The sequence below is a fragment of the Nocardiopsis sp. TSRI0078 genome (assembly GCF_001905145.1).
Classification (GTDB): domain Bacteria; phylum Actinomycetota; class Actinomycetes; order Streptosporangiales; family Streptosporangiaceae; genus Nocardiopsis.
Genome location: NZ_LWLB01000004.1, coordinates 1 through 210,855, shown reverse-complemented (window position 1 = coordinate 210,855; position 210,855 = coordinate 1). Strand labels below are relative to the sequence as shown.

The following is a 210,855-nucleotide window of genomic DNA, read 5'->3' as shown; positions in this document are numbered from 1 at the left end:
ATCGAGGAGGTCGCCGCCACCGACCCCGACGCGGTCGTGCGCGTCCCGGTGGGTCCCGAGGGCGTGGGCCGCGAGGCGGCGCTGGGGATCTGCCGCGCCGCCCGCCTGCCGGAGGGGATCCAGGACCGCGCGGCGAAGGTCATCACGGCCCTGTGGCGGGTCGCCGTCGGCGAGGACGCCACCCTGGTCGAGGTCAACCCGCTGGTCCGCACCCGGGACGACCGCGTGGTCGCCCTGGACGGCAAGGTCACCCTGGACGACAACGCGGCCTTCCGGCACCACGAGCGCGCCCCCTTCGCGGACGGTGCGAACACCGACGAGCGCGAGCTGCGTGCGAGGGCCAAGGGCCTGAACTACGTCAAGCTCGACGGCGAGGTCGGCGTCATCGGCAACGGCGCGGGCCTGGTCATGTCCACCCTGGACGTGGTCGCCTACGCCGGTGAGAGCCACGGCGGCGCCAAGCCCGCCAACTTCCTGGACATCGGCGGCGGTGCCTCGGCCGAGGTGATGGCAGGCGGTCTGGAGATCATCCTGGGCGACCCCGCGGTCAGGAGCGTGTTCGTCAACGTCTTCGGCGGCATCACCGCCTGCGACGCCGTGGCCAACGGCATCGTCCAGGCCCTGGAACTGCTGGGGGACGTGGACAAGCCGATCGTGGTCCGCCTGGACGGCAACAACGCCGAACTGGGCCGGAGGATCCTCGCCGAGCGCGCCCACCCGGCCGTGCGACAGGTCGACACGATGGACGGCGCCGCCGCGCAGGCGGCCGAACTCGCGTCCGTGAACTGACCTGAGTGGGACATCCCGACGGGAGCGGAGAAGACAGACATGGCTATCTTCCTGAACAAGGACAGCAAGGTACTCGTCCAGGGCATGACCGGCTCTGAGGGCACCAAGCACACCCGGCGCATGCTCGCCTCGGGCACGCAGATCGTGGGCGGGGTCAACCCGCGCAAGGCGGGCCAGAGCGTGGACTTCGACGGCACCCAGGTGCCCGTCTACGGCTCGGTGGCCGAGGGCATGCGGGCCACCGGCGCCGACGTGACCGTGATCTTCGTGCCGCCCAGGTTCTGCAAGGACGCGGTCTTGGAGGCCGTCGACGCCGGCATCGGCCTGGCCGTGGTCATCACCGAGGGCATCCCGGTGCACGACACGGCCGCGTTCTGGGCCCACGCCCAGGCCACGGGCAACAGGACCCGCATCATCGGCCCGAACTGCCCGGGGCTGATCACGCCGGGCCAGTCGAACGCGGGCATCATCCCGGCCGACATCACCAAGCCGGGCCGGATCGGTCTGGTGTCCAAGTCGGGCACGCTGACGTACCAGATGATGTACGAGCTGCGTGACATCGGTTTCTCCTCGGCGGTGGGCATCGGTGGGGATCCGATCATCGGGACCACGCACATCGACGCGCTGGCCGCGTTCGAGGCCGATCCGGACACCGATGTGATCGTGATGATCGGTGAGATCGGTGGTGACGCCGAGGAGCGTGCGGCGGACTTCATCAAGGAGCACGTGTCCAAGCCGGTGGTGGGGTACGTGGCGGGCTTCACCGCTCCGGAGGGCAAGACGATGGGGCACGCGGGTGCCATCGTGTCGGGTTCCTCGGGTACGGCCGCGGCGAAGAAGGAGGCGTTGGAGGCCGTCGGCGTCAAGGTCGGCAAGACCCCCAGCGAAACCGCCCAGCTCATCCGCACCATCCTGACCGGACCCACCCAGGGAGAGGAGGCGGGCGCCCCCTCCCAGACGATGGCGCCCACGGCCCCATGACGGAGATGACGCTCAAGCCCGGCACCGGATGGGCGGCCCTGTACGCCCGCTGCCGCGAGACCGCCCCGGAGGCCTTCGCCGCCGACCGGGTCCACAACCACTGGGGCGGCGAGTGGCGCGCCGACGGCGAGCCGCGCACGTCCTACTCGCCCGTGGACGGCTCCGAGATCGCCGGCCCGCCCATGCTCGACGGGGCCACCGCGGCCCTCGCCGTGGCCGGGGCCGCCGCCGACCACCGCGAGTGGGGCGGAGTCCCCCTCGACGAGCGCCGGGACCGGGTCCGCGCGGCCGTCCGGGCCTGGGGCGAGCACCGCGACACCCTGGCCCTGGCCCTGGTCTGGGAGATCGGCAAGCCCTGGCGGCTGGCCCGCCAGGACGTCGACCGGGCGATCTCGGGGGTGGAGTGGTACCTGGACGAGGCCGACCGGATGCTGGACGGACGCATCGCCCTCGACGGTCCCGTCAGCAACATCGCCAGCTGGAACTACCCCATGAGCGTGCTGGCCCACGCGATGTGCGTGCAGGCCCTGGCGGGCAACGGCGTGATCGCCAAGACGCCCACCGACGGCGGGCTCGTGTGCCTCACCCTGGCGGTGGCCCTGGCCGTTCGGGAGGGGCTGCCGTTCACCCTGGTCAGCGGAGGCGGGCGGGACCTGTCCCCGGCGCTGGTCCGCGGCCCGGAGGTCGGCTGCGTCTCCTTCGTCGGCGGGCGCGACACCGGGGGCCGGGTCGCGGCCGACCTCGCCGACCTGGGCAGACCGCACATCCTGGAGCAGGAGGGACTGAACTGCTGGGGCGTGTGGGAGTTCGACGACTGGGACACCCTCACGGGACAGATCCGCAAGACCTTCGACTACGCCAAGCAGCGCTGCACGGCCTACCCCCGGTTCGTGGTGCAGCGCTCCCGCTTCGACGCCTTCCTCCAGGCCTACCTGGCGGCCGTGTCCACGGTCCGCTTCGGCCACCCGCTCGCCGTCGCCGATCCCGGCGACGACCTGCCCGAACTCGACTTCGGGCCGGTGATCAACGCGGCCAAGGCCAAGGAGCTCACCGACCGGGTCGCCGAGGCCGTCGCGGGCGGCGCGGTCCCGCTCCACCGGGGCTCCCTCGCCGACGCCCTGCTGCTCCCGGGGCAGAACACCGACGCCTACGTGGCGCCCGTGGCCCTGCTGGAGCCGCCCCGCTCCTCCCCGCTGTTCCACGCCGAGCCCTTCGGGCCGGTCGACTCGATCGTGCTGGTGGACACCGAGGCCGAGCTGCTGGCGGCCATGAACGCCAGCAACGGCGCGCTGGTCGCCACCATCTCCTGCGACGACACCGACACGGCCGCCCGCCTGGCGGCCGGGGTGCGGGCCTTCAAGGTCGGCGTCAACCGGCCGCGCTCACGCGGCGACCGGGACGAGCTGTTCGGCGGCTGGGGCGACTCCTGGCGGGGCGCCTTCGTCGGCGGTGAGCTCCTGGTCCACGCGGTCACCCGGGGACCCGCCTCCGAGCGGCTGCCCGGCAACTTCCCGCACTACACACTGCACCCGGAGGGACGCGTCTGACAGACCGGCCGGAGCCGTCGCCGGTGCGGGGCACCGGCTCCGGTTCCGGCCACGGCCCCGTACCCGTGGCGTGGTGCGGACGGACGCGGGAGGCCCCCGCCGGGATCCACCACGGGTACGGGGCCACCGCGTGCGCCGACGGGGGAGCGCGGTGTGCGCCGACGGGGGCCACCGCGTGCGGCGGCGGCCGGAGCGAAGGCCGGCGGAGAGGGCCGAGCACACGGAAGGGCGAAGGGGAGGGCCCGGTATCGGGCCTGGCCGGCGCGGGGGGCTGGTACGCGCCGACCGGGCCCGCGCCTACCGGCCCGGAGGGCTTGGTACTCCCGGGGCCGCCGAAGGCGTGCTCAACGCCTTCTCCAGGAGCACACGGTGCCTTCCGGCGTAGACGTTCATGGAGGTGCCGCGCAGGAAGCCGACGAGCGTGATGCCCGCCTCCTCGGCCAGGTCCACGGCGAGGGAGGAGGGCGCGGAGACGGCGGCCATCATGGGGATGCCCGCCATCCACGCCTTCTGCACCAGCTCGAAGGAGGCGCGTCCCGACACCATCAGCACCGTCTCGCGCAGCGGTAGGCGGTCGGAGCGCAGCGCCCAGCCGACCAGTTTGTCCACCGCGTTGTGCCTGCCCACGTCCTCGCGCAGGGCGAGCAGGTCGCCCTGGGGGGTGAACAGTCCGGCGGCGTGCAGGCCGCCGGTGCGGTCGAACACCCTCTGTGCCTCGCGCAACCGGTCCGGCAGCGCCGTCAGCGTGTCCACACCGATCCGCAGCCCGTCCTCGGCCACCGGCCAGCGGGCCTGGGTGCGCACGGCGTCCAGGCTCGCCTTGCCGCACAGGCCGCAGGACGAGGAGGTGTAGAAGTTGCGCTCCAGGGAGATGTCCGGGCGGGGGACGCCCGGGGCCAGCGACACGTCGAGCACGTTGTAGGTGTTCGATCCGTCCTCGGTGGCCCCGGCGCAGTAGCGGATCGCGGTGACGTCCCGTCCCCGGGCCGCCACCCCCTCACTGACCAGGAACCCCGCGGCGAGGTCGAAGTCGCTTCCGGGCGTGCGCATGGTGATGCTCAGTGGAGTGCCGTCCAGCCGGATCTCCAGCGGCTCCTCCACCACGAGGGTGTCCACGCGCTCACTCGCGACGCCCTCCCTGATCCGGAGGACCTTCTCCCGGGTCGTGACCCTGCCCATCCGTCCACCGCCTTCCGCTGCGTCTGGTCTACTCCTTCACCCGCCCCGCGTCGAGGGGGGTGGACCCACGGATTCAGTCCCCGCCGCGCCGCTGCACGTGCTGGAAGCCGAACCGGCCCTTGATGCACAGGTTTCCATGGGTCACCGGGTTGTCGTGCGGGGACGTGACCTTGACGATCTGGTTCTCCTGCACGTGCAGGGTGAGGTTGCAGCCGACCCCGCAGTAGGTGCACACCGTGGTCGTCTCGGTCTGCTTCTCCTCGTCCCAGGTACCCGCGTTGCGCATGTCGAACTCCGTGGTGAACGACAGGGCGCCCGTCGGACAGACCTCGATGCAGTTCCCGCAGTACACGCAGGCCGAGTCGGGCAGGGGCGCGTCGTGCTCGGTGGAGACGCGCGCGTCGAACCCGCGGCCCGCCACCCCGATGGCGAAGGTGTTCTGCCACTGGTCGCCGCAGGCGTCCACGCACTTGTAGCACATGATGCACTTGGAGTAGTCGCGCACGTAGAGGTCGTTGTCCACCTTGGCGGGCTGTTCGACCGTCTCCGCGACGGAGCCGTCGCCGGGCTCGTGCTCGCCCGCCCGGCGGGCGTCGCGCACGCCCAGGGCGGTGGGCTCGGCGCGCCGGCCGAACCTCTCGGGCCTGGCCTCGTAGCGCTCCATCCACTCCGCGATCTTCGGCGTGGTGGACAGGTCCACCGAGGAGCCCAGCAGCTCCAGGACCAGCTTGCGGCTGTGCCGGACCCGCTCGGAGTCGGTGGCCACGCTCATCCCGGGCTCCAGTCTGCGCGAGCAGGCGGGGGCGAGCGTGCGCGCGCCCTCCACCTCCACCACGCACACGCGGCAGGCGTTGCGGGGGGTGAGCGTGTCGCCGTAGCACAGGGTGGGGATCTCGGTCCCGGCCTCGGAGCAGGCCTCCAGGACGGTGGTGCCCTCCGGGACGCGTACCTGTTCTCCGTCGATGGTCGCGTCGATCAGCCGCTTGGGCGGGGACAGGAGTACGGGGACGGTCATCGGGCCTCCTCGGTCGCCGGCCGGCTGCCCGGCGCGGCGGTCTGGTGGGTGTCTTCGGAGAACAGTCCGAGCCGGTCGACGGCCGACTCCACGGCGTTCCATGCGGTCTGGCCGAGTCCGCAGATCGAGGCGTCCCGCATGGCCTGGCCGACCTCGCGCAGCAGCGGCAGCTCCTGGGCGGGGGAGGCGCCGGCGCGCAGACGCAGCAGGGACTCCTCCTGGCGGACCGTGCCCACACGGCACGGGACGCACTGGCCGCACGACTCGTCCCGGAAGAAGGCGGCGACGCGTACCAGCGTCGAGGCCAGGTCCGCGGTGTCGTCCAGTACGAGGACCACGCCCGAGCCCAGGGAGGTCCCCGCCGCGCGGGCCCCCTCGAAGGTGAGGGGGATGTCCAGTTCGTCGCCGCGCACGAACGTCCCGGCGGCCCCGCCGAGGAGGACCGCACGGATCGAGCGGCCCTCCGGCATCCCGCCCGCCGCCTCGACCAGGTCGCGCAGGGTGGCCCCGAAGGGCAGCTCGTACAGGCCGGGGCGGCGCACCCCGCCGGAGAGGCAGAACAGCTTGGGGCCGGTCGACCCCTCGGTGCCCACGGACGCGTACGCCGGGCCGCCCATCAGCAGGATCGGGAGTACGTTGACCAGCGTCTCCACGTTGTTCACGGCGGTCGGCTTGCCGAACAGGCCCTTCTCCACGGGGAAGGGCGGCTTGGAGCGGGGTTCGCCCCGCTGGCCCTCGATGGAGCCGAAGATCGCGGTCTCCTCGCCGCAGATGTAGGCGCCCGCGCCGCGCCGGATCTCGATGTCGAAGGCGAAGCCCGAGCCCATGATGTCGGTGCCGAGCAGCCCGCGCTCGCGGGCCAGGGCGAGGGCGTTCTCCAGGTGCCGCAGGGCCCTCGGGTACTCGCCCCGGATGTACAGGTAGCCGGTGCGGGCGCCGATCGCGTACCCGGCGATCGTCATGGCCTCGACGAGGGAGAAGGGGTCGCCCTCCATCAGCACCCGGTCCTTGAAGGTGCCGGGCTCGCTCTCGTCTGCGTTGCACACCAGGTAGTGCGGGGTGTCGGGCTGCTGTGCGGTGGCGCTCCACTTGCGGCCGGTGGGGAAGGCCGCGCCGCCGCGGCCGACCAGGCCGGAGTCGTTCACCTCCCGCAGGACCCCGGCGGATCCGATGCGCAGGGCCTCGCGCAGTGCGGCGTAACCGCCCTCCGCGCGGTAGTCGTCCAGGCTGAGCGGGTCGACGCGGCCGATCCGGCGCAGCAGGACGTGGCCGGGGGAGCCCGCGTCGGGAACGGCGGAGGCGGCGTCCGGCTCGGGGGCGGCGCCCGGAAGCGGGTCGGCGCCGTAGGTGGTGCGGACCGCCGGGCGGTGCCCGTTCCCCTCGCCGGGGGCCACCGGTTCGGCCGCGGGCGCGCTCTCGGCGAGGGCGTCCAGTTCCCCGGGCCCGGCGGGCGCGGCGACGGCGTACCGGGCCGGGGCCCCGGCCTGGAGCGCGAGCGCGGCGGGCGCGCGCTCGCACATGCCCAGGCAGGGGCTCTCGTGCCAGGTGGTCCCGCCCTCGGTGGAGCCGGGCGGCCCCAGCCGCTCGGCCAGGCGGTCGCGCAGCCCGGAGGAGCCCGCGGCCGCGCAGGCGATGTCCGTGCACAGGTGCACGACCCGGCGGGGCCGCTCGTGCGTGGCGAACATCGCGTAGAAGGAGGCGACGGCGTAGGCCTCCGCCGGCGGGATGGTCAGCCTGCGGCAGATGTGGTCGAGCGCGCCGCGGCTGATCCAGCCCACGCGGTCGTTGACGGCGTGCAGGGCCGGTAGGAGCAGGTCGCGCCGGTCACGGGCGGAGTGGCCGCCCCTGGCGTAGCGCAGGTCGGTGTCCTGACGGGTGCCGCCGTCCCATCCGGACTCGGGCGGTCCCAGAACCGAGTCGACAGCTTCGCGCTCGGCGGTGGTGGGAGCCTCGTCCAGGAATCGCAGGTCCACGCCCGTGTCACCTCATATCACGTGTAAGCCAGATCACAGGATTCTGTATACAGAGAACAGTATGATGGGGGAGTCGGATTGACAACCCCGTGGTCCGGCGCGGTTCCGGCGGGGGCGCCGCCTCCTCCGGGACGTGCTCGGAGCGCACGCGTAAGGTGCGCCCGGGCACCCGCGGCGGGCCGTCTCCGCAGGGGGCTGGGGAGACGGCCCACGCGCTTCTTCGCGTGCTCGGCGCGCCTTCGGGCGCCGCGCCCCCTTGCCGGGGGCGCGGCGGGGTCAGCTCGCGGCGGCGCTCACCCGCGCACCCTCCTCCACCCGTTCGATCCGGACCGCGGCCGCCTTGTACTCGGCCGTCCCGGCGATCGGGTCGGTGGCGTCGATGGTCAGCAGCTGGGTGTCCACCTGGTCGGGGAAGTGGAAGGTCATGAACACCAGCCCCGGCCGCATGGCCTCGGTGACCGAGACGGGGACCAGGACCGAGCCCCGCCGCGAGGTCACGCGCACGGTCTCCCCGTCCTCCACGCCGAGCTTGGCGGCGTCCTCGGGGGACAGGTCCAGCAGCTCGCCCCGGCGCAGGGGAGAGGAGAAGCCGCCGGTCTGCACACCGGTGTTGTAGTCGTCCAGCCGGCGCCCGGTAGTCAGGCGGAACGGGAAGTCCTCGTCCAGCAGGTCCACCGGCGGCGAGTGGCCGACGATGCCGAAGGGGGCGGGTTCGCCGCGCTCCTCCGGGTCCTCGGACCACAGCCGTGCGTGCAGGTAGCTCGGCTCCAGTCCGTCCTCCGAGTAGCACGGCCACTGGATGCCGCTCAGCTCGGCCAGGCGCGCGTAGCTCATCCCCCGGTGCATCGGGGACAGCGATCGCACCTCGTCCCAGATCTCCTCGGCCGAGGGGCGCTCCCACTCCTGCCCCAGGCGGGTCGCCAGCTCGCACATGATCTCGATGTCGTCCCGGGCGCCCTCCGGCGGGTCCAGGGCCTTGCGGACCAGTTGGACCCGCCGCTCGCTGTTGGTGAAGGTGCCGTCCGACTCGCACCAGGAGGCGCTGGCCGGGAGCACGACGTCGGCGAGTTCGGCGGTGCGGGTCAGGAAGATGTCCTGCACCACGAGGTGGTCCAGGGAGCGCAGCCGACTGGTGGTCTTGTGCGTCTCGGGCTCGGACTGGACCGGGTTCTCCCCGATCACGTAGAGCGTTCTGAGCTCCTTGGACTCCATCGCCTCGAACATCTGGGTGAGGGTCTTGCCCTTGGTGCCCTGGATCGGCCGCCCCCACGCCTGCTCGAACGGGGCGCGCACCTTCGGGTCCAGGATGTCCTGGAACCCGACCAGCCGGTCCGGGATGGCGCCCATGTCGCCGCCGCCCTGCACGTTGTTCTGCCCGCGCAGCGGGTTGAGCCCGGAGCCGTGCCGTCCCACGTGGCCGGTCAGCAGGGACAGGTTGATCAGCGAGCGCACGTTGTCGGTCGCGTTGTGGTGCTCGGTGATGCCGAGGGTCCAGCAGAGCTGGGCGCGCTCGGCGCGGGCGTAGGCGTGCGCCAGTTCGCGGATGGCCTCCGCGGGTACGCCCGTCACGGCCTCGGCCGCCGCGAGCGTCCACGGCTCGACCAGTTCGCGGTACTCATCCAGGCCGGTGGTGGCGCGCTCGATGAAGGTCTCGTTGGCCAGGCCGGCGTGCAGGATCTCCCGGCCGATGGCGTGCGCCAGCGGGATGTCGGTGCCCACGTCGAGCCCGAGCCAGCGGTCGGCCCATTCGGCGGTCGGCGTGCGGCGGGGGTCCACGACGAAGAGCCGGGCTCCCCGGCGGACGCCCTTGAGCACGTGCTGGAAGAAGATCGGGTGCGCGAAGCGCGGGTTGCCGCCCCAGATGATGATGAGGTCGGTGTCCTCGATCTCCGCGTAGGAGGAGGTGCCTCCCCCGGATCCGAAGGCGGCGGCCAGCCCGGCGACGCTGGGGGCGTGGCAGGTGCGGTTGCACGAGTCGACGTTGTTGGTGCCGACCACGACGCGGGCGAACTTCTGCGCCATGAAGTTCATCTCGTTGGTGGCCCGGGCACAAGAGAGCATGCCGAAGGAGTTCGGCCCGTGGCGCTCCACGCCGTGCCGGAACCCGGCGGCGGCGCGGTCGAGGGCCTCCTCCCAGGTGGCCGGGCGCAGTGCGCCGCGCTCGCGCACGAGCGGCTGGGTGAGGCGGTCGAGAGGGGCGGAGCGGTCGTCGGATCGCATGTGGCCTCGCTTGGTGGTCGTGGCCTTCTTCGTGGAGGAGCCGAGGGCGTCCCCACGAATAGCATGGTTAGGGATACTGTATACAGTATTTGCGTTAAGGGGGCGGCGGTCAAGAGCGCGCGGCCAGGGAGGGGGCGGGGGCGGAGGGCTCGGACACCCTCTGGTTCAGCAGTCCGGCCGTGGCGTCGACCGCGCGGAGCGTCGGTGCCGGGACCCCGGTCAGGTCGGCCAGCTCCACCACGGCGGACAGGATGACGTCCAGTTCCATGGGGCGCCCGCGCTCCAGGTCGTGCAGGGTGGAGGTGCGGTGGTCGCCCGCCTTCTCGGCGCCCGCCAGCCTCCGCTCGACGGAGACGGCCGGCCGCACGCCCAGCTCGGCCGCTACCTGCAGGGTCTCGTTCATCATGGTGCGGGCCATCTCCCTGGTCGCGGGGTGGCGGCAGATCTGCACCATGGTCGAGCGGGTCAGCGCGCTCAGCGGGTTGAAGACGATGTTGCCCATCAGCTTCACCCAGATGTCCTCGCGCAGGTCCTGCTCGACCGGGCACTTGAGCCCGCCCGCCTCCATCGCCGCGGACAGGGCGCGGCAGCGCTCGGAGTCGGACCCGTCCGGTTCGCCGATGGAGAAGCGGGTCCCCTCGATGTGCCGGATCACCCCCGGCGCGGCGATCTCGGTGGCCGCGTAGACGACGCACCCTATGGCGCGCTCGACCGGGATCGTCCGGCTCACCGCGCCCGCCGGGTCCACGCTCTCGATCCGCCTGCCCGCGAACGGGCCGTCGACCCCGTGGAAGTACCACCACGGGATCCCGTTCTGGGCGGCCACGACGGAGGTGGCGGGCCCGAGGAGGGGGCGCAGCAGCGGGCCGCATCCGGCGTACTGCTGGGCCTTGAGGCCGAGGATGACGGTGTCTACGGGTCCTATCTCGGCGGGGTCGTCCGTGACATGGGGGTGCGCGGTGAAGTCGCCGCGCGGGCTCAGCACCCGGACCCCGTGCTCGCGCATGGCCCGCAGGTTCTCGTTACGGGCGATGAGGTGGACGTCGGCGCCACCGCGGTGCAGAGCGGCGCCCGCGTAGGCGCCGATCGCTCCCGCGCCCAGGACGGCGATTCGCATGGGAACTCCCTTCATTTTCCATACTGTATACAGTATGCTGGCAAAGCCGCTCCTTCACACCACGGCAGGGAGAGAAGGAATGTCCGACCTGGGTGCTTCGGAAACTTCTCCGCTTCTTCACGTGAGATCCCGTCCGCGCGCTTCCGTTCCCTGGAACCAGGCACGAAGGCTGGCGCGGGCGACCGGCGCCGAGGGGGGATCGCCCATGGCCGAGGAGTCGCTCGCCGACGCACTCGGTTCCACCCTCGGCGCCGACCTCGTCTCGGCGGTCGACGTCCCCGCGCTGGACAGTGCGGCGATGGACGGGTACGCGGTGTCGGGGGAGGGCCCCTGGACCGTCCTCGGCCGGTCGTTCGCCGGGCATCGGGGCCCCGTCGCCCGCCTGGGCCGCGGGGAGGCGGTGGAGATCGCCACGGGCGCCGTCGTGCCGGACGGCGCCACCGCCGTCCTCCCCCATGAGCGGGCGACGGTGTCCTCCGGAACCGTGTACGGCGGCGCCGAACCCGGCAGGCACATCCGGCGCCGGGGCGAGACCACCGCCGCCGGATCACTGGTCGCCCGCCGGGGGGTCCCCGTCACGCCCGCCCTCCTGGGGCTGGCCGCGAGTCTGGGCCTGGACACCCTGCCCGTGCTCCGGCCCCTGGTGCGCGTCCTGGTCACGGGGGACGAGGTCGTGCGGGAGGGGGCACCGCGCCCGGGCGCGGTGCGCGACGCGATCGGCCCCGTCCTGCCCGGACTGGTGGCATGGGCGGGCGGACGCTGTGCTCCTCCGGTCCCGGTCGCCGACCGGGGGCGGGACCTCGCGCGGGAGCTGGACGCGGCCGGGGGGACCGACGTCGTCGCCGTCTGCGGCTCCTCCTCCGCCGGGCCCGCCGACCACCTGCGCACGGTGCTGGCCGGGCTCGGCGCGACGACCGTCGTCGACGGCGTGTCCTGCCGGCCCGGGCACCCGCAGACGCTGGCGGTGCTGCCCTCGGGCGCCGTGGTCGTGGGGCTGCCGGGCAACCCCGGCGCCGCCCTGGCCGCGGCCCTGACCCTGCTCGTCCCGGTGCTCAGCGGACGCGCGGCCCGACGTGATCCCGCACACACCGGAGGGCGCGCCCGGTTCGTCGGCACCGTCCCGCCGCACGCGCTCGACACCCGCCTGGTGCCGGTGCGCGTCAGCCGGGGCCTGGCCGTGGAGCTGCGCGGATCCGGCCCCGCCGACCTGCGGGCCGCCGCCACGGCGGACGCCCTCGCGGTGCTCCCGCCGGGCCGTGCCTCCGGCCGCGTCGAACTGGTGGTGCTGCCGTGACGCCCCACGCGCCCGCTGTGCTTTGTACACTGTCTACAAAGACCGACCACCTGGATTCTGGAGACTTCCTATGTCCTCGCAGGGGTTGAGTACCGTCGCAGGGCGTATCCAGCGTCCGGTACCGCTACGCGAAGCCGTGTACGAAGCCATTCTCGACCTGATCACCACACGGGCCCTCTCGCCCGGCCAGCACCTGGTCGAGACCGAGCTGGCCCGGAACCTGGGCGTCTCGCGCCAACCCGTCCGGGAGGCGATGCAGCGGCTCAGCAACGAGGGGTGGGTGGACCTGCGGCCCGGCTACGGCGCGTTCGTGCACACGCCCACCGAGAGCGAGGCCGACCAGCTCCTGGCCGTCCGCGCCCTGCTGGAGACCGAGTCGGCCCGGCTGGCGGCCGAGAACGCCTCGGCCGAGCAGATCGGGTTCCTGCGCGAGCTGATCTCCGCCGGGCGCTCGGCGACCGAGCGGGCCGACACCGACGCGGTCGTCCAGGCCAACGCCGACTTCCACCGCACCGTCACCGAGGCCTCGGGCAACCGGGTGCTCGCCGAGCTGGCCGCGCAGGTCGACCGACGGGTCCGCTGGTACTACGCCCCGGTCGCCCGCATCCGCGGCTCCGCCTCGTGGGACGAGCACGACCAGCTCGTCGACGTCATCGAGGAGGGGAACGCGGACGAGGCGCTGAGGCTGATGAGCGAGCACACCGAGCGCACCCGGCGCACCTACCACGAGCAGGTGGACGACCTCCAGGGCTCCTGACCCCCGCGGGGGCGTCCGGGTCAGGAACCCGCGGCCCGCTGGTACACGCTGCCCTCGTCGTTGCGGACCAGGTATCCCCCGTCCACGAGGTGGCGGCGCATCGACGACGGGTCGTCGCAGCAGCTCAGGAGGGCGGCGTTGACCTGCTTCTCGGTGTACTTCGCGCCGGGGGCGAAGAACCGCTCGGTGACGCGCCCGAAGACCCTGTGCCGCAGCTCGCGCCTGACGGGCAGGGAGGTCAGCCGGCCGTCGTGGAACAGGGAGTCCACCGGGTCGCGGTCGACGGGGCGCTGCTCCTCCAGGGCGGCGGCGAACACCTCCGGCTCGGCCACCACGCGGTCGCCGTCCTCGCGTACCAGGCCGGCGTCCGCCAGCCGGGCCAGGCGTTTGCGCTCCCTGGCCCCGCCCCCGCGCACCTCCTCGGCGGGCACGCCGCCGGGGCCCGCGCCGACCACGCGGGCGTAGAGCGCCAGACGGGCGGGGTCGGCCAGGGCCGAGACGATCTGGGTGGGGTGCGGCACGGCGCTCTCCTCCTGTGGTCCGGTGCGTGTACGACACGGACACTAGGACCCGCACCGGCGCGGGGCCAGCCGTTTTCAGCCGTCGGCGAGCAGTCGCTCGACCACCCTGGCCACACCGTCCTCGTGGCTGGCGGGGGCCCTGCGCAGCCCCAGCGCCGGGTCGAGCAGGTCCGGGTGCCCGTCGGCCATGGCGTACCCGGCACCGGCCCAGGACAGGGCGGACAGGTCGTTGGGCATGTCGCCGAAGGCCACCACCTCCTCGGCGGAGACCCCCCACTGCTCGCAGACCATCGCGAGCGTGCTGCCCTTGCTCACCCCCAGGGCGCTCAGCTCCAGCAGGCTGTGGCGGCCCGAGTAGGTGATCTCCGCCAGTGGCCCGACCGTCTCCACCGCGGCCTCGTGCAGTACGTGCACCGGGATGTCGCGGGAGCGCACGAGCAGCTTGGCGACCGGCACGGCTCGCGAGAGCAGGGCGTCGGGGGTCTCCAGCACCTCGCGCACCCAGTCGCGGGGCACCCACGGCTCCAGGTGGTAACCGGCGTCGTGGAAGAAGTCGGTGCCGGTCTCGACGCCGAAGCCGATCCCCTCCAGCGCGCCGCGCAGCTTCTCGACCACCGCACTGGCGGTCTCCAGGTCGATCGCGCGCACCAGGGGGTCGGAGTCGGGCACGTGGGCGAGGGCGCCGTTTCCGCAGAGCACGGCGGCACAGGTGAACTGCTCGACGATGTGCCGGGTGGTGCGGGGCGGGCGCGCGGTGGAGACGACCACCCTGACGCCCGCCTCCGCGGCGGCGGCCAGGGCCCGCCGGTTGCGTTCGGAGACCAGACCCTCCCTTCCAAGGAGGGTGCCGTCGAGATCGGTGGCGATAACCCGGGGAAAGACCATGGTGCGTATTATGTCGGTTGCCTGCGACGTTCTGAAGTGCTTTTCGCCCGCCCCCACACGAGCGGGAGGGCGGTCCCCGGGCCCGCGGGGACCCGTTCCACCACCCCGCCCCGGAACACCTCGTACAGGTCCAGCGATTCCAGGTGGACGTAGCCGATGTGGCAGTCGCAGCTGGTCAGCGGACACGCGCGCGGCCCGAGCCGGGCGGCGAACGAACCGTCGTAGAGGTTGCCCAGCGGCGTGTCCACGAAGTGGCAGCGGCGCACGTTCCCGTCCCCGTCCACGGACAGCACACTGTCACCGGTACGGCAGGGCAGTCCCCGGCTGGGGTGGGGGCGGCGGCTGTAGTGGAAGTGCGGGTCCAGGGCCTGCCACTCGGCGGCCTCCGCGTCGGTGTAGGTCCGCCCCTCGGCGGCGTTCACCCACAGGTACACCTCCCCGGGCAGGTCGGCGCGCATCCGGCGGGCCGCCTCCAGGTGCTCGGGTTCGCCGACCACGCCGACGCTGAACCGCACTCCCATCCCGGCCAGCTCGCGCGCCTTGGCGAGGAAGCGCTCGTGGGAGACCTGCCCGGGGTGGTAGGTGGTCCACAGCGCGGCGGTGGACAGGTCGCAGCCGGCCAGCCAGCCCACGCGTCCGCTCAGGTTGGTCTGGATGGCCACGCGGTCCACGTGCGGCAGGTGGCTGAGCCGGGTGATCGCCGTCCGGTACCAGGACCGCACCAGCCCCTCGCCCCACGGGGTGAACAGCACCGAGAACCGCGTGCCCGGGTCCGCGTCCTCCCGCCCGGCCACCCAGTCGGTGAACCGCTCCAGCGCGGCCCGGTCGGTGCGCAGTGTCCCGGGGCCGTCGCGCCGCTTGGCGAAGGGGCAGTACGGGCAGTCGTAGTCGCAGCTGGCCAGCGGACCCCGGTAGAGCAGGGTCAGGTGCGGCGGGAGCGTCGCGCCGAGGGCGGGGGGAGCCGGTGTCACCGTGCCCACCGGGCCTCGTAGTCGGCCATCAGCGCCCTCACCCCGGCGGAGAAGAACATCGGCCCGATCGCGTCGGAGTGCGCGAGCCCCTCCGGGGTCAGCCGGACCAGGTGCGGCTCGGCCCTCGGCTCCAGCCATCCGCGCTCGTCGAGGGCCGCGAGGACCCCGGGGAAGTCCTGGCGGGGGTGGCGGCCGAACCGGTCGGTGTAGGCGGTGGCGTCGACCCCCTCCGCCCGCAGCAGCGACTGCAGCAGGTGGCGGCGCCGCCGCTCGTCCTGGTCCATGCGAAAACCCACCTCCGCGCGGGTGAAGTCGTCACGGTCGCGGTCCACGTAGTCGGCGATGATCGACCGCACCCCGCCCACGCCCACGGCGTAGTCGAACGAGTAGTGCGCGCCGGCCGTGTACGACCGTGCGCCGCAGCCCAGTCCGACCATGCCGTCGGTCTGGCAGCAGTGGTCGGGCTCCTCCGCGACCGGGGCGTCCGCACGCCGGAACATGCGCATGGACACCTGCGTGTAGCCGCGTTCGAGCAGGTGGTCGCGGCCCCGCCGGTACAGGCTGAGCCGGTGGTCGTCCCACGCGCGGGCGCGGCGGCCCAACCCGGTGAGCGGACGCACGTACAGCGGGTACAGGTACACCTCCTCCGGCGCCCACTCCAGCGCGGTGTCCAGCGAGTACGCCCAGGTGCGGGCGTCCTGCCGCTCGATGCCGTAGATGAGGTCGACGTTGAGGCCGGCGGAGGCGTGCTCGCGGATCGCGGCCAGCGCCCGGTCCACCTCGGCGCGCCGCTGCGGGCGCCCGGCCGCGTGGGCCTCGGAGTCGACGAAGCTCTGCACGCCCATGCTGATCCTGGTGGCGCCGCGCGCGTCGAGCACCGCCAGCCGGTCGGGGGTGGCCGTGGCCGGGGAGGTCTCCACCGACACCGGGATCCGCGACAGGTCCACCCCGAACGCGCGCTCGGTGAGGTCGTAGATCCGGGTGAGCTCCTCGGCGGTCAGGTACGTGGGGGTGCCCCCGCCCAGGGCGGCCCGCGCGAACCGCGCGCCCTCCGGCAGGACCCCGGACACCGCCTCCGCCTGCCGCTCCAGGGCGTCCAGGTAGGCGGTGACCTGCTCGGCCGGGGGAGTGGAGCGGGTGAACAGGTTGCAGAACCCGCAGCGCATCTCGCAGAAGGGGATGTGCGCGTACAGCGACAGCGCGTCGACGGCCTCGCCGCGCCACAGGTCGGCGAGCGGGGGGCGCTCCTCGAAGGGCCGGTAGGCGCTCTTGTGCGGGTAGGCGTAGACGTAGGACTGGTACGGGGAGTCGGCACGCACCGGTTCGGCGCGCGGGGTGAGGGCTGCGGTCACGCGGTCGCCTCCTGGGCGTCGGCGGGTGCTGTGCGTCCCCGGGGCAGGAACGCGTGGGCGTAGGGGACCGTCCAGACGGTCTCGTGGCCGATGCGGTGGCCGGTGTGGCCGTCCTCCCCGTAGGCGGTCCCGTGGTCGGAGCACACGATCGCGAAGCAGGGGCGGCGGGCCGACATCGCCGCCAGCAGCGGGGGCAGGTGCCGGTCCACGTACTCCAGGGCGGCGGCGTGGCTCTCGCGGGTGTCGCCGTCCTCGCCGGTGGCCCCGGGCAGGTGGAACCAGTTGGGCTGGTGCAGCGCCGACACGTTGAGCAGCAGGAACAAGGGCTGGTCGGCGGGGCGCGCTTTCGCGATCCGGGCCGCGCACGCCACCTGGTTCTCGAAGGAGCGCGGGTCGGTCACGCCGAACGACTCCTCCCAGTGGCTCTCGGCGAACATGTCGGGGATGACCGAGCCCACCGCCGAACGCCGGTTGAAGAAGCCCGTGCCCCCGACGCACGCCGTGTGGTAGCCGGCCCGGGCCAGCCCCGAGGCCAGGTCGGGGGTGTCGAAGGTCCAGGTGCCCGGCGCGGTGGACGCGCTGCCGGGGAACGCGGCGGCGAACAGGCGCGGGTGCGGTCCGGGTGAGGCGGGCGTGGGCAGGAACCCGGCCAGCATCGCCAGGTGGGAGGCGTAGGTGAAGCTCGCGGGGGCGTGCCTGCGCTCCCACCGCCCTCCCGGCAGCAGCCGGGCGAGGTTGGGGGTGCGGCCCGCTCCGGCCAGTTCGGCGGCCACGTCGTACCGCAGGGTGTCCAGGGTGAGCAGCAGGATGTCGTGCGTGCCCACCACGGCGTTCATGTCGGGTTCGGTGCTGTTCATGCTCTCGCGGGTTCGGGGACGGGGAAGCGGCCGGTGGCCAGGGCGTGCAGTTGCTCGGCGTAGGTGTCGCGGCCCTCGTGCAGCACTCCGGGGATCAGGTCGCCGAAGGCGTTGACCTCGCACACGGCGAACTCACGCCACCCCGGCAGGGCCAGCAGGTCCACCCCGGCGTGCAGGGTGCGGGGAAAGCACGCGGCGGCGGCCTCGGCGGTGGCCAGCGCCTCCGCCCAGGGGTGCGGGCCGACCGACTCCCGCAGGGCCGCCAGGTCGCCCCGGGCGTTGCCCAGGTGCAGGTTGGTCATGGGCGAGGACGAGGAGCGCACCACGACGTGCGTGGCCCGGCCCGCGACCACCACCACGCGCAGGTCCACGGTCTTGCCGCCGAACCCCGCCTTGGGCACCCACCGCTCCACGTGCAGGCCGTCGGGGGCGAGCGCGTCCACCACCTCCGCGACCTCCGCCTCCCGGGTGTAGGTGCGCAGCCGCAGGCTGTTGTACAGCTCCACGGACCCGTCGGCGCCCCGGACCAGGTCGGCGGAGGTCACCGCCCGGACACGTCCGCCGGACGCGGTGGCCAGCGCCACCACCCCCGAGGCCGAGGATCCGTGCGCGGGCTTGACGAACACCCTGGGCCAGCGGTGCGCGTCCATCGCGGCGCGCAGCGACGCGTAGTCCGTGACCGGCCCGGGCAGGGCGGGCGCCACCGGGACCCCGGCCGCCGCCAGGCGGACGTGGCAGCGCCTCTTGTCGCACATGTCCACCAGGTCGGCGGGTTCCTGGAGCAGGTGCGCGCCGGGGGTGGCGGCCACCGCCTCCGCGAGCCGGCCCAGCGACGAGCGGAACCCGGCGTGCTGGTCGGCGGTGCCCTCGGCCCGGTAGAGGTCGGGGCCGCGGTTCCAGCCGCGCAGCAGGCGCTCGGTCTCCACGTCGCCGCCGGGGGAGTCGACCCGGACCAGGGCGCCCTCGGGCAGCGCGACCGGCCCGGCGGCCAGGTCGCGCCACGGCACGACCGCGGGTCCGGGCAGGCCGGCGGCCCTGACCGCCTCGCCGAACAGCTCCAGGCGCCGGTTGCCGGGGACCCCCACCACGACCAGCGGACGCTGCCGGGTCACTCGGAGACCGCCGTGTAGTAGTAGACCCTGTCGCCGTAGACGTCCGGCTCCTGCGGGTCGGAGAGGTCGACCTCCACGCCGGGCAGCGCTTCGCGGACGCGTTCGCGCATGTCCTCGGACAGGAAGTGGTGGTGCAGGTCCAGGCGTCGCAGCCCCCGGAAGGCCGGTGCCTCCAGGAGGGGCTTGGCGTCCTTGTCGCACAGGATGCCCAGGGACAGGTCCAGGGTGTCCAGGCCGGGGAGGACGGGGGACTCGGCGAGTGCCCGCACCCACGTGCCGGCGTACTCCGCGTTGCGCAGCCCCAGGGACCGCAGCTCGGGGAAGGCCCTCCCGGACAGGAGGGGCGCGAGGTCCTGCGGCGTGGTGTCCCCGCCGTAGTCCTCCGCCCCCAGCCACAGCTCCAGGTGCTCCAGCGCGGGCAGGCCGGAGGCGCACACGTCGCGGACGACGTCGGGGCGCAGCGCTCCGCTCTGGACGGTGAGGCTGCGCAGCGACCGGTGCTCGGGGACGCGCAGGCCCAGGTCGCCGGTGCCGCCGCGCACGACGAGTTCCTCCAACCGGGGAAGCGCGCTCACCAGGGGTGCCAGGTCGCACAGGTTGATCCAGGAGATCTCGTTCTCCTCCCGGAGGATCTCGCCGAAGAACAGCGACCGCAGCCCGGTCAGCTTCGGGGCGAACCCGACCAACGCGCTCGCGGCCTCTTCGGCCCGCATCTGGTAGTCGTCGTCCGGGATGTTGCCGACGATGAGGGCGTGGACCCTCTTCCGGTCCACCAGGTCGGTGAACCGCTCCAGGTACTCCGTGAGGGTCTCGAACGGCTTCTTCTGGCCGTGGCGCGGGCCGAGGTGGAAGGGCGGCGGTTCCATCTTCAGCCGCCAGGCCACTGAACCGGGGGCGGCGATGGCGTCGAAGAGCCGCCGGTACGACGACGGGTACTCCTCTCGGCGCCTCCTCTGGTTGCGCGCACTGTGCATGGCGCGCTCGAAGTCGCCGCGGATGGCCTCCCACGAGGAGAACTCGACCACGGGCAGGCCCGCGAACTCGGTGACGTGGTGGGTGTTCGGCATCAGGGGTTCCTACCTGGGGGGACGGGCGGACACATGTCCAGCAGCCCGAAGCGACATGTCCGGCGCTGGAGGGGCTACTCGGAGACCGCCGTGTAGTAGTGGACCTCGTCGTCGTAGGTGTCCGGCTCCTGCGGGTCGGACAGGTCGACCTCCACCCCGGCTTCGGTGAGCACACGGCGGACCTCGTCCGCGGCCTCCTCGGACAGGTAGTGGTGGTGCAGGTCCAGGCGCCGGAGGCCGCGGAACGCCGGCGCTTCGAGCAGGGGCGCGACGTCCTCGTCCCGCAGGGTGCCCAGGGACAGGTCCAGCGTGTGCAGCCGTGCGGTGACCGGGGCCTCGGCGAGCGTCCGCACCCACGCGCCGGTGTGCTCGGCGTTGCGCAGGCCCAGCGAGCGCAGCCGGGGGAACGCCTCGCCGCGCAGTACCGGCGCGAGGTCCTGCGGCGCGGCGTCCCCGCCGTAGTCCTCCACCCCCAGCCACAGCTCCAGACGCTCCAGCTCCGGCAGCCGGGCCGAGGCGACCTGGCGCGCGAGCCTCCCGGGCAGCCCTCCGCCCTGGAGGGTGAGGCGGCGCAGCCCGGGGTGCTCCAGCGCATCCAGGCTCAGGTAGCCGGTGCCGCGTACCGCGAACCCGGTCAGTCCGGGGTAGGCGGCCACCAGCGAGGAGAGGTCCGAGTGCCTGATCCACGACGCCTCGCACTCCTCGAAGGACAGGTCCGTGTAGAAGAGGGCGCGCAGGCCGGGCAGGCGGGGGACGATCTCCACGAAGGCGTCGCGGACCTCGTCGGAGGACTCCACCGCGAAGGCGTTCACCAGGCTGCCGACCACGACGGCGGTGACCGCGGCCGGGTCGGACACGAACCCGGTGAAACCGGTGAGGTAGTCCAGGGCCGACCACTGGTCGCCCTCGTCGTAGCCGCAGCCGTACCGGGTCAGCCTCCAGGCCACCGAACCGGGGTCGGCGAGGCCGTCCAGTTCGGGGGACCGGCGACCGGGGCCCGCGTCCTGCCCCGACCGTTCCAGGAGGCGGGCCTCCATGTAGTCGGCGACGGGCAGTCCGGCGAACTCGGACAGGGGCTCGTGGAAGGTCAAGGCGACTCCCGGAGGCTCGGAGGGCGTGCGCGTCCATGCATAGCAGCGCACTCCGACAGCGCCGTCTCCTCCAGCATCGCCTTCATGGTCGGGCACTTCAGGAAGTCCCCGGCCTCGCAGTCCACGACGTGCGCCACCAGCTCGCGGGCGGTGCGCAGCCGCTCCAGGCGCTCGTCCAGCCTGGCCAGGTGCTCGGCCAGGAGGGCGCGTCGCGACGCGCCGTCCGGTGCGCCGACCACCTCGCGGATCTGCGCCAGGCTGAACCCGGCCTCCTGCGCGCGCAGCACCAGAGCCACCTGGAGCCGGTGGTCCGGCGTGTAGCGGCGCCGGCCTCCGGAGCGACGGGCGGGCTCCAGCACGCCCACCGCCTCCCAGTGCCGCAGGACGTGGGGGGCCAGCCCGAACGGTTCGGCCAGCTCGCCGATGGACAGCTCCGACTCTCTTGACTTCATGTGGACATTAACTTCCAGACTGGGCCCAGGGTCAAGGAGCGGCAGCGAGGGAGGGCGTCATGGACGAGCGGACCGAGCGGGTGCGCGGGCAGTGGAACCGGATGGCGAGGGGCTACGACCGCGGGGAACGGGTGCAGCGGCTCGTGCTCGGCGGCACCCGTGCCCGGCTGTGCGGAAGGGCTCGCGGCAGGGTCCTGGAGGTCGCCGTGGGCACCGGCCACAACCTGCGGTACTACCCGGAGGACGTGGAGGTCACCGGGGTGGACCTGAGCCCCGGCATGCTGGAGGGGGCCAGGGCACGGGCCGCCGAACTGGGGGTGGGGGCCCGACTCCGGGAGGGCGACGCCCAGGACCTGCCCTTCGGAGACGGGGAGTTCGACACCGTGGTGTGCGCGCTCGCCCTGTGCGCCATCCCCGACCAGTACCGCGCCCTGTCCGAGATGCACCGGGTCCTGCGGCCGGGCGGACTCCTGCTGCTGGTCGACCACGTCGAGTACACCCGCTGGCCCCTCCGGGCACGGGAGGCGCGCAAGGACCGTCCCCGGCGGCTGCCGAGGCACGTCGCCGTCGACGCGGGCTTCGTGGTCGACCACCACGACCGGACCGGGCTGGGGTTCATCGAGCGCGTGATCGCCCACCGGGGCGTCTGAGGGCGCACGCCGGGGCCGGATACGCGGGAACGACGACCTCCCGAGATCCGGCCCTACCTTCCTCGTCCCCCATACTGTCCGAAAATCGCTCAGCGGGGCTGTGCACGCCCTTCTCCGGCGCTGTTACGGGACTTCGCGCGGGCGCGGTGTGACAGTGTTCCCATGGCTACGCACAGCGAACTGCGAGACTTCTGGGAGCGCCGCCTCGAAGGCGACTGGACCGAGAGCGGCGTCGGCTACCGGGCCCTGGGCCGCCCCTTCAACACGTGGATGTACCGGGTGCGCGAGGAGGTGTTCCTGCGCGAGGTCTCCCGGATGGACCCGGGCGGGGCCAGCGTCCTCGACGTGGGCAGCGGCACCGGCTTCTACGTGCGCCTGTGGCGGCGGATGGGCGTCGGCGACATCACCGGGTGCGACATGACCGACGCGGCGGTGGAGCGCCTGCGGGACAGGTTCCCCGACCACCGGTTCGTCCGCCAGGACGCCGCGGACCTCGACGCCTTCGACGCCGACTCCTTCGACGCGCTCTCCTGCATGGACGTGCTCTTCCACATCACCGACGACGGGCGCTACACCAGCGCGTTCGGGGAGTTCGCCCGGGTGCTGCGCCCCGGCGGGCTCCTGGTGGTCTCCGAGAACTGCCTCCAGCGCCCCGAGCAGCGCGGAGAGCACCAGGTCAACCGCACCCTGGAGTGGATCGCGGACACCGCCGACAAGGCCGGGTTCGACATGGTCCGCCGCGTGCCCATGCTCATGCTGATGAACGCCCAGGTGGACGCTCCCCCGGTGTGGCGCAAGGCGTGGGGCGCGGCCCTGCGCGCGGCCACCCTGACCGCGCCGACCGGCTGGCTGGCGGGCGCCGCCCTGTACCCGCTGGAGCGGCGCCTGGTCCAGGGCCGCAGGGAGGGCCCGACCACGGAACTGGTGGCGTTCCGGCTCCGGGGCCAGGGGTAGGACACGGCGTGAGAGGTGACACGGGAGGACTGTGCCGACCCCTGGTGTGCGTCCCTGGCTACGGTTGACGGTCAGTGGCGGAAACGACGGCCTCAGGGTCGGGGCCCTCGGTACCGCGGACGTTCTGACGGGAGGCGACTGTGCGACGCTCCACCATCACGTCGGTGGTCAAGTGGGGGCTCGTGGGACTGGTGACCACCCAGGTCGCCGTGGCCGCGACCCTCATGGGGATCAACCACTGGCGCAGGAAGGTGCGGCCGCGCCGGGCGCGCTTCCCCCACACCGACCCGGTCGAACTGCCGGTCGGCGACAACGGGAACACCGCCACCGTGTACACCTACGGCGAGGACCTGTTCCGGGACATGCTCGCGGCGATCCAGGGTGCCCGACGCCGGGTCCTCTTCGAGTCCTACATCTTCAAGGACGACCGGGTGGGCCGCGAGTTCAAGAGGGCGCTCGTCGACGCCGCCGAGCGGGGCGTCGAGGTGTACGTGATCTACGACGGCTTCGCGAACCTGGTGGTGCCCCGGTCCTTCCTCCGCTTCCCGCCCAGCGTCCACGTGATCAGGTACCCGGCGTTCCGGCCGGGCGTGCTGCTGTTGAACATCCGCAAGTCCGGCCGGGACCACCGCAAGATCCTCACCGTCGACGGCGAGGTGGGCTTCGTCGGCGGGTACAACGTCGGGTCGCTGTACGCCACCGAGTGGCGCGACACCCACCTGCGGGTGTCCGGATCGGCGGTGTGGGCGCTGGAGAACGCCTTCAGCGACTTCTGGAACATGAACCGCCACGCCCGCCAGCCCGAGCTGGAGGGGCTGGGAGAGGCCGACTGGGACGCGCACTTCCGTGTGCACCGCAACGTGCCCGAGGTGCTCATCTACCCGATCCGGGCGATGTTCCTGGAGGCGATCGACCGGGCCAAGGAGAGGGTGCTGTTCACCCAGGCCTACTTCATGCCCGACCGGGAGTTCCAGCGCGTCCTGGTCGAGGCCGCCGAACGGGGGGTGGAGGTCAACATCCTCCTCCCGGAGGAGTCCAACCACGTCGTCGCCGACTGGATATCCCGCAGCCAGTACGCGGTGCTGCTGCGCGGCGGAGTGCGGCTGTGGCTCTACCAGAACGCCATGGTGCACGCCAAGACGGCGACGGTGGACGGCCAGTGGTCCACGATCGGCACCGCGAACGTGGACCGGCTGAGCCTGACGGGCAACTACGAGATCAACGTGGAGATCTTCGACGAGGGCGTGGCCCGGCACATGGAGAAGGTCTTCGCCAACGACCTCACCAACTGCCGGGAACTGACCAAGGAGGAGTGGAGCCACCGCCCGCTCCTCGCGAGGTTCGGCGAGAGCGTGCTGGCCCCCTGGCGCCCGTTCCTGTGAGCTCAGGACCCGCGGTGCTCGGGCGGAGGGCCCAGGCGTCTGGGGAAGAACGGGTCCGGCTCCATCTTGCGGGGCCGGGGCCCGCCCCAGTGCTGGGGGCCGGGGTGCGGCGTCCGGTGGAGCGCCCCGGCGATCGCGGACGGTGATCCGCCCCGCTGCCTGCCCGGCGACCTGTCCTGTTCTTCGGCCTGCTCGTCCCGGGAATGTTGCGCGTGCGTCATCCGAGTGGCCTCCCCGACTGCGGTCCGTGCTCCGGTTCCATGATCGGACGACTTCCCTCCGCTGTCATGGCGACACGGTGGGGATCCGGGAACGGTGGCGGGGGAAGCTTCGTGCGGCTGACGGCGGGGCGTCGGGAGGCCGAGCGGGGAGGAGATCGGTCACCGGGGCCCCGCACCGTGGCCGACGGGCGTGTCGCTCATCGACCCGGTGGCGGTGCGGTGAGTCCGGTGGGCCCGTCGGCCGCGGCGTCGGCGTAACGGCGGGCCAGGCGCGCGAACGCGGCTTTGAGTTCGGCGGGGCCGACGACCTCGATGTCGGCGTCGAACCTGCCGATGGCGGCGGCCAGGCCGGGCCATGACCAGGAACCGAGGGTGAGTCGGCAGCGGTTCGGACCGAGTTCCGCGACGACTCCGTCACGGAGGTGGGGGGACACGGCGGCCGCGGGGAGGTCGAGGACGACCTCACCGCGACAGGGCCAGTCGCCGGTGCCGTCGGAGCCGCGGAACCTGCCGGTCACGAAGGCGGCCACGTCCTCCCCGGGGATGTCGCGCGGGACGAAGCGGGGCCCGGTGGGGGCGCGCGGGGTGATCCGGTCGGCGCGGAAGGTACGCCAGTCGTCGCGGTCGAGGTCCCAGGCGACGAGGTACCAGCGCCCGCGCCAGGTGACGAGGTGGTGGGGCTGCACCCTGCGTGGTGGAGTACCGGCGCGGTCGTCGTCCGCCGTGGCAGGGGATGCGGGGGCGTAGTCGAAGCGCAGCACCTCGCGGGCGTGGACGGCGGCGCTGAGCGCTGTGAGGACGCCGTTGCCGACCTGTGGGGCCGACCGGGTCGTCGGCGGTTCGACGGCGGTGACCTGGAGGGTGTCGATACGGCGGCGCAACCGTGCGGGCATGACCTGTCGGACGGTGGCCAGCGCGCGTGCCGCGGCTTCCTCGATACCGGCGCCGCTGGTGGTGGCCGTCTGGAGCGCCACGGCGAGTGCGGTGGCCTGTTCGTCGTCGAACAGCAACGGGGGCAGCCGCGTGCCGGCGTCGAGTCGGTATCCGCCGTCGGGGCCTTTGGTGGTCGCGATGGGGTAGCCGAGCTCGCGCAGGCGGTCGACGTCGCGGCGCACGGTGCGCGGGCTGACGTCCAGCCGCTCGGCCAGCAGCGCGCCCGGCCAGGCCCGGCGCGCCTGGAGCAGCGAGAGCAGCGACAGCAGTCGTGCTGAGGTTTTCGGCATGTTCCTGATTCTGCTCCCGGAAGAGGACACACCCTGTCCGCTTCTGCTGTGACTGTGGTCGCGTGCCAGAAGACAACGGGCCCCGCGCGGGAGCGCGTGACGATGCCACCGGTGTCGGCTGTGCGGTCCGGCCGAGAGGCCGGAGGAACGATCAGTGTGAAGGCAGGGAGCCGAGCATGTCCGTCAAGACCACGACCCACCTGAACTTTCGCGGCGACGCCCGGGCGGCGCTGGAGTTCTACCAGTCCGCTTTCGGCGGCGACCTCACCGCCGTCACCTACAAGGACGCCGGTGCCGTCCAGGAGGAGGCCGAGGCCGACCAGGTGATGTGGGGCCAGGTCCTCGCGGGGAACGGCTTCCACGTCATGGCCTACGACGTGCCCTCCCGGACGGCCTACGACCAGGGTGAGAACTCCGTCTTCGTCTCCGTGCGCGGTGAGACCGTGGAGGAGATCAGCGGCTACTGGGAGAAGCTGTCGGACGGGGCGACCACCGTGGTCCCGATGGGCCCGGCGGGCTGGGCGCCCGCCTACGGGATGCTGAGGGACCGTTTCGGCGTCGTCTGGGTTCTGGACGTCGTGGGCGAGTATCGCGGGTGATCCCGTGGGGACGTGCGGGGAGGGGCGCGTGGCCTCCGCCCTCCCCGCCCGTTCCCTCCACCCCGCGGGGCGAGCCGCACACCACCAGGTCATCGAAGGGAACGACCACCATGAAGACGCATCCCCCCGACCGCACCGGGACCCGGGGCGGGCCCTCCCGCCCCGGCACCGCGGTGTCCGGCGCCGTGGGCGGCGAGGAGCACGACGGCCGTGCCCGGAACGGCCGGGTTGCTGCGCCGGGAACCGGTCCCGGCCCGCTCGACGTGTCCTCCACCCCGCCGGCCGTCGAAAGCGCCACGGCGTGACCGTGCTGAACGCCCGGGCACTGGGCCGCGCGACACTGGCCCGGCAGCTGTTGCTCGATCACGCCGACATGCCGGTGCGCGACGCCGTCGCGCACCTGTGCGGCCTGCAGGCGCAGGAACCGCAGGAACCGTTCGTCGGACTCTGGTCGCGGCTGCGCGGCTTCGACCCCGCGGTGCTCTCGGACCTGCTGATCGGGCGACGCCTCGTGCGCACCCACCTCATGCGCCGCACGGTTCATCTGCTCACGGCCGAGGACGCCCTGGCCTGGCGCGCCCGCCACGACACCATGCTGCGCCAACGGGTACTCGGGGTCTACCGCCGCGAACTCGGCGGGACCGATCCCGACGAACTCGCCTCGGCGGGCCGGGCGGTGATGGCCGACGGCGAGCCGCGCTCGATGACCGAGCTCGGGCGGGCGCTGGCCGGACGCTGGCCGGAGCCGGGACCGCGGGCACTGGGCGAGGTACTGATCGCCGCACTCCTCCCGGCGGTGCAGCTTCCTCCACGCGGGCTGTGGCGGACGAGGGCGGGAGCACGCTACCTGCCGCTCTCCTCGTGGCTCGGCCGAGAGGTCGCCCCGCCGGCCCCGGGCGGCTCCGACCCGGTCGGTGAAGCACTGGTGCGGCGCTACCTGGCCGCGTTCGGCCCCGCGGCCTCGGCCGACCTGCGAGCCTGGTGCGGCCTCGCCGGACTACCGGCCGCGATAGCCGCGATACGCGGGGAACTGATCACCTTCCGCGACGAACGCGGCCGGGAACTGCTGGACCTCCCCGACGCACCGCGGCCCGACCCCGACACACCCGCCCCCGTGCGGTTCCTGCCCGCGTTCGACAACGCGATCCTCGGCTACCACGACCGCGGCCGGATCATCGACGACGCCCACCGCGGCCTGTCGGTCGCCGGCGAGCGTGCCGTCCTGGTCGACGGCCGGGTCGCCGCGACCTGGACCGTCGAGGCCGACACAGTGGTCGTCACCCCGCTGCGCCGCTTCTCCCGGGCAGAACGCACCGCCGTAGCCGAGCAGGGACGGGAACTGGCGTCCTTCCTCTCCGACGACGGTCGGCGCGTACGGGTCACCGCCTCCCCCCGCTGACCGGACCGCATTCGGCCCGCCAAGCGGTCATGCCGGGTGAGGACACCAGGGGCGGTGCGGGCGGTTCGCTCGTGTTCGCCCGGCGGACCGGGGCCGCGGGACCGCTCGCCGAGCACGGCGGATTCCGTGTCCGCCCGGTCGGGGCCCTCGGGAGCACGGAGCCGTTGCGGTCCGTGCCGAGCGGGAGCCCGCCCGGGAGCGGTGGGCCGGAGGGGGAGGCGCTGTGGGGATGACCCGGGAACTGCGACCACAACTGCGGTCAGATCAGTGACCTGGGGTCTCTCGCTCGAGAGAAACCCCAGGTCACAGGGGCGGCCCCAGCAGGATTCGAACCTGCGACACCCGCTTTAGGAGAGCGGTGCTCTATCCCCTGAGCTATGGAGCCATGGGTCTGACGGAGGTATTTCCTCCCCCGTCACCGGACCAAGCCTAACCCAGGATGGCGGTGGATGGGGTGTCGGTCCCCGCCTCCCGGGTGTGACTGGGGGACTCTGCGTGCATGGCGGAGTACGCTGACCTACGATTGGTTGTCCTGGAGCGGTGTGATGTTGTTCATGACACATGTCGTGTTATGGCCGCATATCTGTCTCCGGTTGCCGTGGGAACCGGGATGCCACTTCGGCCCGCGCGGTGACGACCAGGGATTTCGCCGAGGATCGGGGCGGGGAGCGGTGGGACGGGCGGGAGTCCGCGCACGGTCCGCTCCGTCCGGTGGAACGATCTCGTGTGGCCGCATGTGGACATGTAGTACGTTGCGTTGCGGTCACGGGTAGGTGTTCGAGGAAAGCAGCCGGAGGATCATTCGTGCCGTTCACTTCTGATGCGGCGCGGCGCAGGTCCCGCGTGCCGGGTGGCAGCGGGGTGCTGACCGCCTTCGCGAAGTCCTACCGCGTCCGTTTCGCCCAGGCGGTGACCCTCGTGGTCGTCACCGCGCTGCTCGTCGCGCCGATACCCGTCTCGGCGCTGGACCCGGCCGAGGCCAGCCTGGAGGAGTTCCGGCAACGGGCGGAGGCCGCCTCGGAGGAGCTGGAGGAGGCCACCAACGAGCAGGTCGAGCGCCAGGAGGCGCTGGAGGAGGCCCAGGAGGAGCTGGTCGACACCCTCTACGAACTCCAGCAGACCGAGATCGAGCTCAGGGAGATGCGCGAGCCGCTGGCCCAGCTGGCCAGCACCCTGTACAAGCAGCCCGACGGCGGAGTGCTCGCCGTGCTGGCGTCGGGGTCGCTCAACGAGGACCTGCAGATGCAGTCCTACGCGTCGAAGATCTCCGAGGACAACCAGGCGCTCATCCAGGAGGCCACCGACCTGCGCGAGGAGCAGGTGGACCTGACGAGTGAGGCGCAGGAGCTGCAGACCACCACCCAGCTGGAGCAGGTCGAGCTCGCGGCCGACATCGAGCAGCTGCGCCAGCGGTCCGAGGAGACCACGAACGAGCTCGTCGCGGAGCTGGAGGAGCGCGGCATCGACCCGGAGGCCTACATGGCCGCGGCCGACTGCGACCCCTCCGCGGCCTCGAACGCCCAGGGGGCCGCCAACGGCCTGCTCCCGGGCGACTCCCTCTGCGACCTCTACGACGGCAAGCAGCTGCGGGCCGACGCGGCCGTGGACTTCCTCCAGCTCAACGCGAGGTACGTGGACGAGTACGGCGAGAACATGTGCATCACCAGCGCCTACCGCGACCTGCCCAACCAGCACCGCGTCTACGCGCAGGTGGCGCCCGGCTTCGCGGCGGTGCCCGGTACGAGCAACCACGGTCTGGGCAAGGCGCTCGACCTGGGATGCGGCATCCAGAACTACAGGTCCGACCGCTGGCTCTGGATGGAGGCGAACGGCGCCGAGTTCGGCTGGCACCACCCGGCCTGGGCCAAGTCCAGTCCCTTCGAGCCCTGGCACTGGGAGTACAGCGGCTGACGCCCCGGGGGCGGCCCCTGTGGGCCGCCCCCGGTCTTCTCCGGACCCCTCCTCAGACGGGCTCGGGGACGATCTCGCTGGTGCAGCCGGCGCAGCGGGTGGCCTTCTTGCTGACCTGGCTGAAGCAGTGGGGGCACTCGCGGGTGGCGACGTCCTCGGCCTTGGCGAACCGCTCCAGGGCCCTGGCGACGGGCATCACCACGAAGAAGTACAGGACCGCGGCGGTGGTGAGGAACGTGATCAGCGCGTCGATGAACGCGCCGTACAGGAAGCGGCTCCCGTTGATCTCGAAGTAGAGGTCACCGAAGGTCGGGACACCGCCGAAGATCCCGAGCAGCGGGGTGATGAACGCCTCGGTGAACGCGGTGACGAGGTCGGCGAAGACCGCGCCGATCACGACCGCGACCGCCAACTGCACCAGGTTGCCCCGGAGCAGGAAATCCTTGAAGCCTTGCATGGAGATACAGCCCTATCGAACTTGTCGGTCCCGTCCCGGGGGGGAGAGGGCCGATGACCGTGAGTCGTTCCGTGTCGTCGCCGTGCCCGTGCGGAGAGCCGACGTGCACGGACGGGCGCCGGGGAGGGCGCCGCGTGTCCATGGTGCCCGTACCGGCACCGGGACGCGCCCCTTTCGGTGGAAGATCCGCGATGCCGGTCCGGCCCCGCCACGCCGCCGGGTCGACCCCGCCCTCCCGGGCGGCGGTCAGCCGCGGATGGTGACGGACAGCCGTGAGGCGGTGGCGTGGCCCGCCAGGCTCCTGGCCTCGGCGGGTGTGGCGGCGATGAGGATCAGCGCGCCTTTCTCACCATCCGGGGCGGCCCCCTCCGGCAGGGCGAGGACGGGGCGGTCGCCGACCACCTCCACGGCGGGGCCCGCCCGGACGGGTGTGAGGTCGTCGTGCCCGCCGGCGGCGAGGACGTCCACCCGGCTGCCGGGGGAGAGCAGGTCCACGACACCGGGGTCGGCGACCCGCACCGGGACGGCGACCAGACCGGACCCGTACGGCCGCGCGGGAGGGTCGGACAGGCGGGCGTCGGTGATCACCTCGCCGTGGCGCACCGGGGCGTTGAGGCGGAGCCCGGCCGTCCGGGCGTCCACCGCCAGTGCGCCGCCCGGTACGGCGTCGGAGGGCAGGGAGAGTTCGGTGAGGTCGTGCTCGGTGAGGGGGCCCGAGGCGTCGAGGTCGCGGGCGGCGACGAGGACCTGGGTGGTGGGTGCGGGGAGGGGCCGCACGGCCAGGACGGCGCTGACGAGCGCCGCGGCGGTCAGGAGGGCGGCGAGGACGCGCCGGTACCGGTCCAGGAGGCGGACGACCGCCCGGCGGTGCCGGTAGGGGGGTGGGACTTCGGCCATGGTTCAACGCTAGGCCGCGAAGGGGCCGTCCGGGGGTTGTCCACAGGCCCCGCCGGACTCCTTCCCGGTGCCCGAGGAGCGTGTGTCCCGGCCCGCGGGTCCGGACATGCCTCGCGCCGCCGAGATCCTCGGCGGCGCGGTGGCGGTCAACGGCCCGGTGGCTCAGCCGGCTGCGGCGGCGGTGCTACTGCTGCTGGCGCTGCTGCTGGTACCCGTGCCGGTGCTGGTGGTGCTGCCGGAGGCGTTCGCGGTGCCGGTCTCGGAACCGGAGGAGGTGCTCTTGGTGTCCGAGGACGAGTCGGAGGAGCCGGAGGCCGCGGAGTCGCCGCCGTCCTTGCTCTCGCCGGAGCCGGTGAGCACGGAGCTGTTGGAGCTCTTTCCGCTGTCGGTGCGGTAGAAGCCGGAGCCCTTGAACACGATGCCCACGGCGGAGTACACCTTGCGCAGGCGTCCCTCGCACTCGGGGCAGACGGTCAGCGCGTCGTCGCTGAAGCTCTGCACGACCTCCATCTGGGCGCTGCACTCGGTGCACGCGTACTGGTACGTAGGCACTGTTCGGGTCCTCCTTGCTGGCACTCTCGCCCGTTGACTGCTAAATAGTACGCGCTCGCCGACCGGAGGCGTGACAGGGCCTGGCACAGAGCACGGATGTCGGGGGTGCGGTGCCGGATCGTCGCTGCGCGACCGCAAGCGACAACGCTTCCGCGGGTGGGTTTCATCCCGCTCCGGTCCTGTTCATGTCCGTTCGCCCGGCCACACGCCGGCGTCGAACACCCGCAGGCCGCCTCCGGGGGTGACCACGGCGTCCACCGGATGGTCGTGCGGCTCCGCTGGCAGCGACTCCACGAACTCCTCGTCGTGGACCAGGGCGATCGCCGGGGTGTGCGGGCCCTTGCGGGCGAGGGCCCGGTCGTAGCACCCGGCGCCGCGCCCCAGCCGGGTTCCCCGCCGGTCCACGGCCAGAGCCGGGCAGACCACCGCGTCCGCCCGGGCCGGCGCGTCCGGCCCGTACCTGTGGCCGACGGGTTCCAGCAGCCCGTGCCCGGCCGGGGCCAGGGTGTCCGGTCCGTCGAAGGCCGCCCAGTCCAGGTCGCCGCCGGGCAGGAACACGGGCAGCAGCACGTACGTACCGCGCTTCCACAGCGCCGTCACCAGTTTGCGGGTGTCGGGCTCACCGCCCACGGAGTAGTAGCAGGCGACCGTCCCGCCCATGGCCAGCCACGGCAGGTCCATGAGGGTGTCCCGGAGCGCCGAGCCGACCCGGGAGCGCTCCTCGGGACCGCGGGTCCGCCTCCGCTCCAGGAACCCCTCGCGCAGGCGGCCCTTGGCCGCGCGCCGCTCGCTCTCGTCCATGGCCCAAGTGTGGCAGCGCCGCGGTCCGGTCGGCCCGCCCGGCCGTTTGCCCCGCACGGTGAACACCGGGTGGCGGTCCCCCTCCCTTCTCCCGAAACCGTCGGAACTTCTTGGGTCCCGGCAGTGTGTGGAGGCGCTGGGACGGCGGGGGTCTGTCCTAAAGTGCCGACATGAGCGACTCCACCGACCAGAAGCGACCCTCCGACCCGGGACCCGTCACGAAGGCGGTCGTGCCCGCGGCCGGTCTCGGCACGCGGTTCCTGCCCGCGACCAAGGCCACGCCCAAGGAGATGCTGCCGATCGTGGACAAGCCCGCGATCCAGTACGTCGTGGAGGAGGCGGTCGCCGCCGACCTCCAGGACGTGCTGATGATCACGGGCCGCAGCAAGCGCTCCATCGAGGACCACTTCGACCGGGCCTACGAGCTGGAGGAGGCCCTGGAGGCCAAGGGCGACGAAGAGCGCCTGCGGTCGGTGCGCGAGTCCAGCGACCTCGCCCAGGTGCACTACGTCCGCCAGGGTGAGCCGCGCGGCCTGGGGCACGCGGTGCTGTGCGCGGAGGCGCACGTGGGCGACAACCCGTTCGCCGTGCTCCTGGGGGACGACCTCATCGAGTCCGCCGACCTGCTGCGCCGCATGATCGAGGTCCGTGAGAAGCACGGCGGCAACGTCGTCGCGCTCATGGAGGTGGAACCCGAGCAGGTTTCCCTGTACGGGTGCGCGGGCATCGAGCCCACCGACGAGGACGACGTCGTCGCCGTCACCGACCTGGTCGAGAAGCCCTCGCCCGAGCAGGCGCCGAGCCGCTGGGCCATCATCGGCCGCTACGTCTGCGACCCGGCGGTCTTTCCCATCCTGCGCGAGACCCCGCCCGGCCGCGGCGGCGAGATCCAGCTCACCGACGCCCTGCGCGAGCTGGTCCGGCGCAAGCCCGAGGACGGGGGCCCGGTGTACGGCGTCCTGTTCCGCGGCCGCCGCTACGACACCGGCAACAAGGCCGACTACATCCGCACGGTGGTGGACTTCGCCTGCCGCCGCCCCGACCTCGCCGAGGAGCTGCTGCCCTGGCTGCGCGACTTCGTCGACCGCAGGGAGGCCGGACGCCCCTGACCGGTCCCCGCCGTTCCCCGGCCGCCTCCCCGGCCGGGGAGGCGGGGGACCGAGGGGCCGGGCCCGCCGCGCGGCGGGCCGGACGTGGCGAGAATGGGCGGTGAGACGTCTCCCGAGGCGCGGAAGACGCATCACCACAGGAACCGCGAACCGGAAGGAACCCCGTGAAGAGCGTCGAGCAGCACGTCGCCGATGTCCTGGCCCTGATCGCCGAACCCGAGCCGACCGAACTGGACCTGCTCCAGGCGCACGGCACCGTGCTGGCCGAGGCCGTGACCTCGCCCGTCTCCCTGCCGGGCTTCGACAACTCGTCCATGGACGGGTACGCCGTGCACGCCGCCGACCTGGCGTCGGCCTCCGCGGAGGCCCCGGTGCGGCTGCCGGTGGTCGCCGACATCCCGGCGGGGGACGCCTCCCCGACCGCGGTCCTGCCGGGCATGTGCGCCCGCATCATGACCGGCGCGCCCATGCCCACCGGGGCGGACGCGGTGGTCCCGGTCGAGTGGACCGACGGCGGCACGGCCAGGGTGTCCGTCGACCGGCCGGTCAAGGTGGGCAACGCCGTGCGCCGTGCCGGTGACGACGTCACCGAGGGGACCACCGTGCTGCGGCCCGGGGTGCGGATCGGCCCGGGGGAGATGGGCGTCCTGGCGGCCGTCGGGCGCCGCTCCGTGCCCGTGTACCCGCGCCCCCGCGTGATGGTGCTCTCCACCGGCGAGGAGCTGGTCGAACCCGGGCGCCCGCTCGGCCCCGGCCAGATCTGGGAGTCCAACAGCTTCATGATCGCGGCCGCCGCCCAGGACGTGGGGTGCGAGGTCCACCGCCACGGGTTCGTCGGCGACGACCCCGAGACGGTGCTCGACACCCTGGAGGGCCTGCTGGTGCGCGCCGACATCGTCGTGACCACCGGCGGGGTGAGCATGGGCGCCTACGACGTGGTCAAGGAGGTGCTCACCCGCCAGGGCACCGTGGAGTTCACCCAGGTGGCGATGCAGCCCGGCAAGCCCCAGGGCTTCGGGACGGTCGGACCGGACCGGACCCCGATCATCACGCTGCCCGGCAACCCGGTGAGCGCCTTCGTGTCCTTCCAGATCTTCGTGCGCCCCGCCCTGCGCAGGCTGCGCGGGCTCGACCCCGACCCGCTGCCGAGCACGCGGGCCGTCCTCACCGCTCCGGTCACCTCGCCCGAGGGGCGCCGCTCCTTCCTGCGCGGGGTGCTGGAGGAGTCCCCGCACGGCCCGTGCGCCGACTCCACGGTGGCCCCGGCGCTCCACCAGGGTTCGCACCAGCTGTCCGCGCTGGCCGGGGCCAACGCGTTCGTGGTGGTGCCCGAGGAGGTCACCGAACTGGCCGCGGGCACCTCCGTGCAGGTGCTGCGCCTGCCCGAACCCGCCTAGGGACACCGCCGGGCGCGGTGCCCCCGTCGTGTCGTACGGTCGTGATGGCGCGGCCGCCCCGGCCGCGTCCTGTGTTCGAACGGAAGAGTTGGCGGACCGATGACCGACACCCCACGGCCGGAGGGGGCCGACCACCCCTCCGGATTCACCCACCTGGACCGATCCGGTGCCGCGCGCATGGTCGACGTCTCCGAGAAGCGGGTGAGCGCGCGCACCGCCACCGCCACCGGCCGGGTACTGCTCGCCCCGGAGGCCGTCGCCGCGCTGCGCGGGGGAGAGGTGCCCAAGGGCGACGCCCTGGCCGTCGCCCGGATCGCGGGGATCCAGGGGGCCAAGCGCACCCCCGACCTCGTGCCGCTGTGCCACCCCATCGCCGTGCACGGCGTCGACGTGGACCTCACCGTCGTGGACGAGGGCGTGGACATCAGCGCCACGGTGCGCACCGCCGACCGCACCGGGGTGGAGATGGAGGCGCTCACCTGCGTGATGACCGCCGCACTCGGACTGGTCGACATGGTCAAGGCAATCGACCCCGAGGCCGAGGTCACGCGGGTGCGGGTCGAGGAGAAGACCGGCGGCAAGAAGGGCGACTGGAGGCGCGGTGAGTGAGTCCGGGGGCCGTGTGCCCCGCGTCGCGGTCGTGACGGCGTCCAACCGGGCGGCGGCGGGCGTCTACCCGGACCGCTCCGGGCCGGTGGTCGCCGAGCGCCTGCGCGAGCTCGGCTGCGCGGTCGTGGGCCCCTGGGTGGTGCCCGACGGCGCGCCGGTGGCCGAGGCGCTGGTCCGTGCCCTGGACGAGCGCCTCGACGCCGTCATCACCACCGGTGGAACCGGCCTGACCCCGCACGACCACACGCCCGAGGCCACGCGTCCGCTGCTGTCCTACGAGATCCCCGGCATCGCCGAGGCGCTGCGGGCCGCGGGGCGGGACAAGGGCGTGCCCACGGCGATCCTGTCGCGGGGCCTGGCCGGGGTCGCCGAGCGCGGCGGCCACCGGATGCTCGTGGTGAACCTGCCCGGTTCCAGGGGCGGCGCCGGCGACGGTATGGACGTGCTGGCCCCGGTGCTCGGACACGCGCTGGACCAGCTGCGCGGCGGGGACCACGTTCCGTCCGAATGACACCGAACAATGACCGGAATCACATCTCGGGCATTCCGTCCGTTGATAATTCCTTGGGTTGCCACGGGTTTTCGGTACGCAAGTATTGGAGTTAGGAAACATCCGATTCCTGCTCCGCTGGAGTGATGGACGACACTCCGCACCCGGGGAGTGGAATACTGGAGCCCGTCACCGGCGACGGGGAACCGACACCTCCGTGTCCGGTGTCGTACCGGTGGGCTACGGTGCCGGAGGCATCGAAGGGACGGTCGTGAATCGCAGACAAGGGTGGCCCGTCACCCTGCAGGAGGGGCCGGTCGCGCTCCGACCCCTGCGGCTGCGCGACGCCGCCGCGCTGCGGGACACCCGCGCGCGCAACGAGGAGTGGCTGCGCCCGTGGGAGCCGACCTATCCCGAGATGCCGTTGCGCACCACGGGGATCACCCCCTACGTCTCCATGCTCCAGGCCGTCCGCAGGGAGGCCAGGCAGGGCCTGTCCATGCCCTGGGCGGTCACCTACGAGGACCGGTTCGTCGGACAGCTCACGGTGGGCGCCATCGTGTGGGGATCGGCGAGATCGGCCCAGGTCGGGTACTGGATCGACAGCGCCTACGCCGGGCACGGCATCACCCCGACGGCGGTCGCGCTGGCCGTCGACCACTCCTTCTTCCGCGTCGGGCTCCACCGGATCGAGGCCAACGTCCGGCCCGAGAACCGGGCGAGCAGGCGCGTGGTCACCAAGCTGGGCTTTCGCGACGAGGGGGTGCGCAGACGCCAGCTGCACATCGACGGGGCCTGGCGGGACCACATCTGCTACGCGATCACCGCTGAGGAGGTCCCCCAGGGGCTGATGTACCGGTGGCGCCACGGAGCGCCTTCCGGGCCGTCCAGCGAGCCCGGTTCCGGCCCCGGTTCCGCTTTGGGGCCACAAGGCCCGAACGGCGGCCAGGATCCACGTGATCCGGCGAGCCCGCACCCGGGGTCGAACTGAACGTGACACCATCACAGATGCATCCGGAACCTAAACCCCACTTTAGTGACATTGATTCATTACTTTGCGTTGAATTGGTGCTGCTCTCCGCAGTCGAAGTTTGACCTGCGATTTCGCATCCAAGGGCGGAACGACCGAAACTGAGGGTCCACAATCTTGCGACACTCCGGTCAGAATGTGGCGCATTTATGGACACGGGGTCGTACCGTGCGGAACACAGACGCATTGACGATGCGGGCAACGCGTGGATATGGCACTCGGGAATCACCCCGGAAGCGGGGAGGATCAGGAACGATGTCCCGGAGGGGGACGTCGTCTCCCCCGGGGGTCCCACGCGGCGCGGTGTCGACGAAGTGTCGATCAACGTCCAGTGGCCGTCATCGTGAGGAGGGGTGATGAGCAGCTCTCCTCTGTACCTGGCCATCGTGGTGGTGTGGCTCATAGTCCTCGTACCGATGCTGCTGCGCAAGGACTCCGTGGACGTCGTCCACGAGGACCAGCGCCGTGAGGACGAGGAACCCGAGGCGTCCGGCCGCGAGGAGCCGGAGGAGGACCCCGAGGAGCGCGCCGACGAGGAGGACCCGGACGCCACCGAGACCCGGGTCCTCCGCCGCGGCGAGCACGGCACCGACCCCGTGGACGCGCCCGAGGCCCGCGAGGACGCGCCGGGCCCGAGGCGGTACCGGGCCGCGGCCGGGCCGCGCGCCCGCGTCATCGCCCGCCGCCGTCGCCGCACCAGCGCGCTGGTCCTGGTGAACGTCGCCACGGCCGTGGCCGTCGCCTTCGGCCTGGGGCCCTGGTGGGTGACCGTTCCGCCGGTGCTGCTGCTCACCGGCCACCTGGCCCTGCTCCGGGAGGCGGCCAAGGCCGACGCCGAGCGCAGGCAGGCGGTCCTGCGTGCCCGCCGCCGCGAGGTCCTGCGCGCCCGCAGGGCCGAGGAGGAGCGCAGGCGCGACGCCGAGCGCGAGGCCGAGGTGATCGCCCTCAGGGAGCGGCGCAGCCAGGTGTACGACCAGTACGCGGACGCGCGGCTCAGGGCGGCCGGGGACTGACCCGCGGCCCGGGGCGGAGAACCGTGTTCGGACCACTCCGGGTTTCCTGCTAGTCTGGTTCTCGTCTTCAGGGGCTATGGCGCAGTCCGGTAGCGCACCTCGTTCGCATCGAGGGGGTCTGGGGTTCAAATCCCCATAGCTCCACCGAAGGCCGGGCGGTCCTCCGGGACCGTCGGCACAGGGGGAGGCGATCGGGAGATTTCCCGGTCGCCTCCCTTCGTCTTTTCCGGGCCCCGGCGGTCCCTCCCGGGCACGGCGCCTTCCGGGCGCACCGCGCCGCGGACAGCCGGAAGGGCTCCGGTCGGAGGGGGTGCTGCTGTTCCCTGCGGCGGGCGGTCGTTTCCGGACCGGAGCCCCGAGTGTCACCGGCGAAGCGGCTATCCCCTGTCGCGGGGCGGCCGGTGCTCCCTCCAGCCTACTCCCCGCGCCTCCTCCGGTCCCGGGGGGCGGTGCCGCTCCCACGGTCCCCGCGACGGTGACCTGCCGCCGTAGAGTTCGGTGCATGGCAGACGGATACCACCATGGAAACCTCAGGGCCGCCGTTCTGGAGAAGGCGGCGGAGGTCATCGGCAGGGAGGGGCCCCACGCCCTCAGCCTGCGCTCTCTGGCGGTCGGACTCGGGGTCAGCCACACCGCTCCCCGGCACCACTTCGGCAGCCGGGAGGGCGTGCTCAACGCCCTGGCCACCGAGGGGTTCCGCGAGCTGGCCGACCGGCTGCGGGCCGGCCGGGAGTCGGGCGGGGACTTCCTGGACACGGGCGTGGAGTACGTGCGCTTCGCCACCGACCGCCCGGCGCACTTCGACGTGATGTTCACCCCCGGCCTGCTGAGCGCGGACGACGAGGAGCTGAACGCCGCGAGGACGGCCGCCTTCGACGAGCTCCGCACCGGGGTGGGCTCCCTGGCCGAGGAGGGCCGGGAGGTCGAGGACGCGGCCGCCGCCCTGGTCGCCGGGTGGTCGATCGTGCACGGCGTCGCCACGCTCGCCCTCACCGGGAACCTGGACAGGTCCGGTCTTCGGAGCCTGTTCGAGGACGGCGACCTGCTCGCCATCACCCGTCGCAGCGCCGGACTGCTCTTCGGCCCGAGGACGCCCGGCTCCTCCGGCGGGGACCGGATCCCGGAGTCCGGCTCACCGCGTCCGGAGTGATCCCGCCGGCGGTGGTGGAGGCGGCGCGGCCGCGGGGGCGTGCGGAGCCCCGGGCCCCTCGCACCACGTCCTCCCCACTCCCTAGTTGCCCGAGACGTACTCGGCCCGGACGGCGTAGATGGCGGCCTCGGTGCGCGAGTGCACCTGGAGCTTCTCCAGGATCTTGCGGACGTGGTTCTTGACGGTGTTCTCGGTGATGAAGAGCCGCTCGCCGATCTCGCGGTTGTTCAGGGACCGGGCCAGCAGCTTGAGCACCTCGGTCTCGCGCCGGGTCAGCTCGGGGATGCTCGGACGGCGGGGCGGGGCGCTCTCCTGCTTGGCCAGCTCGGCGAACTCCCCGATGAGCTTGGTCGCCATCGCCGGGTTGATGAAGGACTGGCCGCCGGCGATGGCGCGCACCGCTCGGGGAAGCTCGGTCACCGATATCTCCTTGAGCAGGTAGCCCGTGGCGCCCGCCTTGAGGGCGTCGAAGAGGTCGGACTCCTCGTCGCTCATGGTCAGCATGACGAACTTGGTGTGCGGGACCGCCTCGCGGATGCGCGGGCAGGCGTCGATGCCGTTGGAGTGCGGCATCCACACGTCCATGAGCACCACGTCGGGCCGCATCTCGGTGGCGAGCCGGACCGCCTCCTCGCCGTCGCCCGCCTCACTCACCACGCTGATGTCCTCCTCCTCGTCCAGGACGGACACCAGGCCGCGCCGGAAGAAGGCGTGGTCGTCCACGACCATGACGCGGATGGGGCGGGCGTGTGAGGCGTCCTCGTACGGATGGTCCTCCACGCTCGGGGTGAGGGCCAGGGGGCTCGGGGGGTGCGGACTCACGACGGTGCCTTCCATGCGTATGACAGCCAGGGGGAGACCGGAAGACTCCACGTCCCCGCCTTTCGGGACAGGTGGCGGTCCCGCCCGCGCGCCGCCTTGGGGTGGCTCTTTCCACTTTAGGCGCGCTTCCTGCCGACTGCGGAGGTAACGAACGAACTTACCCCCTGGTACCCCGGGCATCTCGGTGGAAAACGGCGTGAACACTGTTCCGGAGCCCACACCGGAGGGGTGTTCCTGAGGGAGACAGCGGGGTAGAGGAAAGGTATATATCCGTTTTTGTGCGTGACCGAAACAGGGCGCTCGCCTCCTCCCGGCATTGCCTCCCGGGGGGCGCGGCACCGCGCCATAGCCACGGAGGGTAACGGAGTGGCGGGCGGGGTGCGGTATCCCAAAGTTGGGCATACAGTAGGTTTCCGACATCTCTCCCTTCAGGTCCTGCCTGGTGCCCGACCGCGGTGCTCCGGAGGGCCCGTCCCGGAGGCGCCCGAGGCATATCCTGTTTTCCACTTCCGGGACAATGGGCAATCCATCGCTCTCGGTTATGGCGGTCATGGGGATTTTGCCTTCAGGGGGCCTTGTTTTGGCAGGCCAAGGGGAGGGCGTGTTCTATGAACGGTAATGACAGCCCTTCTGAGCTGCGGAAACGTCCTGGATCTCGGTTATTCGAGTGTCGCTGTCCCGGGTTTGGCGGTGCCCGCCCCATAAAACGATGAACATTCGGCTTCAGGTCTTGCGGACGGAGAGCGTCCTACGCCATCGTTGTCGTCGGGATGGGCTGGAAGCCATACGAAAGGTAGATGCCATGACCACGCACACGATCACCGCCCGTGACAGCGGGTGGTCCTGGTACTAACCAGCCTGCCGAAGGGTTCCGACGAGCCCTCGGTACGGGGCCTGGCCAGTTCACGCCGTCCTGGTCGGGCCCTTTCTCCTCTCCGCATCCCCGGAACCCTCCCCCGCCCCGCGGCCGCGGAACCCGGTGGCCGGGGGATTTGACCGCGGACGGCAGCGGGTAGGGACCCGGACACCAACCCCCGGTCCTGCCAGGGCCGGCCCGCGCGACCGTGAAGGGGCGGAACAGCCGTGTCCGACTCCCCCCGGAACCCCGGTGGGTACCAGCCCCCCGAGGAGCCCGTCCACCCGTCCCCTGCGGAGCCCTCCCCGGTCGGAGGATACGAGCCACCGCCGTCCGAGCCCCCTCCCCGGCCGCTGTCGGAGACCACGGTCGAACCGGTGGAGGAGGCGCCCCCGGTCGCGGCCGAGCGCTTCCGGCGCACCACGCCGGCCCGGCGCAAGGTCATCCCCGCCCACAGGGGAGGCGGGCACTGGAGGCTGCTCACGGGGACGCTGACCTACGTGATGGTGGTCGGCGGGATGGCCGACTACGTCGAGCCGGAGACCCGCGCACTCGCCCACCTGGCGTTCTGGCTGATGACCGGGGCCGCGTTCCTGGTCACCCTCGGACGGGAGCAGCGCCACGGCTGGGAGCCGGGGCCGCGCTGGCCCTGGCTGGTCGGGGCCTTCGGCGGTGCGCTGGCCGTGGAGGCGCTGGTCCTGACGGTCGGCTCTCCGACGATCATCGTGGGATCGGTGATCCTGCTGGGCTTCGGCCTCTTCGTGCTCATGCTCCTGGGCTGAGCGGCGCGGCCGGGAGGCGTCCCCGGGAGGGGCGCGCGGCCCTCCCCGCGGTGGTGCGAGGGGGCGCGTGCCCGAGGACGCGGACGGCGGGGCTCAGGTGGCCTCGTCGTCGAAGGGCGGGCGCTTGCCGTTGAGCCTGGCCGCGGGCTTCTTCTCCGGCTCCTCGTCCTCCCAGAAGTGCTTCTGCACGAAACGCCTGGGGTGGAGGTCCTGCACGTCGAAGTCCTTGAACTCCGGGCCCAGTCCCTCCTTGATGTCGTTGGAGGCGGAGTTGGCCATGGTCCGCAGCTGGCGCAGCACCCGGCCGATCTGCTGTGCGGCCTTGGGCAGCTGGTCGGGCCCGAAGATCAGCAGCGCGAACAGCAGGAGGAGGATGAACTCCCAACCGCCGATGTTGAACATGCGCGACCTCGTCCCTCGGTGTACCGACCGGCTTCAAGCAGGTTAACCGGTATCGGTGAGGTTGGGTAACCCTGCCCCGTCGGTCCCGGTACCGGACGCGGACCGGCCCCCCGCTCCCTGGGAGCGGGGGGCCGGTGGAGACGGCGTCCTCGTCCGGACGCCTGGCCGGTCACGGGTCACGGGGCCGCCGGGCGGTGCCCCGGATCCGGGATCCGGCCGTGGTTCATCGAACCCGGTCCCGGCTGTTCGGGCGTACTGACAAGAAAAGGATCGCGGGCGGTGGTGCCGGGCGACGTCCGGCACCCGCGAGCCGTGGAAGAAACGTGTTCAGACCGTTCAGACCGCTCTGACGTCCGCCGCCTGCGGGCCCTTGGGGCCCTGGATGATGTCGAACTCGACCTTCTGGTCCTCTTCCAGGTTCCGGAAGCCGGTGCCCGCGATCGCCGAGTAGTGGACGAACACGTCGGGCTGACCGCCCTCGACGGCGATGAACCCGAAACCCTTCTCAGAGTTGAACCACTTCACGGTGCCCTGAGCCATGTGCTCTCCCTTGGGGACTACTGCGGGGCCGCACCCTGCTGGCCCCGGGCCGCCGGGCGCCGGACCGACGAGTAATCCCCGTATCGACGAGCGCCCACGTGAAGTTCCGCGAGGCGCCTGGGGCATCCATGGAAACTACAACAGCAACCAGTTGCTGACAGTACCAGGGAGGGTGGTGCCTTGCCGAGAGTTTCCACGCGGGAATCGCCTTCTTCCCGTGTCCTGTTTCGGCTACTCAGAACTGTTGATTTCCGTCCGCCTGGCCACTAATGGGGATTCGGTGGAATGCGGGGTTACCGACGAAGTGTTCACGAACCGCCGCTGCCGTAGATCCATACGTCGAACCACAGGCGTTCGCGCCACATCCCCTCGTCGACCGGATACGCCGACAGCACCGGGTAGAAGTACGCGAAGCAGGCCACGATCAGGAGCAGGACCACGCCGTAGACGATGCCGCCCGCCGCCCTCAGGTACGGGGCGAAGCGCGGACTCCCCTCGCCGGCCCCCAGCACCAGGCCCAGCGCCAGCACGATCGCCAGGACCAGGAACGGCAGCAGCGGGAGCGCGTAGAACAGGAACATGGGGCGGTCCGGGTAGGCGAACCACGGAAGCCACCCCGCCGCCACGGCCAGCAGTACGGCGCCCGCCCGCCAGTCGCGGAAGGTCACCCACCAGCCGAACACGACGGTCAGGGCGAGCAGGCTGCCCCACCAGATGACCGGCGTGCCGATGGAGACCACCGAGGTGACGCAGTCGCCGCTGCCGCACCCGACGGCCTCGCCGTTGTAGTGGAACATCACCGGGGTGCGCATGACCAGCCACTCCCACGGGGCGGAGATGTAGGCGTGGTCGCTGGTCAGGTCGGTGTGGAAGGTCATCATCCGGCTGTGGTAGTCCGCCAGGCTCCACAGCGCCTCCGCGGGCGCGCTCAGGAAGCCGGGCAGCCAGTCGGGCGCCATGCCGTCCGCGTGGTCGCGGTTGTAGCCGCCGCGTGTGAACAGCCACCCCGACCACGAGACCAGGTAGACGACCCCCGCGACCACCACGGTCTGCACGAACGCCGGAACGGCGTCGATCCCCAGCCACCGCCAGAACGGGCGCTGCTGGCCCACGCTGCTGCGGGCCCCGTAGTCCCACGCCACCGTGAGCAGGCCGAAGGCCGCCACGAAGAACAGGGCCGACCACTTGGTGCCGACCGCGAGGCCGAAGCACAGTCCGGCCGCCAGGCGCCACCAGCGCATCCCCAGCCAGCCCACCGAGGCCAGGTCCACCCCCGCCTCGGCCAGGCGGGCGAGTCTCTCCCTGGTTCTGTCCCGGTCGATCACCAGGCACGCGAAGCCCGCGAGGATCCAGAGGGTGAGGAAGATGTCCACCATGGCGATGCGGCTCAACGTGAAGTGCAGGCCGTCCAGCGCCAGGATCAGCCCCGCCGTGCAGCCGAGCAGTACCGAGCGGGTCATCCGGTGGGCCAGCCGCACCAGGATGAGGACCGAGACCACCCCGGCCAGGGCCGAGGCGAACCGCCAGGCCTCCGGGGTCATGGACGTGCCGAAGGGCAGGAGCGACCACAGCCAGTCGCCCAGGGCGATCATCCACTTGCCGACCGGAGGGTGCACGACGAAGTCGCCCGCGCCGGTGAAGATGTCCTGGTGGCCCTGGGCGAGCAGGTCGTCGGCCTCGACCGGCTCCTCCACGGTCTCGTGCTCGTAGCCGAACTCCTGGAGGCCGTAGGCGTCCTTGGCGTAGTAGGTCTCGTCGAAGTAGATCCGGTCGGGCTCACCGATGTTGACGAACCTGAGGGCCCCGGCGAACAACGCGACGAGGACGGCGCCCAGCCAGCCCAGCCAGCGCGGGGCCGGGTCGACGGGCAGGAGGCGGGCGCGGATCGGCGCCGACCGCGGCGGGGGCGAGGGCTCGGCCTCTGCGGAGTGTGCGGTGGTGGTCATCTGGTGTATGGGGTGGATACTCCCGCCTTCAGACGGGGGAGGAAACCCGTGCCTCCTTCTGTGTGGTGTAGGCGTAACCGTCCGCCCGTCGGAGCAGGCGCAGATCTTTCCACGAGGTTTCGACGGGGCCGTGCGGGGCCCGCGGGACGTGGCTGCCGCCGCGCACCGCCACCCGGCCGGTGTGGCCTCCGGCGCGCCTGCCGGAGGGGATGACCGCTCGGGCCGGGCCCGCGGTCCGGAATCCGGGGAACGCCTCGTGCCGGGGTGGGCGGCCCCCACGGGCCTGGCCCCGGACCGGCTGGTCCGGAGTGACGTGCTCGGCGCCGGGTGGGGCGTCGGGCGCCTCCCCTCGCACACCCTCCGCACCGGGTGCCGTGCGGCCTCCGCGTCCCGTTGCGTCCCTGTCCCTGAGGCGGTCCGCTGACCCGGGTGCCGGAGCAGGCCGCTGGGGCAGCACGGCCCGGTGGGTCTTCTCACCTGTGTGGAACGTGGCCAACGGGTCACCTCCCTGGTGTTGGCTGGTGCTGGTGACGGCGGGCTTTCGGCCGCGAGGTCCGTAAGCCCCTCCCTCGGAGGGGAATCCGTCACCTCGGCTCGTAGGTTGGGATCGGAGACGGCCGTCCTTTGCGGACGGACCGCGAGACCAGGTTTCGGGTGGCGTGACAGAGCCAACCGTAGCGCGCGACAGGACGGGGATCACAGTGGTCGAGGGTGGAGTCGGTGCGAGGGGGACGGGGACCCTGACACTCGCCGGTGTGCCCATCGGGAACCTGGAGGACGCGCCGCCCAGGCTGCTGCGCGCTCTGGAGGCCTTCCGCGTCATCGCCGCCGAGGACACCCGCAGACTACGTCAGTTCGCCTCCCGCGCGAACGTGCGTCTGGGCGGGGCCGAGGGCGCCCGTGTGGTGTCCTACTACGACGCCAACGAGAGCCGCCGTACCGACGAGCTGCTCGCCGACCTGCGCGGCGGACGCGACGTCCTGGTCGTCACCGACGCCGGGATGCCGGGGGTGTCCGATCCGGGCTACCGGCTGGCCGCCGCGTGCGGTGAGGAGGGCATCCCGGTGACCGCGATCCCGGGTCCGTCCGCCGTGACCACCGCGCTCGTGGTCTCGGGCCTGCCGACCGACCGCTTCTGCTTCGAGGGCTTCCCGCCCCGCAAGGGCCTGTCCGGCTACCTGGCCGACCTGTCGGCCGAGCGCCGCACGATGGTGTTCTTCGAGAGCCCGCACCGCGTCGCGGCCACCCTGGAGGCGATGGCCGGGGCCTTCGGCGCCGACCGGCGCGCCGCCGTGTGCCGCGAGCTGACCAAGACCTACGAGGAGGTGCGCCGGGGCGGTCTCGCGGAGCTGGCGGAATGGGCCTCCGGGGGTGTGCGGGGCGAGGTCTCCGTCGTCGTGGAGGGCGCCCGCAGGCGTCCGGAGGAGACCGGCGACGCCGACCTGCTGGCCGCGGTCTCCGAGCTGGAGGAGGAGGGCGTGCGCCGCAAGGAGGCCATCACCCGTGTGGCCAAGGAGACCGGCGTCCCCAAGCGCCGGGTCTACGACCTGGTGCACGGCGTCGTGGCCGCCGAGCAGGCCGACTGAGGGCCGCGGCCGGCGCACCGGAGGGGTGCGGACCGCCTCGCGGCGGGACCGGAAGGGGCCGGGACCGAAAGGGGCCGGAACCTTTCCCGGCGCGACGCGTCTGACCTGGTGGACACCGACCGCAGAGGAGAACCGTTCCATGAGAAGCCAGCTCTTCCAGCAGGCCCAGGAGACCAGCCGGCCGGGGATGCACCTGCAGAACCACAAGATGCTCCGGGTGGGCCTCGACGGCGAGTTCTTCGCCCGGCAGGGCGCCATGGTCGCCTACCAGGGGCAGGTCGACTTCTCCTACGAGGGGGCCGGCAGCGTCGGAAAGTTCTTCAAGAAGGCCTTCACCGGGGAGGGGCTGCCGCTGATGCGGGTCTCCGGGCGCGGCGACGTGTTCCTGGCCCGCGACGCCTGGGACGTCCACCTGGTCGACCTGGAGGACGAGCAGCTCACGGTCAACGGCACCAACGTGCTCGCCTTCGAGTCCGGGCTGAGCTGGGACATCCGCCGGGTCGAGGGCGCGGGCATGGTGACCGGCGGCCTCTTCAACACGGTCTTCAGCGGACGCGGCAGGGTGGCCATCGCCTGCCACGGCGCCCCCGTGCTGCTCGACATCGACCAGCCGACCTTCGTGGACACCGACTCCGCGGTCGCCTGGTCCACCTCGCTGCGCGCGGGCGTGCGCCGCACGATGAAGGCCGGAGCGCTCATCGGCCGGGGCAGCGGCGAGGCCTTCCAGCTCTCCTTCGAGGGGCGGGGCTTCGTCCTGGTGCAGGCCTCCGAGGGCGCCCCGGCGCCCGCCCAGGCGGGCTGACCGCCCCCCGGACGCGGGCGGGGCCCCGGGCGCGTGGTCCCGGGGCCCCGTACCGGAGCGGGTGCGGTCGCTACACGACCGCGCCGTCGTCGGCCTCGCGAGCGGCCTTGGCGGCGACCCTCTGCTTGGCCTTGCGCTCCTTGACCACGTGCGGCGGATCGGTCCTGTCCCACCTCTGGAGCCAGATGGCCAGCGGCACGGCGACGAACACCGTGGAGAGCACACCCGTGCTCAGACCGACCAGCATGGCGATGGAGAAGTCCTGGAGCGAGGACCCGCCGAGGAAGGTGAGGAAGCCCAGGATGATCAGCGCGCCGACCGAGGTGTTGATGGTACGCGGCAGGGTGTTGAGCACCGCGCGGTTGGCGATCTCCGGGAACGTCGACCTCTCGTCCCTGGCCCACTCGTCGCGCACCCGGTCGAACACCACCACCGTGTCGTTGACCGTGAAGCCGATGACGCTCAGCAGCGCGGCGAGGAACACGCCGTCGATCGGCTTGCCCAACCAGATGAACAGGCCGATCACCAGGGCCAGGTTGAACGCCAGCGACAGCATGGTGGAGACACCGAACGACCAGCGGAAGCGCCAGGCCAGGTAGACCAGCTGCAACGCGAGGGCCGCGCCCAGGGCGATCAGTGCGCGGTTGCGCAGTTCGTCGCCCATGCTCGGGCCGATCAACTCGTCGCTGACCCGTTCCACGCCGCCGGTCTCGTCGGCCAGGGCGTCGGTGATCTGCGCGGCGTCGGTGTCGGAGATGTCGCCGGTGCGCACCGCGAGGTCGCTGTCACCGGACTCCTGCACCACGGCGGTGTCCGAACCCGGGAAGTCGAGCCCGGAGATGAGCTCGCGGGCCTCGTTCACCGAGATGTCCTCCTCGCCGGTGACCTCGTACTCCATCACGCGGCCGCCGGTGAACTCCACACCCAGGTTGGTGTCGCGGATCAGCGGCGCGGCGACCGCGGCCGCCACGATCAGGCCGGCCACGACCAGGGCCTTGCTCCGGTGCTTCATCAGGTCGGGGTTCTTCTCGACCAGCCAGGTGCGGACGCGTCCGATCCTGTTCAGGCCGCTGATCCCCGCGTGCTTGCGGACGACCGCCCGGCGTACCGCCCACTCGACGAACACGCGCGCGACGACCAGCGCGGAGAACATCGAGACGAGGGTGCCGATGCTCAGGGTCACACCGAAGCCCTGGACCGTACCCGAGGCGAAGATGAACAGCAGGGCCGCGGCGATGAGCGTGGTGATGTTGGTGTCGATGACCGCGCTCCACGCCTTGCGGGAGCCCTCGACGAACGCCTTCTCCAGGCTCGGCGGGATGGCCCGGCGGCGGCGCCGGGCGAGCGCCCCGGATCCGGCCTTGGCGGCCTCGTCCTCGGTGGCGTCCCGCATGCCCGCGGACTTGTTCGCCTCGTAGGTCCTCGTCTGACGCTGGAACTCCTCCCGCGCGCGTTCGAAGATCAGCACGTTGGCGTCGATGGCCATACCGATCGCCAGCACGAAGCCCGCCAGGCCCGGCAGTGTCAGCGTGGCGCCGATGGCGACCAGGGCCCCGTAGGCGATCAGCGTGTAGAACGCCAGCGCGAGCGAGGCCAGGAAGCCGACCAGGCGGTAGACCAGCGTGATGTACAGCGCGGTGAACGCCAGGCCCAGGACGGCGGCGATGGCGCTGGCCTGGATCGCGGCGGCACCGAGGGTCGGGCCGACCGTCTGGCGCTGGACCTCGGTGACCGGCAGCGGCAGCGAACCGCCCTCGATCAGCACGGCCAGCTCGCTCGCGGACTCGCTGGTGAAGCTGGGGCTGGTGATGGTGGTGGATCCGCCCGGCATGCCCACGTCACAGGCGAACTCCGGGTTCACCTCCGGGGCGGAGATGATCTGCTCGTCCAGCACGATCGCCACCCGGCGGCGCGGGTCGCCCTGCGGGTAGCAGGCGGCGTCGGCGGTCAGCTCGGTCCACTGGTCGCGGCCCTCGCCCTTGAAGTTGACGTTGACCGTCCACTGGGCGCGGTTGACGTTGTCCAGCGTCGCGTCGGCGCTGGCCACCTGGTCGCCCTGGATGACGGACTCACCGAGCTGGAGGTTGGTCCCCTCCGAGTCCGGAAGGGTCATCACGACGTCTTCGGGGTTCTCGGCGGTGGGGCCCCCGGGCGCCTGCTGCTGGCCGTCCATGCCGCTCATGAGCTCTTCCAGCTGCTCGGGCGACATCTCCTGCTCGCCGCCCTCACCGCCCTCGGGCGCGGCCTCGCCGCCGCCCTCGGTGTCGGCCGGGGCCCGGGCCTCGTCGGCGGGGGCCTCAGGCGCGTTGGCGGAGTCGCCGGTCGGCGGGGCCTGTACGCCCTGGCCGCCCTGCTGGCCGACGCCCAGCACCGGGTGGAAGGACAGCTGGGCGGTCTGGCCGACGATCTTCGCGGCCTCCGCCGGGTCCTGCACACCGGGCAGTTCGACGATGATCCGGTTCTCGCCCGAGCGCGACATGGTCGCCTCGGCCACACCGAGGCTGTCGATGCGCTGGCGCAGCACCTCGACGACCTTGTCGGTGTTCTCGGAGTCGGCCGGTGTGCCGTCGGGGCCGTCCTGGGTCTCCAGGACGATCTGTGTGCCGCCGCTGAGGTCGAGCCCCAGGCGCGGCGGGAGGAACCACGCCGCGCCGAACGCGACGAGGATGACGAGAAGGGAGATGAGAGCGCGTGTCCAGCGCCCTCCGGCTCCCGTTTGACTGGACAAGGGGTTGGTACCTCTCACTGCGAATACGGGAAATCCGGACGCGTGCCAGATCCGGGGGTGCGTCCGGGATGGTCAGACGGTGGTGTTCGCGGCGAGAGGGGGAGCCCGGGTCGGCGGCAGCTCCCCGCGGGCGGCCTGTTCGGGAACGGGGTCGGACGCGGGGGGCGGCAGCGGCCACCAGGGCTGGTCCCACACCGCCAGGCGCAGCGCGCAGCTGGGCACGGCGTCCGGGAGCTCGCGCAGCACCGAGCGCTGGTCGCAGGTGGAGGCGGGCGGTCCGACGGTCACCATCGGGTTCCCGGCCAGGTCCGCGCGCTCGCGCGGGGTCGCCCGGTCCTGCTCGGCCGCCCGGTCCCGCGCGTGCTCGGGAGCACTGAGCAGACCGTGCGGCGGCAGGGGCGGTGAGGACGGCCGCCCCAGGCCGGAGGCGACGGGGAAGGACAGGATGACGAGCAGCACCACGCTGGTGAGCAGCGCGGTGGTGTGCCGGGCAGGGCGGGGTAGGGCACCGGTAACCATGGTGACCACCGCCTCAGGTAGGAACCGGGGAGAGGACGCTGTCCGCCGCCGCGCGCCCCGGTGGCGCACGGCCCGTCCAGCAGAGCATAAGGGCAGGGGCAACCCCGGGGGAATGTCCCTTAGCTCCGGGTACGGAACCGCACCGGCCCCCGCGCGGCACCGCACGGGGGCCGGCGTGCGGCACCACGCGGGAAAGGCGTGCGCGGCAGGCCGCCGACCCCTTTAGGCTTGGATCATGTCGTCGAATCGCCACATCCTGACCGCGGTCGCCTGGCCCTACGCCAACGGACCGCGCCACATCGGCCACGTGTCCGGCTTCGGAGTGCCCTCCGACGTCTTCTCCCGCTTCCAGCGAATGTCGGGCAACCACGTGCTGATGGTCAGCGGCACCGACGAGCACGGCACCCCGGTCCAGGTGCTGGCCGACCAGGAGGGCGTGAGCCCCAGGGAGCTGGCCGACCGCTACAACCGGATCATCGCCGAGGACCTCGTCGGCCTCGGCCTGTCCTACGACCTGTTCACCCGCACCACCACCGGCAACCACTACGCCGTCGCCCAGCAGCTGTTCACAGCGCTGTACGAGAACGGGTACGTCTTCGCCCACACCACCAAGGGCGCGGTCTCCCCGTCCACCGGCCGCACGCTCCCGGACCGCTACATCGAGGGCGTCTGCCCGATCTGCGGCTACGACGGCGCGCGCGGCGACCAGTGCGACAACTGCGGCAACCAGCTCGACCCCATCGACCTCATCTCGCCCCGTTCGCGGATCAACGGCGAGACGCCCGAGTTCGTGGACACCGAGCACTTCATGCTCGACCTGCCCGCCTTCGCCGACGCCCTCACGACCTGGCTCAAGGGCAAGGAGGGCGAGTGGCGGCCCAACGTCCTCAAGTTCTCCCTGAACCTGGTGGAGGACCTCCAGCCGCGCGCGGTCACCCGGGACCTCAACTGGGGTGTGCCCGTACCGCTGGAGGGCTGGAGCGACAACGCCAACAAGCGCCTGTACGTGTGGTTCGACGCGGTCATCGGCTACCTGTCCGCGTCGGTGGAGTGGGCCAGGCGCATCGGGGAGCCCGACGCCTGGCGCCGCTGGTGGCAGGGCGACGAGGCCCGGTCCTACTACTTCATGGGCAAGGACAACATCGTCTTCCACTCGGTGGTCTGGCCCGCGATCCTGCTGGGCCACAACGGCGAGGGCGACCGGAACGGCGATCCCGGGCCGCTGGGCGGGCTCGACGTGCCCACCGAGGTGGTCTCCAGCGAGTTCCTCACCATGGAGGGGCGCAAGTTCTCCTCCTCGCGCCGCGTGGTGATCTACGTGCGCGACTTCCTGGAGCGCTACTCGGCCGACGCGCTGCGCTACTACATCATGGCCGCCGGGCCCGAGACCCAGGACACCGACTTCACCTGGGCCGAGTTCGTGCGCCGCAACAACGACGAGCTGGTGGCGGCCTGGGGCAACCTGGTCAACCGCTCCATCTCGATGGCGGCCAAGAACCTGGGCGAGATCCCGGCCGCCGGCGAGCTGACCGACGAGGACCGCCGGGTGCTGGAGGACTCCAGGGCCGCCTTCGCCAGGGTCGGCGAGCGTCTGGAGCGGTCCCAGTTCAAGGCGGGGCTGCAGGAGGCCATGCGCACCGTGGCCGAGGCCAACAAGTACATCTCCGACCAGGCCCCGTGGGTGCTGAGGAAGACCGACCCCGATCGGATGGCCACCGTGCTCCACGTGGCCCTCCAGCTGGTCCAGGACGCCAACACGCTGCTCACCCCGTACCTGCCCGAGTCGGCGAACAAGGTGTACGCGATGCTCGGCGGTACCGGCACCTGGACGGGCATGCCCCGCATCGACACCGGCCATGACACCATCGGCGGCTCGGAGGAGGAGGTGGACTACCCGGTCATCACCGGGGACTACGCCGACGACGAGGCGCGCTGGGAGTCCAGGCCGATCGCGGCGGGCACCCCGCTCAGCCGTCCGGAGCCGCTGTTCGCCAAGCTCGACCCGTCGGTGGTGGACGAGGAGCTGGCCCGCCTGGAGGGCGCCGCCGGGTAGGTCCCCCCGAGGAGGGCCCCGGCCGTCGCGGAAGACCTGGAACGACAGCGCCGACGGGCGTCCCGCCCGTCGGCGCGCCTTCGTGGAGGAACGTGAACATGGGCAAGCGCAGCGGGAAAGCGGTCAGGGAGCGCAACGAGCAGACGCCCCCGCCGGTACCCGAGCCCCTGCGTGTCCCGGTGGCCGACAGCCACACCCACATGGACATGCAGACCCCGGAGGTCGAGGAGATCATCGCCACGGCCGAGGGCGTCGGGGTGACCCCGCTCGTCCAGGTGGGCGTGGACCTGCCCTCGTCGCGCTGGGCGGCCGAGGTCGCCGCCGCGCACCCGGGCAGGGTGTGGGCGGCCGTGGCACTGCACCCCAACGAGGCGCCGCGCGTCGTGCACGGCGACGGCGCCCAGGGCGTGGAGGTGGACGACACCGACTGGGCGGGCAAGCTCCGCGAGCCCGGGGGCCTGGCGGAGCTGGAGGCGCAGCTGGCCGGGATCGACGAACTGGCCGCCCTGCCCCAGGTCGTCGCGGTCGGCGAGACCGGCATGGACACCTTCCGCACCGGCCCCGAGGGCAGGCGGGCCCAGGAGGAGTCCTTCCGGCGCCACATCGGTATCGCCAAGCGCCACGGCAAGGCCGTGATGATCCACGACCGGGACGCCCACGAGGACGTGCTGCGGGTCCTGGCCGAGGAGGGCGCCCCGGACAGGGTGGTCTTCCACTGCTTCTCCGGCGACGCCGACATGGCCAAGGTGTGCGCCGAGCACGGCTACTTCATGAGCTTCGCGGGCAACGTCACCTTCGCCAGCGCCGAGTCGCTGCGCGAGGCGGCCGCGGTGGCGCCGCCGGAGCTGATGCTGGTGGAGACCGACGCGCCCTTCCTCACCCCCAAGCCCTACCGCGGCCGCCCCAACGCCCCCTACCTCGTTCCGCACACGCTGCGGGCGCTGGCCGGGACCAAGGGCATGGACGAGGACGAGCTGGCGGGGATCATCGCGGACAACGCGCGGCGGGCCTTCGGGTTCGGGGCCTGAGGGGACCCGCCGCCCCGGCGGGACGACGGCGGGGGCGAAGGGCGGGCCGCGTCCCGTACCCGCCCGCCGTGCCGGGTGGTTCGCCTTCGGTGTATAACGCTTTCATATACGACCTGGTTCGGCTCCGGAGTGGAATGCGGAGGAGTGCCCCGTTTTCGCTACCAGGGGGGACATGTGGCCGCGTGCGAGCGCTTTTGTCTGATGTATAAATAATCGCGGCATTGAATACCTTTTGTCGTTATAGTCCCGTTTTATTCGTTCCTTAGCGCTCCGGCCTGTCCGTGCCCTGCCCCGCTAGGAACCCGTAGATGACATCCCCCACCACCGCGGTACGCGTGTGCGCCGTACCGGCCGCCGCGGCCGTGCTCCTGGCCTCCCTCGGCGCCTCCCCGGCCGCGGCCGACACCTGTGCGGGCGGTACCGCGTCCGACTTCGACGGCGACGGGATCCCCGACCTGGTGATCGGCGACCCCGACGCCCCCGTCGACGGCAACGAGCGCGCCGGACGGATCACCGTGGCCTACGGCGGCGAGCGGGAGCCGGCCCTCCTGGAGAGGGGAACCGGCGCCGTCCCCGGTGAGCCGGGACAAGGTGACCGCTTCGGCGAGGTCATGGACACCTTCGACCACGACGGTGACGGCTGCGCCGACCTGATCGTGGGCCTGCCCTACGAGGAGGTCGACGACAGGGACGAGGCCGGTGCGGTCATGGTGGTCCACGGATCCCCCGACGGCCTGGGCCAGGGCGCTGCGGCCAAGCTCTGGGACCAGGACACCGCCGGGTTCGGAGGAGGCCCGGAGGCCGGGGACTGGTTCGGCCACGCCGTCGCGGCGGGCAACGCCGCCGACGGGACCTTCTACGCCGTCATCGGGATCCCCGGGGAGTCCGTCGGGGACTCCGAGGACGCCGGCTACGTCCAGTACGTCCGGGGCGACCACACCGCCTCCTTCCACCAGGACACCGACGGTGTGCGCGGCACGGTCGAGGTCAACGACCGCTACGGCTTCGACGTCGCGGCCGGCGACACCCTCATCGCGGTCGGTGCCCCGGGGGAGGCCATCGGCTCCGAGGAGTTCGCCGGGACCGTCCACCTGTTCAACCACGAGCAGGCCGGTGACCGTCCGGACTACGTGGGCGACCTCTACCAGGACTCGGAGCTGCCCGGCGGGGTGAGCGGGGCATCCGAGGCCGGGGACCGTACCAGCACCGCCGTCGACGCCATCGACTACCGCACCGCGGGTGGTGTCCAGGAGACCATGATCGCCGTCGGATCCCCCGGGGAGGACCTGGGCGACGGAGAGACCGACACCGGCGGTGTCCACGTCTTCAGATCCGAGGCGGACGGTACCCGGAGCCAGGTCCTCGCGGTGGTCCGCAACACCGGTGGCATGGATTTGGCCCAGAGCTCCGGCTTCCTCGGCCAGCACGTGCGCCTGGTCGACACCGCTCCCGGACGGAACGCCACCGACACCTCGGTCAAGCTCGTCGCGGGCACGCCCGGCCACACGGTCGGCGAAGAGCGGGCCGCGGGTCTGGCGCAGGTCTTCCACCCGCTCACCGGGACCGTGGACGAGCGGATCGACCTGGACCGCTCCGGACACGACGCCCTCGGCGATCCGGTCGCCGGCGGCCACTTCGGCATGTACGACCCCCGGGGGCGCCAGGTGGCCGTGCACGACCCCGACACCGGGACCACCACCAGCGTCTACGACGACCTCGACCAGCTGGTCTCCACCACCGACGCCAACGGCACCACGGTCTCCTACGTCTACGACGGCCTCGGTCGACGGGTGCAGACGTGGGAGGGCGCGCCCGGGGAGGGCACCAAGCTCACCAGCTACCAGTACGACACCCGCCTCAAGGGCCAGCTGTTCATCCAGACCCGGCATACCCCCGAGGGTGACTTCCGGATCGGGATCGTGGGCCAGGACCGGCTCGACCGGCCCACCAACATCCTCTACGGGGTCCCCGACTCCCAGGGGGCGCTGGCGGGCAACTACGAGTTCTCGATCAGCTACAACGTCGACGGCACCGTCCAGGGCATGGGCCTGCCCGCCGCCGGCGGACTGTCCGCCGAGTCGACCGTGATCGAGTACGACGAGATCGGCCGTCCCGTATCGCTCTCCGGTGACGACTCCTACGTCACCCGCACCGAGTACAACCAGCTCGGCCAGGTGCTCCAGATGGAGCTCGCCGCGGGGTCCGGCCCCAAGGCGTGGATCACCAACGAGTTCGAGAAGGGCACCCAGCGCCTGCTCGGTACCCGGGTGGACCGCCAGGGCGGCGCCGCGCCGCTCCTGGACACCGGCTACACCTACGACGACGCGGGCAACGTCCTGTCCGTCACCGACTCCCCCGAGGGCGGAGCCACCGAGACGCAGTGCTTCACCTACGACCCGCTGCTGCAGCTCACCGAGGCCTGGACCCTGCCGCACGAGGACCCCGGGGGCTGTGACGCCGCACCCACCGCGTCCTCGGTGGGCGGCCCCGCCGCCTACTGGCACTCCTACGAGTACGACGACGCGGGCAACCGGGTCAGCGAGACCCTGCACGGCGTCACCGGGGCCGGCAACGACGCCGTGCGCGACTACACCTACCCCGACCAGGGGCAGGACCAGCCCAACACCGTCCGCGAGGTGGTCGAGCAGACGCCGCAGGGCGACACCCTGTCCGTCTTCGACTACGACGCGGCGGGCAACACGGTGGTGCGCGAACTGGCGGGTGAGCGCCAGGAGCTGAGCTGGACGCCCGAGGGCAGGCTCGACACCGTCTCCACCGACGCGGGTGATACCTCCTTCACCTACACCGCCGACGGCGACCGCCTGATGTACTCGACGCCGGAGGCCGACACCCTCTACCTGCCGGGCATGGAGCTGCGCGCGGACAGGTTCACCGGCGAGGTGGAGGCCACCCGCTACTACGAGCACGGCGGGCAGACGGTGGCCGTGCGCACCCCCGACCGGCTCGACCTGCTGGCATCCGACCACCAGGGCACCGGTCAGGTGGCCATGGACGCCGACTCCGAGCAGTCGGTGCGCCGCTACCTGACGCCCTTCGGCGAGGGGCGCGGCTCCTCCGGCGGAGCCTGGCCGGACGACAAGGGCTTCCTCGGCAAGACCGTGGACGCCTCCACCGGCCTGACCCTGGTCGGCGCGCGCGAGTACGACGCGGCCCTGGGGCGGTTCATCTCGGCGGACCCGGTCGTGGACCCGTCGGACCCGCTGCAGATGAACGGCTACGCCTACGCCAACAACAGCCCGCTGACCTTCTCCGACCCGACCGGCCTGTGGCTCAGCAACGCCTGGGACAAGGTCAAGTCGGGGGCCAGCAAGGTCGGCAAGGCCGTCAAGTCCGGCTACAAATCCACCAAGAAGTGGGTCAAGAAGAACAAGAGCACCATCGTCTCGGTCGGCGTGGGCATCGCGGTCGGCGTGGGCTGCACCGCGCTGACCGGTGGCGCGGGCGCGATCGGCTGCGCCGCCCTGGGCGGCGCGGTCAGCGGTCTGGTCCAGTACGGGATGGACACCCCGCGCAACAACTGGTCGTGGGGCGGTGCGGCCACCGCGACCGTGATCGGCGGTGCGCTGGGCGCCGCGGGCGGTGCGATCGGCGGACGTATCGCGGGTGCGATCGGCAGCCGGTTCTCCTCCTGGGCGAGCAGCGCCGGTTCGCGTTCGGGTGCGTCCTCGTGGGCGCGCTGGGGAGCCAAGCCGCGGACGCCGCAGCCGCCGCCTCCTCCGAAGCCGCCGCGGCCGACGCCGACCTCGACCACGCCCAGGCCCGCACCCGTGTCCTCGGCGCCCACGTCCGCTGCGCGGGGCGGGTGCAAGAACAGCTTCGTGCCCGGTACGGGTGTGCTGATGGCCGACGGTTCGACCAAGGCGATCGAGGACGTCGAGGTCGGCGACGAGGTCGTGGCGACCGATCCGGAGACCGGTGAGCAGGGCGCGCGGACGGTGGCGGCGACCATCGTCGGCGAGGGCGCCAAGACGCTGGTTCAGATCACGGTGGATCCGACCACCGAGCGGGAGGCCCCCGAGGAGGGTGAGTCGGCGGGTTCGGAGAGCGCGTCGGAGATCCCGGGCCCGGTGGCAGTCGGGGACGTGATCGTGGCGACTGATGGTCACCCGTTCTGGGTTCCGGAGCTGGACGCCTGGGTCGACGCGGTCGACCTCGCACCGGGAATGTGGTTGCAGACCTCGTCCGGTACGTGGGTGCAGGTCTCGGCCGTCGAGGTCGACACCCAGATCGCGACGGTTCGCAACCTCACCGTCACCGACCTGCACACGTACCATGTGGCGGCGGGGGAGAACCAGCTCCTCAACCACAACTGCGGTGGCGAGCTCCTCGATAGGGCACGCGACCTGTATGGAACATTGGGGGAGGATAGCGCCACGGTCGCGGTTGCCCGTGTGAGCTCAGGGGGAAAGACACAGACCTGGGTAGCGACAAACCTCAGGGGGATTCCTGATGCCTGGAGGGGAGGGAATTCTCCGTTGAGCGGTACAGGTGAAATTTTTAAGCCAGGTGTTGGTCACGCAGAACAGACCATCATGAACAGCCTGCGACCCGGGCAGGTGCTTGAGGCCATGGCCTCGTCGACGCGGATGTGTTCCGCCTGCTTCAACGGGGCTGTCGGTAGAGGGATGTCGCCAAGCAACATCGGTATGGGCAGGGGTGTTTCTCCGAGTGGGAACACGCCGTGGCGGGTGGTCTTCAGAAGATAGAATATATTTTCGGTGCTTTGCTGGAGTCCCGTTTCCTGGAGGTGTGGTGGACGCTACGACTTTTCTCGGAGTGTTGGCCATGATGCGATTGAAGCCCTTTTTGGAAGTGGCGGACGCGCCGTTTATTGGCGCAGTGAATGAAATGGTCAATTCCTCTCGTGTGGGAATTTTTGATACATTCGATGAGAAGTATTCTGAGATAAGGGAGTGGAAGCGGCTTCAAGGGGTTGTAGAGGATGCCTGCACTCGGGAGGGGGTGCTTGCGTACGGTGCTAGTTTTGTCATGCATGTTGCGGGGGCAGAGGTGGAGGAGCCCCGATTTCGAGCAAAGTGGATGTCCCATGCGCATTCAGATTTCTGGCGTACGTGTGATGACATCATCGACCTTGGTGGGGGGTTTTCTCGCACCGAGTTCAGGGGCATAAAGACCACTTTGGAGGGGGTGGAGCGCATCTGGCAGGAAAAAGACAATGCGCTTCTCGGGCCGGGAGTGGATCTCGAAAATTCCTTCAGGGAGCGGCTTGGGGAGATAGAGCGGAATATTCCAAGGAGAGAGGTTTTTGCTCGGGTGCTTGCCGAGTGTGGTGGGTGGCGCTGATCTTTCTCGGGGAGCGGAACTGTGCTGGTCTACCAAGATGGCATACAACCTTGCCGCGGCCCTGCTCGAAGCCGAAGTCCGCCTGAGGGGGACTCCACGCGCTACCGAGGGTGCCTGACATGTGGGTCGCGAGGCCGGGTACCACTACATCGACGACCAGGCCACCGAGTACCTGAACACCGACCAGCCTGTGCTCAGCGTCGAAGCCAAGAAGAAGGAAGTCCTCGGCGACTACGTCATCCCGGGCCGTGAACGGCACCGTTTGTGCCGCCTGGCCCAGGTGCGGGCCCACGACTTTCCGGAGAAGGGTGCGGCCAGGGCCGTCCCCTACGGGACCTACCGCATCGGAGCCGACACCGGCTGGGTGGGGAGCGGCTACCGGGCCCGGGCTGGAAGAAGCACCTGGCCGCCTTCGCCCACGAAACGGGCAACGGTGTGCCACTTCCCCTCCGATGTCTCCAAGGGGGACAAGGTCGGGCACCGGCTGTTCTCGGCTGTCAGCACCAATTGGCGCGGCAGGACCCTGACCAGTCACGAGGTCGTTGTCAACACGATCGCCGAGACGACCACCCGCACCGGGTTGAGAGTGCACGCTGGACTTGATCCCGGCAGCCTCCCGCACCACCAGTGCCCCGTTTCGAGGACCGTCCCCAGGTCGAGGACCGGGTGTCGGCCTGGCCGCACCGTGCGGTGCTCACCGGCGTGGCCGCGCACGAGTTCGCCGCGCTACCGGCCGAGGCCAAGGGCATGGATGAGGACGAGCCGGCGGGGTCATCACGGACATGCCGCGGACCCCGCACCCGCTCCGGAGCACGGGGCCGCGCTTGCGCTGACGAGCTGTCCGTAAACGTGGCGGGTGTGAGGCAAGAGGCTCCACGCTCGTTGATCTTGTACCTATAGCGAGTCTGGGCGCCCAAACTCGCTATAGGTACAGGATCAACGCCGGTCAGGGCCGGCCCGGTGAACCTTTGCGGTCACTCCGCTAACGGCCGCGCTTGCGCCAGGCGTTCTCCCGGGCCTGCCGCTCGGCGGCCTTCCACTGCCTCCTGCGCTCGGCGCGCAGGCGCGCGTCTCCTCGGGACCGGTTCCACTCGGCCTCGCGCCGGAGCCGGTTCCAGCGCTCCAGGCGCCGCACGTCCAGCTCGCCCTCGTCCACGGCGGCGTTGACCGCGCAGCCGGGCTCCGCGCCGTGCGCGCAGTCGCGGAAGCGGCACCGCTCCGCGAGTTCGGTGACGTCGGCGAAGGCCTGGTCCACACCGGTCTCGGCGCCGGGCACGTCGATGCGCCGCACACCGGGGATGTCCAGGACCAGCGCTCCGCCGGGCAGCTGGAGAAGCTGGCGGTGGGTGGTGGTGTGCCGTCCCCGCCGGTCCTGGCGGATCTCGCCGGTGTCCATCAGCGTGCGCCCGGCCACCGCGTTGACCAGGCTGGACTTGCCCGCGCCGGAGGTGCCCAGCAGCACCCAGGTGGTGCCGGGCAGGAACCGGGCGGAGAGCTCCTCCAGCCCGAGGCCGGTGTGCGCGCTGACGGTGTACACGTCGGCGCCGGTGGTCACCGACTCGACGAGTTCGAGCACCTCGGGGAGGCGCTCCCCGGCCAGCTCGGCCTTCGTGACCGCCACGACCGGGGTCGCGCCGCTCGCCCAGGCCAGGCTCAGGAAGCGCTCCAGCCGGCCCACGTTGGGTCCCTGGTCGGCGGCCTCGCAGATGAGGACCGCGTCGATGTTGGCGGCCAGCACCTGGTCGTGCGAGTCCTTGGCCACGCCCTGGCGGACGAGGCTCCCGGCGCGTTCGAGGACGGCCTCGACGAGCCAGGCGTCGCCGGACCGGCGCACCGCGACCCAGTCGCCGGCGCACGGGGCGGCGGACGGGTCGGCCTGCGCCGCCCTGGTGACGGCGGGGGAGTAGTCGGCGGTCGTCTCCCGGGGGAGGCGGACCACCGCCGCGCCGCGGCGGACGGAGGCCACGCGCGCGGGGGTCAGGGGATGGGCGCTGCCGGAGGCGGCGGCGTCGAAGGCCTGCTCGACACGACGGTTCCACCCCAGCGGGGTCAGCGGATGGACGGTGGGGGTGTCTGTGCTGCTGTACGTGCTCACGGCGGACTCTCTACGGGGCGAGCCGCCCGGAGGGTCTTCCGGCTCAGGGCTCGCGAACGATCGGGAAGGTCGGTGTGGAACCACTCGTGGTGACGGCCATGGCTCTGCTTCCTCTCCGTCGTCGCGGGCCGCCGCGGTGCGGCGCTCCGGCCCGGCGAGTCTAGGACCGGGGCCTCGCGCCGCGCCACCGGTTTTCCCGGCCGCGGGGCCGGTTCAGCGCCGCCTGGTCCACACGTCGTCGGCGCCGCCCGGCACGGACCGGCCGTCCGGCACGGACTGGGGACCGGTGGAGTGCCGGGGTGTGTACCCCTCGGGAGGCGTGTCGGATCCGCCCCCGGGCCGGGACGGGTCGGCGTGGACCGGGCGCGGGGCGTAGGAGGGGCGTTCGTCCTCCACACCCAGGAGGAGGAAGAGGCTGCAGATCAGCAGGAAGACGAACAGGCCCACGATCAGGGGCAGCAGCAGGCCGGCCGCGGTGGCTCCGTCCGGGGCCCCGAAGCGGGAGAACTGCGGCTGGGTGATGTGGACGCCCGCCATGCCGGTGTAGTGCATGGCGGTCACCGCGACGGCCATCGCGACCGCGGCGGCGCCCGTGGCCGCGTGCCCGCGCACCCGGGAGGCGAACCACAGGGAGAAGGTGGCGGCCACCAGCGCGATGGCGCCGGCCAGGGCGACGTACAGGGGGTCGTGGTGGACCTCCCCGTGGACGTTCATCGAGTACATGCCGGTGTAGTGCATGGCGACGATCCCCACCCCGGCGACGAGCCCGCCGAGCAGGAGCCAGGGGGCCGTCCTCCTGAGGGCCGTCATGGTGAGTGCGACGGCGACGACCACGATGGCGATGACACCGCTGACCACGGTGAGCACGGCGTCGTAGCGGACGGAGACCCCGGGCGGGGAGAAGCCCATCATGGCGATGAAGTGCATCGACCACACGGCCATGCCGCCGATCGAGAGGGAGGCCAGGGCCAGCCACTGCCATCGCACGGGGCCCGCCGCACTGCGCGCGCGGGCGGCGAAGGAGAGCCCGAGGAAGGAGCCGATCGCCGAGACCGTGAGGGCGATGGCGGGGGTCATCCAGTCCTGGGCGAGGTGGTCGAGCACGGCTCACTACTTTCCATGACCTAGGTCACAATTCGGTCGGTGCATGGATAGTAAGGAGGGGGACCGCCATGGCGCCAGGGGTGGGAGGCAACGTGTTTGACCCGATGTGGCCAGCGACAACGCAGTGAATCAGGCGCGTGACCCTCGGGTACGGTCACGCGGAATCGGAGCCGGGACCGAAGTCGGAGCGGGCGCCGGGGCCGGGTCCGGAACCTGGGCCGGATGCGGGGACCGGAGCCGCGGGCGGACCCGGGAACCCCGTCCCGCTCCGGGGCCGCGCGCCGCCGTCCGCTCAGTCCCGCAGGCCCGCGAAGGCGATCCTGGCCAGGGTGTCGGCGATCTCCGCGGAGTCCAGCCCGCGGTCGGGCTTGTACCACTCCGCGATCGAGTTGACCATGCCGAACAGCAGGCGGGCCGCGACCGCCGGGTCCACGTCCGGGCGGATGTCGCCCTCGGCGGCGCCCTCGCGCACCAGGTCGGCGATCAGGTGGTCGAACTCGCGGCGCCGCTCCAGGGCGCGCTTTTCCACCTCGGTGTTGCCGCGCACCCGCAGCAGCAGGGTCACGTGGGGCAGTTCCTCCACCAGCACCCGCACGCTGCCGCGCAGCACGTGCTCCAGGCGGTCGACGGCGGGGCCGGTGGTCGAGGCCTCCTCACGGGTGACCGCGAACAGGGCGTCCATGGCCAGGTCCAGCGAGCGGCGCAGCAGCTCGGTCTTGCCGGTGACGTGGTGGTAGATGGCCGACTTGGTCACGCCCAGGGCGCGCGCCAGGTCCTCCATGCTCGTGCCGTCGTATCCGCGCTCGTTGAACACGCGGGCGGCCACGCGCAGGACGGAGTCGGCGTCGTGGCCGGGGCGGCCCGAGCGCCGCCGCCCCGCGGTCCCGCGGCGGGAGGGCACTGGTTCGGCAGAGGAAGATCTGGACACGGTTGTCGAATCTACCTGGTGGAGGCGGTCCGGTGTGCGGGGTGGCCGAAGGCGCCGCCTCCGTGCACCGGGACCTCCACGAGGATTTCTTAACGAACGGTCGGTTGGTAACGCATCCTAGCGGGATCCGCCGCCCTCCGCGGCCTCCGGTGGCCGCCGTAGCCCGGCCGCGCGCCGGGACCGGGCCCCGAGCCGGGTGCAGGGGACGCGAAAAAGGTTTGCCAAAACACGTAAAAGTGATTGCTCGCAATGTGCCCCGTGGTCACCGCCATGCCCCCGGCGCCGCGTTCCCGGCCTTCTGGAGAAGTGCGCTAGGAGAGCGTTAAAAGCACTTGATGGTTTTCGCGGCACAAGAGTAGCTTGGCCCTCGTTTGGCGGCATAAGTCCTGATTTGCCCCTATCAAGAATGAGGGCCTCCATGGCTATCACCCGTCGCGGCGCCCTGCGCGCCTCACTCGCAGGAGGGGTCGGCGCCGCGGTCTCCGCGGTGGCTCCCGCCCCCGCCTGGTCCGCACCCGCGCCCCCGCCCCGCCCGGGGGACGCGGCGGCGTCCCTGCGCCTCCTCGAACAGGGGAACAGGCGCTGGCGCCGGCACGCCTCCCGCCACCCCAACGAGGGCCGCGCCCGCAGGGAGGAGCTGGTGCACGGGCAGGCTCCCTTCGCCGTGGTCCTGGGCTGCGCGGACTCCCGGGTGCCGCCCGAGCTGGTCTTCGACCGCGGCCTCGGCGACCTGTTCACCATCCGCTCCGCCGGACAGGTCCTGGACGGGTCCGTGCTCGGCAGCATCAGCTACGCGGTCGAGCACCTGGCGGTCCCCCTCGTCGTCGTCCTGGGACACGCCTCGTGCGGCGCGGTCACCGCCGCGGTGAAGGCGCACCGGACCGGGGACGTCCCCCACGGCCACGTCGGCTACCTGGTCGAGGAGATCCTTCCGGTGGTCGACGCCACCCCCGACGAGGGCGGCGACTTCGTGGACGCCTGCGTCAGGGCCAACGCCGTGCACATCGCCGACCGGCTCCGCGGGGACGACGACCTGCGAGAGCGGGTCGGGTCCGGGAACCTGGACGTCGTCCCGGCCCGCTACGACCTGGCGACCTCCGAGGCCGCCTGGCTCTGACCCCCGCCCGCGCTGGTCCCGGGCCTGCACACGGGCCTCCCCGAACCCTCAACCGGGCCTTTCGTCCCGGACCGGCCCGGGCCACAGGGCCCGAAAACCCCACACAATGAGAGAAGTGATCGTCCGGAACGCTCCGGACGATCACTTTTGTCTCCGGGGCGAACCGTGCATTCCACTCATGCTGCCTTTCTGGTGAAAGGAACTTCGCGTCCCTGCAAGCAGGTGCAATGCGAAAAATTGTCGAAAAGCCTGCGGTGCGGACGCGCGATCCTTATTCTCGTGATGTCCGCAAAGGGCAGTTCGCCTGATTCGTCACGGGCCGTGGGAAGACCCGGCCCCGCTTCGCAAAGGACCGACGTGCGCTTCGACCAGCAGTTGCGGGAGATGCTCGAGACGCCCGGTGTGCGCAGTGTCTGCCTCGTGGACTGGCGAGGCGGGCGCGTCCTCACCCGCGTCGGCGCCGACGACCGCGCCACGGACACGGCGGAGATCCTCCGGGCCATCCGCGGCGGTCCGCTATGCGCCGCCCAGGCACTGGAGGACGTGGTCGTCACCGACGCCGACCACCACCTGCTGTTCGCCGTCCTGGAGGACTCCGACCTGTGCGTGCAGGTGCGTATGGGCCGTACGGAGGGAAACCTCGGTTTCGCCCTGCGGCGGCTGCGTCGGCTGGCGCGCACGGCACGGGTGCCCCCGCGGCTCCCACCGCCCCGGAGCGACTCCGACCACCCGCCCCGCCGTGACCGGGACCGGCCCCGCCCCGCCGCCCGGACCGCCACGCCCGTGGACCGGAGGGTCCTGGAGCGCGTCCTCACCGCGCTCCGCTCGCTGCCCGTCGACCGTTCCCGGTCGGTGACCGCGTGACCCCTGGCCCGTCCCGACGCGGTGTCACGGGCCTGCGCCACTGGATGGCCGACAAGGCGCTGCGCCGACGTACCCAAAGGAGAGAGAAGGACATGCCCGACATCGAGACCGGACTCAAGGAAATGATGGAGATCGACGGGGCGGTCGGCGCCGCCGTCGTCGACTACAGCAGCGGGATGGCGCTGGGAACCCTCGCCGCGACCAACTCGCTCGACCTCACCGTCGCCGCGGCGGGCAACACCGAGGTGGTCCGCGCCAAGATGCGCACCATGGACCAGCTCGGACTCAACGACGCGATCGAGGACATCCTCATCACCCTGTCCGGCCAGTACCACATCATCCGGCCCCTCACCAGCCGCAAGGGACAGGGGCTCTTCCTCTACCTGGCCCTGGACCGCACCCGGGGCAACCTCGCCCTGGCCCGGCACCGCCTCAAGAACATCGAGGAGACCCTGGAGGTCTGACCAGGCGCCGCTCGGGGGCCGGGCGAAGGCCCCGGCCCCCGCGCACGCACCCTCCCGCCACCGGGTCCGCCTCGTTCCCGGACCCGTTCCCCGAACCGGCGGCGATGGGGAAGAATGCCGGTGTCAGCCCCCCGACGCCTCAGGGAGACCCGGTATGTTCCGGATCGTGATCAGCCGCCTCACCGATGACGGACTCCGCATCACCCCTGAGCGCAGAAGCACCGCCATGTCCGTCGACGAGGCGGTGAGGGCCGTCGAGGAGCACCTGCCCACCGCGGACACCGCGGCCCTCGGCAGCGACGCCGTGCAGAGCTCCGTCAACCGGGTCAACGACTTCCGCCACGACGTCTCCACCGCGGACGGCGGCCGCTACCGGGTGGTCATCGCCCCCATGATGTGAGACCCGTGCCCGGCCCGGTGGCCGGACCGCCGCGGCGGGGCGGCCCGGCCCGCGGGGTCACTCCGAGCCGAAGGCCGAGTCGAAGGAGGCCTCCGGCGGGTCGTAGGCCCTCGACCGGACGAAGTCCACCGCCTCGGCGGCCCCGACCAGCCGGTCCATGCCCGCGTCCTCCCACTCCACCGAGATCGGCCCCTGGTAGCCGATCGCGTTCAGCGTGCGGAAGCAGTCCTCCCAGGGCACGTCGCCGTGCCCCGTCGACACGAAGTCCCAGCCGCGGCGGGGGTCGCCCCAGGGCAGGTGGGAGCCCAGCCGCCCGTTGCGGCCGTTGCCCAGCCGCCTGCGGGTGTCCTTGCAGTCCACGTGGTAGATCCGGTCGCGGAAGTCCCACAGGAATCCGGCCGGGTCGATGTCCTGCCACACCATGTGGCTGGGGTCCCAGTTCAGGCCGAACGCGGGGCGGCGGCCCACCGCCTCCAGCGCCTTCTCGGTCGACCAGTAGTCGTAGGCGATCTCGGAGGGGTGCACCTCGTGGGCGAAGCGCACCCCCACCTCGTCGAACACGTCCAGGATCGGGTTCCACCGGTCGGCGAAGTCCCGGTACCCGGCCTCGATGACGTCCTCGCCCACCGGCGGGAACATCGCCACGTACTTCCAGATCGCCGAACCCGTGAAACCCACCACCGTGGACACGCCGAGCCTCGCGGCGGCGCGCGCGGTGGTGGCCATCTCCTCGGCGGCCCGCCGGCGCACGCCCTCGGGCTCCCCGTCCCCCCACACCCGCGCGGGCAGGATGTCCCGGTGGCGCTGGTCGATGGGGTCGTCGCAGACGGCCTGGCCGAGCAGGTGGTTGGAGATCGCCCACACGCCCAGCCCGTGGCGTTCGAGCACGTCCAGCCGGTCGCGCACGTATCCGTCGTCCTCGGCGGCCCGGGTGACGTCGAGGTGGTCGCCCCAGCAGGCGACCTCCAGACCGTCGTAGCCCCAGGAGGAGGCCAGTGAGCACACCTCCTCGAAGGGCAGGTCGGCCCACTGTCCGGTGAAGAGGGTGACTGGTCGCGGCATGTCGGTGCCTTCCGTGCTCGGATTCGGGTGCTCGGTGGTCAGTGGTCGTGGCCGCCCCCGGAGGCCGGGGCCCTCCCGCTCCCGGGCTCGGCTCCGTCGGGCCGCAGGGCCCCGCCGTCGGGCGGGGCGGGCAGGTACAGGTGGACGTGGCCGTGGCCGCTGTCCACGCTGGCCAGGTCGAGGTGGGTGGCGGCCACCGACCACGAGTGGACCGCCTGGTCCCGCAGGTCCATGGCGATGTGGAGGGTGTCCATGCGCAGGTCCTCGTCCTCGACCAGCGCCGCCCCGGCGTAGGCCTCGACCGACATGGACAGCAGCTGGACGGAGGAGGCCATACCCGCCTGGGTGGCCTCGTGGACGGTGTCTCCCCCGGACGGCTCGCCGAAGCGGTCCGCGGCCTCCCGGACGCCGGTGCGCCAGGAGTGGACCACCGAGGGATCGGTCGGCTCCAGCGGAGGGTGCGAGCCGTCGGTGGGCAGGAACTCCTCCATGGCCTCCACCACGGGGACCAGCTCCTCGTGGGCCGTACGGGTGTGCTCGACGAGTGCGCCGACGCGGTCGGCGTCGGGCCGCTGGACGGTGACCGCGGCGGTGGCGGGCTCGGGGCCGCCCCACACCGCGGCCTCACCGCTGAGCAGGACGACCGCGGCGCCGGCCATCGTGAGCGAGGCCCCGGTCAGCCACCAGGTGGACGGAGCGGCCGGGACGGCCGCCGCCGGGGCCGGTTCCTCGGGGGGCCTCGGTGCGGGGTCGGAGGGGGACTGTCGCTGTGCGGACATCGTGACGTCTCCTGTCGGGGAGGGAGCCGCCCGACTTCAGTAGGCGCTTTCCGGTGAGCGCGGCACCGAGCGGGGGGTGTGGACGTTGCCATCCTGGCCTGCCGCCGGCGGTGGTGCGCACACCGCGGCGGCGGGTACGTCCCCGCTAGCACGGGACCCCCTTCCGGCGGGTCAGGGAACGGAGGAAGGCCAGGCCGTCGACGGCGAGCGCGTCCTGGCTCGCCGCCAGCGGTCGCCAGACGGAGGCCGCCGTGGCGATGCTGGCATTGTCCGCCGTGAACGACTCGATCACCAGGGGTCCCCGGTACCCCGCCTCGTCCAGCGCGTCGAGGATCCCGGGCCAGTCCAGGTGGTCGGCGCCGGGCGCGCCCCGGTCGTTGGCGCACACCTGCACGTGCTTGATCCTTCCGGCGGCCCGCCTGACCGCCGCCGCCACGTCCCGCTCCTCGATGTTCATGTGGTACACGTCCAGGGCCAGCCCGCAGTGCTCGGCGGGCAGGTCGGCGAGCAGCTCCAGCCCCTGGTCCACCGTGTTCACCACGCTGGTCTCGTACCGGTTGAGCGGTTCCACGGCGAGGGAGACCCCCGCGGCCGAGGCGTGCCCGACCACGGGGGCCAGCGCCTCGGTCAGCTCGGCGGCGGTCCCCGCCCGCTCTCGCGGGGACATCCGCCAGGTGCGGCCGACCGAGGCGTAGGCCGGACCGGCGACGACGGAGGAGCCGACCGCCGCCGCCGCGTCCACGACCCTTCTGAGATAGTCCTGCGTGGCCGACCGGGTGGCCGGGTCGGTGGCGACCAGCTCCCGGCCCGGCCCCATGACCAGTACGACACTGGCCGCCAGGCCCAGGCCGTCCAGCAGGGCCCGGGCGCGCCGGGGGTCCCAGTCGCCGGCGTCCTCCACGGGGAGCTCGATCGTGTCGAACCCCCACCCCGCCACCCGGGGCGCGATCCGCTCCAGGGCGGCGTCGGTCAGCGGCGACGTCCACACCCACGTGTTGACCCCCAGCGCCCTCATCTACCGCTCCGTCCACGCCTCGGGGAAGCCCGGCAGGTCCTCGCCGCCGAACTTCGCGTAGTGCAGGGACGGCATGTCCTCGTTGCGCTCCAGGTACTCGTCCAGCTCGTCCTCGCGGATCGGCTCCTGCGGCAGGACCCACTCGGAGGGGACCTCCTCGCCGTTGAGGATCATGCCGGCGGCCAGGATCGGGGTCCGCCACTGGAAGTTGGAGTAGACGGGCGCGATCGCGGTGAGGTCCTCCTCCTGCCACTTGCGCATGAAGCTCAGCTCGTCCTCGCCGGCGATGACCGGGTAGGGCTGTCCGGCGTCCTCGAAGGCCTCCAGGCCCGCGACGGCGCCGTCCCCGGCGTCCATCCAGATGCCGTCGACCCCGCCGCGCTGGAGGTGCTGGGAGACCAGGTCCTTGATCTTGGCGCCGTCGCCCTCGGTGAACTCGTAGCCGAGCACCTCCAGCTCGCTGTCGGCGAAGATCTCCTGGGCCGCCGCCCAGCGGTGTTCGAGCACGTCCACGCCGGGCAGGATGCGCAGCGCCAGCACGGTGGAGCCTGGCTCCAGCTCCTCGACCAGGAACTCGGCCGCGTCCGCGCCGTAGGCGTAGCCGCCGATCGGGTGGATGAAGGTGACCATGCAGTCGGTGTTCACGCCGCGGTCGAAGACCACGACCGGGACGCCGCTCTCACAGGCGGTCTCCACGGCCGGGGTCAGGGTCGCGGTGGTGGAGGGCGAGACGATGATGACGTCGCAGTCACCGGAGTCCACGAACGCCTGGATGTCGGAGATCTGCTGGTTGTCGTCGTCGGCGGCGTCGGACACCCGGAACTCGCCGACGCGCCCCTCCTCCTGGAGGGCCTCCACCTGCTGCTCCATGGTGATGAAGCCGGTGACGCGCCAGGGGTTGGACACCGAGGCGTTGGAGAAGCACAGCGTCGCGTCCTCGGGCGCGTCGTGGACGAACTCGGAGGTGTCGACCCACTCGGGCTCGATCGCCTGCAGCCAGGGCTGGTCCTCGGGCCCCTCCGGGGTGATCTCGCGCTGGGCCAGCTGGGCCTCGAACTCGGCCTCGTCGAACCACTCCCCGTCGGGGGTGAGCTCGGCGCCGCTCCCGCCCTCGGGGGAGTCGGCGGGGGCGTCCGTCGTACACGCCGTGAGCATCAGGGTCAGGCCGGCGGCGCCGGCGAGCAGCACGCGGGGGACGCGCATGGTTACCTCCTGGAAGTGCCGAGCGGCCGCTCGGTCGGATGGTCCGGTCGCCGTCGCAGGCGCTCCGGCAGTCGAAGGTCGCCCCGGCGGGCGGCGTAGGCCACCGCGGCGATGATGATGAGCCCCTGCACCGACGGCTGGATCGTCGAGGGCAGGTAGAGCTGGTTGAACAGGGTGAACAGGGCCTCCACCGTCAGGGCGCCCAGGACGGCGGCGACCACGGTGCCGCGTCCGCCGCCCAGCACCACCCCGCCGAGGACGACGGCGGTGATGGCGGCGAACTCCAGCCCGTCACCGACCTGTGCGGTGACGCCGGCGTATCCGCCGATGAGGATGGCGGCGACGGTGGCCATCAGCGAGGAGCCGACGAAGGCCATGGTGCGCACCCGCCACACCCGCACCCCCGAGAACGCGGCGGCGACGTCGTTGTCGCCCGTCGCCATGAGGGAGCGGCCGAAGGGCGAGCGCATGAGGAGCACGGCGCCCGCCGCCAGCACCAGGGCGATGACCAGCGCCCACGGGATCTCGCCGAGGAACGGGACGCCCTCGATCCCGTGCCGTCCGGGGACGCGGAAGGACTCCGACAGCGCGCCGGTGGGCGCGCCGCCCGTCCAGTAGCGGACCGCGCCGAACAGGATCAGCATCGTGCCGAGCGTGGTGATGATCGACGGCACCCTGAGCAGCGTGGTCACCAGGCCGTTGACCAGGCCCACGACCAGGCCGAGGGCCGCCATGAGGCCGATCACCGGCAGGGTCATGGGCTCCTGGCCGTCGATGAACCGGGCCGCGACCACCACCTGGGCGCCCACCAGCGATCCGACCGACAGGTCGAACTCCCCGGAGACGATCACCAGGTACTGGCCGATCGCCAGGATCACCAGCGGCGCGGCCTTCTTGGCGAAGGCCATCAGCGGCGGCCCCTCGAAGAACGACGGGTTCTGGGTGGCGATGACCACGAAGATCAGCGCCAGCAGCAGGGCGGCGGTCGCCGTGCCGCCCCGGCCCAGCGCGGCGAGGGCGGTCCGTACGCCCGAGTCGCGCGGTCCGTCCGCGCCGCCCGGGCCTCTCCGGTCGCGCGAGCCGTCCGGGCCGCGTGTGTCCTGGGCGGGGGTCGGGGTCATCGGCGGCCTCCCAGGGGCTGCGGTGCGGGACCGGGACCGTGGTCGGTTTCGGGATCGGGGCCGGAGCCGGGGTCGGGCTCGGGGCCGGAGGAGGGTTCGGGGCCCGGCCCCGCCTCCGGGCCGGGACCGGGCGGCGCCGCGCCGCCGGAGGGGAAGCGCACCCGCCTGGCGGAGTGCCCGCGGCGGGCGTAGACGGCCACGGCGGCGATGACGATGACGCCGCGCAGCACGTCCTTGACGAACGGGTCGACCGCCAGCACGTTGAACACCGTGTCGAGCGTGGCGAGGATGAGCACTCCCGCGACCGTCCCGGCCACGCCGCCGCGCCCGCCGAGCAGGTAGGTGCCGCCCAGCACCACGGCCGCGATGGCCTCCAGTTCGTAGCCGCCGGTGTAGACCGTGGCGCTGCCGGTGCCGAACCGGGCGGCCAGCAGCAGGCCGGCGACACCGGCCGCGACCGAGCACAGCACGTGCGCGGTGACCGTGGGCACCCCGGAGCGGATCCCCGAGAGCCGGGCGACCTCGGCGTCGCCGCCGACCGCGTACATGTGGTACCCCGTCCGGGTGCGCCGCAGGAAGAGCACCGCCGCCACCGCCAGCCCCAGCATCACCAGGGTGGACACGGGCAGCACGCTGATCCGGGTGTAGCCGAAGGCCTGGAAGGCGGCGGGGACCGATCCGGCCGGACCCTGGAAGTTCGTGTCCAGGTAGCCCTTGATCACCAGCCCCATGCCCAGGGTGGCGATGAAGGGGTTGACCTGGAGCCTGGTCACCACCAGCCCGTTGGCCAGTCCGATCAGCCCGGCCACGCCGAGCGTCGCGCCCACGCCGAGGAGGACGCGGGAGGGGTCGCCCGCCATGGTGGTGGCCGCCACCACGGTGGACAGCGCGGCGACGTAGCCCACCGACAGGTCCAGGGAGCGGCACAGGATGACGAGGGTCTGCCCGATGGCCAGGAACCCGAGCAGGCTGCTGCGGGTGAACAGGTCGACGGTGTTGGCGGTGGTGAACAGGTTGCCGCCCCGCGCGGCCACGAGCGCGGCGCTGAGCGCGAGCAGCAGCACCAGGGCGAGGTAGACCAGCCCGGTGGTGCCCAGGCGCGGTCGGAGGCTCCGGGGGACGGGGGTGGGGGGACGTGTCACGGGGCGGCCTCCTCGTGCCGTGCCGGGGAACCGCCGCCGCTCTTCTCGGGAGGCGGCGGGCCTTCGGGGGGAGCATCGCCGGCGGGGGACGGCGCCCGGGGGCCGCGGGCGCCGGGGCCGTCCCCGTTCCCGCCCTCGTGCCGTGATCCGGTGGCCGCCGCCATGACGGCCTCCTCGCTGGATCCGCCGGGCAGCTCCTCCGCCACCCGGCCGTCCCGCAGGACGACCAGCCGGTCGGACATGCCGATCAGCTCGGGCAGCTCGGAGGAGATGAGCACGATCGCCACGCCCGCCGCCGCCAGTTCGCGCATCAGCCGGTAGACGGCCTGCTTGGCGCCCACGTCGATGCCGCGCGTGGGCTCGTCGAGCACCATCACGCCGGGCTCGGCGGCCAGCCACTTGGCCAGCACGACCTTCTGCTGGTTGCCGCCGGACAGGTAGCGGACCTCCTGGGCGTGGCCGCCGCGCGCCACCAGCTCCACCGAGGAGAGGATGCCCGGGAGCCGTCTGGCCCGCCGGGCCGATCCGAGGGGCCAGACCGCGTCCAGGACCAGGCGCCCGTTGGCCGCGACCGACTGGTTCAGCGCGAGCCCCTGCGTCTTGCGGTCCTCGGTGACCAGCACCAGCCCGGCGCGCACGGCCCGGCGCGGCGAGCGCGGGTCGACCCGCCGCCCGTCCACGGAGACCTCGCCGCGGGTGAAGCGCTCGACGCCGAAGAGGGCGTGGGCGACCTCCGTGCGCCCGCTGCCCTGGAGCCCTCCCAGGCCCAGGATCTCGCCGCCGCGCACCTCGAAGCCGATCCCGTCCAGCTGGGTGTTGCCGCCGCCGGACACCGACAGCCGCACCTTCCCCACGTGTTCGCCGTGCGGCTCCAGCCGCTCGGGGAAGACCGCCGAGACCGGGCGCCCCACCATCTTGCGGACCAGCTCGGCGGGGCCGATCCCGTCGGCGGGGACGGTGTCCACCCGGTACCCGTCCTTGAGGACGGTGATCGTGTCGGCCAGGTCGAAGATCTCCTTCATGCGGTGCGACACGTACAGCACCGCCACGCCGCGTTCGCGCAGGCGGCCGATGATCCGGTAGAGCACCTCCACCTCGTGGTCGGCCAGCGCGGCGGTCGGCTCGTCCATGGAGATGATGCGCGCGTCGTGGGAGAGCGCCTTGACGATCTCCACGATCTGCTGCTCGGCCACCGACAGCGACCGCACCCTGGTCCGGGGGGCGATGCCCTCCAGGCCCAGGTCGGCGAGCAGCTCGGCCGTGGCCCGCTCCATGGCCCGGCCGTCCACCAGGCCGCGGCGGCGGATCTCCCGGCCGAGGAAGACGTTCTCGGCGACGGTGCGCTCGGGCAGGAGGTTGAACTCCTGGAAGACCGTGGCCACGCCCGCGCGCTGGGCCTGGACGGGGTGCTCGAAGGAGACGCGTTCGCCCTCCAGCTCGATGGTCCCCTCGTCCGCTCGGTGCACGCCGGCCAGCACCTTCATCAGGGTGGACTTGCCCGCGCCGTTCTCGCCGACCAGCGCGTGCAGCTCGCCGGGGTGCAGTTCCAGGTCCACACCGTGCAGCACGCGCACGCCCGTGAAGGACTTGCCGACACCGCTCATGCGGAGCAGGGGCTCGGTGGTCATCCCCCGTCCACCTCCGGAACGTCGACCCAGCGGCGCTCGCGGGCCGAGGCCAGCACGGCCTCGGCCAGGACGGCGGCGCGCAGGCCGTCGGCGAACACGGGCAGGCCCTCGGGGGCCCCTCCCGCGATGGCCGCGCCGGTGTCGGACACCAGCGCGTTGAAGCAGTCCTGGTAGCCCTGCGGGTGCCCCACGGGGGTGGTGGCCAGGCGCGCCGCGTCGGGGCTCAGGTCGGGGTCGTCGCGGGTGATGATGCCGGTGCGCCCCCGGCTGCCCGCCCAGAGGGTCTCGGGCCGCTCCTGGTCGAAGAGCAGGGAGCCCTCGGTACCGGAGACCTCCAGGACCAGGCGGTTCTTGCGGCCGGGGGAGACCTGGCTGATGACGGCGCCGCCGATCACGCCGCCCGCCGTGGCGAACTGGAAGGACACCAGGTCCTCGGTGGCCACGGGCCGGCCGTCGCGGGTGTCGTTGACGCGGGAGGTCCGGGCGCTGACCGAGGTGATGCGGTCGCCGGTGACGAACTCCAGCATGTCGCACCAGTGGGAGCCGATGTCCCCGAAGGCGCGGGTGGGTCCGCCGAGATCGGGGTCGACCCGCCAGTTGTCCTCCTCCGGGTACAGGAGCCAGTCCTGGAGGTAGCCGCCGTGGGCGAGGCTCACACGGCCGATGGATCCGGCGGCGACCTGGGCGCGCGCCTCGCGGGCCATGGGGTGGAACCGGTAGGCGAAGGGGACGACGGCGACCCGTCCGGCCTCCTCCGCGGCGCGGACGAGCTCGCGTGCGGTGCCGGCGTCGGTGGCCAGGGGCTTCTCGCACACCACGTGCTTGCCCGCCTCCAGGGCGGCCAGGCTCAGCGGGGCGTGGAGGTGGTTGGGGGTGCACACGTGGACCACGTCCACGTCGTCGCTGCGGACGAGTTCGAGGGCGTCGGCGTGGGCCCGGGCGACGCCGTTGGCGGCCCGGAACCGCTCGGCCTTGTCGGGGGAGGAGCCCGTGACCCCGACGACCTCGCCTCCGGCGGCGCGGACGGCGTGGGAGTGGACCCGGCCCATGAAGCCGGTGCCGATCACCGCGGCGCGGTAGGCGTTCGGGGCGGTCGGCCCGGAGTCCGCCACTTCACCCGGGCTTGTGACCTTCTTCACTGACATGCCCAGAACGGTACGCCGGACTTATGACGGTGGTCAAGCAGAAGTTGGAGGATTGACGCACAGTAGGCTGACGCCGACCGGTCAATAGATCCTGTGCTTCACTGTTCGTATGACGGAAGACGCGCTGACTCGCCCGGGGGGACAAGGCTTGACCGTCGCTCCGACCACCGCACCGGGTGCGGGAACCCTGCTCCAACTCCTGCGCGACGGCAGGCCGCGCACCCGCTCGGAACTGGCCTCGGTCACCGGCCTGGCCCGCTCGACCGTCACCCAGCGCGTGGACGCCCTGCTCTCCAGCGGACTCATCGGACCGGCGGGCGAGGCCGTCTCCACCGGAGGCAGGCCGCCCACGACCTTCTCCTTCCGGCCCGACGCCCGCGTGGTCCTGGCCGCCGACCTGGGCGCCACCCACGCCCGGCTCGCCCTCACCGACATGTCCGGGGCGGTGCTCGCCGAGGAGCGCGCCGACCTGGACATCGCGCTGGGCCCCGAGGCCGTCCTGGACTGGGTCGTGGAGAGGGGCCGCGGCCTGCTGGAGGGCGCGGAGCGGCGGGTGGAGGAACTGCTCGGCCTGGGCATCGGCCTTCCGGGCCCGGTCCAGCACTCCACCGGGCGCGCGGTCAACCCGCCGATCATGCCCGGGTGGGACAACTTCGACGTCCCCGGCCACGTCCACGACCAGCTCGACGTTCCGGTCCTGGTGGACAACGACGTCAACATCATGGCGATCGGGGAGCACCACACCGCCTGGCCCGCGGCCAGCCACCTGTTGTTCGTCAAGGTCGCCACCGGCATCGGCTGCGGCATCGTCAGCGAGGGCCGCGTCTACCGGGGGGCGCAGGGAGCGGCCGGGGACATGGGGCACATCCACGTCCCGAGCGGTGCCGAACGGCCCTGCCGCTGCGGCAACACCGGGTGCCTGGAGGCCGTGGCCAGCGGCGCCGCCCTGGCCGCCGCGCTCACCGACGAGGGTGTGCCCGCGAGCGGGGCCCGCGACGTGGTGGAGCTGTCCCGCAACGGGTCGGTGCCCGCCCTGCGGGCGCTGCGCCAGGCGGGCCGCGACGTCGGAGAGGTCCTGGCCGCGTCGGTGAACATGTTCAACCCGTCGGTCATCGTCATCGGCGGAGCGCTCGCCCTGGCCGGGGACCACCTGCTCGCCGGGGTCCGGGAGGTCATCTACCAGCGGTCGCTGCCGCTGGCCACCGAGCACCTGAACATCGTCTCGTCCGTGGCGGGGGAGAGCGCGGGCGTGGTCGGCGCCGCAGTCATGGTGATCGAGCACTGCCTGAGCCCCGAGCACGCGGACGCCCTCATCAACGGGGCACCCGTCAACGGGGCCTGAGGCGCTCCATCAGCTCACGGAACCGGTCCCGGGCCTTCCGGCTCCACCCCGTCCCCGATCCGGTACCAGACCAGGGGGCCGAGGGCGGGGCCCCGCACCGTTACGGCCAGCGTCCTCTCCAGGCCCGCCTCCAGCACCCTCTCGGGGCCCACGGCCAGTCCCACGGGGACGGACACGCCCGCCCAGCGGGGCGCGTAGGCCAGGTCGGCGCGCCCGAGCGCGCGGTGCACGGTCATGCTGCGCAGGCCGCCGTCCCATGAGGCCAGCTCGCGTACCAGGGGTGTGAGCGCCTCCAGGTCCGGTTCCTCCCCGGGCGGTACCCGGCGGAGAACAGGATCCGCTCGCGCACCCCCGGAGGTCGGGGTTGAAGTCGGGGGCGACCTGGCTGAGGTCGTGGGCCAGGCAGGCGACTCCTAGATGGCGGCGGGTATTTCCAAGGAGCTCTAGTTTCCATTGGCAGAGTTTGCTTCATTAATCTGCTCGCGCAGCCATCCGGGCATGAATTCATCACTACGAGGGAAGAGCTTCACCTCTCGGACGTACTCGCGCAGATCCGGGACGAAGAGAAAATCGGGATGATCGTCATAGTTGAATTCTGGCCTGTACCTCCCCTCGCTCCAGAACTTCAGCTTGAGGGAGAACCATGTCCCCTCACCCTCTCTGTACATTCCAGCCCGTAGCTTCATGCACTTCATGCTGGAGCCAGGTGGCAGTTCGGTTCCAGCGATTTCACCATCTCCTTTCTCGACCTCTGACAATTGATTGGCATAGGATCCCATGATTCTTACGTGGTAGAGGGCGGATTGCCATCCTTCGGGGAAGTACCGCGGAAGGCTGGAGGCGATTTCAGCAATTGCCTCCTGTTTCTCAAGCGGCCCCATGTGACCCTTTTTTCTTCCGTGCATGGATTACTCCTCAAGCAAATCTGGGGTATTCGGATGGGTAAGCTTTTGTTGTGGATATCCGTTGATTGAGTAGTCAACAATGATGGCGCTGGGTTTCGATACTTGGATCGCGTCCGCTCATCCGCCCGGCATCGAATCCGTGGCCATTGCTGTTGCTCGTCTCCGTGCGGTTGGTGGCACCGGGCCTGTCGTCGCGTAGGTCGGCACCGCGGTCGCCGCCGATGCCGGTGAGGTCTGCCCGGGAGTTCGACGCGGAGCCCGGCAGGTCCTGGGCAGCGGTCAGGGTGTCGGGACTGCTCCCACCGGCATGGGCGGGCACCCCGGCCGGGTCCGGGCCGTCCCTGCCCGGACCCGCAGGCCGGGACCGGCGGCGGCCATCGCGTCCAGCAGGGAGCGGTGGTCGGGGCTCTCGGCCAGTAGGGCGACGACGTCGTGGCTCAAGGGGATTCTTCGGAGGGGAGGGAGTGGCACGGTGAATCGTACGGCGGGTCCGTCAGACGGGGAACCTCCCGTACCAGGAGCGCCGGAGGATGTGCTTGGGCAGGTAGTCCGGACTCGACTGTGTCTCACAGCCAGGGGGCAGGGCGTTCCTCGCCGGTCTCGGGGTCCGTCAGGAGCTTGGTAGGGGCGAATTTCTCCTGTTTGACGATGTCGCAGTGCTCGTCCAGTTCCCGGACGATAATTCGGTTTCCCAGAGCGTCGTAGACCGTTTCGCGCAGAAGTCGACCCTCTTCATCCCACTCATGCCAAGGGCCTACAGGCCCATGGGGATTTTGGCGCAGGCCTTGAAGGATGAGTTTGCCGCTGGGGGCCCAGATCAAGAAAGGGCCATCCTCTTTCCCCTCTATGAAAGTTTGCAGCTGGGCTGTTCCGGAGTCCTTGAGAAGGATGGCCTCTCCCGTGTAAGGGGAGCCTTCGTGGTTGACTTGATCGTCGAAATCCAAGTCATTCAACCTGGCCGCCTGCACGTGCCCTTTCCTTCCTGGTGCGTCAGGGTGCGGTGGCACGTACTGCCAAGTCCTGGACTTCGCTTCGCCTGAGATGGTGTCCACAAGCGGCTTGCGAGGCGGTTTTCTCTCCTCGTGGGTCAGGCGGCCCTGCTCGTCCCACTTTCGGAGAAGTCTTACACTTCCATCTGAAAAATCGTCGACCCGCTCTTCTGCAAGGTTTCCGCTCCTGCTCCAGAAGAAATACGGGCCGATGGGGAGGTTTCCTATGCAGTTGGAGTATTCGAGAAGTTTTCCTTCCTGGTCCACAAGAAATGAGGGTCCGAGTGCGTAGCCTCTTACGAATGTTTGAAACTGGGTGTACTCTCCGTCCCTTCCGACGGATTGACCGGTGAAGGATCGGCCATGAAGTCTGGCTGTTGTGTCATCCAGGAAGTCGAGTTCTTCCGAATCAATTCTCTGAATTGGGCTGGCCTTCCTGCCGGGTTCGCTTGTGCTCAGGACGGGATGGTGGACGGGTGTTTTCGGACCGGTGCCCGTTCTCCCGCGTGAGCCCTGTCAGTAGTTTTGCTGTGGGTTGGTTCGGCGCGGCTCCACACCAGCGACGGCCCCCGCCGACACACGGGTCGGGCAGGGCCCGGCTCGTCGGGGCCGGACACGCGAAGGGGGCGGAGCCGGCGGCTCCGCCCCCTCGGGCGCCACGGGTCAGGGGGCGCCACGGGTCGCCGGGGTCTCGGGCTACCCGGCGTGCTCGTCGCCCGGAGCCCTGCGGCTCTGCCGGGCCCGTTCCGCCTCCGCGTCCATCTCCTGGGCGCGGACCTGGTTCCTGCGGTACTCGTCCTGCTTGACGTCGGGCAGGATGCCCTCGTGCCGCAGGACGGGATCCTCGCCCTGCACGGGCTCCTTCGGGTCCACGGGCTGCGTCTCGTCCCTGGGCATCGGTTCCGTCTCCCCGACCGGCCTGACGGTCGTCCCCGGGGCCTGCGCCGTGCCGGGGCCGGAGGCCACCGACCGGTTGCTCAGGGTGGCCGAACGCGCCACGCTCCGCAGCAGGGTGATGATCGCGATACCCGTGACCAGGTTGATCACGGCCGTGGCGACCTGGCTCGGCGCCCCCGCGGCCTCGCTGAACGGCGCGACGGCGGCGATCGCGGTCGCCAGGCCCAGGATCCAGCCGAAGAACTTCAGCGCCCTCGGTGCGCTGAGCAGCAGCAGGTGCATCAGGGCCGTGGCCAGCAGGGCGGCGACGGCGGCCATGAGGGCGTACGCGGCGGTGCTCGCGTCGCCCAGGTTCCCGGCTTCCTCGGGAGCGAGCACCGGGATTCCGAACACTCCGCGGAAGACCAGGGCGCCCGCGAAGATCACCAGTGCCGCGACGACGGCCGTGGCCAGTCCCCCCGACCACAGGCGTGTGGTGTTGACGGGTCGTTCATTTCCGATCTCGGTCATGCCAGTACCCCCAGATACTGTGCTATCCAGGCCGGTACTACCCCGCATGTGCCCATGTACTACGGGTCACCGGGAAAACCCGTATCGTGCCTGGTCATCCCGCATGCCCTGGAACACCGCGGAAAACGGTCACGGCTCCGTCCGCCGCCGCGCCGCTCCGCCCCGCCGCCCCCTCCGACCGTCCGCTCCCGGTATCCGGCACGTGGAACACTGGAACCATGTCTCACTTCGCGCACGCTCGCGTCGACCTGGACGCGATCTCCCACAACGCGCGGCTGCTCCGCGAGTTCGCCGGCGGCACCCCGCTCATGGGAGTGGTCAAGGCCGACGGCTACGGACACGGCATGCTCCCCGCGGCGCGTGCCATGATCGCGGGCGGCGCGACCTGGCTGGGCACGGCCTTCATCGACGAGGCCCTCGAACTGCGCCGGGCCGGGTTCACCCTGCCCGTCCTGGCCTGGATCATCCCGCCCGGCGAGCCGGTCGCGGAGGCCGTCGAGGCCGACGTCGACCTCGGAGTGAGCGACCGCGCGGTCCTGGACACGGTGATCTTTGAGGCCGCGCGCCTGGGCCGCACCGCCCGCGTGCAGCTCAAGGCCGACACCGGCCTCAACCGCGGCGGGGTCAACCCGGCCGACTGGCGGAACCTGGTGGAGGCCGCCGCCCGCGCCGAGGACGAGGGGCACCTGCGCGTCTCCGGCGTGTGGTCGCACTTCGCCTGCGCCGACGAGCCCGGCCACCCCTCCATCGCGCTCCAGCTCTCCCGGTTCCACGAGGCCCTGGAGATCGCCGACAAGGCCGGCCTGGACCCCGAGGTCCGGCACATCGCGAACTCGGCGGCGCTGCTCACCCTCCCCGAGGCGCGGTTCGACCTCGTCCGCGGCGGGATCGCCGGCTACGGCCTGTGCCCGATCCCGGACTTCGAGGCGACCGGACTGCGCCCCGCGATGACGCTCCGCTCCCGGATCGCCCTCACCAAGCGCGTCCCGGCGGGCAGCGGCGTGTCCTACGGCCACCGCTACGTCACCGACCGGGAGAGCACCCTGGCCCTGGTGCCGCTCGGCTACGCGGACGGCGTCCCCCGCGCGGCCACCAACAAGGGGCCCCTCCTACTCGGCGGGCGCCGCCGCGTCATCTCGGGAACAGTCTGCATGGACCAGTTCGTTGTGGATGTCGGCGACGACGCGGTGGAGGCCGGGGAGTACGCGGTGCTGTTCGGCGATCCCGGGGAGCACCCGGACACCCCGACCGCCGAGGACTGGGCCCGGATCCTGGACACCATCCCGTACGAGATCGTCACCAGGGTGGGCGTCCGGGTCCCGCGCGAGTACGTCGGCGCCCCGGCCTGAGCGGAGGCGGGCCCGGGACCCGGGAGCGTGCGGGCCCCGCGCACCGGACACGGCCGGGCAGGGCCGGACACGCCCGGACACCGACCCGCGCGGCCGGGCATGAGCCGGACGGCCCCGGCGGACGGCCCGACCGATCACCGCGATCCGGTCACGGTTTCCCGCCGCCCCGCCTAACCTGGACGGGGGAGCGTTTCGGCGCACCCCGAAAGCTCACGAACCATCAACCACATCCGACACGAGCAGCGAGCCCGATGACAGACGCGACAGCAACCACTCCAGGTGCGGCCACCGCCGGTGAGGTCACCGCCGTCACCGACGAGGCCATGCGCGCCCTCGGACGCGACCTCGCCGCACTCACCCGCCCCGGCGACCTGCTGATCCTGTCCGGGCCGCTCGGCGCGGGGAAGACCACCCTCACCCAGGGCCTGGGCGAGGGCCTGGGAGTGCGGGGGCGGGTCACCTCCCCGACCTTCGTCATCTCCCGGATCCACCCCTCCCTGGCCAGCGGCCCCTCACTGGTGCACGTGGACGCCTACCGGCTCGGCGACGCCGACGAGATCGACGACATCGACCTGGACATGACCCTCCCCGACTCCGTCACCGTGGTCGAGTGGGGCGAGGGCGTGGCCGAGGGACTGTCCGACGAGCGGCTGGAGATCCGCATCGAACGGCACCCCGACGACACCCGTACCGTCCACCTGCGCGCCGTCGGCGCCCGCTGGACCGGTACCGAGCTGCCCGGCGCCGCCGCCGGGCGCGGATAGGCGGCTACCCGTGCTGCTCCTGGCCTTCGACACCGCCACTCCCGCGGTCACCGCCGCCATCGGCGAGAGCGGCCCCGACGGGGCCTTCACCCTGCGCGCCGGCGCCGGTTCCGTGGACGCGCGCCGCCACGGCGAACTGCTCAGCCCCACGATCGCGCGGATCGCCGAGGAGGCCGGGGTCGCCCTGGCCGACCTCGACCACGTCGCCGTCGGCATCGGCCCCGGCCCCTACACCGGCCTGCGGGTCGGGCTGGCCACCGCGCACGCCCTGGCCGAGGCCCTGGGCATCCCCTGCCACGGGGTCGCCACCCTGGACGCCCTGGCCTTCGCCACCGGGCGCACCGAGCCCTTCGTCGCCATGACCGACGCCCGCCGCAAGGAGGTGTTCTGGGCGCGCTACGACGACCACCTCACCCGCGTGGGCGAGGTGCGCGTCGACCGGCCCGCCGAGCTGGACACCGGCGGCCTGCCGCTGGTCGGCGACGGCGCCCGCATGTACGCCGACGTGCTCGACGCCGGTCCGGGCCCCGTGGACCCGCTCCACCCGGACGCCGCCGCCATGGCCGAGCTCGCCCTGCTGCGCCTGCGCCGGGGCGAGGAACTGCCCGAGCCCAACCCGCTCTACCTGCGCCGTCCGGACGCGGTGGAGCCCGGTGCCCCGAAGAAGGTACGCCAGTGGGTGAAGTGACCGAAACGACCGGCGTGACCGGTGTGCGCCTGCGCGAGATGACCGACGCCGACGTCCCGGCCGTCATGACCCTCGAACGCGCCCTGTTCCCGCTCGACTCCTGGAGCGAGGGCATGCTCCGCGGCGAGCTGGCCGAACCCACCCGCCACTACGTGGTGGCCGAGTCCGGCGACGCGATCGTGGGCTACGCCGGACTGCGGTCCATCCCGCCCGAGGGCGACGTGCAGACCATGGCCGTCTCCGAGCAGGTCTGGGGCAGGGGCGTGGGCACCGCGCTGCTCACCGCCCTGCTCGACCAGGCCGGGCGGCGCGGCGTCACCCACATGTTCCTGGAGGTGCGCTCGGACAACCCGCGCGCCCAGAGGCTCTACGAACGGTTCGGCTTCGTGCAGATCGGTGTGCGGCGCGGCTACTACAACGGGGCGGACGCGCTCGTCATGCGGCGCGTCGCCGGGGAGGGAAGCCATGAGTGAGCGTGACCTGCCCCTGGTCATGGGGATCGAGACGTCCTGCGACGAGACCGGCGTGGCCCTGGTGCGCGGCTGCGAGCTGCTCGGGGACTCCGTCGCCTCCAGCGTCGACCAGCACGTGCGCTTCGGCGGCGTGGTGCCCGAGGTGGCCAGCCGCGCGCACCTGGAGGCGATGACCCCGACCGTCCGGCGGGCGCTGGACCAGGCCGGGGCGAAGCTGTCGGACGTGGACGCGATCGCGGTGACCGCCGGGCCGGGCCTGGCGGGAGCCCTGCTCGTGGGCGTCTCCGCCGCGAAGGCCTACGCCATGGCCCTGGGCACACCGCTCTACGGCGTGAACCACCTGGTGGGCCACGTGGCCGTGGACCAGCTGGAGCACGGGCCGCTGCCCAAGCCCGCGATCGCCCTGCTGGTCTCGGGCGGCCACACCTCGCTGCTGCTGGTCAACGACCTGGCCACCGACGTGGTCTCCCTCGGCGACACCGTGGACGACGCCGCCGGCGAGGCCTACGACAAGGTGGCGCGCCTGCTGGAGCTGCCCTACCCGGGCGGGCCGCCCATCGACAAGGCGGCCCGGAAGGGCGACCCCCGGGCCCTCCGGTTCCCGCGCGGCAAGTGGGGTGACGGCACCTACGACTTCTCGTTCTCGGGGCTCAAGACCGCCGTGGCCCGCCACGTGGAGGACGCCGACCGCAGGGGAGAGCCCCTGGTCGTCGCCGACATCGCCGCCGCCTTCCAGGAGTCGGTGGTGGACGTGCTCACCCGCAAGGCCGTGGACGCCTGCGTGGAGCACGGGGTGAGCACGCTGGTCATCAGCGGCGGCGTGGCGGCGAACTCGGCGCTGCGCGCGCTCGCCGAGCAGCGCTGCCGGGAGGCGGGCGTGGAGCTGCGCGTCCCGCGCCCGCGGCTGTGCACGGACAACGGCGCGATGATCGCCGCCCTGGGCTCGGAGGTCGTGGCCGCGGGCCTGCCGCCGTCGGCCCTGGACCTGGCCACGGACACGTCCTTGCCGGTGGAGTCCCCGCTGGCGATGTAGCGGACTCGGACGGACACGTGCGCGGGGGTGGGAAGCGGCCGATTCCCACCCCCGCGCGGTCGCCGGTGACCGACGTCAGCCGAGGAGTTCCTCGGGGCCGTCGACCTTGGCCGCCCTGTGGACCCACGTCTGGAGGGTGTCGAGGTCATCGCAGGATTCGACGCGTCGGCGGACCTCGTCGGAGACCTCGAAGCCCCGGGCGTCGAGGAACGGGACCACGCTCTGGGCGAGGCCTTGCCCGCGGCCCTCCTCGCGGCCGGTGCCGACGTACTCGCGTGCGAAGTCGCTCTGCCAGTCGCAGGTTCCCACGGACATCAGGTCCTCCAGGTATGTCCCAGCGGTCTGGAACCCGCAGCTTCCCGCTGGACGCGTACGTAATCCTGTACAATGAGTTTCCTTGCAGGTTACAGCGCCGGGAGGCCAGAGTGAAGACGATGAGCTACTCGGAGTCCCGTGCCAACTACGCGGCCACGCTCGACTCCGTCGTCAACGACCGCGAGGAAGTGGTGATCACCAGAGCCGGGCACGAACCGGTGGTCATGATGGCGCTGTCGGAGTACGAGACTCTCAGGGAGACCGCCTACCTCCTTCGTAGCCCTGAGAACGCACGGCGCCTGGTGACCGCGATCGAGGAGCTGGAGTCCGACCAGGGGATCGAACGGGGCCTGGCCGAATGAAACTGGTCTGGGCGCAGGGAGCCCGGGAGGACTACGTCTGGTGGCAGGGCCAGGACCGCAGGATCCTCAAGCGCGTCAACGCTCTGATCAAGGACATCGACCGCAACGGAAACGACGGCATGGGCAAGCCCGAACCCCTGCGGCATGGTCTCCATGACTACTGGTCCCGTCGCATCACCGACGAGCACCGGTTGGTGTACAAGATCAGCGAGGACGAGATCCGCATCGCCGCCTGCCGCTATCACTACGGGAAGTGATGACCCGTGGTCGAGTCCCTGCTCTGTCTCCGTCGAGCAGGGACTCGACCATGTAGGAAGCGCGGACCGGTGGGTCAGCGGGTGAAGACGTAGGGGCACAGGCCCCGCGGGACGGCGGCCGGGTCCACGGCGAACTCGGCCCACACGTTGGTGCCCAGGTCGCCCCACGGGACGAGCGGGTGGTGGCCCCAGGCGCGGGACAGGTTCTGGACCAGGAGCAGGCCGCGCCGGCCCTCCGCCCAGTCCCACGCGTCGGCGTCGCGCTCGACCGGGATGCGCGGGAGGCCGCCACCGCCGCCGGAGTCGCTGACCGAGACACGGAGGGTGGCGGGTCCGGTCAGGGACAGGGTGCGCACGACCTCGCCGTACTCGGTGCCGGAGTCGGTGTACTTGACGGCGTTGGCGAACAGCTCCGACAGGCACAGCTGGAGGGTGGCGACCAGGTCGGGGTCGAATCCGGCGAGGTCGGCGGCCAGGTCGTCCCTGACCTGGGCGAGTTCGCGGAGGCTCCCGGAGTAGACGCGGTGCTCCCAGCGCACGGGGCCGCTCATGCGGGGACCCCCTGGCCCCGGCCCTGCCGCCGGCCGAGCCAGGTGCGGGTCAGGGCGGCCAGCTCGTCCCACTCGCCGTTCGCGGTGGGTCCTGGGGACCTGACCACCCCGAACCGGGGCGCGGGACCGGAGAGCAGGTCACCGTCAGGGTCGGCGGTCCACCGCCGGAGGATGGCGGCGGCGCGCTCCTGGACCCGGGCGAACTCGCGCGCGACCTCGTCCGGTGCGGCCTCCGGGGTGGACCCGCGGGGTCCGGGGATCCGGGTGCCGGCTTCGCGGAGGCGCTCGTGGGCGCTGTAGTAGGGCCGGACCAGGGCGACGTCCTCGGCCGGGACGACCTCTCGCGGGGGCGCCAGGCGCGGTGCGGGCGCGGGGAGCGCGGGAAGCGGCGGGGGAGCGTAGCGGCGCACGCGCGTGGAGCGGCGGCGGCGACCGGCCACGGTGGAGTGGCGTCCGCGGGGGGAGGAGAAGAAGGCGCTCAGCGGGCCGAGGGCACGGCTGAGGAGGGCAGCGCTAAACTGGCGCATGCTGGCAAGTCCTTTGGTTAGAAGGTGTGAGTTGCTGGCCACGACCCCGGACGGCGTTCAACCGTCGCGGGGTCATTCGTGGTTTTGGCAAAAAGCGTAAGGCATTGCGGGTGTGGGTGGCGCTGCTACCGCGAAGTAATGCGGAAAAAATTCTGCATAGGTGCGTTCTCCCAGGTGGTGCGGCTCGGGAGAATCTTTTCCGCTTAAAACACAAAAGCCTCTATCCGGGCATAGAAAACAAAAATACCCCTGCTCCCGTCACGGGGAACAGGGGCACGGCCGGTGAGGTCAGCCGTCGCTCTTGACGGAGGACAGGAAGTCGGACCAGGCGGGGCCTCCGAAGGCGAGGTGGCCGTGGTCGCGGTGCCGGGTGTCGCGGACCAGGGTGTGCTCGGGGCCCTCGGCGACCTCCACGCAGTTCTGGTGCGAGCCCCCGCTGTAGCTGCTCTTGTGCCACTGGGCGTCACTCATGGCGCAAATCCCTCAATCGTCTCTTCGACCAGCCGCAGCGACCGGCCCGGTGGCATCGCCGCTGCCTGCAGGCGGTGGAACCTCAGCTTGAACTCTCCCACGGCGTCGGGGTCGTGGATGAACTGGCCCTTGTGGGCCGACTCCGCGTAGACGAGCTCCCGTTCCGGAGGAGGGTCGAGCACCGTGAACGGTCCGACCAGTCCGGGATGTAGTGGTTCTTCCGTGATCTGCAAGGTTATCCGCTCACGCGCCGCGAGAGCGTGGACGTGCTCCAGCTGTGCGCGCATGATGGGCCCGTGGTCGATCGGCTCGGTCAGGACCGCGCGGCCGAGAACCACCATCATCACCGGGGTGTCCGCGCTCTGGAAGCGCTCGCCGCGCGCGATGCGCTCGCGCACGCTGGCCTCGGTCCTCGCCTGCGGTTCCCACGGGGTGACGGCGCGCATGACCGCGGTGGCGTAGTCCGCCGTCTGGAGCAGCGAGGGCACCAGGAACGGGTGGAACTCCAGGATGGAGGCCGCCTTCTTCTCCAGCTCCTCCATCTGGCCCAGCCACGGGATCTTGCCCTCCTTGACGAGGTCCTCCCACAGCTGGGCCAGCTCGTCGCCGGTCTCCAGGGCCCTGTCCAGGGACGCCAGCACGTCCGGCGCCGGGGTGGTCCGGCCGCGCTCCAGGTTGGACACCGCCGTGCCCTTCACCCCGAGGGCGCGGCCCAGCGTCTCCTGGGTCATCCCGCGGGCCTCGCGCCGCTGCTGGAGGACGCGGCCCCAGCGCTCCTTGATGTCGGTGCTCACCTTCGCCATGCCTGATATTCGCACACCAGAAATGGACAAAAAGGTACTACCGTTCTTTTCTTTCACACGATGGAGTTTCGCAGGAACTCCATCGGTGTGAATGGGCTTTCGCGGAAACTCCATTGGAGGAGGCCAAGGGGGCGGCCTGCGGCCAAGCTGGTCGGCGACGGAGAAGCGCGGGTCAAGGGGTGTGGAAGCGATGTGGGACGGTGGCGGCGTGGGCCGGGGGCGGTGGCGTGCGGAACTCCCCAAAAGGATTCCGTCCGGGGTTCCGGGCGTCCGCATGGTGAGCTGGGGGTCGCTGCCGCAGCAGGTGGCCTCCGCCCGGCTGTGGTGCTGGCACGGCACCAGGCTCGGTTACGACCGGGCCTATCCCCTCATCGCGGTGGCGTCCGAGCTGCACACGAACGCCCTGCGCCACACGGCCTCCGGTGGCCCCTGTGGTCGAGTCCGCATGGAGATGGAGCGCCACAAGGGCATGTTCTGGATCGCCGTGACCGACGACGGCGTCCTCCCGGGCGCGGTGCCCACCGTCCCGGAGGTGGGCGCCGGCTTCGGGTTGCGCCTGGTCGACCGCCTGGCCGCGGGGTGGGGCTGGTTCGGGGTGCCGGGGCACCCGATCACCGTCTGGGCGGTGGTGGACCCGCGCGGGGGCGCGTCCCCGGCGGCCACCGGAGAGGTGGAGGCTTCGGGCCGGCCAGGGGAGGTTCCGGGGCGGTCGCAGGTCCCCGCCCCACGCGCCGCCGGGTGAAGCGGCTCGCGGGAGCGGCCCGCGTAGGCAGCGGCCCGCCCTCTCCCGTGCCGTGGCCGTTTCCGGCCACGCCTGGAACGTCGTCCCAGCTGGCAGGGGACCACCCATCATGCGTGTCCTCACGCCTCGATATCGTAAGTTTCGGTAATCGGGTGAACACCGCAGATACTTTCGGTTCCCCAGAACGTATCGGCAGGTCAGAGGAAGGAAGTGGGTGACGCCATGTCGGACAGCACAGGTGTGAACGTTGACGACGCCTACGCGGGCGGAACGGCGTCGGCTGAAGCAGCAGCACGGCTCCGGGATCTGCCGACCGACTTCGAGGAAGCGGTCCAGGCCGCGAAAAGCGCGGCCAGCGGCGCTCCCGGTGTGACCGGTTGGAACACCTTCGGGACGGATCACGAGCATCACATGTTCGATGTCCGCGATCACGCGAGGACTCTCGCGGAGAACATCCAGGCAGGATCCTACGAGGCCGCTGTGACGGACCTGGAGTCGTCGGAAGAGTACAACATCCCCATCAACGGAGCCCAGTTCTACTGACTCCCCTTCCCCTGCAGCGTTCCCCGGGAGCCCGATTTTGTCTGCGCTCAGCTACACCGAATGTGACATCGACCGTGGTGCTGTCGCCTCCGCCAGAGAAACCTTCGCTGATCTCCACTCTCTGATCAGTGGCCGTTCCGGCGATTACAACACGATCACCACCCACGTGGGTTTCGAGTTCTCCGATCTGATCGGCGAAAGCCTCAGAAGCGCCGCGAACGAGAACCAGTTCGCCTGGAGCAGTTCGATGCTGGCCTGCGTCCATGCCTACGGCGTCCTCGACAAGATCAGTACCGACGTCAAGTGGTACGAGGACAAGATCGAGGAGATCAAGGAGAAGCTCTCCACGGCGCTTGCGAACTCGAGCGACCCGGAGAACCTCGCCGTCGTGAACTTCATCATCGACAGGCACAACCTCCAGGCCGAGGAGGCGTGGCAGGACCTGGAGACCAGGTGCGACGAGTCCCAGGAGATGCTGAAGGAGGGCCCCACCCCGGAGAACATCCGGGCCCTCGCAGATGGGGGCACTTCGGGGTCAACGAGAACATCGGGTTCTACACGACGGGGGACTTCGAGTACTACCACGTCGACGAGGGCCAGGCCGAGGTCATCGCCACCCATATCGGCGAAGCGGTCCTCAACGGCAACGAGGTCAGTATCGACGCGTTGGAGAACAACCCCGAGTACCTCGCGCTGATCTCCGCCGTGGTGTCGCGTGGGCTGCTGGCTCAGCGGAACGGCGAGAAGCTGCTGGGCGGAGAGGTCGAGTTCCTGGAGACCCTCTTCGGCGACCTCGGTGAGATCGATGGCGACAACCCGGGTTTCCTCCAGTTCATGGAGCAGGTGAACAGCAGCGAGCACGTCAGCGACTCGCTCCGGGAGGACATCAACCGACACCTCGCCAACTCGATGCTCATCCTCTCCGACGAGGACATCGGTGGCGGAGTCGGCCAGTTGCCGCAGGACGTGCGAGACGTTCTGGACGTCCCCGACTTCCCCGATGTCAACAGCCTCAACCACGACTCGGAACTTCCCGGCTTCATGAGTGCCCACAGCGACTGGGGCAAACCCTTCACGACGCTGAGTACGTTCCTCGACAGCGCCGGCCCCGGGGTTCGAGGCGGGACGGAGTTCTCGACCGCGCTCATGGGCACCGTCGCCTCCACCTTGGAGGTCCCCTACTTCGCCCCGGGCGAGCCTGGTGACGAGCAATTCCAGAAAGTCATCGAGATCGCTAGCCGCAACAACGAGGCCAACAACATCATCCTTACGGGTGAGGACTTCGAGGGGAACACCTACCAGCACCACGAGAGCCACGGGGACCTCACCCCGGAAAAGATCCTGGAAACCTTCTACGCCCATGACTGGGAGGGCGATGGTGCCGCGATCAGCGGTATCACCGACTGGATCGCAGAGTACAGGGCAAACGGAACTTCTGAGGAGCAAGAGCAAGCCGGGAACGCGGCCCACGCACTTATCGAAATTCTCACTGCGGAGGACGGTGAAGGTAACAATCCTTTCCGGGATACCGGAGAAAAGGGGGGTGGGGACTATCCACTCGCTGTTACCGAGGTTAATCCTAAACTTGCCGAAGGCCTGAGTTCAACCTACTTGTCTTATCTGGATGATTTCTCCATCGATACTGATGAGAGTGGATACAGGGAGGTGGGCGGTCAGCGTGGAGATCTCCATCTGTTCCACGAGAACGGCGATAAAGCCTTGTTGATTCCGCAGGATATGCAACAGGACTTTCTCCAACTCCTTGTTGCCAACGAAGATCTGTCACCGAACATCATAGCTTCCATCGAATCTCAGGAACGTAGGATCATCGAGGCGTTCCTGTCCCACCCGGACGTGGGTGACAACGTTGGTGGCCAGGCTGCCGCAGCTCTGCGGACCACCCTCGACGATGCGCTTATCCAGGAGTACGTCGACCGGGAGCAGACTGTCGAGGAGGCGCGGAAGTCCGCCAACAACCAATGGCAGGCGGGATACAATGTCTTCACGGCAGTCGCTGTCGGCCTGGGCGGAGACAAGGCCACTCCCGTGGGTATCGGCACGGAAGTGATTCTTAAGATCCTCGAGCAGCCCTTGAAGGACTATGTCGGGGACCTGGTCGAAGAGAACGTTGACTTCGAGTACATCGATGACCTCGACCAGCGGTTCATGACGAATGACGCTGAGATTCGTGACCATGCGAACCTCCAGTTGCTCGACGTCATGGTCGGTATGGACATGATTGATATGGAGGCTCTGGAAGAGGAAGGGCTCCTCATCGAGGAGCCCGACGGCACTATGAGGCTTCCCGCAACGACAGCGGATTGGGGTACCGGGGCCAGCGGTTACATGTCCTTTGTGGAAGAAGTCATCGCGGACACCGCTTCCGGCAACGATGGACGTGTGGACGCCTACGTCCGAAACTTTATGGAGCGCTACAGCCCGGATCTCTACGAGAACCGACTGGAGGACTGAGGATGAGTATGGGATCCAAGGAATCTCCGGGTTCTGGTCAGGGCTGGACGGGACACAAAATGCGCATGGTCACTGTTGCGGCTGCTGTGGTGCTCTTGGTGGCAGGGTGCACCACTTCGGACGCTACGGTGACCGACAAAGAAATCGCCGATGATGCGCGCGGGCCGTTCACCATGGACGAGGTGGCCGCTGTGGAGGAGTTCTTGGAGGACGACTCCCGAGGTCCCGTCAGCGGATTGGTGCCCACTGCTTCCGGCGTGCTGGCGCTGTTCGAGGATGGAGTGGCCTCGTTCGATGTGGACCCCGTGGCCGAGGCGTGGCATCTGGAGACGTCTGGTCCCGTACACGACGTATCCGTTGGGGTGAACGGAAAGAACGTCCTGTTGAGGCACGGAGCCGACCTTGGCCCCCTGCCCCGGAACCGAACCATGCTGCTGGACGTGAGCAACGGCAGGGTTATCGAATCCTCCACCGGCTGGGGCGAAACGGTGCCCGGAGAGACGCACCTGATGCGCGAGGTGTGGGTGACAGCCGAGTCAGAAGGCGTGCTGGTCGCCCGAAGCCTCGCCGACAGCGATGTGGTCTGGGAACGCGACCTGGCCGGGACGTGCTCCTCGGGGAGCGTGGACGACGTTGATCTCGCGTCCGCAGGGATCCAGTTGTTGGTGGCTTATGCGTGTGTGGAGGACGGTTCTTCTCACGCCGCGATGCTCGACGGCAATACGGGAGACCCCTTCTGGGAGGAGTCCTGGCAGGACGCATCTGCGCCTAGGGTCCATGCGGTTCACGAGCACACGGTTCCCGGAGGACCGGATGATCCGATCGCGCGGATGCTCAACGAAGGGCTGAGCGGCGGATTCCTGTTCGTCTACGGGAGTGAGGCCAACGGGGTGAAACCGTTTTTGCCCGAGCCCTGGCGTAGTGCCCCCGGGGTGGGTGACTACGCGGATGAACCCCTCCAGGACTTCGAGGAAGCACCACACGAGATCGTCCTGCATTCGTCTCCACGTGCACATATGCATGATCTTGTCCTGGTACAGGCTGCTCGGTGGCTGGCCGAGGATGAGAGTGTTCCCTTCTCCAAGGAGGACATCGACGACTCGCTGTTGATCGACGGTGAGCTCGTGCAGAACCCCGACCAGTGGAGGACCGGAGCGGATGGATACATCGGAGCTCTGGAGGACGAGTTGGCGGAGGCCTTCCCCTGATGCGGTGACCGGGACGACCTGCGGCGAAGCGGTGAAGGCGCGGACGTGGTCCATGCAGTGGGGAAGGGCTTTCCCTGGAGGGTTTGAGGATTCGGGCGCCTTGTCCGTGGAGGGCTTCCACGAGGGTCCTCTCGTGAGGAAGGACGGCTCCGTACGGCTGACCGGTGATCCCGTCCTACTTTCGGGCCGGCGCGCCCGGACTCTGTCGTCGGAGGTATCGGCCCAGGCAGAGGCATAGGAATGCCCCGCTTTCCCGGTGACCAAACGGTGGTGCGGACACTTGTGCCATTCCCTGAACGCGCTTGCGGGAGGTGCCGCCCCTCCAGCCCTTCCCGCCGGTTCCCGCCCCTGATGGTGCAGTGCGTTCCATCTGGGACGCCATTCCCCATAGCGAAGATTCCGAGCCCCCTCATCGCCCCTGACCACGTGTTTCCTCCTGCGCATAACACGCGTGGGAATCAGGCACAACCCCGTTGACTCCCTGTTGGCAAGCGTTTACCTTCCTCTCAAGAAAGCGCTTTCCAGTGCTGGGTGCCACATCCGGCGATCCGACCCGCGCATGCCCTCGGGCCGATCACGTCGTCGCACCCGGCGACCGCGACAGGAAGGGGTCAACCCCCCACGCCGCTCTCCCGGCGCCGACCGACCCCTTCACCCACCCCCCGACCCCACTCGGAGACGCACAATGCAACTGAGACCCGTCATGGCGTCCGTCAGCCTGCTGGCAGGCACGCTCGTCGCCCTGTCCGCCGGCGCGGCGCAGGCCGAGACCACCCGCTACGAGGCCGAGAGCTCCCCGGCGGTCTGTACCGGCACCATCGACTCCGACTGGTCCGGCTACTCCGGCAGCGGATTCTGCAACGGCACCAACCAGGACGGCGCCTACGCGCAGTTCGTCGTGAACGCCCCCGCTTCGGGCACGGCGACGCTGACGGTCCGCTTCGCCAACGGCACCGGCACCGCACGGCCCGCGGACGTCGAGGTGAACGGCTCGACGGTCACGTCGGCCTCGTTCGAGGGCACCGGCGCGTGGGACAGGTGGACGACGAAGGCGCTCACGGTGCCGCTGCGCTCGGGCGGCAACACCGTCCGGCTCGACCCCACCAGCGGCAACGGCCTGCCCAACATCGACCACCTCGACGTCGAGACGGACGGCGGCGACACCACGCCGCCGCCGTCGGACTCCACGCTGTACGTGGCGCCGGGCGGCAGCGCGGGCGCGGACGGGACGGAGTCGGACCCGACGACGCTCACCTCCGCGATCGACCGCATCACCCCCGGCGGGACGATCTACCTGCGCGGCGGGACCTACCGGTTCTCGGACACGGTCACCATCCCGCAGGGCAACGACGGCACCTCGGGCGACCGCACGGAGCTGTCCGCCTACCCGGGCGAGACCCCGGTGCTGAACTTCTCGGCCCAGAGCGAGGACTCCTCCAACCGCGGGCTCGCCGTGAACGGCGACCACTGGCACATCCACGGCGTCATCGTCGAGCACGCCGGAGACAACGGCATCTTCGTCGGCGGCAGCCACAACGTCATCGAGCGCACGGTGACGCGCTTCAACCGCGACACGGGGCTGCAGATCTCGCGGCGCTCCTCCAGCACCCCCGAAAGCGAGTGGCCGTCCCACAACCTCATCCTGAGCACGGAGTCGCACGACAACGCCGACTCCGACGGAGAGGACGCCGACGGCTTCGCCGCCAAGCTCACCTCCGGCCCTGGGAACGTCTTCCGCCACACCGTGGCCCACAACAACATCGACGACGGCTGGGACCTCTACACCAAGACCGAGACCGGTCCCATCGGCGCCGTGACCATCGAGCACTCCCTCGCCTACGAGAACGGCACCCTCAGTGACGGCTCCCAGGCGGGGAGCGGCGACCGCAACGGCTACAAGCTCGGCGGCGAGGACATCGGGGTCGACCACGTCATCAGGCACAACATCGCCTACGACAACGGCAAGCACGGGTTCACCTACAACAGGAACCTCGGCTCGATGACGGTCTCCGACAACGTCAGCATCGGCAACGAGGAGCGCAACTTCAACTTCGACGGCGGCTCCTCGGTGTTCCGGAACAACACCTCGTGCGACAGCGGGTCGACCGACAGGGCCATCGGCGACGCCGACGGCTCGAACCAGTTCTGGTCCGGCTCCAACGGGTCCCGGTGCTCCTCCTACGACGGTTCCCTGGGCTGGTCCTTCGCCTCGGACGGCCGGCTCGTCGTGACCTTCGGCGGCAGCCGGGTGACGCCGTAACCGGGCTCGGCGACCGGTTTCCCCGACCCGGGGTGCCGCCCCGACCGGCACCCCGGCCCGACCCCGCGATGACCCCGGCCGGCCCATTCGGACGAACCGGAGGGGCCGGCCGGTTCCACCACCCCTTCCCCGGGGTCACTCCCCGGGGCAGAACAGGTCCAGGAACTCACAGGCGAAGGCGGCCGCGTGCGCGGCGGCGATGGGCTGCCACAGGCCGTCGGAGCCCTCGGTCTTGTCACTGAGCATGTCCGAGACGCCCCGGACCACGAGGGCGTGGGTGCCGAAGGACAGGTAGGCGCCGCGCAGGAACCCGTAGCCCTCCATCTCCACCGCGAGCGCGTCCCCGCAGTAGCGCCGCAGGCGCTCGGCGGTGCGCGAGCGCTCGTGGCCCACGACCGTGCTGCCCGCCGCGATCGGCTTGACGAAGGCGCGGGGCGCGTCCGGCAGCGGACTGGACAGCGCCCGCCGCCGCCACTCGCCGCGTGCGGCCACCTCCCTGGCCCGCTGCACGGCGTCGTGGGAGGGGGCCGCGGTCTTGGCCCGGGGACGGAAGTCCTCCTCGCCGTCCTTGCCCGTCTCGTAGTCGTAGATCGCGTCGGCGACCACGACGTCGCCGAGGCGCACGTCCTTCTTGAGCCCGCCGGCGACCCCGACGAACAGGAGTACTCCGGGGTCGAAGGTCGTGAGCGCCCTCTCCACGTGGACGCCCGTGTCGACGTTGCCCGGACCGACCTCGGCCAGGGCGACCCGGCGGGTCCCGTGGGAGCCGAGCAGGGTGCCGGTGCGGAACAGCGTCCCGCGTGCGTTCACCTCACCGAACGGCTCGGACAGGTGCCTGTCCACCGCCGCGTACTCGGCGGCGAGCGCCGTGATCACCACCGCGTCCGCCACCGCGCCGCGCCCGCCCTGCGTGCGTTCCCGGAGGTCGGTGCGGGCGGCCGGGGGCGGTGCGGGTACGGAGGGGCTCCAGTTGAAGGTGGTTCCGGTGACGTTGGCGTTCGGGCCGGTGATGTTCTGCTGTCCCCCGAACACCTGGCTGTGGTGGCCGCCGCCCGTACCGCCGTTCACTTTCCCGTCCTCGCCCTCATGCCCGTGCCCTCGGCGCCGGGCATCCCGTGCCCCGGGGAGTCGAAGGTGGTTCCGGTGACGTTGGCGTTCGGGCCGGTGATGTTCTGCTGTCCCCCGAACACCTGGCTGTTGTAGCTGGTGTTGATGTTCTGGATGACGTGGGCGGCCTGTTCGGTGGCGTAGCCGGTCTCCTCGAGCACGTCCAGCACGCAGGACAGCACCCTCTCCTGGACACCCCTGGCGACACGGCGGACGTCGTGCGACTGGAACAGCTGATGGAGCCCGCGTGTGGCCGAGCGCTCCCGGACCCCCATTCGGGGGGAGTGGTCGAAGAACTCCCCGTGCTCCTGGGCCCAGTCGTACCTTCTGCGGTTCCTGTCGACGGCGTGCACGGACCGGAGCCAGGCCACGGCTTCGGCGGGGTTGGTCCGCAGGTCGTCCACGACGCCGAGAAAGGACTCCCAGAGCAGCTGCGGCATGTCCCCCGGCTCCATGTCCGTGGGAAGCGGGCCGGAGGGGATCCGGTAGGCGTGGGAGACCGGGGGCATGACCATGGTCTCGCCCTCGATGTGCAGCAGACCGCCCTGGACGGACAGCCGGACGAAGACCGTCACCACGACCTGGCCCTCCCACATGCCGATCCCGATCTCCAGGAAGTGCCGGGCCCGCTCGTGGAAGGCGCCGATGAGCCCGCTGACCCACTCCTCGCGCAGCGTCCGCCGGTCCGCGTCGACCAGCGCCGGGGCCAGGTCCGTTATCCCGTCCTGCCGCAGGCCGGGGAGGAAGACACAGTCGGCCACCTCGACCTCGTGCCGGGTGGCGCCCGGCGCTCCACCGGTGTCGGTGAGTCCGGGTATCTCCGTGCGCAGTTTGGCGTAGAGGTGCTCGACCAGGGCGGTACCGGTCATGGACGGGACCTTCTTGGCGGGGTCGTCACCGGGCTGTTCGCCCGGATCCGAGGAGGGGGCCGTCACCGTGGCCGCTTCTCCGTCCGGTCCTTCCGGTGTCCGGGGCCGGTCCTTGCCGGGAGGGAGGAGTTCGAGCGTCACCGGCCAGGAGCCGTAGTGCACACCGGCTCCCACGAAGGGCCTGGAGCCGTTGTAGAAGGCCACCGGCACGGTGCCGACACCGCTGCTCCTCCCAGGCCTCTCCGCGTGTTCCCGGATGGAGCCGAGCGTGCTGTTGGTCCTCGCCCGCACCCAGTAGCCGATGCCCACGGTGACGACGAGCAGTATCAGCAGGGCCGGGCCGAAGGAGAGCAGACTCCCCGCTTCGCCCTCACCCGTGCCCGGGGCGAAGCCGCTCGGTTGGCCATGCCCTCCGGTCCGGACCCCGTCCCCGGCTCCCATGAACGGTGTGTCCGGAAGGCCGAAGAGGTAGACCCAGGTGAAGCAGATGACGGCGGTGCCGACCAGCCAGGGGAGGACGTTCCCCCGGGCCCGACCGTCACCGCGTGTGGGACGGGGCCGCGCCCCGAGGCCCAGCAGGGCGGTCAGGAGGAGGGCGATGAGGGAGACGGTGAGGTTGAACGGCGCGAGGACGAGGGTGGCGCCGAGGAAGCAGGCCCCCGCGGCGGCCCGGACGTCGCGGGCCCTCCTGCACTCCTCGACGACCACGTCGGCCTCCAGGCCGGGTTCTCGGGCCGGGGCGCGGTGGGGATTCTCCACCCGTTCCCTGATCACGTCGGCACGGAAGGAGGCGTCCGTCCAGGCCGCGCAGCTCAGGAGCGAGGTGGCGTCGTGTACGTCGGGGGTTCCGGCCACCGTCTCGATACTGTGCGCGGTGACGGGAGGGACGGTGTCCTGTCCGTTCTGCTCGTCTTCTCGTGCGGTCACGGCAAGCTCCTTCGGACACCGGATCACGTGGAGGCGCCGGTGTCGGATGGCTGGGGGCGGGGGCGGGGGCGGGGGCGGGGGCGGGGGCGAGGGCCCTCAGGAATCCCGGGAGGGGGTGCCGTCCGGAACCCGTGCGGAGTCCCAGGCGGTGTCGAAGACGCGCAGGGCGAAGTCGTACAGCTCGCCCGATCGGTGCGCGACGATACACGGCGAGTGACGCCCGTGTTCGGCGCTTTGGTAGAGCGTGATGAAGGCGGTGTTGTCGGTGGCGACGATCCGGTACAGGTTCGGCAGGTCGTAGAAGCGGATCTCGGTGCTCTGCGCTCCCCTCACCGCCTCGCTCAGGTAGTGGAAGTTGGCGAGCACCTGCTCGGAGAGCAGGCCCGGACCGAAGCCGGGGTCGACGGAGGCCAGCTCCCTCTCCCTCCGTTCCAGCCAGGACTCCTCCGCGGCCGTGGGGGAGGGGTCGGGCAGGAGCACCCGGACGGAGTCCGGCGGCCGTCCTTCGCCGGTCCACAGCGGCGCGAAGCCGTCCCGGGTGAGCTCGTTGCCCCGCCCGACCATGACGCGGAGCCAGCGCGCCCGGCCGATCTCGTCGGAGAGCGCCGCCTTCGCGTCGTCCTGGTGCCGGTGGACCCGCCGGACTCCGAGTCCGCTGATCCCGGAGACCACCGCCAGGAGCCACCAGCGGGCCCGGTGGGACAGCAGCCATCCGAGCCCGAGGGCCGCGCCCGTCGCCACCAGTGAGCTGGCGACCCCGAGTATGAACTCCGTCAAGGCGTACTCCCCGCGTGCGTTCCTGTGGGTCCGTGGCATCCCGAAGACTTTTCTAGTCGAACTGACCATAATGGAGGCGCTGGTTATGGTCAAGTCGACTTTTAGTAGGTTGAGGGGATGAACACCGCAGTAGCGCCCGAGATGCCCCGGTTTCCGGTCTCCGTGACGGTCGACCTCGTCATCTTCACCGTCCGCGACGACGCCCTCCAGGTGCTCCTGGTCGAACGCGGCAAGGAGCCCTTCCTCGGCCGCAGCGCGCTGCCGGGCGGGTACGTGCGACCGGACGAGAGCCTGGACGGGGCCGCCCTGCGCGAGCTGCGCGAGGAGACCGGGCTGGACGGGCGCACGCTGCACCTGGCGCAGCTGGGGGCCTACGGCGACCCGGGCCGCGACCCCCGGGGGCGGGTCATCACCGTGGCCTACCTGGCGCTGGGGCCGGACCTGCCCGTCCCCGCCGCGGGGACCGACGCGGCCGACGCCGTGTGGGTGCCGGTCGACAGGGCGCTCGACCCGGGTTTCGGCCTCTCCTTCGACCACGGGCGGATTCTGGCCGACGCGGTCGAGAGCGCGCGGTCTCGGCTGGAGTACACCACCGTGGCCGTGAGCTTTTGCCGGGAGCCCTTCACCATCAGCGACCTGCGCAGGGTCTACGAGGTGATCTGGGGAATCGCCCTGGACCCCAGCAACTTCCGCCGCAAGGTCACCAGGACGGCGGGGTTCGTGGAGCCCACGGGCGAGCGGCGCGTCGCCGAGGCGGGACGCCCCGCCGCCCTGTACCGGTTCGGCGGCGCCCGGGAGCTGTACCCGCCGCTCCTGCGCTCCGGTGACGTCGCCGGCCGGACCCGCGGGGCCGGGCCCGGGCACGCGGCGCCGGACGACCGGGACAGCGTGTAGCGGGGGAGCCGTGGACGTGACGGATGCGCATCAGAAGGTTCCGAGCTCGTTGATCTTGTATTCATAGCGAGTTTGGGCGCCCGAACTCGCTATAAGCACAAGATCAACGCAGGCCAGGCCCCTCGCTTCGCACCAGCAACGTTTCCGGCCCATCCAAAGCCGGCACCTACTGGCGGACGCTCTCAGTACCAGTCACGCTGGACAGCACCTCACGCTGGACAGCACCGCCCCGGGGCGCCGGACGCGGCGGATCCGGCCGGCGCCGGGCACCGGGGGTGTCCTTCGGGCCCGGTCGGGTAGTCGGGCCGTATGGACGCGACCTCTCGGCGCGACGGCGCGCGGACACCCCTGCCGACCGTCACCGGCCTGGCCGAACTGGCGGAGCTCGTCTCCGGACGGGACCGCCTCTACCTGCGCTACTCCGACGGACCCGACCAGGACCGCAACTCGGTGAGCAAGGACTACGAGAGCGGGCTCGAACTCCCCGGGCTCTCGGTCACCGTCCTGACTCCCGAACCCTGGTGGACCCGCCCGACGGAGGACTGGCTCGCCCGCCAGGTCCGCCAGTACGCCTCGCTCGTGGAGGAGGACCCGCAGCGGTGCGGGTGGGTGCTCCAGGGGCGCACCGTCGCCCACGGCCCGGACCACGAACCGCTCCTGGACGACGTCCGGCCGGTCGCCTACCTCTCCGAGGACGTGATGGAGGAGGCGCTGGACAGGTACAGGCGGCGCTTCGAGGCGGGGCGGGGGCCCACGGACCCGTAGGGAACCGGGCCCGGCCGGGGGTGGAACCGGATTCGGTCTCCGTGGTTGGCTTCGGGGTATGTTCGCTATCACCGCAGCACGCATCGCACCCGAGGACCCCGTCTCCGGCCTGGAGGCGGGCGAGCGCCCCGACCCCGGGCCCCGCGAGGGGTGGACCACGGTCGACGTCAGGGCGGCCTCCCTCAACCACCACGACCTGTGGAGCCTGCGCGGCGTCGGGCTCGGTGAGGAGCGCCTGCCCATGGTCCTGGGCTGCGACGCCTCCGGAGTGGACGAGGACGGCAACGAGGTCATCGTGCACGGGGTCGTCGGGGACCCCTCCGCCGGGGGCGGCGACGAGACCCGCGACCCCCGCCGTTCGCTGCTCTCGGAGGTCCACGACGGCACCTTCGCGGAGAAGGTGCTCGTGCCGCGCGGCAACCTGGTGCCCAAGCCCGCGGAGCTGAGCTTCGAGGAGGCCGCCTGCCTGCCCACCGCGTGGCTCACCGCCTACAGCATGCTCTTCGGCAAGGCCGGCCTGCGGCCCGGTTCCACGGTGCTGGTGCAGGGGGCCGGGGGAGGCGTGGCGGCGGCGCTCATCCGCCTGGCGGCGCAGGTCGGGCACCGCGTCTACGCCACCAGCCGCAGCGAGGAGAAGCGGAGCAGGGCACTGTCCCTGGGCGCCCACGCGGCGCTGCCCACGGGTGAACGGCTGCCGGAGAGGGTGGACGCGGTCTTCGACTCGGTCGGCCAGGCCACCTGGGCGCACTCGCTGCGCTCCCTCAAGCCGGGCGGCGCCGTGATCACCTGCGGCGCCACCAGCGGGGACGCGCCCCCGGCCGAGCTCAACCGGGTGTTCTTCCTCCAGCTGCGGGTCATCGGCTCCACCATGGGCACCAAGCAGGAGCTGGACGCCCTGGCCCGGATGTGCGTCCGCACGGGCGTGCGGCCCGAGATCGACCGGGTGCTGCCGCTGGCACGGGCGAAGGAGGGCTTCCAGGCCATGGCCGACGGCGAGCACTTCGGCAAGATCGTCTTCACGGTCTGAGGCCTCGGGCCTTCGGACACGCGAGGGGGCCGGGACACCGCGCGGTGTCCCGGCCCCCTCACGCGCTTCTCCGTGCCCGCCCGGCGGTCACCGGGCGGACGGCGGCCTACTCGTCGTCCTCGTCATCATCGTGGCGGCGCTTCTTCTTGCCGTCCCGGCCCGGGCGCAGCAGCGCCTCCGCCAGGGCCAGCACGGTCTCCTCCAGGGAGGTGAACCGCTTGGTGATGTCGTCGTGGGAGTTCTCGACCGCCTCGGTGACGGTCTCCTCCAGCTCGTGCCGGTCCGGGCGCTGCTTGAGCTCGCGCAGCACCGGCGTCACGGACGAGGTGACGTGCTCGTCGATCTCCTCCAGCTTGCCGGTGTGGTCCAGCTGGGGCCGGTCCACCAGCTCGGCCAGGCGGCGGTGCAGCTCGCTGACCTCCATGGTCTGCGGCAGCTGGTTGAGCCGCTGGTTGAGCGCCTCCAGCCGGTCGTCGAGCGCCTCCATGCGGCCGTCCACGCCCTCGAAGTGCCCGCTGACGCCCTCGAACTGGCCCTCGACGCCGTTGACCCGGCCGTCGAGGCCGTCCAGGCGGCCGTTGACACCGTCGATGCGGCCGTCGATGCGGTCGATCTTGCCCTCGACGCTCTCGAAGCTCCCCTCGAAGTGGCCCTCGAAGGTGTCGAAGCGGTCGGTGAGGCGGCCCAGCTCGTGGTCCACCTTGCCGGTGATCTGCGACAGGTGGTTGTCGACCTTGCCCGTGAGCGCCTCGCGCTGGCGCTCCAGCCGCTCGTCCAGGGCCGTCCGGTGCGCCTCCACCTGCTCGGTGAGCGTCTCGGTGAGCGCCTGCGAGCGCTCCTCGGACTCCGTGGCGAGCTTGTCGCCGCTCTCCCGGACGAACTCCCGCAGCTCGGCGAAGTCGGAGGTGACGCGCTCGGCGTCCTCGGTGATCCGGGTGCCCAGGGCGTCGGTGCGCTCGGTCAGCGCCTCGCGCAGCTGCTCGGAGGTGGCCTCGGCGTGCTCGCGGATCTCGGTGCGGCCCAGCTCCATCTGCTCGTTGAGCTCGGTCAGGCGCTGGCGCAGGTGGGTGCGCAGCTCGGTGAGCGACGACTCGTGCTTCTCCCGCAGCTTGGCGAGAGAACCGGTGACGTCGGCGACGGCCGCGGTGGTCTCGGCGTTGTTCTCCTCGGCCTGGGTGCTGAGGTAGCCGACGCTCTCGGTGAGCTTGGCGGCGAGGGCCTCGTGGCGCTCACCGGAGGCGGTGGCCAGGGCGGTCAGCTCCTCGGCCAGGGCGGTGGTGCGCTCGCCCAGCTCACCGGTGTTCTCCTGCAGGCGGGACAGCAGGGTCTCGTGCTGCTCGGCGGTGCGCTCCTCGAAGGAGGCGCGCAGCCGCTCGGTGCGCTCCTCGACGAGCGTGCGCAGCTCGGAGGAGGACTCCTCCAGCCTTGCGGTGACGGACTCCTCCAGCCGGGTCTGGGCCGAGGTGAGGGCCTCGCGGCTCTCCTCGACGGCGGAGGCGAGGCTCTCGCGGCCGGCGGCGACGGCCTCGGCGAGCTCGGTGCGGCCCTCGGACAGGGCCTGCGAGATCTCCGTCCTCCCGTCGGCCAGGGCCTCGGCCAGCTCGGTGCGGCTCTCGGCCAGACCGCTGGTGAGGGCCTCGTGGCGGCTGTCGGAGGCCTCCGACAGCGCCGACAGCGACGCCTCGACGGCCTCGGTCCTGGCGGTGAGGGAGGCGAGCGCGGTGTCGAGGGCGTCCAGGCGCTCACCGAAGGCGTCGCTCAGCCCGTTGAGGCGCTCCCCGAGCTCGGTGACCTGCTCGGCGGTGCGGGTCCCGGTCTCGGCCATCCGCTGGAGGCGGGTGAGCGCGGTGTCCAGGTGCCCGGCGACGCGGTTGGTGTCGGCACGCAGGGACGGCAGGTCCGAGAGGGGCTTGACCTGCTGTCCGACGACCTCTATGTGCTCGGCCAGGGTCTCGGCCCATTCCGGCGGACGGGCCAGGAAGTCGTCGACGCGGCTGTTGACCGTGGCGACCGACTCGGAGAGGGCGGTGAGTTCGCGCTCGCGCAGTTCGCGGAGCAGCCATTCCATGCCTTCGAGGCGCTGGCGCATCTCCTCGCTGACGGCGCCCTGCGACTTCTGGTCGGAGACGTGCTCCTGAGCGGCCTGGGAGAGCAGGTCGCGCATCCGGTCGGAGATCCCGGCCTGGCCTCCCCCGTTGAGGAAGTTGTGATTGGTCTGTTCCACCGAGGTGCTCCTTATTTTTCTGGCGCTCCCGTGCCTGTCCGGGGGGAAAGGACGGTGGTTCCGGACGGGGCGGGTTCTCGATGGTCCCCGGGCGGGCGGCGCTCCCGCGTCAATACTGCCTCGTCGTAATTAGAGTGTGACTGTGTGTATACACAAGAGGCGAGGTCCATGTTCCGATCGAGCCGCGGGGGCGGATCAAACAACCATGGCCTTCCGGGTGAATCCATGAGAAGGGAAAGAATTCAGCGGTCGCCAGTTTAACGACACCGGCCGCTCCCTCCCCGGGGAGCGGCCAAAGATCTGGGTTCCGGAGGTAACGATCTGACCCTTCTCCGTGACCCGGTGACGTGGAACACGGTCCCCGTCCCGTGAACGGTCCCGCGCCGCCTCGCGCGCGGACCCCCGTCCCGCGCACGCCCCTCAGCCTCGGGAGGGCTCCCCGACCTCGCGGCACAGCAGGCAGAAGGGCCGCTCGCCGATCCGGGTGAGCACGACCGTCACCGACTCCGGACCGGACGCCCGAAGGTCCCGGCGCAGCTTCTCGGTGTCCACCGCCGAGCCCCGCTTCTTGACCGTCACCGTCCCGGCATTCAACTTCCGCACCGCTGAACGCAGTCGTTTCAGGGAGAACGGCAGCACCTCCAGGACCTCCAGCACCCGCCACAGGGGTGAGACGGCCGGCGTGTCCGCCGTGAAGTAGGCGATCCGCTCGTCCAGCAGGGCGCCGTCCACCCGGGCCGCCGCCTCGGCCACCAGGTGCGAGCGCACCACGGCCGGGTCCGGGTCGTACAGGTAGCGCCGGGCCGGGGCCACCGGGGCCGGGCCCAGGCCGGGCTCGGCGTCCAGGTGCGCCGCCGCGCCCTCGCGCGCCAGCAGGCCCTCCCGCTCGTGCAGGACCGTCGCCCGGCGCCGCGGTCCCTCCGCCAGCGCGCCGAACCACAGGGCCGTCTCCTTCAGCTCCCCGTCCACCGAGATCCACTCGGCCGCCGCCTCCTCGGGCAGCGCCTCGTGCGGGATGCCCGGCGCCGCCTTGAGGCACGCCGCGCCCGCGGCGGCGGCCAGCCCGACCGCCGTGTCCCAGGGCGGGGAGTAGGCGGCCGGATCGAACACCCGGCCGCGCCCGCCCCGCCGCGCGGGGTCGCAGAACAGCAGCGGGTACCGGCCGGGGGCGGTCCCGGCGGCGTCGCCCTCGCGGACCCGGGCCGGGCCGGACGGCCCGAGGGCCTCGATGTTGGCGCGCGCCACGGCCGCCGTCAGGGGGTCGGCGTCCACGCCCTCCACCGGAACACCGCGCTCGGCCAGCGCCAGCAGGTCCGCGCCGACCCCGCAGCACAGGTCGCCCGCGGCGGCGCCGTCCAGGACGTCGGGGGCCACCCGCGCCATCCGCTCCGCGCGGTGGTCGGCCACCACCCGGCGGGTGGACTGCTCCAGGCCGTCGGGGGTGAAGAACATCCGCTCCGCGCGGTCGCCGAACTTGGACCGGCCGCGCTCGCGCAGCAACACCTGGGTCAGGAGCGCGTTTACCAGCTCCGACACGGGTAGACCGGGGTCGAGAGCGGCCACGCGGGGATCGGCGCGCAGCCGGGAGGCCGCGGCCAGGCGGTCACGGGCGGCGGCCTTCGGGTCGATCCCCGCCAGCACCTCCCGGCCCGCGCCGGTGAGCAGTGCCTCGAAGGCGGGCACGCGCATGGGTTCCCCCCAGACGTCGAAGAGCGGTCGGCGAACGAGTGTCCCCGGCGGGCCGGTCCGGACCGGCCCGGCCCTCTCCGGCCCCCGCGGGCGGTCCGGCCGAAGCCCCCGGCCGAAGCTCCGCCGGGTCCGGGCGCCCCGCCACCGACCGACCCGGGCGGGGCCGGGGCCCTGGCGGGGGGTCACGGTCACATTTCCATTCTGGCACTCTCGGGGGTAGAGTGCTAATCGCGACGAGGCCGGTCTGGCACCCGCGACGACAGGCCGCCGTGGTCGCCCCTTTTTCGTAGCCGGTCCGTGCACCAGTGCGGACCAAGACAGGACACCGAAACTCTGAAGGGGGAGGTCACACCGTGTCGACCGCCACCAAGACCGTGCTGAAGCCGTTGGAGGACCGCGTCGTGGTCCAGACGCTGGAGGCCGAGCAGACCACCGCTTCCGGTCTGGTCATCCCGGACACCGCCAAGGAGAAGCCCCAGGAGGGCAAGGTCCTGGCCGTGGGCCCCGGCCGCTGGGACGACGAGGGTGACAAGCGCATCCCGCTGGACGTGAACGTCGGCGACGTCGTCCTCTACAGCAAGTACGGCGGCACCGAGGTCAAGTACGACGGCGAGGAGTACCTGGTCCTCTCTGCCCGCGACATCCTCGCGGTCGTCGAGAAGTAGGTCCCGACGGGGTCCGGCGGCGCCGGGCTCGGAGGACATCCGCATCCCGCACCGGTCGGCACATCGCCGGGCGGGCGGGATGCCCGTTTTTTGACCAGCCGAAGAGGAAGCATCCCTATGCCGAAGATCCTGGAGTTCGAGGACGACGCCCGCCGCGCCCTCGAACGGGGCGTCGACCGCCTCGCCAACGCCGTCAAGGTGACGCTGGGCCCGCGCGGCCGCAACGTCGTCATCGACAAGAAGTTCGGTGCCCCCACCATCACGAACGACGGCGTGACCGTCGCCCGTGAGATCGAGCTGGACGACCCCTACGAGAACCTGGGCGCCCAGCTGGTCAAGGAGGTCGCCACCAAGACCAACGACGCCGCCGGTGACGGCACCACCACCGCGACCGTCCTCGCGCAGGCCCTCGTGCGCGAGGGGATCCGCAGCGTGGCCGCCGGCGCCTCCCCGATGGCCATGAAGAAGGGCATCGACGCCGCCGCGAGCCGGGTGTCGGAGATCCTTCTGGAGCGCGCCCGCCCCGTGGAGGAGCGCGAGGACATCGCCTACGTCGCCACCAACTCCGCCCAGGACGCCCAGATCGGCGACATGATCGCCGAGGCGTTCGACAAGGTCGGCAAGGACGGCGTCATCACGGTGGAGGAGGCCCCGACCTTCGGTCTGGACCTGGACTTCACCGAGGGCATGCAGTTCGACAAGGGCTACATCTCGCCCTACTTCGTCACCGACGGCGACCGCCAGGAGGCGGTGCTGGAGGACGCGCTGATCCTGATCCACCAGGGCAAGATCAGCAACCTCAACGACCTGCTGCCCCTGCTGGAGAAGGTCCTCCAGAACAACAAGAAGCCGCTGCTCATCATCGCCGAGGACATCGAGGGCGACGCCCTGGGCGCCCTGGTGCTGAACAAGATCCGCGGCACGCTCGACGTCGCCGCGGTCAAGGCGCCCGGCTTCGGCGAGCGCCGCAAGGCCATGCTCCAGGACATCGCCGTCCTCACCGGCGGCCAGGTCATCGCCGAGGAGGTCGGCCTGACCCTGGAGAACGCCGACGTCAACACGCTCGGCAGCGCCCGCCGCATCACCGTCACCAAGGACACCACCACCATCGTGGACGGTGCCGGTGAGCAGTCCGAGGTCGAGGACCGCGTCCGCCAGATCCGCAAGGAGATCGAGGCGAGCGACTCCGACTGGGACCGCGAGAAGCTCCAGGAGCGCCTGGCCAAGCTCGCGGGCGGCGTGTCCGTCCTGCGCGTGGGCGCGGCCACCGAGGTGGAGCTCAAGGAGAAGAAGCACCGCCTGGAGGACGCCATCTCGGCGACCCGCGCGGCCATCGAGGAGGGTATCGTCGCCGGCGGCGGCGCCTCCCTGGTGCACGCCTCGACCGCTCTGGGCGACCTCGGTCTGACCGGCGACGAGGCCACCGGTGTGGCGATCGTCCGCCGCGCCCTGGTCGAGCCCGCCCGCTGGATCGCCGAGAACGCGGGCGCCGAGGGCTACGTGGTCACCCACCGCGTGTCGGAGATGGAGGTCGGCCACGGCTACAACGCCGCGACCGGCACCTACGGCGACCTGACCGCCGAGGGCATCATCGACCCGGTCAAGGTCTCCCGCTCCGCCGTCCAGAACGCCGCATCCATCGCGGGCATGCTGCTGACCACCGAGGCGCTGGTCGCGGACAAGCCCGAGGAGGACGAGGACGAGGGCCACGGCCACAGCCACTAGTACCGGCTGCGGCACCCGGGTCCGGTGGGATCCGGTTCGGGGGGCGGGGCACGAGCGTGTCCCGCCCCCGCGCACTACCACGGGGGTCCCACGTTTCACCCGGGCACACGTGGCGTTTTCGGGCGAATTTCCCAAAACGTGACCATTCCGTAGTTGTCGATCTGAGTGGTTGGGTCCTGTGGTGGGGGCATCATTCGTAACGTGACGGATGCAGGCGCCCGGGGGGGCGTTACCGCGCAGCGGCCAGGAACGCACGGGGAGGCGGACCCCGCTACGCGCGACACGGGGTTGAACCATCTGGGGTCCCTCGCGGTCCGAGGGGACGACGGGGCCATGGACTCGCTGCTGCGCGAGGTCCGCCCCATGGTGGTCAGGTACTGCCGTGCCCGCCTCGCGCGGGTCTCGGGACTGGCCCACTACTCCGACGACGTGGCCCAGGAGGTGTGTATCGCCCTGCTCTCGGCGATACCGCGCTACCAGGACCGCGGCCGCCCGTTCGCGGCCTTCGTGTTCGGGATCGCGGCCCACAAGGTGGCCGACACCCTGCGCGTGGCCGGCAGGGTGGAGGTGGTGCCCACCGACTCCGTGCCCGAGCGGCCGGACGAGGGGCCGGGACCGGAGGAGTCGGCGGTGCGGGTCATCGAGGCCCAGCGCGCCAGGGAGCTTCTCGACGAACTGCCCGAGCAGCAGCGGAAGCTGCTGGTCATGAGGGTGATCGCAGGACTTACAGCGGATGAGACGGGACATGTCCTTGGAATGTCGGCAGGAGCGGTACGGGTTGCCCAGCACCGAGCTATTGCTCGGCTTCGGCAGGTGGCCGTGGCGAACCGCCTCCTCCCCTGAGCACGGCGGACGCCCCCGGGCCGGCCGCCGCCCGTGTCCCCACCGCCCCCGGGTGCGCGGGTACTGCCGCGCCCTGGGCCCGACGGCGCGCCGCTCCTCCTGGCACTAGCACCGTGACCGCGGGGGTTCGCCGGGCCGGTCCCGTCCGGCGTGGTCCTGTACCTGGGGCGGGTTCGGGCCCCCAGCCTCGCCACAAGTACAAGACCACCGAGCGTGGAACCTCCTGCTCCACACCGGCGACGTCCACGGCCAGTCCGTCGGCACCCGCGGCCGGAGCGCGTGAATCGCGCGCTCCGACGGGAAGAGTTCCGACATCTTGGGAAGAACCGGACACCGTGTGCCCGTTGAGGGGGTAGGACCCCTCGCGGGGCCGCCACCAAGGGCGTCGGCCAAACCGTGATACTGGTCACTTTCGTGCCGGGGTGACGGGTCGAACAGCCCGTTCCACCGGGGGCGCACGGGACCACGTCCTAGGATGAGACGACACGCGGGGGCGAGACCGCGCAGGTGTGCCGGCGAAGCGGAGGTTGTGTCATGGCTCAGGAGTACAGCGAATACGGGGACAAGGTGCTGCCGCCGGGGTTGACCTACGACGACGTGCTCCTCGTACCGGCCTACTCCGACCTCCAGCCCGGCGAGGTGGACACCACCACCCGCCTGTCCCGCAACATCACCCTGAGCATCCCGCTGCTGTCCGCCGCGATGGACACCGTCACCGAGGCGCGCATGGCCGTGGCCATGGCCCGCCAGGGCGGCGCGGGCGTGCTGCACCGCAACCTCTCCGCCGAGGACCAGGCCAGCCAGATCGACCTGGTCAAACGCTCCGAGGCGGGCATGGTCACCGACCCGGTCACCTGCAAGCCCGAGGACACCCTCGCCGAGGTCGAGCGCCTGTGCGCCCACTACCGGATCTCCGGCGTCCCCGTCACCGACGGCTCCGGCGTCCTGGTCGGCATCGTCACCAACCGGGACATGCGCTTCGAGAGCGACCGCGGCCGCCTGGTCCGCGACGTCATGACCACCGAGAACCTGGTCACCGCCCCCGTCGGCGTCAGCCGCGACCAGGCCTTCGAGCTCCTGCGCAGCCACAAGGTCGAGAAGCTGCCCCTGGTCGACGGCCAGAACCGCCTGCGCGGCCTGATCACCGTCAAGGACTTCATCAAGAGCGAGCAGTTCCCCAACGCCACCAAGGACGCCGACGGCCGCCTCGTCGTCGGCGGCGCCGTGGGGGTGGGCACCGAGGCCGAGGAGCGCGCCAAGCTGCTCGTGGACGCCGGTGTCGACTTCATCGTCGTGGACACCGCCCACGGCCACTCCGCCGGGCTCGCCGACATGATCGCCAAGCTCAAGGCCAACTCCCGCGCCGACATCGTCGCGGGCAACGTCGCCACCCGCGCCGGGGCGCAGCTGCTCATCGACGCCGGAGCCGACGCCGTCAAGGTCGGCGTGGGCCCGGGCTCCATCTGCACCACCCGCGTCGTGGCCGGCGTGGGCGCCCCGCAGCTCACGGCCATCCTGGAGGCCGCCAAGGCCTGCGGCCCGGCCGGCGTGCCGCTCATCGCCGACGGCGGGCTCCAGTACTCCGGGGAGATCGCCAAGGCCATCGCCGCCGGTGCCAGCACGGTGATGCTCGGCAGCCTCCTGGCCGGCGTGGAGGAGAGCCCCGGCGAGCTGATCTTCATCAACGGCAAGCAGTTCAAGGCCTACCGCGGGATGGGCTCGCTCGGCGCCATGCGCGGCCGCTCCTTCTCCAAGGACCGCTACGCGCAGGCCGAGGTCTCCTCCGAGGACAAGCTGGTCCCCGAGGGCATCGAGGGCCAGGTCCCCTTCCGCGGCCCGCTCCAGGCGGTCGCCCACCAGCTCGTCGGCGGCCTCCACCAGTCCATGTGGTACGCCGGTACCCGCACCGTGGCCGATCTGCGCGAGCGCGGTCAGCTGATGCGCATCACCAGTGCCGGGCTGCGCGAGAGCCACCCGCACGACATCAAGATGACCGTCGAGGCGCCCAACTACAACGCGCGCTGACCGCGGGCGGCACCGGCCGCCGCCGATCCGCCACCGCGGGCCGCACGGGAGGGTTCCCGTGCGGCCCGCGGCGCCTTGCTCCGCCGCTCCTCCCCGCTTCCGCCGGGGTGGGGGAGCCGGGCATGGAAAGCGCTTGCCTATCGGTGGGGCGGACGGGGCGCGCCGGTCCGGACCTCTCCGCCGACCCGGCCCCGGGGCCGGGTCCGCACAGACGGGGACGGCCCCCCGCGACGTGTCGATAGACTCTCGGCGGCAGGAACGCGCCGGTAGACCATCCGGTGACGCACGTCAGAGGGGATCGAAACGTTGGCTCAGGTGGAGATCGGGCTGGGCAAGAACGGGCGCCGCGCCTATGAGCTCGACGAGATCGGGATCGTGCCTGCCCGGCGGACGCGGGACCCGGAGGAGGTGTCCATCGCCTGGCAGATCGACGCCTACCGGTTCGAGACGCCGCTGGTGGTCAGCCCCATGGACAGTGTGGCCTCCCCCAAGACGGTCGTGGCCGTGGGCGAGCAGGGCGGCCTCGGCGTGCTCGACCTCGAAGGGCTCTGGACCCGCTACGAGGACCCGGAGCCGCTGCTCCAGGAGATCCGCGAACTCGACGACGTCGCCGCCACGAAGCGGCTCCAGGAGATCTACGCGGCGCCCATCCAGGAGGAGCTGATCGGCCGCCGCATCGAGGAGATCCGGGACGCGGGCCTGGTCACCGCCGCGCGGCTGTCGCCGCAGCGCACCGCCCAGTACCACAAGGCGGTCGTCGACGCGGGCGTGGACATCTTCGTGATCCGCGGCACCACGGTCTCGGCCGAGCACGTCTCCGGCCGCGCCGAACCGCTCAACCTCAAGCAGTTCATCTACGACCTGGACGTACCGGTCGTGGTCGGCGGCTGCGCCACCTACACCGCCGCCCTGCACCTGATGCGCACCGGCGCCGCCGGTGTGCTGGTCGGCTTCGGCGGCGGCTCGGGGCACACCACCCGCTCCGTGCTGGGCGTGGCCGTGCCGATGGCCAGCGCCGTCGGCGACGTGGCCGCGGCCCGCCGCGACTACCTGGACGAGTCCGGCGGCCGCTACGTGCACGTCATCGCCGACGGCGGCATGACCGGCAGCGGCGACATCGCCAAGGCGCTGGCCTGCGGCGCCGACGCCGTCATGGTGGGCTCCCCGCTGGCGCGCGCCGTCGAGGCGCCCGGCGGCGGCTACCACTGGGGCAGCGAGGCCCACCACGGCGAGCTGCCGCGCGGCGAGCGGGTCCGGGTGGGCACGATCGGCGACCTGAAGTCGATCCTGCACGGCCCCGCCTCCACCAGCGACGGCTCCATGAACCTCATGGGAGCCCTGCGCCGCACGATGGCCACCTCCGGCTACACCGACCTCAAGGAGTTCCAGCGGGTCGAGGTCGTGGTCAACCCGCACCACTAGGACACGCGTTCGACCAGGGGTCGCGCCGGCGGGTGCCGGTGCGACCCCTCGCGCGTGCCCGGAACCCGCGCACGTACACGGTTCCTGTGCCGGGGGGGAGGTGGAACCCACCGTCGCCGGTCGCGTACTTTGGTTGCGGCGTGATCCGGGATTGACGTTCTCTTGACGATGTGGGGGGCCTATGGGTGAGCGGCGTGCGTCCGGTGCCGAGGGGCGCCGGAGTCGTGGCCCGGTGGTCGCCGTCTGCGTGACGCTGACGGTGTGCCTGCTGCTGACCGGGGGAGTGCTCTTCCTGGTCAACCGGGTCTCCAGCGCGTTCAACGAGTGGTCCCCGCCCGGGGCCTCCGACGTCGAGCCGCCCGGGGGCACGATCCAGACACCGCCCCACGACGAGCTCACCGGTCCGCCGGAGCGCTCGGAGGTCTCCCCCGTGGAGGAGGAGCCGGAAGGGACCGGGCGGACGGGCGCCGACGAGCGCCCCGTCCCCGCGGCCTCGCGCCCCAGCGCCGCGTGGCTCGACCGGGTGTCGGAGTCGACCGGCATCCCGCGCCGGGCCCTGGAGGGGTACGCCAGCGCCCAGCTGGTGCTGGCCCGGGAACTGCCCGACTGCCGGCTGTCCTGGCCCACCCTGGCCGGGATCGGGTACGTGGAGTCGCACCACGGCACCTACGCCGGGGGAGAGATCGGCCCGGACGGCGCCACGACCGTCGACATCGTCGGCATCCCGCTGGACGGCACGAACCGGACGCGGGCCATCCCGGACACCGACGGCGGCCGGTACGACGGCGACGCGGAGTGGGACCGGGCGATCGGCCCGATGCAGTTCATCCCCGACACGTGGGAGCAGTGGGGCGACTCGCTCTCCGGCGGGGACCCCGACCCGCACAACATCGACGACGCCGCCCTCACGGCGGGGCGGTACCTGTGCGGGGACGGCCGCGACCTGGCGACCGCAGCGGACTGGGAGTCCGCGATCCTGACGTACAACCGCTCCGGCGCCTACGTCGCCGACGTCCTGGCCTACGCGCACGCCTACGCCGACGCGTCCTGACGGGAACGGCCCTCGCGCGAGACACCGGCGTGCGGGGCCGGTCCCGCACGCGGTCGGCGTCAGCCCTCCAGCCAGGCCCAGGCGGCCTCCTCGTCCTCCGGCGCGAAGTGCCGCGCCCGGGCTCTGACGACCTTGTCGCTCGCCCTGACCATGAGTTCGAGCAGCTTCTGGTCGCCGACGACGGCGTAGCGCTCGATGTCGCCGAGGTGCTCCCCGGCGAACCGGAGGTCGTCGTCCAGCGCCGAGAGCCCGGCGGTGGGGAAGCCGTGGGCCCGCACCAGCAGGCGCACGCTCCCGTGCTCGGCTCCGCACTGCTGCTGCCCCCGCTGCTCGACCGGTGGGGCGTCCGCCGCGCCCTGCTCGCCGGTACGGCCGGAGTGGGCCCCACCGCGGTGCTGTTCGCCGTCGCCGTCGCGGCCGACTCCTACTGGGCCGTGCTCCCGGCGGTCGTCCTGCTCGGTGTCACCGCCGGGACCACCTACCCGGTCGTGTTCGCCGCCGCCGGGTCCGCCGTCGACGACGCGGAGCAGGGCGTCGGCTCGGCCATGGTGTCCACCTCGCAGCAGATCGGCGGGGCGGTCGGACTGGCCGCGCTGGTCGCGGTCGCCGGTGCCGCCGACGGCGCGGCCTCCGGCGGCCTGGGCGCGGCCGCACTGGTCGGGGGAGCGGTCACCATGGCCGCCGCCCTCCTCGCCCTGGCGCTCCGGCGGTCTCCCGCTGCCCCGTGACACGCCGGTGCGGCGGCGGGCGCACCGGGTGTCCGCCACCGTTTAGTGGTCCTGGCCTGGGGTAGCGGCGACTCCAATCACTGCCGTCGGCTTTCGGGGGAGGCTGAACCGCCATGCGTGTCAAGGGTTCGGTCGTGGTCATCACGGGCGCGTCCAGCGGTATCGGTCGTGCCGCGGCGCACAGGTTCGCCAGGAGCGGGGCCTCTGTCGTCCTCGCTGCCAGGAGGCGGGAGGCTCTGGAAGCCACCGCGCGGGAGTGCAGGGAGCGGGGAGGAGAGGCCACCGTCGTGGTGACCGACATGACCGACGAGGACGCGGTGCGCGACCTGGCACGGCGCGCCGTCGAGCGCTACGGGCGCATCGACGTCTGGGTCAACAGCGCCGCGGTCACCGTCTTCGGCCCCTTCTCCGACACACCGATGGACGAGTTCCGCCGCGTCGTGGACGTCAACCTGATGGGATACGTCCACGGTGCCCGGGCGGCCCTGCCGCACCTGCGCAAGCAGGGCAGGGGCGTGATCGTCAACGTCTCCTCGATCGTCGGGGTGGTGGCCCAGCCCTACACCCACGCCTACGGCATGACCAAGTTCGCCATCCGGGCGCTCAGCGCGAGCCTACGCCAGGAACTGCGCCTGGACGGGTTCAAGAAGGTGCACGTGTGCACGGTGCTGCCGGCCACCATCGACACCCCGCTGTTCCAACACGCCGCCAACCACACCGGTCGCAAGGCGGTGGCGATGCCGCCCGTCTACTCGCCGGAGCGGGTGGGCCGCACCATCGTCGACCTGGTGCGCCTCCCGATGCGCGAGACGGTCGTGGGACCGGCCGGACGTGGCTTCGTCATGCAGTCGAAGTTCACCCCGGGCCTCGTCGAACGCATGATGGCGGCCCAGGTGGAGCGCAGTCACCTGTCCCGGAAGGAACCCGCTCCGGCGACCAGCGGCAACCTCTTCGAACCCGAGCCCGGGCCTGGTGACACGCACGGCGGATGGTACGGAAAGCGCCGTACGGCGGTGCGGCGTGTCGCCCTGGCCGCCCTGGCGACCGGCGTGACGGTCGCGGTGCTCCGGCGCCGCAGGTGAGGCCAGCGGGGCGGGACAGGCCGCCGACCCTTCCAGCGCTACCGGATCGGCTCGGGGACGAGACCTCGGCCGAGGAGCGAGCGCGAGAGAGAGGACTGAGACCATGACACGCCCATCCGCGCCCCGGGCCCTGGTCGACTTCGATTCGTCGGTGAACATGGTCCGCGCCCTGGGGCGGTTCCTGAGGGGGAAGGACCACCGGGGGATGTCGGTCGGCCCGTCGTCGAGGGCGCTCGCGGCCGTCGCGTCGAGCCCGCCCTACCCGGTCCGCCGGTCGGTCTTCGGGGGGATGGGCATGATGCAGGGCCTGCCCCTGGACCAGGTCCGCAGGCTGCGCGCCGAGCGGCTTGCCGAGTGGGTCACCAGGCAGTACGGCCCGGGGCCCCACCCCGCCGTCGTGATCGGCTCGGCGAGCGGCGCGGCGGTCCACCTGGCGGCGGCGCTCCGGGCGCCCTTCCTGCCGCAGACCCTGCTCGTCGGGGCACGGGACATCGCCACGCACCCCGACGACCCCGTCGGAGCGATGGAGGCCCTGACCCCGCTCGCCGGGAAGGTGGCGCAGAACAACCCCGAGCTGTCGGTCTACCAGATGCACGATCCCGCCCAGGACCGCCCGATGCTGGAGAACATGGCCTACCTGCGGCTGAAGTGGCGCCACCTCAGCCACGCCTACGAGCGCTTCATCGAGGAGCGACTGGCGCCGGACGCCCCCGTCATCCAGCTGGAGTGCACGCGGGACTGGCGCACCCGGGAGATGGCCGAGCGCACCTACTTCCAGTTCGGCTGCCTCGGCGGGGTGTCCGAGGAGGAGTACCACCGCCCCGGCGAGGGCATCGCCGAGTACCTCGCCGACGAGGGATCGTCCCGGCGCACCTGGGAGCCGCCGACGGCGGACGCCCGGCGCCCCGAGGCCGAGTGGGGGTTCGACCCCGCGATCACCCCCCACGTTCGGGTCGTCGCCGAACGCGGCGGCCACCCCGTGCGGAGGCTGGTCACCGGGGATCCGCAGGAGCTGAGCCCGTTCGTCGCCGACCTGTACCGGTGGTGGTACCGGCGCCGCGAGGTGTCGGCCGGCCACCTGCTCGTGCAGAGCTACGTCCAGTGGGACCCGCTGTGGACCCTGCGGCTCGGCGCGGTGCCGTTCTGGCTGCGGTTCAACATGGAGCCCTCCCACGAGGAGCTGCGGCGCTACCTGGAGGACACCGAACCCTACGACCACATCCATCTCAACCTGTTCTCCCAGGGACTGTGGTCGCCCGGGGTGGTGCCCCTGTCCGACTGGGAGGAGCTGATCCGCTCCCACGCGCGGGAGGGGGCCGAGATCATCGGCGTCGATCCCGCGACCTACCCGAGTGACACGGGCGGGACGCTGCGCTACCAGCGGGCGTTCCAGCGGCTGCCCCGGCGCCGTCGGACAGGAGAGCCGTTGGCGGTGGCGGACATCGACGAGTTCCTCGGGGACGGGCGCCCCAACTACCGGATGCAGTGGCACTGAGAGCGTCCGCGGCCCCGTGACACGCCGGTGCGCGGGCGGGCGCCCGGTGCGTCCGCCCGCGCACCGTTAGCCTGGGCCCTCTCCGATGGACACGGGTCCCCGGCGGGTATGCGCTTGGGAGGAACCCCATCGAGACGGAGGAGACGGATGGCTACCACCTGGCTGGGACCCAAGGGGCGCACCGAGGCGCTCGCGTCGATGGCCGACAAGGAACTCGACGTCCTCGTGGTCGGGGGAGGCATCGTCGGAGCGGGCATCGCCCTGGACGCGGTCTCGCGCGGCCTGTCCACCGGACTGGTCGAGGCGCGCGACTTCGCCTCCGGTACCTCCAGCCGCTCCAGCAAACTCATCCACGGCGGGCTGCGCTACCTGGAGCAGTTCGACTTCGAGCTGGTCCGCGAGGCACTCCAGGAACGCGGGCTGCTGCTGACCACCATCGCCCCGCACCTGGTCCGCCCCGTGCCCTTCCTCTTCCCGTTCGCCCACCACTGGGAGCGCGCCTACATCGGTGCGGGCGTCACCCTCTACGACACCCTGGCCCTGACCTCGCGCAACAACCGCGGCCTGCCCTCGCACCGCCACCTGACCAGGTCCGGCGCCCTGCGGGTCTTCCCCGCGCTCAAGCGCAGCGCGCTGGCGGGGGCCATCCAGTACTGGGACTGCCAGGTCGACGACGCCCGCTTCGTCACCACCGTGCTGCGCACCGCCGCCGGGCTGGGCGCCGACATCGCCTCCCGGGTCCAGGCGACCGGGTTCCTGCGCGAGGGCGAGCACGTCGTCGGCGCCACCGTCACCGACCTGGAGAACGGCCAGGAGACGGACATCCGCGCCCGCCAGGTGGTCAACGCGGCCGGGGTGTGGACCGACGACATCCAGGAGATGGTCGGCGGCCGCGGGCAGATCCACGTCAGCGCCTCCAAGGGCGTCCACCTCGTCGTGCCGCGCGACCGCATCCAGGCCTCCTCCGGGATGATCCTGCGCACCGAGAAGAGCGTCCTGTTCGTCATCCCGTGGGGCCGCCACTGGATCATCGGCACCACCGACACCGCCTGGGACCTGGACAAGGAGAACCCGGCCGCCAGCCGCGCCGACATCGACTACGTCCTCGACCACGTCAACCAGGTGCTGCGCACGCCCCTGGGCAGGGACGACGTGGAGGGCGTGTACGCGGGCCTGCGCCCGCTGCTGTCGGGGGAGTCGGAGGAGACCTCCAAGCTCTCCCGCGAGCACACGGTCGCCCACCCCGTGCCCGGCCTGGTCCTCATCGCCGGGGGCAAGTACACCACCTACCGCGTGATGGCCAAGGACGCGGTGGACGCGGTCGCGCACGGCCTGGGCGGGAGCATCCCGGCGTCGGTCACCGACCGGCTGCCCCTGGTGGGCGCCGACGGCTACTGGGCGCTGTACAACCAGCGGCACCGGCTGGCCCGCGACTCGGGGCTGCACGTCTCCCGCGTCACCCACCTGCTGCGCCGCTACGGCTCCTCGGCCCGCGACCTGCTCGACCTGGTCCGGGACCGCCCCGACCTCGGCCGCCCGCTCGCGGGCGCCGACGACTACCTGCGCGCCGAGATCGTCTACGCGGCCGAGGCCGAGGGGGCCCGGCACCTGGAGGACGTGCTGTCCCGGCGCACCCGGATCTCCTTCGAGACCTGGGACCGGGGCATCGCCGCGGCGGAGGAGGCCGCCGACCTGCTCGCGGGCTGCCTGGACTGGGACGAGGAGCAGGTACGGCGCGAGGTCGAGTACTACCGCAAGGGCATCGAGGCCGAACGCGCCGCGCAGGAGCAGGACACCGACCAGGAGGCGGACGCCATCCAGCACGGCGCCCCGGAGATCGTCCCGGAGGCGCACATCACGCGTCCCTGAGCGCACCGCGGCCACACCCGGACCGGAGCCCGCGCCCGGCGCCGGACACCGGGTGTGGTCTGGGGCACACCGTGCGGCTAGGGTGCGGTACACCCCCGCACGCACACCTCAAAGGACGCGAACCCATGATCAAGGTGTTGCTCGTCGAGGACGACGTCCGGCTCGCCGACGCCCTCGCCGGTGCGCTGGAGGCCCACGGGTACACGGTCGACCAGGTGCGCACGGCCGAGGGCGCGCTCGCCGCGGCGCCCGCCGACATCGTCCTGCTCGACCTCGGCCTGCCCGACATGGACGGCATCGAGCTGTGCGCACGCCTGCGCGAGCGCCACGGCGCCGGTGACACGGCCGTCATCATGGTGACCGCCCGGGGCCGGCAGCGCGAGCGCGTCCGCGGACTGCGCTCGGGCGCCGACGACTACGTCGTCAAGCCCCTGGCCATCGAGGAGCTGTGCGCGCGGATGGAGGCCGTCCTGCGCCGCACGCACAGACGCACCGGCGAGCCCCTGTCCGCGGGGCCCCTGCGGGTCGACCCCGCCACCCGCGCCGTCACCCGCGGGGGAGAGCCGGTCGAGCTGACCCGCAAGGAGTTCGACCTGCTCCTCGCGCTGGTCCGAGAGGCGGGAACGGTCGTCTCCCGTGAGCACCTGCTGCTGCGGGTGTGGCGGACATCCTGGCCCGGGACCCTGCGCACGCTGGAGGTGCACGTCGGCACCCTGCGCTCCAAGCTCGGCGTGCCCGGCCTCATCGAGACGGTGCGCGGCGTCGGCTACCGGCTGGCGGCGGACGGGGCCGTGCCCTCCGGGGAGGAGCCGCCCGCCCGGCCCGCCTCCGACCCGCCCGGAGCCGCATCCCCCGCCTCCCCGGCTTCGGCCGCGACGGCCGGGACCGCCGCCGCGGCCCGGCGCTGCTGACCGCCTCCCTCCCCCGGAACACCGCGATGCGTCAACGCGTGCTGACCGTGTACGTGACCCTCCTGGTCACGGCCTGCCTCGGACTGGCCCTGCCCCTCTGCGGGAGCATCGCCGCCCGGGGCACCTCGGACATGCTCCTGGACCGGATCAACGACACCGCCCGCTTCGCCGGACTCGCCGAACCCAGCGTGCTCACCGGGGTGGAGGGCACCCTGTCCGGCGAGCTGACCGCCTACGACCAGCTGTACGGCATCACCGCCGTCGTCGTCGACCGTGACGGAGAGGTCGTGGCCGCCTCCCGCGAGGGCGTCACCCTCGCCGACCTGGACCCCCGCCTCCCCGGCGGCGAACTCCCCGCGGCGGTCCGGACGGCGCTCGCGGGCAACCGGATGGGCGCCGACACGGTCGTCTACCCCTGGCAGGACGGACCGCTGATCGTCGCCGAGCCCATCGGCCGCTCCGGCGAGGTCGTGGGCGCCGCCGTCACCGCCTCACCCACGGAGTCGCTGCGCCGCGCCACCCTCGCCCAGTGGTGCGTGGCCTGGGCCGCCGTCGCCGCGCTGATGGTCGCGGGCACCGCCGCGGCCGGACCGCTCACCCGCTGGGTCCTGCGTCCCATCGACGACCTGGACGAGGCCACCCGCGCGGTCAGCGGCGGCAGCCTGGACACCCGGGTGCGCACCGCCGCCGGCCCGGTCGAGCTGCGCCGCCTGGGGGAGTCCTTCAACCAGATGGCCGACACCATCACCTCGATGCTGGAGAGCCAGCGCACCTTCGTCGCCTACGCGGGCCACCAGGTGCGCAACCCGCTCGCCGCGCTGCGGCTGCGCGTGGACGCGCTGTCCCGCCACCTGAGGCCCGCGGGCGCGCAGGAGCACCGGCTCGCCCTGGACGAGGTGGACCGCCTCAGCCGGATCTGCGACAGCCTGCTCACCCTGGCCCGCACGGAGGACGCCGAGCACTCCATGGTCTGGGAGGACGTCGCGGAGGTCGCCGAGGACCGCGTGGTGTCCTGGGCGCCGATCGCCGAACGGGCCGGGGCCGCCTTGGTGTGGGAGGGCGACGCGGGCGCGCGGGTCCGCTGTGTGGAGGGCACCCTGGACCAGGCGCTGGACGCGCTCATCGACAACGCCCTGAAGTTCGGCGGGCCGGGCGTGCGGATCACGGTGCGCACCCACCGGGTGGAGGAGGGGCCGGAGGGGCCCGGGTACGTGGACGTGCACGTGGTGGACGACGGGCCCGGACTGCCCGCGAGCCAGCTGGACCAGGCCACCCGGCCGTTCTGGCGGGACGGGCACGACGGGGTGGGCGGCTCCGGACTCGGCCTGTCCATCGTCGTCACCCTGCTGGAACTCCAGGGGGCGCGGCTGTCGCTGCGGCCGGCGGTGCCGCACGGGATCGACGCACGGATCCGCCTCCCGGTGTGAGGGCCGCCGTGCCCGGCGCCGTCCGGTCCGGCCCCGGCGGCCCGCGTCCTCAGCCGCCCCGGTCGCCGTTCGCGTACTTGACCTCGCGGTAGTAGGCGGCCGCCCCCGGGTGCAGCGGCACGGGCAGGGTCGCGATCGCCGAACGGGGGTGCAGGTGCAGCGCCACCGGGTGGAATCCGGCGAGTTCGGCGCGCGAGTCGAACAGCAGCCGGGTCAGGTCGCGGGCCACGTCGTCGGGCATGGAGGTGTTGACCACCAGCAGGCTCGGCACGCCGATGGTGCGCACGGCGGGCACGCCGGGGTAGGTGCCCGCGGGTACGGGCAGCTCGGAGAAGTACTCGCCGTGCCTGCCGATCAGCTCCGGGACGTGCTCGGCCAGGTCCACCAGCCGGACGGGGGTGCGCCCGGCCAGGTCGGCGACGGCCTGGGTGGGCAGGCCCCCCGACCAGAAGAACGCGTCGATGCGCCCCTCCTCCAGGGCGCGGGCCGAGGCGTCGATGGGCAGCCGCAGCCGCGTCACGTCCCGCTGCCCGGTCCGGACGCCGGGCGCGGCCTCCCCCAGGGCCACCAGGTCCAGGAGCCGCTCGGCCATCATCTCGGTGCCCGACCCGCGCGCCCCCACGGACACGGTGCTCCCGGCCAGGTCGGAGACGGACTCGTAGGGGGAGTCCGCGCGCACCACCAGGTGGGTGTGGTTGTCGTACAGGCGCGCGATCGCCGAGACGGGCAGCGGCTCCCCGAAGGGGGGCTCGCCCGCGACCGCGAGCGCGGCGACGTCGGCGAGGGTGAATGCGGCGTCCACGGCCCCGGCCGCGACCAGGCGGTTGTTCTCCACGCTCGCGGCCGTGGTGAGCGCGACGATCTCGGTGTCCGGGTCGGCGGTGGCGGCCTGGGCCAGGCCCGCGCCGTAGACGTGGTACACCCCGCCGGTACCTCCGGTTCCCACCGACAGGCGGAGGGGCTCGGGGGTACGTGGCTGTGACCAGGTGAGCAGGGAGACGGTGGCCAGGAGCGCGAGGAGGGCTCCGGAGACCGTCCCCGGCCATCGGGTGGGGGGCCGCACCATGGTCGAACCATAGCAAGGGGGCCCAACCTCAGGGGAGGCTCAAATCCGGCGCGGAAGGCTACGGGTTCCGCGGGGGCGGCCACTACGTTTCTGGCAGCGAAGTGGCGTGGGCCACATGCCGCCGGACGGGGCGTCGCGCGCTCCCCGCTTCCGGACCGACCCCCGAAGCCCCCCGAGAGGACACCCGACCATGCGACGCCCGACGCTGTCCCTGGCCGCCATCCCCCTCAGCACGGTCCTGCTCACCAGCTGCGCCCAGCCGGCGGAGTCCGGCGGCGGCGAGGAGGCCGGGCTCGGTGGCGGCCCCGTCCAGAACCAGCTCAGCATCGTCACCGGCGGCACCGCGGGCGTGTACTACCCGATCGGCGGCGCGCTGGGCGGCATCATCGGCGACAACCTGGAGGGCCAGGCCGCCTCGGTCGAGTCCACCGGCGCCTCCGTGGAGAACCTCCGCCTGCTCGACTCCGGCAGCGGCCACCTGGCCATCGTCCAGGGCGACGCCGCCGACCAGGCGGCCACCGGCATGGCCGACTTCGAGGGCGCCCCCGTCCAGACCTACACGCTGGCCGTGCTCTACCCCAACGTCTTCCACGCGGTGACCCTGGACTCCATCGCCGAGGAGGAGGGCTTCGAGTGCTTCTCCGACGTGGTCGGCCACCGCTACTCCATCGGTGACATCGGCAGCGGCAACGAGGCCACGACCCGGCAGGTCTTCCAGTCCCTGGAGATCGCCGAGACCGACATCGAGATGGACCAACTCGGTTACGCCGAGACCGCCAGCGCGCTCCAGAACGGCCAGTTGGACGCGGGCTCCTGGGTGGTCGGCGAGGGCCACGCCGGCATCACCGAGCTCGGCACCACCGACGACGTCCACCTCATCCCGATGTGCGACGACGAGCGCTCCGCCGTCGTCAACGGCTACGGCGGCTACACCGAGCACGTCGTCGAGGCCGGGACCTACCCGGGGGTGGACGAGGACGTGCCCACCATCGCGGTGTGGAACGCCCTGGTCGTGACCGGTGACTTCAACGAGGACCAGGCCTACGACATCACCTCGGCCATGTTCGAGAACATCGACCAGATCCTCGACGTGTACGCCCCGGGCGAGGATTACCTGGTCCCCGAGACCATCGTCAACAGCCCCGTCCCGGTGCATCCCGGCGCCCTCCGCTTCTACGAGGAGCAGGGAGTCGAGATCCCCGAGGACCTGCGTCCCTAGGGCGCCCGGTGGACGCACTCTCCAAGGCGCAGACCCGGCGGTCGGCGGGCGCGGGGGACACCGCCCGGCGCCCGCCGGCCGCGGCGCCGGTCCTGTGCGGCGCGGTCCTGGCCGTGGTCCTGACCGCCCTGCTGCTACCGGTCCGGCCCGCCCTCAGGCTGAGCGACGAGGGGGACACGATCGGCTACCTGCCCCTGGCCGAGGGCGAGCGGTTCACCATCGCCTACGTCCACTCCATCGACGGCCTGCCGATCGAGGAGGAGATCGAGGTCCGCGACGGGCACCTGGTCGTCGAGGCCACCCGGCTCCGCCAGTTCGGCGCCGGTATGGGCCACATTCCCGGCGAGGGGACCGGCCGCGCCGACGGCGAGTGGTGGGTCGTCGAGGGGATCGGCCGCGACATCGGCACGGAACTGGTCATCAGGGTCGGCTCCCCCGCCGTCGACCACCGGATCCGGACCCCCGACGACGAGGTGCGGCTGTCCCCGTGCCTGGTCGCCCGCCCGGTGGCCGTCGAGCCGGCCCGGGTGCCCGCCCTCCACCTGCTGCTGGGCGGTGCCCCCGAACCGGAGTGCTGACCCCGGGGCCGCCCCCCGGACCCCGCCGACGCCGAGACCGACCGAGGAGGAAGCATGGCCGAGAACCAGTCCCGGACGCGGGGTGAGACCCCCGGGCCGGACGAGCACGACGAGACCGCCGGAGCCGGAGGCACCCCCGGGAGCACCGCCACGGACGCCTCCGCGAGCACGGACGCCGCCGCCCTCCCCGACGCGGAGGAGGACGGCGGATCCGCCGACCCCGTGTGGAGGCGGCTCGCCGCCGAACGCTGGGGCGAGGGCCGCACGGCCTCCGCCGTCGGCGCCGCGGTCCTGGTCCTGGCCGCGGCCCTGACCCTCTTCCAGCTCTACATCGCTCTCCGGGCGGGGTTCGACGCCCGCCAGCAGCGGCTCATCCACCTGATGTTCGTCATGGTGCTGGTGTTCCTGGCCAAGCCGGTCCTGCCCGGCCGGGCCGGGCGCTCGGTCCCCGCGCTGGTGTTCGACCTGGTGCTGATCGCCGCCACCGTGGCGGTCAGCCTCTACCCGATGCTCTTCCAGGCCGAACTGGCCTCCCGGGCGGGCGCCTACACCGACACCGACTGGATCATGGGCCTGACCGCGATGGTCCTCCTGCTGGAGGCGACCCGCCGGGCGGTCGGCACGGTCATGGTCGTGATGGTGGCCGGGTTCGTCCTCTACGCGTGGATCGGCCCCCTCATCCCCGGCCGGTTCGGGCACTCCGGCGCCACGATCCAGCGCATCGCCACGCACAGCTACCTGGGCGACGGCATCTACGGCCTCACCCTCGGCGTGGTCGTCACCTTCGTGTTCGTGTTCATCCTGTTCGGCGCGCTGCTGTCCAAGACCGGGGGCGGCAACTTCTTCGTCGGCCTGGCCTACGTGCTCACCGGGCGCATGGTCGGCGGCCCCGCCAAGGGCGCGGTGCTGGGCAGCGCCCTGATGGGCTCGGTGTCCGGCAGCGCCATCGCCAACGTGGTCAGCACCGGGCCGTTCACCATCCCGCTGATGCGCAAGGTCGGCTACAGGAGGCACGACGCGGCGGGCGTGGAGGCGGCGGCCTCCACCGGTGGCCAGATCCTGCCGCCCATCATGGGCGCGGGCGCCTTCATCATGGCCGAGCGCACCGGCATCCCCTACGCCGACATCGTCAAGGTCGCCGTCATCCCGGCGCTCATGTACTTCGGCGTGATGTTCCTGTTCGTGGACATCCTGGCGCGCAAGCACGCCGTCGGACTCGCGAAGGACTCCGAGCTGCCCACCCTGCGCGCGGTCATGGGCGCGGGCTGGCACTTCCTCGCCCCGCTGGTGCTGCTCATCGTGCTGCTGCTCAACTACGTGCCGCCCACCCAGGCGGGCCTGTACGCGTGCGGAGCCCTGCTGCTCGTGGCGATGCTGCGCGCCGGGAGCCGGCTGTCGCCCCGGGACTTCCTGGAGGTGTTCGTGCTGGCCGCGCGCAACACCATGCCGGTGTCGGTGGCCTGCGCCGTGGCGGGCGTCATCGTCGGCATGGTCGGCCTGACCGGACTGGGCCTGGTGCTGTCCGACGTCCTGGTCACCGCGTTCGCGGGCAGCCTGCTGCTGACCCTGCTCATGGTCGCGCTCACGTCGCTCGTCATGGGTATCGGCCTGCCGGTCACCGCCGCCTACGTCGTCCTCGCGGTCCTGGCGGTCCCGGCCCTGGAGGAGCTGGGGCTGGCCGTGATCGTCGCGCACATGATCGTGTACTGGTACAGCCAGGACTCCAACGTGACGCCTCCGGTGGCCTTCGCCGCGTTCGCCGCCGCCGGCATCGCCAACGCCAGGCCGATGCGCGCGGGCCTGTCCGCGTGGAAGTTCGCCAAGGGCCTGTACCTCATCCCCATGCTGATGGCCTACACGGCGCTGATGGCCGTCGGCGGACCGGTGACGGCCCTGGCCGCGGCGGTGGTCGGCGGCTGCGTCGCGCTCGCGTCGGCGGCGATCGCGATCGAGGGCCACTTCCTGCGACGCACCGTGCCGGGGGAGAGGCTCGCCCTCGGCCTGGCCGCCGCGCTGGTCATGGTCGCCCCCGAGTGGAGCAGCCTGTTCCGGTGGGCGCTGTCGGCCTCCGTCGACCCGGGCTGGTTCACCCTGGCCGGATCGGTGCTGGGCGCGGTGCTCATCGCCCTCCAGGTGGTCGGCCACCGGCTCGCCCGGAGGCGGGCGGACACGGCGGACACGGCGGAGCCCGCCCCCGAGGCCGGGAACAGGGACGGGGCGGCCGCGGGAAGGTAGACGGGAGGGGCGGCTACCCTCTGCTGACATGTGGCGATTCGGAACCAGACCAGGCAGGGCGTCGCGCGGCGCCGACATCGGGGCGCTTCTGGTACCGGAGGCCTTCGGCGTCGATCCCGTGCTGCGGACCGCGTGCGAGGCGGTGCGCGAGGGCGACGCCGAGGCCGGCCTGCCGCTGCTGGCGGAGAGCAGGGAGGACCCCGAACTCCGCGTGCTGCGGGCCGTGGAGCTGGGCCGGGCCGCCGCGGACCGCCCCGGGGACGTCGCCGCGCTCGTCGGGGACGGCGCCGGCCGGGACGACGCCGTGCTGTGGCTGGGCTACGCGCTGCTGGCACGGGCCCCGGGCGGGGCCGCGGCGGGTTCCACCGCCGAACGCAAGGCCGCCTCCGCCGCCCTGCACGAGGCCAGGGACGCGCTGGAGGCCGCCGCGGAGCTGCGGCCCGACGACGCGGCGCCCTGGGAGGGGCTCCAGACCGCGGCGACGCGCCTGTCCGCCGACCGGGAGGACAGGGACCGGATCTGGCGCGAGGCCACCGCCCGTGCGCCCCACCTGTTCCCCGCCCACATGACCCGCGTCCGGGCCCTCCAGCCTCCCCCCGGTGAGCCCGCCGCGCCCGGCGCCGCCGAGGAGGTGTTCGCCTTCGCGGGGGCCGTCGCCGACACCGCGCCCCCAGGCAGCCCGCTGCCCGCCGTGCTCGCGCTGGCGCACGCCGAACACCTGTGCCGCGAACGCGAGCGGTTGAGGAGGGAGGGCAACATGGACTTCGTCGTGGACAGGGCCATGGGGCGCCTGTACGGCGAGGCCGCCCAGGAGCTGTTCTCCCTTGCCCGCGACTGGGCCGTCCGGGCGGTCCCGCACCTTCGGGACGCGCAGGCGCACCACCTGTTCGGATGGGCGTTCCACCAGGCCGGGATGACCGAGGCGGCGCGCTGGCACCTGGCCGCCGCGGGCGCCCTGCGCTGCGACCTGCCGTGGTCGCTCTTCGGCCGCGCCTCCACCGGGGCGGGCCGCGCCATGGCCGAACTGGGGGTGGACCCGCGCCGGGCCGCCGGGGCCTGAGTACCGCTACTCAGGCGCCGGGGCGGGGCACGGGGCACTCTGTGTACATGACCCACCGCCCCCACGCCCCCGTCCCCGTACCGCGCGCGATCCTGCTCGCCGCGGCCGCCGCCCTCGCCGCGACGGCCCTGTCCCACCTCGTCGGATGGGCGGTCAGCCAGTACCTGGACTCGGTCCACGACACCCCCGACGCCAACATCGGCGCGGGCCTCGCGCTCATCCTCCTGCCCGTCCCCCTGGCCCCCGTCCTGGCCTGGCCGCTGGTCCGGACGGTCCGGCTGCCCCATCCGGCGCTCACGACACTGCTCGGGGCGCTCCTGTACCTGCCCCTGGCCGTGGGGGCATGGGGGCTGTGGGCATCGGCCCTGGACGGCACCCGGGTCGGCTCGCTCCTGGCTCCGGTCCTCGGATCCGTGTGGAGCCTGGCGGCCGCCGAAGCGGTGGCCCTCGCGGTCGCGCTGGCCGCCTCGGCCGTGCTCACCACCCGTCACCACGCCCGCGCGCTGCGGGAGCGCTGACCCGCGGGGACCTGAAAAACCCTCGCCATACGGGCGGTGCTCGGACACAATGCACGGGTGCTACTGACGATCACGACCACGGCGAGCCCCGCGACGGACCTCGGTTTCCTGCTGCACAAGCATCCCGACAGGGCGCAGAGCTTCGAGCAGTCCTTCGGGACCGCGCACGTCTTCTACCCCGAGGCCACCGAGGAGCGCTGCACGGCGGCGCTGCTGCTGGACGTCGACGCGCAGGCGCTGCTGCGTACGCGCACGTCGGTGAGCACCCCCGACTTCGCGCTCTCCCAGTACGTCAACGACCGTCCCTACGCGACCTCGTCGCTGTTCGCGGTGGCGCTGGGCAGGGTGCTGCGGTCCGCGCTCAGGGGCAGGTGCGGGCAGCGCCCCGAACTGGCGCGCACGCCGATACCGCTGGAGCTGCGCATGCCCGCGGTGCCCTGCCGGGCCGGGGCCGACCGCGTCCGCGCCCTCTTCGAGCCCCTGGGCTGGACGGTGGAGGCCGAACCGGTCCCACTCGACCCCGGACTGCCGGGATGGGGCGACTCGCACTACCTGTCGCTCACCCTCACCGGAACCCTGCGCCTGTCCGAGGCGCTCAGCCACCTGTACGTGCTGCTGCCCGCCATGGACGGCGGCAAGCACTACTGGGTGGACCGCAGCGAGGTCGACAAGCTCCTGCGCGCCGGCGGGCTCGCAGCGGGAGCGGCCGGGGGCGACGGATCAGCCGAGACCTCAGAGGCTGCGGAGGCCGCGGAGGCCGACCGGGACGGCGGGGAGGAGGACGCCGGGCCCGGCGCCGGGGCGGGCTGGCTCGCCGGGCACCCCGAGCGCGCCTGGATCACCCGCCGCTACCTCAACCGGCGCGACGGCTACGTGCGGACCGCGCTGGCGCGACTCGCCGAGGCCGAGGGCGTGGCCGAGGGAGAGGACGGGGACGACCCGGGGGTCGAGGAGGCCTCCGCGGCGCCGCCGCGCGAGGAGCGCGGGCCCAGCCTGGCCGAACAGCGGGCCGGAGCGGTCATGGCGGTGCTGCGCTCCGAGAGCGCCACCAGCGTCATCGACCTGGGCTGCGGCTCGGGGCGGCTGCTGGAGCGGCTGGTCACCGAACCCTCCCTGGAGCGGATCACCGGGGTGGACGTCAGCGCCGTCAGCCTGGAGCGCGCCCACCGCAGGGTGTGCCGGGGCTGCGACCCGGGCGGGCGCGAACGCCACCGGCCCCTGTTCACCCACACCCGCGGGGAGCGCGGGGGAGGCGTCGCCGCGAGGCCGGAACTGCTCGTGGGCTCGGTGGTCTACCGGGACAGGAGGTTCGAGGGCTACGACGCCGCCGTCCTGATGGAGGTGGTCGAGCACCTCGATCCGTCGAGGCTGCCCGCGATGGAGGAGAGCGTGTTCGGTGCGGCCCGGCCCCGCGTCGTCGTGGTGACCACGCCCAACGCCGAGTACAACACCCACTACGAGGGGCTGTCCGACGGCTCCCTCCGGCACAGCGACCACCGCTTCGAGTGGACCCGTGCCGAGTTCGCCCTGTGGGCGGACCGGGCCGCCGAGAGGTACGGCTACCGCGTCCGCCACCTGCCGGTCGGGCCCGAACACCCCGGGACCGGCGCTCCGACCCAGATGGGAGTCTTCACCAGATGAGCACGACCGAGAAGGCCGAGGCCGCAGCGCCGCGCGTGCTCGGCGTGCCCGAGATGGGGCTCGTCGTGCTCGTCGGTGCGTCCGGCTCGGGCAAGACCACCTTCGCCGCCAAGCACTTCAAGCCCACGCAGGTGATCAGCTCCGACCACTGCCGGGGCCTGGTCAGCGACGACGAGAACGACCAGTCCGCCAGCGCCGACGCGTTCTCGCTCCTGCACACCGTCGTGGACATCCGCCTGCGCCGGGGACTGCTCGCGGTGGTCGACGCCACCAACGTGCAGGCCAGGGCGCGCCAGGAACTGCTGCGCGTGGCCAAGGCCAACGACGTGCTGTCCACCGCCATCGTGCTGGACGTGCCCGAGGCCCTGGCCCGGGAGCGCAACCGCACCAGGCCCGACCGCGACTTCGGCGACCACGTCATCCGGCGCCAGCGGCGCGACCTCAGACAGAGTCTCAAGCGGCTCCGCCGCGAGGGCTTCCGCAAGGTGTACGTGCTCAGCGGCCCGGAGGAGATCGACGCCGCGACCGTCGAGCTGGAGCGCGCCTGGCCGGACAGAAGGGAGCTCACCGGCCCGTTCGACATCGTCGGCGACGTGCACGGCTGCCGCGAGGAGCTGGAGGAGCTGCTCGGGAGGCTCGGCTACGAGTTCTCCAGGGACGAGCAGGGGCGTCCGGTCGGGGCCCGGCACCCCGGGGGGCGCACGGCGGTGTTCGTCGGCGACCTCGTGGACCGGGGGCCCGACAGCCCCGGCGTTCTGCGCCTGGTCATGGGCATGGTCGCCGACGGCGACGCCCTCTGCGTGCCGGGCAACCACGAGAACAAGCTCATCCGGGTACTCAGGGGAGGCAGGGCCCGGCTCACCCACGGCCTCGCCGAGACCATGGAGCAGCTGGGACGGGAGACCGAGGAGTTCCGCAGGAGCGTGCTGGACTTCTGCGACGGCCTGGTCAGCCACCTCGTCCTGGACGGGGGCAGGCTGGTCGTCGCGCACGCCGGGCTCAAGGAGGCCTACCACGGGCGGGCCTCCGGCCGCGTGCGCTCCTTCGCCCTGTACGGCGAGACCACCGGGGAGACCGACGAGTACGGGCTCCCGGTGCGGCTGCCGTGGGCGCGCGAGTACCGGGGCAGGGCCGCCGTGGTCTACGGGCACACGCCGATGGTCAAGGCCGAGTGGCTCAACAACACCCTCTGCCTGGACACCGGCTGCGTGTTCGGCGGCAGGCTCACCGCGCTGCGCTACCCGGAGCGCGAACTGGTCGACGTGGCCGCCCACCGCACCTGGTACGAGCCCGCGCGCCCGCTCGACGACGGGTCCGAGAGGCCGACGGACACCCGTCCGGACACCGTCGTGGACATCACCGACGTCGGCGCCGACGACGTCCACTCGGGCATGTTCGTGGAGACCGGGCACGGCCTGGTGCGCACCAGCGGCGGCAGCACCCTGGCCGCGCTGGAGGTCATGAGCCGGTTCGCCGTGGACCCGCGCTGGCTGCTGTACCTGCCGCCGACCATGGCCCCGGCGCCGACCTCGTCCGCCCCCGGCCTGCTGGAGCACCCGAACGAGGCCTTCGCCTCCTTCCGGAGCTCGGGGATCGGCGAGGTCGTGTGCGAGGAGAAGCACATGGGGTCGCGGGCCGTGGCCGTGCTGTGCCGGGACGAGGGCGCGGCCGAGCGCAGGTTCGTCCCCGGCGAGCTGGGCACCGTGTACACCCGGACCGGTCGGCCGTTCTTCAACGACCCCGGGCTCCAGGCCGAGGTGGTGGACCGGCTGCGGAGCGCGGTCACCGACGCCGGGCTGTGGGACCGGCTGGGCACCGACTGGATCGCCCTGGACGGGGAGATGCTGCCGTGGTCGGCCAAGGCCCGGTCGCTGATCCGCGAGCAGTACGCCTCGGTGGGCGCGGCCGCCCGCGCGGCCCTGCCGGCCGCGGCGTCCGCGCTCGCGGCGGCGGCCGGGCGCGGGGTGCCGGTGGGCGACCTGGCGGACCGGGTGGCGCGCCGCACCGAGCAGGTGGAGGAGTTCAGCCGTGTCTACCGGCGCTACTCCTGGGACACCGACGGCACGGCCGGGCTCCGGTACGCGCCGTTCATGGTGCTGGCCTCCGAGGGCCGGGAGTACGGGGACGCCGACCACCTGTGGCACATGGCGATCGCCGAGCGGCTCGCCGAGGTGAGCGGCCTGGTCCGCTCCACCCGCTACCGGGTCGTGGACACCACCGACCCGGCCGCGTGTGCCTCGGCCGCCGACTGGTGGACCGAACTGGTCTCCAACGGCGGCGAGGGGATGGTGGTCAAGCCGGTCCTGGGCGCCCGCGCCGGGGGCCGCAAGGGCCTGGCCCAGCCCGGGCTGAAGGTGCGCGGTCCCGAGTACCTGCGCATCGTCTACGGTCCCGACTACACCGATCCGGAGCGGATGGAGGTCCTCAAGGACCGCAACGTGGGCCGCAAGAGCGGCCTGGCCATGCGCGAGCACAAGCTGGGGCTGGAGGCCCTGTCCCGGCACGCCCGGCGCGAACCGCTCTGGCGCGTGCACGAGCCGGTGTTCGCGGTGCTGGCCCTGGAGTCGGAGCCGGTCGACCCGCGGCTGTAGGAGGGGGCGGCGGCCGTGCACGGGGAGCCCTCCGTGCGCGGCCGCCGCCCGTCCGGGCCCTGCCCGCCTTCTCCGGTCGCAGCGGCCCGCCACGAGTACGGGATGACCCTGGTCGGCGCCGGACCACGGCGTCAGTCCCCGGTGCGCTCCCCGACCACGGTGTGCAGTGCCTCCAGCGCCCTGGCGATGGGCGGCTGCTCACGGCTGCCGCGCCGCACGCACGTGATGAGCCGCCGCGAGGGCTGGGGTGTCCCGGTCAGGCGCACCCGCCGCACCGCGTGCTCGGGCGGGATCGGGGCCAGCCGCGGGACCAGGCACACACCGAACCCGTGTGCGACCAGCGCGGAGATCGCGAACCACTCCCGGGCCTCGTGCGCGACGTGTGGCGTGAAGCCCGCCGAGGCGCAGGCGGCGAGCAGGAGCCGGTACTGGTCGGCGCGTTCGGGCGAGGCGATCCAGTGCTCGTGCGCCGCCTCGACGAGGGACGCGTGGCCCCGCGCGGCCAGGGGATGGGCCTCGGGCACCAGCAGGTCCTGCGGTTCGTCCAGGAGCGGCCGCTGGTCGAAGCGCCGGTCGCCGGGCGGCGGACTGTCCGCGGTGGGGATCAGCACCGCGAGGTCGGCGCGTCCGCTGAGCAGCAGGGGGAAGCAGTCGTCGCTCTCCTCCTCGCTGATGTGCGTCCCCAGCCCCGGATGCGCCGCTTGGAGCCGTACGACCGCGGGGGCGACGAGCGCCGCCACGGCGCTGGAGACCCCGCAGATCCGCACATGGCCCGCCGCGCCCTCCTGGTGAGCGGCGAGGTCGGCGCGGGCCCGCTCCCACTCGGCGAAGAGCGTGTCGGCGTGGCCGAGCAGGGTGTGCGCGGCGCCCGTGAGCCGGACCCGGCGCCCCTCGGCCTCCAGCAGGGGCACGCCCACCTCCCGGGACAGGTGGCGGAGCTGCTGGGAGACGGTCGAGGGGGTCAGGTGCAGCGACCGCGCGGTGGCGGTGACCGTGCCCTGGTCGCGCAGCACCCTGAGCGTCTGGAGCCGTGGATCGATCATGTGGCGATTCAACACGAAATCCTTCGAAAAGATTCGATGGACGCACAAGGATCCCGCCCGGAGGCTGGGAGGTATGACGGCTCCGAAGCACTCCGGCGGCCCGGCGGACTCCCGCCGGGCCGGAACCCTGTTCGCCCTCGGCAGCGTGTGCAGTGTCCAGTCAGGGCAGGCCCTGGGCAAGTACCTGATGGGCGCGGCCGGGCCGGCGGGGGTCGTCGTCCTCCGCCTCGGTTTCGCCGCGCTGCTCCTGCTGCTCAGACGCCCCCGTCCGCCCCGGGGCCGGGCCACGGTGCTCCTGGTCCTGGCGTGGGGCACGGCGATCGCCGGGATGAACACCGTCTACCTCGCGCTCCAGTACCTCCCGCTGGGGGTCGCCGCCACGCTCCAGTTCGCCACGGGCCCCCTCGTCCTGGCCCTGATCGGCTCCCGGAGGTGGAGCCACGCCCTGTGGGCGCTCCTCGCGGCGTGCGGCGTCCTGCTCTTCCACGCGCCGGGAACCGACACCCTGCCCCTGCCCGGCGTGCTCCTGGCCGTCGCCTCGGGTGTGTCCATGGGCACCTACCTGATGCTGAGCAGCCTGGCGGGCGCCCGGGACCGGGACGGCTCCCTGCTGGCGTGGGCGGTGCTGTGGGCAGCCGCGGTCTGGGCGCCCGCGGCCGTGCTGACCGGCCGGCCGCCGTGGGATCCCCGGCTGGTGCTCCTGGGCCTGTTCCTCGCGCTGGTCTCGGCCGTGCTGCCCTACCGTCTGGACCTCGCCGCGCTGCGCAGGCTCCCGCCGCGCACGATGGGGGTCCTGGTCAGCCTCGAACCCGTCGTCGGGGCGCTCGCCGGACTGGTGCTGCTCGGCGAATGGCTCGCGGTCCCGCAGTGGCTCGCGGTGCTGTGCGTGACGGGGGCCTCCGCCGGAGCCGTCGCCACGGCACGGACGTCCGCGAACGAGGACGCCCTTGGAGGAACACACGAGGGCAGCACCGTGGGGGAGTAGTCCGACAGCACCAACTGTGTACCGCTTCGCCTCCTTTTCACATCGTCTCTTCCGGTCGGACACTCCCAGGGGCCATGATGTGCACGCCCCCGACCCCCAGTCACTTCCGGAGAAGATGTGTCCCCCAACCGACCCGGACGCCTGATCGCGTCCACGTCCGCCGCGGCGGCGGTGCTCCTGGGCGTCGGCCTCGGAGCGGTGCCGGCCGCCCTCGCGGACGCCACCACCCCGGTGATCAGCGAGGTGTACGGCGGAGGCGGCAACAGCGGCGCCGACCTGCGCAACGACTTCGTCGAACTGGGCAACCCCACCGACGGGGCGGTCTCCCTCGACGGCTGGAGCGTGCAGTACCTGCCCGCCTCCCCCAAGCCGGCCACCCGGGTCCAGGTCACGGAGCTGGGCGGCGAGATCGGGGCCGGAGAGCACTACCTCGTGCGCCAGGCGGCGGGCTCCGGCGGCAGCGTCGAACTCCCCGACCCCGACGCCGTCGGCGGCGCCAACATGTCCGCGTCCTCCGGCGCCGTCCTGCTCGTGCACGGCACCGAACCCGTCACCTGCCGCACCGCCGCCACGTGCGCCGAGGACGGCGACGTCGTCGACGTCGTCGGCTACGGCGACGCGGTCGTCCACGAGAGCGCGCCCGCGCCCAGGCTGAGCAACACCACCTCCGCCTCGCGCGACGCCGACCTCACCGACACCGGCGACAACGCGGCCGACCTCACAGCCGGAGCCCCCACCCCCGTCAACACGGCGGGCGAGGCCCCCGGCGACGGGGGCGGCGGCGACGGTCCCGAGGACCCCGTCGAGCCCGGCGACCTGCGCGTCCACGACGTCCAGGGCACGACCCGAACCTCCCCCTACGCCGGACGCCAGGTCACGGGCCTGCCCGGCGTGGTCACCGCGGTCAACGCCTTCGGCGGCGCCCAGGGGTTCTGGTTCCAGGACACCGAGGGGGACGGCGACCCGCGCACCAGCGAGGCCCTGTTCGTCTTCACCGGCTCCACCACCCCCGACGTGGCCGTGGGCGACGAGGTCCTGGCCGCCGGACGGGTCAGCGAGTACCGGCCCTCCTCAGGCGCGCAGACCATCACCCAGCTGAGCCAGGCCAACTGGACCGTCCTGTCCTCGGGCAACGCGGTACCCGGCTCCGTCCTGCTGGACGAGGACGCCCTTCCCGAGGCCTACGCGCCCGAGCCCGGCGGGGACCTGTCCTCCCTCGAACTGGAGCCGCAGTCCTACGCCCTGGACTTCTGGGCCGCGCACGAGCACATGCTCGTCCGCGTGGAGGACGCCCCCGTGGTCGGCGCCACCGACGACTACCACGCCCTGTGGGTGACCACCAAGCCCGGGCAGAACCCCACCGTCAACGGCGGCACCCGCTACGGGTCCTACGACCAGCCCAACTCGGGCCGGGTCAAGATCGAGTCGCTGCTGGACCGGGCACGGCACCCGTTCCCCGACGCCAACCTGGGCGACACCCTCGCCGGGGTCACCGAGGGCCCCGTCTACTACAGCCAGTACGGCGGCTACCTGGTCCGCGCCACCACCCTGGGCGAGCACGTGCCCGGCGGCCTGGAGCGCACCGGTGTCCGCGACTCGCGCCGATACGAGATCAGCATCGCCACCTACAACGTCGAGAACCTCGGGGGGCAGGACGACCAGGCCAAGTACGACGAGCTGGCCGCGGGGGTGGTCGAGTACCTGAACTCGCCCGACATCATCGGCCTTGAGGAGATCCAGGACAACACCGGCCCGACCGACGACGGCGTCGTGGACGCCGACGTCACCTTGGACCGGCTGGTGGCCGCGATCGAGGCGAGGGGCGGCCCCTCCTACGAGTGGCGGCAGATCAGCCCGCAGGACAAGCAGGACGGCGGACAGCCGGGCGGCAACATCCGCAACGCCTTCCTGTTCGACCCCGGGCACGTGCGGTTCGTGGACCGCGAGGGCGGCGACGCCACCACCGCCGTGGAGGTCGTGGAGGGCCGGCGCGGCGCCGAGCTGTCGGTGTCCCCGGGCCGGATCAGCCCGAGGGACGAGGCCTGGGAGTCCAGCCGCAAGCCGCTGGTCGGCCACTTCCGCGTCCTGAACCGGGACGTCTACGTGGTCACCAACCACTTCAACTCCAAGGGCGGGGACGAGTCGCTGCACGGCGTCAACCAGCCGCCGAACCGCACCAGTGAGGCCCAGCGCCACGCCCAGGCCGAGCTCGTGGGCGAGTTCGCGGAGGAACTGCTGTCCGTGGACCCGGAGGCCAACCTGGTGGTCATGGGCGACCTGAACGACTTCCAGTTCTCCCGGACCCTGGAGATCCTCACCGTCGACGGGCCCCTGTACAACCCGATGACGGACCTGCCCGAGGAGGAGCGCTACAACTACGTGTACGACGGCAACTCCCAGGCCCTGGACCACATCCTGGTCAACCAGGCGCTCGCGGGCCGGGCCGACTACGGGATCGCGCGGCTCAACTCCGAGTTCCACGACCAGGTCAGCGACCACGACCCGCAGGTGCTGTGGCTGGACACCCGCCGCAGCACCCCGCCGGGGCGCCCCTGACCCCGCCCGGCTCCCGGCGCGACCCCGCGCCGGGAGCCGGCCCCCACGCGTCCCCACGATGGCGACCGGCTTCCCGGCCGGTCGCCATCGTGTTCCGGGAGAGCGTTCAGCGCACGTCCCTACGGCTCAGCACCGTCGCGGCGAGGCCCCACAGGAGGAGGGTGAGCACGGCCGCGGCGAGCACGACGGCGGACGCCGCCGGCAGATCGACGGCCCCCGCATCGGCGACGGCCGTGCTGCCGAGGCTGAGCGACCTGCTGACCAGGGCCTGGGGAACCACGTGGGCGATCACCCCGCCGACTCCGGAGTAGAGGACGCCGACCCCGGCGACGCAGCCCAGGAGGCCGAGGGCGACGGGTGCGGCGAAGGAGCGGACCAGCATCGACAGCAGGGACTGCAACGCGACGACCGGCAGCGCGGCGACGACGCCCAGCAGCGCCGCGGCGGTGCTGGCCCAGGGCAGCCAGCCGTCCAGGCCCAGGACGAGTTTCCCGCTCAGGACCACCATCAGGAGTAGGACGAGCTGCATGACCGCGACCATCAGGGCGAGCGAGACGAGCTTGGCGCCGAGGATCGCGAGGGCCCGCGCGGGCGTGGTCATCAACAGGTTCCAGTTGTGACCGCGGTGCTCCATGCGCCACGCGGCCGACGCCATCACCGCGATCCCCATCGACATGAACAGCATGCCGTAGAAGATCACGACCTGCGACCAGTAGGACGCCCAGCCGGAGGAGAGCGCCTCCTCGTTGGCGCCGTAGTTCACGGTTCCCGTGATGACCGCGAGCAGCGGCAGCACCACGGCCATGATCCACAGAGCCGAGCGGCGCAGCTTGGTGAGTTCGGCGAGGACCATCCTCATCACGCCTCCGTCCGGTCGAAGCGGTGGCTGACCGTGCCGAACAGGACCGCCACGAGTACCAGGAACGCGGCCAGCCAGCCGTACCCGGGGGTGATCGGGACGAAGCCGTCGTCGCTCATCCCCAGCGGGGAGATGATCGCGTAGTAGCCCCAGGGGAGCACCCGTGCCAGGGCCGGCGGCATCAGCAGGGAGAACACCCCGCAGAACGCGCCGAGCAGCCCGACGCCCATCCCGACGAGCTGGTTCTCCACGCGGGCGGCCAGCCACACGTGCAGGCACAGAAGCGCCAGGTCCACCAGGAGCAGACCGACCGCGTACTGGATCCACGTTCCCGGGGACAGCGGCACGGTGATCCCGGCGACCAGGCCCGCCGCGACGACCAGGGCGGTCTGGACGGCCACCGCGACCGCCAGCAGCACTCCCAGCACCGCGACCTTGGCGCGGCACAGCCGCCCCGGGCCGAACCCGGCCACCTGGGACAGCATCCAGCCCCGCCCCTGGTGTTCGATGTCGACCTGCCTGCTGGCCAATACCGCGACCAGGAGGGGGGAGGTCATGGCCGCGATCATGACGTAGCTCATGAACAGGCTCTCCCACGGCTGGGCGGCCGGATCGTCGAAGCCCTCCCTCGCGGAGTCCGACATCAGGTTCGCGCAGGACAGGGCGACGACGGCGGCCACCATGACCGCGCAGACCAGCACGACCCGGAGCCTGCGCGTCTTGCTCAGTTCGAGGTTCATCGCCGCCGGCATCACAGCAATCCCCCGCGGCCGGTGAGGTCCATGAAGACCTCCTCCAGGGACTGCTGGACACGCCGCACCCCGTGGATCGGCACGTCGCCCCCGACGAGCCGCCGCACGAGCGCGGCCGTGTCCTCGTCGCCGAACCCGGACAGGCGCACGCCCCGCTCCACGCGCACGGCGGGGATGCCCAGGGCCAGGGCCCGCTCCGGTTCGGGGGTGTCCACGATCAGGTCCGGAGTGCTGCGGTCGAACAGCTCGGCCCGTGTTCCCTGGAAGATCAGCCTTCCCCGGCCGAGGATGCCCAGCACCGACGCCATCCTGTCGATCTCGTCGAGCAGATGGCTGGAGACCATGACCGTGATGCCGTTCTCCGCCAGCGACACGAGCAGCTCGCGGATCTCCTCGATGCCCGCGGGATCCAGGCCGTTGGTGGGCTCGTCGAGGATGAGCAGGCGCGGCTCCCGGGCCAGGGCCATCGCGATGCCCAGGCGCTGCCTCATCCCCAGCGAGTACGCGCGGACGAGCTTGCCCATGTGCTCCTGGAGGCGCACGGTGGCGACCGCACGGGAGACCTGCCGGTCGCTGAGCCCGAGCATCCGCTGGACGATCGCCATGTTCTCCCGGCCGGTCAGGTGGAGGTACCCGGGAGGCGCCTCGATGAGGGAGCCGATCTCCCGTAGGAGGCGGGGGCGCGTGTCCCGGTTCATCGGCTGCCCGAAGACGGTGATCTCGCCCCGGCTGGGCCGGGCCAGCGACAGCAGCATCCTCATGGTGGTGGTCTTGCCCGAACCGTTGGGGCCCAGGAAGCCGTACACGCAGCCCCGCGGCACCCGCAGGCCGAGGTCGTCGACGACCGTGCGCGTTCCGTAGGTCTTCGTCAGGTGGTGCGTGGTGATGATGTCGTCCATGGAACTCCTTCCACCGAGGAGCCTCCGGGACCGCACCCGGGGAGGACATCGTGCCGGGGGAGGGGAAACGCACTCGTGCCGCGGTAGGAGGACGGTGCCCGGCGCGTCCGTCAGGCCGTTCGGGCCGCTCAGGCCTCCCGGAGCAGGTCCTCGCGGTCGACCAGCCCGGCGCGGAACGCGAACAGCACCGCCTGGACCCGGTCACGGGAGCCGGTCTTGGCCAGGACGTGGCCGACGTGGGTCTTCACCGTGGGCATGGACAGCACGAGGCGCTCGCAGATCTCCGTGTTCGTGTATCCGAGCGCCACGGCGACGAGGACCTCCTGCTCGCGCGGGGTCAGCGACGCGACGGCGCGGCGGGTGCCCTTGTCCAACGGGGCCGACGGGGTGGACGGGCCGCCGAGCAGCGGGCGCACGTGCTGGAGCAGCCTCCGCGTGGAGCTGGCGGAGACGACCGAGTCGCCGCGGTGCACCGTGCGCACGGCCTCCAGCAGTTCCTCGGGCGGCGTGTTCTTGAGCAGGAAGCCCGCGGCCCCGGCCTCGACGCCCTCGACCACGTACTCGTCGGTGTCGAAGGTGGTGAGGATGACGATGCGGCAGGCCGCTCCCGAGGAGACGAGGGTGCGCGTGGCGCTCAACCCGTCCGTGCCGGGCATCTGGACGTCCATGAGCAGGACGTCGACGGGGTCGGCGCGCTGACGGGTGAGGGCCTCCGCCCCGTCACCCGCCTGCCAGGCGACGGTCAGGTCCGGCTGGGAGTCGATGACCATCGCCATGCCCGCCGTGAACAGCACCTGGTCGTCGGCCAGTCCCACGCGGATCACGCGTCCTCCCAGGGGACCACCGCGCGCACCCGCCAGGTGCCGGTCGCGCCGTCGGCGCCGACCTCCAGGGTGCCGCCGTGCAGGCCCACGCGCTCGCGCATGCCGACCAGACCGTGGCCGGGCCCCCGACGACCGCTGTCCGGGGGCGCTTCGACGGTGGAGGGGGAGGGGAACACGGGCGGGGACGCGGACGCGCCGGAGACCGCGGGCACGGCCTCGCGGACGGCGTTGGCCACGACGACCTCCACCCGCCCGGGCGACCACGTGAGTTCGACCCGTACGGCGGCGGCTCCCGCGTGCTTCAGCGCGTTGGCGAGGGACTCCTGCACGACGCGGTAGACCGTCAGGGACGCGGTCGCCGGCAGGGTCGACGGGGTGCCCGGACCGGTACGGCCGTCGCGCGGGGCGGGCGGGGACCCGTGCTGGACCAGGCGGATCCGCAGACCGGCGCGGCGGTACTCCTCGACGAGGCCGAGCAGGTCGCCGACGCCGGGGGCCGGGGCGGACCCGCGGTCCTCGCCGTCGCGCAGGACGCCCAGGAGCTGGTGCAGCTCCGCCGCGGACTCGCGTCCCACCTGCGCGATGGTGGCCAGGGCGCCCACCGCGCGCTCCGGGTCGGCGTGCGCGGCGTAGCGGCCCCCGTCGGCCTGGGCGACGATGACGTTCAGCGAGTGCGCGAGGACGTCGTGCATCTCCCGGGCGATGCGGGTCCGCTCGTCGAGCGCGGCCAGACGCACTTCCTGCTCCCGCTGGGTCTCCAGCAGCCGTGCGTGCTCCACGACGCGGGCGAACTCCTCGCGGTTGCGCCGGCGGAACGTACCGAGCAGGGAGAACAGCGCGACGGCCGTCCACGCCGAGAGGACGCTGTTGAGGCGCGGTTCCGGGTCCGCGGAGAGCTCCTCCGGCGGAATGGACAGAACGGCCCAGGCCGCTCCGGCCAGGAGCAGGCCGAAGCCCGCGGCGCGCCACGTGCGGGGAAGCTCGGCCTGTGCCGTGTAGGCGGCGACCAGGGCGCTGATCGCCGTCACCGCCGTGAGGTGGTCCAGCCACAGGATCTGACACGACAGCAGTGCCGCCAGGGCGGCCAGGGCCGGGAGCGGCCTGGTACGGCGCAGCGCCAGCGCGGTGCAGCACGCGGCGGCCAGGGCGAGGTGGGCCCACGACTCGGCGGTACGGAAGCCGGGCACCGGATGGGACACCACGGACAGGGCGAACCAGAGAAGGGCCCAGCCCGCGTCCACGGCGAGCACGTGGCCCCGGGCCCAGAGCGTGGCGCGGTCCAGGAGGGTGCGCGCGGACAGGTAGGCCATCCCCCCACGATAGGAACACGCGGACCGCGGCGCGTCGTACCCGGGTATGAGGCCGGTGCGGCGCAGGGGGTGCGCCGGGGCCGGGCGGCGGCCGCCGGACACGGTGGCGTCCCCACCCGGCGTGCGCCCGGCGGGCGCCTATCCTGGGGAGCGTCCGCGAGGCGGCGGGCGCACCCCACCCAGGAAGCGAACGATGAACGTCCTGATCACCGGCGGTGCCGGGTACATCGGCTCCCACACCGTGGTCGAACTGCTCGAAGCCGGGCACGAGGTCGTGGCCGTGGACTCCCTCGCCAACAGCCACACCGAGGCCCTGCGCCGGGTCGAGCGCATCACCGGGCGCACCGCGGCCTTCCACCGAGAGGACTGCACCGACCCCGCCGCGCTGCGCCGCGTCTTCGCCGCCCACCGGATCGACGCCGTCATCCACATGGCCGGGCTCAAGGCCGTGGGGGAGTCGGTGGAGCAGCCGCTGCGCTACTACCGCAACAACCTGGACGCCCTGCTCACCCTCGCCGAGGTGATGGACGAGCACGGTGTGCGCGACCTGGTGTTCAGCTCCTCGGCCACGGTCTACGGCGACCCCGAGCAGGTGCCCATCACCGAGGGCAGCGCGCTGCGGGTGACCAACCCCTACGGCGCCACCAAGCTGTTCGCCGAACAGATCCTGCGGGACCTGGCCGCCGCCGACCCGCGCTGGCGGATCGTCTCCCTGCGCTACTTCAACCCCATCGGCGCCCACCCCAGCGGGCTGATCGGCGAGGACCCCCAGGGCGTTCCCAACAACCTGTTCCCCTACATCGCGCAGGTGGCCTCCGGGCGCCGCGAGCGCCTGAGCGTGTTCGGCGACGACTACGACACCCCCGACGGCACCGGCGTGCGCGACTACCTGCACGTGGTGGACCTGGCGCAGGGGCACCTGGCCGCCGTGGACCACATCGGCGACGCGGCCGGGTACCGCGTGTACAACCTGGGCACCGGGCAGGGCACCTCGGTCCTGGAGGGCCTGCGCGCCTTCGAGCGCGCCACCGGGTCGGCCATCCCGTACGCGGTGGCCGAGCGCCGCCCCGGCGACATCGCCGTGTGCTTCGCCGACCCCTCCGCCGCCGCCCGGGACCTGGGCTGGAAGGCCGTGCGCACGGTGGACGACGCCTGCCGCGACGCGTGGCGCTGGCAGTCCGCCAACCCGGGCGGCTTCGCGGGCTGAGCGGGACCGCACATCTCCGCGGGACCCGCCGGACACGGCGGACGCCCTAGACTGGACGGACATCCCTTTACTCCTGCGGAAGGTCCTCCGTCGTGTCCGTTGGTGCTGAGAGCACGTTCGACACCGTTCTCGTCGTCGACTTCGGCGCGCAGTACGCGCAGCTGATCGCACGGCGCGTCCGTGAATGCCACGTGCACAGTGAGATCGTGCCCTCGACCATGCCCGTCGAGGAGATGCTCGCCAAGAAACCCAAGGCCGTCATCCTCTCCGGCGGACCGTCGTCGGTCTACGCCGAGGGCGCCCCGAACCTGGGGCCCGAGCTGTTCGAGACCGGCGTCCCCACCTTCGGCATCTGCTACGGCTTCCAGGCGATGACCCGGGCCCTGGGCGGCACCGTGGAGAGGACCGACCTCAGCGAGTTCGGCCGCACCGAGTTGTCGGCGGTCCCCGACTCCCTGCTGTTCGACGGCCTGCCCGCCGAGCAGCAGGTGTGGATGTCCCACGGCGACTCGGTGGTCGGCGCCCCCGAGGGGTTCGCCACGACCGCCAGCACCGCGGGCGCGCCGGTCGCCGCCTTCGAGGACACCGACCGACGCCTCTTCGGCGTCCAGTTCCACCCCGAGGTCATGCACACCGAGCACGGCCAGGAGGTGCTGCGCCGCTTCCTGTACGAGGGCGCGGGGTGCCGTCCCACCTGGACGATGGTCAACATCGTCGAGGAGCAGCTGGAGCGCATCCGCGAGCAGATCGGCGACAAGCGCGTCATCTGCGGGCTGAGCGGCGGCGTGGACTCCGCCGTGGCCGGCGCCCTGGTGCAGCGCGCCGTCGGCGACCAGCTGACCTGCGTGTTCGTGGACCACGGCCTGCTGCGCAAGGGCGAGGCCGAGCAGGTGGAGAAGGACTTCGTCGCGATCACCGGGGCCAGGCTCAAGGTCGTGGACGCCGAGGAGCGGTTCCTGTCCGCGCTGTCGGGCGTCACCGACCCCGAGGAGAAGCGCAAGATCATCGGCCGCGAGTTCATCCGCGTCTTCGAGCAGGCGGCCCGCGAGGTCGTCACCGAGAGCGGCGAGGCCGGAGCCGAGGTCGAGTTCCTGGTGCAGGGCACCCTGTACCCGGACGTGGTGGAGTCCGGCGGCGGCACCGGCACCGCCAACATCAAGTCGCACCACAACGTGGGCGGCCTGCCCGAGGACCTGCAGTTCACGCTGGTGGAGCCGCTGCGCGAGCTGTTCAAGGACGAGGTGCGCAAGGTCGGCGAGGAGCTGGGCCTGCCCCCCGAGATGGTGTGGCGCCAGCCGTTCCCCGGCCCGGGGCTGGGCATCCGCATCATCGGCGAGGTGACCCGCGAGCGCCTGGAGATCCTGCGCGAGGCCGACGCGATCGCCCGCGAGGAGCTGACCCGCGCCGGGCTGGACCGCTCCATCTGGCAGTGCCCGGTGGTGCTGCTCGCCGACGTGCGCTCGGTGGGTGTGCAGGGCGACGGCCGCACCTACGGCCACCCCGTGGTGCTGCGCCCGGTCAGCAGCGAGGACGCGATGACCGCCGACTGGTCGCGCGTGCCCTACGACGTGCTGGCCAGGATCTCCAACCGGATCACCAACGAGGTGCGCGAGATCAACCGGGTGACGCTGGACGTGACCAGCAAGCCCCCGGGCACCATCGAGTGGGAGTAGGACTCCCCGAGGCCTGGGACGGGCCCGGCACACGACGCCTCGGCGGGTGTGCCGGGCCCGTCCGCGTCGGGGCTCAGCCCGACATGTGCTGGATGTTGATCTCCGTGGGGTCCGCGTCGAGCTTGTGGCTCAGGACGAGCGTGTACGGGGTCTCGCCCTCGCGCAGGATGAACACCAGCTCCCCGCTCGCCGTGGCGCCGGGGCCGATGCCGGCCCGGTCCCACAGCGGCTGCTCGGCCTCGCGCCGGGACGGCTCCTCGGCTTCGCGGGTCGCCTCGAAGTCGGTCGTCAGGCGCTGCTGCTGGTGGTCGAACACCAGCAGTTCGTCGCTGGAGTTGGACATCTCCAGCTCCACCACGCAGTACTCCGCGTTCGCCTGGAGCTCGGAGCGGATGTTGTGCTTGCGCAGACCGCAGGTGACCTCGTTGACGTAGTACTGGACCATGCGGTCGGACGAGGCCCCCGACGCCTCGTCGGACATCCCGGTGGGCTCCGGGTCGCCGGGCTCCCCGGCCCCGGCCTCGCCGTCGGGCGCGGGCTCCTGGGCGTCCGGTTGCGTCTGCTCCGAGGCGTCGCCCTGGGAGGCCCCTCCGTCGTCGTCGGAGAAGGGGTTCAGGGGGATCAACACGTTCATTAGGAACACCAGGAGCACCAGCAGGACCGCTCCGCCCAGCACCATGGCGACGATCACCCCCCTGCGCCGGTTGGGCGCGGCGGGCTGGTGCGGGGGCGGCGGCACCGGCGGCACGTACGGCTGCGGACCGGGACGGCTCGCCTGCTGGTCGGGCGGGGGCACCATCGGGATCGGCCCGGTCGAGGCCGGGTGCTGTCCCGGGGGAGGCGCGGAGGGCCGGGGGTACTGGCCCCGGCCCCCCGGCGGCGGGCCGCCCTGCGCCTGGCTGTTCGGCATCTGGCCGTTCGGCGGCGGACCGCCCGGCCTGGCGCCCTGGTGGCCCGGAGGCGGTCCCTGCGGACGCGGGAAGTTGCCCGTCTGGTGGGCGGGCGGAGGCAGGGGCGCGTGCGGCGCGGCCTGGTACTGGCCGGGCCCCGGGCGGCGCATGCCGCTCCTGGCCTGGTGGCCGGGCGGGCCCTGCTGTGGGTGCGGCATCCCGGGCGGCATGGGGGGCAGGTTCGGCCGCCACGACTGGTGCAGCGCGTTCGACACCATGTCGTTGGGGTTGGTGTTGTCCTCACCGCCCGCCAGCTCCAGCAGCAGGTCCTGCGCGGTGGGGCGGCGGCCCGGCTCCTTGGCCAGCGCGCGCAGCACCAGGCGGTCCAGCGGGCTGTCCAGGGCGCCGATCTGCGGCTCGGCGAACAGCACCCGCTTGCCCAGCGTCATGGCGTCGCCGTTGCCGAAGGGGTGCGTGCCGTTCCCGGCGAAGGCCACCAGGCACCCCCAGGCGAAGATGTCCGCCGAGGTGGTGACCTGCTCCTCCAGCAGCTGCTCGGGCGCCATCCAGCCGGGACTGCCCATGACGATGCCGGTCTGGGTGTGGTTCGTGGCGGTGTTCATCGCGCGGGCGATGCCGAAGTCGATCACCCGGGGGCCGGAGAGCGACAGCAGCACGTTGGCGGGCTTGAGGTCGCGGTGGACCAGCCCGGTGCGGTGGATGGCGGCCAGAGCGGCGGCCACGCCCAGCGCGAAGCCGTGCAGGGTCGAGGAGTCCAGCGGCCCGTGCTCGGCGATGTGCTCGGCCAGCGCGGTGCCCGCGATGTACTCGGTGACCATGTAGGGGCGGTTCTCGAACGTCCCGTGGTCGAGCACCTTGGCCGTGCAGAAGGAGGCGACCTTGCGGGCGTTCTCCATCTCGTCGCGAAAACGCGCCCGTGTCGCCTCGTCGAAGGCGAGCTCCGGGCGGATGACCTTGATGGCTACCTGGTTGTTCTTCTCCGGTGTACTGCCGAGGTAGACGGTGCCCATGCCGCCGCTCCCCAGCTTCCCGGACAGCACGTAGGGACCGATGGTGGCCGGATCCCCGGCGGCCAGCGGTTCCAGGTTCTTCGGGAGCCCATCCGACGGCAAGCGACCCTCCCCGACGGTGTCCAAACTCCGCCTTGCCCCAAGGTAGCGGTGTTTGTGCCCGGTTTCCCATTCACAGGCCTGATTGGGCCCTTCTGGGGGCGGGCGGTGACTGACATGACAGTGGTAACGATCCCCGGATCGCGGTCGTGGTTCCCGATTCCCTCCGGCGACGGGGTCCGCGCTGGTAAGGAGTGGTGAACACACCGGCGCCCCCGGCGGGGTAGGTGTTCACGCAAGGTGGGGGTTCCTTTACGATTGGGGACTCGTGACCGTTGATACCACCGTAACCGTGCGGGTCCCCGCGAAGGTGAACCTCCAGTTGGCGGTGGGGCCCGGACGTGAGGACGGGTTCCACGACCTCGTCAACGTGTTCCACGCCGTCTCGTTGTTCGACGAGGTTACCGTCACGGAGGCCCCGCCGCGTCGGCAGAGCCCCTCCGGTGCCGGAGAATCCGCGTCCGAGGGGGCGGGGCGCGCCGCCGGCGCGGCTCCGGGCGCCCCCTCCGGGGAGCCCGTCCTCGCCGGACTGACCGCGGGCGGCGGCCTGGGGTCCCACCTGGCCCGTGTGCCCCTGGACGACTCCAACCTGGCCGCGCGCGCCGTGGCCCTGCTGGCGGAGCGGACCGGCCGGGGCTTCCCGGTCACGGTCCACCTCGACAAGCACATCCCGGTGGCGGGGGGCATGGCCGGGGGGAGCGCGGACGCCGCGGCCGCCCTGCTGGCCTGCGACCGCATGTGGGGCTGCGGGCTGTCCCCCGAGACCCTGTCCGGGTACGCGGCCGACCTGGGCAGCGACGTGCCCTTCGCGCTGATGGGAGCCACCGCGGTGGGTATGGGGCGCGGGGAGATCCTGCGTCCGCTGGCCGCTCCGGGGCGTCTGCGCTGGGTCTTCGCGCTCTCACCGCACGGGCTGTCCACGGCCGGGGTGTTCGCCGAGTACGACCGCATCCGCCCGGACGCCCCCGAGCCCCGGCTGGACCCGGCGCTGGCCGACGCGCTCGCCGGCGGCGATCCGGCCGCGCTGGGGGCCGCGCTGACCAACGACCTGCAGGAGGCGGCGCTGTCGCTGCTGCCGGAGCTGGAGCGCACCCTCAAGGCGGGCAGTGGCGCGGGCGCCCTGGGCGCCCTGGTGTCGGGGTCGGGGCCGACCTGCGCGTTCCTGGTCGGCGGCGGGGACGAGGACGAGGCGGTCGTGGCCGAGCGCGAGGCCGCCGTGGTGGCCGAGCTGGAGGGCAGCGGGCTGTGCGAGCAGGTCGTGTCGGCGTACGGGGACGTCCCCGGGGCCACCGTCCTGTGAGATAGATCACCCCGGGTTCTTCCGCGGTGCGGGTGTCCGCGCCCATTGACCTCAACTTTTATTGAGGTCGAACACTGGGTGCATGACCACAGCAGCCGCCCTCTCGCGCTACGCCGACCTTCCCGCCCTCATCGGACTCATGGAGGGTGACGAGAAGCACAGCGGGGCCGCCCACTCCACGCTCGACGTGCTGTGGGTGCTCTACGACCGCGTGCTGGCCGTCGCCCCCGACACCGCGGAGGACCCCGCCCGCGACCGCTTCCTGCTCTCCAAGGGACACGGACCCGCCGCCTTCTACGCCGTGCTCGCGGCCAGGGGCTTCCTGGACGTGCCCACCCTGCGCGGCTGGGCCGCCTTCGACTCGCCGCTCGGCCACCACCCCGACCGGGTCCTCGTGCCCGGCGCGGAGATCGGCAGCGGGTCCCTCGGGCACGGGCTGCCCCTGGGCCTGGGCACGGCGCTGGGCCTGCGGGCCCGGCGGATCCGCCGGGCCGACGGCGACGAGCCCCGCGTGGTGGTGCTCCTCGGCGACGGCGAGCTCGACGAGGGCAGCAACCACGAGGCCATCGCGGTCGCCGGCCGCCTCGGCACGGACAACCTCACCGCCGTCGTCGTGGACAACGCCTCCTCCGGCCACGGGTGGCCCGGCGGGATCGGCAGGCGCTTCGGAGTCGAGGGCTGGGAGGCCCGCGAGGTGTCCGGACGCGACCACGACGCCCTGTACGGGGCCCTCACCCGTCCCCACACCGGACGGCCGCTGGCCGTCGTCGCCCGCGTCCGCCCCTAGGAGACCCACCGATGAACATGCGTGAGACCTTCGCCGCCACCGTCAACCAGGCCATGGACGAGGACCCGCGGGTCGCCGTCGTGCTGGCCGTCATCTCCGCGGGGATGTTCCGTGCCTCCGCCGCCCGCCACCCGGGCCGCGTGATCGACGTGGGCATCCGGGAACAGGCCATGATCGGCGTGGCCGGAGGGCTGGCCCTGACCGGGATGCGGCCGATCGTGCACAGCTACGCGCCGTTCCTGGTGGAGCGGCCCTTCGAGCAGGTCAAGCTGGACCTGGGCCACCAGGACGCCGGCGCCGTCCTGGTGAGCATCGGCGCCTCCTACGACGCCTCCGGCGCGGGGCGCACGCACCAGGCCCCCGGCGACGTGGCCCTGCTGGACACCCTGCCGGGGTGGACGGTGTACGCGCCCGGCCACCCGGACGAGGTGCGCGACGCCCTGGCCGCCGCGATCCCCGGGCAGGACCGCGTGTACGTACGGCTGTCGGAGACCGCCAACCGGACGCCGCTTCCCGTCAGCGGGCGCCTCAGCGTGCTGCGGACGGGCTCGCCGCGCTCGGCCGGGGTGGTGGTGGCCGTCGGACCGATGCTGGACCGTGTGCTGGAGGCGACCTCGGACCTGGACGTGACCGTCGCCTACACGGCCACCGTGCGCCCGTTCGACCGGGAGGGGTTGAGCGCGCTGGCCGGGGCGGCGGGCAACGCCGACGTGCTCGTGGTGGAGCCGTACCTGCGGGGGACCTCCGCGCACGAGGTGGCCGAGGCGCTGGCCGACCGGCGCCACCGCCAGTCGGGGCTGGGGGTCGCCCGGGACCGCGAGGTGCGCGCCTACGGGACCCCGGCGCAGCACGCGCGGGTCCACGGGCTGGACACGGAGGGGATCGCCAAGGCCGCCAGGGACTTCTTCCTGGTGTAGGGGCGGGCCGGGAGCCGTCCGGGGCCCCGCGTGGTGCGGCCCCGGTCGGCTCCCGTGCACGGGGCGGGGACCGGGGTGGTCCCGCGGTGGAGGACGCACCGGAAGGGCCGGCTGGACGGGCTCCTGGCGGACCGGGACGTCACGGAGCCCTCCCGGCCCGCTCCGTCCGGTCGTCGGGGCCTTTCCCGGCGGGGAGGCCGTTCGCCGCCGTGCCCCGCGCCGAACGGCTACGGTGATCCCCATGACCGACCGGCAGGACCCCGCGGCGCGCCACCCCGACGTCCGGTTCGCCCGCATGGCGCCCGGAGAGCACGGGCGGGGCGCGATCTGGAGGCTCACCCCGAAGGGCGCGGACAGCCCCGCCATGTACGCCCGCACCGACGCGCAGGCCGACCGGTACGCCGAGACGCTCGCCCGGCTGCCGCAGCCCTGACCCGGGCGGCGGGGGAGGCGGTCCGTGCACCGCGGCACTACCGCCACAATGGGTACTGATGAATCTGGTCAATCTTCAGGACGTGTCCCTGGCCTACGGGCCGCTCGTGCTCCTCGACAAGGTGTCGCTCGGCGTGGAGGAGGGTGAACGCATCGGCGTGGTCGGCCGCAACGGCGGCGGCAAGTCCACGCTGATCTCCGTGCTCTCCGGCATCACCGAGCCCGACTCCGGGCGGGTCGTGCACAACCGCGGACTGCGCATCGGCTTCCTGCACCAGCGCGACACCTTCCCCGACACCACGGTCGGGGAGTTCGTCCTGGGCGACCGCGCCGAGCACGAGTGGGCGGGCGACGCCCGCATCCGCGACATCCTGCGCGGCCTCCTCGGCGGCTGGGAGCTGGACACCGCCATGAGCGGCCTCTCCGGCGGGGAGCGCCGCCGCTCCGCCCTGGCCAGGCTCCTGGTCGACGACCACGACCTCATCGTCCTGGACGAGCCCACCAACCACCTCGACATCGAGGGCATCGCCTGGCTCGCCGAGCACCTGCGCGGCCGACCGGAGTCGCTCGTGGTCGTCACCCACGACCGCTGGTTCCTGGACGCCGTCACCACCCGCACCTGGGAGGTCGGACGCGGAGCCGTCGAGCGCTACGAGGGCGGCTACGCCGCCTACGTCCTGGCCAAGGCCGAGCGCGAGCGCCAGGCGGCCGCCGCCGAGGAGCGCCGCCAGAACCTCATGCGCAAGGAGCTGGCCTGGCTGCGCCGCGGCGCCCCGGCCCGCACCTCCAAGCCCAAGTTCCGCATCGAGGCGGCCAACCAGCTCATCGCCGACGAGCCGCCGGTCCGCGACACCGTCGAACTCGTCCGCTTCGCCAGTTCCCGGCTGGGCAAGACCGTCATCGACCTCAAGAACGTGTCGGTGTCCGTCCCCGACCGGGTCCTGCTCGACCACCTCACCTGGCAGCTGGGCCCCGGCGACCGGGTCGGCCTGGTCGGGGTGAACGGCGCGGGCAAGTCCACCCTGCTCAAGATCCTCGCCCAGGAGCGCGAGCCCGACTCCGGCAGCGTCCGCACCGGCCGGACCGTCAAGCTCGCCCACCTGTCCCAGAACGTCGTCGAGCTCGACCCCACGGCCCGTCCCCTCCAGGCGGTCATGGAGATCCGCGAGCACATCACCATCGGCAAGCGCGACTACACCGCCAGCCAGATGCTGGAGCGGTTCGGGTTCCGCGGCGAGCGCCAGTGGACCCCGATCGGCGACCTGTCCGGCGGTGAGCGCCGCCGCCTCCAGCTGCTGAGGCTGCTCATGGACGAGCCCAACGTGCTGCTGCTGGACGAGCCCACCAACGACCTGGACATCGAGACCCTCACCGAGCTGGAGGACCTGCTCGACGGCTGGCCGGGATCCCTGGTGCTGGTCAGCCACGACCGCTACTTCCTGGAGCGCATCACCGACCGGGTGCTGGCCCTCATGGGCGACGGCAGCCTGGCGTTCCTGCCCGGCGGCGTGGACGAGTACCTGGAGCGCCGCGCGCGGACCGCGGGGGAGGACGCCCTGCCGCAGGGCGCCTCCGAGGCGGCCCAGGCGAAGGCCGCGCCGGAGCGGCCCGCCGTGTCGGCGGCCGAGCGGCGCAGCGCGCAGAAGGAGATGCAGCGCGTCGAGCGGCGCATGGACCGCATCACCAGGCGCGAGGCGGAGCTGCACGAGCTGATGGCCGCCGCGGCCGACGACTATGCCAGGCTCGCCGAGCTCGACGCCGAGGCCAAGACCCTGGCCGCCGAGCGCGGCGAGCTGGAGGAGGTCTGGCTGGAGCAGGCCGAGGTCGTCGACGAGTAGGCGGCCCTTCGCGCGTCTGAGCCGGTCCACCGCCCCTCCCGCGTGAGCCCGCGGCCTGGCGGCCTCGCCGACCCGCGCCCGGCCCGCACGCGCCGGGGCCGCGGCGCGGTGACCGAACCCGTTTTCGGGGGACAATCCCACCACGGCCGCACGCGCCTCCCGGCACCCCCGTGGGAGCGCCGCGCCGAGTGCGAGGACCCCGACAAGGCAGGAAGTGCGCGATGACCCCTCTCGACCTGGACGACATCCCGGTGACGCTGATCGACGGACGCCGGACCACCTTCGGCGAGTGGTCCGGCAAGGTGAGGCTGGTGGTCAACGTCGCCTCGCGCTGCGGTCTCACCCCGCAGTACGCGCGGCTGGAGGGGTTGCAGCACCGGTACGGCGACAGGGGCTTCACCGTGCTCGGCTTCCCCAGCAACCAGTTCCTCCAGGAGTTCGGCAACGAGAGGAAGATCGCCGGGTACTGCGCGGCCACGTGGGGCGTCACGTTCCCCATGATGAGCAAGGTGAGGGTCAACGGCAGGAACCGCCACCCCCTCTACGCCGCGCTCGCCTCGGTCCCCGACGGCGAGGGCAGGAGCGGGAGGGTGCGGTGGAACTTCGAGAAGTTCCTCGTCCTTCCCGACGGCACCGTCCACCGCTTCCGCCCCAACACGGTGCCGGACGACCCCGGGATCGTCGGGCTCATCGAGGAGGCGCTCTCCCGGAGGGCGGGGTAGCCGGTCCAGGGGAGGACCGATCGCACCCCGCCGCCGGTCACTCCACCTGCTCGGCGAAGACGCCCGCGATCTTCCGCGCGCCCTCCTCGTCGGGGTGGATGTCCGGGCCGCGCTCGCTGTCGCACATCCAGGTGTGGTCGCAGATGTTCTGGAGGTTCGCGGGCATCCCGGTGTCGCTGCCCTCGGGCACCTTCCCGTTGGTCGACTCGAAGGCGGCGCCCACGTCCGCGACGTCGATCCCCTCGGCCTCGTAGGCGTCGGTGAGGGTCCCGTTGACCTCGGTGAGGATCTCCACGGCCTCCTCGGCGAGCCCGCCGCGGGCCTCCTTCTCGGGGAAGACCTCCTCGGCCTCCTCGGCGGAGGCCGACGCCTGGTGGGCGGGGTCCTCGTCCATCAGGAGGAACGCCAGGAAGGGGTTGTAGTAGGTCATCCCGATGATCTGGGTGTCGGGTCCGGCCGCCGAGCGCAGCCGCTCGGCGATCACGGGGGCCTCCGCCTCCAGCCGGTCCAGGCCCTCGTCCACGCACTCGGAGTCGATGTCGACGTCCTCGGAATCCGGAGCCCTGCCGTCGGGGGAGTTCACCCCCCGCACGCAGCCGGTGAAGTTGTTCGCGCCGATGGTGAGGGTCACCAGGTCCACCCGTCCCCCGTGTTCGGCCAGGAACGCCTCGGCCTCCTCCAGCTGCGAGCCGCTCTCGTAGCGCTCGTCGCACTTGGGGATCCCGCCCTCGATGAAGGTGGTCGTGTCCTCGCCGCCGCACCCCATCCGCTCGTGCCGCAACCCGGGGTCCTCCTCGCGCAGTGTGCGGTACAGGATGTCGGTGTACCCCTGCGAGGTCTCCCGGGGACGGCCGTTCTCGTCGGGCTGCACGCCCACGGCCAGCGAGTCGCCCAGGGACAGGTAGTAGTCCTCCCCGGAGGCGGATCCGCCGTCGCCGGTACCGCCACCGCCGCCGTCACCACCGCCCGCGCACCCCGCGACCAGTACGGCCGCGGCCGCCGCGGCCATCCACCGGATTCGCACGTGTCCCCCCAGGTCGACTGCGTGTACGGGGCTCGCCTACCCAGGGGAGCGCGGTCATCACGGGCGCGGCCGTGCGGTGTGCGGCACACGGAGGCGGCCCCGCCCCACGCACGCGGGAGGCGGGGCCGGCAGAGGGCGGGAGGAGGCCGGTCAGTCCACCAGCTCGGCGAAGACCGCCGCGATCTTCCTCGCGCCGGCCTCGTTGGTGTGGATGTCCGGGCCCCGGGCGGTGTCGCACATCCAGGTGTGGTCGCAGATGTTCTGGAGGTTCGTCGGCATCCCGGTGCCGCTGCCCTCGGGCACCTCCCCGTCGGCTGACTCGAACGCCGTGCCCACGTCCGCCACCTCGATCCCGGCCGCGGAGTAGGAAGCGGTGAGCGACTCGTTCAGCTCCGTGAGGATGTCCACCGAGCGTTCCGCGAGCGCGTCGCCGCCGGACTCCGCGCCGCCGGCCCCGTCCGCCCCGGTCGTCTCCCCGGCGGACGCGGCGGGTTCCTCCGGCGCCCCTCCGGCGGCCTCCCCGTCCAGCAGCATGAGCGCCAGGAAGGGGTTGTAGTAGGTCATCCCGATGATCTGGGTGTCGGGTCCGGCCGCCGAGCGCAGCCGCTCGGCGATCACGGGGACCTCCGTCTCGACGCGCTCCAGGCCGTCGGCCACGCACTCCTCGTCGATCCCGACGTCCTCGGGGAGGCCGACCCCGCCACCCCCGCCGTCGGGACCACGCACGCCCTCCACGCAGCCGGTGAGGTTGTTCGCGCCGATGGTGAGGGTCACCAGGTCCACCCGTCCCCCGTGTTCGGCCAGGAACGCCTCGGCCTCCTCCAGCTGCGAGCCGCTCTCGTAGCGCTCCTCGCAGCCGGGGATCCCGCCCCCGACGAAGGTGGTCGTGTCCTCTCCGCCGCACCCCATCCGCTCGTGCCGCAGCGTGGAGTCGGCGTCGTACAGGGTGCGGTGGAGGACGTCCGTGTACCCCTGCGAGGTCTCCCGGGGACGGCCGTTCTCGTCGGGCTGCACGCCCACGGCCAGCGAGTCGCCCAGGGACAGGTAGTGGCTCGGGGCGGCCGCCGTCCCCCCGCCGCCACCGCCGCATCCCGTGGCCAGTACGGCCGCGGCCACCGCGGCCATCCGCCTTCTCATCAGTGATCTCCAAAGCCCGGAGTGTGTCGCGCCCGGACGCGGGCCCGGTGAGAGACGGGTACCGCTCGGTAACTACCCTTGCGGACTCCCCGGGCCCCTGTCGAGGGGGACCAGAAGGCATCTCAGTAACGATGCCAGCCGTTCCCGGTCCTCGGCGGACATCGGGGCCAGCAGGCTCTCCTCGTAGCTCACCAGCGACGCCAGGGCCGCGTCGATGCGCTCGGTGCCCTGCCCGGTCAGCCGGACGAGTACCCCGCGCTTGTCCGCGGGGTCGGGGCGCCGCCGCACCAGCCCGGCCGCGGCCAGCCGGTCCACCCGGTTGGTCATGGTCCCCGAGGTCACCAGCGTGGCGCGCAGCAGTCGCCCGGGGCTCAGTTCGTACGGGGGACCGGAGCGGCGCAGCTCGGCCAGTACGTCGAACTCCCACGGTTCCAGGGAGTGCTCGGTGAAGACCGTGCGCCGGGCACGGTCCAGGTGGCGCGCGAGCCGGGACACCCGGCTGAACACCTCCAGGGGTGTCACGTCCACGTCCGGGCGTTCGGAGCGCCACGCCTCGATCAGCCCATCCACCTCATCGCGCATGGGGACAGCTTATCTCTTGACATCAAGATAGTGGGGCGGGTATGCGCGCACACCCGCCCCACGTGGCGAAGGACACCGGAAGGTCAGCCCTGCCTGCGCCGCCTGGTCTGCAGCCTCGGTTTGGGCTCCAGGCTCGACAGTCCGTTCCAGGCCAGGTTGACCAGGTGCGCCGCGACCACCTCGCGCTTGGGCTTGCGCACCTCCAGCCACCACTGGCCGGTCAGCGCCCACATGCCCACCAGGGCCTGCGCGTACATGGGCGCGAGGGCCGGGTCGTAGCCGCGCTCGGCGAACTCGTCGACCATGATGTGCTCGACCTGGCTGGCGATGTCGTTGATCAGGCTGGCGAAACTTCCCGTGCCGGAGGCCACGTGGGAGTCGCGGGTCAGTACCCGGAACCCCACCGTGTTCTCCTCCACGTACCGCAGCAGGGCCAGGGCCGCGTTCTCGATCTTGCTCCGTGCGCTGTCGGCGGTGAGGGCATCGCCCATCATCCCCAGGAGGGTGCGCATCTCCCGGTCGACCACGACCGCGTAGATGCCCTCCTTGCCGCCGAAGTGCTCGTACACCACGGGTTTGGACACACCGGCCCGCGCCGCGATCTCCTCGACGGAGGCGGCGTCGAACCCGCGTTCGGCGAACAGCTCCCGGCCGATCTCCACAAGCTGTTGCCGACGCTCCTTGCCCGTCATGCGCTTGCGGCGCACTCGGACCCTTTGATCGCTGTCGGCTGCTCCCATGATGGCTACCGATCCTAGGGGCTGACCCGCTTGGCGGCGAGTCGCTCCTTGTTGGGCCAGCGGACCTTGGTGGCCCAGCCGAGCTTCTCGAAGAACCAGATGACGCGCGCGGAGATGTCGATCTGGCCCTTGAGCACGCCGTGGCGCGCGCAGGTGGGGTCGGCGTGGTGCAGGTTGTGCCAGGACTCGCCGAAGGACGGGATGGCCAGCCACCACACGTTGCGGGAGCGGTCGCGCACCTCGAAGTTCTCCTCGCCGATGGTGTGGCAGATGGAGTTGATCGACCAGGTGACGTGGTGCAGCAGGGCGACGCGGACCAGGCTCGCCCAGAAGAACGCGGTCAGCGCGCCCCACCAGGACATGGTGACCAGGCCGCCGATGAGGGCTGGAGCGCCCAGCGAGAAGAGCACGATCGGCAGGAACAGCTTGTCGACGAGGACGACGTCCTTGTCCTTGAGGAGGTCGGGCGCGAAGCGGCGCGGCGAGGTCTTCTTGTCGTCCAGGTACATCCACGCCATGTGCGCGTAGTACAGGCCCTTGGCCACCGACTTCCAGTCGTCGCCGAAGCGCCACGGCGAGTGCGGGTCGCCCTCGGCGTCGGCGTACTTGTGGTGGCGGCGGTGGTCCGCGACCCACTTGATGACGCTGCCCTCGATGGCGAGGGAGCCGGCGACCGCGAGCGCGATGCGCAGCGGGCGGTTGGCCTTGAACGAGCCGTGGGTGAAGTGCCGGTGGAAGCCGACCGTGATGCCCAGTCCGCTGATCACGTAGAAGACCGCGGCGATGGCGATGTCGGTCAGGCTCAGGCCCCAGCCCCAGAAGAAGGGCACCGAGGCCAGCAGCGCGATCAGCGGCACGAACACGAACGCGAACACCGTGTAGCGCTCGGCCCTGCCTCGCAGTTCGGGCTCGTACTCGGGGATCGGTTCGCGTTTTCTCTCACTGTTCATGGCTGGAGATTCGGGAGCAGCGGTCATGGTCTTCCTCGCCATCAAGCCGTCAGGCAGCGCAATCGCGGTCAGGACGGCGTCCGATGGGGTGCGTGGGCACCCTCACGACGACCCAACCTATTCCTACGTAACCGTAACCTACGACCCCGTAGGTTTGGCAAGCCCCACACGGGAGGCGCTATCTTGGTGGTTGGCGTACGGGTGTGGCATGCCCCTACCCAACGCGTTCCCGGATGATGTAATCGGCAGCATGTGGGGTTTTGGTCCCCATCGTCCAGGTTCGAGCCCTGGTCCGGGAGCCCTTCACGGCTCCGCGTGTGCACGCGGGAGCGTCCGCGCCGTGCCGGGGACCCGTGCGGAGCGGGCCCTGCGCGCACGGGTGGCGCGTCGTATCTCACACACCGTCCGCGCGGCGCCCCGGAAAGCCGGGGCCCCGGGAGAGCGGGCCGGTCGCCTCCCGTCCACCCCGGCGCCATGCGCCCGCTGGGAGCGGGTGGCGCGCATGTATCCTTCCCATGTCGGCCGCTGGTCATCATCATCCGACGGCCGCCCGTGCGGCATGCCGGGTCGCGCCGCCGAAGGGCGAGCCGACAGTTCAGTCACCAGATATCACGAGGGGTCTCCTTCTGTGAGCGTGAACCGTCCGGCTGCCGTCATCGTCCTTGCGGCGGGCGAGGGCACCCGAATGAAATCGAAGCTTCCCAAGGTCCTCCACGAGCTCAGCGGCCGCAGCATGCTCGGCCACGTGCTCGCGGCGGCGCGGGAACTCGACCCCCAGAACTCGGTCGTGGTCGTCGGTCACGCCCGCGACCAGGTCAGGGCCCACCTCGAGGAGGTCGCCCCCGAGGCCACCACCGCGGTCCAGGAGGAGCAGAACGGCACCGGCCACGCCGTGCGCATGGCGATCGAGGACCTGGCCGCCATGGGCACCGAGCTCAGCGGCACCGTGGTCCTGACCTGCGGCGACACGCCGCTCCTGCGCGGCTCCACGCTCTCCGAGCTCGTGGCCGCCCACGACAAGGAGGGCAACGCCGTCACCGTGCTCTCCGCGCGCGTGCCCGACCCCCACGGCTACGGCCGCATCGTCCGCGACGCCGACGGCGCCTTCACCGAGATCGTCGAGCACGCCGACGCCACCCCCGAGCAGCACGCGATCGACGAGATCAACTCGGGCATGTACGCCTTCGACGGCGCCCTGCTCTCCGAGGTCGTCCAGCGCCTGTCCACCGACAACGCCAAGGGCGAGGAGTACGTCACCGACGCCGTCGCCCTGCTGCGCGGCGACGGACACCGGGTCGGAGCCTGGGCCGCCGACGACTGGCACGAGGTCCAGGGCGTCAACAACCGCGTCCAGCTCTCCGAGGCCCGCCGCGTCCTCAACGACCGCCTGCTCACCGAGCACATGCTCGCCGGGGTCACCGTCGTCGACCCCGCCACCACCTGGGTGGACGCCCAGGTCACCATCGGCCGCGACACCGTGCTCGAACCCGGTACCCGGCTGATGGGCGCCACCACCGTCGGCGAGGACGCGGTGGTGGGCCCCCGCGTGGACCTGAGGGACACGGTCGTCGGCGCGGGCGCCACGGTGAGCGAGACCACCGCGGACCGGGCCGACATCGGCCCCGGGGCCACGGTCGGCCCCTACACCTACCTGCGGCCGGGCACCCGCCTGGCCGAGCGGACCAAGGCCGGTGCCTTCGTCGAGGTCAAGAACTCGACCATCGGCACCGGGTCCAAGATCCCGCACCTGACCTACGTCGGGGACGCGGACATCGGAGAGGGCAGCAACATCGGCTGCTCCTCGGTGTTCGTCAACTACGACGGGGTCACCAAGTCCCGGAGCGTCATCGGCGACCACGTCAGGATCGGCAGCGACAACACCATCGTCGCCCCGGTCCGCGTGGGCGACGGGGCCTACTCCGGAGCGGGGACCGTGGTCCGCGACGACGTGCCGCCCGGCGCGCTGGCGATCTCCGAGGGGCATCGCCAGCGCAACGTCGAGGGCTGGACCCGGCGCAAGCGCCCCGGGACGGCCTCCGCCGAGGCGGCGGACAAGGCCGATCGGCACAGAGCCGACGACGAGCAGTGACTGTGGGGGAGAAACACGTGACCGGGATGAAGGCCACCGGCCAGAAGAACCTGATGCTGTTCTCGGGGCGCACACACCCGAGCCTGGCCGAGGAGGTCGCGAAGGAACTGGGGATCGACGTGGTCCCCACCCGGTTCGACACCTTCGCCAACAGCGAGATCTTCGTGCGCTACCTGGAGTCGGTGCGCGGCTGTGACGCCTTCGTCGTCCAGCCCCACTTCGACCCGGTCAACGAGTCCATCATGGAGCAGCTGATCATGGTGGACGCGCTCAAGCGCGCGTCCGCCAAGCGGATCACCGTGGTCACGCCGTTCCTCGGGTACGCCCGCCAGGACAAGAAGCACCGCGGCCGCGAGCCGATCTCGGCCCGCCTGGTGACCGACCTGTTCCGGACCGCGGGCGCGGACCGGATGATGGCCGTCGACCTGCACACCGACCAGATCCAGGGCTTCTTCGACGGCCCGGTGGACCACCTGTTCGCGCTGCCGATCCTGGCCGACCACATCGCGGGCCGGGTCGACCTGTCCGGGATCACCGTGGTCTCCCCGGACGCGGGCCGCGTGCGCACCGCCGACCGCTGGGCCGACCGGCTCGGCTCCCCGCTGGCGATCATCCACAAGCGCCGCGACCCGGACGTCGCCAACCAGGTGAAGGTCCACGAGGTCGTCGGTGAGGTCGAGGGCCGCACCTGCGTGCTGGTCGACGACATGATCGACACCGGCGGCACCATCGTGAAGGCCTCCGAGGCCCTGTTCGAGCAGGGCGCGTCCAAGGTCCTGGTGGCCGCCACGCACGGCGTGCTCTCGGGTCCGGCGGCCGAGCGCCTGCAGAACTCGCGGATCTCCGAGGTCATCATCACCAACTCGCTGCCCGTCCCCGAGGAGCGCTCCTTCGAGAAGCTCACCCAGCTCTCGATCGCCCCGCTGGTGGCCCGCGCCATCAGCGAGGTCTTCACGGACGGCTCGGTGACGAGCCTGTTCGAGTAGGCCGTGACGGCGGGCCGGGGGCCGTGCGCCCCCGGCCCCCGGGTCCGCCGGAGGGCGCGCGGCGCCTCACGCGCCGGGTGGGATGATCCCTCCGTGCTGGAGATCATCGACACGATCGACGCGGTCGGTTGGGAGGAACTGCCGGGCCCCCGCGGCTGGTACTGTCCCGACCACGCGGCCTCCGGGCTGCGAGCCCTGGCCCGCGCGCGGACCCTGTTCCAGGCCTCCGACGCGGGCACGGCCCTGGACAACGGCGGGATCGCGCACGGCCACAGCGGAGCGGTGTTCCCGGCGGCCGCCGCGGCGGCCCCGATCCTCCTGGACATCGCCGAACACGGGCACCCCAGGGCGCGGGACACCGCGCTGCGGCTGCTCGACGACGCCATGCGGCTCCTCCCCCACGCCGGCCACACCCGGACGGCCTCACCCCGCGGTGGCCCCGCACCGATCTGCTGTGCCGTGGCCGCCCACGTGCGCGACCGGCCCCACGTCCTCGACGGAGACCGGTCCGGCGGGTCCCTGCTCGCCGAGGCGGACGCGCACTGGCGCTTCGAGGTCGCCGAGTGCTTCGCCGACGGCGGTGACGGGGTGGCCTTGGGCGCCTTGGAAGGCCGCCTCCCCTCCGGCGGGCCTGCGGCGCGGCTGCGGCGGGCCGGTCCCTCCGCCCCGCTCCACGAGGTCGTCCCGGAGTACCCGCCCGTGGACGGTCAGGCGTGCCTGCGCGCCGTCGACGTGCACGCGGAGGGACTGGCGCCGGGAACCGTGCTGTTCCCGGCCGAGTGCGCCGAGCACGTGCACTGACCACGGGCGGCCGGGCCCGCGCGGCCGGGGCCCCTTCCGGCCGGGGGAGAAGGGGAGTGCGCGGGGAGTGTTCGGAGTCGTCGGTGGAACCAGTAGACTTGGCCGAGTGTCCCCGTGCCCAGGCGGAGTCCTGCGAGGCTGCGTGTGAAAGTACGGGCAGGGGTGCGCGACGAGCGTTCCCGGGCCGGGCGGGTCCGGTGGCGGCTCGCCGGGCACGCCTGGAACCAGGACGGTTGCGTCCCCTGAACTGCGGGGTGACCCCGCCGCATTCCCCGCCGAGGGCGGGAATCGTTCGTACTACTGGAGTCGTGTTCCCCGTACTGCGGGGTTGAACCCGAGGAGTTTTGTCGTGTCCGAGGTACGTATCGCTGCCGAGCCCCGCACGGAATTCGGCAAGGGCGCCTCTCGTCGCGCCCGCCGCGCGGGTAAGGTGCCGGCCGTCCTCTACGGCCACGGCACCGAGCCCCGCCACCTGAACCTGCCGGGCCACGATCTCATGCTCGCCCTGAAGACCCCCAACGTCCTGATCCGTCTCGACGGTGTGGACAAGGACAACCTCGCCCTGCCCAAGAGCGTGCAGCGCGACGCCATCAAGGGCTTCCTGGAGCACGTCGACCTGCTGGTCGTCTCCAAGGGCGAGAAGGTCGAGGTCGAGATCCCGATCCACCTGACCGGCGAGGTCAAGGCCCCGGGTGTGCTCACCCAGGAGCTCGTCACCGTGGCCGTCGAGGCCGAGGCCACCCACATCCCCGAGGGTGTGGACTTCGACGTCGAGGGTCTGGAGGTCGGCACCACGAAGACCGCCGCCGACATCAAGCTGCCCGCAGGGACCTCCCTGGCCAGCGACCCCGAGACCATCCTGCTGACCGTCTCCGCGCCGCGCGTCGAGGACGAGCCGGAGACCAGCGAGGAGGCCGCCGAGAGCGAGTCCACCGAGGAGGCCTCCGCCGAGTAGGGCGGAAGCGCTCTCCTTCGCACTCACCGAACGCGCGGTTCCCGGAAGGGGACCGCGCGTTCGGCGTTTCGGACGCCGTGTCGGTAGGGTCGTGCCCCATGGGGAACTGGTGGGGCAGGCTGTTCGGCGGCGGCGCAGGCGAGGCCGGCGGTGAGAGCGCCGGCGGGAAGAACGAGGACATGGCTGAGACCGAGCGCTGGCTCGTCGTGGGGCTGGGCAATCCCGGGCCCAAGTACGCCGGGAACAGGCACAACGCCGGTTTCCTGGTGGTGGACGCGCTCGCCGGGGGCGAGCGCTGGAAGGCGCACAAGGCGCACGCCGAGGTGGTGGAGACCCGCCTGGACGGTGTGCCGGTGGTGCTGGCCAAGCCGCGGAGCTTCATGAACCTGTCGGGAGGCCCGGTGTCCGGGCTGGCCCGGTTCTACAAGGTGCCGGTCGAGCGGATCGTCGTGGTGCACGACGAGATGGACATCGACTACGGCGCGCTCAAGCTCAAGAAGGGCGGCGGCCCGGGCGGGCACAACGGCCTGAAGTCGATGACCGCGTCCCTGTCCAGTCCCGACTACGTCCGGGTGCGCTTCGGGGTGGGCCGCCCGCCGGGCCGCACCGATCCGGCCGCCTACGTCCTCAAGGACTTCTCCTCCGCCGAGCGCGCCGAGCTGGACCTGAACGTCGAGCGCGCGGCCGACGCGGTCCGTACCGTCCTCACCGAGGGCCTGGAACGGGCGCAGAACATCTACCACACCGCCGCCTGAGCCGCCCGGACCGGCGGGGAGGGCCCCGCCGGCCCGGGCGGCGGTACCCGCCGCCGGCGGGTACGGCGTGGGTGTCCGCGTCGGGGAACCGCCGGGCTACCGGCCGCGGCCGGCCCAGGGCGGGGCCGGCCGACCGCCGCCCCCGGCCTCCAGGAGGGTGGACCTCAGGGCGAAGTAGGCGGGCTTGGGCGTGAACCGCCCGTCCATGATCGTCGCGGAGCCCTCACCCTCGAAGAACACCGGCACCCAGGAGTACTTGTCGGTGAAGCCCCAGATGGTGAAGGAGTCGCAGCCCTCCACGTTCAGGCACGCCGAGAGCGCCTGCTCGTAGTAGTCGGACTGCTGCTCCAGCTGCTCGGGGGTCGCCACCCCGCTCTCGGGCAGCCGCATGCGCACGTCCACCTCGGTCAGGGCGGTGCCCAGGCCGAGGTCGTCGAAGCGCCGCAGGTTCTCCTGGAGGCTCCCGGGGAAGCCGTACTGGGTGCTCAGGTGCACCTGGGCGGAGAACCCGTGCACCGGAACGCCCTCGGCGAGCAGATCCTGGACCAGCGCGTAGTAGGCGTCGCTCTTGGCGTTGACGTCCTCGACGCCGTAGTCGTTGAAGTACAGCTCCGCCGACGGGTCGGCCTCGTGGGCCCAGCGGAAGGCGTCGGCGATGATCTCCGGACCGAGTTCACGGATCCAGATGTTGTCCTCTGTGCGCAGCTCACCCGACTCGTCGAAGATCTCGTTGGCCACGTCCCACTGGTCGATCCGGCCCGCGTAGCGCCCGACGACGGCCGTGATGTGGTCGTGCAGGATCTCGCGCAGCTCCTCGTCGGAGAAGTCGCCCTCCTCCAGCCACGCCGGGTTCTGGCTGTGCCAGAAGAGCGTGTGCCCGCGCACGTCCTGGCCGTTGCGCTCGGCGAACTCCACGATGGAGTCGGCCATCCCGAAGTCGTACTCGCCCCGCTCGGGGTGGATGTACTCCCACTTCATCTGGTTCTCGGGGGAGACCGAGCTGAAGTGGCGGGCCAGGAGCTTGCGGTACTTCCTGTCCGAGGTGAAGGGGTCGGGGTAGTCCTGCTCCTCGTGGTGGCCGCCGCCCGCGACGGCGGTGCCGATGACGAAGCCGTCGGGGGCGGCCCAGCGCAGCGTTCCGGGCTTGGAGTGCCGGGGGTGGTCCGGAGGCCGGTGGTCGGGGGAGGGACCGGCTGCCGCCGGAGCGGCCAGGGGCAGCGACAGCGCCGCCGCGGCGAGCACGGCGGTGATGAGACGGACCGGTTTCATGGGGGGTCTCCAGTTCTCGCACCTACGGAAGTTCCGGAAATTTCCGTAACATGTGGGAAATGGACACTAGGCTGTTGACGTGCGAAGCGTCAAGGTCCGGCCGTATTCGTGTACCGGTCCACCGTCCGTGCTCGTACCCTGGGTGAGTACAAGGGAGGACCAGTGGCCGACAGCCCGTCACGAGACGTCACCATCTCCGCCATCGCCGCCGAGGCAGGCGTGTCCGCGCCGACGGTGTCGCGCGTCCTCAACGGCCGGGGGGACGTGGCCCCCGCCACGCGCGAACGCATCGAGACCCTGATCCGGGTCCACGGCTACCGGCGCCGCGGCAGCCGCCCCCGGGAGCGGATAGGCCTGCTCGACCTGGTCTTCAACGACCTGGACAGCCCGTGGGCGGTCGAGATCATCCGCGGTGTGGAGGACGCCGCGCACGAGTCGGGCACCGGCATCGTGGTCTCGGCCATACACCGCAGGGCCAGCTCGACGCGCCAGTGGCTGGAGAACGTCCGCTCGCGCGCCAGCGACGGCGCCATCCTCGTGACCACGGACCTGGACCCCGCCCTGCAGGCGGAACTGGGGGAGCTGCACGTGCCCGCCGTGGTCGTCGACCCGGTCGGGGTCCCGGACCTGGCCACGCCCACGATCGGCGCCACCAACTGGGCCGGGGGCCTGAGCGCCACCGAGCACCTGATCCACCTCGGGCACCGCCGCATCGCCTTCGTCGCCGGCCGCCCCGAGATGTGGTGCAGCCGCGCCCGGCTCGACGGGTACCGGGCCGGGCTGGAGACCGCGGGACTGGCCGTCGAGGACGAGCTGGTGGTCCCGGGCGAGTTCGGCTACGAGTCCGGTTTCCGGGCGGGGGAGCGACTGTTCGACCTCGCCGAGCCGCCCACGGCCGTGTTCGCGGCCAGCGACCAGATGGCCCTCGGGGTCTACGAAGCGCTGCGGCGACGGGGCCTGCGGGTCCCCGGCGACGTCAGCGTGGTGGGCTTCGACGACCTGCCGGAGGCGCGCTGGTCCTCGCCGTCGCTGACCACGGTGCGCCAGCCGCTGTCCGACATGGGCAGGCTCGCGGTGCGCACGGTGCAGCGGCTCGTACAGCACGAGGCGATCGAGAGCCCGAGGGTCGAGCTGGCGACCGAGCTCGTCGTCCGGGGCAGCACCGGATCGCCGCCGTGAACCGCCGCCCACGGCGGCGGCGGTCGCGGTGCGCACAGGTCCGTTGACACCGCGCCGTGGTGCTCCTTAGGCTGCCTCTGACTTCCGGAAGGTTCCGGAATACCCCCCCGATCTCCGTGGCCAAGGAGACCTGTGTGACCACCCCTCACGGACGTTCCCGCACGCGGGGCCGATTTCTGACGACCCTGTTCACCCTCGGACTCGCCCTGTGCGTCGCGACCCCCGCGCAGGCCCTCCTCCACTCCTCTTCCTCCGGACCCTCCACGCACAAGGGGCCCTTCGCCTCCAACGGCCCCGCCACCCCCGACATCGTCGACTCGACGCGGAGGGGCGGCCGGGCCGTGGCCCTCACCTTCGACGACGGGCCCGACCCCCGCAACACGCCCCGGCTGCTCGACGTGCTGCGCGAGCACCGCGTCAAGGCCGTGTTCTGCCTGTGGGGCGACCACGTGCGCCAGTACCCCGACATCGTCCGGCGGATCGCGGCGGACGGGCACACGCTGTGCAACCACACGATGAGCCACGACGACATGAGCACCTGGCCGGCGGAGGACGTCCGCGCGGACCTGCTGGAGACCAACGCCGCGATCCGCGAGGCGGTGCCCCACGCACGCATCCCCTACTTCCGCGCGCCCTACGGGGCCTGGGGCCAGACCCCCGCGGTGGCCGCGGGGCTGGGTATGCAGCCGCTCGGCTGGAGCCTCGCCGTCGAGGACTGGGCGCCGCCCGGGACCGACGAGCTCCTCCGGCGCCTGGAGGAGGGCGCGACACCGGGATCGGTGGTGCTCCTGCACGACGGCGGGGGCGACCGCGGCCAGACGGTCGCCGCCGTGGCCCGCCTCATCCCGGCCCTCAAGTCCGACGGCTGGCACCTCACCCGCCCCGCCCGGCGCGGATAGCCCCCGCGGACCCAGGAGACGACATGCCCCACACCCCCCGTGCCTGGCGGCGCCACACCGCCGTCCTGGTGAGCGCGCTGGTCCTGCTCTCCGGCTGGACCGCCGTCACCGTCGCCGCCGACCCCGCGGAGCCCTCCGCCCCGGACGGGACCGACGACTGGGTCGGCACCTGGGCGTCCGTGCCGACCGCCGCACCGGCCACGGCGACCCCCGTCCTGCACGACCAGACCGTCCGGCAGGTGGTCCGCACGAGCATCGGCGGCGACCGGCTGCGCCTGCGGCTCACCAACGAGTTCGGCGAGACGCCGCTGCGCCTCGGAGAGGTGCACGTGGCGCTCCGGTCGGGCTCGTCGGGAACCGACACCGATCCGTCCACCGACCGCACCGTCACCTTCGGCGGACGCACGTCGGTGACCGTTCCGGCCGGTGCGCCGATGATCAGTGATCCGGTGCCGCTGGCACTGCCCCCGCACTCCGACCTGGTCGTGAGCATCCACGTCCCGGACGAGACCCCCGTGACCACCCTGCACGCCTCCTCCCACCAGGAGAACGTGGTGGCCGAGGGCAACGTCACCGGTGACAAGGCGGTCGAGGCGACCGAGACGCTCACCCAGTGGCACTTCCTCTCGGGGGTCAGCGTGCGCGCCCGCAGCAGGATCGCCGACGCGGTCGTGGCTCTGGGCGACTCCATCACCGACGGCTCCGAGACCGAGGTGAACGCCAACCACAGGTGGCCCGACCTGCTCGCCGGGCGCCTGGGGCACACCGGTGTGCTGAACTCGGGGATCGCGGGCAACCGGCTCCTGCACGACCCCAACCCGCCCGAGGGCAGCGACACGGAGGACTACGCGGCCTTCTTCGGGCAGAGCGCCCTGCGCCGCTTCGACCGGGACGTGCTGTCGCAGCCGGGCGCGGGGCACGTCATCGTCCTGCTCGGTGTGAACGACCTCGGCCACCCCGGCACGGCGGCACCGGTCTCGGAGACCGTCACGGCCGAGGAGATCATCGGTGGGCACCGGCAGCTCATCGCCCGCGCGCACGCCGCCGGCCTGCGGATCTACGGTGGCACCATCCTGCCGTTCGGGGGCGACACGCTCGGCTTCCACAGCGAGGAGAACGAGGACAAGCGGCAGGCGGTCAACGAGTGGATCCGGACGAGCGGGGAGTACGACGCCGTCATCGACTTCGACGAGGCCCTGCGCGACCCGGAGGACCCGCTGCGCCTGCGGGCCGACTACGACAGCGGTGACGGCCTGCACCCCAACGACGCCGGCATGGCGGCCATGGCCGAGGCGGTCCCCTCCCGGCTGTTCCGGCCCGGAGGCCGCTGACGGGAGCGGTGGCCCGGCACGTCATCGAGCCGCAGGCCGACGAGTACGGCGAGGCCGAACTGCGCGCCTGGTGGCGGCCCGGCGACCTGCTTCCCGCAGACCTGGAGACGGTGACCGGCCACCGCTCCAGCCCCGACGACAGCGTCGCACGCGTCCTGCGCGAGAGCGGGCTGGGCGCGGCCGGCCGACGGTCCGGCCGGGGCCGGGGGTGCGGGACCCCGTCCCCCGGCCCACCGGCTCCCGCGGGCCCTCCGTCGTCGACGGGCGGTGTTCAGCCGCGCAGCAGGCGCCAGGCGGCCCGTGCCGCCTCCGCGGGCCCCTCGGGCACCCCGGCGCCGATCCAGTCGGCGATGACCCCCACCAGCGCGCCCGCCAGGTAGACGGCGTGCGTCCGTACGGGGACGTCGTCGAATCCCGGCGGCCGGGCGCCCTCCTCGAAGCGCGCGACCAGTTCCCCGGCCAGCCGCTCCCGCAGCCGGTTCGCGAAACGGGCGCTGCCGTGGCCGGAGAGCGTCCGTCGGTAGAGCACGGCGTTGGCCGCCACGTGTGCGAACAGGTCCGCCAGCGGATCCGGGACCCGGTCGCTTGGTGCGTCCAGGGGGCACAGAGCCGCGCACCGCGCCACGTACGCGACGGCGTCCTCCATGGCGTCGGAGACCAGGGCGTCCAGGTCGGCGTAGTGCTGGTACACGGTGGCCCGGTTGACCTCGGCCCGCCGGGCGACGGCCGACATGGTGACGTCGTCGAGTTCGGTCTCGGCGGCCAGGGACAGCAGGGCGGTGCGCAGGCGCTCCCGGGTGCGCCGGACACGGGGGTCGTCGGGGTTCACTGGGCCAGGCTACGACACCTGTCGCCTACGCGTCACCTGACTTATAAACAACATCTGTTGCTTAAGCGTCATATGTCGATTAGATTGTCCGCATGAGGATCGAGATCTGGGCGGACGTGGTCTGCCCGTGGGCCTATATCGGCAAGAGGCGCGTGGAGCGGGCGCTCACGGAGGGCGGAGGTCCGGCGGGGGAGGGGGCGGAGGTGGTCTGGCGCCCCTATCGGATCGACCCGTCGGCCCCCGCCGAGGCCGAACCCCTGGACGAACTGCTGCGGGACCCCCTCCTGGAGACCGCCCTGCGGGCCTGCGCCCCCGGCCTCACCCCGGACGAGAACCGGGTCCGGGTCGCCGGGATCGCGGCGGAGGAGGGGATCGGCCCCACCTGGGGCGCCGTCTGGCGGGTGAGCAGCCACGACGCCCACCGGCTCCTCGTCCTCGCCCTGGAGGCCGGCGGGCCCGGCCTGCAGGACGCCGTGGCGGAGGGCGTGCTGCGCGCCCACTTCACGGAGGCCGCCGACATCGGTTCCGCCGAGGTCCTGGAGCGTGTCTCCCGGCAGGCCGGGTTCCCCGAGGGCGGCCGCCTCCTGGGCGAGGGTGCGGGGGACGAGCGCGTCCGCGAACTCCTCCTGCGGGGCAGGGCCGCCGGCGTGCGCACCTCCCCGACCCTGGTGGCCAACGGCCGGGCCCTGGAGGGCGCCCAGCACCCCGACACGATCCGGAGCTTCCTCGCCGACGCCGCCGCGCACACTCCGCACGGGCTCCCCGAGGAGGTCGAGCGCTTCCGCCTGGCGGAGTCCCTGCTGCGGGCGGGCGACCCCCTCGGCGCGCTCCTCCTGCTCCGCCCCATGCTCGGCGAGCACGCCGCCGACCGGAACGTACGTCTGCTCGCCGCACGCGCCTACTACCGTTCCGCGCAGTTGGGCCGTGCCCGCCGGACGCTGGAGTCGCTGGTGGGAGAGGGGCCGGACGACGCCTACGCCCGCCTGCTGCTGGGCCGCACGCTCCAGCGCCAGGGAGAGCGTGAACGGGCCGCGCCCCACCTGCGCCTGGCCGGGGCGATGGTCCCCGAGTACACCTGAGCCCTGGCCGGAGGGCCCGTCGGCGACCGCCCCACGCGGTCCCCGGCGGGCCCGTGACGTTCTGTATCGGATTTCGGATGACCTCTTTACGCATCCACTCGTGTCCTTAATCAGGCACTCCTTGTCACCGGACCCGGTTCCGGCACGGACACATTCCTGGGTCGACCGGACCTTCTTGACCAACAAGCCGCGACGCTGCGCGACTTTTCAGATACTTTTGGTTACTGTTCGGGTCGTCAGTCCATGCCCGCGCTCGACGCGCACGCCCCGTCCACCCCCCAGACCCTGGGTTCCCTGGTGCCGGGGCGGTGACTCGAAGCGAGGCTTCCAGAGCCGTGGTCCTGGGGGGATATGTGGTCACAACCAGTCGGATGAAGACCGCCCGCGAACAGTCGGCGCTGATCACCGCCGACGCCGCCCCCTCCGGCGCGACCGGTGCGACCGGCGGAACCGGGCCCGGTGGTCCGGGCACCCGTTCCGGCGCCTGGGTCCGCCCCTACGTCGTGAGCCTGGTCTGCCTCGACCTGGCCGCCGCGCTCACGGCGACCCTCACCGGCACGGCCGCGCGCTTCCACCCCGCCCTCGACGAGGCCACCACCCTTCCCTACCTCCTGATCTCCCTCCTGCTGCCCCCGCTGTGGGTCCTGGCCGTCTGCCTGGGCGGTGGCTACGCCCGCCGCTTCCTCGGGGTGGGGACGGAGGAGTACCGCCGCGTCGCCACCTGCGGGCTCATGCTGGGCGCGGCGGTCGCCGTCGGCGCCTACGCCGTCGGATTCGACCTGGCGCGCGGCTACGCGCTCGTCGCACTGCCGCTCATCCTCGTGCTCAGCCTCGGCCTGCGGTACGCGCGCCGCAAGGCCCTGCACCGGAGCCGCCGCTCCGGCCGGTGCATGAGCGGCGTCGTGGTCGTCGGCTACCGGGTGGCCGCGCGCGACCTCATCCGCCGGTTCCGCGGGGAGGTCTACCACGGCATGCGCGTCGTGGGCGTGTGCCTGCCCGGGGACGAGGCCGCCCCGGGCGCCGCCGAGGTGGAGGGCTGTCCGGTCCTGGGCACCTTCACCGACGCCGCGGACGCCGCCGCCCTCGTCGGCGCCGACACGGTCGCGGTCCTGGCCTGCCCGGAGATGGACGGCGCGGAGCTGCGCCGCCTGGCGTGGCGGCTGGAGAAGACCGACACCGACCTCATCGTCGCCTCCGCGCTCATGGACGTCGCGGGGCCGCGCACCTCCATCCGCCCGGTCGCCGGACTGCCCCTGCTGCACGTGGAGCACCCGGAGCTGGTGGGGGCCCGCAGGGTCCTCAAGGGAGCCTTCGACCGCTGCGCCGCGGCCCTCGCGCTGGTCCTGCTGTCCCCGCTGTTCGTGGTCCTGTCCGTCCTGATCCGGTCCGAGGGCGGCGGTCCCGCCCTCTTCGCCCAGACTCGCGTGGGGAGGGGCGGCAGGGAGTTCACCGTCTACAAGTTCCGTACGATGGTGGTCGGGGCCGAGGCGCTGAAGACGGTGCTCCGGCCCCGCAACGAGCACGACGGTGTGCTGTTCAAGATGCGTCGCGATCCCAGGGTGACGCCCGTGGGGGCATGGCTGCGCCGGTACTCGCTCGACGAGCTTCCCCAGCTCGTCAACGTGGTACGGGGGGAGATGTCGCTCGTCGGCCCCAGGCCGCCGCTGCCGGAGGAGGTCGCCCAGTACGGGGACGACGTCCGCCGCAGGCTGGTGGTCAAGCCGGGGATGACGGGCCTGTGGCAGGTCAGCGGCCGTTCGGACCTCTCTTGGGAGGAATCGGTCCGTCTCGACCTGAGGTACGTGGAAAACTGGTCGCTGACGTTGGACATCCAGATCCTGTGGAAGACGTGGTCAGCGGTGATCCGTGGGGCGGGAGCATACTAGCCGGTGAAGAGCATCCGAAACGATCATGAGGTGGCCCGCGACCTGGCGAGCGAGGCGGGGCAGCTGCTGCTGCGCCTGCGCGCCCGGCACGGCTTCGACGAGCCCGACGTACTGCGTACCCTGGGCGACCGCACCTCCCACGAGTTCCTGTTCTCCGCGCTCGGGCGGCTGCGGCCCAGCGACGCCGTGCTCTCGGAGGAGGGCGCCGACGACCCCGCGCGGCTGAGGGCGCGCCGGGTGTGGATCATCGATCCGCTCGACGGCACCCGCGAGTTCGCCGAGGCCGGGCGCACGGACTGGGCGGTGCACGTGGCCCTGTGGGAGAACGGCGACCTGGTCGCGGGCGCGGTGGCGCTGCCCGCGCAGGGCAGCACGGTCTCCACGGTGGACCCGCCGTGGCTGCCCGAGGAGCGGCCCTCGAACCAGAGGCTGCGCATCACCGCCAGCCGGACCCGGCCGCCCGCGTTCGTGCAGCGGATGGCCACCCAGCTCGGCGCCGAGGTGATCCCCATGGGCTCGGCGGGCGCCAAGATCTGCGCGGTACTGCTCGGTATCGCCGACATCTACGTGCACGCGGGCGGCCAGTACGAGTGGGACAGCGCCGCCCCCGTGGCCGTCGCCCGGGCCGCCGGCCTGCACACCTCCCGGATCGACGGCTCCGAGCTGCGCTACAACGTGGCCGACCCGCTACTGCCCGATGTCCTTGTATGTCGACCGGAATTGTCGGGTATGTTGTTGGCAAGCATCCGCGACGGCGCGGACCTGGACAGCGCGGGTCCGCACGCGGGGGGCTGAGCGAACCACCCCTCCGCCGTCGGCCCTGTCGATACTTACGAAGGCGGGTTCATGGGTCAGGCGAGTCAGCAGGCACCCGGGCGCTACCAGCTCTCCCAGCTGGACGTCCTGGAGGCCGAAGCGATCTTCATCATGCGCGAGGTGGCCGCGGAGTTCGAGCGGCCGGTACTGCTCTTCTCGGGCGGCAAGGACTCCCTTGTCATGCTCCGCCTCGCCGAGAAGGCCTTCTGGCCCGGTGCCATCCCGTTCCCGGTCATGCACGTGGACACCGGCCACAACTTCCCCGAGGTCATCGAGTTCCGCGACCGCCGGGTCGCCCAGGCCGGGGTCCGCCTGGTCGTCGCCTCGGTGCAGGAGCAGATCGACTCGGGCAAGGCCTCCGAGCCGACCGGCCGCTGGGCCAGCCGCAACCGCCTCCAGACCGGTGCGCTGCTGGAGGCCATCGAGGAGCACGGCTTCGACGCGGCCTTCGGCGGGGCCCGCCGCGACGAGGAGAAGGCGCGCGCCAAGGAGCGGGTCTTCTCCTTCCGCGACGAGTTCGGCCAGTGGGACCCCAAGAACCAGCGCCCCGAACTGTGGAGCGTGTTCAACACCCGCATCGACCGGGGCGAGCACATCCGGGTCTTCCCGATCTCCAACTGGACCGAGCTGGACGTGTGGGACTACATCCGGCGGGAGCGGCTGGAGCTCCCCTCGATCTACTTCGCCCACGAGCGCGAGGTCTTCGAGCGCGACGGCATCCTGCTCGCGAACTCGCCCATCATCAACCGCGACGAGACCGAGGTCCCGTTCACCGAGACCGTCCGCTACCGCACGGTCGGCGACCTGACCTGCACCGGGGCGGTCAAGTCCACGGCGGTGGAGATCGAGGACATCATCGCCGAGATCGCCGCGACCCGGGTGACCGAGCGCGGACAGACGAGGGCCGACGACCGCGCGAGCGAGGCCGCCATGGAGGACCGCAAGCGCGAGGGCTACTTCTAGCGGCCCGCCGCCCACGGGCCGACCGTCCCGGGAGCGACCGCCGCGGAAGGCGGAGCCCCTCCCACCGGCCCGACGGTACGGCACCCGCGCCGACCAGCGGAAGCCCGCCAGGCACCTGCGTCCCACCGGCCGCACCCGTCCCTCGCAGACCACCCACTCCACATTGGACCAGGCAAGCATGAGCAACGACATCCTGCGGTTCGCGACGGCGGGCTCCGTCGACGACGGCAAGAGCACCCTGATCGGCCGACTGCTGTTCGACTCCAAGTCCATCTTCGAGGACCAGCTCGACGCGGTGGAGCGCACCAGCGTCGCGCGCGGCGAGGAGCAGACCAACCTGGCGCTGCTCACCGACGGCCTGCGCGCCGAGCGCGAGCAGGGCATCACCATCGACGTGGCGTACCGCTACTTCGCCACCCCCAAGCGCACCTTCATCATCGCCGACACCCCCGGGCACATCCAGTACACCCGGAACATGGTCACCGGAGCCTCCACCGCCGACCTCGCGATCATCCTGGTGGACGCGCGCAAGGGCCTTCAGGAGCAGAGCCGCCGCCACGCCTTCCTCACCACCCTGCTCCAGGTGCCGCACCTGGTGCTGGCGATCAACAAGATGGACCTGGTGGACTACTCCCAGGAGCGCTTCGACGAGATCAAGGCCGAGTTCACCGACTTCGCCTCCAAGCTGGACACGCGCGACCTGACGTTCGTGCCGATCTCGGCCCTGCACGGCGACAACGTGGTGAGCCGCTCGGAGAACATGCCCTGGTACACCGGGCCCTCCCTGCTCCACCACCTGGAGAACGTGCACATCGCCTCCGACCGCAACCTGATCGACGCGCGCTTCCCCGTGCAGTACGTGATCCGGCCGCACAAGTCGGCCGACCCCGAGCTGCACGACTACCGGGGCTACGCGGGCCAGCTCGCGGGCGGCGTGCTCAAGCCGGGCGACGAGGTCACCCACCTGCCCTCGGGGCTGAACACGCGGATCGCCAGGATCGTCACCGCGGACGGCGACGTGGCCGAGGCCTACTCGCCGATGTCGGTCACCCTCCTGCTGGAGGACGAGATCGACATCTCGCGGGGCGACATGATCTGCCGCCCCAACAACGCCCCGGAGGTCACCCAGGACCTGGAGGCGATGGTGTGCTGGATGACGGACGCGCGCAAGCTCACGCCGCGCTCCAAGCTCCTCCTCAAGCACACGACCCGCAGCGCCAAGGTCATGGTCAAGGACCTGAGGTACCGGCTGGACGTCAACACGCTGCACCGCGACGAGCAGGCCGAGCACCTGTCGCTGAACGAGATCGGCCGGGTGCGGCTGCGCTCCACCCAGCCCCTGTTCGTGGACGAGTACAGCAAGAACCGCCAGACGGGCGGCTTCATCCTCATCGACGAGGCCACCAACGCCACGGTCGGCGCGGGGATGGTCGTCAGGACCGACTGACGTCGGTCCCGGTACGCGACGGGACACGGGATTCTCAGGGGCCGCCTCCGGGCGGCCCCTTCGTGCTGCCGGGGGTGAGGCAGAACACGTTTGCACCGGATCGGCGCTGGTGGGGACGGTGCGGGCGGCCCCGGAAACCATATTCGCATTCCCGAGACGTTTAACGCGCGGAAAACCGCCCCTGTCGACTACGTTCGGTCCGCCGGAGGGCTTGTGCGAATGGTGTTTTCCCACTTTAAGGCTGTATCGGCGTGTGTGCGCGATGGAATGTCGGCGGGTTCGTGGGCGCCAGAATCCCTGTAGGGATCGGAATGCCGGTGGCCGGACGAGCGTGGAAAAAGTTTCCGACAGCACTGGCGCAAAGGTTGAACAATAATTAGGGTGGCGCATTGTGGGAAGGCGGAATCAAGCGAACACCCTTGGTTATGCAGTCCGTTCTCCCACATCACCCCCGACCCCCGACAAGGAGAAAACGAATGCATAGGCACACCACCCGAAGAACGGCCTTCGGCATCATCGCCGCAGGCGCCCTCTCCCTCCCCGCCGCCCTGTCCGGTGCCGCCTCGGCCGGCGCCGAGGAGCTGGCGCCCCTGTACGCGAGCGACGCCGCGGCGGGCGACGCCTGGTTCGTGGTCCTGGAGGACACGATCAGCGCCGCCTCCGTGACCCCCTCCTCGCTCGGCATCTCCTCCAGCCAGGTCAACCACACCTACGACGACGTCCTCAACGGCTACTCGGCCGACCTGGGCGAGGCCGAGGTGCGGCGGCTGCGCGGGCAGGACGGCGTCGCCTACGTCGAGCAGGTCGGCGTCGCGCACACCCAGGCCACGTGGGGCCTGGACCGCATCGACCAGGAGGACCTGCCCCTGGACGGCTCCTACACCACCACGGGCGACGGCTCCGGTACCTCCGCCTACGTCATCGACACCGGTATCGACCCCGAGCACCCGGAGTTCGGCGGCCGGGCCTCGGTCGGCTTCGACGCCACCGGAGGCGACGGTGTCGACCGCCAGGGCCACGGCACGCACGTCGCGGGCACCATCGGTTCCGAGAGCCACGGCGTGGCCCCGGGCGCCGACCTGTTCGGCGTCAAGGTCCTCGGCGACGACGGCAGCGGCTCCTACGACGACGTCGTCGCGGGCATCGAGTGGGTGTCCCAGAACGCCGGTCCGGGCGCGGTCGCCAACCTGTCCCTGGGCGGCCCGGCCTCCGCGACCCTGGACGAGGCCGTCGAGTCCCTGGCCGACTCCGGGGTGTTCGTGGCGGTCGCCGCGGGCAACGAGGGCCAGGACGCGGACAACACCTCTCCGGGCGGCGCCGAGGGCGTGGTCACCGTCGGAGCCTCCGACGCGACCGACGCCTCCGCCTACTTCTCCAACCACGGCCCGGCCGTGGACGTCTACGCACCGGGCGTGGACGTGGTGTCGACCATCCCCGGCGGCGGTACCGCCTCCTACGACGGCACCTCGATGGCGAGCCCCCACGTGGCCGGTGCCGCCGCGCTGTACAAGAGCGTCCACGGCGACGCCGACCAGGACGTCGTCCTGGACTGGCTCACCGGCAACGCGGGTGCGGACAAGCTGAGCGGTGTCCCCTCGGACACCGTCAACCTCCTGCTCAACATCGAGGGCCTGTAGTCCGAGGCCCCGGAGGCGGACAGGTTGTGGGGTTCCCCGCTCGTTCACAACCCCGACGCCTCCGAGCAGATGGAAGGGGGCGGCCCCGGCCGAGGCGTGAGCGCACCGGCCGGGGCCGCCCCGCCGTGGTCGGCCGAAGCGCCCGGGCGTCGCTCAGGGAATCCGATCGATCACCCAAGGTAATAGCCTGGTCGTGTGGATGACGGTTATCGACTGGTGTTCGTCGGCGGGATGGGCCGCTCCGGCTCGACCCTGATCGAGCGGCTCCTCGGCGAGCTGCCCGGGTTCTGCTCGGTCGGCGAGACGGTGCACCTGTGGCGGCGCGGACTGGTGGAGGACGAGCGGTGCGGCTGCGGCCGCCCCTTCTCCGGGTGCGGGTTCTGGACCGACGTGGGCGGGGAGGCCTTCGGCGGGTGGAGCCGCCTGGACGCCGGGCAGGTGCTGCGGCTCAAGGGCGGCGTCGACCGCACCCGCTTCCTGCCGGCGCTGCTCAGCGGCGCGTACGAGGGACCGCTCGCCTCCCGCTGCGAGCGCTACACCGAGCTCTACCACCGGTTGTACTCGGCGGTGGCCCTGGTCAGCGGCGCCCGCGTGGTCGTCGACGCCAGCAAGCACGCCTCCCTGGCCGCCTGCCTGCGCCGGCGCTACGGCGCCCGGATGCGCCTGCTGCACGTGGTGCGCGACCCGAGGGCGGTGGCCCACGCCTGGGCCAAGAGGGTGGCCCGCCCGGACGCGTCCCCGGGCAGCAGCGAGCCGGAGATGGCCCGCTACTCGGCGGCGCGGGCGTCGGTGCAGTGGATGGCCCAGAACGTGTGCCTCGACGCGCTGGCCCGCCGCGGTACCCCGACCCTGCGGGTGCGCTACGAGGACTTCGTCGCCGACCCGGGCGGGGAGTTCGCCCGGATCTCGGAGTTCGCGGGATACACCGGCGATCCGCTGGACGTGGCGGAGGGGCGGGTGAGCCTGTCGGGGGGACACGCGGTGTCGGGCAACCCGATGCGGTTCACGACCGGGCGGATCGGCGTGCGCGCCGACCACGGCTGGCGCGAGGCCATGCCCTCATGGCGGCGGCACCTGGTGGCCGCCGCGACGGCACCGTTCCGCGGGCGCTACGGATACTGACGTCCGCTGGTGTCCGTTATGCCGGTTCGGAGCTGTTGTCCGCCCCGAATATGACTTATGGTGTCCATGTGAACACGATGGGTCATATCCGGGAGAGCTAGGGAGAGTCCGCCGTGGACAGGGGACCGGTACGGGCAGTGGCGACGACGGGGGCGATGGTCCTCGTACTGACGCTGGCGGGGGTGGGGGACGCCCCGACCGGGTGGGCCGCCCTCGTTCCGCGGCAGGACCCTCCGGACGGATCCGAGGCCGGGCAGTCCCTTCCCGAGGGGTACGGCCCTTCGGACGGGCCCGAGGCCGGGCAGCCCCTCCCCGGCGGGTACGGCTCCGAGGGCGAGTGCACGGTCTCGAGGATCCTCGAACCCTCCTGCGGGGTCTGGTGGGGGGCCAGCCCCTACCGGGACCGGATCGAGCCGCTGGAGGAGGCGGTCGACCGGCGCATGGACATCGTCTACACCTGGCGCGGCATCGACCAGGCCCACGTCCCCGGCGACCGGGAGAAGGGGCTGATCGCCGAGGGGCGGTTCGTGCACACCAACATCGAGGCCCGCCGGTTCACGCGCTCCGGGCACCCGCCCGTCTCCTACCGGTCCGTCATCGACGGCGACTTCGACCGGTCCCTGCGGGCGCAGGCCCGCACCATCGCGGGACTGGAGGTGCCCTACTTCGTCACCTTCGACCACGAGGCCGACGCGAACAAGCGCTACAACACGCGCGGCACACCCGAGGAGTTCGTGCGGGCCTGGCGGCACATCGTGGACCTGTACCGCGAGGAGGGTGCCGACAACGCCGTCTGGGTGTGGAACGTGACCGGGTGGAAGGGCAACCTCGAACGCCTACCGGGGCTGTGGCCGGGCAACGACTACGTCGACTGGCTCAGCTGGGAGGCGTACAACATGACCGGCTGCGACATCCATCCGCACTGGACCGAGGTGTACTCCTTCGAGGACGCGCTGCGCCCGGCCTACGAGTGGATCCAGACCGAGGGTCCCGAGCACGGTATCGACCCGGACAAGCCGGTGATGATCGGCGAGATGGGCACCACCCACATCGGGGCGCGGGAGACCCTGGAGTGGTACTCCGAGATCCCCGACGTACTGCGGCGCTACGAGCGGGTGCGCGCGGTCAAGGTGTGGGACAACCGGGTCTCCCCCGGCTGCGACTTCCGGATCCGGGCCGACCGGCACGCCCGGAAGGGCTTCGAGATGGCCGGGCACGACCCGTACGTGAAGCTGCCCGACCGGGTGCGCCGCCTGGTCGAGTACGCCGAGCGGCGGGACTGACGGACACGCCCTAAACGCCCCTGCCGCGCAGGTGGAGCATGCGCATGATCCACCCGGCGGGTACCCCGCACACCACCGCCGCGGCCAGGTAGGCGCGCACCTCGGCGGGCCGGTTCCGGAGCGTGGTGCCGATCCACCGCAGGGCCGCGCGACGGCGTCCGGCCGAGGCCTCGGCGAAGGCGATCTGCCCGGCCACCCGGGCGTAGCCGTGCGGCACCAGCGCGAACTCGGGGTAGCGGTCCAGCAGCCAGCGCAGGGCGGTGGAGATGGTCCGCCATCGGCCCGAGAAGTGGGAGCTTCGGTGCCACAGCACCCGCACACCCGGTTCGGGGACGTTGCGGATGGGGCCGCGCCGGGCCAGGCGCAGCAGCAGCTCGTAGTCCTCGGCGTAGCTGCCGGGGATCTCCTCGCTGACCGTCCCGCAGCCGCCGATCATGGCCCGGCGCCGGATGAGGAAGGTCGACGGGTGCAGTTCGGCCAGCCGCGACCCCAGGAGGTCGCCGAAGGTGACGCTGGTGCGGTCCAGGGTGCGGACCGCCTCCGTCCTGTCGTAGACAACCCGGATCCCGCAGCACACCATCTCGGTCCCCGGGTCGTCGAGCATGACCGCGACCTGCGCGCTGAGCTTGCCGGGCAGCCAGGTGTCGTCGTCGTCGCAGAAGGCGACGAGCTCGGTGTCGGCGGCGAGCACCCCGGTGTTGCGGGCCCCGGCCAGGCCGGGGGTGAGGGTGTTGGTGACCACCCGCACGGGCCGGTCGCCCCCGGCGCGGACCAGCGCGGGGTCGGGCTGGTCGTTGTCGAAGACCACGATCGTGGTGATGCGGCCCGGGTAGTCCTGCCCGGCGACCGCGCGCAGGGTGCGGCGCAGCAGCTCGGGCCGGTCCCGGGTGGGCACCACCACGGTCACCCCGGGCCAGGTGCCGACGGCGCGGTCCCCGACGGCGGAGGCCGAGGCCTCGGCGGAGGGCGTGGCGGCGACCTCGGAGACGGAGGTCCCGGGGGAGGGGGCCACTGTGTCCTCGGGTACTCCGTCGGTACTCGTGAGCAGGTCGATGAGCTCCCCGGCGCGCAGCGCGGCCCGCTCGGCACCGTCGTCGTCGGAGGGGCGCACCCGGAATCCGTCGGGTGAGGCGAGCGCCTTGTCGATGAGCGCGGACAGCTGCTGGGGACTGGCGCAGGAGCGCACCCGGTCCGCCTCCTCCAGGCGCCGGACGAACAGGAGCTGGTGGTCGTCGACGTGCTCGTCCAGCTCGGGGTCGCGGGGAACGACGATGGGCAGGCGGCCGGCCCCGCGGGCCTGGACGATGGTGCCCGGTCCGCCGTGGGTGACGACCACCCGGGCCCGGCGCATGTACTCCCCGAGGTCCTCACCGGCCAGGAACGGGGTGCCCTCGGCCACCGCGGGCGCGGTGCTGTGCCCGTGCTGGACCAGGAAGCGCAGGTCGCGGCGGTGGCGCGCGCAGTCGTCGATCCAGCGGACCAGCCGGTCGAAGGCGTGGTGGTCGGTGCCGAGGCTGACCACCACGTCGGGGTGGTCGCTGTCGTGGGGACGCGGGACGGGACGGGTGGTCTGTTCGGTCACAGAAGCGGTCCTACCGTGATGGCGGTCGGCATGAAGGCTCTCTGCTCCTCCCACTGGGCGAGGAACAGACGGGTGAAGGGACGGCACAGGCGGGCGGTGAGGGTGGGGGTGTCGATGCGGTCGTAGACCTCGATGTAGACGGTCGGGATCCGCAGCATCCAGGCCAGGACGAAGAACGGCAGGGCCACTCCGGCCCCGGTGGTGACGACCGCGGAGGGGCGCCGCTCACGCAGGACGCGGAAGGCCAGACGGGTGTTGCGCAACAGGTTGCCGAGGTGGCGGGTGGTGGGGTGGAAGGCCCACCGGACCCGCTCGCCGTCGAGGGCGGCCTCGGCGTCGGGGGTCCGGAAGGTCACCCACAGGCGTTCCCGGTTCCGCCACCAGGGGCGCAGGGAGCAGAGCTGGGCGAGGTGCCCCCCGCTGGAGGCCACCAGGAGAACCGGTCGTGGAGACATGCGGTCATCATTCCATAACGCACAGTAGCCAAAGGTGACCGTCGGGTTCGCCGGACGCCGTGTTGCGTGCCCGGCCGTCCACAGGAGCGGGAGGAACCCGCCGCCGCACGCCCCTCAGCGGCGCGCGCCCAGGCCCAGCGGACCGCGCAGCGACCACACCGACGCCAGATGTCCCGCGGCGCCCGTCGCCACCGCCGCCGCCAGGGCCGCGAGCCCTGTGCCCAGCACCGCCTCCGCCAGCAGCGGCAGGGCGCCGAACCACACCAGCGCGCTGGCCGCGGCGACCGCCACCGGTCGGCTGAACGGGTGCAGGACCACCCGGGTCCGCAACTGCCACAGCGGCAGTACCTTGCGCACCAGCATCGCGGCCACCAGCGCCGCGGCCGCCCCCGTCGCACCGGCCGCGGGCACCAGCAGCACGCACACCAGTACGTTCGCCGCCAGCGACAGCACGTTGTTCAGCAGGTTCAGCCCGGTCCGTCCGGTCATCGACAGGACCAGGTCGCCCGTCCCCAGCGCCGCGGCCAGCAGCTGTCCGGCGCACACCACGGCCAGCGCCGCCGCCCCCGCCGCGTAGTCCGCTCCGAACAAACGCATCACCTCGGGAGCGAACACCAGAGCCGACAGGTACAGCGGCCACGTCAGGCACACCAGCCAGGCCGCCCCCGCCTGGTACAGGTTCCGGACCCCCGCGTGGTCCTCCGTCGCCAACTGCTCGGCGAACCGCGGCTGGGCCGCGTACAGCACCGCCTGCGTGCCGAACTGGCCGACCACCATGATCCGGGTGGCCGCCGTGAACACCGCCGCGCCGGTCAGGCCGCCCAGCAGCGCCACGAGCACCACGCCGCCGCGCTGCACCCCCATCTGCGCGGCCCCGGCCGCCGCACGGGGCAGCGCGAACGACCAGAACGCCCGCGGTTCCACCCGCTCCCCGGAACCGGCGACCGACGGAGGCCCGTCGGCCCCCTCGGACCCGAACGTCCCCGCGGCCGCGCCGGTTCCCGCGGTGCCGCCGCCTGCGCCGCCCCCGGCGGGGCGCGCGGTCTCCACGGCCACGGCCCCTTCCGGAGCCCCGGCCCCCACCGGTTCCGGAACGGTCCCGCCCGCCGTCCGCGGGCCGCCCTCCCCGGAGGCGGCCCGGCGCAGGACCCGGCCCAGCCAGAACCACGCCAGCACCGCCGCGGGCAGGTACGGCCCCGCCCACGCGAGCGCCAGCAGCCCGGCCGACCCGGTGGCCGTGATCGCCCCCACCAGCGCCAGCTGCGCCAGGGGACGCCCCACCTTGTCCACCAGCACGGTCCCGGCCATGTCGTGGTGGGCCCGTGTCGCCGCCAGGGCCGTCTCGGCCAGCACCGCGAACGGCAGGAACACCGCGAGCAGCCGCAGGTAGACGTCCGCCTCCCCGCCGTCCAGCACCTCCGCCAGCGGATCGGCGAACACCAGCAGCAGCACGGCCAGGCCGCACGCCACCAGCACCGCCGGGCCCGTGGCCAGCCGCAGCAGCCGGGGCACGCCGCCCGGCTCCCCGAACACGCGCATCCGGGCGACGAAGTACACCAGCCCGTCCGACACACCCAGGTTCGACACCGCGGCCGCGATGAGGAACACCGACGTCGCCGAGAACAGCAGTCCCGCCGTCTCCTGGGAGAACGCCCGGGTGATCGCCACGACCAGCGCGAGGTTCAGCCCGGCGCCGACCACGGCCCCCGCCATGTTGACCACCCCGCCGCACAGCACGCGGCGCAGTCCGGGCCCCTCCTCCGCGGCGCCGGTCACGCACACCACGAGGGCGTACGCCCCCACCAGGCCGCCAGCCGCGCGTCGCTGTCGGCGAACCCGGCCGCCAGCTCCGCGCGCAGCCCCTCCGGCATCTCCGACCGGGCGCGCGCGTTGTGCCGCCCCGGAGCGGTCCCGGGCCCGGGCGGCAGTCCCAGGAACCGCTCGATCCCGGCCAGCGCCCGCGCCGTGCCGTCGAACAGGTCGGCGTGGTCCACCACGTGCATGCGCTCCCGCCCCAGGTGCTTCTCCAGCCGTACCAGCTGGTCCACGTAGTGGCCGCGGGCCACGTACCCGTGGTGCTGGTGGGAGTGGGAGAGGTACCCGGGGTCGGCCACCATCCGCTCCTCCTCACCCGCCAGCCGCCGCGGCTCCAGCTCCACGGCCCGCGCGAACGGCTCGGTCTCGAACCCCCGCGCGCTCTCGTGCGCGTGCGCCGAGTAGGCCCGCTCCACCGGGTCCCGCAGGATCACCACCACCCGCACGTCCGGCAGGTCGCGGGCGATGCGCTCGGCCGCCAGCGGGTGGAACAGGTAGTACGGGCTGGACTCGACCACCCGCACCCGGGGGCGCCCCCGCCGCTCCCGCAGCGCCGCGCGCGTCGGGAAGCGCGCCCGGTACCAGTCCAGGCCGTGGTGGTATCCGGTGTCGAAGAAGTGCACCCCCTTGCGCAGGGTGGGGCCGGTGACGGCCGGGTGCCGGCACAGCGCCCTGAACAGCGAGGTGGTGCCCGAGCGCTGGGCCCCGCACACGAGGAGGTCGGGCAGCGCCCGGGCGGCGCTGGTGATCCCGCCCAGGCCGTCCGCGAGGGGCAGCAGGGCCCGGCGCGCCGGGCCGGCCAGGCGGCGGAACGGGACGGGAGGGGTGCTCCGTGACATCGCGTGGTCCTTACTCTTTTCCGAATCGGTCGTCACGGCCGCCGTCCTCGGCGGCCGGCGCCGTCGACCCCCTTCCGGAGCGGGCCCCGGCGGCCGGCGCGGGCACCGGGCCGTACGGCCGGTCGTGCGTTCGGCCCCTCCCCGCAGGGCCGCCGCGGTCAGACCCTGTGGAGGGCCTCGTGGGCCGCTCTCTCCTGGAGGCCCTCGAGCGCGGGGAGCAGCCAGTCGTCCACGGCCGCCAGACGGCCCCCGCTCTCGTCCTGCCGGTCGTGCAGGTACCGGGTGGCCAGGTCGATCAGGTACAGCGCCATCACCGTGGACACCGTGTGCGAGCGCACCCCGGTCTCGGACATCAGCGGGTCGCGCAGCAGCCGCGAGCCGCTCTCCAGCCACCGGTGCACGCCCGGGTGGACCCCGGCCTGCACGCACTCGTTGAGGTCGTAGTGCAGGGCGTCGAAGCCCGCGGGCGCGTCCAGGGAGAGCCGCTCCCAGTCCCACACGAACGCGCGCCGCGCGGTGCTGGCGATGTTCCACCTGGTCAGGTCCCCGTGCCAGGCGCCGAACGGGATGTGCACGTCCGGCAGGCGGCGCAGCACCGCGCGCAGCGGCGAGGCCTCGGGGCGCGCGCCCAGCCGCACGATCCGCTCCTCCAGCGTCCGCCGGTAGGGGCTGTCGGACAGTCTGCGCCGCCGCACCCGGGCCAGCCCGACGATCTGCGTCACGCACCGCAGCAGCTGGCGCCGGGTGGGCCGGTCGGTCTGGTCGCCGACCGGCAGGGCCTCCTGCACCAGCAGCGGGTGGCCGTTCCACTCGCCCTCGTACAGCAGCCGGGGGACGGTCACGTCCCGCAGACGCGAGTCGGCCAGGTGGCGCAGGGCCCGCGTCTCGGAGCGCACCAGGCGCGAGGTCAGGTCGTTGACGGCCACCTTGGCGTAGCCGATCGTCCGGCCGCCGGGGGTGAGCAGCAGGAGCACCGGCTTGCGGTTGGCCCTGGGCGGGCCCACGTGTATGGCGATGGCCAGCTCGCGGTCCAGGGCCGACGCGAGCGCGTGCTCTATGCCGGGACCCGCTCCCACGTACAGCCGGTCGCGCAGCAGCAGCGGGGCCAGCCCGGTGGCGAAGGCCCCGGTCAGCAGCAGTGTGCGCGCCCTCTCCCGGAACGAGTGCCCCTGCGCGAAGGAGGCGATGCCCTGCGTGGCCGCCGCCCGGTCGTGGGCGGGCAGGATCACCCTCGGGTTCTGCGCGTTGGGCACCGGCAGGTACTGGTCGCCCCGGTCGCGGCGGACCAGCCGCCGCATACCGCGGTCGCCGGGGCCGAGCAGTCCGCCGCACGGCCACAGCACCGCGGCGAGGTCGGTCAGGTAGGTCGTCTCGCTGTTCACCAGAGCCCCCCGCGGGCGCGCGCGGCGGCCCTGCGCCGGAGCACCGGCTCCTCGCCCCGCCACAACAGGGCGGCGGCGACCATGGTGACGGCCAACGGGGACATCAGCGCGACGTAGAAGAACATGTACCAGAACAGCAGCAGCACGGTCAGCAGGGCGCCCTGGCCCGCCGGCGAGGACGCCGACCGGTAGCGCCACACGATCCTCGCGAAGAAGGCGAGCACGAAGGCGGTGCCCACCCAACCGCCGGAGATCAGGGTCAACCACAGCTGTCCGGCGTTGCCGATGACGTGCTGGCCGCAGCCAGGGCACTCGGGGGTGGGGCCGACCGCGATCGACTCCGAGCTGCCCAGGCTCTCCCTGGTGGTGCCCCACCCCATGACCGGGGACAGTCCGGCGGCCTCCACGGACGCCGCGTTGCTGGCGGCCCGCCCGTCGTCGCTGTGCGGGTTGTCGACCCTGGCCCGCACCACGTCGGCCAGCGGCGACGCGGCCAGGGCCAGCAGCGCGACCAGGAGCGCGGCCGAGCAGGCCCCCACCAGGAGCACCCGGCCCCGGCGCAGGGACACCGCGGCGGCGTAGGCAAGGGACAGCGCCAGCCCCGCCCACAGGGCCCGGTTGAGCGAGTACACGGCGGGCACCACGGACAGCGCCGCGGCGGTCAGCGCGCCCCAGCGCACCCAGCCCGCCCCCTGGACCACCCAGCCCACCACCAGCCACACCAGCAGGAGGGAGAGCATGTACCCCCAGATGTTGGTGTACTCCCACGGCGCCTTGGGGCGGGCCGTCTCGTAGCCGAAGACGTCCATGATCTGCGCGGACGCCGGGTGGACGAGTGCCTGCACGTAGGCGTCGGAGGCCAGGCCGGCGGGCAGCAGGTACTCCAGCGGCGCCGTGAACTCGAACCGGGGAGCGAGCATGCCCAGGTACCCGCCCGCGATCGTGGCCAGGCACAGCACGGACAGCGCCCGCACGACCGTGGAGGTGGGCAGTTCCCGCTCGGACAGGTTGCCGACGTAGAGCAGCAGGACGGTCAGCACCAGGTAGTCGGCCACCCGGAGCAGGGCGCCGCCGTATCCGCCGCTGTCCGGCACCGTGCCCGGAACCTCCAGCGGGACCAGGGCCAGGCCCAGCACGGTCCACAGCAGGAACAGCGCCCACAGCCAGAATCCCGGGGGGACCCGGAGCCCGAAGGTGCGGTGGCGGCGCACCAGCTCGGCGGCCATCGGCACCGCGAACAGCCAGTACGCGAACTGGCCCAGCCCCGCGGCCCACCACAACGGGTATCCGGCGAACAGCCAGACCAGGGGTCGGCCGGTGACGGGGGAGCGGCCGGACACGGCCTCCCCGACGGAGGCGCCCGCGGCGGTCGGGAAGGCCGCGGTCGCGGACGCGAACTGGCGCGGGCCACGGGCGGACACGCCTCGGGCCATCAGTTCCGTGCTCCGGAGACCGCGTCGGCGGACGCGGGCTCTTCCCGTTCGTCGGCTCCGTCGGCCCCGTCGGCTCCGTCGGCTTCGTCAGTCCCATCAGTGCCTTCGGCCGTGCCGGTGCCCTCGTCCGGCCCGGGAGCCCCCTCCACCTCCACGGCCACGGAAGCCCTCTCGGCCTCCGTGGTCTCGGAAGGCTCCTCCGTCTCCACGGCCACGGAAGCCCTCCCGTCCTTCGCGGCCCCGGAGGCCCTTTTCGCCTCCGCGGGCTCGGAGGTCCCGGGGTGCTCCCGGCCCTCCCCGGCCCCGGAGGGCTCTTCCCGGTCGGAGTCGGTGGACGCGTCCTCCGACACGGTCACCGGGGCGGGTCCGGCCAGGGGCTGGCGCGGCAGGACGGCCGTGCCCGGGACGGGCACGCCGAACCGGCCGGCGAGGGTGAGCAGCCCGGCCAGGTCGGCACGGCGGGTGCGGTCCAGTTCGACCACCGGCAGCAGCACGTCGGCCGTTCCGGCCAGGGCGTGCACGTCGGCGCGCTCGTTCGCCGGGGCGGCGGTGACCACCACGTACTCGGCGTCCGCGCGCAGCAGCCGCACGAGTTCCGGCATGGCGGTGCCCTGCACCGGAGCGTTCAGTCCCGGGGCCCCGTACCGCAGGACCCGCAGGCGGGGCACCGGGTCGGGGCGCACCTCCAGGCCGGCGGGGTCCTCACCCTCCAGCAGCGCCTCGGCCAGTCCGGGCCCCTCAGGCAGCCCGAGCAGTTCGCCGACGGTGTCGGTGCGCGGGTCCGCGCACACCAGCAGCGTCTCCGACCCCGTGCGCGCCAGGGCGGCGGCCAGGTTCACGGCGGCCGCCGCGCCCGCGCGGCCCGGGGTGGTCGCGGCGACGAGCAGGACGCGGCCGGGAGCGGACTCCTCCTCGGCCCCTCCCGGCGGTCCGGCCTGCGCGGCGGGCTCCCCGGCCCCGTCGGGGGCGGCGGGACCACCCCGCGCCGCGGGCACGGTGCAGAGGCGGGCGCGTACCAGGTGCGCGAACTCGTTCACCCGCTGGCCCGGAGCGGAGCCGTCGTCCAGCAGCCCGGGGGAGCGGTCTCCCCGCCCCGCGCGTGCGGACAGGTCGAGCAGCACCGGGAGCGCACTGGTCCGGGCGGTCTCCTCGGCGTCGTGCAGGCACGGGTCCAGGCGGTCGCGGACCACGGCGGCGAGCAGCCCCGCCACCAGGCCCAGCGCGGTGCCGCCGACCAGCCACAGGACGGGGACCGGGCTGCCGGCGTGCTCCGGGAGGCCGGCCGGTGTGATGACCCGCCCGGCCCGGACGGTCTCCCGCAGTGCGCTGAGCGGGCCGATCTCGCCGCCCAGCTCGGTGATCTCCTGCCGCAGCGCCTCGGCCCGCGCGCTCGCGCCGGGGGAGGAGGCGTCCTCGGAGGCGGCCTCGGCCAGGGCCTCGTAGCGGTTCTCCTGCTCGCCGCGCAGCGCTTCCAGGTGGCCGTCGACCAGGTCCTCGACCCGGGCCCGGCGCATGTCCAGGTAGGCGTCGGCGTAGGCCTGCGCGCCCGCGCGGGCCTCCTCCGGGCTCGGGGCGGAGTAGCTGATCTCCAGCACGTTGCTGTTGGGGGGCACGCTCACGTCCACGTGCTCGCGCAGTTCCTCGGTGGTGGGCGCGGGGCCCTCTCCGGACAGTTCCTCGGCCACGACGGACGACACCTGGTCCGACACCAGGACCTGTGCCTCGGTGTCCAGGTTGACGTCCCCCGACAGGCGGCCGGAGCGCTCGCCGGTGAACTCGGCCATCCCGCTGGGCTGGACCTGGACGGCGGCCACGGAGGTGTAGGTGGAGGGGAGGCCGAACACCGCGGCGGTGGCCAGGGCCAGGCCGCCGAGCACACCGGCACCGACCAGCCGCCGACGACGGCGCAGCAGTGCCGTGTACTCCCTGAGTTCCGGTCCGGACGGACCGGGGGTGTCGGTGTCCATCGAGTCCTCTCCGCACAGTCGGGGGCTCTACTTTTAGTAATTGATTGCATACTAAGTGTAGTCCCTTGGGGGTGCGTCGGCCGCTTGGGAAACAGCCGTTTCCCAGTCCGCGAAAGTGACCGGAACCACGCCGTGTCCGCCCCGTCAGACCGCCCGCGAACACGCCGAAGGGGCGGCGGGAGGACTCCCACCGCCCCTCGCGCGCGTTCGGGAGGGCCGGACCCCGAGGGGGTCCGTCAGAGGAGGGCCACCGTGGGCGGAAGCCCCGTGGAGGACTCCCACGCCTCGTCGCACTCCTTCTGGCTGGACACCGTGTGCGCGCGGGCCGAGCAGTCCCGGTACTGCGTCATCTGCTCCTGGTACACCACGGCGACCGAGACCAGCGCCAGCGACGTCACGATCCCCAGCACGCCCACGGCCACGCTCAGCAGCGCGCCCGGCGCGTCGGTCCGGTTGGCCCGCGCGGCCCGCCGCGCGCGAAAGCCCTGTACGACGCCGAACACGGACAGCACGACCCCGTACGGAGGGAGCAGCAGGCCGGCCGCGCCGAAGAACAGGCCCCACAGACCGCCCCGCTCGACTCTGGGCGGCTGGCCGTCGGATCGCGGCTCCGGGCTGTTGTCGGTCAAGGTTCACTCCTTCGGGACGCCCGCCGGGGCGTCGTGGTCCGCTTCCGCCTGCGCGGAGGGTACCCGGTGTCCGTCGTCTCGGGGCTGGTGGAAGGGCCGCCGGGGCCTTCATCGGTGGAGGAGCGCCGAGACCCCCGTCACAGGTGGGACAAACCCCCACTCCCCGTGGGTAGACGTTACCTGGCCCGATAGGGTGGGAACGCGGACGGGCCGAGCATCCCGTCCGTCACTCGCCCAAGCGGCGCCTTCGGCGCGACCCGGCACCGGCCCGGAGTCCGAACCGGGCGCAGGCGAGATCCGGATGCTGCGCCGTCCCCCGGCGCCCCCGGACGCGGGAGACGGCTCCCGCACCGTTCTCTACTACATGGGAGAAGCATTGTCCGCGCGAGTGGTGGTCCTCATATCGGGCACGGGCAGCAACATGGCCGCCCTGCTGGAGGCGTCCAGGGACCCCGGGTACGGGGCGAGCGTCGTCGCCGTCGGCTCCGACCGCGAGGGGACCCGCGGCATCGAACTGGCCGAGGAGGCCGGGGTGCCCACGTTCGTCGTCCCCTTCCGCTCCTTCGCCGACCGCTCCCTGTGGAACGCGGCCATGGCCGAGCACATCAGCGAGCACCGCCCCGACCTGGTGGTCTCCGCGGGGTTCATGCGCATCCTCGGCCCCGCCGTCATCGGCAGCCACCCGGCGGTCAACATCCACCCGGCGCTGCTGCCCTCCTTCCCCGGCGCGCACGCCGTCCGCGACGCGCTCGCCCACGGTGTCCGCATCACCGGCACCACCATCCACTTCCTCGACGAGGGCGTCGACTCCGGGCCGATCATCGACCAGGTGGCGGTCCCCGTCGAGGACGACGACGACGAGTCCAGCCTCCACGAGCGCATCAAGGGCGTGGAGCGGAGGATGCTGGTCGACACGGTCGGCAGGCTCGCCCGCGAGGGCTGGACCATCGACGGCAGGCAGGTGCGGTTCGGCCGCACCGAGCAGAGCGTCACCGACGCGACCGACACGAAGGAGAACCGGTGACCCAGCAGGCCATCAGGCGTGCGTTGATCAGCGTCTACGACAAGACCGGCCTGGAGGAGCTGGGCATCGGCCTGGCCGAGGCCGGGGTGGAGATCGTCTCCACCGGCTCCACCGCCGCGCGGCTGCGCGCCGCCGACATCCCCGTCACCCCCGTGGAGGAGGTCACCGGCTTCCCCGAGATCATGGAGGGCCGGGTCAAGACCCTGCACCCCTCCGTGCACGCCGGGCTCCTCGCCGACCAGGGCAACCCCGAGCACGTCGCCAGGATCAAGGAGCTGGGCATCGCCCCCTTCGACCTGGTCGTGGTCAACCTCTACCCCTTCCGTGACACCGTCGCCTCGGGCGCCTCCGAGGCCGACTGCATCGAGAAGATCGACATCGGCGGCCCCGCCATGGTGCGCGCCTCGGCCAAGAACCACGGCAGCGTCGCGATCGTGGTCGACCCGGGCGGCTACGACGCCGTCCTGGAGGCCGTCCGCGACGGCGGGTTCACCCTGGAGCAGCGCAAGCGCCTGGCCGGGCTCGCCTTCCGGCACACCGCCGCCTACGACGCGGCCGTCGCCGGCTGGTTCTCAGGTGTCTACGCCCCCGACGAGGAGGCCGCCGAGTCGGGCTGGCCCGGCTTCATCGGTGCCGCCTACCGCCGTAAGGACGTGCTGCGCTACGGCGAGAACCCGCACCAGAAGGCGGCGCTGTACACCCTGGCGGACGCCCCGGAGACCGGCCTGGCCGGAGCCGAGCAGCTGCACGGCAAGGCGATGTCCTACAACAACTACGTGGACGCCGACGCCGCCCTGCGCGCCGCCCACGACTTCGACGAGCCGTGCGTGGCCATCATCAAGCACGCCAACCCGTGCGGGATCGCGGTCGGCGCCGACAACGCCGAGGCCCACCGCAGGGCGCACGCCTGCGACCCGGTGTCGGCCTTCGGCGGCGTCATCGCCACCAACCGCCCCGTGGGCGAGGAGCTGGCCGGGCAGATCGCGGAGATCTTCACCGAGGTCGTCGTCGCCCCCGCCTTCGAGCCCGCGGCCGTGGAGGTCCTCAGCCGCAAGAAGAACATCCGCCTGCTCGTGGCCGAGGGTCCCGGATCCGACACGTGCATGGAGGACCACCAGATCAGCGGCGGCCTGCTGGTGCAGTCGCGCGACGCGATCGACGCCCCCGGCGACGACCCCTCCACCTGGACCCTGGCCACCGGCGAGGCCGCCGACGAGGCCACCCTGGCCGACCTGGCCTTCGCGTGGAGGGCCGTGCGCTCGGTCAAGTCCAACGCCATCCTGCTGGCCTCCGGCGGCGCCACCGTGGGCGTGGGCATGGGCCAGGTCAACCGCGTGGACTCCGCGCGCCTGGCGGTCACGCGCGCGGGTGACAGGGTCGCCGGCTCCGTGGCGGCCAGCGACGCCTTCTTCCCGTTCCCGGACGGTCTGCAGATCCTCACCGAGGCCGGGGTCCGCGCCGTCGTCCAGCCCGGCGGCTCGGTCCGCGACGAGGAGGTCATCGCGGCGGCGAAGGCCGCCGGGGTGACCATGTACCTCACCGGCACCCGGCACTTCTTCCACTGAGCGAGGAGCAGAGAATGAGCGCGACCGTTCTGGACGGCAAGGCCGTCGCGAAGTCCATCCGCGAGGAGCTCTCCGGGCGGGTGGCCAGGCTGCACGACCAGGGGATCACCCCCGGCCTGGGCACCGTCCTGGTCGGCGACGACCCGGGCAGCCACTCCTACGTGCGCGGCAAGCACCGCGACTGCGCGCAGGTGGGCATCGCGAGCATCCGCCGCGACCTGCCCGCGAACGCCACCCAGGAGGAGGTGGAGCAGGCCGTCCACGAGCTGAACGAGGACCCGGCCTGCACCGGCTACATCGTGCAGCTGCCGCTGCCCGGGGGCCTGGACGAGAACCGGGTGCTGGGCCTGATCGACCCGAACAAGGACGCCGACGGCCTCCAGCCCTCCAACCTGGGCAGGCTGGTGCTGATGCAGGAGGCCCCGCTGCCGTGCACCCCGCGCGGCATCGTGGAGCTGCTCACCCGCTACGACGTGCCGCTCAAGGGCGCCGAGGTGGTCGTGGTCGGGCGCGGGGTGACCGTGGGCCGTCCCCTCGGCCTGCTGCTGACCCGCCGCTCGGAGAACGCCACCGTCACCCTGTGCCACACGGGCACCCGCGACCTCGCCGAGCACACGCGCCGCGCCGACATCATCGTCGCCGGTGCCGGTGTGCCCGGGCTGGTCACCAAGGACATGGTCAAGCCGGGTGCCGCCGTCCTGGACGTCGGTGTCTCCCGCACCGAGTCCGGGCTGGTCGGCGACGTCGTGCCCGACGTGGCCGAGGTGGCCGGGCACCTGTCGCCGAATCCCGGCGGCGTGGGCCCGATGACCCGGGCGATGCTGCTGGTGAACGTGGTGGAGGCCGCCGAACGCCAGGCCGCAGCCCGCTAGGGCCTGTTCTCCGGCCCGGGGCGGTGGACGGTCCCGGACCCGGCACGCCGGTTCGCACCGGTTCGCGCCGGGCGGAGCACGGGGCCGCCCGCCCCGTGCTCCACCCGGCCGGTCGGCTCAGCTGGCCTTGCGGGCCGATCCGCCCAGCGGCATCGGCCGGACCAGTCCCAGGGCCACGACCTCGTTGGCCAGCCGGGTCCTGCGGTTCTGTCCCTCGGGGATGCGGAACTTCTGGTAGAGCCGCAGCAGGTGCTGCTTGACCGCGGCCTCCGTGACCACCAGGGCCTCGGCGATGTCGCGGGCGGTGGCGGGGGCGACGAAGGCCTCCTCCGACAGGGCGGGCTGGCACAGCGCGGTGAGCACGTCCAGCTCACGGCGGGTGAGTTCGGGGGCGGCGCCGCGGCGCAGCTCGATGTCGGGGCTGATCTGCTCACGGGGGAGTCCGCCGACCCGGCAGCGGGCGGTGCCGAAGGTCACCACGTCGCCCTCCTCCAGGACCCGCCGGGCGATGGGGCGGCCGTTCACCCGGGTCCCGTTGCGGGACAGTCCCAGGTCGACCACGTAGACGTAGGGGCCGCGGCGGACCAGTTCGGCGTGCAGCTGGGAGACGCTCGGATCGCCGAGCCGGATGTCGGCGCCCTCTCCGCGGCCGATCGTGGTGACCTCACCGGCGAGCTGGCGGATGTCCCCGGTCTCTTCGATCCGTAGGTAGGGCCCGTCCACGGTGGTTCCTCCCGGGCTGGGGTGGCGCTGCCGGTGGGGGTGCGGGCGACGGTGGTGGAGGGACTGCTGTCGGGGGGTGACGGTTCGGTCTGCGCGTTGAGTGGGCTTCATGGGGGTGGTCCTCGCTCACCGGTGCACTCATCTCCAGCTGGGTTACCCGGGCGGTAGGCGTTCTACGCGCTTACTCCGGAGTTAGGGGGACAAGGCCCGGAAATACGGGTCTGTGACCGCAGCGGGAGAGGGAAACGGTCAGCAGCGGGCGTGGTCGAGGGCGGGTCCGTTTCCGTGAGCCCTGAGGCTTCGGCGGCACGGAACACTACAATGGGCGGGTCTCTCCCGGACGGAAAGCCCACGCTTCCCGTGCGGCGCCGCCGAAGCCCCCAGGACATGAGTCTCCGGAGCGGTGTTCGGTTTCGGACAGCCCGTCTTTCACGGGTGGCCGGTCTGCGCCAGATCCGGGAAAGACCGTGAACGAGCCGCGAGGCGGCCAAGCAATTCGTAAGCGAACGGGTCGGGACGCGGTGGAGAAGGCGGAACAGGCGGACGTGGCGGACGCGGGCGAGGGCGTGCCGGAGGAGAGGGAGCCCGAGGGGGCGGCCCGCGACGGGCACGGGGACGACGCGGGCCGCGCGGAACGGGACGGGGATCCGGACGGGGCCGCGCAGGACACGGACGCCGGCGGGTCCCCGGCACGGCCGGAGGTGCCGTACTGGCTCTCCCAGGTGCCCTACTTCCTCGTCATGTCGGCGCTCGCGGCGGGGATCGTGGTCGTGGCCGCGGCCCACTTCAAGCGCGGTCCGGCGATCATTGCGGGCGCGTTGCTGCTGGCGGCGTCCTTCAGGCTCTTCCTGCCCAAGGACTGGATCGGCATGCTCGCCGTGCGCCGCCGCTGGATCGATCTGCTCACCCTGGTCACACTCGCGGTCCTGCTGATCGTGTTGGCATGGGTGGCGCCGCAACTCTCCTCCTAGGCGTCTAATAAGCTTGACGTCGAGATATCGCGACACTGACAAGCCACCGCCTCCCCGGGGAGCACGGACCCCGGGCGGGATCAGGTGATTGCCGTGCGCGCGGACCGGCTCCGGCCACGAACCGGTCGCCGGGCCGTGCCGTACGAGGCGGTAGCGAAGACTGAAGGGACAGCCACACAGCCATGGCCAAGATCAAGGTCGAGAACCCCGTAGTCGAGCTCGACGGTGACGAGATGACCCGGATCATCTGGTCCTTCATCAAGGACCGCCTGATCCTCCCCTACCTCGACATCGACCTGAAGTACTACGACCTGGGCATCGAGGAGCGCGACCGCACCGACGACCAGATCACCGTCGACGCCGCCAACGCCATCAAGGAGCACGGCGTCGGCGTCAAGTGCGCCACCATCACCCCGGACGAGGCCCGGGTCGAGGAGTTCGGCCTCAAGAAGATGTGGCGCTCGCCCAACGGCACCATCCGCAACATCCTCGGCGGTGTCGTCTTCCGCGAGCCCATCATCTGCGAGAACGTGCCCCGCCTGGTCCCCGGCTGGACCAAGCCGATCATCATCGGCCGCCACGCCCACGGCGACCAGTACAAGGCCACCGACTTCAAGGTGCCCGGCCCCGGCACGGTCACCATGACCTACACCCCGGCCGACGGCAGCGAGCCGGTCGAGTTCGACGTCGCGAACTTCCCCGAGGAGGGCGGCGTCGCGATGGGCATGTACAACTTCCGCAAGTCCATCGAGGACTTCGCGCGTGCGAGCCTGAACTACGGCCTGGACCGCAACTACCCGGTCTACATGTCCACCAAGAACACGATCCTCAAGGCCTACGACGGCATGTTCAAGGACGTGTTCCAGGAGATCTTCGAGACCGAGTTCAAGGAGCGCTTCGACGCCGCGGGCCTGACCTACGAGCACCGCCTCATCGACGACATGGTCGCCGCCGCGCTCAAGTGGGAGGGCGGCTACGTCTGGGCCTGCAAGAACTACGACGGCGACGTGCAGTCCGACACGGTCGCGCAGGGCTTCGGCTCCCTGGGCCTGATGACCTCCGTCCTGCGCACCGCCGACGGCCGCACGGTCGAGGCCGAGGCCGCCCACGGCACGGTGACCCGCCACTACCGCCAGCACCAGCAGGGCAAGCCCACCTCGACCAACCCGATCGCCTCCATCTTCGCGTGGACCCGCGGTCTGGAGCACCGGGGCAAGCTGGACAACACCCCGAAGGTCGTCGAGTTCGCCAACACCCTGGAGGACGTCGTCGTCAAGACCGTCGAGGGCGGCCAGATGACCAAGGACCTCGCGCTGCTGGTCGGCGGCGAGCAGGAGTGGCTGACCACCGAGCAGTTCCTCGCCGCCCTGGACGAGAACCTCGCCAAGCGCCTGGCCTGAGTCCGGCGGTCCGATCCGGGTGGCCCTGGTCACCCTGAGCCGACGGGCCGGCGAGACGTGGGCCACGCCCGGGTGTCCTCCGCGAGGAGGCGCCCGGGCGTCGTCGTGCCAGGTCCGGGCGGAGGGGGAGAAGTCCGAAGCGCCGTGTTCGGAGGGCTTTGGGGGGTCGCGACGCGTGAAGTTTTCCGGTGTGTTCACCGTGTTCGGCGTACATACGCGGTCCGGTGGTGGGAGGATGGCAGGGCCGGATGAGCGGTGCGGTCCGCCGGTGCGACATAGACCACGTGGACTGGATTCGCACCTTAAGAGAACTTTGACCTATTGTGGAGTCGTGCCGGTGAGAACCGGCAGGCCAGAGCGGGTTTCACCCCTCTGCCACAAGGACCGACGTGCCGGCCGTGCGCCCGCTGGGGGGTAGGCGCGCACAGTACGGAACGTCACGAAGAAGGGCCCGTCGCCTCGGCGACGGGCCCTTCGCCTTTTCCGGGGTCCGCCGTCCGCGTGCGCCGCGGCGGCGCCCCGCCCGGGCGGGGCGCCGCCTTCCCGGCGCGGCGCCGCTCCACCTACTCCTGGAAGGCGCTCTCGGGGATCGGGTCCCCGGCGCGCATGGCGGCGAACATCTCCTCGGAGCGGGCCTCGTCCCAGACCACCACCGAGCCGACGCCGTTCAGGGTCGGGGTGCTGCCCACGGGGATCGCGGTGGTCTGGGTGCCGCCGCGCATCGCCAGGAGCATGCCGGCCAGGTGCCGCAGCTTGTCGTCCTCGTCCACCATGAACGTGTCGGTGCCCGCGAGCACCAGCGGAACGGACTGGAAGGGGTTGAACAGCGTGGAGGGCGCGCTGGTCTTCTGGACCAGAGCGGAGAAGAACTCGCGCTGGCGGGCGATGCGGTCCAGGTCGGCGCGGGGGGTGGCGCGGGTGCGCACGTAGCCCAGGGCGGTGCCGCCGTCCATCTGCTGGCAGCCCGCCTCGATGTCCAGCCCGGCCTTGGGGTCGGCCATGGGCTCCTCCGGGCACATCTCGACGCCGCCGACCGCGTCCACGATGTCGACGAAACCGCCCATGCCGATCTCCACGTAGTGGTCGATGTGGACGCCGGACGCGCGCTCGAAGGTCTCCACGAGGGGGGCGGGGCCGCCGCAGACCTCCTCCCCCTCCTCGTTCGTGCCGCACACGGTGTCGGCGAAGGAGGCGTTGATCTTGTTGTCGGCGTAGCCGGGGACGGCGAGGGGCACGTAGGAGTCGCGGGGGACGCTGACGATGGTGGGGTCGCCGTCGTCGGGGACGTAGAGCACCATGATGGTGTCGGTCCGGCGGCCCTCGGCGTAGCCGGTGGCCAGTTCCCGCCTCTGCTCCTCGTCCATGCCCTGGCGGCTGTCGGAGCCGACGACCATGTAGGTCGTGCCGGGCTGGTCGTCCGGGCGCCCCTCGTAGTCCAGCAGGGCCTCCACCCGGTGCAGGCGCGAGTCCGCGTACAGGTAGAACCCCAGCGGGAGTACCAGGAGCAGGACCAGCACGGTCACCAGGACCGTGGTGGCCCGCCTGCGGCGGCGCTCCTTCTGACGGCGCCCGATACCGCGCCCGTCGTACTCGCGCCCGGCGCTGTGGGTGCGCCGCCGGGGCCCGCGGGACCGGGACGGGGGCACCTCCCCGGCCCTCGGGAGGCGACGCGTCCCACCGACCGCCCGCTGCTCCGACTCACGCGAGCGGTAGAGCCTCTCGAACTCGTCGGGTCTGCCCGGGGCGCCGCCGCGCCGGAACACGCCCTGTCTGTCGTGTTCACCGGTGCGGCCGGTGTCCCCCGGGTTCGGTCGGTCAGCCATCGCATCGCCCATCTGCTCAACGTCGTGGATCGCCTCATCGCTGCTTCCACCCGGTGTGATCGCGAAAAGGGTAGCGAGGTTCAAGGTATGTCCCGTTCCGGACCCCTGAGGTGGCCGGGAGCGGCGGCGGGGGCGCGCTCAGCGCAGCCGGTGGGCGCCGGCGGAGGGCACGGCGGCCCGCACCCGCGGCGGCACCCAGCCCATGGCGCCGAACTCCGTGGTGAGGGCCGCGCCGATGCCCTCCACCCGCTCCTCGGCGGCCAGCGCCAGCACCGTCCCGGCCCAGCCGGACATCCGCACCCCGCGTGCCCCGGCCCGCGAGGCGGTCTCCACGGCCAGCTCCGCCTCACGTGTGGGCAGCCCGAACCGGCGCAGGGACAGGTGGGACGCGGACAGGATGGGCCCGGTCTCCCCGGACCGCCCGGCGCGCAGCAGTCCGACCGCGGCGTTGAGCCGGTGCACCTCGGTGACCGCGTACTCCACCCTGCGGCGCAGTACGGGGTCCGGCAGCCTCCGCAGCGATCCGGGCAGGTCCTGGACCGAGCGCAGCGGTCCCAGGACCTGTTGGGCGCGCTCCAGTTCGGCCGCGCGGACCACGCGCAGGTCGCGCCGGGGCAGGGCGCCGGTGTCCACCACGACCAGCCGCAGCCCCTCCCCGGCGAGGTCGAACGGCAGCACGGTGGTGCGCATGCTCCTCAGGTTCACCCGGACCGCGCATCCGGGCCTGGCCGCCAGGCACACACGCTCGTCGGCGGTGGCGCCCTCCGGCGGGGGGCCGCCGCCCAGGTCGGCGAGGGCCAGCGCCACCGCGGCCCCCACCGCGGCCGTGTAGCCGAGGGAGGCGTGTTCGGGCAGGTCCGCGTCCAGGACGACGCGGACCCCCGCGTCGGCTCCCAGGACACCCGTCCGGCGCGCCTCGGCCACGGTCCTCGCGACGGCCCGCGCCGCCCGCTCCCGGGGGCGCAGCGGGCCGCCTGGCGCGGCCACGTGCACGCCGGGGTCCGGTGCGGGGCCGACGGCCGCCGTCACGCCCCACGGCAGGGCGACGTACAGTCCGGCGCCCCCGCCGGCCGCGGTGTGCTCGCCCATGACCGCGAGCCGCCCGGGCGCGTGCCACACCCCCGCGGGCGGTACGCCGAACCGCGTCCGAAAGCCCCGGAGCAGTGCGTCGGCGTCCGGCTCCCGCTCGGGCCACGTCCCCCGCGGACCCGCCGAACGCACACCCAACACGGCACGCAGCCGCACCCCCGCGCCACCCACCGACGCCCCCCTCCACGGATGACTCTGCCTCCCCAAGTGTGCCCAAGCCCGGGGTGTGCCCGGGATCACCCCCGTGTAGGGGTCTGCCCTGATACGCGTGGGTCCCCGGAGGTGCCCGGCGTGGAGGTTTCGTAGGCGGATCGCGGCGCCGCTAGGGTTGCGGTCCAGCGACGGCGGTCCGGGGCCGCCCGGTGGGACGGACGACAGGCAGGGAGGGGCCTTGGCCACAGTGCTGGCCCGGGCCGGGGACACGGCCCGGCACTACCGCAACATGGCCATGGACGTGTACTGGGAGCTGCGGCGGCGCAGTCCCTCCCTCGACCACCTGGTGCGCGCCTACGCGCGCTACGCCGACCGCAACGGCACCCAGCTCGCCGGGGCGGTCACCTACTTCGCCTTCCTGTCCTTCTTCCCGCTGCTGGCCCTGGCCTTCGCCGCGGTCGGGTTCCTGGCGACGGTGCAGGTCGAGGTCGGCGACCACCTCCAGGGGGCGCTGGACGAGATACTGCCCGGGCTGTCCGACCAGCTGCCCATCGAGGAGATCTCCCAGGCGCGCGTGGGCGCGAGCGTCCTCGGCGTGCTCGGCCTGCTCTACGCGGGCCTGAACGCGGTGGCGTCGCTGCGCGAGGCCCTGCACTCCCTCTGGCTGAAGAGCTTCCGTGAGGGCCCCAACATCCTTCTGCGCAAGGCGGTGGACCTGCTGGTCATGCTGGGCCTGGGTGTGGCCCTGCTCTTCACCGTGGCCTTCACCAGCGTCGCGCAGGCCGCCACGCAGTGGCTGCTGTCGCTGGTGGGCCTGGAAGGCTCACTCCTGGCCGACCTGTCCCTGCGCGCCCTGGCCCTGGTGATCGCCGTGTGCGTCAACATGGGGATCTTCATGCTGGCCTTCACGCTGCTGTCGGGCAGCGGCCGACCGGCGCGGATGATGTGGCGGGGCGCCCTGCTGGGCGCGGTCGGCTTCGAGGCCCTCAAGGCCACGGCGGCGGTGCTGCTGGCCGGGATCCTCACCAATCCCGTCTACGCCTCCTTCGCCGTCCTGGTCGGCCTGCTGGTGTGGATCAACCTGGTGATGCGCCTGGTCATGTTCAGCGCGGCGTGGACGGCCACCTGGCTGCCGATGCCGCCGCCCTACACCGGTTCGATCCCGATGCCGGAGGAGAACGGCGTGGACTGGACCCAGCCGGTACCGGCCCCGCGCGCCCCGGAGCGGTCGCGGGCCGGGCACCGGCCGGCCGGACGCGCGCTCGCCGGGGCGTTGTCCCTGATGGGGGCGGCGGGCTCGGCCGGTGCCGTGGCGTGGGTGCTGCGCCGCCGCGACGCGGCCTCGGACGGCCGGTCCGTCCAGCGGCGCGTCAACAGAAATTCTTTCCGTGGAATTCGTCTTATGCGTGGCGATTAACCCGTATGTGCGCGGTCCGTGACGGGTAGTCCTTCCCTGTCCCGGTTGGTCGGTTCTCCGGGGCGCGACGGTGCGTCGGCCGCGGCGGTCGGCAAACACCCCCTCGGAGGGCAGATGGGAATCGCATTCAACTCGTCCGAACGTGCGACGCTCGGCGTGGAGTGGGAGCTCCAACTCGTCGACCAGCGCAGTCGGCACCTGAGGCAGGAGGCGCACAAACTCCTCTCCGAACTGCCCGAACTCAGCTCGCAGGAGTCGGCTCCCCCTCTGCGCCACGAACTCATGCAGTCCCAGGTGGAGGTCGTGACCGGGATCTGCGAGACCGTCGAGGAGGCCAAGAGCGACCTCAGCGGCAACATCGACCGGATGCGGGAGGTCCTGAGCCCGTGGGGGACCACGCTGACCTGCTCCGGGACCCATCCCATCGACGACTGGCGGGACCAGGAGCTCAGCCCCGGAAAGCGCTACGGGGAGCTGGTCGAGCAGATGCAGTGGCTGGCCCGGCGCATCCTGACCTGCGGAGTCCACGTCCACGTGGGGGTGCGGGACAGGGACAAGGCCATCCCGATGGTCAACGCGCTGGCGGGGTACCTGCCGCACTTCCTGGCCCTGACCGCCTCCAGTCCCTTCTGGGGCGGCCACGACACCGGACTGGCCTCCACCCGGTCCGTCGTCTTCGGCGCCCTGCCCACCTCCGGGCCGCCGCCGAACCTGCCGCACTGGGCGGCTTTCGAGGAATACCTCGAAACGCTTCTCAGGGCGGGTACCATCGCCTCTATCAAGGAAGTGTGGTGGGACATCCGTCCGCACCCTGATTTCGGCACCATCGAGATCCGGATGTTCGACGGGATTCCCACCCTGCGCGAGGTGGGAATGGCCGCCGCGCTCTCTCAGAGCCTGGTGGAGTTGTTCGATCACCAGCTCGACCGCGGGTACGGCCTGCCCAGCCCGCCGTCCTGGGTGGTGAAGGACAACAAGTGGCGTGCCACCCGCTACGGACTCGACGCTCGTGTCATCACGGACTCGCACGGAACCACCGTTCCGCTGCGTGACGACCTGTACGAGCTGGTCCGCGAGCTGGGACCGGTCGCGGCCCGCCTGGGGTGTGCCGAGGACCTTGACCTGATCTCCGAGATCCTGGCCAAGGGTGCCTCCTACGAACGTCAGCGCGCGGTCATCGCCGAGGGCGGTTCCCTCGACGACGTCGTGGACATGCTCGCCGCCGAGCTCCACGGCGGTCCCACCCGTGCACAGGTCGGCGTCGGCGACGGAGCCGGTGCGCGGTAGACGTGGAGAAGAGGGGACCCTCGCATGCAGGGACATGACCTGCCGGAGCAGTTGACCGCTTTCCTGGCGCGCCATGGGCGGGATCTGAGCGGCTTCCGCCGGGACCTCCACATGCACCCCGAACTCGCCTTCGCCGAGCACCGCACCACCAAGCGGATAGCCGAACGCCTACGCGACGTCGGCCTCAAACCACAGGAGCTGCCGCAGGGCACCGGCCTGGTCTGCGACATCGGCTCCGGGGCCGGCCCCGTGGTCGCCCTGCGCGCCGACATCGACGCCCTGCCCCTGACCGACGAGAAGGACGTCCCCTACCGCTCCACCGTGCCCGGGGTCGCCCACGCCTGCGGCCACGACGTGCACACCACGGTCCTGCTGGCGACGGGGATCTTCCTCGCCCAGGTGGAGCGGGCGGGCGCCCTGCCCGGCCGGGTCCGGCTCGTCTTCCAGCCCGCCGAGGAGCTGCCGGGCGGCGCCGTGGAGGTGGTCAACGCGGGGGCCCTGGAGGGGGTGGACCGCGTCTTCGCCCTGCACTGCGACCCCCGCCTGATGCTCGGCCGGGTCGGGCTGCGCACGGGCGGCATCACCGCCGCCTGCGACCAGCTCATGGTGCGCCTGTCGGGCCCGGGAGGGCACACCGCCCGCCCGCACCTGACCGCCGACCTCGTCTACGCCCTGGGCAAGGTCGTCACCGAGCTGCCCGCCGCGCTGTCGCGGCGGATCGACCCCCGGGCCGGGTTCAGCCTGGTGTGGGGGCGCATCAGCGCGGGGTCGGCGCCCAACGTCATCCCCGACGACGCCGTCGCCGAGGGCACCGTGCGCTGCCTGGACGACGAGGCCTGGCACTCGGCCCCCGACATCGTCAAGGGCCTGGTGGAGTCGGTGGCCTCCGCCTACGGCGCCGAGGCCGAGGTGACCTACCGGCGGGGCGTTCCGCCCACCATCAACGAGTCGTCCAGCGTCGACATCATGCGCGAGGCGGTCACCCTGGCCCTGGGCGCCGACGCGGTGGCCTCCACCCCGCAGAGCCTGGGCGGCGAGGACTTCGCCTGGTACCTGGAGCACGTCCCCGGCGCGCTGGCCCGCCTCGGCACCCACTCCCCGGACTGGAGCGGCCCCATGCTGGACCTGCACCGGGGCACCTTCGACGTGGACGAGCGCGCCATCGGTACGGGCACCCGCTTCATGGCCACCACCGCCCTGACGGCGCTGTGGGAGGAGATCCGCCGCGATGGCCGCAGGGACGGCGAGGAGGCGCTGGCCTGAACCGGCCCGCGGCGGTCACCCTCCCGAGAGCCCGCGCCGTCGGACCGCGTCCGCCCCGACCGGCACCTACCGGATTTTCGGCAACTTCGCTCCGGTCTGGCGGGGCCCCTCCCGGGCTGGTGGCATCCTGAACCCATGAACCAGCCACTCACAGTTGAGCAGATCCGACGGGCGCCGAAGGTGCTCCTGCACGACCACCTCGACGGCGGGCTGCGTCCTGCCACCGTCGTGGAACTGGCCAGGGAGACCGGGTACACCGGCCTTCCCACCTACGACCCGGAGGAGTTGGGGCGGTGGTTCCGCGAGGCCTCCGACTCCGGCTCCCTGGAGCGCTACCTGGAGACGTTCGCGCACACCACGGCGGTCATGCAGACCCGTGACGCCCTCGTGCGGGTCGCCGCCGAGGCCACCGAGGACCTGGCGGCCGACGGCGTGGTCTACGCCGAGCAGCGCTACGCCCCCGAGCAGCACCTGGAGGCCGGGCTCACCCTGGAGGAGGTCGTCGAGGCCGTCCAGGAGGGCCTGGAGCTGGGGGAGAAGCGCGCCGCCGACCAGGGGCGCGGCATCCGCACCGGGCAGCTGGTCACCGCCATGCGGCACGCCGCGCGCTCGTCGGAGATCGCCGAGCTGGCGGTCCGCTACCGCGACGAGGGCGTGTCCGGGTTCGACATCGCCGGCGCCGAGGCGGGCAACCCGCCCACCCGCCACCTGGACGCGTTCGAGTACCTGCGCCGCGAGAACTTCCACTTCACCATCCACGCGGGCGAGGCGTTCGGCCTCCCCTCCATCTGGGAGGCCCTCCAGTGGTGCGGGTGCGACCGCCTGGGCCACGGCGTGCGCATCATCGACGACATCACCGTGAGCGAGAACGGCGCCCCCCGGCTGGGGCGCCTGGCCCAGTACGTGCGCGACAAGCGGGTGCCGCTGGAGATGTGCCCCAGCTCCAACGTGCAGACCGGGGCCGCCGAGTCGATCGCCGGACACCCCATCGGGCTCCTGCACGACCTGCGCTTCCGCGTCACCGTCAACACCGACAACCGCCTGCAGAGCGGCACCAGCCTGTCCGAGGAGTTCGCCCGGCTCTGCGAGGCCTTCGGGTACGGCTGGGACGACCTGCAGTGGTTCACGGTCAACGCCATGAAGTCGGCCTTCCTGCCCTTCGACGAGCGCCTGGCGCTGATCAACGGGACCATCAAGCCCGGTTTCGCGCAGTTGAAGTGGGCGACCGACTGATGGACGGGCCCAATCCCACCACCCACTACTCCACCTTCACGAGGGTGGCGGCGATCGTGTGGATCGTCATCGCGGTCCTGCTCCTGCTGGACGTGGTCTGGCGCGGCGAGGGCCGTCAGGCCTGGGTCGCCGGCGCGCTGCTGGTGGCGACGATCTCCGTCGTCCACCTCGTGTGGCTGCGTCCGCGCGTGGTCTCCACCGAACGCGGCCTGAGGGTGATCAACCCGCTGCGCGAGACGTTCGTGCCGTGGGCCGCGGTGCTCTGGGTGGACGTCACCGACGTCCTGCGGGTGCACACTCCCGGGCGCGTCGTGCGTTCCTGGCCGCTGCGCGAGACCAAGCGCCAGAGGGTCCGCGACAACATGCGGCGCGACTCGGGCCACCTCGACCCGGAGGCCGGCGACGAGGACCCGGCCCGGACGCGGCCGGTGGACCTGGCCGCCCGGCAGCTGCGCCAGGACGCCGAGCGGTACAAGGCGCGCCCGCTCAGCGGCCCGATCAGGGACGTGGACGAGGCGGGACCCGCGGCGCTGGGCGCCGAGGACGAGCCGCAGACCATGGTGCCCCTGGAGGTGATCGTGGTCGCCGCCGCGACCGCGGTGCTCCTCGTGGCGGTGTTCCTGCTGGCCTGAGCGCGGTTTTCCCCGGATCCGACCCGGCCCCACTCCCCTGTGGCGGCCGGGTCCGCTGTTCTTCGGGGTTGACGCGCCCTCGGACTTCTGGTTAGGTAAGGCATGCCTAAGGGAGAGTTTCCGGGTGTGGCGGACTTCGCGCGGATGGCCCTCCATCCGGATCCTCCCCCGAGGGCGACGCGCGCGGTTCAACTGAATAACGGGAAGTAGAAGGTGTCCGGGCCGTGAGTCCAACGGGATCTGCGGGGATCCCGCGCGGCGCGGGACACCGGGGCAAGCACTGCCTCCGGCCGGACCGCCGTCGGTACCGTCCACCCCTTGGCCTCGGGGTGTACGCTCGCCACGCCGGTACCGGGTGGCCCGGCCGGAGGCGCCCCAACACCGACCGCGCGACGGGGGTCCGTCCCCGACGCGCGAGGCCGGGCACGAAGAGCGGGAGCGGGAAGGGCCGCGCGCGGCGCGAGCCCGGGGCCGTGGGTCCTCAGGCCCGCTCGAGCACCCTGTTGAGCAGCTCGCCCAGCCTGCGCGCCCGCTGGGTGACGACCTCCAGGGCGCGCCCGGCCTCGAAGGGCTCGAAGACCGCGCCCACGGCGTCGTTGCTGACGATGGCCAGCCCCAGTACCTCGGCGTCCATCTCCACGGCCGCGACGGTCTCCAGGGCGATCGACCGCCCCACCAGGTCCGCGCCCGCCTGGCGCAGCGTCTTCAGCTCCGCCGGGGTCTGCATCTGCGGTCCGACCGTGGACACGTACACGCCCTCGGCCAGCGACGCGTCCACGTCGTGGACGGCCTGCCGCAGCCTGGGGCTGTAGGCCTCCGTCAGGTCCACGAACGAGGGCCCGGCCAGCGGCGACCGGGCGGTCAGGTTGATGTGGTCGCGGATCACCACGGGCTGCCCCGGAGCGAAGTCGGTGCGCAGCGACCCGGCCGACCCCGTCAGCACGGCGGTCGTCGCGCCCGCGGCCACGCCCGTGCGCACCGCGTGGACGACCTCCATGGGGTCGTAGCCCTCGTACAGGTGGAGGCGTCCCATGAACACGGCGATCCGCTTGTCCCCCACCCACATGCTGCGGACCTTGGGGGAGTGCCCCTCGGCGGTGGGCGCGTGGAAACCGGGCAGCTCGGTCGCGTCGAACTCGATGTCGTACGAGCCCAGCGTGTCCACCGCGCCCGCCCAGCCCGATCCGAGCACCACCAGTGCGTCGAAGCGGTCGGCCCCGGAACGGGACAGCAGCTCCCGCGCGGCGCCGGACGCCAGCTCCCGCGCCTCGCCGGTCGTCCTCGGCCGCTGCTCTCGTTCCATCACACGACGGATGCTACAGCCGGGTGACCGGAATGCTCCGGAACACGGGAGCGTGTGTCCCGCTTCGCGGAATCCGCGTGCGAACTGCCGGAAAATCAGAGGCCGGAGGGCAGGCACTCCCGGGCGAGCAGGTCCGACACGTACCAGTCGGGCGCCCCGGCCTTCTCGGCGGCCGCCGCGAGCTGGCCCAGCTGTATGGCCGAGGGCAGGCCGCCCTCGTAGCCGTCCAGCACGTAGGCCCACGCCGTCACCACGCCCCTGTCGGTCGTCCGGGCGCGCACGGTCATCTTCCTGTACGCCCTCCCGTCGCCCGCCACCGCCCTCAACGGACGCCTCCGGCGCGGTTCCTCCTCTCCGTCGCCCGCCACCGCCCTCAACGGGCGCCTCCGGCGCGGTTCCTCGTCTCCGCCGCCCGCCGGCGCCCCCGGCGGACGCCCTCTGCGCGGCTCCTCCAGGACTCCTTCCCAGGAGTCCAAGTGGGGTTCGTCCCATTCCATGAGGTCGTACAGCGCCACGAAGACCCGCTGGCCGGGGCCCTCGACCAGGGTGGCCAGCGCGCCACCGGGCACCGGGATGCCCTCCCCGAAGGTCAGGCGCCACCCCTCCAACCAGCCCGTGGTCAACAGGGGCGAACGCGGGGCCCGCCGGGCCATCTGACCGGGGTCGAGGTTCGTTCCGTACGCGGCGTAGATGGACACGGGCAACATCGTAGACCGGGTGGTCCGGGGCGCCTGCTATTTCCGCCGCTCGGCATGGCCGACAATGGCAAGGAAGCGATAAAACCAGGTGGTGCCCCGCCATGCCCGCATATCGCCCGAATCGGCAGCGCGAGTGGCGGGCCAGCCGCAGAGGGAGTGAGGCAGCGTGACGAAGGTCGTGATCATCGGTGGCGGTCCCGGGGGCTACGAGGCGGCACTGGTCGCCGCGCAGCTCGACGCGGACGTGACGGTGGTGGAACGCGACGGCATCGGCGGCGCCTGCGTCCTCACCGACTGCGTTCCCTCCAAGAGCCTGATCGCCACCTCCACCCGCAGAACGTACGTACGCGAGTCCGACAGCCTGGGCCTGCGCGTCCACGACGCCCAGGACAGGGCCGCGGTCGAGGTGGACACCGACCGGATGAACTCCCGGATCAAACGCCTGGCCCGGGCACAGTCCGAGGACACCCGGACCCGCCTGGTCAAGGAGGGTGTGGAGGTGATCAGCGGCGAGGCCCGCCTGGTCGACCCGCACATCGTCGCCGTCGGCGACCGGCGCCTGCGCGCCGACATCATCCTCATCGCCACGGGCGCCCACCCCCGTGAGCTGCCCACCGCCAGGCCCGACGGTGAGCGCATCCTCACCTGGCGCCACCTCTACGACATGGAGGAGCTGCCGGAGAAGCTGATCGTGGTCGGCTCCGGCGTCACCGGCGCCGAGTTCGCCAGCGCCTACCAGTCCCTCGGCTCCGAGGTCACCCTCGTCTCCTCCCGCGACCGCGTCATGCCCACCCAGGACGCCGACGCCGCCGAGGTGCTGGAGCAGGTCTTCATGCGCCGCGGCATGACCGTCCTCAGCAAGACCCGGGCCGAGTCGGTGGTGCGCACCGAGGACGGCGTGCTCGTCACTCTCTCCGACGGCCGCACGGTGGAGGGCAGCCACTGCCTGATGACGGTCGGCATGATCCCCAACACCGAGGGCCTGGGGCTGGAGGAGGCCGGTGTCCGCCTGGGCGGCGGCGGGTTCGTGGAGGTCGACCGGGTCTCGCGCACCACCGTCCCGGGCGTGTACGCCGCCGGCGACTGCACCGGCGTCAACATGCTCGCCTCCGTGGCCGCCATGCAGGGCCGCATCGCCATGTGGCACGCGCTCGGCGAGGCCGTGGCCCCGCTCAAGCTGTCCACCGTGGCCTCCACCGTGTTCACCCACCCCGAGCTGGCCTCCGTGGGCGCCAGCGAGGACGACGTGCGCAGCGGCCGGATCGACGGCCGGTCGGTCACCCTGCCGCTGAACACCAACCCGCGCGCCAAGATGGACGAGGTCGAGGACGGCTTCGTCAAGCTGATCTGCCGTCAGCACACCGGCATCGTGCTGGGCGGGGTCATCGTCGGCCCGCGCGCCAGCGAGCTCATCCTGGGCGTGTCCATCGCCGTCCAGCAGCGCCTGACCGTGGACGACATCGCGCACACCTTCTCGGTCTACCCGTCGCTGTCGGGCAGCGTCACCGAGGCCGCACGCACCCTGATGCTGGCCTCCCCGGAGTAGGGGCCGCACCCCCGGAGGGGTTCGCCGCGCGCTCCGGACACGGTCGCCGCGGCGGGCCCCGGGGCAGCCGGCGGGAGCCGTGTGCCTACCCACTCTTGCCCCGGATCGAGTAACGTCTTGGTGTGATCTGTCCCAAGTGTCAAAGCACCATGCGCACATTCGACCGCCAGGGCGTCCACATCGATCGGTGTGACGGATGCCAGGGCATCTTCCTGGACCGCGGTGAGCTGGAACGCGTCATGGAGGCCGAGCAGCGGCACTACGGCGTCGCGCCGCCCCCGGACCCGCAGGTCCGTCCGCAGGCCTACCCCCAGGCCCCGCCTCCGCCGGCCGCCTACCCCCACCAGGCTCCGCCGCCGCACGCCGCCTACCCCCGCGGCGGCTACCCGGACTCCCCGCGTGGCTACCGCGACTCGCCGCGCGGGTACGGCGGCTACCGCGACTCGCCCGGCCCCTACCGCGGCCGCCGCAAGAAGAGCTTCCTGGAACAGCTCTTCGACTGACCCGGGCCACCGAGCGCCCTCCACGAACCGAGCAAGGAAATCCGTGCACCCGCTGATCTGCGACCACTGCGGGGAGCTGGACGAGACCCCCGACACCGCCGCGGGGGTCTCCGTGCTGCGCTGTGCGTCCTGTCGGCGCACCCGGCCGTTCCTGCGCCTGCCCCTGTACTGCGTGTCGGGGCCCAGCGGTACCGGCAAGTCCACCATCGCCGGGATGCTGCTGGAGAGGCTCCGGGACCGCTTCGTCGTCCTCGAACAGGACCTTCTGTGGGTCGGCGGGCTCCGCGATCCGGCCGACCACCACCGCCTGTTCCGCTCCACCTGGCTGCGCACCGCCGCCATGGTCCAGCAGAACGGGCGTCCCGTCGTGCTGTGCGGGACCGTGGTACCTCCGGAGTTCGAGCCCCTGCCCGAGCGCGCCCTGTTCAGCGACGTCCACTACCTCGCGCTGACCTGTGAGCCCGGGGCCCTGGCCGCGCGCCTGCGGGCGCGCCCCGCCTGGCGGGAGTGGGACGAGGAGCGGATCCGCGAGAACCTGGAGTTCGCCGCCTGGGTGGAGGAGGAGGCCGAGCGCATGCGGCCCCCGGTCACCCTGGTCGACACCACCCGCGCCGAACCCGCGGACACGGCCGAGTCCGTGTGCCGGTGGATCGAGGGTCTGCACGCGGAGTCGGCCGTCGCCTCCTGAGGCGGCGCACGGCGGCCCGTGCCCGCGAAAGGGGCCCCGAGCGGCTGCTCGGGGCCCCTGGCGTGCGTGGTGGCGGGGTCAGAAGTCGAAGCCGCCGAAGTCGCCGCCTCCGAAGTCTCCCCCGAAGTCACCGCCTCCGCCGAAGTCGCCCTCCGCGCCGACGTCCCCGGCGCCCATTCCCATACCCATGCCCATGCCCATCATCGACCCCATCATGGAGCCCATCATCATGCCGGTGAACATGCCCATCATCATGTTCATGCCGAAGTAGCCGCTGGCGTAGGGCGCGTAGGCCGGGCCGGCGTCGTAGTACGGGCGGCGCTCGCCGCCCACCTCGACCAGGCGGACGTCGGGCTGCCCGCCGACGCGCACGGCCTGGGCGCAGGCCGCGCACGCGGTGACCTCGCGGGGAGCGCCGCCGGGCGGGGCCCAGGTGACGTCCTCCACGGACGGGCCGTGCTGCGGGTTGAAGAAGCAGGGGCCGCGCCGCTCCGGCACCGGGTCGCCGTTCATGCGGGCCCGGGTCGCGGCCATGTGGTAGCGGCCGTCCTCCAGGGCGCTGGTGACCAGCCGGACCTGCTCGGGCTCGCGGATGGTGTCCAGCAGGGACTTGGCCTGGTCGTAGGCGTCCATGGCCTGGGAGTAGTCGTCGCGGGTGGCCTCGTCGACCTTGGACACGTCGATCTCCAGGCGGGCGACGTCCTCGCCGAGCCGGACGACGTCCTCGGTGGCCATCTGCCTGATCTCCTCCAGCTGCCTGGCCTTCTCCGCCTCGCGCCTCTTGCGGCTGCTGCGGACGAACCAGACGCCGGCGGCGACGACCGCCAGAAGGACGCCGAGCAGCACCAGACCGGAGACGGCTCCGGCCTCCTCGGCCTCCTGGACCTCGGTCGCGGCCTCGGGGACGGCGATCAGGGTGTCGACCTGGTTGCTGCCGCCCTGCTGCAGGGCCATCTCGCGGATGGTCTCGGTGTCCTCGACGTTCGGGGACATGACCTGGAAGACCTGGTCGCCCACGACGACGCCGTAGAGGCCGTCCCCGACCTCCTCCATGACCGGGTTCATCAGGGAATCCATCCCGGTCTGGGAGGCGACGCTGTCGGAGGGCAGGAGTACGTAGTAGACGGGTGTGTCCGCCTCGGCGGCGGACGACTCCAGGGCGCTTTCCTCGGCCTCGGGGATCGCGTCGATGCTCGGGTCGATGAAGACGCCGTCGCCCTCGAGCTCCTCGACGACGGCCTGGGACTCCGGTGGCCGGGGCTGTGCGTCGGCCGAGGCGGGCACCGCGGCGGCGCTCACCAACGCAGCCGCGAGCCCGGCGGTCAGCACTGTGGGTGTTACCAAGCGGCGCAACATGATCGTTCCTCTCGCCTCCCTCACCACAAGGACGAACGGACGCCCCCTCCCGGTTCCCGGTGTGCCCGTTCTCACCGGTGGTGAAGAACGAGGCGGCCCGCCGGAGGGTCCCGGCGGGCCGCGGGTGGACGGGGGTGCGGTGGACGGGCCTCAGCCCTGGCCGGCGGCTCCGGCGGGAACCTTGCGCACGTCCGGGTCCTCCTCGGCCGCCTCGGTTCCGGCGTCGGCGTGGGCCTCGTCCAGCGGCACGAAGCCGGAGGCGTCGCGCGGCGCGTTGTAGCGGGCCAGGTCCATGATGCCCTCGCGCTTGGCGACGATGGCCGGGACCAGCGCCTGACCGGCGACGTTGACCGCCGTACGGCCCATGTCCAGGATCGGGTCGACGGCCAGCAGCAGGCCCACGCCCTCCAGGGGCAGGCCCAGGGTGGACAGGGTCAGGGTCAGCATGACGGTCGCGCCGGTGGTCCCCGCGGTCGCGGCCGAGCCGATCACCGACACGAACACGATCAGCAGGTAGTCGGTGAGGCCGAGGCTGACCCCGGGGAAGAACTGGGCGATGAAGATCGCCGAGATCGCCGGGTAGATGGCGGCGCAGCCGTCCATCTTGGTGGTGGCGCCGAACGGCACGGCGAACGCGGAGTAGTAGCGCGGGACGCCCAGGTTCTGCTCGGTGACCCGCTGGGTGACGGGCATGGTGCCCATCGAGGAGCGGGACACGAAGGCCAGCTGGACCGCGGGCCACACGCCGCTGAAGTACTTCACCGGGGAGAGGCCGTTGAGGCGGACGAGCACCGGGTAGACGACGAACAGCACCAGCGCCAGGCCGACGTAGATGGTCAGCGCGAACTTGCCGAGGGCGCCGATGGTGGTCCAGCCGTAGCTGTACACGGCGTTGCCCAGCAGGCCGACGGTGCCGATCGGGGCCAGGCGGATGACCCACCACAGGGCCTTGAGCACGACCTGCAGCGCGGAGTCGGTGAAGGTGATGAACGGCTCGGCGGCCTTGCCGACCTTGACCGCGGCGATGCCCAGGACGATGGCGATGACGATCAGCTGCAGGACGTTGAAGTCCAGTCCGGCGGTGATGCTCCCGTCGTCGGCGGTGGAGGCGTTCACACCCAGGCCCAGGAAGTTGGAGGGCACGATGCTCTCGATGAAGGCCATCCAGGAGCCGGTGCCGGAGGGCTCACCGGCGGTGGTGGCGTCCACGGCGCTGTTGACGCCGGGCCGGAAGGTCAGGCCGAGCGTGATGCCGATGGCCACGGCGACCAGTGCGGTGGCGCCGAACCAGAGCAGGGTCTTCCAGGCCAGCCGCGCCGCGTTGGTGACGTTGCGCAGATTGGCGATGGAGGAGATGACGGCGAGGACGATCAGCGGCGGCACGATCGTCCGCAGCAGCGTGACGAAGGTCGAGCCGATGGTGTCGAGGGTGACGGCGAGCCAGTTCGGCTGGTCGTCGCCGACCGGGCCGATCTGGAGGGCGACGACGCCCAGGACGATGCCGAGTACCAGGCCGGTGAGGACCTGGGCCGCGAACGGGAAGCGAAGCGTTCTGCGCTTGCTGGAAGTGCCTGTGTTCTGTGCGGACACGGGTTGGGACTCCAGAGAATGGTGAAGGCAGCCGGAAGCGCGCCCGGCGACGCGGTCGGCGTCGCGGGACTCCGGCTCGGGGAATGGCGGTGATCACCAAGGGGATGGTGACGGGGGAGGGTGTGCGGCGCGCTGCCCGGACGGGCGCGCGTGGACCTAGCTACACGCCTGAGAGCTGCGGCGGCACAGGTCGATGTGCCACCGTCGCGTCAGTCCCCAGATGTTCGTCACAACCAAGGACAATAACTGCCATCGCCTGTCTGTTCCATGCCTGGTCGTCGACGATTTCCTGTCCCCGGAGCCACATCGTCCGCCGCACGGGCCCTGCGGTGCGTCTTCCCGGATACGGGTGCGGCGAGGATCACCCTGCGGGCGGGGCCGGATGGGACGATGTACTGAGAACACCGTTACGGGGTGACAGTGATGGCTACTGCAGGTGACGAGGACGACCCGACGACCGGAGGCAGTGACATGTCTGTTCCGTCCGTGGCAGAACATCCGGTCCCGGAGTTCGGTGAGGTGACGATCCCGATGCCTCCCAGCAGGGGTTCACCGCCGATGACCTCGACCGCGTCCCGGGTCTTCCGCCGCACACCGAACTCGTCGACGGAAGCCTGGTACTGGCGAGCCCCCGGAAGCTGGTCCTCGAACTGTTGGGGGACGCGTTGAAGGCGCATGCTCCCAGCGGTCTTCGGACGGCCAGGGAGTTCTCGGCCAGGCTCGGTGGGCGACAGCGGCCGGAACCGGACCTGATGCTGGTCAGGGCGGAGGCCTTCGCGAAGTTGGAGCAGGCGTGGTTTTCCCCCGAGGCGGTGGAACTCGCGGTCGAGGTCGTCTCACCGGAGTCGGTGACCAGGGACCGGGAGCGCAAGCCCCGGCTCTACGCCCGCGCCGGTGTCCCCTTCTTCTGGAGGGCCGAACAGGAGGGGGACGACGCCGTGGTCCACGAGTACGAGCGGGATCCGACCAGTCCTTCCGGTGACTACCGCCGACCGACTGTGCACCGTGAGAAGTTCACGACCTCGGTACCGCTGAGCCTGGGGTTCGACCTGACCGACGTCCTGCGCCGCTGACCTGGTACGTACAGGGGAGAGGCACCGGACCAGGTGCCCCCGCCGCATGGTACGGGCGCCGGGGCGGTGACCGCGAGGGTTCGCCGGGCCGGTCCCGACCGGGTGATCCTGTACCTGTAGCGGGTGCGGGCGCCCGACCTCGCCACAAGTACAAGAGCAGCGGGTGTGGAGCCTCCTGCTCCACACCCGCGGCGTTCACGGCCGGTCCTAGGCGTCCTTGATCTCGCAGACCACGGCGCCGTTGGCGACGGTCTCGCCCGCGGCGAGGCCGAGCCCGGTCACCACCCCGG

At 72.2% G+C, this 210,855-nt stretch carries 189 protein-coding genes, 2 tRNA genes and 1 pseudogene; 108 read left to right on the top strand and 84 right to left on the bottom strand.

The window, feature by feature from the left end:
• The 3 genes from A6A08_RS06625 to A6A08_RS06615 form a co-directional block, all read left to right on the top strand.
• Positions 1-789, top strand: a 789-nt coding sequence (locus tag A6A08_RS06625; protein ID WP_073701637.1) for an ATP-grasp domain-containing protein, incomplete at its 5' end; no start/stop codon positions are given.
• A gap of 39 nt (positions 790-828) precedes the next feature.
• Positions 829-1,770: a succinate--CoA ligase subunit alpha gene (gene sucD / locus A6A08_RS06620; RefSeq protein WP_073701636.1), complete on the top strand. Its 942-nt coding sequence runs from the start codon at positions 829-831 to the stop codon at positions 1,768-1,770.
• A complete protein-coding gene (locus A6A08_RS06615; protein WP_073701635.1) occupies positions 1,767-3,317 on the top strand; it encodes an aldehyde dehydrogenase family protein in 1,551 nt (516 codons plus the stop codon). Before sucD ends, A6A08_RS06615 begins: the two co-directional genes overlap by 4 nt.
• Before the next feature lie 297 nt (positions 3,318-3,614).
• Here the strand turns inward: A6A08_RS06615 and fdhD are convergent, their stop codons facing one another.
• The 5 genes from fdhD to A6A08_RS06590 form a co-directional block, all read right to left on the bottom strand.
• Entirely contained in the window at positions 3,615-4,496 is an 882-nt protein-coding gene (gene fdhD, locus A6A08_RS06610) for a formate dehydrogenase accessory sulfurtransferase FdhD (protein ID WP_073701634.1), read from the bottom strand.
• A gap of 73 nt (positions 4,497-4,569) precedes the next feature.
• Positions 4,570-5,511 carry a 2Fe-2S iron-sulfur cluster-binding protein gene (locus A6A08_RS06605; protein WP_073701633.1) on the bottom strand — a complete coding sequence of 314 codons (942 nt, stop codon included), beginning with the start codon at positions 5,509-5,511 and terminating at the stop codon, positions 4,570-4,572.
• Positions 5,508-7,484, bottom strand: coding sequence for an NAD(P)H-dependent oxidoreductase subunit E (locus tag A6A08_RS06600; RefSeq protein ID WP_073701632.1), 1,977 nt, complete (start codon positions 7,482-7,484; stop codon positions 5,508-5,510). The genes A6A08_RS06605 and A6A08_RS06600 overlap by 4 nt, the downstream gene beginning before the upstream one ends.
• 276 nt (positions 7,485-7,760) lie before the next feature.
• Complete coding sequence (locus A6A08_RS06595; RefSeq protein ID WP_073701631.1) at positions 7,761-9,704, bottom strand: molybdopterin oxidoreductase family protein; 1,944 nt, start codon at positions 9,702-9,704, stop codon at positions 7,761-7,763.
• Between the two features lie 109 nt (positions 9,705-9,813).
• The gene (locus tag A6A08_RS06590) at positions 9,814-10,821 is read right to left on the bottom strand and encodes a 2-dehydropantoate 2-reductase (protein WP_073701630.1); all 1,008 of its coding nucleotides are present in this window, start codon (positions 10,819-10,821) and stop codon (positions 9,814-9,816) included.
• Positions 10,822-11,026: 205 nt separating this feature from the next.
• Here A6A08_RS06590 and A6A08_RS06585 point away from each other — a divergent pair, with 205 nt between their 5' ends.
• Both A6A08_RS06585 and A6A08_RS06580 read left to right on the top strand, forming a co-directional pair.
• The gene (locus A6A08_RS06585; RefSeq protein ID WP_242422139.1) at positions 11,027-12,115 is read left to right on the top strand and encodes a molybdopterin-binding protein; all 1,089 of its coding nucleotides are present in this window, start codon (positions 11,027-11,029) and stop codon (positions 12,113-12,115) included.
• A 70-nt stretch (positions 12,116-12,185) separates the two neighbouring features.
• Entirely contained in the window at positions 12,186-12,872 is a 687-nt protein-coding gene (locus tag A6A08_RS06580) for a GntR family transcriptional regulator (RefSeq protein WP_199866855.1), read from the top strand.
• 20 nt (positions 12,873-12,892) lie between these two features.
• Here the strand turns inward: A6A08_RS06580 and A6A08_RS06575 are convergent, their stop codons facing one another.
• The 9 genes from A6A08_RS06575 to A6A08_RS06535 form a co-directional block, all read right to left on the bottom strand.
• Positions 12,893-13,393: a DUF2087 domain-containing protein gene (locus A6A08_RS06575; RefSeq protein WP_073701628.1), complete on the bottom strand. Its 501-nt coding sequence runs from the start codon at positions 13,391-13,393 to the stop codon at positions 12,893-12,895.
• A 75-nt stretch (positions 13,394-13,468) separates the two neighbouring features.
• The gene (locus tag A6A08_RS06570; protein ID WP_199866854.1) at positions 13,469-14,278 is read right to left on the bottom strand and encodes an HAD family hydrolase; all 810 of its coding nucleotides are present in this window, start codon (positions 14,276-14,278) and stop codon (positions 13,469-13,471) included.
• 8 nt (positions 14,279-14,286) lie between these two features.
• Complete coding sequence (locus A6A08_RS06565; protein WP_073701627.1) at positions 14,287-15,258, bottom strand: STM4011 family radical SAM protein; 972 nt, start codon at positions 15,256-15,258, stop codon at positions 14,287-14,289.
• Entirely contained in the window at positions 15,246-16,601 is a 1,356-nt protein-coding gene (locus tag A6A08_RS06560; protein WP_073701626.1) for an STM4012 family radical SAM protein, read from the bottom strand. Before A6A08_RS06560 ends, A6A08_RS06565 begins: the two co-directional genes overlap by 13 nt.
• The gene (locus A6A08_RS06555) at positions 16,598-17,458 is read right to left on the bottom strand and encodes an STM4013/SEN3800 family hydrolase (protein ID WP_083608901.1); all 861 of its coding nucleotides are present in this window, start codon (positions 17,456-17,458) and stop codon (positions 16,598-16,600) included. The genes A6A08_RS06560 and A6A08_RS06555 overlap by 4 nt, the downstream gene beginning before the upstream one ends.
• On the bottom strand, positions 17,455-18,570 hold the full coding sequence (locus A6A08_RS06550) for an STM4014 family protein (protein ID WP_073701625.1): 1,116 nt from the start codon (positions 18,568-18,570) through the stop codon (positions 17,455-17,457). Before A6A08_RS06550 ends, A6A08_RS06555 begins: the two co-directional genes overlap by 4 nt.
• Positions 18,567-19,637, bottom strand: coding sequence for an STM4015 family protein (locus A6A08_RS06545; RefSeq protein ID WP_073701624.1), 1,071 nt, complete (start codon positions 19,635-19,637; stop codon positions 18,567-18,569). Before A6A08_RS06545 ends, A6A08_RS06550 begins: the two co-directional genes overlap by 4 nt.
• Positions 19,638-19,711: 74 nt before the next feature.
• Positions 19,712-20,728 carry an STM4015 family protein gene (locus A6A08_RS06540; protein WP_073701623.1) on the bottom strand — a complete coding sequence of 339 codons (1,017 nt, stop codon included), beginning with the start codon at positions 20,726-20,728 and terminating at the stop codon, positions 19,712-19,714.
• Positions 20,725-21,180, bottom strand: a complete 456-nt coding sequence (locus A6A08_RS06535; RefSeq protein WP_073701622.1) for a MerR family transcriptional regulator — start codon at positions 21,178-21,180, stop codon at positions 20,725-20,727. The genes A6A08_RS06540 and A6A08_RS06535 overlap by 4 nt, the downstream gene beginning before the upstream one ends.
• A 59-nt stretch (positions 21,181-21,239) precedes the next feature.
• Here A6A08_RS06535 and A6A08_RS06530 point away from each other — a divergent pair, with 59 nt between their 5' ends.
• From A6A08_RS06530 to A6A08_RS06520, 3 genes are all read left to right on the top strand, one after another.
• Positions 21,240-21,830, top strand: a complete 591-nt coding sequence (locus A6A08_RS06530) for a class I SAM-dependent methyltransferase (protein ID WP_073701621.1) — start codon at positions 21,240-21,242, stop codon at positions 21,828-21,830.
• Between the two features lie 162 nt (positions 21,831-21,992).
• On the top strand, positions 21,993-22,784 hold the full coding sequence (locus tag A6A08_RS06525; protein ID WP_073701620.1) for a bifunctional 2-polyprenyl-6-hydroxyphenol methylase/3-demethylubiquinol 3-O-methyltransferase UbiG: 792 nt from the start codon (positions 21,993-21,995) through the stop codon (positions 22,782-22,784).
• Positions 22,785-22,924: 140 nt separating this feature from the next.
• The gene (locus A6A08_RS06520; protein WP_073701619.1) at positions 22,925-24,166 is read left to right on the top strand and encodes a phosphatidylserine/phosphatidylglycerophosphate/cardiolipin synthase family protein; all 1,242 of its coding nucleotides are present in this window, start codon (positions 22,925-22,927) and stop codon (positions 24,164-24,166) included.
• Positions 24,167-24,168: 2 nt separating this feature from the next.
• On the opposite strand, the gene A6A08_RS06515 is transcribed toward A6A08_RS06520, so the two are convergent.
• Both A6A08_RS06515 and A6A08_RS06510 read right to left on the bottom strand, forming a co-directional pair.
• Entirely contained in the window at positions 24,169-24,387 is a 219-nt protein-coding gene (locus A6A08_RS06515; protein ID WP_073701618.1) for a calcium-binding protein, read from the bottom strand.
• Positions 24,388-24,584: 197 nt separating this feature from the next.
• Positions 24,585-25,610 (bottom strand): YafY family protein, encoded by a 1,026-nt coding sequence (locus tag A6A08_RS06510; protein WP_073701617.1) that lies wholly within the window; start codon positions 25,608-25,610, stop codon positions 24,585-24,587.
• Between the two features lie 176 nt (positions 25,611-25,786).
• Here A6A08_RS06510 and A6A08_RS06505 point away from each other — a divergent pair, with 176 nt between their 5' ends.
• The 3 genes from A6A08_RS06505 (at position 25,787) to A6A08_RS06495 (ending at position 27,608) form a co-directional block, all read left to right on the top strand.
• Positions 25,787-26,209 carry a VOC family protein gene (locus tag A6A08_RS06505; RefSeq protein WP_073701616.1) on the top strand — a complete coding sequence of 141 codons (423 nt, stop codon included), beginning with the start codon at positions 25,787-25,789 and terminating at the stop codon, positions 26,207-26,209.
• 110 nt (positions 26,210-26,319) lie between these two features.
• Positions 26,320-26,514, top strand: a complete 195-nt coding sequence (locus A6A08_RS06500) for a hypothetical protein (RefSeq protein WP_073701615.1) — start codon at positions 26,320-26,322, stop codon at positions 26,512-26,514.
• Positions 26,511-27,608 (top strand): winged helix DNA-binding domain-containing protein, encoded by a 1,098-nt coding sequence (locus A6A08_RS06495; RefSeq protein ID WP_073701614.1) that lies wholly within the window; start codon positions 26,511-26,513, stop codon positions 27,606-27,608. The genes A6A08_RS06500 and A6A08_RS06495 overlap by 4 nt, the downstream gene beginning before the upstream one ends.
• 312 nt (positions 27,609-27,920) lie before the next feature.
• On the opposite strand, the gene A6A08_RS06490 is transcribed toward A6A08_RS06495, so the two are convergent.
• Positions 27,921-27,993 (bottom strand) — tRNA-Arg (locus A6A08_RS06490).
• Between the two features lie 419 nt (positions 27,994-28,412).
• On the opposite strand from A6A08_RS06490, the gene A6A08_RS06485 reads away from it, so the two are divergent.
• Positions 28,413-29,519, top strand: a complete 1,107-nt coding sequence (locus tag A6A08_RS06485) for a D-alanyl-D-alanine carboxypeptidase family protein (RefSeq protein WP_073701613.1) — start codon at positions 28,413-28,415, stop codon at positions 29,517-29,519.
• Between the two features lie 52 nt (positions 29,520-29,571).
• Here A6A08_RS06485 and mscL read toward each other — a convergent pair whose 3' ends face one another.
• The 4 genes from mscL to A6A08_RS06465 form a co-directional block, all read right to left on the bottom strand.
• Complete coding sequence (gene mscL, locus A6A08_RS06480) at positions 29,572-29,976, bottom strand: large conductance mechanosensitive channel protein MscL (protein WP_073701612.1); 405 nt, start codon at positions 29,974-29,976, stop codon at positions 29,572-29,574.
• Positions 29,977-30,222: 246 nt separating this feature from the next.
• Positions 30,223-30,873, bottom strand: coding sequence for an SAF domain-containing protein (locus tag A6A08_RS06475; RefSeq protein ID WP_073701611.1), 651 nt, complete (start codon positions 30,871-30,873; stop codon positions 30,223-30,225).
• 162 nt (positions 30,874-31,035) lie between these two features.
• On the bottom strand, positions 31,036-31,425 hold the full coding sequence (locus A6A08_RS06470) for an FmdB family zinc ribbon protein (RefSeq protein ID WP_073701610.1): 390 nt from the start codon (positions 31,423-31,425) through the stop codon (positions 31,036-31,038).
• A gap of 183 nt (positions 31,426-31,608) precedes the next feature.
• Entirely contained in the window at positions 31,609-32,226 is a 618-nt protein-coding gene (locus A6A08_RS06465) for a 5-formyltetrahydrofolate cyclo-ligase (RefSeq protein WP_073701609.1), read from the bottom strand.
• A gap of 170 nt (positions 32,227-32,396) precedes the next feature.
• On the opposite strand from A6A08_RS06465, the gene galU reads away from it, so the two are divergent.
• The 8 genes from galU (at position 32,397) to A6A08_RS06425 (ending at position 39,024) form a co-directional block, all read left to right on the top strand.
• A complete protein-coding gene (galU, locus tag A6A08_RS06460; protein ID WP_073701608.1) occupies positions 32,397-33,335 on the top strand; it encodes a UTP--glucose-1-phosphate uridylyltransferase GalU in 939 nt (312 codons plus the stop codon).
• Positions 33,336-33,499: 164 nt separating this feature from the next.
• The gene (gene glp / locus A6A08_RS06455; RefSeq protein WP_073701607.1) at positions 33,500-34,732 is read left to right on the top strand and encodes a gephyrin-like molybdotransferase Glp; all 1,233 of its coding nucleotides are present in this window, start codon (positions 33,500-33,502) and stop codon (positions 34,730-34,732) included.
• Positions 34,733-34,831: 99 nt separating this feature from the next.
• A complete protein-coding gene (gene moaC / locus A6A08_RS06450) occupies positions 34,832-35,341 on the top strand; it encodes a cyclic pyranopterin monophosphate synthase MoaC (RefSeq protein WP_073701606.1) in 510 nt (169 codons plus the stop codon).
• Positions 35,334-35,852, top strand: coding sequence for a molybdenum cofactor biosynthesis protein B (locus A6A08_RS06445; protein WP_073701605.1), 519 nt, complete (start codon positions 35,334-35,336; stop codon positions 35,850-35,852). The genes moaC and A6A08_RS06445 overlap by 8 nt, the downstream gene beginning before the upstream one ends.
• A gap of 250 nt (positions 35,853-36,102) precedes the next feature.
• The gene (locus tag A6A08_RS06440; RefSeq protein WP_073701653.1) at positions 36,103-36,822 is read left to right on the top strand and encodes a GNAT family N-acetyltransferase; all 720 of its coding nucleotides are present in this window, start codon (positions 36,103-36,105) and stop codon (positions 36,820-36,822) included.
• Positions 36,823-37,217: 395 nt separating this feature from the next.
• Entirely contained in the window at positions 37,218-37,874 is a 657-nt protein-coding gene (locus A6A08_RS06435) for a hypothetical protein (protein WP_073701604.1), read from the top strand.
• Positions 37,875-37,944: 70 nt separating this feature from the next.
• Positions 37,945-38,018: transfer RNA gene (locus tag A6A08_RS06430), tRNA-Ala, on the top strand.
• A gap of 358 nt (positions 38,019-38,376) precedes the next feature.
• Positions 38,377-39,024 (top strand): TetR/AcrR family transcriptional regulator, encoded by a 648-nt coding sequence (locus tag A6A08_RS06425; protein ID WP_073701603.1) that lies wholly within the window; start codon positions 38,377-38,379, stop codon positions 39,022-39,024.
• An 81-nt stretch (positions 39,025-39,105) separates the two neighbouring features.
• On the opposite strand, the gene A6A08_RS06420 is transcribed toward A6A08_RS06425, so the two are convergent.
• Positions 39,106-39,846, bottom strand: coding sequence for a response regulator transcription factor (locus A6A08_RS06420; protein WP_073701652.1), 741 nt, complete (start codon positions 39,844-39,846; stop codon positions 39,106-39,108).
• Positions 39,847-40,929: 1,083 nt separating this feature from the next.
• Here A6A08_RS06420 and A6A08_RS06415 point away from each other — a divergent pair.
• The gene (locus A6A08_RS06415; protein ID WP_073701602.1) at positions 40,930-41,484 is read left to right on the top strand and encodes a hypothetical protein; all 555 of its coding nucleotides are present in this window, start codon (positions 40,930-40,932) and stop codon (positions 41,482-41,484) included.
• A 93-nt stretch (positions 41,485-41,577) separates the two neighbouring features.
• On the opposite strand, the gene A6A08_RS06410 is transcribed toward A6A08_RS06415, so the two are convergent.
• The 3 genes from A6A08_RS06410 to A6A08_RS06400 all read right to left on the bottom strand — a co-directional run bounded on the left by A6A08_RS06410 (position 41,578) and on the right by A6A08_RS06400 (position 44,372).
• A complete protein-coding gene (locus tag A6A08_RS06410) occupies positions 41,578-41,886 on the bottom strand; it encodes a sec-independent translocase (protein WP_073701601.1) in 309 nt (102 codons plus the stop codon).
• A gap of 336 nt (positions 41,887-42,222) precedes the next feature.
• Positions 42,223-42,426, bottom strand: a complete 204-nt coding sequence (locus A6A08_RS06405) for a cold-shock protein (RefSeq protein ID WP_017543917.1) — start codon at positions 42,424-42,426, stop codon at positions 42,223-42,225.
• Between the two features lie 308 nt (positions 42,427-42,734).
• Positions 42,735-44,372: a dolichyl-phosphate-mannose--protein mannosyltransferase gene (locus A6A08_RS06400; RefSeq protein WP_073701600.1), complete on the bottom strand. Its 1,638-nt coding sequence runs from the start codon at positions 44,370-44,372 to the stop codon at positions 42,735-42,737.
• 701 nt (positions 44,373-45,073) lie between these two features.
• On the opposite strand from A6A08_RS06400, the gene rsmI reads away from it, so the two are divergent.
• Entirely contained in the window at positions 45,074-45,958 is an 885-nt protein-coding gene (rsmI, locus tag A6A08_RS06395; protein WP_073701599.1) for a 16S rRNA (cytidine(1402)-2'-O)-methyltransferase, read from the top strand.
• Between the two features lie 139 nt (positions 45,959-46,097).
• Positions 46,098-46,760 (top strand): AIM24 family protein, encoded by a 663-nt coding sequence (locus A6A08_RS06390; RefSeq protein ID WP_073701598.1) that lies wholly within the window; start codon positions 46,098-46,100, stop codon positions 46,758-46,760.
• 70 nt (positions 46,761-46,830) lie between these two features.
• On the opposite strand, the gene secD is transcribed toward A6A08_RS06390, so the two are convergent.
• Together secD and A6A08_RS06380 are read right to left on the bottom strand one after the other, a co-directional pair.
• Complete coding sequence (secD, locus tag A6A08_RS06385; RefSeq protein ID WP_073701597.1) at positions 46,831-49,488, bottom strand: protein translocase subunit SecD; 2,658 nt, start codon at positions 49,486-49,488, stop codon at positions 46,831-46,833.
• Between the two features lie 72 nt (positions 49,489-49,560).
• Entirely contained in the window at positions 49,561-50,016 is a 456-nt protein-coding gene (locus A6A08_RS06380) for a hypothetical protein (RefSeq protein ID WP_143181683.1), read from the bottom strand.
• A gap of 226 nt (positions 50,017-50,242) precedes the next feature.
• Here A6A08_RS06380 and metG point away from each other — a divergent pair, with 226 nt between their 5' ends.
• From metG to A6A08_RS06360, 5 genes and pseudogenes are all read left to right on the top strand, one after another.
• A complete protein-coding gene (metG, locus tag A6A08_RS06375; RefSeq protein WP_073701596.1) occupies positions 50,243-52,060 on the top strand; it encodes a methionine--tRNA ligase in 1,818 nt (605 codons plus the stop codon).
• Between the two features lie 98 nt (positions 52,061-52,158).
• Positions 52,159-53,088 carry a TatD family hydrolase gene (locus A6A08_RS06370; protein WP_073701595.1) on the top strand — a complete coding sequence of 310 codons (930 nt, stop codon included), beginning with the start codon at positions 52,159-52,161 and terminating at the stop codon, positions 53,086-53,088.
• 308 nt (positions 53,089-53,396) lie between these two features.
• Positions 53,397-57,815 (top strand): RHS repeat-associated core domain-containing protein, encoded by a 4,419-nt coding sequence (locus A6A08_RS06365; RefSeq protein WP_073701594.1) that lies wholly within the window; start codon positions 53,397-53,399, stop codon positions 57,813-57,815.
• A gap of 46 nt (positions 57,816-57,861) precedes the next feature.
• The gene (locus A6A08_RS27420) at positions 57,862-58,413 is read left to right on the top strand and encodes a hypothetical protein (RefSeq protein ID WP_143181682.1); all 552 of its coding nucleotides are present in this window, start codon (positions 57,862-57,864) and stop codon (positions 58,411-58,413) included.
• A 19-nt stretch (positions 58,414-58,432) separates the two neighbouring features.
• A pseudogene (locus tag A6A08_RS06360) lies at positions 58,433-59,032 on the top strand (ISAzo13 family transposase); the annotation flags it as partial.
• A 363-nt stretch (positions 59,033-59,395) separates the two neighbouring features.
• On the opposite strand, the gene rsgA reads toward A6A08_RS06360, so the two are convergent.
• From rsgA to A6A08_RS06345, 3 genes are all read right to left on the bottom strand, one after another.
• Complete coding sequence (rsgA, locus tag A6A08_RS06355) at positions 59,396-60,508, bottom strand: ribosome small subunit-dependent GTPase A (RefSeq protein ID WP_073701592.1); 1,113 nt, start codon at positions 60,506-60,508, stop codon at positions 59,396-59,398.
• A gap of 213 nt (positions 60,509-60,721) precedes the next feature.
• Entirely contained in the window at positions 60,722-61,612 is an 891-nt protein-coding gene (locus A6A08_RS06350; protein WP_073701591.1) for an MHYT domain-containing protein, read from the bottom strand.
• A gap of 292 nt (positions 61,613-61,904) precedes the next feature.
• Entirely contained in the window at positions 61,905-62,438 is a 534-nt protein-coding gene (locus tag A6A08_RS06345) for a TetR/AcrR family transcriptional regulator (protein ID WP_073701650.1), read from the bottom strand.
• Positions 62,439-62,958: 520 nt separating this feature from the next.
• On the opposite strand from A6A08_RS06345, the gene A6A08_RS06340 reads away from it, so the two are divergent.
• From A6A08_RS06340 to A6A08_RS06325, 4 genes are all read left to right on the top strand, one after another.
• Positions 62,959-63,657 (top strand): carbonic anhydrase, encoded by a 699-nt coding sequence (locus A6A08_RS06340; protein WP_073701590.1) that lies wholly within the window; start codon positions 62,959-62,961, stop codon positions 63,655-63,657.
• A gap of 357 nt (positions 63,658-64,014) precedes the next feature.
• The gene (locus tag A6A08_RS06335; RefSeq protein ID WP_073701589.1) at positions 64,015-64,521 is read left to right on the top strand and encodes a hypothetical protein; all 507 of its coding nucleotides are present in this window, start codon (positions 64,015-64,017) and stop codon (positions 64,519-64,521) included.
• Between the two features lie 92 nt (positions 64,522-64,613).
• On the top strand, positions 64,614-64,985 hold the full coding sequence (locus A6A08_RS06330; RefSeq protein ID WP_073701588.1) for a hypothetical protein: 372 nt from the start codon (positions 64,614-64,616) through the stop codon (positions 64,983-64,985).
• Between the two features lie 154 nt (positions 64,986-65,139).
• Positions 65,140-65,385 carry a hypothetical protein gene (locus A6A08_RS06325; protein ID WP_073701587.1) on the top strand — a complete coding sequence of 82 codons (246 nt, stop codon included), beginning with the start codon at positions 65,140-65,142 and terminating at the stop codon, positions 65,383-65,385.
• A 57-nt stretch (positions 65,386-65,442) separates the two neighbouring features.
• Here A6A08_RS06325 and A6A08_RS06320 read toward each other — a convergent pair whose 3' ends face one another.
• The 8 genes from A6A08_RS06320 to A6A08_RS06285 form a co-directional block, all read right to left on the bottom strand.
• Entirely contained in the window at positions 65,443-66,447 is a 1,005-nt protein-coding gene (locus A6A08_RS06320) for a sugar phosphate isomerase/epimerase (RefSeq protein WP_073701586.1), read from the bottom strand.
• A 38-nt stretch (positions 66,448-66,485) separates the two neighbouring features.
• A complete protein-coding gene (locus tag A6A08_RS06315) occupies positions 66,486-67,226 on the bottom strand; it encodes a hypothetical protein (RefSeq protein WP_073701585.1) in 741 nt (246 codons plus the stop codon).
• A gap of 145 nt (positions 67,227-67,371) precedes the next feature.
• Complete coding sequence (locus A6A08_RS06310) at positions 67,372-68,241, bottom strand: sugar phosphate isomerase/epimerase (protein ID WP_073701584.1); 870 nt, start codon at positions 68,239-68,241, stop codon at positions 67,372-67,374.
• Positions 68,242-69,444, bottom strand: coding sequence for a substrate-binding domain-containing protein (locus A6A08_RS06305; RefSeq protein ID WP_073701583.1), 1,203 nt, complete (start codon positions 69,442-69,444; stop codon positions 68,242-68,244). It lies immediately after the preceding gene.
• A 2-nt stretch (positions 69,445-69,446) separates the two neighbouring features.
• The gene (locus tag A6A08_RS06300) at positions 69,447-70,565 is read right to left on the bottom strand and encodes an ABC transporter permease (protein WP_083608900.1); all 1,119 of its coding nucleotides are present in this window, start codon (positions 70,563-70,565) and stop codon (positions 69,447-69,449) included.
• On the bottom strand, positions 70,562-71,707 hold the full coding sequence (locus tag A6A08_RS06295) for an ABC transporter permease (RefSeq protein WP_073701582.1): 1,146 nt from the start codon (positions 71,705-71,707) through the stop codon (positions 70,562-70,564). Before A6A08_RS06295 ends, A6A08_RS06300 begins: the two co-directional genes overlap by 4 nt.
• Positions 71,704-73,335 (bottom strand): sugar ABC transporter ATP-binding protein, encoded by a 1,632-nt coding sequence (locus A6A08_RS06290; protein WP_073701581.1) that lies wholly within the window; start codon positions 73,333-73,335, stop codon positions 71,704-71,706. The genes A6A08_RS06295 and A6A08_RS06290 overlap by 4 nt, the downstream gene beginning before the upstream one ends.
• The gene (locus A6A08_RS06285) at positions 73,332-74,474 is read right to left on the bottom strand and encodes a Gfo/Idh/MocA family protein (protein ID WP_073701580.1); all 1,143 of its coding nucleotides are present in this window, start codon (positions 74,472-74,474) and stop codon (positions 73,332-73,334) included. The genes A6A08_RS06290 and A6A08_RS06285 overlap by 4 nt, the downstream gene beginning before the upstream one ends.
• A 115-nt stretch (positions 74,475-74,589) precedes the next feature.
• Between A6A08_RS06285 and A6A08_RS06280 the strand changes: the two genes are divergently transcribed.
• Positions 74,590-75,822, top strand: coding sequence for an ROK family transcriptional regulator (locus A6A08_RS06280; RefSeq protein WP_073701579.1), 1,233 nt, complete (start codon positions 74,590-74,592; stop codon positions 75,820-75,822).
• A 14-nt stretch (positions 75,823-75,836) separates the two neighbouring features.
• On the opposite strand, the gene A6A08_RS28140 is transcribed toward A6A08_RS06280, so the two are convergent.
• The 5 genes from A6A08_RS28140 to A6A08_RS06260 form a co-directional block, all read right to left on the bottom strand.
• Positions 75,837-76,088 (bottom strand): DUF6177 family protein, encoded by a 252-nt coding sequence (locus A6A08_RS28140; RefSeq protein ID WP_242422145.1) that lies wholly within the window; start codon positions 76,086-76,088, stop codon positions 75,837-75,839.
• 177 nt (positions 76,089-76,265) lie between these two features.
• Positions 76,266-76,727, bottom strand: coding sequence for a hypothetical protein (locus A6A08_RS28615; RefSeq protein ID WP_242422137.1), 462 nt, complete (start codon positions 76,725-76,727; stop codon positions 76,266-76,268).
• Positions 76,728-77,006: 279 nt separating this feature from the next.
• Positions 77,007-77,168 carry a hypothetical protein gene (locus A6A08_RS27920; protein ID WP_158069264.1) on the bottom strand — a complete coding sequence of 54 codons (162 nt, stop codon included), beginning with the start codon at positions 77,166-77,168 and terminating at the stop codon, positions 77,007-77,009.
• Positions 77,169-77,293: 125 nt separating this feature from the next.
• Positions 77,294-77,983: a hypothetical protein gene (locus A6A08_RS28610; protein WP_242422136.1), complete on the bottom strand. Its 690-nt coding sequence runs from the start codon at positions 77,981-77,983 to the stop codon at positions 77,294-77,296.
• Positions 77,984-78,412: 429 nt separating this feature from the next.
• Complete coding sequence (locus A6A08_RS06260; RefSeq protein ID WP_073701575.1) at positions 78,413-79,123, bottom strand: DUF6069 family protein; 711 nt, start codon at positions 79,121-79,123, stop codon at positions 78,413-78,415.
• Positions 79,124-79,341: 218 nt separating this feature from the next.
• On the opposite strand from A6A08_RS06260, the gene alr reads away from it, so the two are divergent.
• The 5 genes from alr (at position 79,342) to tsaD (ending at position 83,430) form a co-directional block, all read left to right on the top strand.
• Positions 79,342-80,472, top strand: coding sequence for an alanine racemase (gene alr / locus A6A08_RS06255; RefSeq protein ID WP_073701574.1), 1,131 nt, complete (start codon positions 79,342-79,344; stop codon positions 80,470-80,472).
• 251 nt (positions 80,473-80,723) lie between these two features.
• Positions 80,724-81,236: a tRNA (adenosine(37)-N6)-threonylcarbamoyltransferase complex ATPase subunit type 1 TsaE gene (tsaE, locus tag A6A08_RS06250; protein ID WP_073701573.1), complete on the top strand. Its 513-nt coding sequence runs from the start codon at positions 80,724-80,726 to the stop codon at positions 81,234-81,236.
• 10 nt (positions 81,237-81,246) lie between these two features.
• Positions 81,247-81,924, top strand: coding sequence for a tRNA (adenosine(37)-N6)-threonylcarbamoyltransferase complex dimerization subunit type 1 TsaB (gene tsaB, locus A6A08_RS06245; protein WP_073701572.1), 678 nt, complete (start codon positions 81,247-81,249; stop codon positions 81,922-81,924).
• A gap of 38 nt (positions 81,925-81,962) precedes the next feature.
• On the top strand, positions 81,963-82,397 hold the full coding sequence (gene rimI, locus A6A08_RS06240; protein WP_199866857.1) for a ribosomal protein S18-alanine N-acetyltransferase: 435 nt from the start codon (positions 81,963-81,965) through the stop codon (positions 82,395-82,397).
• Positions 82,390-83,430 (top strand): tRNA (adenosine(37)-N6)-threonylcarbamoyltransferase complex transferase subunit TsaD, encoded by a 1,041-nt coding sequence (gene tsaD / locus A6A08_RS06235; protein WP_073701570.1) that lies wholly within the window; start codon positions 82,390-82,392, stop codon positions 83,428-83,430. Before rimI ends, tsaD begins: the two co-directional genes overlap by 8 nt.
• Before the next feature lie 75 nt (positions 83,431-83,505).
• Here the strand turns inward: tsaD and A6A08_RS06230 are convergent, their stop codons facing one another.
• Positions 83,506-83,745: a hypothetical protein gene (locus A6A08_RS06230; RefSeq protein WP_073701569.1), complete on the bottom strand. Its 240-nt coding sequence runs from the start codon at positions 83,743-83,745 to the stop codon at positions 83,506-83,508.
• A gap of 110 nt (positions 83,746-83,855) precedes the next feature.
• Here A6A08_RS06230 and A6A08_RS06225 point away from each other — a divergent pair, with 110 nt between their 5' ends.
• The gene (locus A6A08_RS06225; protein WP_017563364.1) at positions 83,856-84,107 is read left to right on the top strand and encodes a type II toxin-antitoxin system Phd/YefM family antitoxin; all 252 of its coding nucleotides are present in this window, start codon (positions 83,856-83,858) and stop codon (positions 84,105-84,107) included.
• Positions 84,104-84,364, top strand: a complete 261-nt coding sequence (locus tag A6A08_RS06220) for a Txe/YoeB family addiction module toxin (protein ID WP_073701568.1) — start codon at positions 84,104-84,106, stop codon at positions 84,362-84,364. Before A6A08_RS06225 ends, A6A08_RS06220 begins: the two co-directional genes overlap by 4 nt.
• Before the next feature lie 74 nt (positions 84,365-84,438).
• Here A6A08_RS06220 and A6A08_RS06215 read toward each other — a convergent pair whose 3' ends face one another.
• The 4 genes from A6A08_RS06215 to A6A08_RS06200 form a co-directional block, all read right to left on the bottom strand.
• Entirely contained in the window at positions 84,439-84,915 is a 477-nt protein-coding gene (locus tag A6A08_RS06215; RefSeq protein ID WP_073701567.1) for an ATP-binding protein, read from the bottom strand.
• The gene (locus A6A08_RS06210) at positions 84,912-85,442 is read right to left on the bottom strand and encodes a hypothetical protein (RefSeq protein WP_073701566.1); all 531 of its coding nucleotides are present in this window, start codon (positions 85,440-85,442) and stop codon (positions 84,912-84,914) included. The genes A6A08_RS06215 and A6A08_RS06210 overlap by 4 nt, the downstream gene beginning before the upstream one ends.
• 288 nt (positions 85,443-85,730) lie before the next feature.
• The gene (locus tag A6A08_RS06205) at positions 85,731-85,913 is read right to left on the bottom strand and encodes a DUF397 domain-containing protein (RefSeq protein ID WP_073701565.1); all 183 of its coding nucleotides are present in this window, start codon (positions 85,911-85,913) and stop codon (positions 85,731-85,733) included.
• The gene (locus A6A08_RS06200; RefSeq protein ID WP_073701564.1) at positions 85,910-86,716 is read right to left on the bottom strand and encodes a helix-turn-helix transcriptional regulator; all 807 of its coding nucleotides are present in this window, start codon (positions 86,714-86,716) and stop codon (positions 85,910-85,912) included. The genes A6A08_RS06205 and A6A08_RS06200 overlap by 4 nt, the downstream gene beginning before the upstream one ends.
• Positions 86,717-86,990: 274 nt before the next feature.
• Here A6A08_RS06200 and A6A08_RS06195 point away from each other — a divergent pair, with 274 nt between their 5' ends.
• The 6 genes from A6A08_RS06195 (at position 86,991) to A6A08_RS06175 (ending at position 93,941) form a co-directional block, all read left to right on the top strand.
• Positions 86,991-87,458 (top strand): ATP-binding protein, encoded by a 468-nt coding sequence (locus tag A6A08_RS06195; RefSeq protein WP_073701563.1) that lies wholly within the window; start codon positions 86,991-86,993, stop codon positions 87,456-87,458.
• A 222-nt stretch (positions 87,459-87,680) separates the two neighbouring features.
• Positions 87,681-88,001, top strand: coding sequence for a hypothetical protein (locus A6A08_RS06190; protein WP_242422135.1), 321 nt, complete (start codon positions 87,681-87,683; stop codon positions 87,999-88,001).
• A gap of 37 nt (positions 88,002-88,038) precedes the next feature.
• A complete protein-coding gene (locus tag A6A08_RS27415) occupies positions 88,039-88,698 on the top strand; it encodes a hypothetical protein (protein WP_143181681.1) in 660 nt (219 codons plus the stop codon).
• Entirely contained in the window at positions 88,668-90,473 is a 1,806-nt protein-coding gene (locus tag A6A08_RS06185; RefSeq protein ID WP_143181680.1) for a hypothetical protein, read from the top strand. The genes A6A08_RS27415 and A6A08_RS06185 overlap by 31 nt, the downstream gene beginning before the upstream one ends.
• 65 nt (positions 90,474-90,538) lie before the next feature.
• Positions 90,539-91,681, top strand: a complete 1,143-nt coding sequence (locus A6A08_RS06180; RefSeq protein ID WP_143181679.1) for a hypothetical protein — start codon at positions 90,539-90,541, stop codon at positions 91,679-91,681.
• A 685-nt stretch (positions 91,682-92,366) separates the two neighbouring features.
• Complete coding sequence (locus A6A08_RS06175) at positions 92,367-93,941, top strand: carbohydrate-binding protein (RefSeq protein ID WP_073701560.1); 1,575 nt, start codon at positions 92,367-92,369, stop codon at positions 93,939-93,941.
• 135 nt (positions 93,942-94,076) lie between these two features.
• Here the strand turns inward: A6A08_RS06175 and A6A08_RS06170 are convergent, their stop codons facing one another.
• The 3 genes from A6A08_RS06170 to A6A08_RS06160 all read right to left on the bottom strand — a co-directional run bounded on the left by A6A08_RS06170 (position 94,077) and on the right by A6A08_RS06160 (position 97,621).
• Positions 94,077-95,009, bottom strand: coding sequence for a 5'-methylthioadenosine/S-adenosylhomocysteine nucleosidase (locus tag A6A08_RS06170; protein ID WP_073701559.1), 933 nt, complete (start codon positions 95,007-95,009; stop codon positions 94,077-94,079).
• Positions 95,006-96,844, bottom strand: coding sequence for a hypothetical protein (locus tag A6A08_RS06165; protein ID WP_073701558.1), 1,839 nt, complete (start codon positions 96,842-96,844; stop codon positions 95,006-95,008). The genes A6A08_RS06170 and A6A08_RS06165 overlap by 4 nt, the downstream gene beginning before the upstream one ends.
• 96 nt (positions 96,845-96,940) lie before the next feature.
• Entirely contained in the window at positions 96,941-97,621 is a 681-nt protein-coding gene (locus tag A6A08_RS06160) for a hypothetical protein (protein WP_073701557.1), read from the bottom strand.
• Positions 97,622-97,738: 117 nt separating this feature from the next.
• Here A6A08_RS06160 and A6A08_RS06155 point away from each other — a divergent pair, with 117 nt between their 5' ends.
• From A6A08_RS06155 to A6A08_RS06145, 3 genes are all read left to right on the top strand, one after another.
• Positions 97,739-98,515 (top strand): NUDIX domain-containing protein, encoded by a 777-nt coding sequence (locus A6A08_RS06155; protein WP_073701556.1) that lies wholly within the window; start codon positions 97,739-97,741, stop codon positions 98,513-98,515.
• Positions 98,516-98,824: 309 nt separating this feature from the next.
• A complete protein-coding gene (locus tag A6A08_RS06150) occupies positions 98,825-99,280 on the top strand; it encodes a DUF6098 family protein (protein ID WP_073701555.1) in 456 nt (151 codons plus the stop codon).
• Between the two features lie 58 nt (positions 99,281-99,338).
• Positions 99,339-100,307, top strand: coding sequence for a zinc-binding dehydrogenase (locus tag A6A08_RS06145; protein WP_073701554.1), 969 nt, complete (start codon positions 99,339-99,341; stop codon positions 100,305-100,307).
• A 106-nt stretch (positions 100,308-100,413) separates the two neighbouring features.
• On the opposite strand, the gene A6A08_RS06140 is transcribed toward A6A08_RS06145, so the two are convergent.
• Complete coding sequence (locus A6A08_RS06140; protein ID WP_073701553.1) at positions 100,414-102,531, bottom strand: hypothetical protein; 2,118 nt, start codon at positions 102,529-102,531, stop codon at positions 100,414-100,416.
• A gap of 420 nt (positions 102,532-102,951) precedes the next feature.
• Positions 102,952-104,220: a class I SAM-dependent methyltransferase gene (locus A6A08_RS06135; protein ID WP_073701552.1), complete on the bottom strand. Its 1,269-nt coding sequence runs from the start codon at positions 104,218-104,220 to the stop codon at positions 102,952-102,954.
• 353 nt (positions 104,221-104,573) lie between these two features.
• On the opposite strand from A6A08_RS06135, the gene groES reads away from it, so the two are divergent.
• The 6 genes from groES to A6A08_RS06105 all read left to right on the top strand — a co-directional run bounded on the left by groES (position 104,574) and on the right by A6A08_RS06105 (position 111,951).
• Positions 104,574-104,885, top strand: coding sequence for a co-chaperone GroES (gene groES, locus A6A08_RS06130; RefSeq protein WP_073701551.1), 312 nt, complete (start codon positions 104,574-104,576; stop codon positions 104,883-104,885).
• Positions 104,886-105,002: 117 nt separating this feature from the next.
• Positions 105,003-106,610, top strand: a complete 1,608-nt coding sequence (gene groL / locus A6A08_RS06125; RefSeq protein WP_073701550.1) for a chaperonin GroEL — start codon at positions 105,003-105,005, stop codon at positions 106,608-106,610.
• 201 nt (positions 106,611-106,811) lie between these two features.
• A complete protein-coding gene (locus A6A08_RS06120) occupies positions 106,812-107,453 on the top strand; it encodes a sigma-70 family RNA polymerase sigma factor (protein WP_378701521.1) in 642 nt (213 codons plus the stop codon).
• Positions 107,454-107,987: 534 nt separating this feature from the next.
• Entirely contained in the window at positions 107,988-109,478 is a 1,491-nt protein-coding gene (gene guaB / locus A6A08_RS06115; RefSeq protein WP_073701548.1) for an IMP dehydrogenase, read from the top strand.
• A 315-nt stretch (positions 109,479-109,793) separates the two neighbouring features.
• Entirely contained in the window at positions 109,794-110,900 is a 1,107-nt protein-coding gene (locus A6A08_RS06110) for a GuaB3 family IMP dehydrogenase-related protein (RefSeq protein ID WP_073701547.1), read from the top strand.
• 181 nt (positions 110,901-111,081) lie between these two features.
• Positions 111,082-111,951, top strand: coding sequence for a lytic transglycosylase domain-containing protein (locus A6A08_RS06105; protein WP_073701546.1), 870 nt, complete (start codon positions 111,082-111,084; stop codon positions 111,949-111,951).
• A gap of 59 nt (positions 111,952-112,010) precedes the next feature.
• Here the strand turns inward: A6A08_RS06105 and A6A08_RS27915 are convergent, their stop codons facing one another.
• Positions 112,011-112,241: an STAS/SEC14 domain-containing protein gene (locus A6A08_RS27915; protein ID WP_073701545.1), complete on the bottom strand. Its 231-nt coding sequence runs from the start codon at positions 112,239-112,241 to the stop codon at positions 112,011-112,013.
• A 6-nt stretch (positions 112,242-112,247) separates the two neighbouring features.
• On the opposite strand from A6A08_RS27915, the gene A6A08_RS27910 reads away from it, so the two are divergent.
• The 6 genes from A6A08_RS27910 (at position 112,248) to A6A08_RS06070 (ending at position 119,463) form a co-directional block, all read left to right on the top strand.
• On the top strand, positions 112,248-112,679 hold the full coding sequence (locus tag A6A08_RS27910; RefSeq protein WP_158069263.1) for an MFS transporter: 432 nt from the start codon (positions 112,248-112,250) through the stop codon (positions 112,677-112,679).
• 113 nt (positions 112,680-112,792) lie between these two features.
• Positions 112,793-113,761 (top strand): SDR family oxidoreductase, encoded by a 969-nt coding sequence (locus tag A6A08_RS06090; protein WP_073701544.1) that lies wholly within the window; start codon positions 112,793-112,795, stop codon positions 113,759-113,761.
• A gap of 103 nt (positions 113,762-113,864) precedes the next feature.
• The gene (locus A6A08_RS06085; RefSeq protein ID WP_073701543.1) at positions 113,865-115,256 is read left to right on the top strand and encodes a hypothetical protein; all 1,392 of its coding nucleotides are present in this window, start codon (positions 113,865-113,867) and stop codon (positions 115,254-115,256) included.
• Between the two features lie 147 nt (positions 115,257-115,403).
• Positions 115,404-117,125: a glycerol-3-phosphate dehydrogenase/oxidase gene (locus tag A6A08_RS06080; protein ID WP_073701542.1), complete on the top strand. Its 1,722-nt coding sequence runs from the start codon at positions 115,404-115,406 to the stop codon at positions 117,123-117,125.
• Between the two features lie 125 nt (positions 117,126-117,250).
• Entirely contained in the window at positions 117,251-118,036 is a 786-nt protein-coding gene (locus A6A08_RS06075) for a response regulator transcription factor (protein WP_083608896.1), read from the top strand.
• A 26-nt stretch (positions 118,037-118,062) separates the two neighbouring features.
• Positions 118,063-119,463 (top strand): HAMP domain-containing sensor histidine kinase, encoded by a 1,401-nt coding sequence (locus A6A08_RS06070; protein WP_073701541.1) that lies wholly within the window; start codon positions 118,063-118,065, stop codon positions 119,461-119,463.
• Positions 119,464-119,512: 49 nt separating this feature from the next.
• Here A6A08_RS06070 and A6A08_RS06065 read toward each other — a convergent pair whose 3' ends face one another.
• Entirely contained in the window at positions 119,513-120,529 is a 1,017-nt protein-coding gene (locus tag A6A08_RS06065; protein WP_073701540.1) for a TAXI family TRAP transporter solute-binding subunit, read from the bottom strand.
• A gap of 190 nt (positions 120,530-120,719) precedes the next feature.
• Between A6A08_RS06065 and A6A08_RS06060 the strand changes: the two genes are divergently transcribed.
• The 7 genes from A6A08_RS06060 to A6A08_RS06030 are packed head-to-tail and all read left to right on the top strand — an operon-like array spanning position 120,720 to position 130,371.
• Positions 120,720-121,748 carry a TAXI family TRAP transporter solute-binding subunit gene (locus A6A08_RS06060; protein WP_073701539.1) on the top strand — a complete coding sequence of 343 codons (1,029 nt, stop codon included), beginning with the start codon at positions 120,720-120,722 and terminating at the stop codon, positions 121,746-121,748.
• Between the two features lie 8 nt (positions 121,749-121,756).
• A complete protein-coding gene (locus A6A08_RS06055; RefSeq protein ID WP_073701538.1) occupies positions 121,757-122,326 on the top strand; it encodes a DUF1850 domain-containing protein in 570 nt (189 codons plus the stop codon).
• Between the two features lie 54 nt (positions 122,327-122,380).
• Positions 122,381-124,561, top strand: a complete 2,181-nt coding sequence (locus A6A08_RS06050) for a TRAP transporter fused permease subunit (RefSeq protein WP_073701537.1) — start codon at positions 122,381-122,383, stop codon at positions 124,559-124,561.
• Between the two features lie 28 nt (positions 124,562-124,589).
• Entirely contained in the window at positions 124,590-125,621 is a 1,032-nt protein-coding gene (locus tag A6A08_RS06045; RefSeq protein WP_073701536.1) for a hypothetical protein, read from the top strand.
• Positions 125,622-125,668: 47 nt separating this feature from the next.
• Entirely contained in the window at positions 125,669-126,139 is a 471-nt protein-coding gene (locus A6A08_RS06040) for a transporter (RefSeq protein WP_073701535.1), read from the top strand.
• Positions 126,140-126,196: 57 nt separating this feature from the next.
• Positions 126,197-127,780, top strand: coding sequence for a 3' terminal RNA ribose 2'-O-methyltransferase Hen1 (locus A6A08_RS06035; protein WP_073701534.1), 1,584 nt, complete (start codon positions 126,197-126,199; stop codon positions 127,778-127,780).
• Positions 127,777-130,371: a polynucleotide kinase-phosphatase gene (locus A6A08_RS06030; RefSeq protein ID WP_073701533.1), complete on the top strand. Its 2,595-nt coding sequence runs from the start codon at positions 127,777-127,779 to the stop codon at positions 130,369-130,371. The genes A6A08_RS06035 and A6A08_RS06030 overlap by 4 nt, the downstream gene beginning before the upstream one ends.
• Positions 130,372-130,502: 131 nt before the next feature.
• On the opposite strand, the gene A6A08_RS06025 is transcribed toward A6A08_RS06030, so the two are convergent.
• Positions 130,503-131,414, bottom strand: a complete 912-nt coding sequence (locus A6A08_RS06025; RefSeq protein ID WP_073701532.1) for a LysR family transcriptional regulator — start codon at positions 131,412-131,414, stop codon at positions 130,503-130,505.
• Between the two features lie 73 nt (positions 131,415-131,487).
• Between A6A08_RS06025 and A6A08_RS06020 the strand changes: the two genes are divergently transcribed.
• Positions 131,488-132,399 (top strand): DMT family transporter, encoded by a 912-nt coding sequence (locus A6A08_RS06020; RefSeq protein ID WP_073701531.1) that lies wholly within the window; start codon positions 131,488-131,490, stop codon positions 132,397-132,399.
• Between the two features lie 117 nt (positions 132,400-132,516).
• Positions 132,517-134,955 carry a lamin tail domain-containing protein gene (locus A6A08_RS06015; RefSeq protein ID WP_073701530.1) on the top strand — a complete coding sequence of 813 codons (2,439 nt, stop codon included), beginning with the start codon at positions 132,517-132,519 and terminating at the stop codon, positions 134,953-134,955.
• A gap of 106 nt (positions 134,956-135,061) precedes the next feature.
• Here the strand turns inward: A6A08_RS06015 and A6A08_RS06010 are convergent, their stop codons facing one another.
• The 5 genes from A6A08_RS06010 to A6A08_RS05990 form a co-directional block, all read right to left on the bottom strand.
• Complete coding sequence (locus A6A08_RS06010) at positions 135,062-135,814, bottom strand: ABC transporter permease (protein WP_083608891.1); 753 nt, start codon at positions 135,812-135,814, stop codon at positions 135,062-135,064.
• Positions 135,814-136,566, bottom strand: coding sequence for an ABC transporter permease (locus tag A6A08_RS06005; RefSeq protein ID WP_073701645.1), 753 nt, complete (start codon positions 136,564-136,566; stop codon positions 135,814-135,816). Before A6A08_RS06005 ends, A6A08_RS06010 begins: the two co-directional genes overlap by 1 nt.
• Positions 136,566-137,465, bottom strand: coding sequence for an ATP-binding cassette domain-containing protein (locus A6A08_RS06000; RefSeq protein WP_073701529.1), 900 nt, complete (start codon positions 137,463-137,465; stop codon positions 136,566-136,568). The genes A6A08_RS06005 and A6A08_RS06000 overlap by 1 nt, the downstream gene beginning before the upstream one ends.
• A gap of 128 nt (positions 137,466-137,593) precedes the next feature.
• A complete protein-coding gene (locus A6A08_RS05995; protein WP_073701528.1) occupies positions 137,594-138,289 on the bottom strand; it encodes a response regulator transcription factor in 696 nt (231 codons plus the stop codon).
• Complete coding sequence (locus A6A08_RS05990) at positions 138,286-139,599, bottom strand: sensor histidine kinase (RefSeq protein ID WP_073701527.1); 1,314 nt, start codon at positions 139,597-139,599, stop codon at positions 138,286-138,288. Before A6A08_RS05990 ends, A6A08_RS05995 begins: the two co-directional genes overlap by 4 nt.
• Positions 139,600-139,792: 193 nt before the next feature.
• Here A6A08_RS05990 and galE point away from each other — a divergent pair, with 193 nt between their 5' ends.
• Together galE and guaA are read left to right on the top strand one after the other, a co-directional pair.
• Entirely contained in the window at positions 139,793-140,806 is a 1,014-nt protein-coding gene (gene galE / locus A6A08_RS05985) for a UDP-glucose 4-epimerase GalE (protein ID WP_073701526.1), read from the top strand.
• 92 nt (positions 140,807-140,898) lie between these two features.
• Positions 140,899-142,479: a glutamine-hydrolyzing GMP synthase gene (guaA, locus tag A6A08_RS05980; protein WP_073701525.1), complete on the top strand. Its 1,581-nt coding sequence runs from the start codon at positions 140,899-140,901 to the stop codon at positions 142,477-142,479.
• Positions 142,480-142,552: 73 nt separating this feature from the next.
• Here guaA and A6A08_RS05975 read toward each other — a convergent pair whose 3' ends face one another.
• Positions 142,553-144,502, bottom strand: coding sequence for a serine/threonine-protein kinase (locus A6A08_RS05975; RefSeq protein ID WP_073701524.1), 1,950 nt, complete (start codon positions 144,500-144,502; stop codon positions 142,553-142,555).
• 289 nt (positions 144,503-144,791) lie between these two features.
• On the opposite strand from A6A08_RS05975, the gene A6A08_RS05970 reads away from it, so the two are divergent.
• From A6A08_RS05970 to A6A08_RS05945, 6 genes are all read left to right on the top strand, one after another.
• Positions 144,792-145,799 carry a 4-(cytidine 5'-diphospho)-2-C-methyl-D-erythritol kinase gene (locus A6A08_RS05970; RefSeq protein ID WP_242422134.1) on the top strand — a complete coding sequence of 336 codons (1,008 nt, stop codon included), beginning with the start codon at positions 144,792-144,794 and terminating at the stop codon, positions 145,797-145,799.
• Positions 145,800-145,881: 82 nt separating this feature from the next.
• Positions 145,882-146,586 carry a thiamine pyrophosphate-dependent enzyme gene (locus A6A08_RS05965; protein ID WP_073701522.1) on the top strand — a complete coding sequence of 235 codons (705 nt, stop codon included), beginning with the start codon at positions 145,882-145,884 and terminating at the stop codon, positions 146,584-146,586.
• A gap of 17 nt (positions 146,587-146,603) precedes the next feature.
• Positions 146,604-147,503, top strand: coding sequence for a transketolase family protein (locus A6A08_RS05960; RefSeq protein ID WP_073701644.1), 900 nt, complete (start codon positions 146,604-146,606; stop codon positions 147,501-147,503).
• Between the two features lie 241 nt (positions 147,504-147,744).
• Positions 147,745-147,936, top strand: a complete 192-nt coding sequence (locus tag A6A08_RS05955) for a hypothetical protein (protein ID WP_073701521.1) — start codon at positions 147,745-147,747, stop codon at positions 147,934-147,936.
• A gap of 58 nt (positions 147,937-147,994) precedes the next feature.
• Positions 147,995-149,773, top strand: coding sequence for an ABC-F family ATP-binding cassette domain-containing protein (locus A6A08_RS05950; RefSeq protein WP_073701520.1), 1,779 nt, complete (start codon positions 147,995-147,997; stop codon positions 149,771-149,773).
• Between the two features lie 221 nt (positions 149,774-149,994).
• Entirely contained in the window at positions 149,995-150,495 is a 501-nt protein-coding gene (locus tag A6A08_RS05945) for a glutathione peroxidase (RefSeq protein WP_073701519.1), read from the top strand.
• 37 nt (positions 150,496-150,532) lie between these two features.
• Here the strand turns inward: A6A08_RS05945 and A6A08_RS05940 are convergent, their stop codons facing one another.
• The 5 genes from A6A08_RS05940 to A6A08_RS05920 form a co-directional block, all read right to left on the bottom strand.
• Positions 150,533-151,504: a GDSL-type esterase/lipase family protein gene (locus tag A6A08_RS05940; protein WP_073701518.1), complete on the bottom strand. Its 972-nt coding sequence runs from the start codon at positions 151,502-151,504 to the stop codon at positions 150,533-150,535.
• A 165-nt stretch (positions 151,505-151,669) separates the two neighbouring features.
• Positions 151,670-152,644, bottom strand: a complete 975-nt coding sequence (locus tag A6A08_RS05935) for a GDSL-type esterase/lipase family protein (protein ID WP_073701517.1) — start codon at positions 152,642-152,644, stop codon at positions 151,670-151,672.
• An 84-nt stretch (positions 152,645-152,728) separates the two neighbouring features.
• Positions 152,729-153,238 (bottom strand): MarR family winged helix-turn-helix transcriptional regulator, encoded by a 510-nt coding sequence (locus A6A08_RS05930; protein ID WP_073701516.1) that lies wholly within the window; start codon positions 153,236-153,238, stop codon positions 152,729-152,731.
• 83 nt (positions 153,239-153,321) lie between these two features.
• Positions 153,322-153,978 carry a TetR/AcrR family transcriptional regulator gene (locus tag A6A08_RS05925; RefSeq protein WP_199866853.1) on the bottom strand — a complete coding sequence of 219 codons (657 nt, stop codon included), beginning with the start codon at positions 153,976-153,978 and terminating at the stop codon, positions 153,322-153,324.
• Between the two features lie 14 nt (positions 153,979-153,992).
• Positions 153,993-154,955 carry a fatty acid desaturase gene (locus A6A08_RS05920; RefSeq protein ID WP_073701515.1) on the bottom strand — a complete coding sequence of 321 codons (963 nt, stop codon included), beginning with the start codon at positions 154,953-154,955 and terminating at the stop codon, positions 153,993-153,995.
• A 601-nt stretch (positions 154,956-155,556) separates the two neighbouring features.
• Here A6A08_RS05920 and glmU point away from each other — a divergent pair.
• The 5 genes from glmU (at position 155,557) to pth (ending at position 160,514) form a co-directional block, all read left to right on the top strand.
• Positions 155,557-157,017, top strand: coding sequence for a bifunctional UDP-N-acetylglucosamine diphosphorylase/glucosamine-1-phosphate N-acetyltransferase GlmU (gene glmU / locus A6A08_RS05915; RefSeq protein WP_073701514.1), 1,461 nt, complete (start codon positions 155,557-155,559; stop codon positions 157,015-157,017).
• A 17-nt stretch (positions 157,018-157,034) separates the two neighbouring features.
• The gene (locus A6A08_RS05910; RefSeq protein ID WP_073701513.1) at positions 157,035-158,003 is read left to right on the top strand and encodes a ribose-phosphate diphosphokinase; all 969 of its coding nucleotides are present in this window, start codon (positions 157,035-157,037) and stop codon (positions 158,001-158,003) included.
• Positions 158,004-158,096: 93 nt separating this feature from the next.
• The gene (locus A6A08_RS05905) at positions 158,097-158,804 is read left to right on the top strand and encodes a hypothetical protein (protein WP_073701512.1); all 708 of its coding nucleotides are present in this window, start codon (positions 158,097-158,099) and stop codon (positions 158,802-158,804) included.
• Between the two features lie 349 nt (positions 158,805-159,153).
• Positions 159,154-159,759: a 50S ribosomal protein L25/general stress protein Ctc gene (locus tag A6A08_RS05900; protein ID WP_073701511.1), complete on the top strand. Its 606-nt coding sequence runs from the start codon at positions 159,154-159,156 to the stop codon at positions 159,757-159,759.
• A 98-nt stretch (positions 159,760-159,857) separates the two neighbouring features.
• Entirely contained in the window at positions 159,858-160,514 is a 657-nt protein-coding gene (gene pth / locus A6A08_RS05895; RefSeq protein WP_073701510.1) for an aminoacyl-tRNA hydrolase, read from the top strand.
• A gap of 96 nt (positions 160,515-160,610) precedes the next feature.
• Here pth and A6A08_RS05890 read toward each other — a convergent pair whose 3' ends face one another.
• Positions 160,611-161,783 (bottom strand): endo-1,4-beta-xylanase, encoded by a 1,173-nt coding sequence (locus A6A08_RS05890; protein WP_073701509.1) that lies wholly within the window; start codon positions 161,781-161,783, stop codon positions 160,611-160,613.
• A 162-nt stretch (positions 161,784-161,945) separates the two neighbouring features.
• Between A6A08_RS05890 and A6A08_RS05885 the strand changes: the two genes are divergently transcribed.
• The 3 genes from A6A08_RS05885 (at position 161,946) to A6A08_RS05875 (ending at position 165,192) form a co-directional block, all read left to right on the top strand.
• Positions 161,946-162,962 (top strand): LacI family DNA-binding transcriptional regulator, encoded by a 1,017-nt coding sequence (locus A6A08_RS05885; protein WP_073701508.1) that lies wholly within the window; start codon positions 161,946-161,948, stop codon positions 162,960-162,962.
• Positions 162,963-163,096: 134 nt separating this feature from the next.
• Positions 163,097-163,861: a polysaccharide deacetylase family protein gene (locus A6A08_RS05880; protein WP_073701507.1), complete on the top strand. Its 765-nt coding sequence runs from the start codon at positions 163,097-163,099 to the stop codon at positions 163,859-163,861.
• A gap of 23 nt (positions 163,862-163,884) precedes the next feature.
• Positions 163,885-165,192: an SGNH/GDSL hydrolase family protein gene (locus A6A08_RS05875; protein ID WP_073701506.1), complete on the top strand. Its 1,308-nt coding sequence runs from the start codon at positions 163,885-163,887 to the stop codon at positions 165,190-165,192.
• Positions 165,193-165,463: 271 nt separating this feature from the next.
• Here the strand turns inward: A6A08_RS05875 and A6A08_RS05870 are convergent, their stop codons facing one another.
• Entirely contained in the window at positions 165,464-166,021 is a 558-nt protein-coding gene (locus A6A08_RS05870; RefSeq protein WP_073701505.1) for a TetR/AcrR family transcriptional regulator, read from the bottom strand.
• Positions 166,022-166,113: 92 nt separating this feature from the next.
• On the opposite strand from A6A08_RS05870, the gene A6A08_RS05865 reads away from it, so the two are divergent.
• The 8 genes from A6A08_RS05865 (at position 166,114) to A6A08_RS05830 (ending at position 176,254) form a co-directional block, all read left to right on the top strand.
• On the top strand, positions 166,114-167,100 hold the full coding sequence (locus A6A08_RS05865; RefSeq protein ID WP_073701504.1) for a DsbA family protein: 987 nt from the start codon (positions 166,114-166,116) through the stop codon (positions 167,098-167,100).
• Between the two features lie 371 nt (positions 167,101-167,471).
• Positions 167,472-168,986 carry a sugar transferase gene (locus A6A08_RS05860; RefSeq protein ID WP_199866852.1) on the top strand — a complete coding sequence of 505 codons (1,515 nt, stop codon included), beginning with the start codon at positions 167,472-167,474 and terminating at the stop codon, positions 168,984-168,986.
• A 3-nt stretch (positions 168,987-168,989) separates the two neighbouring features.
• Complete coding sequence (locus A6A08_RS05855) at positions 168,990-169,781, top strand: 3'(2'),5'-bisphosphate nucleotidase CysQ (protein ID WP_073701503.1); 792 nt, start codon at positions 168,990-168,992, stop codon at positions 169,779-169,781.
• Between the two features lie 51 nt (positions 169,782-169,832).
• A complete protein-coding gene (gene cysD, locus A6A08_RS05850; RefSeq protein ID WP_073701502.1) occupies positions 169,833-170,765 on the top strand; it encodes a sulfate adenylyltransferase subunit CysD in 933 nt (310 codons plus the stop codon).
• A 163-nt stretch (positions 170,766-170,928) separates the two neighbouring features.
• Positions 170,929-172,212 carry a sulfate adenylyltransferase subunit CysN gene (gene cysN, locus A6A08_RS05845; RefSeq protein ID WP_274534008.1) on the top strand — a complete coding sequence of 428 codons (1,284 nt, stop codon included), beginning with the start codon at positions 170,929-170,931 and terminating at the stop codon, positions 172,210-172,212.
• Positions 172,213-172,688: 476 nt separating this feature from the next.
• Positions 172,689-173,849, top strand: coding sequence for a S8 family peptidase (locus A6A08_RS05840; RefSeq protein WP_073701500.1), 1,161 nt, complete (start codon positions 172,689-172,691; stop codon positions 173,847-173,849).
• Between the two features lie 231 nt (positions 173,850-174,080).
• Positions 174,081-174,971, top strand: a complete 891-nt coding sequence (locus A6A08_RS05835; RefSeq protein WP_073701641.1) for a sulfotransferase — start codon at positions 174,081-174,083, stop codon at positions 174,969-174,971.
• A 113-nt stretch (positions 174,972-175,084) separates the two neighbouring features.
• Positions 175,085-176,254 (top strand): glycoside hydrolase family 26 protein, encoded by a 1,170-nt coding sequence (locus tag A6A08_RS05830; RefSeq protein WP_143181677.1) that lies wholly within the window; start codon positions 175,085-175,087, stop codon positions 176,252-176,254.
• 10 nt (positions 176,255-176,264) lie between these two features.
• Here A6A08_RS05830 and A6A08_RS05825 read toward each other — a convergent pair whose 3' ends face one another.
• The 8 genes from A6A08_RS05825 to A6A08_RS05790 all read right to left on the bottom strand — a co-directional run bounded on the left by A6A08_RS05825 (position 176,265) and on the right by A6A08_RS05790 (position 186,356).
• Positions 176,265-177,836, bottom strand: coding sequence for a glycosyltransferase (locus tag A6A08_RS05825; RefSeq protein WP_073701498.1), 1,572 nt, complete (start codon positions 177,834-177,836; stop codon positions 176,265-176,267).
• Complete coding sequence (locus tag A6A08_RS05820; RefSeq protein ID WP_073701497.1) at positions 177,833-178,291, bottom strand: UDP-N-acetylglucosamine--LPS N-acetylglucosamine transferase; 459 nt, start codon at positions 178,289-178,291, stop codon at positions 177,833-177,835. Before A6A08_RS05820 ends, A6A08_RS05825 begins: the two co-directional genes overlap by 4 nt.
• Positions 178,292-178,405: 114 nt before the next feature.
• Positions 178,406-180,094, bottom strand: a complete 1,689-nt coding sequence (locus tag A6A08_RS05815) for a lipopolysaccharide biosynthesis protein (RefSeq protein ID WP_073701496.1) — start codon at positions 180,092-180,094, stop codon at positions 178,406-178,408.
• Positions 180,064-180,945, bottom strand: a complete 882-nt coding sequence (locus A6A08_RS05810) for a sulfotransferase domain-containing protein (protein ID WP_073701495.1) — start codon at positions 180,943-180,945, stop codon at positions 180,064-180,066. The genes A6A08_RS05815 and A6A08_RS05810 overlap by 31 nt, the downstream gene beginning before the upstream one ends.
• A gap of 158 nt (positions 180,946-181,103) precedes the next feature.
• On the bottom strand, positions 181,104-182,327 hold the full coding sequence (locus tag A6A08_RS05805) for an aminoglycoside phosphotransferase (RefSeq protein ID WP_073701639.1): 1,224 nt from the start codon (positions 182,325-182,327) through the stop codon (positions 181,104-181,106).
• On the bottom strand, positions 182,324-183,667 hold the full coding sequence (locus tag A6A08_RS05800) for a ligase (RefSeq protein ID WP_073701640.1): 1,344 nt from the start codon (positions 183,665-183,667) through the stop codon (positions 182,324-182,326). Before A6A08_RS05800 ends, A6A08_RS05805 begins: the two co-directional genes overlap by 4 nt.
• Positions 183,668-183,759: 92 nt before the next feature.
• Entirely contained in the window at positions 183,760-185,727 is a 1,968-nt protein-coding gene (locus A6A08_RS05795) for a Wzz/FepE/Etk N-terminal domain-containing protein (RefSeq protein ID WP_073701494.1), read from the bottom strand.
• 236 nt (positions 185,728-185,963) lie between these two features.
• A complete protein-coding gene (locus A6A08_RS05790; protein WP_073701493.1) occupies positions 185,964-186,356 on the bottom strand; it encodes a hypothetical protein in 393 nt (130 codons plus the stop codon).
• A gap of 388 nt (positions 186,357-186,744) precedes the next feature.
• Here A6A08_RS05790 and purN point away from each other — a divergent pair, with 388 nt between their 5' ends.
• The 3 genes from purN to A6A08_RS05775 are packed head-to-tail and all read left to right on the top strand — an operon-like array spanning position 186,745 to position 189,817.
• The gene (purN, locus tag A6A08_RS05785; RefSeq protein ID WP_073701492.1) at positions 186,745-187,380 is read left to right on the top strand and encodes a phosphoribosylglycinamide formyltransferase; all 636 of its coding nucleotides are present in this window, start codon (positions 186,745-186,747) and stop codon (positions 187,378-187,380) included.
• Positions 187,377-188,945, top strand: a complete 1,569-nt coding sequence (gene purH, locus A6A08_RS05780) for a bifunctional phosphoribosylaminoimidazolecarboxamide formyltransferase/IMP cyclohydrolase (RefSeq protein WP_073701491.1) — start codon at positions 187,377-187,379, stop codon at positions 188,943-188,945. The genes purN and purH overlap by 4 nt, the downstream gene beginning before the upstream one ends.
• A gap of 14 nt (positions 188,946-188,959) precedes the next feature.
• The gene (locus tag A6A08_RS05775; RefSeq protein WP_073701490.1) at positions 188,960-189,817 is read left to right on the top strand and encodes a bifunctional methylenetetrahydrofolate dehydrogenase/methenyltetrahydrofolate cyclohydrolase; all 858 of its coding nucleotides are present in this window, start codon (positions 188,960-188,962) and stop codon (positions 189,815-189,817) included.
• Positions 189,818-189,934: 117 nt separating this feature from the next.
• Here A6A08_RS05775 and A6A08_RS05770 read toward each other — a convergent pair whose 3' ends face one another.
• On the bottom strand, positions 189,935-190,540 hold the full coding sequence (locus A6A08_RS05770) for an FHA domain-containing protein (RefSeq protein ID WP_073701489.1): 606 nt from the start codon (positions 190,538-190,540) through the stop codon (positions 189,935-189,937).
• Between the two features lie 521 nt (positions 190,541-191,061).
• Here A6A08_RS05770 and A6A08_RS05765 point away from each other — a divergent pair.
• Together A6A08_RS05765 and A6A08_RS05760 are read left to right on the top strand one after the other, a co-directional pair.
• The gene (locus tag A6A08_RS05765) at positions 191,062-191,511 is read left to right on the top strand and encodes a DUF3017 domain-containing protein (protein WP_073701488.1); all 450 of its coding nucleotides are present in this window, start codon (positions 191,062-191,064) and stop codon (positions 191,509-191,511) included.
• 182 nt (positions 191,512-191,693) lie between these two features.
• Entirely contained in the window at positions 191,694-192,911 is a 1,218-nt protein-coding gene (locus A6A08_RS05760) for an NADP-dependent isocitrate dehydrogenase (RefSeq protein ID WP_073701487.1), read from the top strand.
• A gap of 563 nt (positions 192,912-193,474) precedes the next feature.
• On the opposite strand, the gene A6A08_RS05755 is transcribed toward A6A08_RS05760, so the two are convergent.
• Both A6A08_RS05755 and A6A08_RS05750 read right to left on the bottom strand, forming a co-directional pair.
• On the bottom strand, positions 193,475-194,734 hold the full coding sequence (locus A6A08_RS05755; RefSeq protein WP_073701486.1) for an LCP family protein: 1,260 nt from the start codon (positions 194,732-194,734) through the stop codon (positions 193,475-193,477).
• A gap of 138 nt (positions 194,735-194,872) precedes the next feature.
• The gene (locus A6A08_RS05750; protein ID WP_073701485.1) at positions 194,873-195,994 is read right to left on the bottom strand and encodes a galactokinase family protein; all 1,122 of its coding nucleotides are present in this window, start codon (positions 195,992-195,994) and stop codon (positions 194,873-194,875) included.
• A gap of 229 nt (positions 195,995-196,223) precedes the next feature.
• On the opposite strand from A6A08_RS05750, the gene A6A08_RS05745 reads away from it, so the two are divergent.
• The 5 genes from A6A08_RS05745 (at position 196,224) to A6A08_RS05725 (ending at position 201,808) form a co-directional block, all read left to right on the top strand.
• Positions 196,224-197,393: a YihY/virulence factor BrkB family protein gene (locus A6A08_RS05745; protein ID WP_242422141.1), complete on the top strand. Its 1,170-nt coding sequence runs from the start codon at positions 196,224-196,226 to the stop codon at positions 197,391-197,393.
• Between the two features lie 114 nt (positions 197,394-197,507).
• Complete coding sequence (locus A6A08_RS05740; protein WP_073701484.1) at positions 197,508-198,680, top strand: glutamate--cysteine ligase; 1,173 nt, start codon at positions 197,508-197,510, stop codon at positions 198,678-198,680.
• Between the two features lie 24 nt (positions 198,681-198,704).
• Entirely contained in the window at positions 198,705-199,943 is a 1,239-nt protein-coding gene (locus tag A6A08_RS05735; protein ID WP_073701483.1) for a M20 family metallopeptidase, read from the top strand.
• Between the two features lie 135 nt (positions 199,944-200,078).
• Positions 200,079-201,176 carry an adenosine deaminase gene (locus tag A6A08_RS05730; protein ID WP_073701482.1) on the top strand — a complete coding sequence of 366 codons (1,098 nt, stop codon included), beginning with the start codon at positions 200,079-200,081 and terminating at the stop codon, positions 201,174-201,176.
• A complete protein-coding gene (locus A6A08_RS05725; protein ID WP_073701481.1) occupies positions 201,161-201,808 on the top strand; it encodes a PH domain-containing protein in 648 nt (215 codons plus the stop codon). Before A6A08_RS05730 ends, A6A08_RS05725 begins: the two co-directional genes overlap by 16 nt.
• Before the next feature lie 481 nt (positions 201,809-202,289).
• Here A6A08_RS05725 and A6A08_RS05720 read toward each other — a convergent pair whose 3' ends face one another.
• Positions 202,290-203,114 (bottom strand): purine-nucleoside phosphorylase, encoded by an 825-nt coding sequence (locus A6A08_RS05720; RefSeq protein ID WP_073701480.1) that lies wholly within the window; start codon positions 203,112-203,114, stop codon positions 202,290-202,292.
• Between the two features lie 92 nt (positions 203,115-203,206).
• Positions 203,207-203,818, bottom strand: coding sequence for a gamma-glutamylcyclotransferase family protein (locus A6A08_RS05715; protein WP_378700007.1), 612 nt, complete (start codon positions 203,816-203,818; stop codon positions 203,207-203,209).
• 157 nt (positions 203,819-203,975) lie between these two features.
• Between A6A08_RS05715 and A6A08_RS05710 the strand changes: the two genes are divergently transcribed.
• From A6A08_RS05710 to A6A08_RS05700, 3 genes are all read left to right on the top strand, one after another.
• On the top strand, positions 203,976-205,355 hold the full coding sequence (locus A6A08_RS05710) for an NAD(P)H-quinone dehydrogenase (protein ID WP_073701479.1): 1,380 nt from the start codon (positions 203,976-203,978) through the stop codon (positions 205,353-205,355).
• 149 nt (positions 205,356-205,504) lie between these two features.
• A complete protein-coding gene (locus A6A08_RS05705; RefSeq protein ID WP_242422131.1) occupies positions 205,505-205,858 on the top strand; it encodes a zf-TFIIB domain-containing protein in 354 nt (117 codons plus the stop codon).
• A 43-nt stretch (positions 205,859-205,901) separates the two neighbouring features.
• Positions 205,902-206,546 carry an AAA family ATPase gene (locus A6A08_RS05700; RefSeq protein ID WP_073701477.1) on the top strand — a complete coding sequence of 215 codons (645 nt, stop codon included), beginning with the start codon at positions 205,902-205,904 and terminating at the stop codon, positions 206,544-206,546.
• 78 nt (positions 206,547-206,624) lie between these two features.
• Here the strand turns inward: A6A08_RS05700 and A6A08_RS05695 are convergent, their stop codons facing one another.
• Positions 206,625-207,875 carry a chemotaxis protein CheA gene (locus tag A6A08_RS05695; RefSeq protein WP_073701476.1) on the bottom strand — a complete coding sequence of 417 codons (1,251 nt, stop codon included), beginning with the start codon at positions 207,873-207,875 and terminating at the stop codon, positions 206,625-206,627.
• Between the two features lie 177 nt (positions 207,876-208,052).
• Complete coding sequence (locus A6A08_RS05690) at positions 208,053-209,492, bottom strand: dicarboxylate/amino acid:cation symporter (protein WP_073701475.1); 1,440 nt, start codon at positions 209,490-209,492, stop codon at positions 208,053-208,055.
• Positions 209,493-210,106: 614 nt separating this feature from the next.
• Between A6A08_RS05690 and A6A08_RS05685 the strand changes: the two genes are divergently transcribed.
• A complete protein-coding gene (locus A6A08_RS05685) occupies positions 210,107-210,565 on the top strand; it encodes a Uma2 family endonuclease (RefSeq protein ID WP_338013115.1) in 459 nt (152 codons plus the stop codon).
• Positions 210,566-210,855: the final 290 nt, after the last annotated feature.

Coding starts and splice junctions, on each gene's coding strand:
- A6A08_RS06390 (WP_073701598.1), top strand. CDS start 46,098: ATGAGAAGCCAGCTCTTCCAGCAGGCCCAGGAGACCAGCCGGCCGGGG.
- A6A08_RS06405 (WP_017543917.1), bottom strand. CDS start 42,426: ATGGCTCAGGGCACCGTGAAGTGGTTCAACTCTGAGAAGGGTTTCGGG.
- A6A08_RS05950 (WP_073701520.1), top strand. CDS start 147,995: ATGAATCTGGTCAATCTTCAGGACGTGTCCCTGGCCTACGGGCCGCTC.
- A6A08_RS06305 (WP_073701583.1), bottom strand. CDS start 69,444: ATGCGCGTCCCCCGCGTGCTGCTCGCCGGCGCCGCCGGCCTGACCCTG.
- A6A08_RS05810 (WP_073701495.1), bottom strand. CDS start 180,945: ATGTCACGGAGCACCCCTCCCGTCCCGTTCCGCCGCCTGGCCGGCCCG.
- A6A08_RS06290 (WP_073701581.1), bottom strand. CDS start 73,335: ATGACCACCGAGCCCCTGCTCCGCATGAGCGGTGTCGGCAAGTCCTTC.
- A6A08_RS05860 (WP_199866852.1), top strand. CDS start 167,472: ATGAAGACCGCCCGCGAACAGTCGGCGCTGATCACCGCCGACGCCGCC.
- A6A08_RS06340 (WP_073701590.1), top strand. CDS start 62,959: ATGGCTATCACCCGTCGCGGCGCCCTGCGCGCCTCACTCGCAGGAGGG.
- A6A08_RS06505 (WP_073701616.1), top strand. CDS start 25,787: ATGTCCGTCAAGACCACGACCCACCTGAACTTTCGCGGCGACGCCCGG.
- A6A08_RS06060 (WP_073701539.1), top strand. CDS start 120,720: ATGCGACGCCCGACGCTGTCCCTGGCCGCCATCCCCCTCAGCACGGTC.
- A6A08_RS05990 (WP_073701527.1), bottom strand. CDS start 139,599: ATGGCCTACCTGTCCGCGCGCACCCTCCTGGACCGCGCCACGCTCTGG.
- A6A08_RS06040 (WP_073701535.1), top strand. CDS start 125,669: ATGACCCACCGCCCCCACGCCCCCGTCCCCGTACCGCGCGCGATCCTG.
- alr (WP_073701574.1), top strand. CDS start 79,342: ATGTCTCACTTCGCGCACGCTCGCGTCGACCTGGACGCGATCTCCCAC.
- A6A08_RS06500 (WP_073701615.1), top strand. CDS start 26,320: ATGAAGACGCATCCCCCCGACCGCACCGGGACCCGGGGCGGGCCCTCC.
- pth (WP_073701510.1), top strand. CDS start 159,858: ATGGGGAACTGGTGGGGCAGGCTGTTCGGCGGCGGCGCAGGCGAGGCC.
- A6A08_RS06190 (WP_242422135.1), top strand. CDS start 87,681: ATGTCGGACAGCACAGGTGTGAACGTTGACGACGCCTACGCGGGCGGA.
- A6A08_RS28615 (WP_242422137.1), bottom strand. CDS start 76,727: ATGCACGGAAGAAAAAAGGGTCACATGGGGCCGCTTGAGAAACAGGAG.
- A6A08_RS05795 (WP_073701494.1), bottom strand. CDS start 185,727: ATGGACACCGACACCCCCGGTCCGTCCGGACCGGAACTCAGGGAGTAC.
- A6A08_RS06365 (WP_073701594.1), top strand. CDS start 53,397: ATGACATCCCCCACCACCGCGGTACGCGTGTGCGCCGTACCGGCCGCC.
- A6A08_RS06005 (WP_073701645.1), bottom strand. CDS start 136,566: ATGCCGGCGGCGATGAACCTCGAACTGAGCAAGACGCGCAGGCTCCGG.
- A6A08_RS06370 (WP_073701595.1), top strand. CDS start 52,159: ATGGGCAAGCGCAGCGGGAAAGCGGTCAGGGAGCGCAACGAGCAGACG.
- A6A08_RS06175 (WP_073701560.1), top strand. CDS start 92,367: ATGCAACTGAGACCCGTCATGGCGTCCGTCAGCCTGCTGGCAGGCACG.
- A6A08_RS06220 (WP_073701568.1), top strand. CDS start 84,104: ATGAAACTGGTCTGGGCGCAGGGAGCCCGGGAGGACTACGTCTGGTGG.
- A6A08_RS06180 (WP_143181679.1), top strand. CDS start 90,539: ATGGTCACTGTTGCGGCTGCTGTGGTGCTCTTGGTGGCAGGGTGCACC.
- tsaD (WP_073701570.1), top strand. CDS start 82,390: ATGAGTGAGCGTGACCTGCCCCTGGTCATGGGGATCGAGACGTCCTGC.
- A6A08_RS06145 (WP_073701554.1), top strand. CDS start 99,339: ATGTTCGCTATCACCGCAGCACGCATCGCACCCGAGGACCCCGTCTCC.
- A6A08_RS06195 (WP_073701563.1), top strand. CDS start 86,991: ATGGTGAGCTGGGGGTCGCTGCCGCAGCAGGTGGCCTCCGCCCGGCTG.
- A6A08_RS06065 (WP_073701540.1), bottom strand. CDS start 120,529: ATGGTGCGGCCCCCCACCCGATGGCCGGGGACGGTCTCCGGAGCCCTC.
- A6A08_RS05940 (WP_073701518.1), bottom strand. CDS start 151,504: ATGGCCGCGGCGGCCGCGGCCGTACTGGTCGCGGGGTGCGCGGGCGGT.
- A6A08_RS06090 (WP_073701544.1), top strand. CDS start 112,793: ATGCGTGTCAAGGGTTCGGTCGTGGTCATCACGGGCGCGTCCAGCGGT.
- moaC (WP_073701606.1), top strand. CDS start 34,832: ATGACCGACACCCCACGGCCGGAGGGGGCCGACCACCCCTCCGGATTC.
- A6A08_RS05920 (WP_073701515.1), bottom strand. CDS start 154,955: ATGACCGCTGCTCCCGAATCTCCAGCCATGAACAGTGAGAGAAAACGC.
- fdhD (WP_073701634.1), bottom strand. CDS start 4,496: ATGGGCAGGGTCACGACCCGGGAGAAGGTCCTCCGGATCAGGGAGGGC.
- A6A08_RS06230 (WP_073701569.1), bottom strand. CDS start 83,745: ATGTCCGTGGGAACCTGCGACTGGCAGAGCGACTTCGCACGCGAGTAC.
- groL (WP_073701550.1), top strand. CDS start 105,003: ATGCCGAAGATCCTGGAGTTCGAGGACGACGCCCGCCGCGCCCTCGAA.
- A6A08_RS06280 (WP_073701579.1), top strand. CDS start 74,590: ATGACGGAAGACGCGCTGACTCGCCCGGGGGGACAAGGCTTGACCGTC.
- A6A08_RS06410 (WP_073701601.1), bottom strand. CDS start 41,886: ATGTTCAACATCGGCGGTTGGGAGTTCATCCTCCTCCTGCTGTTCGCG.
- mscL (WP_073701612.1), bottom strand. CDS start 29,976: ATGCAAGGCTTCAAGGATTTCCTGCTCCGGGGCAACCTGGTGCAGTTG.
- A6A08_RS06020 (WP_073701531.1), top strand. CDS start 131,488: ATGACGGCTCCGAAGCACTCCGGCGGCCCGGCGGACTCCCGCCGGGCC.
- A6A08_RS05705 (WP_242422131.1), top strand. CDS start 205,505: ATGCGCACATTCGACCGCCAGGGCGTCCACATCGATCGGTGTGACGGA.
- A6A08_RS05925 (WP_199866853.1), bottom strand. CDS start 153,978: ATGGGAGCAGCCGACAGCGATCAAAGGGTCCGAGTGCGCCGCAAGCGC.
- sucD (WP_073701636.1), top strand. CDS start 829: ATGGCTATCTTCCTGAACAAGGACAGCAAGGTACTCGTCCAGGGCATG.
- A6A08_RS05935 (WP_073701517.1), bottom strand. CDS start 152,644: ATGGCCGCGGTGGCCGCGGCCGTACTGGCCACGGGATGCGGCGGTGGC.
- A6A08_RS06595 (WP_073701631.1), bottom strand. CDS start 9,704: ATGCGATCCGACGACCGCTCCGCCCCTCTCGACCGCCTCACCCAGCCG.
- A6A08_RS05945 (WP_073701519.1), top strand. CDS start 149,995: ATGACCCCTCTCGACCTGGACGACATCCCGGTGACGCTGATCGACGGA.
- A6A08_RS05715 (WP_378700007.1), bottom strand. CDS start 203,818: ATGTTGCCCGTGTCCATCTACGCCGCGTACGGAACGAACCTCGACCCC.
- A6A08_RS06045 (WP_073701536.1), top strand. CDS start 124,590: ATGTGGCGATTCGGAACCAGACCAGGCAGGGCGTCGCGCGGCGCCGAC.
- A6A08_RS06615 (WP_073701635.1), top strand. CDS start 1,767: ATGACGGAGATGACGCTCAAGCCCGGCACCGGATGGGCGGCCCTGTAC.
- A6A08_RS06475 (WP_073701611.1), bottom strand. CDS start 30,873: ATGGCCGAAGTCCCACCCCCCTACCGGCACCGCCGGGCGGTCGTCCGC.
- galE (WP_073701526.1), top strand. CDS start 139,793: ATGAACGTCCTGATCACCGGCGGTGCCGGGTACATCGGCTCCCACACC.
- A6A08_RS06580 (WP_199866855.1), top strand. CDS start 12,186: ATGTCCTCGCAGGGGTTGAGTACCGTCGCAGGGCGTATCCAGCGTCCG.
- A6A08_RS06030 (WP_073701533.1), top strand. CDS start 127,777: ATGAGCACGACCGAGAAGGCCGAGGCCGCAGCGCCGCGCGTGCTCGGC.
- guaB (WP_073701548.1), top strand. CDS start 107,988: ATGGCTCAGGAGTACAGCGAATACGGGGACAAGGTGCTGCCGCCGGGG.
- A6A08_RS05960 (WP_073701644.1), top strand. CDS start 146,604: ATGCGTGAGACCTTCGCCGCCACCGTCAACCAGGCCATGGACGAGGAC.
- A6A08_RS06330 (WP_073701588.1), top strand. CDS start 64,614: ATGCCCGACATCGAGACCGGACTCAAGGAAATGATGGAGATCGACGGG.
- rimI (WP_199866857.1), top strand. CDS start 81,963: ATGACCGACGCCGACGTCCCGGCCGTCATGACCCTCGAACGCGCCCTG.
- A6A08_RS05735 (WP_073701483.1), top strand. CDS start 198,705: ATGCAGGGACATGACCTGCCGGAGCAGTTGACCGCTTTCCTGGCGCGC.
- A6A08_RS06530 (WP_073701621.1), top strand. CDS start 21,240: ATGGACGAGCGGACCGAGCGGGTGCGCGGGCAGTGGAACCGGATGGCG.
- A6A08_RS06215 (WP_073701567.1), bottom strand. CDS start 84,915: ATGAGCGGCCCCGTGCGCTGGGAGCACCGCGTCTACTCCGGGAGCCTC.
- A6A08_RS05760 (WP_073701487.1), top strand. CDS start 191,694: ATGGCCAAGATCAAGGTCGAGAACCCCGTAGTCGAGCTCGACGGTGAC.
- A6A08_RS06435 (WP_073701604.1), top strand. CDS start 37,218: ATGAGCAGCTCTCCTCTGTACCTGGCCATCGTGGTGGTGTGGCTCATA.
- A6A08_RS06320 (WP_073701586.1), bottom strand. CDS start 66,447: ATGCCGCGACCAGTCACCCTCTTCACCGGACAGTGGGCCGACCTGCCC.
- A6A08_RS06025 (WP_073701532.1), bottom strand. CDS start 131,414: ATGATCGATCCACGGCTCCAGACGCTCAGGGTGCTGCGCGACCAGGGC.
- A6A08_RS06510 (WP_073701617.1), bottom strand. CDS start 25,610: ATGCCGAAAACCTCAGCACGACTGCTGTCGCTGCTCTCGCTGCTCCAG.
- A6A08_RS06535 (WP_073701622.1), bottom strand. CDS start 21,180: ATGAAGTCAAGAGAGTCGGAGCTGTCCATCGGCGAGCTGGCCGAACCG.
- A6A08_RS06080 (WP_073701542.1), top strand. CDS start 115,404: ATGGCTACCACCTGGCTGGGACCCAAGGGGCGCACCGAGGCGCTCGCG.
- cysD (WP_073701502.1), top strand. CDS start 169,833: ATGGGTCAGGCGAGTCAGCAGGCACCCGGGCGCTACCAGCTCTCCCAG.
- A6A08_RS05930 (WP_073701516.1), bottom strand. CDS start 153,238: ATGCGCGATGAGGTGGATGGGCTGATCGAGGCGTGGCGCTCCGAACGC.
- A6A08_RS05730 (WP_073701482.1), top strand. CDS start 200,079: ATGAACCAGCCACTCACAGTTGAGCAGATCCGACGGGCGCCGAAGGTG.
- A6A08_RS06085 (WP_073701543.1), top strand. CDS start 113,865: ATGACACGCCCATCCGCGCCCCGGGCCCTGGTCGACTTCGATTCGTCG.
- A6A08_RS05740 (WP_073701484.1), top strand. CDS start 197,508: ATGGGAATCGCATTCAACTCGTCCGAACGTGCGACGCTCGGCGTGGAG.
- A6A08_RS06200 (WP_073701564.1), bottom strand. CDS start 86,716: ATGGCGAAGGTGAGCACCGACATCAAGGAGCGCTGGGGCCGCGTCCTC.
- A6A08_RS06325 (WP_073701587.1), top strand. CDS start 65,140: ATGTTCCGGATCGTGATCAGCCGCCTCACCGATGACGGACTCCGCATC.
- A6A08_RS06150 (WP_073701555.1), top strand. CDS start 98,825: ATGGACGCGACCTCTCGGCGCGACGGCGCGCGGACACCCCTGCCGACC.
- A6A08_RS06260 (WP_073701575.1), bottom strand. CDS start 79,123: ATGACCGAGATCGGAAATGAACGACCCGTCAACACCACACGCCTGTGG.
- A6A08_RS05840 (WP_073701500.1), top strand. CDS start 172,689: ATGCATAGGCACACCACCCGAAGAACGGCCTTCGGCATCATCGCCGCA.
- metG (WP_073701596.1), top strand. CDS start 50,243: ATGTCGTCGAATCGCCACATCCTGACCGCGGTCGCCTGGCCCTACGCC.
- A6A08_RS06105 (WP_073701546.1), top strand. CDS start 111,082: ATGGGTGAGCGGCGTGCGTCCGGTGCCGAGGGGCGCCGGAGTCGTGGC.
- A6A08_RS06010 (WP_083608891.1), bottom strand. CDS start 135,814: ATGAGGATGGTCCTCGCCGAACTCACCAAGCTGCGCCGCTCGGCTCTG.
- A6A08_RS05835 (WP_073701641.1), top strand. CDS start 174,081: ATGGGCCGCTCCGGCTCGACCCTGATCGAGCGGCTCCTCGGCGAGCTG.
- A6A08_RS06585 (WP_242422139.1), top strand. CDS start 11,027: ATGGCCGAGGAGTCGCTCGCCGACGCACTCGGTTCCACCCTCGGCGCC.
- A6A08_RS06570 (WP_199866854.1), bottom strand. CDS start 14,278: ATGGTCTTTCCCCGGGTTATCGCCACCGATCTCGACGGCACCCTCCTT.
- A6A08_RS06300 (WP_083608900.1), bottom strand. CDS start 70,565: ATGACCCCGACCCCCGCCCAGGACACACGCGGCCCGGACGGCTCGCGC.
- A6A08_RS06400 (WP_073701600.1), bottom strand. CDS start 44,372: ATGACCACCACCGCACACTCCGCAGAGGCCGAGCCCTCGCCCCCGCCG.
- A6A08_RS05775 (WP_073701490.1), top strand. CDS start 188,960: ATGAGCGCGACCGTTCTGGACGGCAAGGCCGTCGCGAAGTCCATCCGC.
- A6A08_RS06555 (WP_083608901.1), bottom strand. CDS start 17,458: ATGAACAGCACCGAACCCGACATGAACGCCGTGGTGGGCACGCACGAC.
- A6A08_RS06135 (WP_073701552.1), bottom strand. CDS start 104,220: ATGCGCGTGCCCGCCTTCGAGGCACTGCTCACCGGCGCGGGCCGGGAG.
- A6A08_RS06075 (WP_083608896.1), top strand. CDS start 117,251: ATGATCAAGGTGTTGCTCGTCGAGGACGACGTCCGGCTCGCCGACGCC.
- A6A08_RS05875 (WP_073701506.1), top strand. CDS start 163,885: ATGCCCCACACCCCCCGTGCCTGGCGGCGCCACACCGCCGTCCTGGTG.
- A6A08_RS06605 (WP_073701633.1), bottom strand. CDS start 5,511: ATGACCGTCCCCGTACTCCTGTCCCCGCCCAAGCGGCTGATCGACGCG.
- A6A08_RS05755 (WP_073701486.1), bottom strand. CDS start 194,734: ATGGCTGACCGACCGAACCCGGGGGACACCGGCCGCACCGGTGAACAC.
- A6A08_RS06000 (WP_073701529.1), bottom strand. CDS start 137,465: ATGGACGACATCATCACCACGCACCACCTGACGAAGACCTACGGAACG.
- A6A08_RS06210 (WP_073701566.1), bottom strand. CDS start 85,442: ATGCGCCAGTTTAGCGCTGCCCTCCTCAGCCGTGCCCTCGGCCCGCTG.
- A6A08_RS06155 (WP_073701556.1), top strand. CDS start 97,739: ATGAACACCGCAGTAGCGCCCGAGATGCCCCGGTTTCCGGTCTCCGTG.
- A6A08_RS06590 (WP_073701630.1), bottom strand. CDS start 10,821: ATGCGAATCGCCGTCCTGGGCGCGGGAGCGATCGGCGCCTACGCGGGC.
- A6A08_RS06425 (WP_073701603.1), top strand. CDS start 38,377: ATGGCAGACGGATACCACCATGGAAACCTCAGGGCCGCCGTTCTGGAG.
- A6A08_RS05890 (WP_073701509.1), bottom strand. CDS start 161,783: ATGAAACCGGTCCGTCTCATCACCGCCGTGCTCGCCGCGGCGGCGCTG.
- A6A08_RS06515 (WP_073701618.1), bottom strand. CDS start 24,387: ATGACGCACGCGCAACATTCCCGGGACGAGCAGGCCGAAGAACAGGAC.
- A6A08_RS06315 (WP_073701585.1), bottom strand. CDS start 67,226: ATGTCCGCACAGCGACAGTCCCCCTCCGACCCCGCACCGAGGCCCCCC.
- A6A08_RS06545 (WP_073701624.1), bottom strand. CDS start 19,637: ATGCCGAACACCCACCACGTCACCGAGTTCGCGGGCCTGCCCGTGGTC.
- A6A08_RS05820 (WP_073701497.1), bottom strand. CDS start 178,291: ATGTCTCCACGACCGGTTCTCCTGGTGGCCTCCAGCGGGGGGCACCTC.
- A6A08_RS05955 (WP_073701521.1), top strand. CDS start 147,745: ATGACCGACCGGCAGGACCCCGCGGCGCGCCACCCCGACGTCCGGTTC.
- tsaE (WP_073701573.1), top strand. CDS start 80,724: ATGACAGACGCGACAGCAACCACTCCAGGTGCGGCCACCGCCGGTGAG.
- A6A08_RS06310 (WP_073701584.1), bottom strand. CDS start 68,241: ATGAGGGCGCTGGGGGTCAACACGTGGGTGTGGACGTCGCCGCTGACC.
- galU (WP_073701608.1), top strand. CDS start 32,397: ATGAGCGACTCCACCGACCAGAAGCGACCCTCCGACCCGGGACCCGTC.
- A6A08_RS06525 (WP_073701620.1), top strand. CDS start 21,993: ATGGCTACGCACAGCGAACTGCGAGACTTCTGGGAGCGCCGCCTCGAA.
- A6A08_RS06070 (WP_073701541.1), top strand. CDS start 118,063: ATGCGTCAACGCGTGCTGACCGTGTACGTGACCCTCCTGGTCACGGCC.
- A6A08_RS05865 (WP_073701504.1), top strand. CDS start 166,114: ATGAGGATCGAGATCTGGGCGGACGTGGTCTGCCCGTGGGCCTATATC.
- A6A08_RS05965 (WP_073701522.1), top strand. CDS start 145,882: ATGACCACAGCAGCCGCCCTCTCGCGCTACGCCGACCTTCCCGCCCTC.
- A6A08_RS06050 (WP_073701537.1), top strand. CDS start 122,381: ATGGCCGAGAACCAGTCCCGGACGCGGGGTGAGACCCCCGGGCCGGAC.
- A6A08_RS06465 (WP_073701609.1), bottom strand. CDS start 32,226: ATGGACGAGAGCGAGCGGCGCGCGGCCAAGGGCCGCCTGCGCGAGGGG.
- A6A08_RS06205 (WP_073701565.1), bottom strand. CDS start 85,913: ATGAGTGACGCCCAGTGGCACAAGAGCAGCTACAGCGGGGGCTCGCAC.